202 protein-coding genes, 2 tRNA genes, 1 other RNA gene and 1 riboswitch (2 of these 206 cut by a window edge) are annotated in these 228,488 nt (G+C 68.9%); of the genes, 120 read left to right on the forward strand and 85 right to left on the reverse strand.

Annotated features, from left to right (window positions below; all coding sequences use genetic code 11):
* A protein-coding gene (gene gloB / locus ICG51_RS10625; RefSeq protein ID WP_190282447.1) for a hydroxyacylglutathione hydrolase crosses the window boundary here: on the reverse strand, positions 1-51 show its 5' portion. 714 nt of this gene lie to the left of the window's left edge; 51 of the gene's 765 nt are visible here — the first part of the coding sequence; it begins with the start codon at positions 49-51; the stop codon falls past the left edge of the window.
* A gap of 46 nt (positions 52-97) precedes the next feature.
* On the opposite strand from gloB, the gene ICG51_RS10630 reads away from it, so the two are divergent.
* The 3 genes from ICG51_RS10630 to dnaQ are packed head-to-tail and all read left to right on the forward strand — an operon-like array spanning position 98 to position 1,946.
* Positions 98-763 carry a hypothetical protein gene (locus ICG51_RS10630; protein ID WP_190280335.1) on the forward strand — a complete coding sequence of 222 codons (666 nt, stop codon included), beginning with the start codon at positions 98-100 and terminating at the stop codon, positions 761-763.
* Entirely contained in the window at positions 760-1,218 is a 459-nt protein-coding gene (gene rnhA / locus ICG51_RS10635; protein WP_190280336.1) for a ribonuclease HI, read from the forward strand. Before ICG51_RS10630 ends, rnhA begins: the two co-directional genes overlap by 4 nt.
* Positions 1,218-1,946, forward strand: a complete 729-nt coding sequence (dnaQ, locus tag ICG51_RS10640; protein ID WP_190280337.1) for a DNA polymerase III subunit epsilon — start codon at positions 1,218-1,220, stop codon at positions 1,944-1,946. Before rnhA ends, dnaQ begins: the two co-directional genes overlap by 1 nt.
* 51 nt (positions 1,947-1,997) lie before the next feature.
* Here the strand turns inward: dnaQ and ICG51_RS10645 are convergent, their stop codons facing one another.
* Together ICG51_RS10645 and ICG51_RS10650 are read right to left on the reverse strand one after the other, a co-directional pair.
* On the reverse strand, positions 1,998-2,702 hold the full coding sequence (locus ICG51_RS10645) for a protein phosphatase 2C domain-containing protein (protein WP_190280338.1): 705 nt from the start codon (positions 2,700-2,702) through the stop codon (positions 1,998-2,000).
* 273 nt (positions 2,703-2,975) lie between these two features.
* Positions 2,976-3,066: transfer RNA gene (locus tag ICG51_RS10650), tRNA-Ser, on the reverse strand.
* Between the two features lie 82 nt (positions 3,067-3,148).
* On the opposite strand from ICG51_RS10650, the gene ICG51_RS10655 reads away from it, so the two are divergent.
* A complete protein-coding gene (locus tag ICG51_RS10655; protein ID WP_190280339.1) occupies positions 3,149-3,556 on the forward strand; it encodes a DUF6165 family protein in 408 nt (135 codons plus the stop codon).
* A 4-nt stretch (positions 3,557-3,560) separates the two neighbouring features.
* Here ICG51_RS10655 and ICG51_RS10660 read toward each other — a convergent pair whose 3' ends face one another.
* On the reverse strand, positions 3,561-4,595 hold the full coding sequence (locus ICG51_RS10660; RefSeq protein ID WP_223809587.1) for a glycosyltransferase family 9 protein: 1,035 nt from the start codon (positions 4,593-4,595) through the stop codon (positions 3,561-3,563).
* A gap of 39 nt (positions 4,596-4,634) precedes the next feature.
* On the opposite strand from ICG51_RS10660, the gene ICG51_RS10665 reads away from it, so the two are divergent.
* Positions 4,635-5,378, forward strand: coding sequence for a 3-deoxy-D-manno-octulosonic acid kinase (locus ICG51_RS10665; RefSeq protein WP_190280341.1), 744 nt, complete (start codon positions 4,635-4,637; stop codon positions 5,376-5,378).
* Positions 5,379-5,516: 138 nt separating this feature from the next.
* Here ICG51_RS10665 and ffs read toward each other — a convergent pair.
* An RNA gene (gene ffs / locus ICG51_RS10670) (signal recognition particle sRNA small type) lies at positions 5,517-5,607 on the reverse strand.
* A gap of 43 nt (positions 5,608-5,650) precedes the next feature.
* Positions 5,651-5,743 (reverse strand) — tRNA-Ser (locus ICG51_RS10675).
* Positions 5,744-5,836: 93 nt separating this feature from the next.
* Here ICG51_RS10675 and dnaX point away from each other — a divergent pair.
* The 5 genes from dnaX (at position 5,837) to ICG51_RS10700 (ending at position 12,069) form a co-directional block, all read left to right on the forward strand.
* Positions 5,837-7,582, forward strand: a complete 1,746-nt coding sequence (dnaX, locus tag ICG51_RS10680) for a DNA polymerase III subunit gamma/tau (RefSeq protein ID WP_190280342.1) — start codon at positions 5,837-5,839, stop codon at positions 7,580-7,582.
* Positions 7,583-7,614: 32 nt separating this feature from the next.
* Entirely contained in the window at positions 7,615-7,935 is a 321-nt protein-coding gene (locus ICG51_RS10685; protein WP_190280343.1) for a YbaB/EbfC family nucleoid-associated protein, read from the forward strand.
* Positions 7,936-8,062: 127 nt separating this feature from the next.
* The gene (gene recR, locus ICG51_RS10690) at positions 8,063-8,659 is read left to right on the forward strand and encodes a recombination mediator RecR (protein ID WP_190280344.1); all 597 of its coding nucleotides are present in this window, start codon (positions 8,063-8,065) and stop codon (positions 8,657-8,659) included.
* Between the two features lie 85 nt (positions 8,660-8,744).
* Positions 8,745-9,098, forward strand: a complete 354-nt coding sequence (locus tag ICG51_RS10695) for a histidine triad nucleotide-binding protein (RefSeq protein WP_190280345.1) — start codon at positions 8,745-8,747, stop codon at positions 9,096-9,098.
* A gap of 88 nt (positions 9,099-9,186) precedes the next feature.
* Entirely contained in the window at positions 9,187-12,069 is a 2,883-nt protein-coding gene (locus tag ICG51_RS10700) for an EAL domain-containing protein (protein ID WP_190280346.1), read from the forward strand.
* A 12-nt stretch (positions 12,070-12,081) separates the two neighbouring features.
* Here ICG51_RS10700 and ICG51_RS10705 read toward each other — a convergent pair whose 3' ends face one another.
* Genes ICG51_RS10705 through ICG51_RS10715 form a run of 3 tightly spaced genes read right to left on the reverse strand, consistent with a single transcriptional unit; the run spans position 12,082 to position 15,950 of the window.
* Positions 12,082-14,034 (reverse strand): DUF3488 and transglutaminase-like domain-containing protein, encoded by a 1,953-nt coding sequence (locus tag ICG51_RS10705; protein WP_190280347.1) that lies wholly within the window; start codon positions 14,032-14,034, stop codon positions 12,082-12,084.
* A complete protein-coding gene (locus tag ICG51_RS10710) occupies positions 14,027-14,974 on the reverse strand; it encodes a DUF58 domain-containing protein (RefSeq protein ID WP_190282448.1) in 948 nt (315 codons plus the stop codon). The genes ICG51_RS10705 and ICG51_RS10710 overlap by 8 nt, the downstream gene beginning before the upstream one ends.
* A 25-nt stretch (positions 14,975-14,999) precedes the next feature.
* A complete protein-coding gene (locus tag ICG51_RS10715) occupies positions 15,000-15,950 on the reverse strand; it encodes an AAA family ATPase (RefSeq protein ID WP_190280348.1) in 951 nt (316 codons plus the stop codon).
* A gap of 55 nt (positions 15,951-16,005) precedes the next feature.
* On the opposite strand from ICG51_RS10715, the gene ICG51_RS10720 reads away from it, so the two are divergent.
* The gene (locus ICG51_RS10720) at positions 16,006-17,847 is read left to right on the forward strand and encodes a glycosyltransferase family 39 protein (protein ID WP_190280349.1); all 1,842 of its coding nucleotides are present in this window, start codon (positions 16,006-16,008) and stop codon (positions 17,845-17,847) included.
* A gap of 8 nt (positions 17,848-17,855) precedes the next feature.
* Positions 17,856-19,151, forward strand: coding sequence for a hypothetical protein (locus ICG51_RS10725; protein WP_190280350.1), 1,296 nt, complete (start codon positions 17,856-17,858; stop codon positions 19,149-19,151).
* Between the two features lie 10 nt (positions 19,152-19,161).
* Here ICG51_RS10725 and ICG51_RS10730 read toward each other — a convergent pair whose 3' ends face one another.
* Both ICG51_RS10730 and ICG51_RS10735 read right to left on the reverse strand, forming a co-directional pair.
* A complete protein-coding gene (locus ICG51_RS10730) occupies positions 19,162-19,740 on the reverse strand; it encodes a Maf family nucleotide pyrophosphatase (protein ID WP_190280351.1) in 579 nt (192 codons plus the stop codon).
* Between the two features lie 3 nt (positions 19,741-19,743).
* Positions 19,744-20,109, reverse strand: coding sequence for a hypothetical protein (locus ICG51_RS10735; protein WP_190280352.1), 366 nt, complete (start codon positions 20,107-20,109; stop codon positions 19,744-19,746).
* A 113-nt stretch (positions 20,110-20,222) separates the two neighbouring features.
* Between ICG51_RS10735 and ICG51_RS10740 the strand changes: the two genes are divergently transcribed.
* The 17 genes from ICG51_RS10740 to ICG51_RS10820 all read left to right on the forward strand — a co-directional run bounded on the left by ICG51_RS10740 (position 20,223) and on the right by ICG51_RS10820 (position 36,566).
* Positions 20,223-20,741, forward strand: a complete 519-nt coding sequence (locus ICG51_RS10740) for a YceD family protein (protein WP_190280353.1) — start codon at positions 20,223-20,225, stop codon at positions 20,739-20,741.
* A 51-nt stretch (positions 20,742-20,792) separates the two neighbouring features.
* Positions 20,793-20,987, forward strand: a complete 195-nt coding sequence (rpmF, locus tag ICG51_RS10745; RefSeq protein ID WP_028838440.1) for a 50S ribosomal protein L32 — start codon at positions 20,793-20,795, stop codon at positions 20,985-20,987.
* 177 nt (positions 20,988-21,164) lie between these two features.
* Positions 21,165-22,154, forward strand: coding sequence for a beta-ketoacyl-ACP synthase III (locus ICG51_RS10750; protein WP_190280354.1), 990 nt, complete (start codon positions 21,165-21,167; stop codon positions 22,152-22,154).
* Between the two features lie 170 nt (positions 22,155-22,324).
* Positions 22,325-23,269, forward strand: a complete 945-nt coding sequence (fabD, locus tag ICG51_RS10755; protein WP_190282449.1) for an ACP S-malonyltransferase — start codon at positions 22,325-22,327, stop codon at positions 23,267-23,269.
* The gene (gene fabG, locus ICG51_RS10760; RefSeq protein ID WP_190280355.1) at positions 23,266-24,012 is read left to right on the forward strand and encodes a 3-oxoacyl-ACP reductase FabG; all 747 of its coding nucleotides are present in this window, start codon (positions 23,266-23,268) and stop codon (positions 24,010-24,012) included. Before fabD ends, fabG begins: the two co-directional genes overlap by 4 nt.
* Positions 24,013-24,101: 89 nt before the next feature.
* A complete protein-coding gene (gene acpP, locus ICG51_RS10765; protein ID WP_190280356.1) occupies positions 24,102-24,341 on the forward strand; it encodes an acyl carrier protein in 240 nt (79 codons plus the stop codon).
* Positions 24,342-24,431: 90 nt separating this feature from the next.
* On the forward strand, positions 24,432-25,670 hold the full coding sequence (fabF, locus tag ICG51_RS10770) for a beta-ketoacyl-ACP synthase II (RefSeq protein WP_190280357.1): 1,239 nt from the start codon (positions 24,432-24,434) through the stop codon (positions 25,668-25,670).
* A gap of 55 nt (positions 25,671-25,725) precedes the next feature.
* Positions 25,726-27,063 carry an aminodeoxychorismate synthase component I gene (locus ICG51_RS10775; protein ID WP_190280358.1) on the forward strand — a complete coding sequence of 446 codons (1,338 nt, stop codon included), beginning with the start codon at positions 25,726-25,728 and terminating at the stop codon, positions 27,061-27,063.
* Positions 27,063-27,893, forward strand: coding sequence for an aminodeoxychorismate lyase (gene pabC, locus ICG51_RS10780; RefSeq protein WP_223809431.1), 831 nt, complete (start codon positions 27,063-27,065; stop codon positions 27,891-27,893). The genes ICG51_RS10775 and pabC overlap by 1 nt, the downstream gene beginning before the upstream one ends.
* Complete coding sequence (gene mltG, locus ICG51_RS10785) at positions 27,890-28,942, forward strand: endolytic transglycosylase MltG (protein WP_190280359.1); 1,053 nt, start codon at positions 27,890-27,892, stop codon at positions 28,940-28,942. The genes pabC and mltG overlap by 4 nt, the downstream gene beginning before the upstream one ends.
* A gap of 2 nt (positions 28,943-28,944) precedes the next feature.
* Positions 28,945-29,595 (forward strand): dTMP kinase, encoded by a 651-nt coding sequence (gene tmk / locus ICG51_RS10790; RefSeq protein ID WP_190280360.1) that lies wholly within the window; start codon positions 28,945-28,947, stop codon positions 29,593-29,595.
* On the forward strand, positions 29,592-30,590 hold the full coding sequence (locus ICG51_RS10795; RefSeq protein ID WP_190280361.1) for a DNA polymerase III subunit delta': 999 nt from the start codon (positions 29,592-29,594) through the stop codon (positions 30,588-30,590). Before tmk ends, ICG51_RS10795 begins: the two co-directional genes overlap by 4 nt.
* A gap of 33 nt (positions 30,591-30,623) precedes the next feature.
* Positions 30,624-30,983 carry a PilZ domain-containing protein gene (locus tag ICG51_RS10800; protein WP_190280362.1) on the forward strand — a complete coding sequence of 120 codons (360 nt, stop codon included), beginning with the start codon at positions 30,624-30,626 and terminating at the stop codon, positions 30,981-30,983.
* 242 nt (positions 30,984-31,225) lie between these two features.
* Entirely contained in the window at positions 31,226-31,636 is a 411-nt protein-coding gene (locus ICG51_RS10805) for a GntR family transcriptional regulator (RefSeq protein ID WP_223809432.1), read from the forward strand.
* Between the two features lie 92 nt (positions 31,637-31,728).
* Entirely contained in the window at positions 31,729-32,637 is a 909-nt protein-coding gene (locus ICG51_RS10810; RefSeq protein ID WP_190280365.1) for an ATP-binding cassette domain-containing protein, read from the forward strand.
* Positions 32,638-32,647: 10 nt separating this feature from the next.
* Complete coding sequence (locus ICG51_RS10815; protein WP_190280367.1) at positions 32,648-34,471, forward strand: hypothetical protein; 1,824 nt, start codon at positions 32,648-32,650, stop codon at positions 34,469-34,471.
* A 25-nt stretch (positions 34,472-34,496) separates the two neighbouring features.
* On the forward strand, positions 34,497-36,566 hold the full coding sequence (locus ICG51_RS10820) for a prolyl oligopeptidase family serine peptidase (protein WP_190280368.1): 2,070 nt from the start codon (positions 34,497-34,499) through the stop codon (positions 36,564-36,566).
* 4 nt (positions 36,567-36,570) lie between these two features.
* Here the strand turns inward: ICG51_RS10820 and ICG51_RS10825 are convergent, their stop codons facing one another.
* Together ICG51_RS10825 and ICG51_RS10830 are read right to left on the reverse strand one after the other, a co-directional pair.
* The gene (locus ICG51_RS10825) at positions 36,571-36,960 is read right to left on the reverse strand and encodes a DUF1801 domain-containing protein (protein ID WP_190280369.1); all 390 of its coding nucleotides are present in this window, start codon (positions 36,958-36,960) and stop codon (positions 36,571-36,573) included.
* Between the two features lie 40 nt (positions 36,961-37,000).
* Positions 37,001-39,076 (reverse strand): 3-hydroxyacyl-CoA dehydrogenase NAD-binding domain-containing protein, encoded by a 2,076-nt coding sequence (locus ICG51_RS10830; protein WP_190280371.1) that lies wholly within the window; start codon positions 39,074-39,076, stop codon positions 37,001-37,003.
* 167 nt (positions 39,077-39,243) lie between these two features.
* Between ICG51_RS10830 and rpoE the strand changes: the two genes are divergently transcribed.
* From rpoE to recO, 9 genes are all read left to right on the forward strand, one after another.
* Positions 39,244-39,864 carry an RNA polymerase sigma factor RpoE gene (gene rpoE, locus ICG51_RS10835; RefSeq protein WP_190280372.1) on the forward strand — a complete coding sequence of 207 codons (621 nt, stop codon included), beginning with the start codon at positions 39,244-39,246 and terminating at the stop codon, positions 39,862-39,864.
* Between the two features lie 5 nt (positions 39,865-39,869).
* Positions 39,870-40,766 carry a sigma-E factor negative regulatory protein gene (locus ICG51_RS10840; RefSeq protein ID WP_190280373.1) on the forward strand — a complete coding sequence of 299 codons (897 nt, stop codon included), beginning with the start codon at positions 39,870-39,872 and terminating at the stop codon, positions 40,764-40,766.
* 71 nt (positions 40,767-40,837) lie between these two features.
* Complete coding sequence (locus ICG51_RS10845) at positions 40,838-42,391, forward strand: DegQ family serine endoprotease (protein WP_190280375.1); 1,554 nt, start codon at positions 40,838-40,840, stop codon at positions 42,389-42,391.
* 162 nt (positions 42,392-42,553) lie between these two features.
* Positions 42,554-44,347, forward strand: coding sequence for a translation elongation factor 4 (gene lepA / locus ICG51_RS10850; protein WP_190282451.1), 1,794 nt, complete (start codon positions 42,554-42,556; stop codon positions 44,345-44,347).
* A gap of 27 nt (positions 44,348-44,374) precedes the next feature.
* Positions 44,375-45,160 (forward strand): signal peptidase I, encoded by a 786-nt coding sequence (lepB, locus tag ICG51_RS10855; RefSeq protein ID WP_190282452.1) that lies wholly within the window; start codon positions 44,375-44,377, stop codon positions 45,158-45,160.
* A gap of 52 nt (positions 45,161-45,212) precedes the next feature.
* Positions 45,213-45,596, forward strand: a complete 384-nt coding sequence (locus ICG51_RS10860) for a DUF4845 domain-containing protein (protein WP_190280376.1) — start codon at positions 45,213-45,215, stop codon at positions 45,594-45,596.
* Complete coding sequence (gene rnc / locus ICG51_RS10865) at positions 45,577-46,263, forward strand: ribonuclease III (protein WP_190280378.1); 687 nt, start codon at positions 45,577-45,579, stop codon at positions 46,261-46,263. The genes ICG51_RS10860 and rnc overlap by 20 nt, the downstream gene beginning before the upstream one ends.
* A gap of 76 nt (positions 46,264-46,339) precedes the next feature.
* On the forward strand, positions 46,340-47,260 hold the full coding sequence (era, locus tag ICG51_RS10870; RefSeq protein WP_190280379.1) for a GTPase Era: 921 nt from the start codon (positions 46,340-46,342) through the stop codon (positions 47,258-47,260).
* 109 nt (positions 47,261-47,369) lie between these two features.
* Entirely contained in the window at positions 47,370-48,113 is a 744-nt protein-coding gene (gene recO, locus ICG51_RS10875) for a DNA repair protein RecO (protein WP_190280380.1), read from the forward strand.
* Positions 48,114-48,123: 10 nt separating this feature from the next.
* Here recO and rnk read toward each other — a convergent pair whose 3' ends face one another.
* The 3 genes from rnk to yhbY all read right to left on the reverse strand — a co-directional run bounded on the left by rnk (position 48,124) and on the right by yhbY (position 49,359).
* A complete protein-coding gene (gene rnk, locus ICG51_RS10880; protein ID WP_190280381.1) occupies positions 48,124-48,552 on the reverse strand; it encodes a nucleoside diphosphate kinase regulator in 429 nt (142 codons plus the stop codon).
* 110 nt (positions 48,553-48,662) lie between these two features.
* Entirely contained in the window at positions 48,663-49,034 is a 372-nt protein-coding gene (locus ICG51_RS10885; RefSeq protein WP_190280382.1) for an MTH938/NDUFAF3 family protein, read from the reverse strand.
* Positions 49,035-49,053: 19 nt separating this feature from the next.
* Complete coding sequence (gene yhbY, locus ICG51_RS10890) at positions 49,054-49,359, reverse strand: ribosome assembly RNA-binding protein YhbY (protein WP_190280383.1); 306 nt, start codon at positions 49,357-49,359, stop codon at positions 49,054-49,056.
* Between the two features lie 118 nt (positions 49,360-49,477).
* On the opposite strand from yhbY, the gene rlmE reads away from it, so the two are divergent.
* The 11 genes from rlmE (at position 49,478) to ICG51_RS10945 (ending at position 61,134) form a co-directional block, all read left to right on the forward strand.
* On the forward strand, positions 49,478-50,125 hold the full coding sequence (rlmE, locus tag ICG51_RS10895; RefSeq protein WP_190280384.1) for a 23S rRNA (uridine(2552)-2'-O)-methyltransferase RlmE: 648 nt from the start codon (positions 49,478-49,480) through the stop codon (positions 50,123-50,125).
* Positions 50,126-50,168: 43 nt separating this feature from the next.
* Entirely contained in the window at positions 50,169-52,073 is a 1,905-nt protein-coding gene (ftsH, locus tag ICG51_RS10900) for an ATP-dependent zinc metalloprotease FtsH (RefSeq protein ID WP_190280385.1), read from the forward strand.
* Between the two features lie 67 nt (positions 52,074-52,140).
* A complete protein-coding gene (gene folP / locus ICG51_RS10905) occupies positions 52,141-53,034 on the forward strand; it encodes a dihydropteroate synthase (protein WP_190280386.1) in 894 nt (297 codons plus the stop codon).
* Between the two features lie 47 nt (positions 53,035-53,081).
* Positions 53,082-54,584 (forward strand): sodium/proline symporter PutP, encoded by a 1,503-nt coding sequence (gene putP, locus ICG51_RS10910; protein ID WP_190280387.1) that lies wholly within the window; start codon positions 53,082-53,084, stop codon positions 54,582-54,584.
* Between the two features lie 5 nt (positions 54,585-54,589).
* Positions 54,590-55,555 (forward strand): tRNA (adenosine(37)-N6)-dimethylallyltransferase MiaA, encoded by a 966-nt coding sequence (gene miaA / locus ICG51_RS10915; protein ID WP_190280388.1) that lies wholly within the window; start codon positions 54,590-54,592, stop codon positions 55,553-55,555.
* Positions 55,556-55,727: 172 nt separating this feature from the next.
* Positions 55,728-56,000 (forward strand): RNA chaperone Hfq, encoded by a 273-nt coding sequence (gene hfq / locus ICG51_RS10920; protein ID WP_190280389.1) that lies wholly within the window; start codon positions 55,728-55,730, stop codon positions 55,998-56,000.
* Positions 56,001-56,066: 66 nt separating this feature from the next.
* On the forward strand, positions 56,067-57,410 hold the full coding sequence (hflX, locus tag ICG51_RS10925) for a ribosome rescue GTPase HflX (protein ID WP_190282453.1): 1,344 nt from the start codon (positions 56,067-56,069) through the stop codon (positions 57,408-57,410).
* Between the two features lie 41 nt (positions 57,411-57,451).
* Positions 57,452-58,516, forward strand: coding sequence for an FtsH protease activity modulator HflK (gene hflK, locus ICG51_RS10930; RefSeq protein ID WP_190282454.1), 1,065 nt, complete (start codon positions 57,452-57,454; stop codon positions 58,514-58,516).
* Positions 58,513-59,376, forward strand: coding sequence for a protease modulator HflC (gene hflC / locus ICG51_RS10935; RefSeq protein WP_190280390.1), 864 nt, complete (start codon positions 58,513-58,515; stop codon positions 59,374-59,376). Before hflK ends, hflC begins: the two co-directional genes overlap by 4 nt.
* 42 nt (positions 59,377-59,418) lie before the next feature.
* Positions 59,419-59,604: a DUF2065 domain-containing protein gene (locus tag ICG51_RS10940; RefSeq protein ID WP_190280391.1), complete on the forward strand. Its 186-nt coding sequence runs from the start codon at positions 59,419-59,421 to the stop codon at positions 59,602-59,604.
* A gap of 237 nt (positions 59,605-59,841) precedes the next feature.
* Positions 59,842-61,134 (forward strand): adenylosuccinate synthase, encoded by a 1,293-nt coding sequence (locus ICG51_RS10945; protein ID WP_190280392.1) that lies wholly within the window; start codon positions 59,842-59,844, stop codon positions 61,132-61,134.
* Positions 61,135-61,203: 69 nt separating this feature from the next.
* On the opposite strand, the gene ICG51_RS10950 is transcribed toward ICG51_RS10945, so the two are convergent.
* On the reverse strand, positions 61,204-61,521 hold the full coding sequence (locus ICG51_RS10950; RefSeq protein WP_190280393.1) for a hypothetical protein: 318 nt from the start codon (positions 61,519-61,521) through the stop codon (positions 61,204-61,206).
* A 131-nt stretch (positions 61,522-61,652) separates the two neighbouring features.
* Here ICG51_RS10950 and ICG51_RS10955 point away from each other — a divergent pair, with 131 nt between their 5' ends.
* Positions 61,653-62,306: a hemolysin III family protein gene (locus tag ICG51_RS10955; RefSeq protein ID WP_190280394.1), complete on the forward strand. Its 654-nt coding sequence runs from the start codon at positions 61,653-61,655 to the stop codon at positions 62,304-62,306.
* Positions 62,307-62,397: 91 nt separating this feature from the next.
* On the forward strand, positions 62,398-65,055 hold the full coding sequence (locus ICG51_RS10960; protein ID WP_190280395.1) for a M1 family metallopeptidase: 2,658 nt from the start codon (positions 62,398-62,400) through the stop codon (positions 65,053-65,055).
* A gap of 78 nt (positions 65,056-65,133) precedes the next feature.
* Here ICG51_RS10960 and ICG51_RS10965 read toward each other — a convergent pair whose 3' ends face one another.
* From ICG51_RS10965 to gcvP, 6 genes are all read right to left on the reverse strand, one after another.
* Complete coding sequence (locus ICG51_RS10965) at positions 65,134-68,031, reverse strand: TonB-dependent receptor (protein WP_190280396.1); 2,898 nt, start codon at positions 68,029-68,031, stop codon at positions 65,134-65,136.
* A gap of 222 nt (positions 68,032-68,253) precedes the next feature.
* Complete coding sequence (locus ICG51_RS10970) at positions 68,254-69,705, reverse strand: DUF4932 domain-containing protein (RefSeq protein WP_190280397.1); 1,452 nt, start codon at positions 69,703-69,705, stop codon at positions 68,254-68,256.
* A gap of 137 nt (positions 69,706-69,842) precedes the next feature.
* The gene (locus tag ICG51_RS10975; RefSeq protein ID WP_223809433.1) at positions 69,843-70,841 is read right to left on the reverse strand and encodes a serine hydrolase domain-containing protein; all 999 of its coding nucleotides are present in this window, start codon (positions 70,839-70,841) and stop codon (positions 69,843-69,845) included.
* Between the two features lie 210 nt (positions 70,842-71,051).
* A complete protein-coding gene (gene alr, locus ICG51_RS10980; RefSeq protein ID WP_223809434.1) occupies positions 71,052-72,365 on the reverse strand; it encodes an alanine racemase in 1,314 nt (437 codons plus the stop codon).
* Between the two features lie 51 nt (positions 72,366-72,416).
* A complete protein-coding gene (locus ICG51_RS10985; RefSeq protein ID WP_190280398.1) occupies positions 72,417-75,308 on the reverse strand; it encodes a TonB-dependent receptor in 2,892 nt (963 codons plus the stop codon).
* Between the two features lie 241 nt (positions 75,309-75,549).
* Positions 75,550-78,462, reverse strand: a complete 2,913-nt coding sequence (gcvP, locus tag ICG51_RS10990) for an aminomethyl-transferring glycine dehydrogenase (RefSeq protein ID WP_190280399.1) — start codon at positions 78,460-78,462, stop codon at positions 75,550-75,552.
* A gap of 34 nt (positions 78,463-78,496) precedes the next feature.
* Positions 78,497-78,626, reverse strand: a riboswitch (glycine riboswitch).
* Between the two features lie 194 nt (positions 78,627-78,820).
* Here gcvP and ICG51_RS10995 point away from each other — a divergent pair.
* Positions 78,821-80,068: a multidrug effflux MFS transporter gene (locus ICG51_RS10995; RefSeq protein ID WP_255428754.1), complete on the forward strand. Its 1,248-nt coding sequence runs from the start codon at positions 78,821-78,823 to the stop codon at positions 80,066-80,068.
* Here the strand turns inward: ICG51_RS10995 and ICG51_RS11000 are convergent.
* From ICG51_RS11000 to ICG51_RS11040, 9 genes are all read right to left on the reverse strand, one after another.
* Complete coding sequence (locus tag ICG51_RS11000; protein ID WP_190280400.1) at positions 80,055-81,353, reverse strand: amino acid permease; 1,299 nt, start codon at positions 81,351-81,353, stop codon at positions 80,055-80,057. The two genes, ICG51_RS10995 and ICG51_RS11000, sit on opposite strands and share 14 nt — an antisense overlap.
* The gene (locus ICG51_RS11005; protein WP_190280401.1) at positions 81,346-82,428 is read right to left on the reverse strand and encodes an SRPBCC family protein; all 1,083 of its coding nucleotides are present in this window, start codon (positions 82,426-82,428) and stop codon (positions 81,346-81,348) included. The genes ICG51_RS11000 and ICG51_RS11005 overlap by 8 nt, the downstream gene beginning before the upstream one ends.
* 70 nt (positions 82,429-82,498) lie before the next feature.
* A complete protein-coding gene (locus ICG51_RS11010; RefSeq protein ID WP_190280402.1) occupies positions 82,499-82,843 on the reverse strand; it encodes a carboxypeptidase-like regulatory domain-containing protein in 345 nt (114 codons plus the stop codon).
* Positions 82,844-82,973: 130 nt separating this feature from the next.
* Positions 82,974-84,962: a M2 family metallopeptidase gene (locus tag ICG51_RS11015; protein ID WP_190280403.1), complete on the reverse strand. Its 1,989-nt coding sequence runs from the start codon at positions 84,960-84,962 to the stop codon at positions 82,974-82,976.
* Positions 84,963-85,041: 79 nt separating this feature from the next.
* Positions 85,042-85,545 carry a hypothetical protein gene (locus tag ICG51_RS11020; RefSeq protein ID WP_223809435.1) on the reverse strand — a complete coding sequence of 168 codons (504 nt, stop codon included), beginning with the start codon at positions 85,543-85,545 and terminating at the stop codon, positions 85,042-85,044.
* Positions 85,546-85,565: 20 nt separating this feature from the next.
* Complete coding sequence (gene minE / locus ICG51_RS11025; protein WP_028838487.1) at positions 85,566-85,829, reverse strand: cell division topological specificity factor MinE; 264 nt, start codon at positions 85,827-85,829, stop codon at positions 85,566-85,568.
* A 3-nt stretch (positions 85,830-85,832) separates the two neighbouring features.
* Positions 85,833-86,645: a septum site-determining protein MinD gene (gene minD / locus ICG51_RS11030; protein WP_190280404.1), complete on the reverse strand. Its 813-nt coding sequence runs from the start codon at positions 86,643-86,645 to the stop codon at positions 85,833-85,835.
* 34 nt (positions 86,646-86,679) lie between these two features.
* Entirely contained in the window at positions 86,680-87,450 is a 771-nt protein-coding gene (gene minC, locus ICG51_RS11035) for a septum site-determining protein MinC (RefSeq protein WP_190280405.1), read from the reverse strand.
* Positions 87,447-88,064, reverse strand: a complete 618-nt coding sequence (locus ICG51_RS11040; protein ID WP_190280406.1) for a GNAT family N-acetyltransferase — start codon at positions 88,062-88,064, stop codon at positions 87,447-87,449. The genes minC and ICG51_RS11040 overlap by 4 nt, the downstream gene beginning before the upstream one ends.
* Positions 88,065-88,205: 141 nt before the next feature.
* Between ICG51_RS11040 and ICG51_RS11045 the strand changes: the two genes are divergently transcribed.
* From ICG51_RS11045 to ICG51_RS11065, 5 genes are all read left to right on the forward strand, one after another.
* Complete coding sequence (locus tag ICG51_RS11045; RefSeq protein WP_190280407.1) at positions 88,206-89,396, forward strand: sensor histidine kinase; 1,191 nt, start codon at positions 88,206-88,208, stop codon at positions 89,394-89,396.
* Entirely contained in the window at positions 89,393-90,049 is a 657-nt protein-coding gene (locus ICG51_RS11050; protein WP_190280408.1) for a response regulator transcription factor, read from the forward strand. The genes ICG51_RS11045 and ICG51_RS11050 overlap by 4 nt, the downstream gene beginning before the upstream one ends.
* A gap of 307 nt (positions 90,050-90,356) precedes the next feature.
* Positions 90,357-91,418: an SRPBCC family protein gene (locus ICG51_RS11055; protein WP_190280409.1), complete on the forward strand. Its 1,062-nt coding sequence runs from the start codon at positions 90,357-90,359 to the stop codon at positions 91,416-91,418.
* 87 nt (positions 91,419-91,505) lie between these two features.
* Entirely contained in the window at positions 91,506-91,880 is a 375-nt protein-coding gene (locus ICG51_RS11060; RefSeq protein WP_190280410.1) for a DUF423 domain-containing protein, read from the forward strand.
* A gap of 7 nt (positions 91,881-91,887) precedes the next feature.
* Positions 91,888-92,562, forward strand: coding sequence for a DNA-3-methyladenine glycosylase (locus tag ICG51_RS11065; RefSeq protein WP_190280411.1), 675 nt, complete (start codon positions 91,888-91,890; stop codon positions 92,560-92,562).
* 12 nt (positions 92,563-92,574) lie between these two features.
* Here the strand turns inward: ICG51_RS11065 and ICG51_RS11070 are convergent, their stop codons facing one another.
* On the reverse strand, positions 92,575-92,964 hold the full coding sequence (locus ICG51_RS11070; protein WP_190280412.1) for a DUF488 family protein: 390 nt from the start codon (positions 92,962-92,964) through the stop codon (positions 92,575-92,577).
* Positions 92,965-93,087: 123 nt separating this feature from the next.
* Between ICG51_RS11070 and ICG51_RS11075 the strand changes: the two genes are divergently transcribed.
* Entirely contained in the window at positions 93,088-94,095 is a 1,008-nt protein-coding gene (locus ICG51_RS11075) for a TraB/GumN family protein (RefSeq protein WP_190280413.1), read from the forward strand.
* A gap of 40 nt (positions 94,096-94,135) precedes the next feature.
* Here the strand turns inward: ICG51_RS11075 and dxs are convergent, their stop codons facing one another.
* The 3 genes from dxs to ICG51_RS11090 all read right to left on the reverse strand — a co-directional run bounded on the left by dxs (position 94,136) and on the right by ICG51_RS11090 (position 97,326).
* Positions 94,136-96,040, reverse strand: a complete 1,905-nt coding sequence (dxs, locus tag ICG51_RS11080) for a 1-deoxy-D-xylulose-5-phosphate synthase (RefSeq protein WP_190280414.1) — start codon at positions 96,038-96,040, stop codon at positions 94,136-94,138.
* Positions 96,041-96,148: 108 nt separating this feature from the next.
* Positions 96,149-96,385 carry a hypothetical protein gene (locus ICG51_RS11085; RefSeq protein ID WP_190280415.1) on the reverse strand — a complete coding sequence of 79 codons (237 nt, stop codon included), beginning with the start codon at positions 96,383-96,385 and terminating at the stop codon, positions 96,149-96,151.
* A gap of 173 nt (positions 96,386-96,558) precedes the next feature.
* On the reverse strand, positions 96,559-97,326 hold the full coding sequence (locus ICG51_RS11090; protein WP_190280416.1) for a queuosine precursor transporter: 768 nt from the start codon (positions 97,324-97,326) through the stop codon (positions 96,559-96,561).
* Between ICG51_RS11090 and ICG51_RS11095 the strand changes: the two genes are divergently transcribed.
* From ICG51_RS11095 to ICG51_RS11185, 18 genes are all read left to right on the forward strand, one after another.
* Complete coding sequence (locus ICG51_RS11095; RefSeq protein WP_190280417.1) at positions 97,325-97,468, forward strand: hypothetical protein; 144 nt, start codon at positions 97,325-97,327, stop codon at positions 97,466-97,468. The two genes, ICG51_RS11090 and ICG51_RS11095, sit on opposite strands and share 2 nt — an antisense overlap.
* A gap of 103 nt (positions 97,469-97,571) precedes the next feature.
* The gene (locus tag ICG51_RS11100; RefSeq protein ID WP_190280418.1) at positions 97,572-99,038 is read left to right on the forward strand and encodes a site-specific integrase; all 1,467 of its coding nucleotides are present in this window, start codon (positions 97,572-97,574) and stop codon (positions 99,036-99,038) included.
* Between the two features lie 132 nt (positions 99,039-99,170).
* The gene (locus ICG51_RS11105; protein ID WP_190280419.1) at positions 99,171-99,383 is read left to right on the forward strand and encodes a hypothetical protein; all 213 of its coding nucleotides are present in this window, start codon (positions 99,171-99,173) and stop codon (positions 99,381-99,383) included.
* Positions 99,384-99,462: 79 nt separating this feature from the next.
* Positions 99,463-99,801, forward strand: coding sequence for a hypothetical protein (locus ICG51_RS11110; protein ID WP_190280420.1), 339 nt, complete (start codon positions 99,463-99,465; stop codon positions 99,799-99,801).
* A 73-nt stretch (positions 99,802-99,874) separates the two neighbouring features.
* Positions 99,875-100,078, forward strand: coding sequence for a hypothetical protein (locus tag ICG51_RS11115; RefSeq protein WP_190280421.1), 204 nt, complete (start codon positions 99,875-99,877; stop codon positions 100,076-100,078).
* Positions 100,075-100,305: a helix-turn-helix domain-containing protein gene (locus ICG51_RS11120; protein WP_190280422.1), complete on the forward strand. Its 231-nt coding sequence runs from the start codon at positions 100,075-100,077 to the stop codon at positions 100,303-100,305. Before ICG51_RS11115 ends, ICG51_RS11120 begins: the two co-directional genes overlap by 4 nt.
* Positions 100,302-100,529 (forward strand): hypothetical protein, encoded by a 228-nt coding sequence (locus ICG51_RS11125; protein WP_190280423.1) that lies wholly within the window; start codon positions 100,302-100,304, stop codon positions 100,527-100,529. Before ICG51_RS11120 ends, ICG51_RS11125 begins: the two co-directional genes overlap by 4 nt.
* 220 nt (positions 100,530-100,749) lie before the next feature.
* The gene (locus ICG51_RS11135) at positions 100,750-101,094 is read left to right on the forward strand and encodes a hypothetical protein (RefSeq protein WP_190280425.1); all 345 of its coding nucleotides are present in this window, start codon (positions 100,750-100,752) and stop codon (positions 101,092-101,094) included.
* On the forward strand, positions 101,091-103,253 hold the full coding sequence (locus ICG51_RS11140) for a bifunctional DNA primase/polymerase (RefSeq protein ID WP_190280426.1): 2,163 nt from the start codon (positions 101,091-101,093) through the stop codon (positions 103,251-103,253). Before ICG51_RS11135 ends, ICG51_RS11140 begins: the two co-directional genes overlap by 4 nt.
* A 577-nt stretch (positions 103,254-103,830) precedes the next feature.
* Positions 103,831-104,685, forward strand: a complete 855-nt coding sequence (locus ICG51_RS11145; protein ID WP_190280427.1) for a hypothetical protein — start codon at positions 103,831-103,833, stop codon at positions 104,683-104,685.
* Positions 104,682-104,996 (forward strand): phage tail assembly chaperone, encoded by a 315-nt coding sequence (locus ICG51_RS11150; protein WP_190280428.1) that lies wholly within the window; start codon positions 104,682-104,684, stop codon positions 104,994-104,996. The genes ICG51_RS11145 and ICG51_RS11150 overlap by 4 nt, the downstream gene beginning before the upstream one ends.
* The gene (locus ICG51_RS11155) at positions 104,997-107,195 is read left to right on the forward strand and encodes a phage tail length tape measure family protein (RefSeq protein ID WP_190280429.1); all 2,199 of its coding nucleotides are present in this window, start codon (positions 104,997-104,999) and stop codon (positions 107,193-107,195) included.
* Between the two features lie 2 nt (positions 107,196-107,197).
* The gene (locus tag ICG51_RS11160; protein WP_190280430.1) at positions 107,198-107,743 is read left to right on the forward strand and encodes a hypothetical protein; all 546 of its coding nucleotides are present in this window, start codon (positions 107,198-107,200) and stop codon (positions 107,741-107,743) included.
* 56 nt (positions 107,744-107,799) lie between these two features.
* On the forward strand, positions 107,800-108,534 hold the full coding sequence (locus ICG51_RS11165; RefSeq protein ID WP_190280431.1) for a terminase family protein: 735 nt from the start codon (positions 107,800-107,802) through the stop codon (positions 108,532-108,534).
* A complete protein-coding gene (locus tag ICG51_RS11170) occupies positions 108,531-109,199 on the forward strand; it encodes a hypothetical protein (RefSeq protein ID WP_190280432.1) in 669 nt (222 codons plus the stop codon). Before ICG51_RS11165 ends, ICG51_RS11170 begins: the two co-directional genes overlap by 4 nt.
* Positions 109,196-110,599, forward strand: a complete 1,404-nt coding sequence (locus ICG51_RS11175) for a DUF4055 domain-containing protein (RefSeq protein WP_190280433.1) — start codon at positions 109,196-109,198, stop codon at positions 110,597-110,599. Before ICG51_RS11170 ends, ICG51_RS11175 begins: the two co-directional genes overlap by 4 nt.
* Positions 110,596-111,057 (forward strand): DnaT-like ssDNA-binding protein, encoded by a 462-nt coding sequence (locus ICG51_RS11180; RefSeq protein WP_190280434.1) that lies wholly within the window; start codon positions 110,596-110,598, stop codon positions 111,055-111,057. Before ICG51_RS11175 ends, ICG51_RS11180 begins: the two co-directional genes overlap by 4 nt.
* Position 111,058: 1 nt before the next feature.
* Positions 111,059-112,141, forward strand: a complete 1,083-nt coding sequence (locus ICG51_RS11185) for a minor capsid protein (protein WP_190280435.1) — start codon at positions 111,059-111,061, stop codon at positions 112,139-112,141.
* On the opposite strand, the gene ICG51_RS11190 is transcribed toward ICG51_RS11185, so the two are convergent.
* From ICG51_RS11190 to trxA, 5 genes are all read right to left on the reverse strand, one after another.
* Complete coding sequence (locus tag ICG51_RS11190; protein ID WP_190280436.1) at positions 112,138-112,833, reverse strand: NYN domain-containing protein; 696 nt, start codon at positions 112,831-112,833, stop codon at positions 112,138-112,140. The genes ICG51_RS11185 and ICG51_RS11190 overlap by 4 nt on opposite strands.
* A gap of 223 nt (positions 112,834-113,056) precedes the next feature.
* Positions 113,057-113,725 (reverse strand): DUF502 domain-containing protein, encoded by a 669-nt coding sequence (locus ICG51_RS11195; RefSeq protein WP_190280437.1) that lies wholly within the window; start codon positions 113,723-113,725, stop codon positions 113,057-113,059.
* Between the two features lie 38 nt (positions 113,726-113,763).
* Positions 113,764-115,704, reverse strand: coding sequence for a bifunctional serine/threonine-protein kinase/formylglycine-generating enzyme family protein (locus ICG51_RS11200; RefSeq protein WP_190280438.1), 1,941 nt, complete (start codon positions 115,702-115,704; stop codon positions 113,764-113,766).
* Between the two features lie 64 nt (positions 115,705-115,768).
* The gene (locus ICG51_RS11205; RefSeq protein ID WP_190280439.1) at positions 115,769-116,218 is read right to left on the reverse strand and encodes a DUF4442 domain-containing protein; all 450 of its coding nucleotides are present in this window, start codon (positions 116,216-116,218) and stop codon (positions 115,769-115,771) included.
* 101 nt (positions 116,219-116,319) lie between these two features.
* On the reverse strand, positions 116,320-117,192 hold the full coding sequence (gene trxA, locus ICG51_RS11210; RefSeq protein ID WP_190280440.1) for a thioredoxin: 873 nt from the start codon (positions 117,190-117,192) through the stop codon (positions 116,320-116,322).
* 174 nt (positions 117,193-117,366) lie between these two features.
* Between trxA and ICG51_RS11215 the strand changes: the two genes are divergently transcribed.
* From ICG51_RS11215 to ICG51_RS11230, 4 genes are read left to right on the forward strand one after another with little or no spacing between them, the layout of a single operon-like run.
* Complete coding sequence (locus ICG51_RS11215; RefSeq protein WP_190280441.1) at positions 117,367-117,987, forward strand: hypothetical protein; 621 nt, start codon at positions 117,367-117,369, stop codon at positions 117,985-117,987.
* A complete protein-coding gene (locus tag ICG51_RS11220) occupies positions 117,984-118,607 on the forward strand; it encodes a hypothetical protein (RefSeq protein WP_190280442.1) in 624 nt (207 codons plus the stop codon). The genes ICG51_RS11215 and ICG51_RS11220 overlap by 4 nt, the downstream gene beginning before the upstream one ends.
* Entirely contained in the window at positions 118,604-118,822 is a 219-nt protein-coding gene (locus tag ICG51_RS11225) for a helix-turn-helix transcriptional regulator (RefSeq protein ID WP_190280443.1), read from the forward strand. The genes ICG51_RS11220 and ICG51_RS11225 overlap by 4 nt, the downstream gene beginning before the upstream one ends.
* A 29-nt stretch (positions 118,823-118,851) precedes the next feature.
* Positions 118,852-119,448: a DUF998 domain-containing protein gene (locus ICG51_RS11230; protein ID WP_190280444.1), complete on the forward strand. Its 597-nt coding sequence runs from the start codon at positions 118,852-118,854 to the stop codon at positions 119,446-119,448.
* On the opposite strand, the gene ICG51_RS11235 is transcribed toward ICG51_RS11230, so the two are convergent.
* The 3 genes from ICG51_RS11235 to ICG51_RS11245 form a co-directional block, all read right to left on the reverse strand.
* Positions 119,396-119,647 carry a SemiSWEET transporter gene (locus ICG51_RS11235; protein WP_190280445.1) on the reverse strand — a complete coding sequence of 84 codons (252 nt, stop codon included), beginning with the start codon at positions 119,645-119,647 and terminating at the stop codon, positions 119,396-119,398. The genes ICG51_RS11230 and ICG51_RS11235 overlap by 53 nt on opposite strands.
* Positions 119,644-120,942: an amidohydrolase family protein gene (locus tag ICG51_RS11240; protein WP_190280446.1), complete on the reverse strand. Its 1,299-nt coding sequence runs from the start codon at positions 120,940-120,942 to the stop codon at positions 119,644-119,646. The genes ICG51_RS11235 and ICG51_RS11240 overlap by 4 nt, the downstream gene beginning before the upstream one ends.
* 206 nt (positions 120,943-121,148) lie before the next feature.
* Positions 121,149-128,618: a putative Ig domain-containing protein gene (locus tag ICG51_RS11245; RefSeq protein ID WP_190280447.1), complete on the reverse strand. Its 7,470-nt coding sequence runs from the start codon at positions 128,616-128,618 to the stop codon at positions 121,149-121,151.
* A gap of 317 nt (positions 128,619-128,935) precedes the next feature.
* Between ICG51_RS11245 and ICG51_RS11250 the strand changes: the two genes are divergently transcribed.
* The 4 genes from ICG51_RS11250 to ICG51_RS11265 all read left to right on the forward strand — a co-directional run bounded on the left by ICG51_RS11250 (position 128,936) and on the right by ICG51_RS11265 (position 131,288).
* Complete coding sequence (locus ICG51_RS11250; RefSeq protein ID WP_138348041.1) at positions 128,936-129,481, forward strand: tail fiber protein; 546 nt, start codon at positions 128,936-128,938, stop codon at positions 129,479-129,481.
* Between the two features lie 79 nt (positions 129,482-129,560).
* Positions 129,561-130,097, forward strand: coding sequence for a tail fiber protein (locus ICG51_RS11255; protein WP_190280448.1), 537 nt, complete (start codon positions 129,561-129,563; stop codon positions 130,095-130,097).
* 86 nt (positions 130,098-130,183) lie between these two features.
* Positions 130,184-130,723: a tail fiber protein gene (locus ICG51_RS11260; protein WP_190280449.1), complete on the forward strand. Its 540-nt coding sequence runs from the start codon at positions 130,184-130,186 to the stop codon at positions 130,721-130,723.
* 97 nt (positions 130,724-130,820) lie between these two features.
* Entirely contained in the window at positions 130,821-131,288 is a 468-nt protein-coding gene (locus ICG51_RS11265) for a GNAT family N-acetyltransferase (protein WP_223809436.1), read from the forward strand.
* 36 nt (positions 131,289-131,324) lie between these two features.
* Here the strand turns inward: ICG51_RS11265 and ICG51_RS11270 are convergent, their stop codons facing one another.
* Positions 131,325-131,615, reverse strand: coding sequence for a hypothetical protein (locus ICG51_RS11270; protein ID WP_138348048.1), 291 nt, complete (start codon positions 131,613-131,615; stop codon positions 131,325-131,327).
* A gap of 188 nt (positions 131,616-131,803) precedes the next feature.
* Here ICG51_RS11270 and leuS point away from each other — a divergent pair, with 188 nt between their 5' ends.
* The 7 genes from leuS (at position 131,804) to rlmH (ending at position 138,920) form a co-directional block, all read left to right on the forward strand.
* Positions 131,804-134,536, forward strand: a complete 2,733-nt coding sequence (gene leuS, locus ICG51_RS11275) for a leucine--tRNA ligase (RefSeq protein ID WP_190280451.1) — start codon at positions 131,804-131,806, stop codon at positions 134,534-134,536.
* A 128-nt stretch (positions 134,537-134,664) separates the two neighbouring features.
* Positions 134,665-135,171 (forward strand): LPS assembly lipoprotein LptE, encoded by a 507-nt coding sequence (gene lptE, locus ICG51_RS11280; protein ID WP_038052534.1) that lies wholly within the window; start codon positions 134,665-134,667, stop codon positions 135,169-135,171.
* Positions 135,172-135,187: 16 nt separating this feature from the next.
* Positions 135,188-136,228, forward strand: a complete 1,041-nt coding sequence (gene holA, locus ICG51_RS11285) for a DNA polymerase III subunit delta (protein ID WP_190280452.1) — start codon at positions 135,188-135,190, stop codon at positions 136,226-136,228.
* Positions 136,225-136,926: a nicotinate-nucleotide adenylyltransferase gene (gene nadD, locus ICG51_RS11290; protein WP_223809437.1), complete on the forward strand. Its 702-nt coding sequence runs from the start codon at positions 136,225-136,227 to the stop codon at positions 136,924-136,926. The genes holA and nadD overlap by 4 nt, the downstream gene beginning before the upstream one ends.
* A complete protein-coding gene (rsfS, locus tag ICG51_RS11295; protein WP_190280453.1) occupies positions 136,923-137,327 on the forward strand; it encodes a ribosome silencing factor in 405 nt (134 codons plus the stop codon). Before nadD ends, rsfS begins: the two co-directional genes overlap by 4 nt.
* On the forward strand, positions 137,311-138,453 hold the full coding sequence (locus ICG51_RS11300; protein WP_190280454.1) for a J domain-containing protein: 1,143 nt from the start codon (positions 137,311-137,313) through the stop codon (positions 138,451-138,453). The genes rsfS and ICG51_RS11300 overlap by 17 nt, the downstream gene beginning before the upstream one ends.
* Positions 138,450-138,920 (forward strand): 23S rRNA (pseudouridine(1915)-N(3))-methyltransferase RlmH, encoded by a 471-nt coding sequence (gene rlmH / locus ICG51_RS11305; RefSeq protein ID WP_190280455.1) that lies wholly within the window; start codon positions 138,450-138,452, stop codon positions 138,918-138,920. The genes ICG51_RS11300 and rlmH overlap by 4 nt, the downstream gene beginning before the upstream one ends.
* A 72-nt stretch (positions 138,921-138,992) precedes the next feature.
* Here the strand turns inward: rlmH and tsf are convergent, their stop codons facing one another.
* Together tsf and rpsB are read right to left on the reverse strand one after the other, a co-directional pair.
* The gene (gene tsf / locus ICG51_RS11310; RefSeq protein ID WP_190280456.1) at positions 138,993-139,871 is read right to left on the reverse strand and encodes a translation elongation factor Ts; all 879 of its coding nucleotides are present in this window, start codon (positions 139,869-139,871) and stop codon (positions 138,993-138,995) included.
* A 168-nt stretch (positions 139,872-140,039) separates the two neighbouring features.
* The gene (rpsB, locus tag ICG51_RS11315) at positions 140,040-140,819 is read right to left on the reverse strand and encodes a 30S ribosomal protein S2 (protein ID WP_190280457.1); all 780 of its coding nucleotides are present in this window, start codon (positions 140,817-140,819) and stop codon (positions 140,040-140,042) included.
* A gap of 325 nt (positions 140,820-141,144) precedes the next feature.
* On the opposite strand from rpsB, the gene map reads away from it, so the two are divergent.
* From map to asnB, 7 genes are all read left to right on the forward strand, one after another.
* Complete coding sequence (gene map / locus ICG51_RS11320; RefSeq protein ID WP_190280458.1) at positions 141,145-141,921, forward strand: type I methionyl aminopeptidase; 777 nt, start codon at positions 141,145-141,147, stop codon at positions 141,919-141,921.
* Entirely contained in the window at positions 141,918-144,512 is a 2,595-nt protein-coding gene (gene glnD, locus ICG51_RS11325; protein ID WP_190280459.1) for a [protein-PII] uridylyltransferase, read from the forward strand. The genes map and glnD overlap by 4 nt, the downstream gene beginning before the upstream one ends.
* Positions 144,509-145,357: a 2,3,4,5-tetrahydropyridine-2,6-dicarboxylate N-succinyltransferase gene (dapD, locus tag ICG51_RS11330; RefSeq protein ID WP_190280460.1), complete on the forward strand. Its 849-nt coding sequence runs from the start codon at positions 144,509-144,511 to the stop codon at positions 145,355-145,357. The genes glnD and dapD overlap by 4 nt, the downstream gene beginning before the upstream one ends.
* Positions 145,358-145,632: 275 nt before the next feature.
* Positions 145,633-147,522, forward strand: coding sequence for a CocE/NonD family hydrolase (locus ICG51_RS11335; RefSeq protein WP_190280461.1), 1,890 nt, complete (start codon positions 145,633-145,635; stop codon positions 147,520-147,522).
* 1 nt (position 147,523) lies between these two features.
* A complete protein-coding gene (locus ICG51_RS11340) occupies positions 147,524-147,880 on the forward strand; it encodes a Spx/MgsR family RNA polymerase-binding regulatory protein (protein WP_190280462.1) in 357 nt (118 codons plus the stop codon).
* Between the two features lie 38 nt (positions 147,881-147,918).
* Complete coding sequence (dapE, locus tag ICG51_RS11345; protein ID WP_190280463.1) at positions 147,919-149,052, forward strand: succinyl-diaminopimelate desuccinylase; 1,134 nt, start codon at positions 147,919-147,921, stop codon at positions 149,050-149,052.
* Positions 149,053-149,282: 230 nt separating this feature from the next.
* Entirely contained in the window at positions 149,283-151,013 is a 1,731-nt protein-coding gene (asnB, locus tag ICG51_RS11350) for an asparagine synthase B (RefSeq protein WP_190280464.1), read from the forward strand.
* Between the two features lies 1 nt (position 151,014).
* On the opposite strand, the gene ICG51_RS11355 is transcribed toward asnB, so the two are convergent.
* The 11 genes from ICG51_RS11355 to ccoN all read right to left on the reverse strand — a co-directional run bounded on the left by ICG51_RS11355 (position 151,015) and on the right by ccoN (position 161,270).
* Complete coding sequence (locus ICG51_RS11355; protein ID WP_190280465.1) at positions 151,015-152,316, reverse strand: diguanylate cyclase; 1,302 nt, start codon at positions 152,314-152,316, stop codon at positions 151,015-151,017.
* A 98-nt stretch (positions 152,317-152,414) separates the two neighbouring features.
* Positions 152,415-153,137, reverse strand: a complete 723-nt coding sequence (locus ICG51_RS11360; RefSeq protein WP_190280466.1) for a sulfite exporter TauE/SafE family protein — start codon at positions 153,135-153,137, stop codon at positions 152,415-152,417.
* Entirely contained in the window at positions 153,127-153,327 is a 201-nt protein-coding gene (gene ccoS / locus ICG51_RS11365; protein WP_190280467.1) for a cbb3-type cytochrome oxidase assembly protein CcoS, read from the reverse strand. Before ccoS ends, ICG51_RS11360 begins: the two co-directional genes overlap by 11 nt.
* Positions 153,324-155,687: a heavy metal translocating P-type ATPase gene (locus tag ICG51_RS11370; RefSeq protein WP_190282460.1), complete on the reverse strand. Its 2,364-nt coding sequence runs from the start codon at positions 155,685-155,687 to the stop codon at positions 153,324-153,326. Before ICG51_RS11370 ends, ccoS begins: the two co-directional genes overlap by 4 nt.
* 13 nt (positions 155,688-155,700) lie before the next feature.
* Positions 155,701-156,213, reverse strand: a complete 513-nt coding sequence (locus tag ICG51_RS11375; RefSeq protein ID WP_190280468.1) for a FixH family protein — start codon at positions 156,211-156,213, stop codon at positions 155,701-155,703.
* Between the two features lie 63 nt (positions 156,214-156,276).
* Positions 156,277-157,827 carry a 4Fe-4S dicluster domain-containing protein gene (locus ICG51_RS11380; protein WP_190280469.1) on the reverse strand — a complete coding sequence of 517 codons (1,551 nt, stop codon included), beginning with the start codon at positions 157,825-157,827 and terminating at the stop codon, positions 156,277-156,279.
* 4 nt (positions 157,828-157,831) lie between these two features.
* On the reverse strand, positions 157,832-158,128 hold the full coding sequence (locus tag ICG51_RS11385; protein WP_190280470.1) for a hypothetical protein: 297 nt from the start codon (positions 158,126-158,128) through the stop codon (positions 157,832-157,834).
* Positions 158,125-159,060, reverse strand: a complete 936-nt coding sequence (gene ccoP, locus ICG51_RS11390) for a cytochrome-c oxidase, cbb3-type subunit III (protein WP_190280471.1) — start codon at positions 159,058-159,060, stop codon at positions 158,125-158,127. Before ccoP ends, ICG51_RS11385 begins: the two co-directional genes overlap by 4 nt.
* Positions 159,057-159,197: a CcoQ/FixQ family Cbb3-type cytochrome c oxidase assembly chaperone gene (locus ICG51_RS11395; protein ID WP_190280472.1), complete on the reverse strand. Its 141-nt coding sequence runs from the start codon at positions 159,195-159,197 to the stop codon at positions 159,057-159,059. Before ICG51_RS11395 ends, ccoP begins: the two co-directional genes overlap by 4 nt.
* Entirely contained in the window at positions 159,197-159,823 is a 627-nt protein-coding gene (gene ccoO, locus ICG51_RS11400) for a cytochrome-c oxidase, cbb3-type subunit II (RefSeq protein WP_190280473.1), read from the reverse strand. Before ccoO ends, ICG51_RS11395 begins: the two co-directional genes overlap by 1 nt.
* A 7-nt stretch (positions 159,824-159,830) precedes the next feature.
* Positions 159,831-161,270, reverse strand: coding sequence for a cytochrome-c oxidase, cbb3-type subunit I (gene ccoN, locus ICG51_RS11405; RefSeq protein WP_190280474.1), 1,440 nt, complete (start codon positions 161,268-161,270; stop codon positions 159,831-159,833).
* 179 nt (positions 161,271-161,449) lie between these two features.
* Here ccoN and ICG51_RS11410 point away from each other — a divergent pair, with 179 nt between their 5' ends.
* On the forward strand, positions 161,450-162,220 hold the full coding sequence (locus ICG51_RS11410; RefSeq protein ID WP_190280475.1) for a helix-turn-helix domain-containing protein: 771 nt from the start codon (positions 161,450-161,452) through the stop codon (positions 162,218-162,220).
* A 64-nt stretch (positions 162,221-162,284) separates the two neighbouring features.
* Positions 162,285-163,520, forward strand: coding sequence for a DUF4010 domain-containing protein (locus ICG51_RS11415; protein ID WP_190280476.1), 1,236 nt, complete (start codon positions 162,285-162,287; stop codon positions 163,518-163,520).
* Between the two features lie 80 nt (positions 163,521-163,600).
* Here the strand turns inward: ICG51_RS11415 and ICG51_RS11420 are convergent, their stop codons facing one another.
* The 3 genes from ICG51_RS11420 to nirK are packed head-to-tail and all read right to left on the reverse strand — an operon-like array spanning position 163,601 to position 166,522.
* Complete coding sequence (locus tag ICG51_RS11420) at positions 163,601-164,200, reverse strand: SCO family protein (RefSeq protein WP_223809438.1); 600 nt, start codon at positions 164,198-164,200, stop codon at positions 163,601-163,603.
* Positions 164,197-164,991 (reverse strand): formylglycine-generating enzyme family protein, encoded by a 795-nt coding sequence (locus ICG51_RS11425; protein WP_190280477.1) that lies wholly within the window; start codon positions 164,989-164,991, stop codon positions 164,197-164,199. The genes ICG51_RS11420 and ICG51_RS11425 overlap by 4 nt, the downstream gene beginning before the upstream one ends.
* 4 nt (positions 164,992-164,995) lie before the next feature.
* Positions 164,996-166,522, reverse strand: a complete 1,527-nt coding sequence (nirK, locus tag ICG51_RS11430; protein WP_190280478.1) for a copper-containing nitrite reductase — start codon at positions 166,520-166,522, stop codon at positions 164,996-164,998.
* A gap of 212 nt (positions 166,523-166,734) precedes the next feature.
* Here nirK and ICG51_RS11435 point away from each other — a divergent pair, with 212 nt between their 5' ends.
* From ICG51_RS11435 to ICG51_RS11465, 7 genes are all read left to right on the forward strand, one after another.
* Entirely contained in the window at positions 166,735-167,934 is a 1,200-nt protein-coding gene (locus ICG51_RS11435; protein ID WP_223809439.1) for an alginate export family protein, read from the forward strand.
* Positions 167,931-168,149, forward strand: coding sequence for a DUF2249 domain-containing protein (locus tag ICG51_RS11440; protein ID WP_190280480.1), 219 nt, complete (start codon positions 167,931-167,933; stop codon positions 168,147-168,149). Before ICG51_RS11435 ends, ICG51_RS11440 begins: the two co-directional genes overlap by 4 nt.
* A gap of 10 nt (positions 168,150-168,159) precedes the next feature.
* Positions 168,160-169,413 carry a hypothetical protein gene (locus ICG51_RS11445; RefSeq protein ID WP_190280481.1) on the forward strand — a complete coding sequence of 418 codons (1,254 nt, stop codon included), beginning with the start codon at positions 168,160-168,162 and terminating at the stop codon, positions 169,411-169,413.
* The gene (locus ICG51_RS11450; protein ID WP_190280482.1) at positions 169,410-169,781 is read left to right on the forward strand and encodes a putative zinc-binding protein; all 372 of its coding nucleotides are present in this window, start codon (positions 169,410-169,412) and stop codon (positions 169,779-169,781) included. The genes ICG51_RS11445 and ICG51_RS11450 overlap by 4 nt, the downstream gene beginning before the upstream one ends.
* Positions 169,778-170,635, forward strand: a complete 858-nt coding sequence (locus tag ICG51_RS11455) for an SCP2 sterol-binding domain-containing protein (protein ID WP_190280483.1) — start codon at positions 169,778-169,780, stop codon at positions 170,633-170,635. Before ICG51_RS11450 ends, ICG51_RS11455 begins: the two co-directional genes overlap by 4 nt.
* A gap of 69 nt (positions 170,636-170,704) precedes the next feature.
* Positions 170,705-171,733: a quinolinate synthase NadA gene (nadA, locus tag ICG51_RS11460; protein ID WP_190280484.1), complete on the forward strand. Its 1,029-nt coding sequence runs from the start codon at positions 170,705-170,707 to the stop codon at positions 171,731-171,733.
* A complete protein-coding gene (locus ICG51_RS11465; RefSeq protein ID WP_190280485.1) occupies positions 171,730-173,175 on the forward strand; it encodes an FAD-dependent oxidoreductase in 1,446 nt (481 codons plus the stop codon). Before nadA ends, ICG51_RS11465 begins: the two co-directional genes overlap by 4 nt.
* A 52-nt stretch (positions 173,176-173,227) precedes the next feature.
* On the opposite strand, the gene ICG51_RS11470 is transcribed toward ICG51_RS11465, so the two are convergent.
* Both ICG51_RS11470 and ICG51_RS11475 read right to left on the reverse strand, forming a co-directional pair.
* Positions 173,228-174,103, reverse strand: coding sequence for a U32 family peptidase (locus ICG51_RS11470; protein ID WP_190280486.1), 876 nt, complete (start codon positions 174,101-174,103; stop codon positions 173,228-173,230).
* 10 nt (positions 174,104-174,113) lie between these two features.
* Positions 174,114-175,112: a peptidase U32 family protein gene (locus ICG51_RS11475; protein ID WP_190280487.1), complete on the reverse strand. Its 999-nt coding sequence runs from the start codon at positions 175,110-175,112 to the stop codon at positions 174,114-174,116.
* Between the two features lie 196 nt (positions 175,113-175,308).
* On the opposite strand from ICG51_RS11475, the gene ICG51_RS11480 reads away from it, so the two are divergent.
* Complete coding sequence (locus ICG51_RS11480; protein WP_190280488.1) at positions 175,309-175,788, forward strand: DnrO protein; 480 nt, start codon at positions 175,309-175,311, stop codon at positions 175,786-175,788.
* Positions 175,789-175,959: 171 nt separating this feature from the next.
* On the opposite strand, the gene ICG51_RS11485 is transcribed toward ICG51_RS11480, so the two are convergent.
* The 10 genes from ICG51_RS11485 to parC form a co-directional block, all read right to left on the reverse strand.
* Positions 175,960-177,453 carry a UbiD family decarboxylase gene (locus tag ICG51_RS11485; protein ID WP_190280489.1) on the reverse strand — a complete coding sequence of 498 codons (1,494 nt, stop codon included), beginning with the start codon at positions 177,451-177,453 and terminating at the stop codon, positions 175,960-175,962.
* On the reverse strand, positions 177,450-178,556 hold the full coding sequence (locus tag ICG51_RS11490) for a PLP-dependent cysteine synthase family protein (RefSeq protein ID WP_190280490.1): 1,107 nt from the start codon (positions 178,554-178,556) through the stop codon (positions 177,450-177,452). The genes ICG51_RS11485 and ICG51_RS11490 overlap by 4 nt, the downstream gene beginning before the upstream one ends.
* A 31-nt stretch (positions 178,557-178,587) precedes the next feature.
* Positions 178,588-180,531: a pyridoxal-dependent decarboxylase gene (locus ICG51_RS11495; protein WP_190280491.1), complete on the reverse strand. Its 1,944-nt coding sequence runs from the start codon at positions 180,529-180,531 to the stop codon at positions 178,588-178,590.
* Between the two features lie 17 nt (positions 180,532-180,548).
* Positions 180,549-180,959, reverse strand: a complete 411-nt coding sequence (locus ICG51_RS11500; protein ID WP_345776098.1) for a SirB2 family protein — start codon at positions 180,957-180,959, stop codon at positions 180,549-180,551.
* Between the two features lie 10 nt (positions 180,960-180,969).
* The gene (locus ICG51_RS11505) at positions 180,970-182,220 is read right to left on the reverse strand and encodes an NnrS family protein (protein ID WP_190280492.1); all 1,251 of its coding nucleotides are present in this window, start codon (positions 182,218-182,220) and stop codon (positions 180,970-180,972) included.
* A gap of 162 nt (positions 182,221-182,382) precedes the next feature.
* A complete protein-coding gene (locus ICG51_RS11510; protein WP_190280493.1) occupies positions 182,383-184,632 on the reverse strand; it encodes a nitric-oxide reductase large subunit in 2,250 nt (749 codons plus the stop codon).
* A 151-nt stretch (positions 184,633-184,783) separates the two neighbouring features.
* Entirely contained in the window at positions 184,784-185,536 is a 753-nt protein-coding gene (locus ICG51_RS11515; protein ID WP_190280494.1) for a helix-turn-helix domain-containing protein, read from the reverse strand.
* 61 nt (positions 185,537-185,597) lie between these two features.
* Positions 185,598-186,998: an oxygen-independent coproporphyrinogen III oxidase gene (gene hemN / locus ICG51_RS11520; RefSeq protein WP_190280495.1), complete on the reverse strand. Its 1,401-nt coding sequence runs from the start codon at positions 186,996-186,998 to the stop codon at positions 185,598-185,600.
* Positions 186,999-187,063: 65 nt separating this feature from the next.
* Positions 187,064-187,717, reverse strand: coding sequence for a thiopurine S-methyltransferase (locus ICG51_RS11525; RefSeq protein WP_190280496.1), 654 nt, complete (start codon positions 187,715-187,717; stop codon positions 187,064-187,066).
* 103 nt (positions 187,718-187,820) lie between these two features.
* The gene (parC, locus tag ICG51_RS11530; RefSeq protein WP_190280497.1) at positions 187,821-190,070 is read right to left on the reverse strand and encodes a DNA topoisomerase IV subunit A; all 2,250 of its coding nucleotides are present in this window, start codon (positions 190,068-190,070) and stop codon (positions 187,821-187,823) included.
* A 437-nt stretch (positions 190,071-190,507) separates the two neighbouring features.
* Between parC and ICG51_RS11535 the strand changes: the two genes are divergently transcribed.
* The 3 genes from ICG51_RS11535 (at position 190,508) to ICG51_RS11545 (ending at position 202,624) form a co-directional block, all read left to right on the forward strand.
* Positions 190,508-191,182 carry a DUF3617 family protein gene (locus ICG51_RS11535; protein WP_190280498.1) on the forward strand — a complete coding sequence of 225 codons (675 nt, stop codon included), beginning with the start codon at positions 190,508-190,510 and terminating at the stop codon, positions 191,180-191,182.
* Positions 191,183-191,318: 136 nt separating this feature from the next.
* A complete protein-coding gene (locus ICG51_RS11540; protein WP_190280499.1) occupies positions 191,319-198,926 on the forward strand; it encodes an OmpA family protein in 7,608 nt (2,535 codons plus the stop codon).
* An 11-nt stretch (positions 198,927-198,937) separates the two neighbouring features.
* A complete protein-coding gene (locus tag ICG51_RS11545) occupies positions 198,938-202,624 on the forward strand; it encodes a hypothetical protein (protein ID WP_223809440.1) in 3,687 nt (1,228 codons plus the stop codon).
* Positions 202,625-202,702: 78 nt separating this feature from the next.
* Here the strand turns inward: ICG51_RS11545 and queG are convergent, their stop codons facing one another.
* Complete coding sequence (gene queG, locus ICG51_RS11550; RefSeq protein ID WP_190280500.1) at positions 202,703-203,758, reverse strand: tRNA epoxyqueuosine(34) reductase QueG; 1,056 nt, start codon at positions 203,756-203,758, stop codon at positions 202,703-202,705.
* A gap of 37 nt (positions 203,759-203,795) precedes the next feature.
* Here queG and ICG51_RS11555 point away from each other — a divergent pair, with 37 nt between their 5' ends.
* The 6 genes from ICG51_RS11555 (at position 203,796) to ICG51_RS11580 (ending at position 211,050) form a co-directional block, all read left to right on the forward strand.
* Positions 203,796-205,268, forward strand: coding sequence for an NAD(P)H-hydrate dehydratase (locus ICG51_RS11555; protein WP_190280501.1), 1,473 nt, complete (start codon positions 203,796-203,798; stop codon positions 205,266-205,268).
* 4 nt (positions 205,269-205,272) lie between these two features.
* The gene (gene tsaE / locus ICG51_RS11560) at positions 205,273-205,728 is read left to right on the forward strand and encodes a tRNA (adenosine(37)-N6)-threonylcarbamoyltransferase complex ATPase subunit type 1 TsaE (RefSeq protein WP_190280502.1); all 456 of its coding nucleotides are present in this window, start codon (positions 205,273-205,275) and stop codon (positions 205,726-205,728) included.
* Between the two features lie 106 nt (positions 205,729-205,834).
* Positions 205,835-207,301 (forward strand): N-acetylmuramoyl-L-alanine amidase, encoded by a 1,467-nt coding sequence (locus ICG51_RS11565; RefSeq protein ID WP_190280503.1) that lies wholly within the window; start codon positions 205,835-205,837, stop codon positions 207,299-207,301.
* A gap of 76 nt (positions 207,302-207,377) precedes the next feature.
* A complete protein-coding gene (mutL, locus tag ICG51_RS11570; protein WP_190280504.1) occupies positions 207,378-209,168 on the forward strand; it encodes a DNA mismatch repair endonuclease MutL in 1,791 nt (596 codons plus the stop codon).
* Positions 209,147-210,100 carry a DUF1684 domain-containing protein gene (locus tag ICG51_RS11575; RefSeq protein ID WP_190280505.1) on the forward strand — a complete coding sequence of 318 codons (954 nt, stop codon included), beginning with the start codon at positions 209,147-209,149 and terminating at the stop codon, positions 210,098-210,100. Before mutL ends, ICG51_RS11575 begins: the two co-directional genes overlap by 22 nt.
* Positions 210,100-211,050, forward strand: coding sequence for a TraB/GumN family protein (locus tag ICG51_RS11580; RefSeq protein WP_190280506.1), 951 nt, complete (start codon positions 210,100-210,102; stop codon positions 211,048-211,050). The genes ICG51_RS11575 and ICG51_RS11580 overlap by 1 nt, the downstream gene beginning before the upstream one ends.
* Before the next feature lie 10 nt (positions 211,051-211,060).
* On the opposite strand, the gene rnfB is transcribed toward ICG51_RS11580, so the two are convergent.
* The 9 genes from rnfB to ICG51_RS11625 form a co-directional block, all read right to left on the reverse strand.
* Positions 211,061-211,468, reverse strand: a complete 408-nt coding sequence (rnfB, locus tag ICG51_RS11585; protein WP_223809441.1) for an Rnf electron transport complex subunit RnfB — start codon at positions 211,466-211,468, stop codon at positions 211,061-211,063.
* A 52-nt stretch (positions 211,469-211,520) separates the two neighbouring features.
* Complete coding sequence (locus ICG51_RS11590) at positions 211,521-211,931, reverse strand: hemerythrin domain-containing protein (RefSeq protein ID WP_190280507.1); 411 nt, start codon at positions 211,929-211,931, stop codon at positions 211,521-211,523.
* Between the two features lie 67 nt (positions 211,932-211,998).
* Positions 211,999-214,107: a methionine--tRNA ligase gene (gene metG, locus ICG51_RS11595; protein ID WP_190280508.1), complete on the reverse strand. Its 2,109-nt coding sequence runs from the start codon at positions 214,105-214,107 to the stop codon at positions 211,999-212,001.
* 69 nt (positions 214,108-214,176) lie between these two features.
* Entirely contained in the window at positions 214,177-214,617 is a 441-nt protein-coding gene (locus tag ICG51_RS11600) for a DUF2147 domain-containing protein (protein WP_190282465.1), read from the reverse strand.
* A gap of 53 nt (positions 214,618-214,670) precedes the next feature.
* Positions 214,671-215,105 carry a DUF2147 domain-containing protein gene (locus tag ICG51_RS11605; protein ID WP_190280509.1) on the reverse strand — a complete coding sequence of 145 codons (435 nt, stop codon included), beginning with the start codon at positions 215,103-215,105 and terminating at the stop codon, positions 214,671-214,673.
* Between the two features lie 118 nt (positions 215,106-215,223).
* On the reverse strand, positions 215,224-215,973 hold the full coding sequence (locus tag ICG51_RS11610; protein ID WP_190280510.1) for a sel1 repeat family protein: 750 nt from the start codon (positions 215,971-215,973) through the stop codon (positions 215,224-215,226).
* Between the two features lie 144 nt (positions 215,974-216,117).
* Positions 216,118-219,078 (reverse strand): TonB-dependent receptor, encoded by a 2,961-nt coding sequence (locus tag ICG51_RS11615; protein WP_190280511.1) that lies wholly within the window; start codon positions 219,076-219,078, stop codon positions 216,118-216,120.
* 174 nt (positions 219,079-219,252) lie between these two features.
* Positions 219,253-221,274: a prolyl oligopeptidase family serine peptidase gene (locus ICG51_RS11620; RefSeq protein ID WP_190280512.1), complete on the reverse strand. Its 2,022-nt coding sequence runs from the start codon at positions 221,272-221,274 to the stop codon at positions 219,253-219,255.
* 138 nt (positions 221,275-221,412) lie between these two features.
* Complete coding sequence (locus ICG51_RS11625) at positions 221,413-224,214, reverse strand: TonB-dependent receptor (RefSeq protein ID WP_190280513.1); 2,802 nt, start codon at positions 224,212-224,214, stop codon at positions 221,413-221,415.
* 305 nt (positions 224,215-224,519) lie between these two features.
* On the opposite strand from ICG51_RS11625, the gene apbC reads away from it, so the two are divergent.
* Both apbC and dcd read left to right on the forward strand, forming a co-directional pair.
* On the forward strand, positions 224,520-225,365 hold the full coding sequence (gene apbC, locus ICG51_RS11630) for an iron-sulfur cluster carrier protein ApbC (protein ID WP_190280514.1): 846 nt from the start codon (positions 224,520-224,522) through the stop codon (positions 225,363-225,365).
* Positions 225,366-225,468: 103 nt separating this feature from the next.
* Positions 225,469-226,044 carry a dCTP deaminase gene (gene dcd, locus ICG51_RS11635; protein ID WP_138348168.1) on the forward strand — a complete coding sequence of 192 codons (576 nt, stop codon included), beginning with the start codon at positions 225,469-225,471 and terminating at the stop codon, positions 226,042-226,044.
* Between the two features lie 86 nt (positions 226,045-226,130).
* On the opposite strand, the gene ICG51_RS11640 is transcribed toward dcd, so the two are convergent.
* Both ICG51_RS11640 and ICG51_RS11645 read right to left on the reverse strand, forming a co-directional pair.
* Positions 226,131-226,574 carry an HIT family protein gene (locus ICG51_RS11640; protein WP_190280515.1) on the reverse strand — a complete coding sequence of 148 codons (444 nt, stop codon included), beginning with the start codon at positions 226,572-226,574 and terminating at the stop codon, positions 226,131-226,133.
* A 12-nt stretch (positions 226,575-226,586) separates the two neighbouring features.
* Positions 226,587-227,255 (reverse strand): dienelactone hydrolase family protein, encoded by a 669-nt coding sequence (locus tag ICG51_RS11645; RefSeq protein ID WP_190280516.1) that lies wholly within the window; start codon positions 227,253-227,255, stop codon positions 226,587-226,589.
* 117 nt (positions 227,256-227,372) lie between these two features.
* On the opposite strand from ICG51_RS11645, the gene rimO reads away from it, so the two are divergent.
* Positions 227,373-228,488, forward strand: partial view of a 30S ribosomal protein S12 methylthiotransferase RimO gene (gene rimO, locus ICG51_RS11650; protein WP_190280517.1) — the 5' portion only. 228 nt of this gene lie beyond the right edge of the window; 1,116 of the gene's 1,344 nt are visible here — the first part of the coding sequence; its start codon is at positions 227,373-227,375; its stop codon lies beyond the right edge, outside the window.

Consider the following 228,488-nt stretch of genomic DNA (forward strand, 5'->3'; position numbering starts at 1 on the left):
GAGCAGCCAGATGTAGTTGTCATCGAATGCCGGGAGCGACAGCAGGTGCATTTGTCCAGCCGTGACGTGGTGCGGGCTTTCCCGCAGAATCCCGATCATGCCGCTGTCCTCGTTCCGCCCACAACCCGATCCCGCCGCTGCTGCCGCCTGGTTCGCAGGGGCGATGGGGCAAATGCTGCTGGACAGCGAAGTCGACTGCGTGGCCGCTGCGCTGCGCCAGCGGCCGGGGCAGGCTGCGCTGTGGCTGGGACCTGAGGCCGCGTCGCTGCCCGATGGCAGCGAGAGTCCGCTGCCCGTGCGCCTGCACATGGGGGGCACCGCCTTCCATGGCGACCTGCGCTGCGGCCTGCCGCTGCCGCTGGCCAGCGATTCCTGCGCGGTGGTCATCGTCCAGCATGGCGACGCATCCGGCTGCGACCAGGCGGCGCTGCTGGCCGAATGCGCGCGGGTGCTGCTGCCGGGTGGCTGGCTGTGGTTGCTGGCGCTGAATCCGCTCTCGCCCTATCGCCTGCGCTGGCGGGGGCAGGGGCTGCATGCGCGCGAGCCGGTGACCTGGCGCAAGCGCCTGCGCGCGGCCGGGCTGGCGCCGGACTCGTTGACCCAAGGGATCGGCCCGGTCTGGGACATTGCCGTGGATGCGCGCCTGCAGGACGGCGTGGGCCTGCGCGCCGCTTTCCTGCTGCGCGCCGAAAAACGCAGGCTGCCGATGACGCCGCTGCGCAAGCCGCGCCCGCTGGCGCTGCAGGCAGGGGCGGCTGCGTGAGTCCTGCACGCAAGCACGTGGATATCCATACCGACGGCGCCTGCCTGGGCAATCCCGGGCCGGGCGGCTGGGCCGCGCTGCTGTGCTGGCGGGGCGTCGAGCGCGAGCTGTCGGGGGGCGAGCCGGCCACCACCAACAACCGGATGGAGCTGATGGCGGCGATCGCCGCGCTGGAGACCCTGAAGGAGCCGTGCAACGTGGTGCTGACCACCGATTCGCAGTACGTCCGCCAAGGCATCACCGAGTGGATGGCCGGCTGGATCCGGCGCGGCTGGAAAACCTCCGGCGGCGAGGCGGTCAAGAACCGCGACCTGTGGGAACGCCTGCATGCCGCCGCCGGCCGGCACACAGTCGACTGGCGCTGGGTCAAGGGGCACGCCGGGCATCCCGAGAATGAGCGGGTCGATCAGCTGGCACGTTTGCAGGCGCTCAAGCACAAGGAGTACACGGGCTGATGCGGCAGGTCATCCTCGATACCGAAACCACCGGCCTGGAATGGCAGAAGGGCAACCGGGTTGTTGAAATCGGCTGCGTCGAACTGGTCGAGCGGCGGCCGACCGGGCGCACCTTCCACCGCTACCTGAGGCCGGACCGCGAGTTCGAGCCGGGTGCGCAGGAAGTCACCGGGCTGACCCTGGAGTTCCTTGCCGACAAGCCGCGCTTCGCCGAGATCGCCGGCGAGTTCCTGGACTTCATCGATGGCGCCGAGCTGATCATCCACAACGCCGCCTTTGACCTCGGCTTCCTCAATGCCGAGTTGGCGCGCCTGGACGGGCTGGGGCGCATCCAGGACCGCTGCACGGTGGAGGACACCCTGCTGATGGCGCGCCAGCGCTATCCGGGCCAGCGCAACTCGCTGGATGCGCTGTGCAAGCGGCTGGGCGTGGACAACTCGCAGCGCCAGCTGCATGGCGCGCTGCTCGACGCCCAGATCCTGATGGATGTGTACCTGGCGCTGACCTCGGGCCAGAGCGAGATCGGCTTCGACAGCGACGCGGCGCCGCAGGCTGCCGCCGCTGTCATCTTCGAGGTGGACGCGGGGGCCGCAGCGCCGCGCCCGCGGGTACGTGTCTCCGCCGAGGAGGCCGAGGCCCACGCCGCTCGACTGGCCGGTCTGGCCAAGAAGGCCGGGCAGGCCGTATGGCTGGTGCTGGAAGCGGAGCCCGAAGCGGGCCTGGCGTAAAGCCGGCAGGGCGCGGGCAGCGCCTGCCGCTGCGTGGTGCGCAGGAGTGGCTCAGTGCCGGCGGACCAGCACCACCGTCACGTTGTCCGAACCGCCGCCGTCCAGCGCCGCCGCGACCAGGCCGTCGACGCATTCCTGCGCGCTGCACTCGCGGTGTGCCAGCACCTGCGCGATATGGCGGTCGTCGACTTCTTCGGTCAGGCCGTCGCTGCACAGCAGCAGCTGCATGCCCGGGCGCAGCTCGCCCGCCAGTGTTTCCACGTTGAGCTGCTCCGGCGCGGTCACGCCCAGTGCCTGCGTCACCACGTTGCGATGCGGGTGGCTGCGGGCCTGGTCGGCGCTGATGGCGCCCTGGGCGATCAGTTCCTGCACGTAGCTGTGGTCGTGCGAGATCTGGGTCAGGGTGCTGTCCCGCCAGAGGTAGACCCGGCTGTCGCCGACCCAGGCCACCTCGAAGCGATTGCCGTTGACGCGGGCCGCGACCACGGTGGTGCCCATCGGCAGGCTGTCGCCGCGGCGCCGCGAGCAGCGGATGATTTCCTCGTCGGCGATGCGGATCGCCTCGGCCAGGCTGCTGCCCGCGCGCACCTGGCGCACGATGGTCTCCCGTGCCAGAGCGCTGGCGACCTCGCCGTATTCGTGGCCGCCCATGCCGTCGGCCACCAGCCACAGCCCCAGGTCGCTGTCGCCGTAATAGGTGTCTTCGTTCAGCTCGCGCCGCAGGCCGACATGGGTCAGATGTCCGAATTCGATCATGCGCGCAGCATTCGTCCGGGTGGTCATGGGAGATAACGGAATCATGCGCAGGAACCGGACGGAACGGCAATGCGGATTTGCGTTGCCGTTGGGCGATGGTTGGGCAGACGGTGGCCGGCCGCCTGTGCCGGAAGTCCGGCGTGGGCGGCGCTTGGGTCTGTCGCGGAGGGAGGGATGGACTTGCGCCGTCCATGGCCCTCGCCCTGCGGGGGCGCTTGTCCGGCGCGTCCCCGCAGACATGAAAACGCCCCCTGGCGGGGGCGCTTTCATGTCTGGCGGAGAGGGAGGGATTCGAACCCTCGGTAGGCTATAAACCTACGCCTGATTTCGAGTCAGGTACATTCAACCGCTCTGCCACCTCTCCGGAAGTGGGCCACGCATGATACGGGGCGCGTGGCCGCTCGGCAAGGCGGTACACTGGCCGCCCCTCCGGAGGCTGCGTCCCGATGTCCGAAATCCTGGTGCCCGTGTCGTTCGGCGAGCTGCTGGACAAGATCGCCATCCTGCAGATCAAGTCCGAGCGCATGACCGACCCGGCCAAGCTGGCGAACGTCCGCGCCGAGCTGTCCGCGCTCGAGAAAACCTGGATGGCGCACCCCGCCGCCGGCCAGGACATCGTCAAGCTGCGCGCCGAGCTGAAGGCGGTCAACGAGCGCCTGTGGGTGATCGAGGACGACATCCGCCTGAAGGAAAAGGTGCAGGCCTTCGACGAGGAGTTCATCGAGCTGGCACGCTCGGTGTATTTCCAGAACGACATCCGCGCGCGGGTGAAGAAGGACATCAACCTGGCGCTGGGCTCGGCCTACGTCGAGGAAAAGTCCTACCAGGACTACGGCAGCGGCAAGGGCGCCTGAGCTCTCAGCAGAAGCTGGTCCGGAAGCGCTCGAAGGCGCCGATGGCATCGGCCACGCCGATCAGGTCCATCACGCCCTCGGCCTCGATCTTCGTTCCCCATTTCAGGTCCGCCGCCGGCCTGCCGCGGTATTTGCGCGCGGCATCGTCGTAGCGGTTCACGCACCAGCGCCGGTCGGAATACGGGCCGCTGCGGTGCGGGTTGGTGGCGGCGTGCAGGCCCAACACCGCGGTGCCCATCGCGTTGGCGATGTGCATCGGGCCGGAGTCCGGCGTCACCAGCAGGTCGGCGCGGGCCAGCAGGGCGGGCAGCTGCTTGAGGGTGTCCTTGCCGATCAGGTCGAGCACGCCGTCGCGTGCGGCCATCGCGGCGAGGATGGCGTCGCCGGTGCTGCGCTCCAGTGCGCTGCGCCCGCCGCACAGCACGATCCGCCAGCCCTGCGCCGCGGCGTGGTCGGCCAGTGCGGCGTAGCGCTCCGCACGCCAGTTGCGCAGGGCATGACTGGAGCAGGGCGAGATCATCAGCGTGCGGCGGCCGTCGTCGTCCCACTGCGCACGCGCCCAGGCGTGGGCGTCCTCCGGCACCGGCAGGTTCCAGGTCACGTCCTCGCGCACCAGTCCCAGTGGCTCGCAGAAGCTGCCAATGGCGTCCAGCACATGGATGTCTCCGTGGTCGGGGATGCGTTCGTTGATGAAGAGGCCGTGGCCTTCCTTGCTGCGCGAGCGGTCGTAGCCGATCCGTCGTTGCGCCGGCACGAACGCCGACAGCAGGTTCGCGCGCGCCGACACCTGCAGCTGCAGCAGCGCATCGAAGCGCTGGCCCAGTTCGCGGCGCAGCGCGCGCATGCCGGCCAGCCCGGTCTTCTTGTCGTATTCCACGAAGCGCACCCCGGGCAGGCCGTCCAGTAGCAGGCGCTCGCCGCGACCGATGATCCAGGTCAGCTCGATGCCCGGCAGCCCGGTTTGCAGGGTGTGCACCAGCGGCAGCACGTGGGTGACGTCGCCCAGCGCGGACAGCCGCAGCAGGCAGATCGAACGCAGGGCATGGGCTTTTTGCACGCGGTTGTTACACTCGGAAGGATGACGGGTTTCGACGCCAACGAGCATCTGACGCCGTTCCGCGACGCGCGCGGCTACGGCGCGATTCTGTTCGACCGCACGCAGGTGCGGCAACCCGAGCCGGCCTGGTTCGATCCGGACCACTGGGGCATGGCCGCCCAGCAGGTGTCGGAGGGCGGCCGCGGCGGCGCGTGGTTCATCGATTTCGGCCAGGGCGATGCGCTGCTGCGTCATTACCTGCGCGGCGGCCTGGTGGCGCGCTTCAGTCGCGATCGCCATCTGTGGCGCGGCATCCAGCGCGTGCGCAGCTTCGCCGAGTTCCGCCTGCTGCGCACCCTGCGGGCGAGGAAGCTGCCGGTGCCGCTGCCGTTCGCCGCCTGGTACCACCGCGATGGCCTGCACTACCGGGCAGCGATCCTGATGCAGCGGCTGCAGGACGTGCGCCCGCTGGCCGCGCTTGCGGCCGAGGGCATCGCGCCCTGGGAGGCGGTGGGCCAGCTGGTTGCGCAGTTCCACCGTGCCGGGCTCGACCATGCCGATCTGAACGCCCACAACATCCTGTTCGATGGGCAGGGACGGGGCTGGTTCATCGATCTTGACCAGTCGCGCCTGCGCATCCCCGCCACCGCCTGGCGCGAAGCCAACCTCGCGCGCCTGCACCGCTCGCTGCGCAAGCTGCGCGGCATGCGCAGCACGGAGGACGTGGACGCCGATTTCGCCCGTCTGCGCGCGGCCTACACGGTGGCGTGGGATCGCGGCTACTGAACGCAGGACCGCGGGCCCGAACGGCTCTTCCGTCCGGAGGCCGGGCAGAAGCGGGGGCTGGATCCGGGCACCGGGAGTCCGCAGCTTGCGAAGCAAGGCCGGGTTGATGGGCGAAGCCGGAAAAAGGCGGTGGCCCCGCCGGCTGGCCTCGGCGCCCGCGTCAGTCGATACCGTTGCTGCCTTCCGGCCCTGGCGGGGTTTTCGACCTAGCGTCGCGAGGGGCCGACGGGGCCACCATAGACGTGGGCCGCGCAGCGCGCGGCCCTGGAACCTGGCGGAGAGAGGGGGATTCGAACCCCCGAAGCGCGGTTTAGACGCTTACACACTTTCCAGGCGTGCTCCTTCAACCACTCGGACACCTCTCCGGGATCGCGCATTCTAGCGGTGGCCCGGCGGTTCCACAACAGAACCGCGCGGGCGGGCGCCGGGCGGCCGGCGGCCCATGCCACAATGACGGCATGTCCTATCTCGTGCTCGCCCGCAAGTGGCGCCCAAAGCGGTTCGCCGAACTGGTCGGCCAGGAACACGTGGTGCGCGCGCTGACCAACGCGCTGGAAACCGGCCGCGTCCACCACGCGTTCCTGTTCACCGGCACCCGCGGGGTCGGCAAGACCACCATCGCGCGCATTTTCGCCAAGAGCCTGAACTGCGAGCGCGGTAGCGGCGCCGATCCCTGCGGCGAGTGCGAGACCTGCAAGGCCATCGATGCCGGCCGCTACATCGACCTGCTGGAGATCGACGCCGCGTCGAACACCGGCGTGGACAACGTCCGCGAGCTGATCGAGAACGCGCAGTACATGCCCAGCCGCGGCAAGTACAAGGTCTACCTGATCGACGAAGTGCACATGCTGTCGAAGCCGGCGTTCAACGCGCTGCTGAAGACGCTGGAAGAGCCGCCGGGACACGTCAAGTTCCTGTTCGCCACCACCGATCCGGAGAAGCTGCTGGTCACGGTGCTGAGCCGCTGCCTGCAGTTCAACCTCAAGCGGCTGGACGAGGCGCAGATCCGCGGCCAGATCGTGAAGATCCTGGGCGCCGAGGGCATCGAGGCCGACGACGACGCCGTGGCGCAGCTGGCCCGCGCGGCCGACGGCAGCCTGCGCGACGGCCTCTCGCTGCTCGACCAGGCCATCGCCTATACCGGCGGCCGGCTGGACGGCGCGGCGGTGGCCGCGATGCTGGGCACGGTGGATCGCAGCCGCGTGCAGGCGCTGCTGGCCGCGCTGGCGGATGGCGACGGCGCGCGGCTGATGGACGAGGTCGCGCAGCTGGCGGAATTCTCGCCGGACTGGACTAGCATCCTCGATGCTTTCGCGCAGGCGCTGCACCGCATCCAGGTGAAGCAGCTGGTGCCCGCGGTCGATATCGGCAGCGATGCCATCGACGTCGAAGGGCTGGCCGCGCAGCTGCGGCCGGAGCTGGTGCAGCTGTGGTACCAGATGGCGCTGAACGGCCGTCGCGACCTGGGCCACGCGCCGAGCCCGCGCAGCGGCTTCGAGATGACCTTGCTGCGGATGCTGGCGTTCCGCCCCGATGCCGCCGCGCAGCTGGCGCCGGCACGGGCGCAACCGGTACAGGCCGCCGCCCCGGACGCTTCCAGACAGGCGCGCAGCGACGCTGCTGCGCGTGCGCGTGCCGCCTTGGCCAATTCGCTGCCGATGGGTGCCCGTCAGGCGCCGGCAGTCGAATCACCGCCGCAATCCGCGCCGATGCCACCGCCGCCCGTGCAGGCGCCAGCCGTGCCGGTGGCCCCTGCGGCGGCGCCCGCGCCGGTCGTACCCCCGGCGCCCGCCTCCACCAGCGCCCTGCTGGTGACCGATTCCGAACACTGGCTGGAGCTCGTCGCCGGTTGCGGCCTGCGTGGTCCGGCCAAGCTGCTGGCGGAGAACGCCGGCTTCGTCGGGCACGCCGACGGCGTGCTGCGGCTGTCGCTGGCGCCGGAGCAGGAGCACCTGAAATCGCCCAGCTTGGTGCTGCAGCTGTGCGAAGCCATCGGCCGGCAGTTGGGCGGCGAGGTGCAGGTCCGCTTCGAGATCGGCCAGCCGCGCGGTGAAACCGCGAACGCCCGCAACGCGCGCGAGCGCGATGCGCGCCAGGCCGGCGCGGAAAGCGGTTTTGTCGCCGATCCCGGCATCCAGCGGCTGGTCCAGCAGTTCGGCGCGCAGATCGTGCCGGACTCGGTGCGCCCGCTCGACGCCAACTGAACATCCCACACTGCAACAAACGGAAGAACGACATGCGTGGAAACATCGCCCAGCTGATGCAGCAGGCGCAGAAGATGCAGGAAAACATGCAGCGCGCCCAGGAAGAAGTGGCAGCGCTGGAAGCCACCGGCAGTGCCGGCGGCGGCATGGTCAGCGTGACCCTGGGCGGGCGCATGGACTGCCGCAAGGTGCGCATCGACCCGGCCGCGCTGGCCGACCCGGAGATGGCGGAGGACCTGATCGCCGCCGCGTTCAACGATGCGGTCAACAAGATCAACGCCGCCTCGCAGGAAAAAATGGCCGGCGCCACCGCCGGCATGCAGCTGCCGCCGGGCTTCAAGCTGCCGTTCTGACCCGGCGAATGAGGGGGCTTCCCGCCGAATTCGCAGCGCGGGCGGACCGCGCGGTTTTCGCCCGCCTGCGCGTTGCCCGGTGTGCGCTGCATGCGCACCTCCGTCGGTACAGCCAGATTACGGATCCATGACCGTTTCCCTGCTCGAACAACTCATCGATGCGCTGCGCGTGCTGCCGGGCGTGGGCCAGAAATCCGCGCAGCGGATGGCCTACCACCTGCTGGAGCGGCAGCGCGACGGCGGCCGGCGGCTGGCGGATGCGCTGGCCGAGGCGATGGAGCGGATCCGCCACTGCAGCCGCTGCCGCGACTTCAGCGAGACCGAGGTCTGCCCGACCTGTGCCAGCAGCGCGCGCGATGCGCAGCTGCTGTGCGTGGTGGAAACACCTGCGGACCGGTTGGCGATCGAGCAGGCCACCGGCTTCCGCGGCCTGTATTTCGTGCTGCAGGGGCGGTTGAGCCCGCTGGACGGGATCGGCCCGCGCGAGCTGGGCCTGGACCAGCTCGCGCAGCGCCTGGAGCAGGGCGAGGTGCGTGAACTGATCGTCGCCACCAACCCCACCGTGGAAGGCGAGGCGACCGCGCACTACCTGGCCCAGCTGGCGCGTGCGCGCGGCGTCCAGCCCAGCCGGCTGGCGCACGGCGTGCCGCTGGGTGGCGAGCTGGAATACGTGGACCGCGGCACCCTGTCGCACGCTTTCGGCAGCCGCAGCGAAATCCCGTAGCACCGGGGCGTCCCGGAGCGATCAATCATTCGAATCGCATTCGCGCGGTGCGCTCCTACAATCGGGCGTCCGCCAGGAGTCCGAGATGTCAGACACCATCTTCCACAAGATCATCCGCCGCGAGATCCCCGCCGACATCGTGTTCGAGGACGAGCACCTGATCGCGTTCCGCGACATCGCGCCGCAGGCGCCGGTGCACGTGCTGTTCGTGCCGAAGCAGGACTTCGCCACCCTCAATGACGTGCCGGAAGACGCGGCGATGGTGGTCGGCCGGCTTGCGACCGCGGCCGCGCGCTACGCCAAGCAGCAGGGCTTCGCCGAGGACGGCTACCGGATCGTGATGAACTGCAACGGCGATGCCGGCCAGACCGTGTTCCAGATCCACCTGCACCTGCTGGCCGGGGCGCCGCTGGGGCGGTTCGGCACGTCGATTGGCTAAAGTTTCCCGGCGAAATGTCGTAAACACCGGGTCAACCCCGGAACAGATGCGGCCAGGAGCAGCGGGCAGGGTCATGGAAAAACCTGTCATGCGTTTGCGGATCCGGTCATCGGATGGTTTTCTGTTTGCCGGCGCGGCGCTGCTGATGGTGGCGGCGCTCCTGTTGCCGGGCTACGAGCTGTTCGGTGTCGGGTCGGGCGATCTGCTGGCGAGCCACCTGCTGCTTGAACTGGCCGCGGTGGTGGTGACCATGATGGTGGTCATCGTGGCGTTCTTCTCGCTGGAGGAGGAACGCAGTCCGCTTGCCAACAGCCTGATCCTGGTCTTCACCCTGGTCGCCGGTATCGACCTTGCGCACGCGCTGTCCTATCCGGGCATGCCGCCGTTCCTCGGGACGCCGAACGACATGTCGAAGGCGGCCTTTTTCTGGATGTTCGGTCGCGCCGCGGAAGTTCTCGGCTTCACGCTGGCATTGTGCCGGGTCCGTCTGCCGGGCGGGCGCTGGCCCTGGTTCCTGCTGGGGATCGCCGGCAGCGGGCTGGTGGCATGGCTGGGCGGCCGCCATCTGGCGATGTTCCCACCGCTGTTCCTGCCCGGCGTTGGCGTCACCGCGTTCAAGGCGGCGTCCGACTATGCCCTGTGCGCGGGGTTCCTGCTGCTGGCTTGGCGGCTGTGGCGCAAGGCCTCCAACCGCGGTGACGACGAAATGGCCGAGCTGGCGAGGGCGAGTTATGTCCTGGGCATCGGCGAGCTGGCCTTCACCGGCTACGCCAGTGCCGGCGAATGGCAGGTGGTGCTGGGCCATGTCTACAAGGTGTTCGCGTACATCTTCGTCTTCCGCGCGATTTTCCTCTCCGCGATGCGGCGCCCCTACCAGCACCTGCATGCGGCGCAGCGGCAGCTGGAGCTGAAGGAACAGCAATACCGGACGCTGGTCGACAACCTGCCGATCATCGTGATGCGGCTGGACCTGGGGCTGCGCCTGCGGCTGGCGAGCCCGTTGATCGAAACCAGCCTGGGCGGGACGTTCGAGGAAATGCGCGGCCGTCCCATCGGCGAGATTCTGCCGTCCGGGGTGGCGGCAGTGGTGATGCCGGCCCTGGAGTCGGCCCTGCGGGGGCAGGCGGCGGAGGTGGATTACGTGTTCGCCTCGCCGACCCAGGGCCAGCTGCACAGGCATCTGATGGCGACGCCGGAACGCGCCGGTGATGGCCAGGTCCAGCACGTGCTGGTGATCATCCAGGACACCAGTGCGCGCGAGCGTGCCCAGCAGGCGCTGCAGGAGTCCATGCGCGAGACGCGCGAGCTGAAGGCGGCGCTGGACGCCCACGCGATCGTCGCGGTCACCGACCGGCGCGGGGTCATCGTCCAGGTCAACAACAAGTTCTGCGAGATTTCGCAGTACGCGCGCGAAGAGCTGGTGGGCAGGACCCATGCGGTCGTCAATTCCGGCTTCCACCCGAAGGCGTTCTTCACCGAGATGTGGGCGACGATCGCGCGCGGCGAAGTCTGGAACGGCGAGCTCTGCAACCGCGCCAAGGACGGCAGCCTGTACTGGGTGCAGACCACGATCATGCCGCTGCTCGGCGCCGACGGGCGGCCGGTGCGCTACATCGCCATCCGCGCCGACATCACCCGCCGCAAGCTGGCCGAGCAGGAAGCCCAGCAGCTCGCCTTCTACGACGTGCTGACCGGACTGCCGAACCGTCGGCTGATGAACGATCGGCTGGCGCAGGTGATCGGACACTGCCGGCGCGAGCAGCAGTACGGGGCCCTGGTGCTGATCGACCTCGATCATTTCAAGGAGGTCAACGACACCTTGGGGCATGCGCAGGGTGACGCGCTGCTGCGGCTCGTGGCAGACCGCCTGCGCGCTGCTGTGCGCGGCAGCGATACCGTGGCCAGGCTCGGCGGCGATGAATTCGTGTTGCTGCTGGAGGACCTGGGCTCGACCCTCGAGGATGCCACCGCCCATGCCGCCGACCTCGGCGAGAAGATCCGCTCGATGCTGGCGCCCGTCTACGTGCTGGACGGGCAGCCGGTAGTGTGCACGCCGAGCCTCGGCATCGTGATGCTGCGGGGCGACCTGCCGCTGGATGCGGAAGAGCTGCTCAAGCGCGCGGACCTGGCGCTGTACAAGGCGAAGGACGAGGGGCGCAACGAGCTGCGTTTCTTCGATCCGGCGCTGCAGGAGGAGGTCAACCACCGCACCGCGGTGCTGCGCGACCTGCGCGCGGCGCTGGAGGAGGGGCAGCTGCGGCTTTACTACCAGCCGATCATCGACGCTTCCCGGCGCGTTGTCGGAGTGGAGGGATTGTTGCGCTGGCAGCACCCGGTGCGCGGGCTGCTTTCGCCGGGGCTGTTCATGCCGCTGGCGGAGCAATCGCCGCTGATCGTGCCGATCGGGCATTGGGTGCTCGATACCGCCTGCGCCCAGCTCGCGGCCTGGGCGGGGGATCCGGTGCGCGCCGACTGGACGGTCGCGGTGAACGTCAGCGCCCGCCAGCTGCGCATGCCGGAGTTCGTCGGTGGCGTCGAGGCCGCGCTTGCGCGGAGCGGTGCGCCGCCACAGCGGCTGCGGCTGGAAATCACCGAAAGCCTGCTGCAGGAGGACCTGGATGACAGCATCGCCAAGATGCAGGCGCTGCGGGAGCTGGGCGTGCGTTTCTCGCTCGACGACTTCGGTACCGGTTACTCCTCGCTGAACTTCCTCAAGCGGCTGCCGCTGGACCAGTTCAAGATCGACCAGTCGTTCGTGCAGGGGCTGCCGGATGTGGTCGGGGACGTGGCGATCATCCGCATGATCCTGGCGCTGTCCGCGCCGCTGGAGCTGCTGGTGGTGGCCGAGGGGGTGGAAACCGAGGCGCAGTTCGAGTTCCTGCGCGCGCACGGCTGCCACAAGTTCCAGGGCTACCTGTTCGGCAGGCCGATGCCGGCCGAGGCGCTGCCCGGTCCCCTGCTGGCGGGATGATTGCGGGCGGCTTCAGGGGCGATGGGCGCGCAGATCGCGCAGCAGCGCCTGCAGTTCCGCGCGGTTGCCTGCCGGTGCATAGCGCGCCAGGTTGAAGCGCGTGGCCAGCGTGGCCAGGTGCTGGCCGGCGCGCGGGCTGTCCGCCGCCACCCGGATGGCCCAGGCCAGCGCCGGTTCGTGCGCCGCGCGGCCGCGGCCAAGCCTGCGATAGCGTGCCTCCAGCGCATGCCAGGCGCGCAGCAGCGGGTCGCGTTGGCGTTCGCCGCGGGCGATCAGCCAGGCCATCCATGCCAGCGCCAGCGCGGCGATGGCGGCGAACAGCGCGACCAGTGCGCCCGCGCCCAGCCGGTCCAGCCCCAGCGGCTTGAGCAGGCTTTGCTGGCGCTGCGCGTTGAAGCCCAGTACGAAGTCGTTCCAGCCGCGGCGCAGCCAGTCGCTGGCGTTGAACATCGGCACCAGCGCGTCGAGCCCGGCGATGCGGCCCGGCTGGCGGTCGGCGATGGTGTCGTACACGCGCTCGGGCGCCACCGCGGCAGTGGGGTCCACCCGCACCCAGCCGCGTACCGGCAGCCACACTTCCGTCCACGCATGCGCGTCCGATTTGCGTACCAGCCAGTAATCGCCGATCGGGTTGCGATAGGCGCCGGCATAGCCGGTGACCACCCGTGCGGGAATGCCGGCGGCGCGCATCAGCACCACGAAAGCCGAGCTGAAGTGCTCGCAATAGCCCTCCCTGCGGTCGAACAGGAAGTCGTCGACCTCGTTGCGGCCGGCCAGCGGCACGTTGAGGGTGTAGGCGAAATCGCGGCGGATCATCGCCAGCGCGCGGCCGATGATGGCGGCATCGCTGCGGCCCCGGGCGTCGCTGCCGGCGTCGCGCCGCCACTGGCGGCCTAGCGCAACGGTGCGCGGGTTGTAGCCTCGCGGCAGCGTCAGCGCACGCGCGCGCAGCGGCGGCGGCAGCTCGGCCTCGAACGCGGCCGGCGGCGCCGAACGCATGCGCCAGCGCGACACGTTGTACTGCGCGGTTTCGGCCCAGGGCGTGTAATCGCGGCTGGCGTAGGCGCCGTCGGGCAGCTGCGTGGGCAGGTCCAGTGCGACCAGCTGGCGGTCCTCGGTCGGTTCGAGGTCGATGCGGTAATCCCAGCCTGCGCCGGCCGGCCGCATCGGTGCTGCGGGAAGGCGCTGCAGGTCGCGCGCCTGCCGCCAGCTGCGGCCATCGAAATCCCACAGCACCGGCCCGCGCCAGTACATCTGCTCCTGCGCGGGCGCGCCGCCGAAGAACTGCACGCGTGCGGCCGGGCTGTCGTCCAGCAGCAGTTCGCCCATGCTGCCGGGTGTCATCGTGTCGGACAGGCCCGGCGTGGCGACGCTGCGGTGCGGCAGCCCCCACAGCGGCGAGGGCAGCCGCGGGAACAGCCAGAACGCCGCCAGCGCCAGCGGCAGCCCGAGCGCGAACAGGCGCAGCACGCCGAAGGTCGCCGCTCCGCGCCCGGCGGGCTGCGCCACCTCGCCTTCGTCTGCCGCCAGCCGCTGCAGCGCCAACAGCGCCAGCAGCACCGCCAGCAGCGCCAGCGCCAAGCTGGCCGGACCCTGGTCGAGCAGGAAAGTGGCGAACGGCCCGAACAGGCCGAAGCCGACCAGACTGCGGCCGTCGCGCAGGCTGAAGGTTTCGCTGGGCTTGAGCGCCAGCATCGCGGCCAGCACCGCGCAGGCGGTATCGCGGCCGATGCCCGGTGCCACCACCGCCACCGCCAGCAGTGCGCAGGCGCTGAGCAGCAGACGCAGCAGCGCCGGCATCGGCCGCCGCCAGGAGGCCGCGACCACCACCAGCGCGCCGACGCCGAAGGCCGGCCCCAGCCAGGCCGGCAGTTGCAGCAGCAGCGGCAGCAGGCAGGCGGCGGCCGCCAGCAGCACCTGCATGCGGGCGCGTGCCGTCATCGGCGGCGATGCGTGCTCAGCCATGCGCAGGCTCCGACGCCGGCGTGTCCTGCGGCAGCAGCGCCAGCGCGCGCAGGCAGCGGTGCCGGTGTGGCGGCCCGCGGTCGCTGGCGATGGGCGGTTGCGCCGGCAGCTGCAGGCCGTAGCGGCGGCCGTCGCGCTCGGCATCGTCGACCCAGCGCGCCAGCCGGCGGATGCGCTGCTCGTAAGGCAGCCCGGCGGTCTGCTGCCAGTCCAGCAGCAGTTCGCCGCCGCGCTGCTGTTCGTAGTCGCGGACCAGCAGGCTGTCGTGGCGGGCGGAAGCCTTCCACGCGACCGTGCGCGGCGGGTCCCCCGGCCGATAGCCGCGCAGGTGGTGCGGGTCGTCGCCGGAGCGTGCGGCCTGCGCATGGTCCTGCCCGTTGGCGGGAACCGGCAGCGGTGGCGCCTGGGTTTCCGGCGCCGGGTAGACCAGCAGCGACTGCGCCGGCCAGGCGTACCCCCAGGCCCGCGCCAGCCCCAGTGGCTGGACGCTGGACAGCTCCAGCCGCGGCAGCGGCAGCAGGCCGCGGCGCGTGGTCGGCAGGCGCAGCTCGGCGGAAGCACCGCTGGCATCCAGCGCGACGTGGGTGGCGTGTTCGCCCACCGCCACCCGCAGGCCGCGGCGGACCCGTGCATCGGCGGCGCCCAGCGCGATGCGCAGGTGCAGGTCCTCGCCGGCCACCACCGGTTCGGCCGCCACCGCTTCCACCCGCAGCCCGGACAGCTGCATATGCGCGGCGATCAGGCTGGCCTGCGCGGCGCCGGCCAGCAGCAGGGCCAGCAGCAGCGCCGGGTTGTTGTTGAAGTTGAGTGCGCCCAGCAGCATCGCGCCCAGCAGCAGGCCGAAGAACAGCCCGCTGGCGGTGGGCAGCACGTAGATGCGGTGGCGCGTGAGCTGCGCCGGCAGCGTTTCCGGCGCGCGCGGGCGCATCCACGCCTGCATGCGCCTGCGCAGCGCGGCGATCACCTCAGTCCACCGCGACCGCGTGCAGGATCGCCTTGGCCAGGCTGGCGGCCGGGGTGTCGGCATCCGCCACCAGCCGGTGCTCGGCCACCGCCGGGAACAGCGCCTGCACATCCTCGGGCACCACGTGGCCGCGGCCCAGCAGCAGCGCATGCGCGCGCGCCGCGCGCAGCAGCGCCAGCCCCGCACGCGGCGACAGGCCCACCCGTACGCCGGGCTGCTGGCGGCTGCGCGCGATCAGCGCCTGCACGTAATCCAGCAGCGGCTCGGCGGCATGCACCTGCGGCACCGCGCGGCGCAGCGCGAGGATGCGCGGCGCGTCCAGCACCGGCGCTATGTTCGCGATCAGTTCGCGGCGGTCGCTGCCGGCCAGCAGCGCGCGTTCCGCCGCCGCATCGGGATAGCCCAGCGCCAGCCGCAGCAGGAAGCGATCCAGCTGCGAATCCGGCAGCGGGTAGGTGCCGGACAGATCGACTGGGTTCTGGGTGGCGATCACCAGGAACGGATCGGGCAGGGCGCGGGTCTGGCCGTCGATGCTGACCTGGTGTTCGGCCATCGCCTCCAGCAGCGCGCTCTGGGTGCGAGGCGGCGCACGGTTGATCTCGTCGGCCAGCAGCACGTGGGTGAATACCGGGCCGGGATGGAACTCGAAGCGCCGCGCCTGCGCCTCGTACACCGATACGCCGAGGATGTCGGACGGCAGCAGGTCGGAAGTGAACTGCACGCGGGCGAAGTCCAGCCCCAGCGTCGCGGCCAGCGCGTGGGCCAGGGTGGTCTTGCCGAGCCCGGGCAGGTCCTCGATCAGCAGGTGGCCGCCGGCCAGCAGGGCGACGAAGGCCAGCCGCACCTGCACCGGTTTGCCCAGCACCAGGGTGTTCACCTGCGCCTGCGCCTCGCGCAGGGCTTGCTGCAGCTCATCGGTTAGCATCGGCGCCGGTACCGGGATCGCGGACATGTCGTTGGGCATCGGTTCTCGGAAGTGGCAACGAGTGTAGCGAGGACGCCCGGAAATGCAGGATGCGGTAAGCGCGACGGCGCGGCGCGGGTTCATCGCCGGCTGGCTGCTGCTGTGCGCGCTCAAGCTGGCACTGGCGGTGCAGCTGCCGCTGTTCGTCGACGAGGCCTTCTACTGGCAGGAGGGTCAGCATCCGGCCTGGGCCTATTCCGACCTGCCGGCACTGACCGCGTGGCTGGCGCGGCTGGGCGTGGAAGTGTTCGGCCAGCATGCGCTGGGGCTGCGGCTGCCGTTCCTGCTGATCGGCGCGGCGCTCCCGTGGCTGGTGGTGCGGATGGCCGCGCGCGAATTCGGCGCGAACACCGGCTGGCAGGCCGGACTGCTCGCCCTGCTGCTGCCGCTGGCCGGCAGCCTGGGCCTGCTGGCGCTGCCGGACGTGCCGATGCTGCTGGCCACGCTGCTCTGCCTCGACGCCGGATTGCGGCTGTTGCGCCGGGTCGATGTCCTGGGGGCGGGCGAACTTGCGCTGGGCCTGCTGCTGGGCGGGTTGACCCATTACCGCTTCGTCGCGGTGATCGCGGTGGGTTTTGCCGGGTTGTTGATGCTGCGCGACGGGCACCAAGCGTTGCGGCATCGCGCACCGTGGGTGGCGGTTGCGATCGGCGCGCTGGCCTGGCTGCCGCTGCTGCTGTGGAACCTGCGCAACGCCGATGCCGGCCTGCGCTTCCAGCTGGTGGACAGGCATCCCTGGCATTTCGGCGGCGACGGCCTGCTGCTGGGCCTGCTGCAGCTGTTGCCGGCCACGCCGCTGCTGCTGGCGGCGATGGCGTTGGCCGCCTGGCGCGGCATGCGCGAGCCGCGTCCCGCCGCGCGCTACCTGGCGCTGTGCGGCGGCGGCATCGTGCTGGGCTTCCTGCTGCTGGGGTTCTTCGCCGACCGCGAACGGGTCAGCTTCCACTGGCCGCTGCCCGGCTTCGTCGCGCTGCTGCCGCTGCTGCCGGCGGCGCTGGCCGGCTGGCCGCGCGGCTGGCGCGTCGCCACCCTGGCCACCGCGGCGGCCGGCCTGGTGCTGGTGCTGGGCTTCTTCCTCATGGCCTCGGTGCCGGCGTGGCGCGAACAGACCGCGGGGCACCGCCTGTATCCGGCCAATTTCGCAGGCTGGAGCGCGCTGGCGGAGGCGGTGCGCGGCGAACGTGCCGCCATGCCGGCCGGGACGCGGCTGCTGGCCGGCAATTTCAAGATCGGCGCGGAGCTCGGGTTCCTGCTCGACGATCCGCGCATCGCCGTGCTCGACCATCCGCTCAACCACCACCACGGCCGCGCGCCGCAGCTGGCGCTGTGGGGGCTGCAGCACGACGGCGCCCGCGATGCGCCGATGCTGCTGGTGGTCGCCGCCACCGACGTGAAGTTCCGCGAGGAGCTGGCGTATTTCCAGCAGCTGTGCGGGCAGGTCGGCCCGCTGCCGCCGCCACGCGTGCTGAACATCGACCACGGCCGCCAGCGCTTCCTGCTGTTCGCATTGCCGGCGCAGCGCGGCGACGGGGCGTGCGTGACGCCGGCGCTGGCCAATATCGATGCGCCTGCAGCCGGCGCGCGGGTGGAGCGGCGGTTCAAGGTGTCGGCGTGGGCGGCCAAGGACGTGGTCGGCGTGCGCAGGGTGGAAGTACTGCTGGATGGGCGGGTGGTGGCCACCGCGCGCCGCGTGGGGGCCAATCCGTGGGTAGTCGATGATTTCCTGCAGGGCCGCTCGCGTGATCCGGCCGTGCCGCAGGTGCAGTTCGCCGCCGAGGTGGACGCCAGTGCGCTGCCGGCCGGCACGCACTGGCTGGGCCTGCGCGTGACCGGCGGCGACAGTGCGGTCGAGGACGGCCCCACACAACCTGTCCAGCTGCGTTGAGCCCGACGATGCACATCGCTTCCCGCCTTTCCCCGCTGCCCGTGGTCGCGCTGCCGCTGGCCCTGTGCCTGCTGCTGGCTGCCACCCTGCAATTGCATCTGCCGCTGATGCTGTGGGACCACATCGACCTGGTGCCGATCTACGACGCATGGCAGCGCGGTGCGCTTGCCGCCTCGCAGTTCTGGCGCATCCACGACGGCAGCCATTTCCATTCCGCCGCCTATGCGGTGCTGCTGGCCACCACCTGGCTGTCGGGTGGGCGGCCGTGGCTGGACTGCGTGGCCGGCTGGGCGTTTTACGCGCTGCTGGCGTGGACGCTGTGGCGGCTGGTCGGCAACGGCTGGCGTGGCGGCCGGGTGGCGCGCGGCTGGTGGTGGGCGATGCTGCTGCTGATCGCCCATCCCGGCCATCTCGCCAACCTGCAGTGGGGCTGGCAGGTGGCGGTATTCATCAGCCTGCTGGGGGCGGTGGCGCCGATCCACTGGCTGACGCTGGAACGCCCCACGCTGGTGCTGAACCTTGCTGGCGTGGTGCTGGCGATCGTCGGCGTGCTGGGGTTTTCCACCACCTTGGCGGTGTTCCCTGTGGCGCTGACGCTGGTGGCGCTGCGCGGCGAGTGGCCGTGGTCGCGGCGCATCGCTTTTGCACTGCCATGGCTGCTGGCCGGCGGCGGCCTGGTGGCATGGTTGCTGGCGGCGCGCGGACAGTCGGTGACGCTGCCCGGCGCCGGCGTGCTGGCGCTGTACGCGCTCAATTACCTTGGCGGCGGGGTGCTGCGGTTCGCCGAGGACGTGGCGCCGTGGTGGACGCTGTTGGCCCTGCTGCTGGCGATCCCCGCCGCCGGGCGCTGCTACCGGCAGGCGCAGGCGCGGCCATGGCTGGCGCTGATGGCGTTCGCGCTGGGCTGCGCCCTGCTCACCGCGCTGGGGCGCGCCGGCAGCTTCGGCACGGACCACGCATTCGTGACCCGGTACGCCAGTTTCGCGCTGCTGTTCTGGATCGGGTGGCTGGGGCTGATGGTGCTGGCCTGGGGCGATGCCGGCAGGGCGTGGCGCCGGCAGCGGCCCCTGTTGCTGCTCACGCTGCTGTTCGCGGCGGTGAACGGCGCGCATCTGGCGAAGAAGGCCTCGACTACGCACCAGCGCGCAGTTGCGTATGCCACGCAGATCCGCACTGGCTGGCCGGCGTTGGACGACACCCTGCTGACGCAGGCATATGGCGACCGCGCCGATGCCGCACGGCAGCGTCTGGTGCTGCTCCGCCGCTGGGGCTTCGCGCCGTTCGACCATGCCGCCGGCGAGTGACGGCGCGCGCTCAGGGCAGGGTAAAACCCGCCTGCCGCAGCAGCGCGCAGGTGGCGATCAATGGCAGTCCGATCAGCGCGGTCGGGTCGCGGTTGTCGATGGACTCGAACAGGGTGATGCCCAGTCCTTCCGACTTGAAGCTGCCGGCGCAGTCGAACGGCTGTTCGGCATCCACGTAGCGCTCGATCTCGGCGTCGGTCAACGCGCGGAAACGCACTTCGGTGAGGTCGATGGCGGCAAGCGCGCGGCCGTCGGCATGGGCAAGGCACAGCGCGGTATGGAAATGCACCACGTCGCCGGACATCGCCCGCAGCTGGGCGATGGCGGCGTCACGGCCGCCCGGCTTGCCCAGCGCCTTGCCGCCGAGATCGGCAACCTGATCCGAGCCCAGTACCCAGCCGTCATCGCCCAGCGCCTGCGCCACCGCCTGCGCCTTGGCTTCGGCAAGACGCGTGGCCAGCGCCAGCGGCGATTCGCCGGGCAGGGCGGTTTCGTCCACCTCCGGGCGCGCGACGTCGAACGGCAGGCGCAGCCGTTCCAGCAGTTCGCGACGGTAGCGCGAGGTCGAGGCGAGGGTCAGGCGGGGCATCGGTCAGACCGCTCCGGCGCGGGCGCGATCCACCCGCTGCAGCTGCCGCTCGATGCTGGCGCGGGCGGCGTCCAGCGCATCGCGCACGCCGTGCAGCTGCTCCAGGCTGGCGCGCTCGGCGTTGTCCTGCAGCCACAGCCGCTGCCGCAGCAGCTCCTGCATGGCCGCGCGCACCGGGTTCTCGTCGCTGCCGGCGACCGCCTCGATCTCGGCGCGCGCCGCGCGCAGGCGGGATTCCAGCGCATCCGCGGCGTCGAGCAGCTGGGAGATCGCCTGCTGTCTACGGCGGCTGCCGCGGCGTATCCGCAGCGTCAGCAAGGCGGCGGCGCCAGCGAGCGCGAGGAGGAGCAATGGCAGGAGGATTCCCATCCGCGCAGTCTGCGCGAGCCCGCCCGGGCCCGCAAACGGGCGAGGATTCCTGGCGCGGCGCGCCTTTGGTGGATTTGACACGGGCATGAGCGCCGCGTAGCATTTTGCGGCTTATGTCCGAACAGCCGACAAGCCGGGTGCCCGAAGTCTTGGATGCTTGGCGCATGGTGGCGGCGCGGCGCGAGTTCGAGGGCAGGATCCCGCTGGCGGCGATGACCCGGCTGCGCGGCAGCCTGGTCGATGCCGAAGGCGAGGTTCGCTACCTGTTGGCCTTCGATACCGACAGCCTGAAGGTGCCCTACGTCGAGCTGCGGATCGATGCGGAGCTGCCGCTGGAATGCCAGCGCGGCCTGCAGCGGTTCCTGCAGCCGATGCAGATGGTGCAGCGGCTGGGGTTGATCCGCGACGAGGCCGACGAAGCGGCCCTGCCGCCGGAGTACGAACCGCTGCTGGTGCCCGCCGACGGCATGCTGCGGCCGGCCGAGCTGGTCGAGGACGAATTGATTCTGGCGTTGCCGGTCGTGCCGGTGTCGCCCGATGCCGAGGAAGTCGAGCGCGATTTCGCGCCGACTTCGGAGGAGGCCGCCCAGGCCAACCCGTTCGCGGCGTTGTCCGGGTGGAAGAAGGAATAGTGCGATAATCGCCGCATCGCGCGTCACATACGTTTTTCTTGGAGTTGTCCCATGGCCGTCCAGAAGTCCCGCGTTTCCCCGTCCCGCCGCGGCATGCGTCGCGCCCACGACGCCCTGTCCGCCAAGCAGCTGGCCACCGATCCGACCAGCGGCGAGACCCACCTGCGCCACCACGTGACCGCCGACGGCTACTACCGTGGCAAGCAGGTCATCGTGCCGAAGACCAAGGTGGCTGACGAGGAGTGATCCGTCGGCCGCAAGGCCGGCGTCACGAAGCACCACGCCCGGCCGCGCCCCATGGCGCGGCCGTTGGCGTTTCTGCGCCTGCAATCCCGGTGGCGGCGGCCCCGGCGGTGGCCTCGGCCGCGCCCGCGCCCCGCATCGGCTAATCTTGTCCGCTTGATCAGGGGAGTTGCCGTCCGCATGAGCCAGACCGAAAGCCGCATCTACGCCCGCATCGCCGGCACCGGCAGCTACCTGCCCGAGAAGGTGCTGACCAACGACGACCTGGCGAAGATGGTGGACACCAGCGACGAGTGGATCGCCGCACGCACCGGCATCCGCGAGCGCCACGTGGCGGCGGAAGGCCAGACCACCAGCGACCTTGGCTACCAGGCCGCGTTGCGCGCGCTGGAGGCCGCCGGTGTCGCCGCGGCGGACATCGACCTGATCGTGGTCGGCACCACCACCCCGGACCTGATCTTCCCGTCCACCGCCTGCCTGATCCAGCACAAGCTGGGCGTCGCCGGCTGCCCGGCATTCGACGTCAACGCGGCCTGCTCCGGCTTCATCTACGGGCTGACCATCGCCGACAAGTTCATCCGCTCGGGCGCGGCCAAGACCGCGCTGGTGATCGGCGCGGAAACCCTGACCCGCATGCTGGACTGGAACGACCGCGGCACCTGCGTGCTGTTCGGCGACGGTGCCGGCGCGGTGGTACTCAAGGCCGATACCGACACCGGCATCCTCAGCACCCACATGCATGCCGATGGCAGCAAGGCGGAACTGCTGTGGAACCCGGTGGGCGTTTCGGCGGGCTTCAAGCCGGAAGAGCAGAACGCCGGCGTGCGGGTGATGATGGCCGGCAACGAGGTGTTCAAGCACGCGGTGAAGGCGCTGGACTCGGTGGTCGAGGAAGCGCTGGAATCGAACGGGCTGGACCGCACCGCGCTGGACTGGCTGGTGCCGCACCAGGCCAACCTGCGCATCATCGAAGCCACCGCCAAGCGCCTGGCCATGCCGATGGACCGGGTGATCGTGACCGTGGACAGGCACGGCAACACCTCCTCCGGCTCGGTGCCGCTGGCGCTGGACGAGGCGGTGCGCTCGGGCCGGGTGCAGCGTGGCCAGCTGGTGCTGCTGGAAGCGTTCGGCGGCGGTTTCACCTGGGGCTCGGCACTGCTGCGCTATTGAACCCGGCCGGGCGGGGCGGCGCTTCCTCCCCCGCCCTCATCGCCGGCGGGCGTCTGCGAGCATACGCCGCGGTACAGACAGGCTAGAGCAATTGCTCGTATCATGCCCGCCCCATCGCAGGGCTCCGTCCTGCGCCCCCTCTGCACGGTTTGCATAGCGTGAGCGAAGCCATCCAATCCAATCCGGTCGCCCTGGTGTTTCCCGGCCAGGGCTCGCAGGCGGTCGGCATGCTGGCCGAGCTGGCCGAACTGCACCCTGTCTTGAAGGCCACGTTCCAGGAGGCCTCCGAAGGCGCCGGCGTGGACCTGTGGGCGCTGTCGCAGGGCGGCCCCGAGGAAATGCTGAACCGCACCGAATACACCCAGCCGGCGCTGCTGGCCGCGGGCGTGGCGGTGTGGCGGCTGTGGAGCGAGCAGGGCGGCACGATGCCGTCGGTGCTGGCCGGCCACAGCCTGGGCGAATACACCGCGCTGGTCGCCGCGGGCGCATTGTCGCTGCAGGACGGGGCGCATCTGGTGCGCATCCGCGGCCAGTTGATGCAGGACGCCGCGCCTGCCGGTACCGGTGCCATGGCGGCCGTGCTGGGTGCGGAGGATGCGCTGGTCGAAGCCGTCTGCGCGGAGGCTTCGGGCGCGCAGGTGGTGGTGCCCGCCAACTACAACTCGCCGGGTCAGATCGTGATCGGTGGCGACGCCGCGGCGGTGGACCGCGCGCTGGCGCTGCTGCAGGAGAAAGGCGTACGCAAGGCGGTGAAGCTGGCGGTCAGCGTGCCGTCGCATACCCCGATGATGCGCGAGGCCGCCAACCGGCTGGCGCAGACCATGGCCGGGATGGAATGGAAGCTGCCGGCGTTGCCGGTGGTGCAGAACGTGGATGCCCGTGCGCACGACAGCGTCGACGCGATCCGCGAGGCGCTGGTGCGCCAGCTCTACCTGCCGGTGCAGTGGACCGGCTGCGTGCAGGCGCTGGCCGCGCGCGGGGTCACCCGGATCGCCGAGTGCGGCCCGGGCAAGGTGCTGACCGGTCTGGTCAAGCGCATCGACAAATCGCTCGACGCCCGCGCGTTGGGTACTCCGGCCGAATTCGCCGGCGCCATCGAGGAATGGAATTCATGAGCGAGTTGTTGCTGAAGGGCGAGGTTGCGCTGGTCACCGGCGCATCGCGCGGGATCGGCGCGGCGATTGCCGACGAGCTGGCGGCACTGGGCGCGACCGTCATCGGCACCGCCACCAGCGATGCCGGTGCGCAGGCGATCGGCGAACGGCTGGCCGCGCGCGGTGGCCACGGCCGCCGGCTCGACGTCAACGAGGCCGGCGCGATCGAGGCGCTGGTGGACGCCGTGTCCACCGAGTTCGGCGCAATCTCCATCCTGGTCAACAACGCCGGCATCACCCGCGACAACCTGCTGATGCGGATGAAGGACGAGGACTGGCAGGCCATCCTCGATACCAACCTGACCAGCGTGTACCGCGCGTCGAAAGCGGTGCTGCGCGGGATGATGAAGGCGCGCAAGGGCCGCATCGTCAACATCGCCTCGGTGATCGGCGTGACCGGCAACGCCGGCCAAGCCAACTACGCCGCGGCCAAGGCCGGGATCATCGCGTTCAGCAAGTCGCTGGCCAAGGAGATCGGCTCGCGCGGGATCACCGTGAACGTGGTCGCGCCGGGCTTCATCGCCACCGACATGACCGCCGACCTGCCGGAGGCCGCGAAGGAGGCGATGCTGGGACAGATCGCGCTTGGGCGCCTGGGCGAACCGGCCGACATCGCCCGCGCGGTGGCTTTCCTCGCGGGTCCGTCGGCGGCCTACATCACCGGCGAGACCCTGCACGTCAACGGCGGCATGTACATGCCGTGATTTCCAGCCGGGCGGCCTGACTTCCTGTCGCCCGGGTTTACCGTACACTTCACCACTGAACGACCCGATTTCCGGGAGGAGCAACCCACATGAGCAACATCGAAGAGCGCGTCAAGAAGATCGTCGTCGAGCAACTGGGCGTCAAGGAAGAAGAAGTCACCAACAGCGCGTCGTTCGTCGACGATCTGGGCGCTGACTCGCTGGACACCGTGGAGCTGGTGATGGCGCTCGAGGAAGAGTTCGAGTGCGAGATCCCGGACGAGGACGCGGAAAAGATCAGCACCGTGCAGGCTGCGATCGACTACATCAAGGCCCACGTCAAGGCGTAAGCCCGGCGTCCGCCAGCTGTACCCCGGGGGCCGCGCATGCGGCCCCCTGTGTTTGCATCGAACGTAACGAGAAGCGTGGAGGAGAAGGCGATGGGCAAGCGACGCGTGGTGGTCACGGGCATGGGCATCGTCTCGCCGCTGGGCCACGACCTGGCCGGCAACTGGGATGGCATCGTCAACGGCCGCTCCGGCATCGGCATGGTGGAAGGCTTCGATGCCAGCACCTACCCGACCCGCATCGCCGGCGAGATCCGCGACTTCGACGTCACCCGCTGGGTGAACGTGAAGGATGCGAAGAAGATGGACCACTTCATCCACTACGGCATCGCCGCCTCGCTGATGGCGAAGGACGATGCCGGGCTGGAAGTGACCGAGGCCAATGCCGAGCGCATCGGTGCGCTGATCGGCGCGGGCATCGGCGGGATCTGGGGCATCGAGGAAACCGCCATCAAGCTGCACGAGGGCGGGGTGCGCAAGATCAGCCCGTTCTACATCCCCAGCACCATCATCAACATGCTCCCTGGCCAGCTCTCGCTGATGACCGGGATCAAGGGGCCGACCTTCTCGGCGGTCTCCGCCTGTGCCACCTCGAACCACAGCATCGGCATGGCGATGCGCATGATCCAGTACGGCGACGCCGACGTGATGTTCGCCGGCGGTGCCGAGCGCGGCAGCTCGCCGACCTCGATGGGCGGCTTCTGCGCGATGAAGGCGATGAGCACCCGCAACGACGATCCCGCCCGCGCCTCGCGCCCGTGGGACGCCGGCCGCGACGGCTTCGTGCTGGGCGATGGCGCCGGCGTGCTGGTGCTGGAGGAGTACGAGCACGCCAAGGCCCGCGGTGCCCGCATCTACTGCGAGCTGGCCGGCTTCGGTGCGACTTCCGATGCCTTCCACATGACCGCACCCAGCGAGAACGGCGAGGGGCCCGCGCGCTGCATGGCGATGGCCTTCCGTGACGCCGGCATCAACCCGGAGGACGTGGGTTACCTCAACGCGCACGGCACCAGCACCCCGCTCGGCGACGTGGCCGAGACGCTGGCGATCAAGCGTGCGCTGGGCGACCACGCCTACAAGACGATGGTCAGCTCGACCAAGTCCATGACCGGCCACCTGCTAGGTGCCGCCGGCGGGGTGGAGGCGATCTATTCGATCAAGGCGCTGCAGACCGGCATCATCCCGCCCACCATCAACCTGGAAACCCCGGGTGAGGGCTGCGACCTGGACTACGTACCGAACGTGGCGCGCGAGGCGAAGATCGACGTGGTGGTGTCCAACGGCTTCGGTTTCGGTGGCACCAACGGCACGCTGGTGTTCAAGCGGATCTGACGCCCATGCCCTCCTTTGCACGGCAGGGGAGGGCCGGGGAGGGTGCACTTCACCAATGACTGCCGCCACCCTGCCTGCCGACATCGACCTGCTCGACCTGCACCGGCTCGACCCGGCGCGCTACCCGGTGCTGCTGGAGTCCAGCGCCACCGGCGCGCACGGTCGTCGTGACCTGCTGCTGGCCCACGCCGGCGAGGGCTTCGCCCTGCATCGCGATGGAGTGGCGCGCACGCTGTCGGGCGAAGCGCTCGCAGGCGGGTTCTTCGACGTGCTCGACCGGCAATGGCGGGCGGCCGCGACCGGCGCCGGTCTGCCGTTGGCCGGCGGCTGGGCGCTGCTGCTGGGATACGAGCTTGCGGCGCAGGTGGAGCCGGTGCTGGCGCTGCCGCAGGCGGCGGGCGGGCTGCCCGTGGCCATCGCGCTGCGCTGTCCGGCGGTGGTCCTGCGTGATCGCAGCAGCGGCGGGCTCCGGGCTGCCGCCGAGGCCGGCTTCGAGGCATGGCTCCCGCGCATCCAAGCGGACATCGAACGGGCGCGTGCCCTGCCGCCGCTGCCGGCATGGGCGCCGCCGATCCGCATCGACGAAGACGAGCCCCGGCGCTATCTCGATGGGGTGGCGCGTGTGCTGGACTACCTCGCCGCCGGCGATGTGTTCCAGGCCAACCTCTCGCGCGGTTGGGAAGCCGGGTTCGCGGGCCCGTTGGATCCGGCCGCGCTGTTCCAGCGCCTGCGCCAGCACAATCCGGCGCCGTTCGCGGGGCTGTTCCACAGTGGGTGGGGCAGCGTGGTCAGCGCTTCGCCGGAGCGGTTGCTGTCGGTACGCGCGGGCGTTGCCGAAACCCGCCCGATCGCCGGCACCCGCGCACGCTTCCCCGGCGACGACGATGCCGCGCGCATCCGCGAGCTGGTGGGCCATCCCAAGGAGCGCGCTGAACACGTCATGCTGCTGGACTTGGAGCGCAACGACCTCGGCCGCGTGTGCGCGCCGGGCAGCGTGCAGGTGGACGAGCTGATGACGGTGGAAAGCTATGCGCATGTCCACCACATCGTCAGCAACGTGCGTGGCCAGCTGCGCGCGGAGGTGACGCCGGGGCAGGCGCTGGCCGCGCTGTTCCCCGGCGGCACGATCACGGGTTGCCCGAAGGTGCGCTGCATGCAGATCGTGGCCGAGCTGGAAGGCGTGGGCCGCGGCGCCTACACCGGCGCGATGGGTTGGCTGGGGCACGACGGCGACATGGACCTGAACATCCTGATCCGCAGTGCCGAGGTGGAGGGCGACACCCTGCGCTTCCGCACCGGCGCCGGCATCGTGATCGACTCCGATCCGCACCGCGAGCTGGAGGAAACCCGCGCCAAGGCACGCGGCATGCTGCGGGCGCTGGGGGTCGAGTGATGAACGCCATGGCATCCGCGGCGTTCGTCGGGCTTGCGCGCGTGGACGGCGTTTCCGTCGCCAATCGCGGCCTTGCCTACGGCGACGGCGTGTTCGAAACCATGCGCGTGCATGACGGCGAACTGCCGCTGTGGCCGGGCCATCTCGCGCGGCTGCGCGAAGGCGCGCAACGGCTTGGCATCGGCTTGCCCGATCCGGCCTTCATCGAGGCATGCATCGACGAGATGATTGACGGCGCCGATGCAGGCGTGATCAAGCTGCTGCTCACCCGGGGCGACGGTGGCCGCGGCTATGCGCCGCCGGTCGATGCGCAGCCGGCGTGGACATTGGCGCTGTATCCGCTGCCGCCGATCGCCAGCGGCGGCCTGTGCCTGCATGCCTGTGACACACGGTTGGCGATCCAGCCCGCGCTGGCCGGCATCAAGCACTGCAATCGCCTTGAACAGGTGCTTGCGCGCGCCGAAGCCGAGCGCGCCGGTTGCGACGAAGGGCTGATGCGGGACACCGAAGGCCGCGTGGTCTGTGCCACTGCCGCCAACCTGCTGGCGCATCGTAATGGCCGCTGGCTGACGCCGCCGGTTGCCCGCTGCGGCGTGGCCGGGGTGCTGCGCGGCTGGCTGCTGGCGCAGGGACTGGTAGAGGAGGCCGAACTGGCGCCAGGTGAGGTGGAGGACGCCGCCGCACTGGCGCTCTGCAACGCCGTGCGCGGTATCCTGCCGGTCTCCCTGCTGGGCGCGCGCAACTGGGCGGCGCACCCGGCGCTGACCGAACTGCAGGCGCGACTGGCGATGGCCTATCCAATGTTTTCCAATCCTGCGGTGGGCGCATGAAGGCGCGTCGGCCGCTGCTGATCCTGCTGCTGGCCGTGCTGGCGGTGGCGGCGTGGTACTGGGACCGTTTACGCACCTTCGCCGAGGCGCCGTTGCCCGGCATCCAGGCGGACGCCGGGCTGGTGGTCGCGCGCGGCGACAACCTGGACAAGGTGCTGCGCAAGCTGCAGGCGCAGGGCGTGGACACCGGCGACCGCCTGTACTGGCAGCTGCTGGCGCGCCAGACCGGTGCCGCCGGCCGGCTGCAGGTGGGCGAATACGCGCTGCGGGAGGACACCTCGCCGCGGGCGCTGCTGCAGGCGATGCGCGACGGCAAGGTGGTGCGGCGCATGTTCACCATCATCGAAGGCTGGAACATCCGCGACCTGCGGGCGGCGCTGCGCAAGGCGCCGCTGCTGGAGCAGAAGACCGCGCAGATGGATGACGCTGCGCTGATGGCGGCGCTGGGCCATGCCGGCCAGCATCCGGAGGGCCGCTTCCTGCCCGAAACCTATGCCTGGGTACGCGGCGACTCCGACCTCGACATCCTCAAGCGCGCCTACGCCGACATGGACAAGGCGCTGGATCTGGCGTGGAAATCGCGCGCACCGGACCTGCCGCTGGACAACCGCGACCAGGCGCTGACGCTGGCCTCGATCGTCGAGAAGGAAACCGGGATCGCCGAGGAGCGGCCGGCCATCGCCGGCGTGTTCGTGCGCCGGCTGAAGACCGGCATGCGCCTGCAGACCGATCCCACCGTGATCTACGGCATGGGCTCCAGCTACACCGGCAATATCCGCCGCAGCGACCTGACCACCGATACGCCCTACAACACCTACACCCGCGACGGCCTGCCGCCGACGCCCATCGCCATGCCCGGCAAGGCGGCGCTGCAGGCGGCCACGCATCCGGCGCCGGGCGATGCGCTGTATTTCGTCGCGGTGGGCGATGGCAGCGGGCGGCATGTGTTCAGCGCCTCGCTGGACGCACACAACAGCGCGGTGCGCGGCTACGTGCAGCGCTACCGCGCGCAGCGCCAGGCCGAGCGTGAAGGAGCCACGCCGAAGTGACGATGCTGCAATCGAAGCCGCGTCTGCTGACCATCGAAGGCGGCGAGGGTGCGGGCAAGAGCACCGTGCTGTCGGCGCTTCGCGACGCCCTGCTGGCCGATGGCTGCGAAGTGGTCTGCACCCGCGAGCCGGGCGGCACGCCGCTGGCCGAGCGCATCCGCGGCCTGCTACTGGACACCGGCGACGAACCGGTGCATCCGCATACCGAACTGCTGCTGATGTTCGCCGCGCGCGCGCAGCACGTGCAGCGGGTAGTGCTGCCGGCGCTGGCGCGCGGCGCGTGGGTGATTTCCGATCGCTTCACCGATTCCAGCTACGCCTACCAGGGCGCGGCGCGGGGCATGGATGAAGGCTTCATCGCCGAACTCGAGCGGCGCGCGGTCGGCATCGAGCCCGGCCTGACCCTGCTGCTGGACCTGGGCGTGGCGCACGCGCGCGAACGCACCCGCGGGCGCGACCTGTTGGGCGGCGCTTCGCCGGACCGCATCGAGCGCGAGCGCGACGACTTCTTCGAGCGCGTACGCGAAGGTTTCCTGGCGCGTGCGACAGCGCATCCGCAGCGCATCCGCGTGCTCGATGCCAGCCCGGACGCCGCCACCGTCGCCGCCGCCGCGCTGGCGGTGCTGGCCGACTACCGCAAGGCGCTGGCATGAATCTTCCACCGCTCTCGGCCTGGCAGCAGCGCGCCTACACGCAGGCGGCGGCCGCCATCGAAGCCGGGCACTTCGGCCACGCAACGCTGATCACCGGGCCGGCGCTGATCGGCAAGCGCCTGCTCGCCGAACACCTGGCCCGACGCGTGCTGTGCCTGTCGCCGCGCCCCGATGGCGAGGCCTGCGGCGCCTGCAGGAGTTGCGCGCTGTTCGCCTCGCGCGCGCAGATGGAAACGCCGGAAGTCCGCCCGGACGGCACGCCGGCGCACCCGTGGGGGCATAGCGCACATCCGGACCTGCGCTTCCTTGGTTTCGAAATCAACCACAAGACCGGCAAGCCGCGCAGCGAGATCGTCATCGAGCAGATCCGTGCGCTGTCGGAAAAAATGGGCATGACCGCGCAGCTCGGCGGTGCGCAGGTGGTGATCGTCGACCCCTGCGATGCGATCAACTGGAGCGCCTTCAACGCGCTGTTGAAGACGCTGGAAGAGCCGCAACCCGGGCGTTACCTGTGGCTGCTGGCATCCAGCCCGGCGCGGTTGCCCGCCACCATCCGCAGCCGTTGCCAGCGGTTGGAGCTGCGCTTGCCGCCGCGCGACGAGGCCCTGCAGTGGCTGCGCCAGCGAGGCCACCCGGAAGCTCTGGCCAGCGAGGCGCTGGATGCCGCGCGCGGACACCCGGGGCTGGCCGATGCGTGGGCATCGGGGGATGGCCTGGCGCTGCGCCGTGACGCGGTCAAGGACGCGCAGGCGCTGATGCGCGGGCAGGCCGAGGCGAGCGAGGTCGCCCAGCGTTGGGTGGCCGACGGACGCGCCGCGGAACGTTTGGGTCATCTGGCAGAGTTCGCGCTGCGCGAGGCGGCGGGCTTGACCGATCCGGCCGCAACCCGCACGCTGGCCGCGCGCTTCGACGCGGCTAACCGCGCCCGCGAGCTGCTGCACACCACGGTGCGCGCGGATCTGGCGGTGGCGGAAGCGCTGCTGGCATGGCGCTGAGGCTTGGGACAGGCAACTGACAGGGAACGGGGAATGAGCAATCCGACCGGTGGGGCGAGGCAGGGCATCCTGTCGCTGGCGATCAAGGACAAGGCGGCGCTGTACAACGCCTACATGCCCTTCATCCGCCAGGGCGGCATCTTCGTGCCCACCGCGCGCCGCTACTTCATCGGCGATGAGGTGTTCCTGCTGCTGACCCTGCCGGATTCCTCCGAGCGCCTGCCGGTTGCCGGCAAGGTGGTATGGGTGACGCCCACCGGCGCGCAGGGCAACCGTGCCGCCGGCATCGGCGTGCAGTTCGCCGATACCGCGGAAGGGGAAGCGGTGCGCGGCAAGATCGAAACCACCCTGGCCGGCACCCTCAACGCGGACCAGCCAACGCAAACGATGTAACTGCGGCTTCGGTTGGATGAACGGCGTGGCTGCCCCACTGCGCTGAAGAACGCCCCTGATGACGGCGCATGCTTGCCTGCGGAAACGCGAGGCCGTGCGTGCAGTCCAGTCCCGCATGCCCTCACTGGTCCGCGTCCGGTCCGGCTTCATCGCTACCCGGGGCGTTTCGTCGCAGACAGGTTGACGACGGCTGGCTGTTCGCGCTGTACTATTTCTAATAGTACAGATAGGACGGTGCGTCGATGGCCCGAACCAGCCCCCTGATGATCCAGGTCGCCACCGGCGATCCGCGCCCGATCGGCCGCCAGATCGTCGATGCCGTGCGCATGAAGATCGCCACCGGCGAGCTCACGCACGGCAACCAGCTGCCCAGTGTCCGCGGGCTTGCCCAGCAGCTGATGATCAATCCGAATACCGTCGCCAAGGCCTATGCCGAGCTGACCACCGAGGGTTGGCTGGAATCGCGCCAGGGCACGGGCCTGTTCGTCGCCGCACCCCGCCAGCGATTGTCCGACGCCGAGCGGGACCGCCGCCTGGACGATGCCGTCGGCCGCTTCGTCAACGACGTGATTCCGCTGGGCTTTGCAGCCGACGAGGTGCAGGCGCGGGTCGCCGACGCCTTCGAACTGCTGGTGCCCCGCAAGACCGCCTGACCCCCGCCATCGCCGCCGTGGGGCCGTCCGTCTGCGCCCAGCGCAGGGGGACAGCGATCCGCGGATCGGCCGGCCCATCCGGATATGCCCACATGCCCAACGATTCCATCATCGAAACCCGTGCGCTGTCCAAGCGCTACGGACGCAAGCTGGCGCTGGACCGGCTTGACCTCGCGATTCCCCGCGGCCGGGTCCACGCCATCGTCGGCGCCAACGGCGCAGGCAAGTCCACGTTGTTCCGCATCCTGCTGGGCTTCATGCCGCCCAGCGCGGGCGAAGCGCGCATCCTCGGCAAGGACAGCCAGCAGCTGACGCCGCAGGACCGCGCCCGGATCGGCTTCGTCAACGAAGAACACACCCTGCCGGGATGGATGCGGGTGTCGCAGGTGGTGGCGATGCAGCGCCACCAGTACGGTCGCTGGAACCAGCAGGTGTTCGACGGCGTGATCGGCCACTACCACGTGCTGCCGGAGCAGAAGGTCGGCCAGCTTTCGCGTGGCGAGCGCGCCGGCTTCAACCTCGCGCTGGCGCTGGCCCAGAAACCCGAGCTGCTGGTGCTGGACGAGCCGACGCTGGGCCTGGACGTGGTGGCCAAGCGCGCCTTCCTGGAGTCGCTGCTGTACAGCAACGCCGCCGACGACTGCACGGTGATCTATTGCTCGCACCAGATGGAGGAGATCGAGCGGGTTGCCGACAACCTCATCATCCTCGAGCGCGGGCAGCTGCGGCACATGTCGGCCCCGGAGGAGTTCACCGCGCGCGTGAGCCACTGGGTGGCCGACGTGCCGTTCAAGGGCCCCGATCCGCGCACCGTGCCGGGCCTGCTCGAAGTGCAGCGCCTCGACGGACTGCACCACTACCTGGTGCTGGACCAGGACCACGCGTTCGAACAGTTCCTGCGCGCCAGCGGCGCACGCACGGTGCAGTCGATGCCGGTCAGCCTGGACCGCGCCGTCAACGCCTTTCTCGCCAAGCACCATGCCGCCCCGGCCGCGGCCTGAGGACACCGACATGACCGATCTCTTCAAGAGCGAACTGCTGCGCTTCCGCCTGTGGACCGCCGCAGCCGCGCTGGTCCACGCTGGCCTGCTCGGCTTCCTGACCCGCCTCGTCGATCTGGCCCAGCAGCCGCTGCAGGTCTACCAGATCTTCGGCATCAGCTACGCCGTGATCGGCACGCTGCTCGGCCTGTACCAGATGGGCAGCTATCGCAGGCCGAACCAGTGGCTGAGCCTGCTGCACCGGCCGTTGCACCGGCTGCGCATCGCCGGCGCGCTGGGCGGCGCGGCGGCCGCTCTGCTGCTGGCGGCCATCGCACTGCCGATCGCGCTGGTCGCGCTGTACCAGGACACGCTGACCGCGCGCGTGGTGGACCTGCGCCACTGGCTGCTGCCGCTGTCGGCGTGGCTGGTCGGACTGGTGGGCTACGCGGCCGGCAGCTATGCGATGGTCGCCAACCGCCGGCACTCGTTCGCGGTGGTGGTGTTGCCGGTCCTGCTGATGTTCACGCAGGCCTCCGGGCTCGCGCTGCTGGCGGTGGAACTGACCCTGCTTGCAGCGCTGGCCGGGCTGCTGGCGCTGGTGTTCCGTCCGGATCCGGTGGCGATGCCGCGCAGTTTCGCCGCCGCCGCCGCGACCGCGCTGCCGGTGCAGGCGGGTGCGTACTTCCTGATCTGGATGCTGGGGTTCGGTGTCGAAATGGGCTGGACGATAGCCGGCACCCATCCGCTCAACATGCCGGTGCCACCGACCGGTGGCTACATCGAGGCCGATCGCGCCGAAGGCAAGGAGATCCTGCTGCTGGGCCTGGCAGGCAGTCGCGATCCCGAGGCCGCGCTGTGGCGCGAGCAGATCGCGCTGTCGGACGTGGTCACGCGCTATCCGCTGCGTGGCCTGCCGAAGCGCGGTGAGCTGGGCAACGTCGCGCCGATGGAGTTCGACGACGGCGAGCGCCACCTGCGCTGGGTGTTCAGCCACGACCGCATGCGCTTCACCGGTTACGGCACGCGGGACGGACGTGCGCGCGGCGAGCTTGGCGTGGGCGACAATCTGGCCGCGTTCCCCGCGCCGACCCTGCAGTACGCCGGCGGCTACCTGTTCAACGCCAATGCGGCCTACCAGTACGACAGCGGGCAGCAGCGCATCTTCGAGCGCGTGCGCCTGCCGCAGGGCGAGGTGATGGCCAGCCCGCCCGAGCCGGCCGGTGACAACCTGCTGGCGCTCAGCGACCGCGCCGCCTACTTCTATCCGGGCCGCGAGGCGAGCAACGGGGTGGACCTGCTGCAGCCGCTGCTGCGCGTGCCGATGCCGGGCGCGGTGGGCAATCTCAGCCGGGTGGACATGATCGAACTGCTGGACGGCTACCTGGTGTCGTTCACCTACACTTGGGGCGCGTGGTCTGGAGAGCTCCAGCATCCGTTCCAGCAGGTGGTGCGGGTGGACGGCAACGGGCAGGTGCGCGAAGTGGCCCGCCGCACGCTCAACCTCGACCTGCCGGTGGCCTACACCACGCGTATCTGGTGGCTGTCACCGGTGCTGCGCACGCTGTGCCTGGGCGCGCAGGAACTGTACGCCGGTCGCGATCCGCTGCGCGCCGACCCGCAGCCGGTGCCGCGCGCGATGGTCTGGCTGGCTCTGGTGTCCTGTGGGTTGTCGCTGCTCGGTGCGCTCTGGCTGGCTGCGCGCCTGCAGCTGTCCAGGCGGCAGCGCTGGTTGTGGGTGGTGCTTTGCGGAGCTGTCGGGGTGCCGGCGCTGGCCAGCCTGTGGCTGATGGTGCCGCCGAGGGAAACATTGCCGGTCGCACCGACTGCGCATCCGCAGCCTGCCACCGCCTGATCGCAGGCACCGCCGGAGAACCGAGATGACGAAATTCCGTACCTGCGGGATGCTGACCCTGCTCGCGCTGGTGTTCCTCGCAGCGGGTGTTGCCGCTGCGGGCGAGCCGACCGCCGCCAACGCGCTGCGCGCCGCCGTCGCCGTCCAGCGCGCATTGCCGCGCGCGCCGCAACTGCCGCGTACCGACTTCCTCGACGCCCGCGCCTTGTCGGCGGTGACGCTGTCACCCGCCGGCGATTTCGTGGCGTGGCTGCGTGAGCACGGCGAATCGCGCAGCTTGGTGCTGCTGCCCACTGCCGGTGGCAAGGCGCGGATATTGGTGGGGCGCACCCAGGCACGCCAGCTGCTCTGGTCGCGCGACGGGCGCTGGCTGTTCCTGCGCGCTCCGGATTCGCTGTCCACTGTGTCGGCCGAAGGTCGTGCCGGCGTGCGCGTGCCGCTGGGCGGGGCGGAGCAGCGGCAGCTGATGAAGGTGGATCCTTCGCGGCCTGCGGCGGTGCTGATGCGCGAGCGCATCGGCGCCGGCGGCAACGAGCGCTGGCGCATCGTGCGCATGGACGTGGGTGGAAAGCGCAGCGTGCTGCGCGAGGACCCGCGCTGGGTGCATGACGTTGCGCTGGATGCCGCTGGGAGGATCGTTGCGCTGGCGCGTTTCGAGGGCGACCACGATGCGCTGCATCGCGTACGGCCCGATGGCGCGCTGCGCGAAGTGCTGCGCCTGCGGCCGATGGAGCGGGTCGGCCTGCTGGCCGTCCTGCCCGCCGGTGGGCTGCTGTTGGAGGGCAATCCGGGTGGCGATTTCCGCCGCGTATTGCGACTGGATGCGGACGACCGCCTGCACACCCTGCACGAGGACCCGCGCGGTGAAGCCGATCTGGATGAGGTGGTGCTCGATCCGCGTACCTCGCTGCCGCTGGCGGCGAGCTATCGCAGCACCGTGGCCGCCACTTACGGCATCGGCGCTGCCGCGCCGGTGGTGGCCGCCATCGCACGGCGTTTACCGGGCCGCGACATCGCCGTGCAGGCGGGCAGCGCCGCTTCGTCGCCGTGGCTGGTGTCGGAACGCGCAGCGACCTTGCGTGATCCACGCTGGTACCTGTTCGATCCCCGCGGCGGCGGCCTTCGCCGCATCCTCGACGAGCCGGTGCGGAACGCGCATCCGCCGTCGGAGGCTCGGCTCGCGCGCAAGCTCGCTGTGTCCTACCTCGCTTCCGATGGCCTGCGCGTGCATGGCTTCCTGCTGCTGCCGCCCGGCGTGGATCCGGCGCGGGCGCCGCTGATCGCCCAGGTGCACGGCGGGCCGATCAACCACTTCCGCCCCGGCTTCGACGGCGTGGCGCAGTTCCTCGCCAACCGCGGTTACGTGGTGTTCCAGTCGAACTTCCGCGGCTCCACCGGTCATGGCCGCGCCTACACGTTCGCGTCGAACGGCGATTACGGCAACGGCCGCGTCCAGCAGGACATCGAGGAGGGCGTGCGCTGGCTGCTGGCCCGCGGCATCGGCGACGCGCAGCGCGTCGGCATCGTCGGCCATTCCTTCGGCGGCTATTCCGCGCTGCTGGGGCTGACCTTCCAGCCGGAGCTGTTCAAGGTGGGCGTGGCCGGCGCGCCGCCCGCCGACCTGGGCTGGGCGATGCGCTGGCTGCTCGCATCCGGGGAACAGGGCGACCTGCCGGACCGCTCGCTGCAGCAGACGCTGCGCGCGCTGTCGCTGGATGCCGGCGACCCGGCGACCTTCGCACGCCTGCATGCGCAGTCGCCGCTGGCGAACGCGTCGAAGATGCGCCGCCCGCTGCTGGTGATGGCCGGCGGCGCTGATCGCACGGTGGCGATCCGCGAGGTGACGCACTACGTCGCAACGCTGAAGGCGCAGGGCAGCCCGGTCACGTTGCTGGTGGAGCCGGGCGGCGGGCATTCGCCGCTAGCGCCGGTCGCGCGCGAAGCCTATCTGTTCGCGATGGAGACGATGCTGCAGCGTCACCTCGGTGGGCCGGAACCGGATCCGCCGGGCCAGCGCCTGCGCGCCTACCTGCGTGGGAACCTGCGGCTGGCCGGGCCGGAGTTTACGGGCTTCGCGAACAGGCCCGCGCGCTAGCGGGTCACTTCAACCGCTCCAGCCGGCCCTTGCGTTTGACGATGTTCTTGTAGTCCCACTGGATGTCGCGTGCCTTGCCCAGCCAGCGGTGCAGGGCCGCGATGTCCACCTCGGCGACGGAGCCGTAGCGCGCCTCGGCGGCCTTGAAGCTGCCCTCGGGTTGCAGGCCGGGCTCATCGAAGGATTGCCCGCTCCAGAACAACAGGCGGATGCAGGATTTCAGCTTGCTGTAGCCGGCGACCGGGTTGCCGTCGAGGAACCAGACCGGATGCGCGTGCCAGACCTTGTTCCCGGCTTCTGGCAATGCGCGGTCGATCTCGTTGGCGAGCAGGTCGCAGATCGCCCGGTCGTCCGGCGACTGCGCATCGTTGTAGGTGCGTGTGTCGGGATGCATGGCGGCTCCGTCGATGCGTCGGCAGCCGCCACTGTAGCCCTCAGGCCACCGGCTCGCGCAGCACCGGGTGGTCCCAGCCGGCACGCGGCGCGAAGCGGTTGCCGTACTTCGCCTGCAGCGCCTGCAGCCGCGCCAGCAGCGCGTCGGCGCCGGCGGCGCGGATGTGCTGGATCGGGCCGCCGCGGAACGGTGCGAAGCCGGTGCCGAAGATCACGCCGGCATCGAGGAGGTCGGCATCGCTGACCACGCCGTTGTGCAGGCAGGCCACGGCTTCGTTGAGCAGCGGCAGGATGAGGCGGTCTTCCAGGTCGTCGGGCGCGACAAAGCCGGCCGGCAGCTCGGGTTTGACCGCCTTGCCGTTTTCCCACTTGTAGAGGCCCTGGCCGTCCTTCTTGCCGCGCTTGCCGGCTTCGACCGTCGCCAGCGCTGCCGGCACGTCCAGACCAAGGAAGGGTGCCAGTTCGCGACCGACGCTGGCGGCCACGTCCAGACCCACGGTGTCGAGCAGTTCGATCGGTCCCATCGGCATGCCGAAGCGGGTGGCCGCCTTGTCGATGGCCGGGCCGGGGATACCCTCGGCATAGGCGGTCGCGGCTTCGAGCATGTACGGGAACAGCACGCGGTTGACCAAGAAGCCCGGCGTGCCCGCCACCGGCACCGGGAACTTGCCCAGCGCCTTGCAGAAAGCCGCCAAGCGTCGTTCCGTGTCGGCGGCCATCCCGTCGTGGCGGATGATCTCCACCAGCGGCATCTGCGCCACCGGGTTGAAGTAGTGCAGGCCGGCGAACTGTGCCGGGCGCGCGATGTGCGGGCGCAGTTCGTCCAGCGGGATCGACGAGGTGTTGGTGGTCAGCAGCGCGTCCGCCTTCATGCGCGGTTCCACCGACTGGTACAGGTCGCGCTTGGCGTCCGGGTTTTCGATGATGGCTTCGATGACGAGGTCGGCCTCGGCCACGCCGGCGCCGTCCAGGTCGGACTTCAGCCGTGCCGCCACCGCCGGGCGTTTGCTCTCGTCCTTGACCTTCTTCTCGAACAGGGCCTGCGCGCGCTGCAGGGCGCCGTCGATGAAGCGCTGCTCGCGGTCCTGCAACGTCACCTCGAAGCCCTTGTAGGCGGCGAACGCGGCGATGTCGCCGCCCATCACGCCGGCACCGACCACGTGCACGCGGGCGATGCCGGGTTCGCCCTTGCCCAGCGCCTTCAGCCGCTCGGTCAGGAAGAAGATGCGGATCAGGTTGCGCGCGGTCGGGGTGCCGGCCAGCTTCACCACGGCGCGACGCTCGGCGTCGAGGCGCGCGCGGATACCTGCGCCGCCGCTGCGCTCCCAGGTCGAGATCAGCGCATAGGGCGCCGGATAGAACGCCTTCGGTGCCTTGCGCGCGACCTGCTTGGCCATCTGCGGCGCCAGCAGCTTGCGCGCGGGAAGGGTGTTGGTCAGCCAGCCCAGCGCGCGCTGCTTGAACGGACGCACCGTGCCCCTCAGCGCCAGCGTGGCGGCGGCGTCGATCAGCTGCGCCGGTTCCACCACCTTGTCCACCAGTCCGATCCCGCGCGCAGCCTTGGCCGACAACGCGCGGCCGGTCAGCATCATGTCCATAGCGGCCGGCGCGCCGACCAGCCGCGGCAGGCGGGCGCTGCCGCCCCAGCCGGGGAAGATGCCCAGCTGCACTTCCGGCAGGCCGATGCGGGTGGAAGCGTCGCTGCTGGCCACGCGGTAGCGGCAGGCCAGCGAGATCTCGGTGCCGCCCCCCATGCAGAAGCCGTGGATGGCGGCGACGGTGGGACAGGGCAGGCTGGCCAGCGTCTGGAACACGTCCTGGCCGCGGCGGATGGCGTCGTTGACGGTACCGCGGCGGTCGAACTCCTGGAACTCCTTGAGGTCGGCGCCGGCGATGAAGCCGCTGGCTTTGCCGGAGGCGATCACCAGCGCCTTGGGCGGTTCGATGGCGATGCGTTCCAGCGCATCGCCCAGCTCGATCAGGGCATCCTGCGAGAATGCGTTGACCGGTGCGTCGGCGCGGTCGAACCACAGCACCAGCACGCCGTCGTCGCGGCGCTGCGGCTTCCAGTGGCGAAGGCGGAGTCCGTCGAAACCGTTGGCGGAGGAGTCGGCCATGGGCGTGCCATCCGTGTGTCAGCAGGGAAGCAGCTATCGTAGCCCGCGAAAACTTGAATACTTGTCTAAATGCCTGCAAGTCCGGGGCAGGGCCGCGGAACTTCCGCGGCGGATCGCTGTCATAACGCCCGGAGGCGACCGGGCCCAACCATGAGGCCACGGCGCAGATGACGGAGGATCGGGTGTCGCAAGCGCTGGATCAGGACCTGGTGGCCCGCGTGCAGCGCGGCGATGCCGCAGCCTTCGATCTGCTGGTGCGTAAGTACCAGCATCGCGTGGCCGCGGTGATCTCTCGCTACGTGCATGACTGGGCGGAGGTGCAGGACGTGGCCCAGGACACCTTCATCCGTGCCTACCGCGCCATCGGCGGGTTCCGTGGCGATGCCCAGTTCCCCACCTGGCTGCACCGGATCGCGGTGAACACTGCCAAGAACCATCTCGCATCGCATGGCCGCCGGCCGCCGGGCGAGGACATCGAGATCGAGGATGCCGAGCAGTTCGAATCCGGCCTGCGCCTGCGCGACAACGACACCCCCGAACGCGAGCTGATGCGCCAGCAACTGGAACAAACGGTGCTGGCCGCGGTCGAAGCCCTGCCGCAGGACCTGCGCGATGCGATCACCCTCCGCGAGGTGGAAGGCATGAGTTACGAGGAGATCGCCGAACGCATGGGCTGCCCGATCGGCACGGTGCGCTCGCGCATCTTCCGCGCCCGCGAGGCCATTGACGCCCGCATGCGCCCCCTGCTGGACCAGGATGAACTCCCGAAGCGTTCGCACGCCTCATGACGCCCATGAATACCGATACCGACCGCCATTGCATCGACCTCACCCAGCTCAGCAGCCGCGAACAGCTGTCCGCGCTGATGGACGGCGCGCTGCCGGAGGACCAGACCCGCTTCCTGCTGCGCCGCCTGCAGCACGATGACGAGCTGGCCGGCAACTGGGAGCGCTGGCGCATCGCCAGCGACGTGATGCGCGGCATGGCGCCAGCCCGACGCCTGCCGGGCGATTTCGCTTCCCGTGTTTCCTTGGCGCTGCATGGCGGCGAGGTGGCGGCGGAACCGGCCGCCGCGACGTCCAGGCCGGCATGGCTGCGACGCGGCGCCGGCATGGGGGCGCTCGCCGCCGCGCTGGCGGTGGTGGCGCTGATGGGGCGGCCTGCGCTGGAGGACGATGCGTCGCCCGCCGCACCTGCGCAGGTGGCCGCGACGACTCCGGCCGCGCCGCTGCATGGGCAGCCGGCACCGTCGCAGCCTGCGCCGCAGTTGCCGACGGCCCCTGCCGGCGGGTCGGACATGCTGGCTGCTGCCTCGATGGCGGCCGCTGCCACTGCGTCCGTCAAGCCGGCGCGGCGCAGCAGGCCGGCTGCCGCTGTCGCGGCTACCGTGACCGCAGTCGAGGCCAACGCGCAGATCGCCGCGCTCACTCCGGCGACGTCCGATGTCGCCGCCCCGGAATTCCGCGGCCTGCCCGAGGCCGAAATCGTCACCCGTCCGTGGCCACGTTCGATCCTGCCGCAGTACGCCGGCAGCGGCGGCCTTGCGGTGGGCTTCGGCGACCACCCGCGGCGTGCCGACAATCCGTTCGCCCCGCCGGTCTTCGGCGCGCCGCCGAAGCTGCTTTCCGGCGAGGCGGCCTCCACGCAAGCGGCCGCCGGCGCCGATGCGCAGGGCCAGCCGCAGCCCTGACCGTGCAGCCCCGTGGCGCGCCCGGCGCCATGCCTCCTGTTTCCGATCCACGCGAAGAGGACTCCCTTGTCATGCCCGCGATCAAGCTCGCTACCCTGCGTCCCCTGCTGTTGACCACCGCGCTGGCGGTGGCCGGCGTCGGTGCCTGCAGTGGTCAGAACGCCGCCAATGCCCAAACGCCGCTGGCGACGCCGGCCGCCGCGCCCGCCCCCGAGCTGGTGGCCGGCCTGCCGGATTTCACCCGGTTGGTGGACCAGGTGGGGCCGGCGGTGGTCAGCGTGCAGGCGGAGATCGGCGGCCGGGTGCAGGCGGCGCAGGCTCGGCGGACGCCGCAGATGCCGGAAGACGGGGAGGAAGGCGACGAGCAGATCCCCGAGTTCTTCCGCCGCTTCTTCGGCCCCGGCATGACCCCCATGCCGGGCATGCCCGGCATGCCCGGCGCGCGTCCGCGCGGCACCTCGCTTGGCACCGGCTTCATCATTTCGGCCGACGGCTACCTGCTCACCAACCATCACGTGGTCGATGGCGCCGACACCGTGCGCATCAAGCTGTCCGACCGTCGCGAGTTCACCGCCAAGGTGGTGGGCAGCGACCCGCAGTCGGACGTGGCGCTGCTGAAGATCGACGCCAAGGGCCTGCCGGTGATGCGCATCGGCAATTCCGATGCGCTCAAGCCCGGCCAGTGGGTGGTGGCGATCGGTTCGCCGTTCGGCCTGGACCATTCGGTCACCGCCGGCATCGTCAGCGCGGTCGGCCGTGCCAACCCCGGTGCCGACCAGCGCTACGTGCCCTTCATCCAGACCGACGTGGCGATCAACCGCGGCAATTCCGGCGGCCCGCTGCTGGACACCCGTGGGCAGGTGGTCGGCATCAACTCGCAGATCTTCAGCAATTCCGGCGGTTACATGGGCGTGAGCTTCGCCATTCCCATCGACGTGGCGATGAACGCTGTGCAGCAGCTCAAGGCCACCGGCAAGGTGACGCGCGGGCAGCTGGGCGTGCAGATCCAGGGCATGGACCGGGATGCCGCCGGCGCGCTGGGGCTGCCCGATGCCAACGGCGCGCTGGTGGCGACGATCGAGCCGGGCAGCGCCGCGGAACGTGCCGGCCTGCAGCGCCAGGACGTGATCCGCAGCGTCAACGGCCAGCGCGTCTACGAATCCAGCGACCTGCCGCCGATCATCGGGGCTATGGCACCTGGAAGCCGGGTCACGCTGGAGGTGATCCGCGATGGCAAGCCGCGCACCCTGATCGCGACCTTGGGTGCGCTCGATGAAAGCGTCGCCGCTGCCGGCGGCGAAACGGGCGGTAGCCAGAAGCCCGCAGCCCCCGCGCAGGCCAACCCGCTGGGCATCATCGGCCAGGAATTGACCGCACAGCAGCGCAGCGGCATGGGCCTGCAGCCGAAGGAGGGCGTGCTGATCGCCCGCGTCGAGGGCCCGGCCGCGCGGGAAGCGGGCCTGCAGCGCGGCGACGTGGTGCTGGCGGTGGGCCGCCACGACGTCGGCAGCGTGGATGCGCTCAACGCCCAGCTGCGCGCCGTCGGCGCCGACAAACCGGTGATGCTGCTGGTGCGGCGTGGTGGCGGCACCCGCTACGTCACGGTGACCCCGGTCGAGCGCTGAGCCCCGTAGGCCGGCGCCCGGTCGTGATCGCGGCCGGGCGCGTTGCCGCCCGGGCAGGGCTGCACTCGGGCCTGTGCGATAATGCACGGCTGTCTTTCCCACAGGCCGCGATCCCGCGGCCGTTGCCGCACTCAGCCGACGCCCCCCATGCAGCACGATTCGATGCGGTTCATCCGCAACTTCTCCATCATCGCCCACGTCGACCACGGCAAGTCGACCCTCGCCGATCGCATCATCCAGCTGTGCGGCGGCCTGCAGGCGCGCGAGATGGAAGCGCAGGTACTCGATTCCAACCCGATCGAGCGCGAACGCGGCATCACCATCAAGGCGCAGTCGGTCTCGTTGCCGTACACCGCGAAGGATGGCAATACCTACTTCCTGAACTTCATCGATACCCCTGGCCACGTCGACTTCAGCTACGAGGTCAGCCGCTCGCTGGCCGCCTGCGAAGGCGCGCTGCTGGTGGTCGACGCGGCGCAGGGCGTGGAGGCGCAGTCGGTGGCCAACTGCTACACCGCGGTGGAGCAGGGGCTGGAGGTGGTGCCGGTCCTCAACAAGATCGACCTGCCGACCGCCGACATCGACAAGGTGAAGGAGGAGATCGAGGCCGTCATCGGCATCGATGCGTCCGACGCGGTCGCCATCAGTGCCAAGACCGGGCTCAACGTCGGCGACGTGCTGGAGGCCATCGTCCAGCGCATCCCGCCGCCACAGCCGCGCGACACCGACAAGCTGCAGGCGCTGATCATCGACTCGTGGTTCGACAACTACCTGGGCGTGGTCTCGCTGGTGCGGGTCATGCAAGGCGAGCTGAAGTCCGGCGACAAGATGCTGGTGATGAGCACCGGCCGCACCCACCAGGTCGACGCGGTCGGCGTGTTCACCCCGAAGCGCAAGGTGCTGCCGGTGCTGCGCGCGGGTGAAGTGGGCTGGATCACCGCCTCGATCAAGGACGTGCACGGCGCGCCGGTGGGCGACACCCTGACCCTTGCCGGCGACCCGGCGCCGAAGCCGCTTCCCGGCTTCCAGGAAATGCAGCCGCGGGTGTTCGCCGGCCTGTTCCCGGTCGATGCCGAGGACTACCCGGCGCTGCGCGAAGCGCTGGACAAGCTGCGCCTGAACGACGCCGCGCTGCGCTTCGAGCCGGAAAGCTCGGAGGCGATGGGCTTCGGCTTCCGCTGCGGCTTCCTCGGCATGCTGCACATGGAGATCGTGCAGGAGCGGCTGGAGCGCGAGTACGACCTCAACCTCATCAGCACCGCGCCGACGGTGATCTACGAGGTGCTCAAGACCGACGGCACCGTCGTGCCGATGGACAACCCGGCCAAGCTGCCGCCGATCAACCAGGTGCAGGAGATACGCGAGCCGATCATCCGCGCCAACATCCTCACCCCCGAAGCCTACATCGGCAACATCATCAAGCTGTGCGAGGAAAAGCGCGGCGTGCAGATCGGCATCACCTACATGGCCAGCCAGGTGCAGATCAGCTACGAGCTGCCGATGGCCGAGGTGGTGCTGGATTTCTTCGACAAGCTGAAGTCGGTGAGCCGCGGCTACGCCTCGCTGGACTATCACTTCCTGCGCTTCGACGCCGGCCCGTTCGTGCGCGTGGACACGCTGATCAACGGCGACCGCGTCGACGCGCTGTCGATCATCGTCCACCGCAGCCACGCCGACCGCCGTGGCCGCGAGCTGACCGAGAAGATGAAGGACCTGATCCCGCGGCAGATGTTCGACGTGGCCATCCAGGCCGCGATCGGCGCGCAGATCATCGCCCGCACCACGGTCAAGGCGCTGCGCAAGAACGTGCTGGCCAAGTGCTACGGTGGCGACGCGACGCGCAAGAAGAAGCTGCTGGAGAAGCAGAAGGAAGGCAAGAAGCGGATGAAGCAGGTCGGGCGGGTGGAAATCCCGCAGGAGGCCTTCCTCGCCGTGTTGCAGGTCGACAGCAAGTAAGGCATTGGCCCTGGAGAACATCGCATGATGGTGTGGTTCGAAACGATCCTGGTCACCCTGACCCTGCTGACCGGCCTGGTCTGGCTGCTGGACAAGCTGTTTCTGGCCAAGCGCCGCGCCGCCGCGGCCGGACCGCTGGACGAGGTGAAGGAACCGCTTCTGGTCGATTACTCCAAGGCGTTCTTTCCGGTGCTGGCGCTGGTGCTGGGGCTGCGCAGCTTCGTCGCCGAGCCGTTCCGGATCCCCTCCAGCTCGATGATGCCGACCCTTCTGATCGGCGATTTCATCCTGGTCAACAAGTTCAGCTATGGCCTGCGCTGGCCGATCAGCAACAAGAAGTTCGTCGAACTGGGCGAGCCGGCGCGTGGCGACGTGGTGGTGTTCCGGCCGCCGCACCACCCGCGCGAGGACTGGATCAAGCGCGTGATCGGCGTGCCGGGCGATGTCATCGGCTACCACGACCACAAGATCAGCGTGAACGGGCAGGTGCTGCCATACCGGGTGGAAGGGGTCTACACCGGGGTCGGCCAAGGCGCCGGCGAAACCGGGGACAGCAAGCTGACCGAGGGCATGCCCGGGCGCCCGCATTTCGTGCTGGAAGGCGAGTTCAGCGTCGCCGATGGTGACTGGACGGTCCCGGCGGGGCATTATTTCGTCATGGGCGACAACCGCGGCAACAGCGAGGACAGCCGGTTCTGGGGGTTCCTGCCGGAAACCAACCTGCGCGGGAAGGCGTTCATGGTGTGGATGAACTTCGACGCCAGCGCGGATCACTGGGTGGACGTTTCCCGTATCGGAACACGTATTCCTTGATCGACGCCTGGCCATCAGGGGCATGGCCGTTCAACCAAGAGGGGATGCACGAATGAAGCAGAAACAGCGCGGAATAACGATGCTGGGGTTCCTGATGGTGCTGTGCCTTGTGATCTTCTTCGCTTTTTGCGCGATGAAGATCGTGCCCATGTACATCGAGTTTTACTCGGTGAAGCAGGCGCTCAAGGGGCTGGCCGAAGACCAGTCCCTGGCTGGCGCGAGCAAGGAGAAGATCCGCGAGATGTACCTGCGCCGGCTCGAGATGAGCTACGCCGACAACGTCAAGAAGATGGACGCGATGAAGTTCGAGTCCGGCGACGGCGGGGTGAAGATGGTGGTGGACTACGAGCGTCGCGAGTCGCTGCTTGCCAACCTCGACGTGGTCGGCAAGTTCCACGCCGAGCAGGTGCTGACGCGTGGCACCAGCGGCGAGTGATCGCACGCCGTCGGCGTTCGCCGGCCATGTGTTTGCGGACCCCGCGCTGCTGGCGCAGGCGCTGACCCACCGCAGCGCGGGCAGTCCGAACAACGAGCGGTTGGAATTCCTCGGCGACGCACTGGTCAACCAGTTCGTCGCCGAGGCGCTTTACCGGCACTGGTCGAAGGCCGACGAGGGCGCGCTGACCCGCGCCCGGGCCGAACTGGTGCGGGAATCCGCGCTGGCGGGCATCGCCCGCCGGCTGGATATCGGGCCGCGGCTGGTGATGGGGCCGGGCGAAATGAAGACCGGCGGCCATCGCCGCGATTCCATCCTGGCCGACGCGGTCGAGGCCATCGTCGCCGCGATCTACCTGGACGCCGGTTTCGACGCCTGCCGGGCGACGGTGCTGCCCTGGTTCGCGCCCCTCATCGACGCCCTGCCGCCGCCCAACAAGGTCGGCAAGGACGCCAAGACCCGCCTGCAGGAATGGCTGCAGGGGCGGCAGCACCCGCTGCCGGTCTATGCGCTGCTGCATGAGGGCGGCGAGGACCACGCACGGATCTTCAGCGTCAGCTGCACCCTTGCCAGCCCGGCCCTGCGCACCGAAGGGGAGGGAAGCTCGCGGCGCGCCGCCGAGCAGGTTGCCGCGGGCGCGATGCTGGAACTCCTCGAGTCCTGCTGACCCCAGCTGCACGGCCCTCGTCCGGGAATCTGCGGCAATTGAAGCGGCGGACCGGGCCGCGCTCTACAATCCGCCCATGAATCCCACATCCCGCAGCGGCGCGGTGGCCGTCATCGGCCGCCCCAACGTCGGCAAATCCACCCTGGTCAATGCGCTGGTCGGCGCCAAGATCAGCATCACCTCCAACCGTCCGCAGACCACCCGGCACCGCCTGCTGGGCATTGCCACCTTCCCCGGCGGCCAGCTGCAGCTGGTGGACACGCCCGGCATCCACGGCGAGCAGGGCAAGCGCTCCGGCAAGGCGATGAACCGGATGATGAACCGCGCCGCCCGCGGCGCGCTGGAAGGCGTGGACGCCGCGCTGCTGGTGATCGAGGCCGGGCGCTGGGACCACGAGGACGGACTGGCCTTCGACGCACTGCGCGAGGCCGGCCTGCCGGTGGTGCTGGTGGTCAACCAGGTCGACAAGCAGAAGGACAAGACCGCGCTGCTGCCGTTCATCGCCAAGGTGACGGAAGGGCGCGAATTCGCCGCGGTGCATCCGTTGTCGGCGCTCAAGCGCAGCGGGCTGGAGCCGCTGGTCGCCACCCTGCTCGGGCTGATGCCGGAGGGCGAGCCGGCATTCGGCGAGGACGAGATCACCGACAAGAGCCAGCGCTTCCTCGCCGGCGAGCTGGTGCGCGAGCAGCTGATGCGTCGGCTCGGCGAGGAACTGCCGTATTCCACCACGGTGGAAGTGGAGCGGTTCGAGGAAGAACCCTCGCCCAAGGCCGGCGTGATGTACCGCATCGATGCGGTGATCTGGGTCGAGCGCGAGGGCCAGAAGGCCATCGTGATCGGCAAGGGCGGCGAGCGCCTGCGCGACATCGGCAAGCATGCCCGCGAGCAGATGGAGCGGCTGTTCGACGCCAAGGTGTTCCTGCAGACCTGGGTGCGGGTGCGCGAAGGCTGGAGCGACGACGAAGCCGCGCTGCGCGCGCTGGGCTATCACGACTAGGCGCTCCGCCTCCCGGTGCGGGGGCTTCAGCCGGAGCGCCCCGCTTGCGGCTGGCCGCAGCGCGCAACGGAGCGACGGCCGCGGTCGGGGCCACTCCTAGAATAGGCACATGCGCTACGCCGCCGAAGCCGCCTTCGTCCTGCATGCCCGCCCGTGGCGGGAAACCAGCCTGCTGGTCGAAGTCCTGAGTGCGGAGCACGGCCGCATCGGGCTGGTGGCGCGGGGGGTGTCGGGGCCGAAGAAGCATGTGCTGCGCGCGGCGTTGCAGCCACTGCAGTCGATCCGTTTCGATGCCGTGCAGAAGGGCGAACTGGCGCAGCTGGCCACTGCCGAGGCGGTGGACGCCGCGCCGCTGCTGCAGGGCGATGCCGCGCTGGCGGCGTTCTACGTCAACGAACTGTGCCTGCGCCTGGCGCCGCGGCATGTGCCGCAGCCGGAACTGCACGCGGGCTATGCGCAGGTGCGCGAGCGCCTGCGTGGCGGCGAACCGCTGGCGTGGACGCTGCGCCGGTTCGAGCGCGACCTGCTGGAGGCGCTTGGGGTGGGGTTGGCGTTCGGGCTGGACGGTGACGGCGGCGACATCGATCCTGCCGCACGCTACCGGCTGGATCCCGAGGAAGGGCCGCGCCGCCTGCGCAGCGAGCGCGCAGGCGAACGCCGCGATACTGCGACTGGTCGCGCGCTGCTGGCGCTGGCGGCGGACCTGCAGCCAGGAAGCGAGGACCTGGCCAGCCTGCGCCTGCCGCTGCGGACGGTGCTGCTGCACCATCTCGGTGGTCGCGGGCTGAAGTCGTGGGAAATGCTGGGCGAGTTGGGGCGGTTGGGCGCGCCGAAGGAGATCGGTGCGCCCTGACCGCGCCGGCTCAGCGGTGCAGCTCGCCCGCCGCTTCCGGCTGGTAGCGGATCGACAGTACGTGCAGGCGGGCGCTGCGGCCGCCCGGCATCGGCCAATCGATGCTGTCGCCCACCCGCAGGCCCAGCAGGGCGCTGCCCACCGGGGCTAGGATCGATACCTTGTCGCTGCTGCCATCGGCATCACGTGGATACACAAGAGTCAGCTCGTACTCGTGCGCTTGCTCCTGGTCGTCGATCACCTTCACCAGGGCGGTGGAATTCATGGTGATGACGTCGTCGGGCATCTCGCCGGGCTCGACCAGCTCGGCACGCTCCAGCTCCTCGCGCAGCGGTGCGGTGTTGAGGCTGCGGTACTGCGGACGGTCCAGCAGGTCCTCGATGCGCTCCACGTCCACGCGGGACAGCAGCAGGGCGGGACGTTGGGTGGCGGTGCTCATGTTGGCAAAGGCTCCTGCAAAGCAATGCGGGCGGCGCGGCTGGCGCGTCGCCCGCGGATATCTTGGAATTTGGGGGAACATTAGCCGCGATTCAACGGCCCGGCAACCTTTCAGGGAAACAGGAAGCCGGCCACGACCCGCCGGCCCTCGCCGGCCAGCACCGTGTAGGTCCGCGCGGCCGCAGCGTTGGACATGACCTCGATGCCGACGCCGCGCTGCAGGCAGGTCGCCAGGGCCGCCGCCGGGGGGAACACCTGGCGGGCACCAGTGCCCAGCAGCAGCAGTTCGGGGGCCAGCGCGAGTAGCGGCTCCAGGTCGGTGGGCGCGAGCGCAGACGCATCGCGCACCGGCCAGTTCTCGACCAGTGCCTCCGGGGCGACGATGAAACTGGCTGTCATCCGCCGCTCGTTGACCAGCGCACTGCCGCCATCGGCACCGCGCAGGAAATACTGGTAGTCCGGGCGTTCGAGGTTCAGCTGCATCGGTCGAGGTCTGCTGCGGTCAGCCGCGGGGCAGGACGATCTGCCGCTTGTCCCTGCTCGGGCGATAGAGCACCGCGGTGTGGCCGATCCGCTGCACCAGCGCGGCATCGGCGCGCTCGGCCAGGCTGGTGATCATGGCGTCCCGCGCCTCCCGGTCCTCGCCTGCGACCTTCACCTTGATCAGCTCATGGTGTTCCAGGGCCAGTTCGACCTCCGCCACCAGTGCCTCGGTGATGCCCTTGCCGCCCACCTGGAGCATCGCCTTGAGGTCGTGCGCCTGGCCGCGCAGGAAGCGGATCTGGGCGTTGGTCAGGGCAATCGGCATGCGGCACGCAGCGGAATAAAAGGAGGGAGCGCAGGGTATCATGCGGAGGATGGGGGCCGCCCGCGGGCGGCTCCATTCCCCCACGACCCTCCCGCCCCCCGGGAGGGGGACGACAGGCATGGCGACCCGCAGCAAATCCAGCCAGCGCTGGCTCAAGGAACACTTCTCCGACCCCTTCGTGAAGAAGGCGCAGGCCGAGGGCATGCGCTCGCGTGCCGCCTACAAGCTCGAAGAACTGGTGGAGCGCGACCGCCTGCTCAAGCCCGGCATGGTGGTGGTGGACCTCGGTGCGGCGCCCGGCGGCTGGTCGCAATGGGTGCGCCAGGAACTGGACCGGCTGGACGTGAACCGTCCCGGGCGGGTCATCGCCAGCGACATCCTGGAGATGCCCTCGCTGGCCGGGGTGGACTTCCTTCATGGCGATTTCAGGGAAGATGCGGTTCTATCGCAGCTGCTGCAGATGCTGAACGGTGAACAGGTCGACCTTGTCTTGTCCGACATGGCCCCCAATAAGAGCGGTATGACGGCGGTGGACCAGCCGCGCGCGATGCACCTGGCGGAACTGGCCATGGACTTCGCCGATGGCCAGCTCCGTACCGGCGGCACGTTCCTGATCAAGCTGTTCCAGGGAACGGGATTCGATGATTACGTGCGGGAACTGCGGCGGCGTTACGCCAAGGTGGTGATCCGCAAGCCGGCGGCCTCGCGCAACCGTTCGCCGGAGGTATACGCACTGGCCACCGGCAAGCTGGCACAGATCAAGTGATGTTCCACAACGACGTGACGCGGAAGGACTGCCAAGGGCCGACATGAACGATCTCGCGAAAAACCTGCTGCTCTGGGTGGTGGTCGCCGCCGTGCTGATGGTGGTGTTCCAGAGCTTTTCGCCGAAGCTGGCCGCCAGCCAGGACGTGGTCTATTCGCAGTTCGTCCAGGACGTGGAGAACGACCGCATCAAGAAGGTCGACATCTCCAGCAACGAGCGCAGCATCACCTTCGAGCGCGCCGACGGCAGCACCGGCACCACCACCGCGCCGGTGCGCGACAAGGACCTGATCAACGACCTGATCCAGCACAAGGTCGAGATCAAGCAGGCGCCGCCGGATTCCGGCATCTCGTTCTGGTCGCTGGTGCTGAACTTCCTGCCGGTGCTGCTGATCATCGGCTTCTGGCTGTTCATGATGCGCCAGATGCAGGGCGGTGGCGGCGGCAAGGGCGCGATGTCGTTCGGTCGTTCGCGCGCCAAGCTGCTGTCCGACGACCAGGTCAAGGTCACCTTCGCCGACGTCGCCGGTTGCGACGAGGCCAAGGAAGACGTGGCCGAGCTGGTCGAGTTCCTGCGCGACCCGTCGCGCTTCCAGAAGCTGGGCGGCAAGATCCCGCGCGGCGTGCTGATGGTCGGCCCGCCCGGCACCGGCAAGACGCTGCTGGCCAAGGCCATTGCCGGCGAGGCCAAGGTGCCGTTCTTCTCGATCTCCGGCTCCGATTTCGTGGAGATGTTCGTCGGCGTCGGTGCCTCGCGCGTGCGCGACATGTTCGAGCAGGCCAAGAAGCACGCGCCGTGCATCATCTTCATCGACGAGATCGACGCGGTCGGCCGCCATCGCGGTGCCGGCCTCGGCGGCGGCCACGACGAGCGCGAGCAGACCCTCAACCAGCTGCTGGTGGAGATGGACGGCTTCGAGGGCGGCGAGGGCGTGATCGTGATCGCCGCGACCAACCGCCCGGACGTGCTCGACCCGGCGCTGCTGCGTCCCGGTCGCTTCGACCGCCAGGTGGTGGTGGGCCTGCCCGACGTGAAGGGCCGCGAGCAGATCCTCAAGGTGCACATGCGCAAGCTGCCGCTGGCGGACGACGTGGTGCCGATGACCATCGCCCGCGGCACGCCCGGCTTCTCCGGCGCGGATCTCGCCAACCTGTGCAACGAGGCGGCGCTGTTCGCCGCCCGCGAGAACGCCAAGGAAGTGCGCATGGAGCACTTCGACAAGGCACGCGACAAGATCCTGATGGGTGCCGAACGCCGTTCGATGGCGATGAGCGAGCAGGAGAAGACCCTCACCGCCTACCACGAGGCGGGCCATGCCATCGTCGGCCGGCTGGTGCCGGAGCACGACCCGGTCTACAAGGTCACCATCATCCCGCGCGGCCGCGCGCTGGGCGTGACCATGTACCTGCCGGAAGGCGACAAGTACAGTTACAACAAGATCGCGATCGAGTCGCAGCTGGCCTCGCTGTACGGCGGCCGCGTCGCCGAGGAGCTGATCTTCGGCGCAGACAAGGTGACCACCGGTGCGTCCAACGACATCGAGCGCGCCACCAAGATGGCCCGCAACATGGTGACCAAGTGGGGCCTGTCCGAACTCGGCCCGATCACCTTCGGCGAGGAGGAGGACGAGGTGTTCCTCGGCCGCAGCGTGACCCAACACAAGAACGTGTCCGACGACACCGCGCGCCGGATCGACGACGTGGTGCGTGGCATCCTCGATCGTGCCTACGCGCGCACGACGCAGCTGCTGAACGAGAACATCGACAAGCTGCACGTGATGGCCAAGGCGCTGCTGGAGTACGAGACCATCGACGTGCCGCAGATCGACGCGATCATGGACGGCCGCGAAGTGCCGCCGCCGATGGGCTGGAGCAAGCCGGGCAGCAAGCCCGGCGGCGACGCCGCGCCGCCGGCCGCGCCCATTGGCGGCCCGGTGGTGCAGGGCTGAGCGATGCTTGCCGCAGGATGACGAAAAGGCCAGAGTTCGCTCTGGCCTTTTTCGTTGGCGGATCCCGATGTTCGACACCTCGCCCCAGCTCGACTGCAACGGCCGCGTCCTGCGGCTGGACCGCCCGCGGGTGATGGGCATCGTCAACATCACCCCCGATTCGTTCTCCGACGGCGGCGCGCATTTCGACGCAGGCGCCGCCATCGCCCACGGCCTGCGGCTGGCGGAGGAGGGCGCCGACATCCTCGATGTCGGCGGCGAATCCACCCGCCCGGGGTCGCAGGAAGTGACCGTGGAGGAGGAGCTGCGCCGCGTCGTCCCGGTGATCGAAGGGTTGGCGCGGGAAACCACGCTGCCGATCAGCATCGACACCAGCAAGCCCGAAGTGATGCGCGCGGCGGTCGCAGCCGGCGCCGGCATGCTCAACGATGTGTACGGCCTGCGCCGCGAGGGTGCACTCGATGCGGCCGCGGAACTGGCGATGCCGGTGGTGCTGATGCACATGCTGGGCGAGCCGCGCTCGATGCAGGCGGCGCCGGAGTATGACGATGTGGTCGGCGAGGTGCACCGATTCCTGGCCGAACGGATGTTTGCCGCAGAGATGGCGGGCATCGCGAGGAAGAACATCGTGGTCGATCCCGGCTTCGGGTTCGGCAAAACCGCCGTGCACAACCTGCAGCTGCTCGCGCAGCTCCGGCGATTCACCGAGCTGGGCGTGCCGGTGCTGGCCGGGTTGTCGCGCAAACGGAGCATCGGTGAGCTGACCGGTCGCAGCGAACCGCGCGAGCGCGTGGCGGGCTCGGTGGCCGCGCACCTGGTGGCCGCACAGCAGGGCGCGGCGCTGCTGCGGGTCCACGACGTGGCCGCGACGGTGGACGCGCTGAAGGTGTGGAATGCCGTCGCTGCCGTGCCGCAGCCGCGCAGTGCCGCGGAACGGCCGGAGATTGTCTGGCCGGAATAACCGGGACCGCGCCGGGTTAAAGTGCGCCGTCCAACCGGAGCGCGCGCATGACCGCCAGTACCCCGCTGCTGATCACCTTTGGCCTCTACCTCCTTGCGATGGTGGGGATCGGATTGGCGGCCTGGCGCTCCACCCGCAACCTCGACGACTACATCCTCGGCGGACGCTCGCTGGGCGGCTACGTCACCGCGCTGTCCGCCGGTGCCTCCGACATGAGCGGCTGGCTGCTGATGGGCCTGCCCGGCGCGCTCTACCTGACCGGCGTGAGCGAGGCGTGGATCGCCATCGGCCTGTGCATCGGCGCGTGGTGCAACTGGCGCTTCGTGGCCGGCCCGCTGCGGGTCTATACCGAGCGCACCGACAACGCCCTGACCCTGCCGGACTACTTCACCACGCGCTTCTCCAGCGATGGTTCCGCCGCCAACGGCCGGCTGCTGCGGGTCGTGTCGGCGCTGGTGATCCTGGTGTTCTTCGCGATCTACTGCGCCAGCGGCATCGTGGCCGGCGCGCGCCTGTTCGAGAGCGTGTTCGGCCTGCCGTACGCGCAGGCGCTGTGGTGGGGCGCGGCGGCAACGATCCTGTACACCCTGATCGGCGGTTTCCTCGCGGTCAGCTGGACCGATACCGTGCAGGCCACCCTGATGATCTTCGCTCTGTTGCTGACGCCGATCATCGTGATCCTCAGCGTGGGCGGTCCCGGCGAGACCCTGCGGGTGATCGAGCAGGTCGATCCGGCGCGACTGCAGTGGATCGGCGGTGGTGGTCTGGTCGCGGTGGTGTCGGCGCTGGCGTGGGGGCTGGGCTATTTCGGCCAGCCGCATATCCTGGCCCGCTTCATGGCGGCCGATTCCCTGGCCGTGATCCCGCAGGCGCGGCGGATCGGCATGACCTGGATGGTGCTGTGCCTGCTGGGCGCGGTTGCGGTGGGGCTGGCGGGTATCGCCTGGGCCACCCAGCACCCGCAGCAGGCGATCGCGCTGGGCGAAAACCCCGAGCGTGTCTTCATCGTGCTGGCCGAAGCGCTGTTCAACCCGTGGGTGGCCGGCGTGCTGCTCTCGGCGATCCTGGCCGCGGTGATGAGCACGCTCAGCTGCCAGCTGCTGGTCTGCTCCAGCGCGCTGACCGAGGACTTCTACCACGGCTTCTTCCGGCCGCACGCGGGCGAGCGCGAGCTGGTTTGGGTGGGCCGCGCCACCGTGTTGGCAGTGGCGCTGCTGGCGATCTGGATCGCACGCGACCCGGACAGTCGCGTGCTTGGCCTGGTCAGCTACGCCTGGGCCGGCTTCGGCGCGGCGTTCGGGCCGGTGGTGCTGTTCTCGCTGTTCTGGGCGCGGATGACCGGGATCGGCGCACTGGCCGGAATGCTGGCTGGCGCGCTGACCGTGGTGCTGTGGAAGCACACCGGCAGCACGCTCTACGAAATGGTGCCGGGGTTCATCGCCGCGAGTATCGCGATCATTGCCGGCAGCCTGCTGTCGCGCGCGCCGCCGGCCGCGGTGCAGGCGCGCCATGCGCAGGTCCAGGCCAGCCTGCGCGAAAGCGGCTACTGAACCCGATGGGGCTGGACCCGCGCCCGCGCGCGATCGCGTTGATGGGCCCGACCGCGTCGGGCAAGAGCGCGTATGCCATCGCGCTGGCGCGGCGTCTCGGCGGCGAGATCGTCAGCGTCGATTCGGCGCTGGTCTATCGCCGCCTCGACATCGGTGCGGCCAAGCCCACCCGCGAAGAGCAGGCGCTGGTGCCGCACCACCTGATCGACCTGCGCGAGCCATGGCAACCGTATTCGGCGGCGGAGTTCGCGATGGATGCGAAACGCGCCATCGACGGGATCGTCGCGCGTGGCCGGCTGCCGATCCTGGCGGGTGGCACCGGTCTGTATTTCCAAGCGTTGCTGGATGGTCTGTCCGACATGCCGGCAGCCGATCCGGCGCTGCGCGCCGCGCTTGCGGAGGAGGCCGGCGTGCGCGGCTGGGCCGCGCTGCATGCCGACTTGGCGCGGATCGATCCCGCCGCCGCCGCGCGCGTCCACGCCACCGACGCCCAGCGCATCCAGCGCGCGCTGGAGGTGTACCGGCTCAGCGGGCGCAGCATCAGCGACTGGCAGCGCACGGCCTCCGGCCAGCGCCTGCCGCTGTGCACGCTGAAGCTGGTGTTGGCGCCGCCGCACCGCGCCGACCTGCATGCCCGCATCGAGGCCCGTTTCGACGCGATGCTGGCCGAGGGCTTCCTCGATGAGGTGCGCGCGCTGCGCGCGCTGCCGGAACTTGCCGCGCATCCGCAGCCGCTGGACCTGCCGGCGTTGCGCGCGGTGGGCTACCGGCAAGCCTGGGAGTATCTGGACGGCGCGTCGTCGCGGTCCGGGTTCCGCGAGCGCGCCATCGCCGCCACCCGCCAGCTCGCCAAGCGCCAGTTCACCTGGCTGCGCGGTGAGCTGGATGCGCGCTGGTTCGACCCTGCACTGCAACGCGATGCGCTGGACGCGGCGGTGGACAGGTTCCTGGGTCGTTCCTGCGTGGCGTAGGCACGCGCGTACGCCCGCGCCATGGGGCAAGGACTCCGCCGTTCCCCCGGAGCTGACTCCTGCGTTAACATCGGGGTGCACCCGCCGCGATGGACGGGTGCGGGGCGGGGATCGCCGCAGGCGTCGGCCCACGACAACAACAAACAACAACGCACGACAGTACGGGGAATCCATGACGAAGTCGCAGTCCTTGCAGGATCCGTTCCTGAACGCTTTGCGCCGCGAGCGCGTACCGGTGTCCATCTACCTGGTCAACGGCATCAAGCTGCAGGGCACCATCGAGTCCTTCGACCAGTTCGTCATCCTGCTGCGCAACACCGTCAGCCAGATGGTCTACAAGCACGCGATTTCCACCGTGGTGCCGGCGCGCAACGTGCGCCTGGGCGGGGCGGGGGAATCCGGCGATGCCGGCGAGCCCGTGCAGCCGCAGGTCGAAGCCGACTGACCCGGTCGCGGCGCGGGCTTGCAATCGCGGGCTGTCGCCCGCACTTACCTCCCGATGCCGACCCAATTGTTCGAACGCTCGCGCGGCGGTGAAAACGCGCTGCTGATCCAGCCCCACGCCGGCGGCCCGCCGGCCGAAGGCGTGCTGGAGGAATTCGCCGAGCTGGCGCGGTCTGCCGGTGCGCGCGTGCTGGCCACGCTGCCGGCGCGGATCGACAAGCCCAATCCGTCGATCCTGATCGGCACCGGCAAGCTCGAGGAGGTCAGGGCTGCCTGCGAGGCTACCGGTGCCGACCTGGTGCTGGTCAACCACGCACTCACGCCGATCCAGGAACGCAACCTGGAAAAAGCGCTGGAACGGCGGGTGGTGGACCGCACCGGGCTGATCCTGGACATCTTCGCCCAGCGGGCGCGCAGCCACGAGGGCAAGCTGCAGGTCGAACTGGCGCAGTTGCGCCACATGGCGACCCGACTGGTGCGCGGCTGGACCCACCTGGAGCGCCAACGTGGCGGTTCGATCGGCCTGCGCGGGCCCGGCGAAACCCAGCTGGAAACCGACCGCCGGCTCCTGCAGAAGCGCATGGAAATGCTGCAGAAGCGGCTGGAGAAGGTCGAGGTGCAGCACACCCAGATGCGCCGCGCGCGGGTGCGCAGCGAACTGCCGCGGGTGGCGCTGGTGGGCTACACCAACGCCGGCAAGTCGACCCTGTTCAATGCGCTGACCGGCGCCGATGCGTATGCCGCCGACCAGCTGTTCGCCACCCTGGATCCCACCGTGCGCAGGATCATGCTGCCGGGGGGCGGCGTGGTGCTGGCCGATACCGTCGGTTTCGTGCGCGACCTGCCGCACGAACTGGTGGCCGCGTTCCGCTCCACCCTGAGCGAGGCGCGTGAAGCCGACCTGTTGCTGCACGTCATCGATGCCGACGATCCGCTGCGCGACGAACGCATGGCCCAGGTCGATGCGGTGCTGCACGAGATCGGTGCCGGTGACATTCCGCAGCTGCTGGTGTTCAACAAGATCGACCGCATCGAAGGCGCGCAGCCGCGGATCGACGCGCGCGGCGAAGCGCGCGCCGCGGTCTGGCTGTCGGCGCGCGACGGACTGGGGCTGGACCTGCTGCGCGACGCCTTGGGCGAACGCCTCGGCCTGCGCCGCGTGGTCGGCGAGGTACACCTGCCCACCGACGCCGGCCGCCTGCGCGCGCGCCTGCACGCGCTGGACGCGGTCCGCGCCGAACACCACGAAGCGGACGGCTGGCGCCTGTCGATCGACCTGCCGCAGGCCGACGCCGCGCGGCTGGCGGCCCAATCCGACGGCGCGCCGCTGCGCGCGCTGCTGCCGGAGGAACCGGAGTTTCCGGATGAGCCCCACCCGGCGGACCGCTTCTCAGTAGAATCAGGCACATGACGACACAAAACAGCGGCCCGCGCGGGCCCAAATCGGTCTGGATGGCGTGGAACCGGCCCGGCGGCAATTCCGGCCGGTCCATGGGCGGTGGCTTTGGACGGTTGCTGGACAAGCTGCCGGACTTCGGCGGTGGCGGTAGCCCGTTGCGCTGGATAGGACTGGCGTTTGCGCTGTGGCTGGCGTTCAACTGCTTCGTGCTGATTGCCGAACAGCAGCGCGGGGTGGTGCTGCGCTTCGGCATGTTCGACCGAGTGATGCAGCCCGGCCCGAGCTTCAAGCTGCCGTGGCCGATCGAGCGCGTCATCAAGGTCAACGCCACCCAGATCAAGAACTATGAAGACCGCGTGCCGGTGCTGACCAGCGACGAGAACATCGTCGAGGTCGCGGTAAACGTGCAGTACCGCGTGGCCGATCCGAAGCTGTACCTGTTCGGCACCCGCGACGGCGACGAAGTGCTGCGTCAGGCCGCGCTGAGCACCGTGCGCGAGCAGGTGGGCCGTTCCACCCTCGATACCGTGCTGGGCGCGCGCGAGCAGCTGGCGGTAGGGGCGCGCGAGCGCCTGCAGAAGTCGCTGGAGGCCTATCGCACCGGTCTGGTGGTGACGGAACTCAATCTGCCGGACGCGCGTCCGCCGCAACAGGTCAAGCCGGCGTTCGACGACGTCAACAGCGCCCAGCAGGACAAGGAGCGGCTGATCTCGGAATCCCGCGCCTACGCCGCCAAGGTGGTGCCGGAAGCGCGCGGCCAGGCCGCGCGCGTGCGCACCGTGGCGGAAGGCTACAAGACCGCCGAGATCGCCCGCGCCACCGGTGACGCCGAGCGTTTCAGCCTGCTGGTGGCCCAGTACAAGGACGCGCCGGAAGTGACCCGCAAGCGCCTGTGGCTGGAAACCGTGCAGGACGTGCTGGCGCGCAACCGCAAGATCGTCGGTGGCGACGGTCGCCAGCTGATCTACGTGCCGATGGATGGCGGCGCCAAGCAGGCACCCGCGCAGGCGGTGCTTCCCGAACTGTTGTCGCCGACGGTCGAAGCCGCCGCGCCGGAGGCGCAGGCGCGCCCGGGCCGCAGCGGCCGTCCCGCCGGTCGTGAGGAGAGCGTGCGATGAGGTTCCCCGGATGGATGGCGGCGGTGGTTGCCGCGCTGGTGCTGCTGATGGGCTCGGTGTTCGTGGTCAGCGAAGGCCATACCGCGATCGTGTTGAACCTCGGCCGCGTGTCGCGGGTCGATCTGGGCCCCGGCCTGCACTTCAAGTGGCCGCTGGTGGAAACCGCGCGGGTGTTCGACAAGCGCCTGCAGGTGCTGCCTGCCGAGCCGGAGCGCTACCTGACCTCCGAGCGCAAGGACGTCAGCGTGGACTTCTTCGCGGTCGGCCAGATCCAGGATGCGCGCGCTTTCTATCGCGCCACCGGCGGCGACGAGGGCGCGGCGGTAGATCGCCTGGCGCCGATCATCAAGGACGCGCTGCGCAACGAGATCAACGCGCGGACGCTGCAGCAGGCGGTGTCGGGCGACCGTACCGAGATCGTCAAGAGCCAGCTGGACATCATCAACAAGGGTGCGGCCACGCTCGGCGTGCGGATCATCGACCTGCGCATCAAGCAGCTCGACCTGCCCACCGACAGCCGCGTCATCGATGACGTCTACAACCGCATGCGCGCCCAGCGCCAGCAGGTGGCCAGCCGCCTGCGCGCGGAGGGCGAGGAGCAGGCCAACGAGATCCGCGCCGGCGCCGACCGCGACCAGCAGGTGATCCTGGCCGAGGCCGAGCGCGATGCGCAGAAGCTGCGCGGTGAAGGCGATGCCGAGGCCGCGCGCATCTACGCCGATGCAGCCAACCGCGATCCGTCCTTCTACGCATTCCAGCGCAGCCTGGAGGCTTACCGCAGGGCGTTCTCCGGCGGTGAAAGCGTGATCGTGCTGGAGCGCAACGACCCGTTCCTGCAGTACATGCGCAGCGACCGCTGATGACGCCCTCCGTGAAGGCGTTCTCCAGGCACCTGCATAGCCGTGGCTGACCTCTGGGCCGCACTCTGCCTGGTGGCGGTCATCGAAGGCCTGTTCCTGTTCGCCGCGCCCGGTGCCTGGAAGCGTGCCGCGGCGCAGCTGCTGAACCTGCCCGACGAGCACGTGCGCCGGATCGGCGGCATAGTGCTGGCGCTCGGACTGGTGTCGCTGTGGGTGGTGCGCGGCTGAGTCTTGCCTCCGGTCTGACGCGTCATCCGGGGGCCTGAACGGCGGCCTGCGCCGGGTTCGCGGCTGCCTTCATAAGCGGGTAGAATGCGCAAAAGCCGGGGTTCGCCTCGGCTTTTTCCGTGTCTGGCGTTCCCGCCGCCGCGGGCCGCCCCGATGGCAGCCCGCAAACGGTGGCAGGCTTGCCGGCACACCCATCCAGCGGCCCCGATGGCCGCCAGAAAACAAGGAGTTGCGGCCATGGGCCAGTCGGTCGTGGTGTTGGGCGCCCAGTGGGGCGATGAGGGCAAGGGCAAGATCGTTGACCTGCTGACCGAGGACATCGGTGCGGTGGTGCGCTTCCAGGGCGGCCACAACGCCGGCCACACCCTGGTCATCAACGGCAAGAAGACGGTGCTGCACCTGATCCCGTCGGGCATCCTGCGCGAAGGCGCCCTGTGCCTGATCGGCAACGGCGTGGTGATCTCGCCGGCCGCCCTGCGCAAGGAGATCGAGGAACTCGAGTCCGCCGGTGTCGACGTGCGCAGCCGCCTGAAGATCTCGCCGGCCGCGCCGCTGATCATGCCTTACCACATCGCGCTGGATCAGGCGCGCGAGAAGGCCGCCGGCGGCAAGGCCATCGGCACCACCGGCCGCGGCATCGGCCCGGCCTACGAGGACAAGGTGGCGCGCCGCGGCATCCGCATCGCCGACCTGCACTATCCCGAGCAACTGGCCGAGAAGCTGCGCTCCGCGCTCGATTACCACAACTTCGTGCTGACCAAGTACCTGGGCGTGGAGCCGGTGGATTTCGACACCGTGTATGCCGAGGCGCTGGCGTTCGGCGAATACGTCGAGCCGATGAAGTCGGACGTGGCCGGCATCTGCCACGAGCTGCGCAAGCAGGGCAAGCGGGTGCTGTTCGAGGGCGCGCAGGGCGCGCTGCTGGACATCGACCACGGCACCTATCCCTACGTCACCAGCTCCAACACCACCACCGGCGGCGCGCTGGCCGGCGCGGGCGTGGGCGCGGACGCGATCGACTACGTGCTGGGCATCGCCAAGGCGTATGCGACGCGCGTTGGCGGCGGCCCGTTCCCGACCGAGCTCGACGACGAGGTCGGCCAGGGCATCCGTGACCGCGGCGCCGAGTACGGCGCGTCGACCGGGCGTCCGCGCCGCTGCGGCTGGATGGACATCGTGGCGCTCAAGCGCGCTGTGGCGATCAACGGCATCAGCGGCCTGTGCATCACCAAGCTCGACGTGCTGGACGGCATGGAGACGCTGAAGATGTGCATCGCCTACGAATACCGCGGCAAGCGCACCGAATATGCACCGCTGGATGCGCAGGGCTGGGAAGAAATCACCCCGGTGTACCTGGAGTTCCCGGGCTGGAGCGAGAACACCCACGGCATCACCGAATGGGACAAGCTGCCGCCGGCGGCGCGTGCCTACCTGCGTGCGCTGGAGGAGCTGGCGGGGTGCCCGATCTCGATCGTCAGCACCGGCCCGGACCGCGACCACACCATGGTGCTGCGCGACCCGTTCGCCTGAGTCGGGCGCAATGAAGAACGGCCGTCCCGCGCGAGCGTGGCCGGCCGTTTGCGTTTCAGGCCTCGGGCGTCAGGCGAAGGCGTCGAGCAGGGTGCCCAGCGCATCCTCGCGGGCGCGGAACGCCGAGGTGTTGGCGGCGAAGGCCTGCGCGGCGTCGCGCGCCTCGACCGCGTCGGCCACCACGGCGTCGTCGCCGTCGTTGCGCATGCCGGTGGCGACGACGCGTGCCTGCACGCCCCCGTCCGGGGACGCCGACTGCACCACGCCGAGGCGATCGAACCCGTCGGTCTGCCGATTCGCCGTGTTGCTGGCCGCGGCCTGCATCCGCTGCGCGGCGGCATGCATGCCGGACAGGGAACTGTTGGAAGAGACGCCGGTGAGGGCCATGGCGGGCCGCCTGGTTGCGGGGAACACGCCGCACTCTACGCTTCCGCGAGGCCGGAAACGGCGACCGCCGTTGTGTTTTGACGATGCGCAGGGGCGCGCCGACGGGCGGCTGGACGCGCTATCCTGCTGCGATGCAGCACACCCATTCCCGTTCCAATGTCGTCCCGCACCCCGGCGAGGAGCTCGCCAACGCGCTGACCCACGGCGTGGGCGCTGCCGCCGCGCTGGCCGGCGGCGCGGTGCTGGTCACCCTGGTCGCGATCTACGGCGACGGCTGGCAGCTGGCCGGGGCCATCGTCTTCGGCGTGGCGCTACTGCTGCTCTACACCGCCTCCACCCTGTACCACGCGATCTCGCATCCGGTGGTCAAGGGCCGGCTGAAGGTGTTCGACCACTGTGCGATCTACCTGCTGATCGCCGGCACCTACACGCCGTTCACCCTGGTGGGCCTGCGCGGCCCCACCGGCTGGTGGCTGTTCGGCACGATCTGGACGCTGGCACTGGCCGGGGTGGTGTTCAAGCTGTTCTACACCGGTCGCTTCAAGCGCCTGTCGACGCTGATCTACATCGGCATGGGCTGGCTGGTGATCCTGGCGGCCAAGCCCATGCTGCACGCGCTCGGCGGCGGTTCGCTGGCGTGGCTGCTGGCCGGCGGCGTGGCCTATACCGCCGGCACGTTCTTCTACATGCGCCCGCAGCTGCGCTGGTCGCATGCGATCTGGCACGGCTTCGTGATCGCCGGCAGCGTCTGCCACTACGTCGCGGTGCTGCTGCACTTGCTGTAACAGCGAACGGCGCGCATGACTTCCGGCGGTGTGCGCTGCCGGGCGCAGGCCGGATGATCGGGCTTCGTATCCATCGCCCCGAGGAAGATCCATGCGCCGCATCCTGACAATCGCCATCGCGCTCGCCCTGGCCGGCGCCGGCGGCGCCGCATACGCGCAGTCCATCGCTGCCGCCCCCGCCTCGGCTCCGGTGGTGGTGACGACACAGCTGCCGCGCGATGTCCGTCCGACCAATTACGACATCGAAGTGGAGCCGCATGCGGACCGCATGGCGTTCGACGGCAAGGTGCGGATCAACGTCGACGTGCTGGCGCCCACACGCAGCATCACCCTGAACGCGGGCGACCTCGAGTTCGGCACGGTCCGGCTGGCGCGCGCCAACGGCAAGGCACTGGCGCCGAAGACCAGCGTCGACGCCGCGGCGCAGACGGCGACCTTCAGCTTCGACCAGACCCTGCCGGTGGGCAGCTACCTGCTGACGATCGAATACAAGGGCAAGATCGGCACCCAGGCCAACGGCCTGTTCGCGCTGGACTATCCGACCGAAGCCGGCAAGAAACGCGCGCTCTATACCCAGTTCGAGAACTCCGATGCGCGCCGCTTCATCCCCTCCTGGGACGAGCCGGCGCACAAGGCCACGTTCCGGCTGGCGGTGACCGCGCCGTCCGCGCAGATGGTGGTCAGCAACATGCCGGTGGCCAGCACGCACGGCCTGGGCGACGGGCGCACGCTGACCCTGTTCAAGCCGACGCCGAAGATGTCGACCTACCTGCTGTTCCTGTCGGTGGGCGAATTCGATCGCGCCATCCTTGCCGACAACGGCGTGGAGATCGGCGTGATCGCACAGAAGGGCAAGGTGGAGCAGGCGCGCTTCGCCCTGGAGGCCAGCCGCGACGTGCTGCGCGAGTTCAACGACTACTTCGGCGTGGAATATCCGCTGCCGAAGCTGGACAACATCGCCGCCCCGGGGCGCAGCCAGTTCTTCAGCGCGATGGAGAACTGGGGCGCGATCTTCACCTTCGAAGCCTCGCTGCTGCTCGATCCGGCGACGTCCAACGTTTCCGACCAGCAGCGCGTGTTCACCACCGCCGCGCACGAGATCGCCCACCAGTGGTTCGGCAACCTGGTGACCATGGCCTGGTGGGACGACCTGTGGTTGAACGAAGGTTTCGCCACCTGGATGGAGGGCCGCACCACCCGCAAGCTGCATCCGGAATGGGACGTCGACAGCGTCGATGCGGCCTTCACCAGCCGCGGCGCTATGGGCCAGGACGCGTTCGCCACCACCCACCCGGTGGTGCAGCACGTAGCGACGGTGGAGCAGGCCAGCCAGGCCTTCGATGGCATCACCTACGGCAAGGGCGCGGCGGTGATCGCGATGCTGGAGGATTATGTGGGCGAGGACGCCTGGCGCAACGGCGTGCGCAGCTACATCGGCAACCACGCCTACGGCAATGCGGTGACCGACCAACTGTGGGACGAGATCGAAAAAGCCGCACCCGGCAAGCAGTTCGTCGCGGTCGCGCATGACTTCACCCTGCAGCCGGGCGTGCCGCTGATCAAGGCGAGCAGTGCCTGCGTCGGCGGCAGCACCCGCGTGCAGCTGGAGCAGGGCGAGTACACCGTGGACCGCCCCGACAAGACGCCGCTGCGCTGGCGCGTGCCGGTCAGCGTGCGCGGTGGCGAAGGCAAGGCGGTGCGCGTGCTGGTGGACGGCAAGGCCAGCGTGACCCTGCCCGGCTGCGACGCGCCGGCGCTGGTGAATGCCGGGCAGAAGGGCTACTTCCGCACGCTGTACGCACCGGCCCAGTTCAAGGCGCTGCGCAGCGGCTTCGCCACCCTGCCGGTGGTCGACCAGATGGGCCTGATGCTGGATACCGGCGCGCTGGCCGCGGTCGGCCTGCAGCCGGAATCCGACAGCCTGGACCTGGCCATGCAGGTGCCGGCCGAGGCGGCGCCGGAGCTGTGGCAGATGGTGGCCGGCTCGCTCGGTGGCCTGGATGATCTGTTCAAGGGCGATGCCAAGCGCCAGGCTGCGATCCATGCCTTCGCGATCAAGCGGCTGGCGCCGAAGTTCGCCCAGCTGGGCTGGGACAACCGTGCCGGCGACTCTGCCGCCACCCGGCAGCTGCGCAACAGCCTGATTTCGACCCTGGGCGAACTGGGCGATGCCGGGGTGCTGGCGGAAGCGCGCCGGCGCTTCGATGCGTTCCTGGTCGATCCCGCTTCGCTGTCACCGGACCTGCGCCGCACCGTGCTGGGCATGATGGCGCGCAATGCCGATACCGCCACCTGGGAGCGATTGCACGCGCTGGCGCGGCAGGAGAAGTCCTCGATGCTGCGCGACCAGTACTACGGCCTGCTGGCGCGGGCCAAGGACAAGGCGCTGGCGCAGCGCGCGCTGGACATGACGCTGACCGACGAACCCGGCGCCACCAACGGTGCGGCGATGATCTCCGCGGTGTCGTGGGAACACGCCGATCTGGCCTTCGATTTCGCCGTCGCCCACCGCGAGCAGGTGGACAAGCTGGTCGACTCCACCTCGCGCGCGCGCTTCTATCCCGGGCTCGGTGGCAGTGCCAGCGACCTGTCTATGGTGGAGAAGATCAATGCCTTCGCCGAAGCGCATATCGCCCCCACGTCGCGTCGCGATGCCGAGCGCGTGGTCAACGGCATCCAGACCCGGGTCAAGCTGCGCCAGCAGCGGCTGCCGCAGGTCGATGCGTGGTTGAAGCAGCAGGGCGTGTGACCGCTGTTGCGCCTGCAGGAAATGAAGAGGCCCCGCGATGCGGGGCCTCTCTTTTTTGCCGTTCGGGACAACGCCGACTCAGAAGCTGTATTCCGCCAGCAGGGTGAAGGCACGGCCACGCGGGTCGGCGATGCGCGGCTCCCACGCTGCACCTGCCGCGAAGTCGTTCTGGTGCGCGGTGAACGGCGGGTCGGTGTCGAACAGGTTCTTCACGCCGAGGGCGAGCTTGAGCTTGTCGATGCCCGTCCAAGTCACGCTGTAGTTGTAGGTGGTGTAGCTCTCCACGTTGGGCGTCCACGCCGGCGGGATGTAGTTGTTGCTGCGCACGCTGTTGGGCAGTTCGTCCTCGTAGCCGTCGCGGTAGATCTGGGTCAGGCTGTGCGACCAGTCACCGCGGCTGTAGCTGAAGTTGAGCGTGTGCTTCCACTGGATCGGCAGGTTGTAGTAGCGCACATAGGTGCCAACCAGGTTGTCGGTGTAGGGCAGCGTGTCCAGCGCCTTGGTGCGGAAGTGGGTGATCAGGCTGCCGTTGAGGTTGAGGTTCCAGCGACCGCCCGCGAGCTCGCCGTTGAGGTTGGCGTCCAGTTCGACGCCGCGCATCAGGCTGCCACCGGAATTGATGAAGCGGCGGTCGATCTGCACCACCTGGCCGTTGGCATCGCGGATCCAGTTCGCCTCGAACAGGTCGTAGTACTGGATCAGGGTGTCGCGCGGCGCCGCGCGGATCGTGTCCTCGCGCTCGATCTCCCACCAGTCCAGTGCCAGGTTGAACTGCGCCATCGGCGACCACACCAGGCCGAAGCTGCGCTGGGTGGAGGTCTCGGGCTTCAGGTCGGCCTTGCCACCGAACAGCTCGTCCGGGCGGATGGTTTCGCAGCCGGCGACGTTCGGATTGGCCTTCCCGCCGGGGCAGGTCTTCGGGTCCGCCAGGTCCAGGCCGGTGTACTGGACTTCGCTGACGCCGTTGAACAACTGGTTGAACGAAGGCACCTTGAAACCGGTGCTGTAGGCGCCGCGGAACAGCAGCGTGTCCATCGGCTGGTACCTGAACGATACCTTCGGGTTGGTGGTGCCGCCGAAGCCGCTGTAATGGTCATAGCGCCCGGCCAGGTTGAGGTCGAAGCCCTTGAACACCGGCAGCTCGAACTCGACGTACGCCGCGGAGATGTCCCGGCTGACGTTGTCCAGCGCGTTGGCATCATCGAACGGGGCATTGAACACGGTGCGCTTGTCGGCGCGCTGGTCGCCGTTGAAGCGGAACTCCTCGCGGCGCAGGTCCACGCCTGCCGCCATCGCGATGCTGCCGGCGGGCAGGCGGAAGAAGCCCAGCTCGCCAGAGATCGAGGCGTCCAGCGAAGTGGTGATCGACTCGCCGCCGTACAGCGCCACGCCCCGCGCCGAGGCTGCATCGAGCGCCGCCATCGCTGCCGCGGACTGCGACTGGCCGGGTGCCAGGAACGGATTGATCAGGCCGCTGCCCAGCACCGTCTTCAGCGCGTCGGTGTAGTGGAAGCCGGTGCCCAGAATCGACTTGGACTTGCTGGAGGCGCGGGTCAGGCCGGCGTCGTAGCTCCAGTCGCCCAGCAGGCCGCCGATGCCGGCGACGAAGCGGTAGGCGTTGGTGGTGGTCTCGATCTGACGCGGGCCACAGGCCATGCAGCGCCAGCGGTAGGCGATCGGCGCGCCATAGGTCAGTTGGCCCGCGCCGAAGTAGCCGGCCAGGGCGTCGTAGACCTTGTCATAGGTCTCCTGGGTGGTGGCGTTCAGCGGGTACCAGGTGCTGGGGCCCAGCGAGGTGGCGGCAGTGCTGGTGCTGGAGGAGATCTGGTTGGGTTCGAAGGTCTTGGCTACCTCCACCCGCGATGCGGTCAGCTCCACGTAGGCCTGGTGCGCGCTGCCGATGTTGAAGGTGGCGCGGCCCACGAAATCTACGCTGTCCTGCGGCTGCTGGATCACCGCCGCCGCCGGGTAATCCCATGCGCAGGCGTAGCGGGAGGCCGGCACGCCCCAGAGGTCGTAGGCGTAGGGGCCCATGTCGGGGCCGGCCGCCTCGCAGCCTTCCGCGCCGGGCAGGTTGTAGATGTTGACTGCGGTCATGCGGGTGCTGCCACCACCCGGATCCAGCACGCCATTCCGGAGCATGCTGCTGGCGCCCACGCCGGAGCTGCCCAGGCTGAACACCGTGGCGAACGGCGTGCCGCGGGTGTCCGGCGACAGGCCGCGATCATGCTGGAAGGTGTTGGAGAAATCGCGGTCGTGTCCTTCCAGGATGGTGTTGCGCTTGACGCTGACGGTGCCGAAGGCGTTCCAGCCGTCACGGTCCAGGTCGCCGCGGCCGAACAGCAGGCTGCTGCGGTAGACATTGGCGCCGCCGGCTTCGGTGACGTCGACGAAGGCCGATACCTGCGCACCCTGGAAATCGCGCCGGGTGATGAAGTTGATCACGCCGCCGATGGCATCGGTGCCGTAGATAGCGGAAGCGCCATCGCGCAGCACCTCCACCCGCTCGATCGCGGCGAACGGGATCGCGTTGAGGTCGACCGCGCGGCCCTTCAGGCCGTGCGTGGCCACCCGGCGGCCGTTCAGCAGCACCAGCGTGGCATCGGCACCCTGGCCGCGCAGGTTGGCACCGGAAACGCCGTTGTTGCCGCGCTGGTCCTCATGGACGATGCCGGCATTGCTGGAGAGGTTGTCCGAACCGTTGCCGGCGATGTTCAGCTGCATCAACAGCTGCTCGGCCGAGGTGATGCCGGCGGCATCGATCTGCGCGCGGGTGACCGAGGTCACCGGCAGCGCCTGTTCGATTTCGGTGCGCTGGATGCGCGAACCGGTGACGGTCAGCCGGTCCAGCGTCCTGACCTTGCCGTCTGCGGCGGGCTGCTTGTCCTGGGCCTGCTGGGCCATCGCCGGCAGCGCAAGCGCAGCCAGCAGGGCGATGCAGAGCCGATGCTTGCCGGGTTTCGCACGGTTGTTCATGTATTCCCTCCCCAGGGATTGATTGGAAGTCGGCCGCTGCCCGATGGGCTGGCGCGCGGTCCTGCCGCCCCGCCCCGCGGAGCGATGCGACGGACACCTGCCCAATCTAGTCGGGAATGCGGTGCCGGGGAATAGCCGGGCCATCGCGGGCACCTGCACGTCGCGCCCGGGTCAGCTGGCGCGCACGGCTCGCCGCCGCCTGCTGCCGGGTAGCCGCATCGGTCAATCCACCGAGAATGTCCAGCTGCGCGGTGACAGTTTTTCTCCTGCGCGGCTGGTGAAGCCGCCGTCGGACTCGCTGTTCAGCAGCAACCGGTAGCGCGCGCCTGCTTCCAGCCTCACGGGGATCCGCAGCACCTGTTTCGCCTCGTCCCAAGCCGGCTTCCCGGTGACCGTCGGGACGTCGCCGAAGATCGCGATGCGCCCGTCCATCGGGCGGTCGAAATGCAGCTCCAGCACGCTGTCACCGGCGGCCAGTCGGGCGCCCTCGGCGGGCGACAGCGTGGTCAGCTGCGGCCCTTGTGCGAGAACGCGGGCCTGTTCCGCTGCCAATCGCTGTTGCTCCGCCACGATGCGGGCGCCGTTGTCCGCTGCCCAGTCGTCCAGCAGCGTGGCCACCGCGGGCGCGGTGCCGGCGTCGAAGCGCGGTTTGCCGGCGGCTTCGGCGGTGTCCAGCAGGTCCGCCAGTGCCGGTGTCCAGGGGAAGCCCTTGCCCTGGTCCTCTGCGATCGCGCGCCGCAAAACCGCTTCCTCGCCGTGCTGGCGCAGATAGCTGAGAGTGTTGGCGCGCACCAGTGACTCGTACAGCAGGATCCGCGGTTCGCCATAGGCCAGGCCGCGCATGGTCGGGGCGACGACGTCGAACAGCCGCTGCGCCGGCGCGGCGAGGACGCCCATGCTGTCGTCGACCCACGGGTTCAGGTAGACGTGGTGGAATTCGTGCACCAGCAGCGCCAGCTGCGCATCGGCCGGGTAATCGATGGCTTCGCCGGCGCGGATCGTGGGCGTGGCCAGCACGCCGTAGACCGTGTCACCCACGCGCACGGCGTAACTGTTGAGTCCGTCCAGCAGGCCCGGTACCACCACGAAGTGGTGGATGCCCTGCGCGGGCAGCCGCTGCGCGTACCAGCGCAGGTCCAGCCGTTGCTGCAGGTTGGCGCGGATGCGGGCTTCCACCTCGGCATGCACGGCGCGCTGGCCGGCGAAGAAGGCGCGGGCACCGGTGTCGCGTTCGAAGCGCTTGGCCGCCTGCAGGAAGCTGCGCAGTGACGCCCCGTCCCAGCGCGGGTCCAGGCTGTCCGGCCACGGGGCCAGCGGCAGCGCCGGCGACCAGTCGCTCGATGCGCCCATCAGGCCCGCTTCCACCACCGCGTTGTAGGCGATCCGGCGCTGCTCGCGCAGGGCACGCAGGGTGGCGACCGCAGGGTGGCCGCGGAACGGCGCGAAGTGCGCGTCCACCGCGCGGTCGTAGGCCTCGATGCCGCGAGCTTGGTATTCCTCGAAGCCGGCCAGCCTGGCCATCACCGCGGCGAGCTCGACCCGCGGGTCGACGCGGACTTCAATGGCTTGCGGCACCGCCGCCGTTGCGGAACCGATGCCACTGGCGGGCGCGGTGGCGGGGGCAAGGGCGCCGAGCAGGACGCCCAGCAGCAGGCGGTGACGGATCGTGTTCATGGGCGCGCAGCGGCAGGCGGCGCATGGCCGCGATTCCGGCAATCTAGGGCCCGGCGGGGCGGCGGGAAAGTGACGTCCGACAGGGGCAGGCCCACGCGACGACAGGCCCGCGCCGCGCTAGGTTGTCGTGGGTCAGGTCAGGGGTCTGCCGCCTGCAGGAACGCGGTGCCGATCTCGAGTGCGGTCTGGTAGGGCGTCGGCTCGTTGCGGTTGCTGAGCAGGATCACCGTCAGATGCTGTCCGGGCCAACGGATGATGGTGTTGCGGAAGCCGATGCTCTCGCCGGAATGCCATTGCCGGCTACCGTCTTCGTTCACCCGCCAGCCGTAGCCGTAGTAGGTCGCTTCCGGATCGCCGGAGACCTTCACCTGCTTGCCGAACGCGCGCGCGCGCATGGCGTCGTCGAGCAGGCGGTCGTCGTACAGCGCGGCGTCCCAGCGTGCCAGGTCGTCGATGTTGGAGTAGATGCCGCCGTCGCCGAGCACCGCGCTGTAGGCATTCTGGTCGGTGCGCTGCCAGATTCCGTCCTGTTCGCTGTAACCCCAGGCGCGATGGCGGATGGACGGGCCGTCGGCGACATAGGCCAGCGAGCTGCGCATGCCCAGCGGCTTGAAGATGCGGCTGCGCAGGAAGTCGGGAAAGCTCTGGCCGGAAGCGCGCTCCACCACCAGCGCAAGCAGGGCGTAGCCGCTGTTGCTGTAGCGATAGGTGCTGCCGGGCGTGAAGTTCAGCCGGTCCTGTTGTTCAAGCAAGGCCAGTACGCCGGCGTCGCTGATCTGGCCCGGGTAGGGCTTGGCCATCAGGTCTTCGTAATCCAGCACGCCGGACGTGTGATCGAGCAGGTGCTGCAGGGTGATGCCATCCGCTGCGGGCGGCAGGCTGGGCAGCCACCTGCGAACCGGGTCGTCGATCGAGAGCTTGCCCGATTGCGCCAGCAGCAGCACTGCCGCAGCCGTGAACTGCTTGCTCACCGACGCCAGCCGGTAATTGGTGGCGGGACTGCTCTTGGTGCCGCGCTCCAGGTCCGACCGCCCATAGCTGCGCCGCACGATGGCCTTGCCATCCTTCAGCACCAGCAGCGCGGCACCGGGCACATCGCCCTCGTAAGGCTGCATCAGTCGATCAATCACGGCCATGGGCGCGGGGCTTGCGGGCGCCGTTGCGGGAACGGGGTGTGCGCCTGCCGCGCGGGCCTGGGCCATCGCGGTGTCGGACTGCTGCGGCGCCGCCTGCGCGAGTAACGGCACCAGGCACAGCGCGGACAGCAGGACCATCCGCGGCATGCAGGACGCGAGGGGGCGCGGATCTCGGAATCGGACGGACATGCGGTGTGTCTCCCTGGCCGCTCAGCGGCGCAAGATCTTTGGATTCGAATTGCCCCAGACCGTGTACTGGTCGGCAAGGATGACGCCGGTGATCTCCTCGATCTCGGCCTGGGTGATCTGGTCTTCGCCCTGCCTGCCGAACAGCACCGCCTCGTCGTCGGGGCGGACGCCGACGATGTCCGTCACGTCCACCATCGTGGTGTTCATGGTGACGCGCCCGACGACGGGCGCGCGCTGTCCACGGACCAGGACGCTGCCCTTGTTGGAGTAGGCGCGGCGGTAGCCGTCCGAATATCCCACCGGCAGGTTGGCCAGCAGCGAGTCGCGGGACAGGGTGAAGGTCCGGTCGTAGCTCACCGTGCTGCCTGCCGGATACGCCTGCACGGAGGCGACGCGCGTCTTGAAGGCGGCGACATGCGCGAACGGCGGTTTGGGTGTGCCGCCATAGCCGTACAGGGCGCCGCCCGGACGCACCATGTCCAGGTGGGATTGTGGTACGTGCTGGATGGCAAACGAGTTGGCGGCGTGCAGCAGGACCTGTTCGCGGCGCAGCCGCGTGTTTGCGAACAGCCACTCCGCGTCGTGCTGGAACGTTTCCACGTTGCGCAGCAGTTCCGCCGGATCTTCCGACGGGAAGTGTGTCATCAGGCCGACGATCTGCAGGCCTTCGTTTTCCGCCAGTGCAAGGGCTTCGCGCCGACCGGCATCGGTACGCAGCTCCACGCCGTTGCGGCTCATGCCTGCGGAATTGAGGGCCAGGTGCACGCGGGCGCGGCGGCCGCGCTTGCGGGCGACCTGGAGGATGGAATCAGCCGCCTCCAGGTTGCCGACCAGCTCCTCCACATCGTAGGGCGCAGCTGCCGCAATCTCCCTTGCGGTGGCCAAACGCACGCGCATGATCCGCCCCTTGAACCCGCATGCGCGCGCCACGCGTGCTTCTTCGTTGCTGGCGATGCCGACGTAGGGAATGCGCGCCTTGATGACGCTGGGCATCAGCATGTCGATGCCGATGCCGTAGGCATCCGCCTTCATCACCGCGCAGACCTGCGCGCCGCCCGTCAGCATTGCGCGGATACGCTCGAGGTTGTCGTCGAAGATGGCCGGGTCCACTTCGATCCAGGCGTTCGATGCCTCTGCCCGCGATGGCTTGCGTGCGCCCAGCAGGGGTGCCGCCTGGGCTTCCACCGCAATGGCGACCGCCGTCCCCGTCGCCGCCGCGAGGAAGCGGCGGCGATCAAGCCAGATGGGACGGCGGTCGGGCATGGCGGCGCTCCTGCAAACGGGTATCGGTGGTGACAGCGGATGAGGGATGCGGGTCAGTTGATCGCCGCCCACACGCCGACGCGATGTCACGACGGCGCGCGGGCGGCGGCCCGGCAGGCAGACTCAGTGGAACTTGTACTCGACCATCAAGTTGAACGAGCGCCCGCGCGGATCGGCGACACGGGGTTCCCAGGCGGCGCCGGACGCGAAATCGACCTGGTGCGCGGTGAACGGCGGGTCGGTATTCAGCAGGTTGCGCAGGGCGAAGCTGATCTTGGTGTTTTTCATCCCCGACCAGGTCAGGCTGTAGTTGTAGGTCGTGTAGCTGTCGACGTCGGGGTTCCAGTTCGTCGGCGTGTAGAAGCCGCCCTCGACGCTCACCGGCTCCTCGTCCTTGTAGCCCGCGCGATGGACCTGGGTCAGCGTGTGCACCCAGTCGCCCTTCGCCCAGGTGAAGCCCAGCGTGTGCTTCCACTTCAGCGGCAGGTTGTAGAAGCGGACGTACTCGCCCACCTTGTTGCTGCTGTAGGGCTCGTTGGCCAGCGATCTTTCCTTGAAAGTGTCGATGTAGCTGCCATTGAGGTTCACCTGCCAGCGCCCCCCGGCCAGCTCGCCGTTCACGTTGGCGTCCAGCTCCACGCCGCGGGTCAGGGTGCCGCCGGAATTGATGTAGCGCTGGTCGATGGCGATGACCTTGCCGCTGCTGTCGCGGATCCAGTTCTCGCCGAACAGCGCGTAGTTCGCGGTCAGCGTGGCGAGGTTGGGGACGCGGATCGTGTTGGTGCGTTCGATTTCCCACCAGTCCACGCTGATGTTGAACCTGCTGTTCGGGGCGAACACCGCGCCCAGGCTCTTCTGGGTCGACTCCTCCGGCTGCAGGTCGATCTTGCCGCCGGTGATGATGGTGGGCTGGATCAGGTCGCAGCCCGGAATGGTCGAATTGACCGAGCCGCCGGGGCAGCTGGCGGGATCGACGAGGTCGCGACCGAAGTACTCCACGCGGTTCACGCCGGCGAAGAGCTTGGTGAATTCCGGCACCTTGAAGCCGGTGCTGTAGGCGCCGCGGAACGCCAGCGACTCAACCGGCTGCCACTTGAACGCGTATTTCGGATTGGTGGTCCCGCCGAAGGTGTCGTACTGGTCGCGCCGCACGGCCAGCGTCACGTCGAAGCCCTTCACGATCGGCACGTAGGCTTCCACGTAGAGCGCCTTGACATCGCGGGTCACCTTGGGGAGTTCGCTGGTGTCGTCGAACGGCGCCTGGTACAGCGTGTTGTAGTTGAGCGGCAGGCCGTTGAGCACCTGGACGCCACCGAACTTGTATTCCTCGCGGCGCGCCTCGACGCCCGTGGCCAGTTGTACTTCTTCTCCCCACAGGCTGAAGCCGAGGCCGCCGCTGAAGCTGGCATCCAGGGTGGTGACGGCGGATTCGCCGCCGTACAGGTGCACGCCGGTGGCCGAAGCCGCCTGCAGCGCCGCCATGCCTTCCGCGCTCTGCTGCTCGCCGGGCGTCAGGAACGGATTCAGCAGGCCGCTGCCGAGCGCCTGCTTGAGGCCGCTCGAGAAGTAGTACCCGCCGGCCAGGACCGACTCGGCCTTGTTGGACGCATGCGACAGGCCAACGTCGTAGTCCCAGTTGCCAATGCTGCCCTCCACCCCGGCCAGCAGCCGGAACGCCTTGGTGGTGGTTTCGATCTGGCGCGGTCCACACGCGACGCAGCGCCAGCGGTACGGGATCTTGTTGCCGTAGACCAGGTTGGCCGGGCCGAAATAGTTGGTCAGCGCATTGAAGATCTTGTCGTAGGTCGCCCGCGTCTGGCTGTTCAGCGGATACCAGGTGCTGGGGTCGAGGACGGCGGTCGCCGATGCGCTGGACGTCAGCTGCAGGGGTTCGTACTCGCGCTGGGATTTCACCTGCGACGCCATCAGCTCCGCGTAGAACTTGTGGTTGGCGCCGATCTTGAAGGTGGCCCGGCCCAGCGCCTGCACGCCCTCCAGAGGCTGTTGCAGCGGCTGTGCCGCCGGGTAGTCCCAGGCGCAGGCGTACTTGGAGCTGGCGCTGTCCCACAGGCGGTAGTCATACGGCCCCATGTTGTCGCCGCCATTGGCACAGCCAGCGCCACCCGGCAGGTTGAGGATGTTGATGAAGCGCTGGGCGCCCCCGCCGGCGGGGTCCGTCAGGCCACCCTGGATGATGCCGCCCGCGGCATTGGTCACCGTCGCGAACGGGGTGCCCCGGGTGTCGGGCGAAACGCCGCGATCCGGCTGGAAGCTGTTGGCGAAGTCGCGCTGGTGGCTGCGCAGGATCTCGCTGCGACGGTAGTTGACCGTGCCCCAGACGTTCCAGCCATCGGCCTCGAGGTCGCCGGTACCGGCAAGGATGCTGGAGGTGTAGATGTTGCCGCCGCCTTCCTGCGTCACGTCCAGGCCGGCGTTGACGACGATGCCCTGGTAGTCGCTGCGGGTGATGAAGTTGATGACGCCGCCGATGGCGTCGGTGCCGTACATCGCCGAGGCGCCGTCGCGCAGGACCTCAACGCGCTCGATCGCCGCGAAGGGAATGGAGTTCAGGTCCACCGCTTGGCCACGCAGGCCGTGGGTTGCCACGCGGCGGCCGTTCAACAGTACCAGCGTGGCGTCGGAGCCCTGGCCGCGCAGGTTGGCGCCGGAGACGCCTGCGGTGCCGCGCAGTTCCCCCAGATCCATGTCGACGGAGGCCGAAACCATGCCATCCGCGCCATTGCCGGCGACATTGAGGAATTGCAGCAGCTGCTCCGCCGAGGTAATGCCTTGCGCCTCGATGGCCGCCTTCTGCACGATGGTGATCGGGAGGGCCGCTTCCACGTCGGTGCGCTTGATGCGCGACCCGGTCACGGTCACGGTATCCAGTGTCCGCGTTTGCTTTTCGGTCTTGTTGTCGTCGCCGGCTTGCTGCTGGGCGATGGCCGGCAGGGCGAGGGCGGAGAGCAGGGCGAGCGTCAGGTGGCGCAGGACGGGCTTGTGGCGTGAAGCCATCGGTATTCCCCTAGTCGACAGGTGGCGTAGGCAGCTGTGCGCTACCGCGTGTGGAAGCGGGCCCCTGGTCCCCCGGCGCAAGCTTCCTGGCCCACTCTAGCGGGAATCCGATGCGGTTGAATATAGATTTCTTCAGAAACTATTTGTTCGAATAATCAATTCCTGAACGGACTTGACTCCCCTGAACGCAGAGAGCCCCGCAAGGCGGGGCTCTCTGCGCATGGCCATGGATCGCGGAGGATCAGGCGTCGGCGTCGTCCTTGTACGCGTCCACCGGAATGCAGGCGCACATCACGTTCTTGTCCCCATGCACGTTGTCCACGCGCGCCACCGGCGGCCAGTACTTGACCTGCTTGAGCACCGGCAGCGGGAACGCCGCCAGCTCGCGCGGGTAGGCGTGGGCCCATTCGCTGGCCGACACCTGCATCGCCGTGTGGGGCGCGTGCTTGAGCGGGTTGTCGGCGCGGTCCAGCCTGCCGTCGATCACGTCCTGGATCTCGGCGCGGATCTGGATCATCGCGTCGATGAAGCGATCCAGTTCGTGCTGCGATTCGGACTCGGTCGGCTCCACCATCAGCGTGCCGGCGACCGGGAAGCTCAGGGTCGGGGCGTGGAAGCCGAAGTCGATCAGGCGCTTGGCCACGTCCTCGGCGCTGATGCCGGACTGCTTCTCCAGCGGGCGCAGGTCGAGGATGCATTCGTGCGCGACCAGCCCGTTGCGGCCGGTGTAGAGCGTCGGGTAATGCGGGGCCAGGCGCCTGGCGATGTAGTTGGCGTTGAGCATCGCCACCTGGGTGGCCTTGCGCAGGCCGTCGCGGCCCATCATCGCGATGTACATCCAGCTGATCGGCAGGATCGAGGCGCTGCCGAAGCTGGCCGCCGACACCATCGCGCCGCCGCCGCTGCCCGCCGTGCGCACGCCGCCTTCGCCGAATGCCTTGGGCAGGAACGGCGCCAGGTGCGACTTCACCGCGCACGGGCCGACGCCGGGGCCGCCACCGCCGTGCGGGATGCAGAAGGTCTTGTGCAGGTTGAGGTGCGAGACGTCCGAGCCCCACTTGCCGGGCTTGGCCAGGCCGACCAGGGCATTCATGTTGGCGCCGTCGGTGTACACCTGGCCGCCGTGCTGGTGGATGAGCTCGCAGATGCGGACCACGTCCTCCTCGAACACGCCGTGGGTGGACGGGTAGGTGATCATCAGCGCGGCCAGGTTGGCCGAATGCTTCTCGGCCTGCACGCGGATGTCTTCCACGTCGACGTTGCCGTTGGCGTCGCACTTGGTGACCACCACCTTCATTCCGCACATGTTGGCGGACGCCGGGTTGGTGCCGTGCGCCGATTCCGGGATCAGGCAGATGTTGCGATGGCTCTCGCCGCGCGAGGCGTGGTAGGCGCGGATCGCCAGCAGGCCGGCGTATTCGCCCTGCGCGCCGGAATTGGGCTGCAGGCTGACCGCGTCGTAGCCGGTGGCTTCCACCAGCATCGCTTCCAGCCCGGCGATCAGTTCCTTGTAGCCCTGCGCCTGCTCGGCCGGCACGAACGGATGGATGTTGCCGAACTCCGGCCAGGTGATCGGGATCATCTCGGCGGTGGCGTTGAGCTTCATGGTGCAGCTGCCCAGCGGGATCATGGTGCGATCCATCGCCAGGTCCTTGTCCGCCAGCGTGCGCAGGTAGCGAAGCAGTTCGTGCTCGCTGTGGTGGGTGTTGAACACCGGGTGGGTCATGAACGCGCTGGTGCGCGCCAGTTCCGCCGGGATCAGCGACGGCGCGCTGGCATCCAGCGCGTCGACCGACGGCAGCGTCGCGTCATCGCCACCGAAGATGCGCCACAGCAGCTCCAGGTCGGCGCGGGTGGTGGTTTCGTCCAGCGAGATGCAGATCGAACCGTTGCCGCGCACGCGCAGGTTGGCGCGGTGCGCGCGGGCGCGCTCGACCAGCGCCGCGGACTGGTCGCCGGCGTCGATGCACAAGGTGTCGAAGGCGGTGGCGTGGACGCTGGCGTGGCCCAGCTCGCGCAGGCCGGCGGCGAGGATGGCGGTGTAGCGGGCCACGCGCTGGGCGATGCGCTTGAGGCCGTTCGGTCCGTGGTAGACGGCATACATCGCCGCCATCACCGCCAGCAGCACCTGCGCGGTGCAGATGTTGGAGGTCGCCTTCTCGCGGCGGATGTGCTGTTCACGGGTCTGCAGGGTGAGGCGGTAGGCGGGGTTGCCGGCGGCGTCGATGGACACGCCGATCAGGCGGCCCGGCATGCTGCGCTTGAACGCGTCGCGGCAGGCCATGAACGCGGCGTGCGGGCCACCGAAACCGAACGGCACGCCGAAGCGCTGGGTGTTGCCGATCACGATGTCGGCGCCCATCTCGCCCGGCGACTTCAACAGGGTCAGGGCCAGCAGGTCGGTGGCGACCACGAACAGCGCGTTGTGCGCATGGATGGCCTCGGCGTCCTTCTCCCAGTCGGCGATCCAGCCGCTGGACGCCGGGTACTGCACCAGCACGCCGAAATAGTCACCTTCGGCGATGGCAGCGTGCACCGCATCGGTACCACGCACCACGTTCACCTTCAGGCCCAGCGGCTCCGCGCGGGTCTGCAGCACTTCGATGGTCTGCGGGTGGGTATCGCCGATCACCAGGAAGGTGTCGGACTTCGACTTGGCGCTGCGCTTGGCCAGGGTCATGGCCTCGGCCGCGGCGCTGGCTTCGTCGAGCAGCGAGGCGTTGGCGATGTCCATCCCGGTCAGGTCGGCGACCATGGTCTGGAAGTTGATCAGCGCCTCCATGCGGCCCTGCGAGATCTCCGCCTGGTACGGGGTGTAGGCGGTGTACCAGGCCGGGTTCTCGAGGATGTTGCGCAGGATCACGTTCGGCACGTGGGTGCCGTAATAGCCCTGGCCGATGAAGCTGCGGAACACCTGGTTCTTGTCGGCGATGGCGCGGATCCTGGCCAGCGCGTCGACTTCGGTCATCGACTCCGGCAGTGCCAGCGGGGCGGTGGACTTGATGCTGGCCGGGACGATGGCGTCGGTGAACGCCTCCAGCGAATCGAAGCCGAGCTGGCCCAGCATCGCCGAGATCTCGGCGTCGTTGGGGCCGATGTGGCGTTCGATGAAGGCGTCGTGGTGTTCGAGCGAGCGGAGCGAGGGCTGGGTCATGGCGGCATCCGGGGGCGCGAGGGCGCAAGGAGGGGATGCCCGCTCTGTCCTTCTGCCTGAGAGTTTGGAAGCGCGCGGGCGGGGAGGGGAATCCGCGCGGCTTCTTGCCCCTTCGGCGCCGGTATCGCCGATGGATGGCGTCCGATCTCTCCAGAGTGTGGTCACACGGCGGTCTTGGGCCTGAGCGATTCCGGGCGGTTGCGCCTTCGGCAGCGCTGCGGGACGAGGTCCGCGCGCTTCTCCCTCCGTGTGGCGCGATTATAGCGGCTGGCGGTAGTTGCAGGCGTGCAACGCAGCTTTTCCGCGACGGACGGCGCTCCCGCCGCTGCTATCCTGCCGGCCGGCATTCCCCCATCCCCTGGCCGTGACCCCACCCATCTCCTTCCGTCGCCTGGCGTTGCTGCTGGGTGGACTGTCGATGTTCGGCCCGTTCTCCATCGACACCATCTTCCCGGCGTTCCCGCAGATCGGCGCGCAGATGGGTGCGGACAAACTGGCCATGCAGCAGACCATCAGCGTCTACCTGCTGGCCTACGCCGGGATGAGCCTGGTGCACGGCTCGCTGTCGGATGCGCTGGGGCGGCGGCGGGTGATCCTGGGCGGGCTGGTGGTGTTCCTGCTGGCCTCGGTGGGCTGCGCGCTGGCCACCACGTTGCCGCAGTTGCTGGCGTTCCGCGCGCTGCAGGGCCTGAGCGCGGGGGTGGGGCTGATCGTGGGGCGCGCGGTGATCCGCGACGTGCTGCACGGCGACGACGCGCAGCGGCTGATGAGTCAGGTGTCGATGATCTTCGGCATCGCCCCGGCGGTGGCGCCAGTGCTGGGCGGCTGGCTGCTGGGCTGGCACCGATGGCCGGCGATCTTCTGGTTCCTGATGGCGTTCGCGGCGGTGCTGATCGTGGCAGTCTGGCGCGGCCTGCCGGAAACCCATCCGCCTGCGGCGCGGCTGCCGCTGCGGCCGCCCGTGCTGCTGCGCGGCTACCTGGAGATGGCGCGCAACCCGCGCTTCCTGCGCCTGTCGATGGCGGCGGCGCTCAACTTCGGTGCGCTGTTCCTGTACATCGCTTCCGCCCCGGCCTTCGTGCTGGACCTGCTGCGGCTGCGCGAGCAGCAGTTCGGCTGGTTCTTCATCCCGATGATCGGCGGGATGATGCTGGGTGCATTCGTTTCCGGCCGCGCCGCCGGGCGCATCGACGGCCGCCGGCTGGCCAACATCGGCTTCGCCTGCTGCGGCACCGCCATGGCGCTCAACCTGGGCTACACCCTGTGGGCCGACGTGCCGGCGGTGCCGTGGGCGGTGCTGCCGATGAGCCTGCTCGCGTTCGGCATCGCGCTGGTGTTCCCGATCATCACCCTCGCCATCCTCGACATGTACCCGCACCGGCGCGGCAGCGCGTCGTCGTTGCAGGCCTTCTTCGGCCTGCTGGGCAACGCGGTCATCGCCGGCCTGCTGTCGCCGCTGCTCAGCGACAGCGCCCTGCAACTGGCGCTGGGCGCCGCCGCGTTCGTGCTGGGCGGCTGGCTGTTTTGGTGGTGGGAAAACCGCGTCTCTGGGCGCGCCCTGCGGGTGCCGCTGGTGCCAGCCGCCATGGAGCCTAGCGAGCTGTAGGACGGCGCATCCACGCATATACCGGCGCGCCCGCCAGCAGTAGCGCACCCCCCCAGAGCAGCGCTTCGGTGCCGGCGCCGAGCAGGGCATAGGCGCCGTAGGCCAGCGCGAACGCCGCGACCGCGCGCCCCTTGCGCTCGCCGCGCAGCAGCCAGGCGGCGCTGCCGGCGAGGTAAGGCAGCAGGGTGGCAGCGGTGGACAGCAGGATCGAGAAGGTGAACAGCGACACCAGCGAACGGCTGAAGTTGGCCGCCACCAGCAGCGAGGCCAGCAGGCTGCTGGCAAGGAGGCCGAACGCCGGCGTGCCGCGCGCGTCCTGGCGGGCGAAGGCGCGCGGCAGCAGGCCGTCGCGGGCCGCCGCCAGCGGGATCTGCGCCGACAGCATCACCCAGCCGTTGAGTGCACCGAGGCAGGACACCGCCGCCACCATGGCGATGGCGATACCCGCCCAGCCGCCCCACAGCATCCGTGCGGCATCCGCCATGGGTGCCGTGGAGTCCTTCAGTTGCGCCGCCGGGACGATGCCGATCACCGCGGTCACCGCCAGCACGGTGGCGATGCCGGCCAGCAGGGTGCCGGCCAGGGTGGCGCGCGGGATGGTGCGCGCCGGGTCATCAATGGCGCCGGCCGGCACGGTGGCGGCCTCCAGCCCCAGCAGTGCCCACAGCACCAGCGCAACGCAGGCATGGGTGGCCGTGGGCAGCGATTCCGCGCTGCGGTTGAACGGCTGGAACTGCGCCGGCTCGATGAACCAGATCGCGATGCCGGCGAACAGCGCCAGCGGCACGAATTTGAGCACGGTCAGCACGATCTGCATCCGGCCCGCTTCGCGCAGCCCCAGCAGGTTGATACCGGCGCACAGCCACAGCCCCGCCAGCGCGCAGGCACCGGCGCGCAGCGGCGTCGCCACCAGCGCCGGGAACAGCGCGCCCAGGCTGCCGGCGAAGGCCACCGCGATGGCCGCATTGGCGCTCCAGATCGACACCCAGTAGCTCCACGCGACCATGAACGCCGGTGCCTCGCCGAAGGCGTTGCGGGCGAACGCATAGGGACCACCGGTCTGCGGCCAGCGCATCGCCAGGCGGGCGAAGGTGAGCGCCAGCGCCAGCGCGCCGGACAGGGTGATCGCCCAGCCCAGCAGGCTGACGCCGCCGTACGACGCCAGCGACGCCGGCAGCAGGAACACCCCGCTGCCGATCATGCTGCCGACCACCAGCGCGGTGGCCGACCACGGGCCGAGGGGCCTGCGCTCCTTCGGCTCCGGCTGGTCGTGGGCGTCAGTCATTGCCGCCGGCAGCCGTTGTGCCGCTGCGATACGCATCGCGCAGCAGTTCGTGGAAGTGGTGGACACCGGTCTCGCGCAGCGGGTTCAGCCGGCCCGGCACGTAGCTGCCGGAAGCCATGCCACGCTGCACGTCTTCGCAGATGCCGATGTCCTCATGCTGCACTTCGTCGCTGAAGGCGAGGTCGGCATCGCGCCGCGCGGCGTCGCAGGCATCGGCGTAGTAGCTGTCGAACACCACCCGGCAGCGGTCCACGCCCAGCGGCACCACCGTATTGGTCTGCAGGCGCCCGGGCAGGATGTTGAGCATGGTGTTCGGCCACAGCCAGTAGTACAGCGCGTCGCCGTTCCCGTACAGCGCGGGGTCGCTCTCCAGCGGGCTCCACTGCAGCGAATGCCAGCGCGAAAGTTCGGTGCGGTAGCTGCGGTAGTCCAGCAGCCGGTTCAGGCCCGGATGCACGAACGGGACGTGGTAGCCCTCGAGGTAGTTGTCGACGTACACCTTCCAGTTGCAGGCGATGTCGTAGCTGGCGCGATGGTGGCCCCCGTAGTTCTCCAGCCCGCGGTCGGTGCCGAGGCGGGCGTCGATGCCGGCGACGAAGGCTTCGAAGTCCGGTGCGTTCGCTTCATCGACCGCCGCGAACACCAGCCCCTGCCAGACTTTCACGGCGAGCTGCGGCAGGCTCACGTCGGCGACGTCGAACCCCTGCGCGTCCTTCATTTCCGGCGCCGAGCGCAGCTGGCCTTCCAGCGTGTAGGTCCAGCCGTGGTAGCGGCAGCGCAACGCCTTCGCGGCGAGCCCGTCGCACTGCGCGATGGGGCCGGCACGATGGCGGCAGACGTTGTGCATCACCCGCACCGTGCCGTCGGCGCCGCGCACCGCGATCACCGGCAGGCCAGCGAGGTTGGCAACGACGTGGTCGCCTATGCCGCGCAGCTGCGAGACGTGCGCGACCAGTTGCCAGCTGCGGTCGAAGATCGCGCTGCGGTCGGTGGCGGCCATTTCCGGCCCCGCGTAGAAGCGTGCGGGCAGGGCGGTGGCGGTAGCGGGCGGCTGCGGGGCAAGGTCGGTGTGCATGCGCCCAGTATCGCGCTGCAGCCGGGAAAAAGAAGGCCGGCTTGTGCCGGCCTTCGATCAACGCGAGTGCTCAGGAATCCGAAGTCGCGGCCTTGGTGTCGGTTTGGCCGGGTTCCATGACCCGCGCCGTGCTGCCCACGCGCACGGTGATGGATTGCACGGGGTCGATGGTGCCGTCCTTGTGGACCCGCACGACCTGGTATTCGCCTGTCGGCACACGGCGGATCTGGTACTTGCCATCCTTCTCGATCTTCAGTTCGCGCTTGAACCCGGTATCGACGCCGGTGATGGTCACGGTGTCGCCGCTTGATGCCTCGCCGGTGATGTTCCCACCACTGGATTGCGCATGGACGGCCATGTGCAGGGAGGCCGCCAGGAGGGTGCTGGCGAAAACGACTTTGGCATTGCGGCGCATGGCGATCATCGATGCGGTGTGGAGGAGTCGCGAAACTGCATCAAGGCTTCGCCGCGGGCAAGTGACTTTCGGCATCCCGGAACAGAAAGGCCGGCTTGCGCCGGCCTTGCACTGCCATGTTGCTGGCGGCCTAGCCGGCTTTCGCCGGCGTAGCCGGCGCCGCGACGGTGCCCGCCGCGTTCCATCCGCAGGTGCTACCCGCGTTCTGTTCCTTCAGCCAGGTCTGCAACGGTGCGAAGTACTCCAGCACCGCGCTGGCGTCCATTTTCTCGCCGCCGGTCAGCTCCTTCATGGTCTGCTGCCACGGCTGGCTGTTGCCCTTGGACAGCATCGCCCAGTAGCGCTGGCCGGCTTCCTTGTTGCCGTAGAAGCTGCATTCGTACAGCGGGCCCTTGTGACCCGAGGCATCGCACAGCGCCTTGTAGAACTGGAACTGCAGGATGTGCGACAGGAAGTAGCGGGTGTACGGGGTGTTGCCGGGCACGTGGTACTTCGCGCCCGGGTCGAAGAAGTCCTCGCCGCGGGCGGTGGCCGGGGCGACGCCCTGGTACTTCGCCTTCAGCTCCCACCACGCCTTGTTGTAGCCGTCGGGCTTGATCGAGCCATCGAACACGCCCCAGCGCCAGCGGTCGATCATCAGCCCGAACGGCAGGAAGGCGACCTTGGCCAGCGCCATCCGCATCTGCGCATTGATCAGCGCTTCCTGGCTCTGCTTCGGCGCATCGACCAGCCCCACCGATGCCAGGTACTGCGGGGTCATCGCCAGCACGATGGTGTCGCCGATGGCTTCGTGGAAACCGTCATGGGCGCCGTTCTGGAAGATCGGCGGCTGCTTGTTGTAGGCCAGGTCGTAATAGATGTGGCCAAGCTCGTGGTAGATCGTGGTCAGCTCTTCCTCGCTGGGCACGATGCACATCTTGGTGCGCACGTCGCCGGCCATGTTCATGTCCCAAGCGCTGGCGTGGCAGACCACGTCGCGGTCCATCGGCTTGATGAACTGCGACTTCTGCCAGTAGCTCTCCGGCAGCTTGGGCATGCCCAGCGAGACGTAGAAATCCTGCGCGCGCTCGGTCATCGCCTTGGCGGTGGCCAGCTGGGCGGCGCGCTGGGCGGCGAAGCTGCGTTCGGCGGCGGAAGTGCCGGCCGCCGCGGGCTTGGCCAGCTCGCGGGCAAGGTCGGCGGCGGCCATCCGCTCCAGCGCGCTGTTGATATCCAGGCTTCCGGCCGCCTTGTACGGCTGCAGGATGTCCCAGAGGTTGCTCCAGTCCTGCTGCCACAGGTTGCCCATCAGGTGGGCAGGCAGCAGGCCGCCGGCAACCTCGCCCTTGTCCTTGCCGTACTGCGCGTCCAGCCGGGTGCGCGCGTAGCAGTGCAGCTGTTCGTACAGCGGCTTGACCTGGCCCCACAGGCGGTCGCTCTCGCTGGCAAGCTCCGCCGGCGACATGTCGTAGCCGGAGCGCCACATCTCGCCGGCGTCGGCGAAGCCCATCTCCTTCGCGCCTTCGTTCACCAGTTCGGTGAAACGCACGTAGTCCTTGCGCATCGGCACGCTGATGGTGTGCCAGCCCTGCCAGGCATCCAGCTGTGCGTCGTAGTCGCGGCTCTTGGCCAGCACGTCGCTGAGCTGGCCGATGTCGCGACAGGTCCGGGCAGCGCCTTCGCCCGTGCAGTAGCTGCCGGCGCCGTACATGCCTTCCATGCGCGTTGCGAGCTGGGTCAGTTCCTCCAGCTTCTTCGGGTCCTTGGGCGCCGGCATCGCCGTCCACAGCTTCAGCAGCTTGAGCGCGCGCGCGGTTTCCGGCTTCAGCTGCTGGCCGTCGTAGCGCTTCGACTGTTCGATCCACACGTTGAGCTGGGCCAGCCAGCGTTCGTTGGCCTTGGCCGCGATCAACTCGCTGTCGCCGTTGATGTAGGTATTCGACAGCCACTGCGCGGAATTGAGTTCGGTGCTGAGCTTGCGTACCTCCTCGTTGACGCGGGCGACGAACTGGTCGGCAGTCTCGCCCGGCTGGGCGGCGGGCGCGGGGGTCGCGGCGGCGGGCTCGGCGTCGCGCTTGCACGCGGCAAGACCGAGGGTGCCGATGACGGCGGTGGCAAGCAGGGCGTGGCGGAGCTTCACGGGCGGATCCTCGGCGGCAGGGAGATGCGGGAAGCGGCAAGGCTAGACCGCGACGCCGCGCGCCGGCAAGCGGACCGGCTCAGGCATGCATGGGCCCGGCCTGCGTGAGCGCGCCGTCGGCATCCACCAGCCCGTGCTCGCGCAGCCATCGCCAGGCGTCGTCGGCATCGTGTTCGACATAGGCGCCGGCGGAACCGAGCCGGAAGGTGTAGCCCCATGCGTCCATGTCGGCCCAGACCCGCTGGCGGCCTACGCCTGGCAGGGCATCGCCCAGCAGGCCCTGCAGCACGCACACAGCGTCTTCCTCGGGCACCGAATCGGTGGCGTCGGTATGCACGCCGGCGCGGCGCTCCGGCGGCAGTACGATCAGGTGCCCGGACTCGTGCAGCAGCGAATGCACGGGGGTGTCGGCGCGGGCGTAGACGGTGCTCCCGATGATGCCGGCCTCGCTGTCGCCCCAGTAGCTGCCGGGAATGGGCTCGCCATCGGCCACGCGCGCAAGCGCCAGCCCGTAGCGGGCCAGCAGCGCGCGCGGCGCATCGAAGCCGATGTCGGCCAAGGTCAGCACCGGCGGGGTTTCCACGGCGGGCGGCCGGACTGTTTTCAGGCCGGCGAGGCGCCGCGTTCCGGCAGCGACACCGAGATGTCCAGCACGTCGTGCTCGCCGTCCTTGACCACGTCCACCTTGACCGCGTCGGTGTCCACGTTCACGTACTTGCGGATCACTTCCAGGATCTCGCGCCGCATCAGCGGCAGGTAGTCCGGCGCGCCGGCCGAGCTGCGCTCCTGCGCGATGATGATCTGCAGGCGGTTCTTGGCGACCGAGGCGGTGTTCTTCTTGGGCTTGAGGAAATCGAAAATAGCCATGCCTCAACCCCCGAACAACTTGCTGAAGAAGCCTTTCTTTTCCACCGTGGTGAAGCGCAGCGGGCGATCTTCGCCCAGCAGCCGCGCCACCGCATCGTCATAGGCCTGCCCGGCGATGGACTCGCCGTCCATGATCACCGGTTCGCCCTTGTTGGAGGCGTTGAGCACGTCGCCCGATTCGGGGATCACGCCGATCGTCTTCAGGCCCAGGACTTCCTCGACGTCGTTGATCGACAGCATCTCGCCGCTCTCCACCCGCACCGGGCTGTAGCGGGTCAGCAACAGGTGCGCGGACACCTCGCCATCGCTGCGTTCGGCGCGATGGGTCTTGGAGGCCAGCAGGCCCAGCACGCGGTCGGAGTCGCGCACGCTGGAAACTTCCGGGTTCACCACCACGATCGCCTTGTCGGCGAAGTACATCGCCAGGAACGCGCCCTTCTCGATGCCGGCCGGGCTGTCGCAGATGACGTAGTCGAAGCCTTCGGCGGCCAGGTCCTTCAGCACCTTCTCCACGCCGTCCTTGCTCAGCGCATCCTTGTCGCGGGTCTGGCTGGCGGCCAGCACGTACAGGTTGTCGAAGCGCTTGTCCTTGATCAACGCCTGCTTGAGGGTGGCCTCGCCGTGGATCACGTTGACGAAGTCGTACACCACCCGGCGTTCGCAGCCCATGATCAGGTCGAGGTTGCGCAGGCCGACGTCGAAGTCGATGACCGCCACTTTCTTGCCGCGGCGGGCGAGCCCGGTGGCGATGCTGGCGCTGGTCGTGGTCTTGCCGACGCCGCCCTTGCCCGAGGTGACTACGATGATCTCAGCCAAGTTGGCTTCCTCCGTGATGCTGTGGGAGCGGCGTTCAGTCGAGCGCCGCAAGCTTGAGTTGTCCGTGTTCCAGCCACACCTGCACGGCCTTGCCGCGCAGTTCGGCGGGGATGTCTTCCATCACCTTGTAGTGCCCGGCCACTGCGACGAGTTCGGCATGGAATTCGCGGCAGAAGATCCGGGCGCCTTCGTTGCCGCGCGCACCGGCCAGGGCGCGGCCGCGCAGTGCACCGTAGATGTGGATGCTGCCATCGGCAAGCACTTCCGCGCCAGCGCCGACCGTGGCCAGCACGGTCAGGTCGCGCTGTTCGGCGTAGACCTGCTGGCCGGAGCGTACCGGCGCGGCCTGGATCAGGCCGGGCGCGGAGGCGCCGGCAACCGCCGGGGCGGCGGCAGGGGCGGCCGGTGGTTCGGCGGCGCGCGGCGGTTCCGGGGCGCGGGCCGGTGCCGGCGCGTCGTCGGCGCGTTCGTACTGGGCGCGGAACTTGGCCAGCAGCGGCAGGCCCAGCTGCTGCGACAGTGCCTCGATTTCCCTGGTGCCGTAGGCCAGCGCGACCGGCAGTACGCCGGCGTCGCGCAGGCCTTCCACCAAGGTGCGGGCCTCGTCGAGGCTGGGCGCCTTGCTCAGGCCGCCGAAGTCCAGCACCACCGCGGCGCGCGCGAACAGGTTGGGCGCGCGCTGCACCCGCTCCTGCATCTCTGCGGCCAGCTGTGCCGGATCGAGGTTGCGTACCCGCAGGTTGGCAATGCCGACCTGGCCGAACTTCAGTTCGCCCGCCTGCGCGTAGTCGGTCTGGGCGCTCATGCGCAGGCACCCTTCGCCGGCAGCGCCGCGGCGACGTGGCTGCGCGGGCGCTGCAGCCAGGGCTCGTCGGGCAGCGCGTCGCCATAGGTGTCGCGCACCCACGGGTAGCTGCACAACGTCTTCATCAGCATCGCCGCGCGCAGATCATGGCCAGGACCTTCGGCCGAAGGCATGACGTTCTGGCCCACTTCGCGGAAGCCGAAGCTGCCGTGGAACAGCAGCGCGTGGTCGGCGCCATGCTCGAGGAACACCTCGCAGGCCAGGTGCGGGTAGCGCAGCTCGGCGTAGCTCTGCACGTCGGCGTACAGCGCGCGGCCGACGCCACCGCCACGGCGGCGGCTGGCCACGACCACGCGGTCGATGTAGAAGAAATCCGGGTAGCGCTCGCGGAACCAGGCGAAGTTGACGCTGTCGTGCTGCGCGTGCGCGCCGAAGCCGATCAGGAAGCCAGCCATGGCCCCGTCGCGCTCGGCCACGCGGAAGTACTCGGCGCGGTCGAACAGCTGGCGCAGGCGAGCCGAGTCCAGGGGAAGGATCGCAGGACCTGCCGCGTTGTTGAGGGCCAGGACGGAATCCAGCTCGTGCTCGCGCACGTCGCGGATGGCGATCGACATTCCTTGGAACTCCTTGAAACTCCGGTGGCTGCTGCGTGTGGTCCGTCGCGCGGGCCACAGGCGATTATCGCATGGGCCGCCGGGGAGCGCCCATGACCTTCGATGCAGGGCGGGGCGGGGCGCAAGGCGGTATAAGACGCCATGTTCGCGCGAATCCAGCACACCCGCCTGCTGCGCTATGCCGGCCTGTTCACCTGGGCGATGGTCGGCCTGCCGCTACTCTATTTCTGGCTGCGGCCGCAGCAGGTCGGCGGCGGCGAGAACCTGGCGATGCCTTGGCAGGGCTGGGTGGCCTACCTGGCGTTCGGCGCCGGCTACGTCTGGCTGACCCGGAACCTGGGGGGGCGCCGGCGCAGCGCCGCCGACTACCTGCTGCTGCTGGTGTTGACCGTGGCCGCGCTGGGGGTCAGCTATTTCAGCGGGACCGGCATGGGCAGCGTCCTGCTGATGGTGGCGGCCTGCGTGTTTCCGTGGCTGCTGCCGCTGCCGCTGGGGGTGGTGTGGCTGCTGGTCAGCCAGCTGGCGGTGGCGCCGGTGTTCATCCGCTGGCTGGGCTTCCCGCCGATGGAGGCGCTGATGCAGTCGATGCTGTACGCGGGCTTCTCCGGCTTCGTGTTCGTGGTCAGCCTGGTCGCCCTGCAGCAGGCGCAGGCGCGCGAGGAGCAGCGCCGCCTGAATGCCGAGCTGCGCGCCACCCGCGCGCTGCTGGCGGACAGCGCGCGGGTCAACGAGCGCACCCGCATCTCGCGCGAGCTGCACGACCTGCTGGGCCACCACCTCACCGCGCTCAGCCTGAACCTGGAGGTGGCCGGGCACCTGTCCGAAGGGCGCGTGCGCGAGCACGTGCAGCAGGCCCACACGCTGGCCCGCCTGCTGCTGACCGACGTCCGCGAGGCGGTCAGCCAATTGCGCGAGGGCGGCGCGATCGACCTGGGCGCCGCGCTGCGCCCGCTGGCAGAGAACGTTCCCAAGCTCGCCATCGAGATGGACATCGAGCAGCCACTCACCGTCGACGACCCGGAGCGCGCCCATGTGCTGCTGCGCTGCGCCCAGGAAGCGATCACCAATGCGGTGCGGCACGCCGGCGCCAGCCGGCTGTGGCTGGCGGCGCGGCGGGACGGGCACAATATCGTCCTGCAGGTGCGCGACGATGGTCGCGGCAGCGACCAGGTGCTGCCCGGCAACGGTCTGCGCGGTCTCGGTGAACGCCTGCGCCAGCACGGCGGGCGCCTGGACATCGCTACCCGCCGCGGCCAGGGTTTCCAGCTCACCATTACCCTGCCGGTTGCGCCGAACGCCGCCACCCGCCTCCCCGAAGGAGTCCCCGCATGACCCGATCCACTCCGATCAGCGTGTTCCTGGTGGACGACCAGACCCTGGTGCGCCAGGGCATCCGTTCGCTGCTTGCCCTGGCTGAAGGCATCGAGGTGGTGGCGGAGGCCTCCGATGGTCGCCAGGCGGTGGAGCGCATTCCGGAAGTGAAGCCCGACGTGGTGCTGATGGACATGCGGATGCCGGCGATGTCAGGGCTGGAGGCGCTGCAGGCGATGGGGCGCGCGGGCACCCTGCCGCCCACGATCATCCTCACCACATTCGACGACGATGCGCTGGTCCTGGCGGGTATCAAGGCCGGCGCGAAGGGCTACCTGCTCAAGGACGTGTCGCTCGAGCAGCTGGTGGACGCCATCCAGACCGTGGCCGGCGGCGGTTCGCTGGTGCAACCGGCGGTGACACAGCGGCTGCTGTCCGGGCTGGAACACATGCGCAACGAGTTCGTCAGCCTGGACCGCCCCGATCCGCTGACCGACCGCGAAACCGAGATCCTGCGGCTGATGGCCTCGGGTTTCTCGAACAAGGAAATCGCCAACTCGCTGGGCGTTGCGGAAGGCACCATCAAGAACCACGTGTCCAACATCCTCAGCAAGCTCGGCGTGCGTGATCGCACCCGCGCGGTCCTCAAGGCGTTCGAGCTGCAGCTGGTCTGAAAGCGCGTCTGGAAGGCCCGGAGCCCGGTGAGGCGGTGCCCCGGGGCGCCGCGGTGCGTACCGGCTGCATTCTCCGTGCCCAAGCCGGGGTGTGCGCATGGCATGCCGCGCAGTGGCCGATGCACCCGAGCCGCGGCGGCCCCGGTTCCCGGGTCAGCTCCCCCCCGGCGCAGCCGACAGTGACCGGATTGGTGGCCGCCGTCGCGTTTTTTTCGCGTGCGCACCCTCGCCGCCGATGGCCGCAGTTTGCTAGGATGGCGGGTCCGAGCGGCTCAGGCCGCTGACGGCCTTTCCCGGAGATTCCTGAATGACTCGTCTGCTCGAGATCCTGATTTCGCTCGCGATCGTCGTGGCGCTGTACCTGGTGGTTGGCCTTGCGTTGCCGTCTTCGCGCCACCTGGTGGAGAAGATCGAAACCAATCGCAAGCTCACCATCGTGTTCGATACCCTCAACAGCTTCCGTCGCTTCAAGGACTGGAACACGCTGGTACTGCGCGACCCCGGCATGCAGGTGACCCTGTCCGGTCCGGAGGAAGGCGAGGGCGCCCAGTTCGACTACGCGTCGGACAAGAAGGGCGTCGGCAAGGGTTCCTGGAAGATCGTCGAGAGCGTGCCGCGCGAGAAGATCGCGTTCGCGATCGAGAACCAGGAGCGCGGCGACAACAAGCGCACCGAATTCACCTTCAAGCCGACCGGCCGCAACAACCGCAACGTCGAGATCACCCAGACCTACGACGTGGACTACGGCTGGAACCTGATCGGCCGCTACGCCGGCCTGTACGTCACCCGCCACGTGGGCGACGACATGAAGATGGGCCTGACCCGCCTGGTCAACATGCTGGCCGCGGTGCCGAACGTCGACTACGCGGTCAAGGACAGCAAGATGACCACCCCGAAGGTGGTCGAACGCCCGGCCGAGGACCTGCTGGTGGTGAGCGCCGGTGCGGTCGAGCGCGGCAACGCGCAGATCCAGGCATCGATGACCTCCAACAGCGAGTGGATCAAGCGCGTGATCGACGCCAACGGCCTCGAGGCAGTCGGGCCGCTGCGCATCGTCACCACCGACCTCGGCCGCGAGACCTACACCTTCGACGTGGTGCAGCCGGTCCGCAAGAAGGACGGCAGCGCGATCACCAGTGTCGCCACCCAGGGCCCTGTGCAGCACGTGCAGAGCCCGGCCTCGAAGGCCGCGGTGGCTTCGTACACCGGCTACATGGCCGAGCTGGAGAACGTCCGCAACGCGCTGCGCGCTTGGGCCGCGACCCATGGGCATGAAGTCAAGGACCGCGCCTTCGAGGACTATAAGTCCGGCGTGTCCGGCGCCTTCACCGAAAACGGCCAGTTCGACGTCTACTGGCCGGTGAAGTAAGCCTCGCGTTTCATCGCGACATCCGCAAACGCCGCGTTTCGACGCGGCGTTTGCATTTGCGGCGACCCTTGCAGGCAGAATGCACGCATGAACAGCCACGGCACCCCCGCTTTCGTCGTCTACCGGCGCTACTTCGCCGCCGTCGGCGGCCTGCTTGCCGCGTTGGCGGTGGCACTGTCCGCCTACGCCATGCACGCGGCCGCGCCGGAGTCGCAGGCGCGCATGCTGCAGGCGGCCATCTTCGCCTTCGCCCATGGGGTGGCTCTGTCCGCGCTGGCGCCGCTGGCGCAACGGCCGACGGGGCTGCTGGCCCTGGCCATGCTGCTGGGCGGGGTGCTCCTGTTCAGTGGCAGCCTGCTGGCCGTGGCGATGCTGGGGCTGCCGTCGACGCTGGCCCCGTTCGGCGGTGCGCTGATGATTGGCGGCTGGCTGCTGCACGCCTACGATCGCCTGCGCGGCTGAGCTGGCGATGTCGCGCCAAGCCAGGGGGTTCGATACGGCGGAGGCATTCGCGCACCTGTGCAGGCGCGACCGCAAGCTGGGCGCGTGGATGCGCCGTCTGGACCCCATCGGGGCCAATCCGCAGTGGCGCAAGCCGTTCGACCCGGTCGATGCGCTGGCCCGCGCCATCCTCTACCAACAGCTCAGCGGCAAGGCGGCGGCAACGATCGTCGGCCGCGTGGAAACCGCCATCGGCAGCGACCGTTTCCACTGCGACACGCTGGCACGGATCGACGATGCCGCCCTGCGCGGGTGCGGCGTCTCCGGCAACAAACTGCTGGCGCTGCGCGATCTGGCGCGGCGCGAAGAGGCGGGCGAGATCCCCACCTTGCGACGGATGGCGGCGATGAGCGACGACGATATCGTCGCCGCGCTGGTGCCGGTCCGCGGCATCGGCCGCTGGACGGTGGAGATGATGCTGATGTTCCGGCTTGGCCGTCCCGACGTGCTGCCGATCGACGACCTGGGCATTCGCAAGGGCGCGCAGGCGGTGGACAAGCTCGAAGCGATGCCGACCCCGAAGGAACTGACGGCGCGCGGCGAACGCTGGGGGCCGTACCGCAGCTATGCCAGCTTCTACCTGTGGCGGATCGCCGATGCCGCCGCGGGCGCAAAGCAGGCAGTGGCACGGTCGCAGGACTGAGCGCCGCGACGGCTAGGGGGCGAGCTTCGCGCCGGCCTCCAGCAGCAGCTTGCGCAGTTCGTGGCGATGGCAATGTGCCTCGTCCTCGCAGTAGCAGCCCACGCTGAAATCCGTGCCTTGCGACAACGCCGCCAGCAGCGCGATGGCGTGCGCGGCGTCGGGCCGCTTCATCTCGCTCCGGTAGCGGCGGAAGAACGCCCGCCACCGCGCCGGCGTGGTCGCCGCGTGGGCCATATCCATCGCTTCCTGGCTGGGCGCCACGGTCGGCAGCCAGGTGTCGTAGAAATCACGCTTGGCGAACTCCGCTTTCGGTACGCCGCGCGGCGGCCGCCGTACGGTGCCGATCCGCAGTCCTTCCGCGGGCAGGCGCGCCGTGCCAAGGCGGATGATGCGGACAGCCATGCGGAACTCCGGGCAGGGGTCGCGTCGAGGGTAGCGCAATGCGATCCGGGTTCAGCCGGTGGTTGAACTTTCCGCGGAGATCGACGTCACAATCCGCTTTCCGGCAGTCGATGGAGCGAATGGATGCGAAAGGCGATGTTGGCGGCAGCGGTGACGCTCGGGTTGATGTCGATGCCGCTGCAGGCGCAGCAGGCCGCGCCGCCGGTGGATGGCATCCGCACCGAGGCCACCGTGGTGGTGGAGGGCGAGCAGCCCGGCCCGGGCCTGTGGCTGGTGCGCAAGGGCAGCCATGACCTCTACATCCTCGGCACGCTGCGGCCCCTGCCGATGAAGATGCAGTGGCAGTCGGCCCAGGTGCGGCAGGTGCTGGCGCAGGCGCGGGAGGTGATCCGCATGCGCGGCGTGCAGATCGATGCCGACGTGGGCTTCTTCAAGGGCCTGCTGCTGATGCCGAAGCTGCTGGGTGCACGCAACAATCCGGACGACAGGAAACTGCAGGAAGTGGTGTCGCCCGCGTCCTATGCGCGCTGGCAGGCGCTGAAGGCGCGCTACATCGGCAGCGACGGCGGCGTGGAGAAGCGGCGCCCGCTGTTCGCCGCGCAGGAGCTGTACTCGGCGGCGATGAAGAAAAGCGGCCTGGACACCCACGACCTGGCCTGGCCGGTGGTGGCGGAGGCGATCAAGGCGCACAGCCCCACGGTGACTGTGGTGCGGGAAACCATCACCATCAAGGACCCCAAGCCGCTGCTCAAGGAATGGTCGAAGACCACGCTGGATGACTTGGCCTGCTTCGACAACACCATGAGGCGGATCGAAACGGACCTCGGCACCATGCGTGCCCGCGCCAATGCCTGGGCCACCGGCGACATCGCCGCGCTGCGCTCGCTGCCCGCCGCCGAGCAATGGGAAGCATGCAACAGCGCGATTTCCGAAACCGGCGTCGGCAAGCGGCTGGGCTATGGCGATGCGAAGCACAAGCTGCGGACCAAATGGCTGGCCGCCGCGGAGACGGCGCTTGCGCGCAACACGGTCAGTTTCGCCACGCTGTCGCTCAACGACATGCTGGGTGCGGATGGCTATCTGGCCGGGCTGGAAGCCAGGGGCTACACGGTGATCGCGCCGGACGAATGAGTCTCGGCTGGCGGGCGCGGCTGCCTGCCGCGCCGTGCAGTCAGGAGGCGGCCTGCGCGCGCGGCGGCTGCAGCAGTTCCGGCCAGCGCTCCAGCACCGCGGCGCGGATGCCGGCCACGTCCAGCCCGGCTTCGGCCAGCAGGTCTTCGCGGCTGGCGTGGTGCTGGAAGGCATCGGGCAGCCCGAGGTGCAGGATCGGCAGGACGATGCCTTCGGCCGCCAGCAGTTCGGCCACGCCGCTGCCGGCGCCGCCTGCCACCACGTTGTCTTCAAGGGTCACGAAGCCTTCGTGGCTGTTCGCCAGTTCGAGCACCAGAGCGCGGTCCAGCGGCTTGACGAAGCGCATGTTGACCATTGTGAGGCCCAGCTCCTCGCCCACCTGCTGCGCCGCCGGCACCAGCGCGCCGAAGGCGAGCAGGGCGATCCGCGCGCCGCTGCGGCGCAGCTGCGCCTTGCCGACCGGCAGCGTGTCCAGGCCCGGTTGCACGGCCACGCCCGGGCCGGTGCCGCGCGGGTAGCGCACCGCGGCCGGGCCGGGGTGGTGGTGGCCGGTGGACAGCATCTGCCGGCATTCGTTCTCGTCGGCCGGCGCCATCACCAGCATGTTCGGCACGCAGCGCAGGTAGCTGAGGTCGAGGTTACCCGCATGTGTGGCACCGTCCGGGCCGACCACGCCGCCGCGATCGATGGCGAACAGCACGTCCAGTTCCTGGATGGCGACGTCGTGCACCAGCTGGTCGTAGCCGCGCTGCAGGAAGGTGGAGTAGATCGCCACGACGGGCTTCGCGCCTTCGCAGGCCATGCCGGCGGCCAGCGTCACCGCGTGCTGTTCGGCGATGGCGACGTCGAAATAGCGGTCCGGGTATTCCTGGCTGAAATGCACCAGCCCCGAGCCTTCGCGCATCGCCGGGGTGATGCCGAGCAGTTTGGGGTCGGCGGCGGCCATGTCGCAGAGCCAGTCGCCGAATACGTCGGTATAGGTGGGCTTCTTCGCCGCGGGCTTGCCGACCACGCCGATGGACGGGTCGAACGGGCTGACCGCGTGGTAGCCGATCTGGTCGCCTTCGGCCAGCTCGTAGCCTTTGCCCTTGGTGGTGATGACGTGCAGCAGCTGCGGCCCTTTCAGGCCCTTCAGCGTCTTCAGCGTCTGCAGCAGGGCGTCGGTGTCGTGACCGTCGATCGGGCCGGTGTAGTGGAAGCCCATCTGCTCGAACAGGGTGGATGGCACGAACATGCCTTTCCAGTGTTCTTCCCAGCGCTTGACGAAGCGCGCCGGCGGGTTGCGCTTGTCGCCCAGCAGCTTCTTGCCGCCCTCGCGGATCGCGTTGAGGGTGCGGTTGCCGGACATGCGCCCGAGCATCTTGGTCAGCCCGCCCACCGCCTCGCTGATCGACATGCGGTTGTCGTTGAGGATCACCAGGATGTCCGGTTCCTCGTCCATGCCGCCGGCGTGGCCGAGTGCTTCCCAGGCCATGCCCGCGGTCATCGCGCCATCGCCGATCACCGCCACGATCCGGCGGTCGATGCCGGCGCGCGCATTGGCGATGGCCATGCCCAGCGCGGCCGAAATCGAGGTCGAGGAGTGGCCGACGCCGAAAGTGTCGTATTCGCTTTCCTCGCGCTTGGGGAACGGCGCCACGCCGTCCTTCTGCTTGACCGTGTGGATGCGGTCGCGGCGGCCGGTGAGGATCTTGTGCGGGTAGCACTGGTGGCCCACGTCCCAGACGATGCGATCGTGCGGCGTGTCATACAGGTAATGCAGGACGGTGGTCAGCTCCACCACGCCCAGGCCCGCGCCGAAATGCCCGCCGGACTTGCCTACCGATTCGATCAGGAACGCGCGCAGCTCGTCGGCCGCCGCGCGCACGTCGGTTTCGGGCAGCTGGCGCAGGTCGGCGGGGTTGTCGATCTTCGACAACAGGGGATAGCGGGACGCATCGATCATCCGCCTATTGTCGCGCCGCGGGCGGGTGCGGGCAACGTGAAGGCGGACCCCGGAAACGCGCGGGGCCCGCACGGTGGCGGGCCCCGGCGGAACGGCGTCGGTGCGGGTTCAGCCGCAGCTGCCGCAACAGGTGGTGCCTTCGGCGTGCTCGGGTGCCAGCGTGGCGGGGTAGCCTGCGGCGCGCAGGGCGTCGCTGATGTCGTTTTCCTTCAGGCCGCTTTCCACCAGCAGGCGACCGCGGCCGATGTTGGCGGTGATCTTGGCCTGCGGATCCAGCGCGTGCACGGCGAAAGCGATGGAGCGGGCAGTGGCCTCGTCAACGAGGCCTAGGACGTCGAACAGCATGGGGAAACTCCAGGGAATGGCGGAACGCGCTGTGCGCGGTGCAGCCATGATCCGCAGGCGCCGCCGGCCGCGCCTTGACCGGGATCAGCCGGCGGACGTGGAACAGGGAGCGGCTGGCGGCGAGAGGCCTGACGGACCGCCAAGTGGGCGCCACCCCGGAAATCCGCGCCTGCTCAGGTCGATGCCGCCTGTTCACGCAGCTGCGCCGCCCGATCCCGACCGAGGTAGCGGTGGATGGCGGCGCGGGCGAGGTAGAGCAGCGGGATCAGCGCGATGGCCGCCAGCATCTTGTAGGCGTAGTTCAGCGAGCCGACCGCCAGGAACAGCGAGGTGGGCCAATGCTGCGGGCCGAGCACGAAGGCGATGTACAGCACCACGAAGCTGTCCACCAGCTGCGACACCGCGGTGGATCCGGTGGCGCGCAGCCAGGCGTGGCGTTCGCCGGTGCGGCGACGGATCTGGTGGAAGACGTGGATGTCGATCAGCTGGCCGATCAGGAACGCCACCAGCGAGCCGACCATGATCCACATGCCCTGGCCGAACACCGCTGCATACGCGGCCTGGTAGTCCGGCACGCCTTGGTCCTGCGCCGCACCCACCCACCAGCTGGCGGGCGCCAGCCGGATGGCGATGTACGCGAACAGGAAGCCGTAGGCCACCAACCCCGCGGCCAGCCAGCTGACCATCCGCACGCCGCGCTTGCCGAAGTATTCGTTGACCGTGTCGGTCATAATGAACACGATCGGCCAGACCACCGTGCCGGCGGTGAAGTCCAGCGTGCCGCCCTGTCCGAACAGGTTCCAGTGCAGTGGCGCGATCCCCAGCGAGCCTTCCAGCGCGAAGATCTTGACCCCGATGAATTCCGCCAGCACCGCATTGGCGCAGAAGAACGCCGCCAGCGCGGCGAACAGACGGGTCGCGCGATCGTCCAGCAGGCGCATGCTTCAGGGCGACTTGGCCGGCGGCGGCGCGAACGGGATGGTGTCCGGCGCCACCGCGCCGCCGCTGATGATGAATTTCAGCGGCGCGGTAAATGATGGTGTGCAAGAGTTCGTTGTCATACCTGTCTATCCTGCTCTTTGAGCCTTGATATTATTGGGTTGGGCGCTTGCGGGCGATGAAATAGTGGTGTAGCTTCCGGGGGTAAGTGGTAGCAACCCGTAGCGGCCGGATGGATACCAAAGCAATGCAAAAACGAGATCTTGGAGCCGATGAGAGGGCGAAGCCCGGCGAGGCCGCGGTGCATCTCGACACCGCAACTGTGCGCGGACTGGCGATCCCCGACAAGGGTAGCCGGCTATGGCTCGACGACGAGATCCCCGGCTTCGGCTGCCAGGTCACCTATGGCGGGACGAAGACTTTCCGGCTTCGCTATCGGCGCGGAGGCAAGTGGTACTCGCTCAAGATTGGCCGTTGGCATGACCCGGGCGAGCGGCTCAGGCCTTCGCGCGGAGCCGCTCAGAAAAGCGAGGGCATCTCGGCGGGGGATGCGCGCGTCAAAGCGGCAGAGCTCAGGCGCCAGATCAACGCCGGCGGGCACCCGGCATTCGAGGTGCGGGCAGCAGCTGCCGAACAGCAGCGCGCCGAGCGCGGGCTGGTCACGGTGCGCCAGGCGTGGGCGGAATACTGCGGCACCGATGAGGCGCCGGGTTTTGTCTACCAACGCGCCCGGCCGATGGCCCCGAAGTCGATCCTGCAGATCCAGACCTCGTTCGCGAATCACGTGGAGCCGCGCATCGGCGGTCGCGCCATGTCGAGCATCGAGGCGGAAGACATCGAAGCCATCGCGCTCGAGGTCGGCAAGTCGCGCATGCGCAAGGGCCGGAAGGTCGGCGGCCCAGCTGCGGCGCGTCATGTCGTCGCGCACCTGTCCGCGTTCTTTGCGTGGGCGCTCAAGCGCAAGCTCGTCAAGGCGAATCCGGCGAAGGCTATCGATCGGGGGGAAGTGCTGGAGCCGGCGCCAGTCCGCGAGCGCTACCTCGCGCCGGAGGAGTTCGACGCCGTCATGCGCGCGCTGGACGAATGGCCCCTCGTGGCCAAGCGCGGCTCTCGGCATGGCCCGGCGAAGATCGTTCGATTGGACGAGCCGCAGGTGCGGCAGCTGGTGAGCTGCGAGGCGTTCCGTGTCGGCCTGCTCACGGCAGCCCGAAAGAGCGAGGTCTACAAGATGCGGTGGTCGGACGTCGACCTCGACACGCGCGTATGGCGTCGGCCTGCCCGGACGATGAAGGCGCGCAAGGCGCACGAGATCGTTTTAGCGCCGACCGCGGTCAATTCCCTGCGGAAGCTGAGGGATGCACATGGCGATCCGGTGTTCGCGTTCCCGGGCAAGCAGCGGCTGGATGCCCTCATCGCCGGGCGTAGGTTGAAGGGCGACGAGGGTGGGCCGATGAAGGACGCGCACGAGCTCTGGGGCCGCATCCGCCGGACTATCGGCCTGGACGACGTGACCATTCACGACCTGCGGCACACCGCTGCGAGCGTGCTCATAAGCGCCGGCTACACGCTCGACGACGTCGGCGCCCAGCTGGCGCACGCGAACCCGCAGACGACAAAGCGCTACGCGCATCTCATGCACGAACGCAAGCGCGAGATGGCCGACGCGATGGAGGCATTCTCGAACATGCGCAAGCAGTCGGCGCCTGCCGGCTAAACGCCCGAGCCCGGTGCAGCAACACCGGGCGCGGACTTCCACAACCGAAGGGAGACTTCGATCATGGCAATTGCAAACGATACCGCGCCGCGTGGCGAGGTTGTAGCTTTCCCCGGGCGCCGAGTCCGCCCCTTGAATGAGGACCAGCTGCCGGCGCACTGGTCGCGCCCCCTGCGCACGCACTACCTGCGCGTGACAGACGGCGATTTCACGCCGCACGCGGAGGCGTTCAACTACTGCCAAACGATGGCCGCCCTGCAGCGCGGAGAGGAGGAAAGCGAGCGGGACTATATGCTGCGCTGCGCGCGTGCCGCCGTCGCGTTGCTGCCGCGACGGGAGGGCTGAATCGGTGGCCAGAGGAAACCTCGAAGGTACGAAGCTGCGCTACGCACTGCATCGTTCAAGGTGTGGAGACCCTTCGCACATGCCAGATGCGTTGCTAGGGATCGCGCAATCACTGCGCCGAGGCGATTCCTTGCTTCCTGAGGAAGCTGAGTTTCTCGCGGCAGCTCTGGAGCAAACAGCAACTTCAGAAAAGCCCGCAGTAGAGATCGCCAATGCTTTCGGTCTCAGTCGACGCAAAGGAAGAACTCAGGCCGAGAAATTCGACCGGGCATATCCTCGTGCGATGAGGGCATCCGAGCTCATCGAGGGAGGACTTACTCATGAGGCTGCCTTCACTGCTACCGCTGCCGAGTTTCACTGCGACGAGTCTCGGATCTCAGAGGCCTACTACGATCTGCGCGACTACCTCCGCGACTAATTGCGTCATTTGTCGCCCATGACCATCAACTGAATTTCCAATTCACTGGCCCCAACTTCCCAAGGGGCCAGCGATGAACCCGATTTCGTGCCAGTCCAAACCCGCGCCGATCGCAACCCTTAGCGATTGGATGCCGCTCGCTGTCTACCTCGACTTGAAGGGCGTCACCCGGCGCGCTGTCTCGGCTCGCCCTGATATCAAACGCCGCAAAGTGCGCGGCCGGGTCGAGATCCACCGCAGCGCCCTCGACGTGACGTTCCGCGGGGGTGCCCGATGAGCGCCGGCCTCGACGCTCAGGCTACCCGCCTGCTAGCGCGGCTGCGCCGCGGCCCCATCACCTCGCTGCAGGGACTCGAAGAGCTCGGCATCGCGCGTACCGCATCCCGCGTCTGCGAGCTGCGCAAGGATGGTCACGAGATCCAGTCCGAGTACGTGAAGGTTCGCGACCGCTACGGGAGCAAGTGCCGCGTTGCGCGCTATCACCTGGTCAAGGAGCGCGCGTGAACGACCTCGAGGAAATCATCGCGAAGCTTCGCGACAAGGCGACGATGCAGGGCATTGCAGGCACCGATTCCGGGCGCGCGGTACTGCAGCGGATTGCAGACGACTATGCAAGGCTCGAGGCAGAGCTTGCGGCGAAAGTTCCAGAGATGCAGCGGCTACTTGGCCAGTACCGTGAGGTGCTGAGGCTGGCCCGTAAGTACCTGCGCAAGGGGTGGCTGGCATGACTCGCGCAACCATCCCTCCGCCGGCGCCTAGCGCACTGGTCGCAGATCTCGAAGACCGCAAGCTCTCGTCTCGGGCTGCTGCGCAGTACCTGGACGTCCACCCGGTCACGTTGCGCAAGTGGCGCCGCAGCGGCGCAGGCCCCGCATGGCACGTCACCGATGGCGGAAACATTCGCTACTCCCTTTGCGAGCTGCGTCGCTGGTCGGAAGGGAGGCGTTCATGAGCGCCAAGCGTCGCGCGAAGGTGCGCGAGAAAGCAAAGCGACTTCGCGACCGCTCCACTGTGCGCGTGGTCGGGATCGATAAGCCCGGCGACGTCTGGACGCATATCCAATCCCCGCTCACCGTTGGCAACACCCACCGGTTCATGGTGCCGATGCGGGGCGATGGCCGACTTAGCGATTTCGCCTATGTCGTCGAAGTGGCGACGCGGATGATCGACATCATCCCGACCGAATCTCTGGCCGATCTTCTTCCGCACCTTCCTGCGAATGGCCGCGCCCATATCGAGGGCGTTCTCGCTCAGTACAGGGCCGAGCGCTCGGGTCAGTGGGGGCATGCTTGAATCAGGCTGCCGAATACATCTCCCACGGCTGGGCGTTGTGCAACATCCCGCCTGGCAAGAAAGGCCCGGAAGGTCTTGACGCAAAGGGATGGAACACACAAGGGCGGGCGATCCGAGATCCGCGCAAGCTGCGCGGTGGGCACAACGTCGGCCTGCTGCATGCATGGTCAGGAACCGTCGCGATCGACATCGACCAGTACGATGCGGCGGTCGCTTGGCTTGAGGGGAAGGGAGTCGACCTGCAGCAGCTGCTAGCTGCCGACGATGCAGTGCAGATCAAGAGCGGGCGGCCGAACAAAGCGAAGCTGCTCTATGTCGTCCCCCAAGGGGTCGATCCGCTCGGCCTTTCGTCGGTCTCCATCCACGCTACCGAGCCCAATGCAGAGGGTAAGTTCCCGGTCATTCTCGAATTCAGGTGCGCGACGAAAGACGGCCTATCCGTGCAGGACGTGCTGCCACCGTCGTTCCACCCGCTGACAGGGAAGCCCTACGAATGGGGTGGCGATTGGCGCGAGGTGGGCGAGCTTCCCGAGGCCTTGCTCAAGCTCTGGCGCGAGCACCTGGACGAAGACGACCGGAGCCGCCGTAAGCGCGGCGCCACCGGCCCTGGAACAAGTGCCGAAGTTCTCGACATGGTGCGCCGTGCGCAAGCTGCTGGCCTCAAGCCGTACCGATGCGGGGACGGATTCCGGGCCTACTGCCCCGTGCATGGTGGTGAGAGCGGGACTACGTTCAAGATCGACGAGGGTGGGGGCGGCAAGGTGCTGGTGCACTGCCACGCCAAGTGCGCGCCAGAGGCCATCTTCGCGGCACTCCCTGGGCGTGACCGTGGGGTGCCGGCCGTCTCAACAGTCGAGCAGCTCAAGCGCGCGCAGGATGCCCGCAAGGCACCGCTTGGCTCCAGCGGAGCCGTCATCCTGCCCGCCATGCCCGAGGAGCTGCTCGCGTTGCCTGGTGGCTTGGGCGAGCTGCAGCGATGGATCGTCGGCTACATGTCGCATCCGTCGCCTGGCGCTGCCGGTGTGGCGGCGCTGGCCACGATGACGCACTTCGCCATGTCGCACCTTGGCATCGCCAGCCGCGACGGGCTCGGGTTCAATGAGCAGTACCTGCTGCTGGCGCCGACCGGCTTCGGAAAGGAAGACCTACGCAAGCCGATTCGCAAGATCGCCGAGGCCTTGCCGGATCGTCTGCCGCGCACCGCAGGCAACCTCACCATCCAGCGCCTTCCAGAGGTACGCGAAAACGCACCGGCCTCGCTGCAGGGCATGCATAGCGCGCTCGAGCTCAACCGCGCCCATACCTTTCTGCCCGACGAGTTCGGCGAGTGGCAGGCGCATGCGGCCAAGGATGGCCACAAGCAGCAGGCGGCCGCGTACGCGATGCAGGCCTATACCAAGGCGTTCGGGGTGCTCGAAGCACCGAGTGTGTCGACGCACGGCAACGCTAAGCCTTACATGCCGGTGAAGCACCCTCGCGTACTCATCTTTGCAACCTCGACCGCCGAGAGGATGCTCGAGGCGGTGACGGCCAGCCAGGCCGATAGCGGCGGCCTGAACCGCTTCGTGATTCTTGTCGCCGAGCAGGATCGCATCGCCAAGCGCTACCCAAGCGCCAAGGCGTCGGACTACGTTCCGCCCAACGCAGTGCTCGACCTGGTCGCATGGGTGGCCTCGCTGCCTGAGCAGCTGCTACCGCTCGAGCCCGAGGCATGGGACTACCACGACGCGCACGATGCTGCCGTGCTTGAGGTGCTCGCCTATCGCGATCCGCGCCTTGCGAAGCGTCTCAACGAGCAGGCACTCAAGCTGGCCGGTCTCGTGGCGTTGGGTGAGCGCCGACTCACTGTGACGGCACGCGACCTCGCCATCGCTTATGCCATTCGCGAGGGGCTCTATCACCGGGCCGCGGCGCTGGTCGGCTATGACGGCGCGCTCAGTGGAATGCACCCGACAGGGCGGGCACTAGAGCAGATCCGGCAGCACCTGGTCGAGAAGCCGTTTATCTATCGGTCGCACCTGCCGAAGGTCTCGCGGAAGTTCGCCGGTCTCTCGATCCCCGAACGCGAGGCGGTGTTGCGGGCAGTTCAAAGCGAGGGGTTCGCAAAGCTCGACGGCGGAAAGCTGGTCTCGCTCATTCACGAGGAGGCCGCTGCGTGACTTGGGACAAATTGGGACGGATTTGGACGGTATCCGTCCAACTGCTGAAACGTAAGCGGGACGCGGGTTGTATGGCAGAAAAAGAGAGAGATTTTCCTATTTTCCTTACCCATACACCCTGTATGCATTTGGACACTGCGGGGGTGCTGTCCAAGTGTCCAAATGTCCAAATCGTCCAAGTGAAAAAGCACCCCGGCGCAGCTTCACCGCTTGCCCAAGGCGGCGGCCTGATTCGGAGCGGGGCGGCTTCCTTGCGGAGCGCAGGCCGTGCTTCCGGGGTGGAGACAGGTTGCGCCTGGGCGCGGCGTGTGTCCGTAGGGGAATGCCGCATAGAGGGGTGGGTAAAGCGCTCGCCGCAGATCGCCAGAGACCGGATTTCAGAGGCTGGCCGAACCAATTTTCAGGAAGCTACGAATTGCACTATCTCACGCGGTGCTGTTCCGTTGACTTAAAAACCGATTGATCTATAAAGGAATCAGCATGTTGAATCGCCTCACAAATCAGATTTTGCATACGCTTCGCATCCGCGCGGCGGCCTTCGACCTGCGGCCCGGCTTTGGCCGTGAGGGGGATCGTCATGGCTGAGCAACGGGATGCCGTGAACCTGTTCGCCAATACCCCGGAGCGTGCCGAACGGGGGTTCCTGCGGCGGATGCCCGATTTCAGCCGCGACGGCTTCGACATCGACACCGGCCGGATGCACCAGCAGTCGCTGCGGGCATCGTTCGGTGTGTGGGCCGGTGACGAGCTGCGGGGGCTGCCGAACCTGGACGAGGGCGCCGAGGGAGACGAAGACCTCCAGGCGCTCAAGACGGTGCATACGCAGAGCATCGAGACGTTCGCCCAGATGGCCGACACCCTGCGGCAGCTGGGCACCGATCGCAGCGAGGGCATGGACAACCACGCGCGCCTGCGGACGGCGGCCAGGGTGCTCGAACCCAAGCTCGCGCGCCTACGCCAGACAGCCGAGCGCGAGATCGCGCGGGCCGAGGCCGCCATCGCGTCCGAGCAGGGGGAGATCGAGCGGGCTACCCGGGCGGCGGACGCAGGCGAGGCGGTCACGCATGGCGAGATCCGCGCCCACTGGAAGGCCATGCCCGACAGCGAGCGCACTGGGCACCTGCTGGCGCCCAAGCTCGCCCAGCTCGACGCGGACACCCTGCGAGCCCTCGCCAGCGCGCCGGCGTACATGACCGGACTGTCCGAGCAACAGCACGCCAAGGTGCGCGAGGAGGCCGCACGGCGCGTGGCGCCCGCCAAGCTGGCACGGCTGCAGCGGCTTCGCGCTGGCCGTGCGCTCGCCTCGACTGCGGTCGAGACGCTGGAACGCCGGGCGCATCGCCTGGTCGACTTCAACCGCGCCCGCCAGCTGGCAGAGGCTGAGGCGGCGGCGCGAGCCAAGCGCGCCGAGCGCTACGGGGTGACCGAGTGAACCCGCGCAGCCTGGCGTCGCTGGCGCCCCCGCCGAGTTTCCGCCTGCTGGTGAAGCTGCCGGTGCCGGGGCGCGCCGGCGTGGTCGAGATGCGGTTCCGCACCCGCACCCGCACCGAGCTCGCCGAGTTTGCGAAAGAGCTGGCCGGCATGACCGACGAGGCGGCGATTGCCGCGGTAGCCGAGGGTTGGAACCTGGCGGACGAATTCAACGCCGAGAGCATCGCCGCCCTGTGCGAGGCGGTGCCGGGTGCGGGGCACGCGATCGTGCAGGCGTACCTGCGCGAGAGCACCGGAGCGGAGGTGGGATAAGTGGCTGAGAGCATCGCAACGCTGGGGATTCGGGTCACGTCGCAAGGCGTCAAGGATGCCGAGCGCGACCTCAAAGGGCTGGCGCAGGCCGGCGAAGTCGCGGAGAAGCGGGCGAGCACCCTGGGCAAGGCCTGGGGTCTCGCCCTGGGCGGCGCGATCGCTGGTGGCGCCGCCTTGGCGGTGACGGGCCTCAAGAAATGGATCGCTAACGGCATCGAGTCAGAGAAGGTGCAGGCGCAGCTGGCGGCCCGGATCAAGTCGACCGGCGCCGCAGCCGGCCTGGCGGTGCCTCAGCTCAACAAGATGGCGGCAGCTCTGCAAGCGGCCACGACATTCGACGACGAATCGATCGGCCGCGCGCAGGCAACGCTGCTCACCTTCACCAGAGTGGGGCGCCAAAATTTCGAGCGCGCGACCGAGGCCGTGCTCGATATGTCGACCGCGCTCGGCACCGACCTCAACAGTGCGGCGCTGCAGGTAGGCAAGGCGCTCAACGATCCGGTGCAGGGGCTCACGGCACTGAGTCGCGCCGGCGTGCAGTTCAGCGACTCGCAGAAAACCACGATCAAGCAGCTCGTCGAGACCGGGCGCGTAGCGGACGCGCAGAAGATCATCTTGCGCGAGCTCGAGACGCAGATGGGCGGCAGCGCCCGGGCCGCGCGCGACACGCTCGGCGGCGCCCTGGCCGCGCTGCGGAATTCATTCGACAACCTGCTCGAAGGCGACGCTGGCGGTATGCGCGGCGCTCGCGACGCAGTGGAAAACTTCAATCGGGCGCTGAACGATCCGCAGCTCAAGGCTGGCCTCGATTCGGCATTCACCGGCATGCTCAACCTGGCGAGCGGCGCGGTGCAGCTCATCGGCAAGCTCGGAAACGCGGCGTCGGCGTTGCGTGAGTTCTACGGGGCCAGCTCGGGCAAGAGTCTGCAGAGCCTGCAGAACCGGCGCACCGACCTGGAAACCGAGCTGTTCGGCGAGCAGCGCGCCCAGCGCCGCAGTTGGCTCGGGAGCGCTGCGGAGGAAAACGCCCCCCGCGTACGGGCGCTGAAGGCTGAGCTTGCAGAGATTGATCGGCTCATCGAGGCTCGCAAGAAAGCAGCGCGCACGGATTGGGTCGAGGGGCGCGTGGTCAGCAAGCCCGGTACGGGGCGCTGGGCGGACGTGACCAGCGAGGGGCCGATCAAGCCGCCGTCATTGTCGGCGGACACGTCGAAGGCCCCCCGGCGCGGTGCCGCAAGCCGGCGAGCGCTCCCGGACTTCCTCGACCAGGATCGCCGTGACCTTGCGCAGCTGGTCGCCGAGACCGCACGCGCGGACGACATGTTTTCGCAGCTGGCGGCCACGCTCGCCGGCCCGCTGGCAGCGGCCGAATACCAGCACCAGCAGAACCTGCGCGAGATTGACGAGCTCGGGAGGCGGGCCGGTCGAACGGCCGCGGATATCGGCGCGCTCAAGGATGCCGAGGCCGGTCGTTACCGTGCGCAGCGCACCGAGATCGAGGCGATGCTCAACCCCATGCGCAGCCTGCTGGAATCGTACGAGGCAGAGATCGACGCGATGGGGCGCGGCAACGCCGAACGTGCCGTGATGAACGAGCTTCGCCGGCAGGGGATCAGCCTTGCCAGCGCGGAGGCCGTGGCCAATCTGGAGGCGGCCCGCGCCCTGGACGAGATGGCGAGGCGCAAGGCCGAAATCATCGACCTGATGGATGGCTTCCGCCAGTCCGGTGCCGATGCTTTCACGGACTTCGTGACCGGCGCCAAGTCCGCCAAGGACGCATTCCGAGACTTCATGGACTCCATCGCGGAGATGATCACTCGGGCGATTGCCGAGAAGTGGATCTCCAACCTGTTCGGACAGATGGGCACCAGCGGCGCCGGCACCAGCGGGGGCAACCTGCTCGGTTCGCTGCTGGGCGGCCTGTTCGGCGGCGGACGGGCCATCGGCGGGCCGGTGTCCGGCGGGCGTGTCTATCAGGTCAACGAGCGCGGCGCACCCGAGATCTACACCGCTGGCGGCAAGCAGTTCCTGCTGGCCCCGCGCGATGGCCGCGTGACGCCCGCAACGGCTGCGGTGGGCGGGCGCGCGAGCCAGATCAATCAAACCTTCGTGGTCAACGGCACGCCAGACCGCATGACGCGGCAGCAGATGCTGCGTATGGCCGGTTCCGAGACTTCGCGCGCTATTCGGAGAGGATGAGGATGGCAGTCTGCCGCACCTGCCAGCACCCGGACGTCGAGCGAATCAACATGGAGCTCGCGCTCGCACCGAACGTGCATACCGTGGCAGCACGATATGACATCCCCCGGCGGTCGCTGGCGCGACACCGGCGCCAATGCCTCACACAACAGGAAATTGCCCGCATGCGGGGCATGTCACCCTCGCAGCTGGAAGTCGACATCGACGAGCTTGCACGCAAGGGTGGCCAGGATGCCTATATCGGGTTGAGCCGGTTGCTCGAGGAGTGCAAGGTTCAAGCCAAGCGCTGCGACACTATCGGACAGCCCCGCGAAGCGGCGATCTACCGGAAGCTGCAGCTCGACATCTACGACAAGAAATTGAAGATCGCGGCCATGTACCCGGGCCGCAAGACCGTCACGAACAACAACCTCGTGCTCGGCGACGTCGGCATGCTGTTCGACCTGGTCGACGCGACGCTGCGGCCCTTCCCCGAGGCTCGGCGCGCAGTGGCCGATGCATTCGCCAGGCAGGCGCAAATGCCGCCAGTGCTGGAGCATGCGGCTTGAGCGGCAGTGCGGCCCGCATCTTCCGCGCGCAGGCATGGCGCAATGATCCCGTGCTCATGATGCGCGACGCCGGGTTCGATCCAGACCCGCACCAGGTCGAGCTGCTGCGCAACCGCGAGCAGCAGGTGCTGGTGCTCTGGCCGCGCCAGTCCGGCAAATCTCAAACCTGCGCGACGCTGGTCTTGCATGCGGCATGCTTCGATCCGGGCGACATCGTCATCCTCGCCGGCGAGAAACAGCAGCAGGCGCAAGAGGTCTTCGAGAAAGCGTTCGAGATGCACGAGCGTCTGCTCGAGATCGGCGAGCTCCCCAGCGCCACGCGCTCGGGTGACGAGCTCAAGTTCGCCAACAGGTCGCGCATCCTCGCCAAGCCGTCGAGCGTGGAATCGGTGCGCGGCTACGCGGCCAAGCTGGCGCTCATCGACGAGGCGGCATTCACTGGCCCGAACACCCTCGCTAAGGTCATGCCGATGCTTTCGGCGACCAACGGCCGCCTCGTTTGCCCGTCGACGCCGAACGGCGACAGCGGCTGGTGGCGCGACGCATGGAAGGGCGGCGACCCCGCCTGGTCGCGCCTCACCGTCACCATCGATGCGCTGCCGCGCCTCACGCAGGCCGAGATCGCGCGGCAAAAGGCACTGCTCACGCCGAACCAGTTCCGGCAGGAGTTCCTGCTCGAGTTCCTGGACACCGACATGCAGTTCTACCCAACCGAGACCATCGAGCAGTTCATCCGGCACGACGACGTGGAGCCGCTGTTCCCCGACTTGCTCGCAAGGATGGCCGCATGAGCCTGGTCGAGTTCGAACGCGCGTTTTTCGCAGGCGTGGACATCGGCCAGGTGCAAGACAACACGACCGTTGCAATCGTCGAGCGCATCCGGCCGCGCCCGGCCACGGGGTTGCATCACGGCCTGCTCCCGGTGGCGAAGGAAGAGGCCGCGGCCATGCCGACGAAGCTGCAGCTGCGCCACCTGGAGCGCTTGCCCCTTGGCATGGCCTACCCCGACCAGGTCGAAACGCTGCGCGAATTGCTGACCCGGCCGCAGATTCGCGACGTGCAGACATTCCTCGATGCAACCGGCGTCGGTCTTGGCCCCTTCCAGATGCTACGGAAGGCCGGCGTTCGCGACTTGCACGCAATCAAGATCACCGGCTCGGTAGGCGCCGCGAAGGAAGTCCCCGGCGGATGGAACGTCGGCAAGGCTGAGCTCGTCAACGCCGTGCAGATCGAGATGCAGACAGGGCGGCTCGGCACCAGCATGAAGATTCCGCACGTGGGCCAGCTCGTTCACGAGCTGCGCAACTTCCGTGCCCGGCAGAGTCCAAGCGGATCACTGAGCTTCAACGCGCGCGAGGGCCAGCACGACGACCTGGTGCTCGCTGTGGCCTATGCAGTTTTCGGCGCGCTGCGCCCGTCGCCCGTTACCCATCTCGACGTGAGGTTTGCAGCGTGAACCCCCTCAAACGCTTCTGGAACAAGACCATGACCCAAGGTGGCATCACCGAATACACCCATCCCGAGTTCGACAGGTACTCGCCGCTCTGGCGGAAGGTGCGCGACGTGTGCGCCGGCGAGGATCGCGTCAAGGAAGGCAAGACCCTGTACCTGCCGAACCCTTCCGAGGTCAACACCGACGCCAGCCGCTACGCGCGCTACCTGGAGCGCGCTGTTTTCTTCAACGCCACCGGGCGGACGCTGCAGGGATTGGTGGGCATCGCTTTCGGTAACTGGCCCGAGATCAAGGTTACCGACAAGCGCCTGCTCAGCAACCCGGACGGCAGCGGCGTGGGCCTCATCGGGCAAGCTCAATGGATGCTGGCCGAGATCCTACAAACCGGCCGCGGTGGCCTGCTGGCCGATTGGTCGCGAGGCGATGGCATCAAGCGCACGCGTACGATCGCCCAAGCCGAGATCGCTGGATTCCGGCGCTACGTCGCCCCCTACACCGCCGAGAGCATCCTCACGTGGGAGCGCAGCGACGGCCGCCTCAGCCGCGTGGTGCTCAAGGAGCACCACGAGGAACACGTCGGCGGCGAAATCCAGTATCGCCCCCGTTTGCGCGAGCTGCGGCTCGAAGGCGGGCGCTACCGCATCAACTTGTGGGAGCAGGCTGCCGATGGCGGCCAGTTCTACCTGTTCGACACGGTGGAGACGACCCTCGATTTCATCCCCTTCCAGTTCATCGGGGCGGTCAACAACGACGCAACTCCCGACACCCCGCCGCTGCTGGACTTGGCCAATCTCAACCTGGCGCATTACCGCGACAGCGCCGACTACCAGGAAAGCGTCTACCTCATGGGCCAGCCGATGCTGGTCATCTCCGGCGTCACCGACGAGTGGGCCGAGAAGGCCGGCACCATCCGATTCGGAGCACGCTCCGGCCTGCCCCTCCCCCAGGGTGGCGACGCCAAGGTGCTACAGGTCACCGGGAACACGCTGGCCAAGGAGGCGATGGGCGACAAGGAGCGGCTCATGGCGCTGGTCGGCGCCCGGCTGCTGGAGACGGCTGGCGCAAAGACGGCAACGCAGAGCGCCAGCGAGACCCGGGCGGCATATTCCCAGCTCTCCCTGGCCTGCGACAACGTCTCGCAGGCCTATACGCAGGTACTCCAATGGGCGGAAGGCAACACGGCCTCGAGCCTGGACATCGACACCCGCTTCAATGACCTGACCCTCGACGCCAACGCGATCCGCGAGACTGTGGCCGCGTGGCAGGCCGGGCTGGTGCCGCAGTCCGATGCGGTGGCCGTGCTCCAGCGCTTGGGCGTCATCGATCAAGGGAAGACCGCCGAGCAGGTGGCGGGGGAGGTTGAAGCCCAAGGCCCCGGCCTGAACCTGGACGCCGCGGCATGACGCTCGTCGCCGAAGATGGCACCGGACTGGCCGGCGCCGAGAGCTATGCCAGCGTGGCAGCGGCAGATGCCTATTTCGCAGCCCGGGGCAACGATGCCTGGCCCGGGCTCTCGACGCTGGCCAAGGAAGCCGCGCTGCGGCTCGCCACCGACTACATGGGGGCGGTCTATGGGCGGCTCTGGCGCAGCTGCAGGAAGACGGAGACGCAGGCGCTCGACTGGCCGCGCGTCGGGTGGGCCGGCGTCCCGACTGCCATTGAGCGCGCCTGCTGCGAGCTGGCATTCCGCGCCTCGGCCGGGCCGCTCATGGTCGACGAAGGGCCGCAGGTGGCCAGCGAGCAGGTCGGCCCGATCGCGGTGGCCTACTCCGAAGGGGCGCGGCAGAACGTGCGCTATGCCCACGTCTGGGCGCTGCTCGGCCCGTACCTCGACGCCCACCTCATCGTGACGAGGGGCTGAGATGACCAGCCGCCCCGACTTGACCGACCAGGCGGTGCGCCAGCAGGTGCTGCTCGAGCGGGTGAAGGCTGGCGAAGCCGCCCGGATCGACGCTTTCCTGCAGCAGCAGGACCGCCGGCTTCGCGAGATCCTGACGAGGGCCAGCCTGACGGCCGTGCAGCGCGACCGTATTGAAGCGCTGCTGCGGGAGGTCCGGGCCGCGCTGGAAGCGTTGCACCGTGACTACACCCGCGCCCTAACCGCGCGCCTGGATACGCTGGCGGGCACGGTGGCGGACATGGAAGCCCGAGCGCTCGGCGCGGCGCTGGAGGGCGTCGACGTGGCGACCCCGGCCGCACCGGCGCTCCGGGCCGCCGTCACGGCCGCGCCGCTGGCCGTGCGCGGGGCAGGGGGCGGGATGCTGCTCGAGCCCTTCATCGCGGCGTGGACAAGCGCCAGCATCGAGCGCGTCGAGGGCGTCATCCGGCGCGGCTACTTCGAGGGCCGGACAACCGAGCAGATCGTGCGCGACGTGCGCGGCACGAAGGCGGCCAACTATCGCGACGGCATCCTCGAGGTGAACCGGCGCAACGCCCGCACCGTGGTGCATACAGGGCTGCAGCACGTCGCCCACGTCGCCCGCACGGAGACGATGAAGGCCAACGCCGATATCGTGAAGGGCTACCGCTGGGTCTCGACCCTGGACAGCCGCACGAGCGAGCTCTGCCAATCCCTGGATGGCCGCACGTTCGACCTGGGCGAGGGGCCGCTGCCGCCCGCGCACCCGAACTGCCGCTCGACCGTCGTGCCGGTCACGAAGACATTCCGGGAGCTGGGGATCGACGTCGACGAGGTTCCGCCCGGTACCCGCGCCAGCGTCGACGGGCAGGTGCCGGCGTCGCTGACCTATTTCGAGTGGCTCAAGACGCAGCCGGCGAGCTTCGTCGAGGAGGCGCTCGGGCCGACACGCGCTGCCGTGTTCCTCAAGGGCGGGATCTCGTCCGACGACTTCGCCACGCTGCAGCTCGGGCGCAACTTCCAGCCGCTCACGATCGAGGAGATGCGCGAGAAGGCCCCGAAGGTGTTCGAGCGGGCGGGGGTTTAGGCGACCGCAGGCGCGGCTTCCGATTTCCCTTTTTGTGGCGGCTTCGGCTTAGGGCAAACGGAACGCATGCCGTCTATGTGCTCGTTTAGGCTGTCTGGCACATTTCTCCACATGGGATCTAAGACAAAGTCGATTCCTTCTCGCCTGGCGAGCTTCGCAGCCGGCACGAAGTCAGCATCGCCAGCCATGAGAATGATCTGATCGACTTGCTTCTTTAGGGCCAAAGAGGAGATGTCGATTCCGATTCGCATGTCGACACCCTTCTGCCGTGTCGCCGGGACAACCATATCGGGAGTTAGCGAGTCGACAGCAATCTTCCCCTTGAGGATGTCGTTTAGCGTTTCTGCATCTGTAGTCCATGTGACGGCATCACTCAGATGCCCAAGCCTGAGCGCAACTTTGCGCTTTAGCTTCAAGAGTCGATGCAGCGACTTGCGAAATAGCGCCTCGTCGGATTGCGAGAAATCAATGGATTTTTTCGTGATCGGGTTGTGCAGCTTTTTTTCGAGAGGCGGGCAGTCGTAAAAGAAGATTCGATAGAGCTCTCGCCTTTTGCCACCCTGCGAGAGGTGTGCGAGCGCCCATCGAAACGCCTGCTCTGATGCTCGCTCGGCGTTGTACGAATTGTGCGGCTCGATTCTTCGAAACCGTTTGACGAAGTAGCCGCCATCGATCAGGACTGCAGTTGCCATGTTTCCCCCGGACACAAAAAAGCCCCCGGTTCGGCCGACCCTGGATGAGGTGGGTGGCGTAGTAAGGGGGCTGGATGAAATGAATGTTGCGATTAGGCATTGCCTAAGTCAAGCCAGCTTGACTCTGCTGGCAATGGTCTATTAAGGATACAAAAGGTGTGCAAACGTCTGAAATGGCCTTTTCGCGCTTCGCCTTCAACATGCGGCGATAGCCTGAAACCCGCTATTTTGCTTGCGGCGGCGCGAACGGGATGGTGTCCGGCGCCACCGCGCCGCCGCTGATGATGAAGCTCATCGCCTGGTCAACCGTCCAGTCGGTCGGGGTGATCTTCTCCATCGGCACGATCTCGAGGTAGCCCGAGGTCGGATTGGGCGTGGTCGGCACGTACACCGCCGCCAGTTCGCGGCCAGTACCGATTTCGCGCATCACCCGGGTGACGAAGCCGAGCGTTTTCATCTCGTTGTGCGGAAAGTCGATCAGCACCACCCGTTGGGTGCCATCGGGTTTGGTCTGCAGGATGTCCAGCAGCTTGCGCGCGCTGCCATAGATGGTGTTGGCCAACGGGATACGCGCCACCAGGGCCTCGAACCAGCGAAGGAGGCGTTGTCCCACCACCCGCCGCGCCAGCCAGCCGGCCAGCAGGATGAAGCCCACCGTCGCGACCAGCGCGATCGCATTCTGCACCCACGGCTCCACCAGCCAGCCGAACGTGCGCGGATTGCCATCGGCGATGCTGGCGAGGCCAGGTTCGACCAGCGGCTTGCTGAGATCACCCAGCAACACGAACACGAACTTCACCACCACCCAGGTCAGCCACAGCGGCAGCAGGGTGAGCAGGCCGGTCAGGAACAGGCGCTGCAGACGCAGGCCAAGCGAGGGGGCAGCAGACATCCGCGCATTCTACCGGCAGCCGGAACCGGCGGCGTGCCTCAGCGCGTGCGCACCAGCAGGAGGCCGACGTCCGAATAGCCGCGCGCGGCATCCATCGGTTTCGCCTTGCCGTTGACCACGCGTTTGTTGCAGGCGTGGTCGGCGCAGAGCGCCAGCCATCCGCTCAGGGCGGTGGGATGTGCGCGCAGTTCGCCGGCACTCGGCAGGCGGTAGCGCAGCCCGTCCTGGGCGCCAAGCCATGACGCGTACGCCTGGGCGTCGGCGGCGGAAACGCAGGCGACCGGCTTGCGGTCGCTGCCGGTGTTGTTCCACCGCAGCTTGCGGCCGAAGAAGCCCTTGCCACAGTCTGCCGCGACACGACCCGTGGCGTTGGCGAAGCGGGCATAGTCGGCGCGGCTGACGGTCAGGATTTCCGTGCTCGCCGCGCGGGATTCGGCGCCGCCGGCATTGACCGTGACGGGTCTGGTGGAAGCGGGCCCCACCCGCGCCTGCAATGAACGCTGGTGTGCCGCATCGAGGCCCAGCCAGCCGGTATCCGCCAGCAGAGTGGCGGCTTCGCCGCGGGTGGCGGGCCTGGCGAGTAGCGCGGCCAGGCGCCGTTCTAGGGTGGCGCCGAGTCGCTTGCGCAGCAGGGTGATGGAAGCACCGGTGCCTCCGCGCCGTGCATCGAGTTGCTGCGCGCGCTGGAACGCGGCGCGCGCGGCAGCCACGTTGCCTTCCGCCAGTGCGCGTTCGGCCGCATTGCCCAGTGCATCGAACAGTTCCGCGGTCAGGCGCAGGGTGTCGGGGTCGGTCGGGTTGGTCCGCCATGCCGCCTCGATGCTGTCCCAAGCGTTGGCATTGGCGGGCGAAAGCAGCGCGCCGTTGCGCAGCTGCTGCTCGGCATTGGCGACGAAGGCGGCAACGCTGCCGCCGGTTGCCAGCGGGTCGCCCAGCCCGGTCACCGCGCCTTCGGTCGGTGCCGGCAGGTCGATTGCGGCGGGCGCATCCGCGGCCTGGGCGTTGGTCGCCGCGGGTGAGGGCGATTCGCGCAGGGAGAAGTAGGCCATGGCGAGCGCCAGCGCTGCCATGCCGCCGATCCCGGCAAGCAGCCAACGCGACCCGGCCGCCGCGGCTTGCGGTTCCGCCAGTGCCGCGGGCGGGACTTCGACCGCGCCGAAGGCCTTGCCGCTGCGCCGCTCGAGTGCGTCGAGCGCCTGCAGCATGTCGTTGGCGCTGGCGTAGCGCTGGTCAGGTTGCTTAGCCATGGCCTTGTCGATCAGCGGTTGCCAGTGCTTCAGCGCGGCCGGCAGCCGTGGCACCGGTTCCTGCACGTGCTTGAGTGCCATGGTCAGTGCATCGCCGGCGTTGTAGGGCAATTGGCCCACCAGCATTTCCCAGATGAGCACGCCGATGCTGTAGATGTCCGCGCGGCGGTCCACGTCCTGCCCGCGCGCCTGCTCCGGTGGCATGTAGGCGGTGCTGCCGACGGCCAGCCCGGCGCTGGTCAGGCGCGGGTTGCTGCCGCGGCGCAGGGCGATGCCGAAGTCGGCCAGCATCGGCCGGTCGGCGTCGTCGAACAGCACGTTCTCGGCCTTCACGTCGCGGTGCACCACGCCGCGCACGTGCGCGTAGTCCAGCGCGTCCAGCAGGCTGCGCAGGATCGCCGCCACCTTCGGCTGGTCGCCGGCCAGCCGGCGCTGGGCCAGGTGGCCGCGCGAAAGATAGGGCATCGAGTAGAACGGCAGGCCGTCGCCGGTGCGCCCGACCTCGTAGATGCCGACGATGTTGGGATGTTCCAGCCGGGCGATGGTGCGGGCCTCGTTCTCGAAGCGCGCGCGGCTGACCTCGTCGGCCAGTGCGTCGGCCAGCATCACCTTCAGCGCCACCTTGCGATCCAGCGAGGCCTGCTCGGCCAGGTAAACGGTGGACATGCCGCCGTGGCCGATCACCCGCAAGATGCGGTAGCCGTCGATGCTGGGATAGGTCTTGTCGGTCACGTTGCAGTTCGCTTGCCCGGGTGCAGCGCCGAGCATACGACGGGCGTGGTGATGGATGGAACGATCAGCGCGCCGGCTTGCGGCGGACGTACAACTGCTTGCGGGTGCGCGCGACCACCTCGCCGCCGGCATCCACGATGTCGTTGTCGAACCAGCGCAGTACCTTGCCGCCGCCGGCGGCGGCATCGCGCAGCTCCCCGAGCACCGCGTCCTCGAGCACGAAGCTGGCCTGCACCACACCGCGGCCGGGCTTCACGAACTCGATCTCGCCGGCCTTGTCCCAGACGAAGTGGTCACGGCCCAGATGGTGCAGGACCATCAGCATCCAGAATGGATCGGTCATCGCGAACAGGCTGCCGCCGAAGTGGGTGCCCACGTAGTTGCGGTTCCACGGGCGCATCCGCAGCTCCACCCGTGCACGGCGGTAGTCGGCGGACAGGTCGGTGAGGTGGATGCCGGCAAGCAGGTAGGGCGGCCACAGGTTGAGGCCGTGCCGGAACAGGCTGGCGTGCATTGGGATGCAGGTTGCTGGGGGGACGGGGATCATCCCATACGTAGCCGTACTGTTGCGTGTGCGACCGCCCCGCTGCTGGCGCGGGCCTGCGCAAGCGGGGGTCAGACCAGCAGCAGCGCCGACATCTGCCTGCGGTAGCGGCCCACCAGCTCGTCGTCGTCGAGCACGCGGAAGGCGTCGATCAGCGATTTGCGGGCCAGGTCGTCGCCGTACTTGCGATCGCGGCGCAGGATTTCGATGAACTGGGTCAGCCCGGCCTCGGCATCGCCAGCCACCAGCTGGCGCACGCCCAGCAGATGGCGCGCGCGCAGGTCGCCCGGTTCGGCGGCGATCGCGGCTTGCAGCACTTCCGCGGGGGGCGCGTCGACCAGCAGGGCGGCGAAACCCAGCTTGGCGCGTGCCTTGATGGCGCGGTCGTCGGTGGCCAGGTTGGCCGGCAACCGGTCCAGCAGCTGCTCGGCTTCGCTGGCCGAGCCGGTCTGCAGCAGGGCCAGGGCGAGGTCGAGCTTATGTTCTTCCTTGTCCGGCTCGGCTTCCACCGCCTTGCGCAGGCGCACGACTTCCTGGTGCGGATCGAGCGGCGCGGCTTCGGCCGGTGCCGCCTCTTCGGCGGGGGCGTCCGCGGGTTCGATGCCGTGGTGCTTGAGGAATTCGCGCAGCTGGCCTTCCGGCAGCGCGCCGGGGAAACCGTCCACCAGTTGCCCGCCCTTGACCAGCATGACCGTGGGTACCGAGCGGATCTGGAACGCCGCGGCCAGCTCCTGCTGCTTGTCCACGTCGACCTTGGCCAGCACGAAGGCGCCGTGGAAATCTGCGGCCAGCTTCTCCAGAAGCGGGCCCAGCGTCTTGCACGGACCGCACCATTCGGCCCAGAAGTCCACCAGCACGGGGGTTTCCATCGACCGGCGGATCACCTCTTCCTCGAAGTGGGCGGCGGTGGCGTCGAACACGTGCGGGCTGGTGGTCTGGTTCATGGCGTGATCGGTAAGGGACATGGCCCAGTAGATGGCGACGAAGGTGGCAATCGCAAGCCGATGTAAAAAATAGTTGACATCAAAAATGGTCAATGTAATGTCTGCATTACATTTAGTTCGCTGGAGATGACATCAATGCTGCGCTTCTCTCCCCGCTCACGATTTGTCACATGGTTGGCGTTGGCTGGCGTCGGCCTAGCCCTGTTCTTCACCGGCGAATACCGCGACCTGGGGTTGCCTCTGGGCTGGCTGGGCATGTTTCTGTTCGTGGCCGCGGTCTGGTTCTCGGTGGCGCAGCTGCATGCCATTCCGGCGAGCGACGAAGAAGCGCAGGTGGCGCCCGGCGAATGGCAGGCCTGGGTCGGTGTGGCCTTCGCCGGCGCGGTGATCGCCGTCCTCGTGCTCAAGGCGGATCTGTTCCTGCCGCAGCTGCCGATCCACCGGAACCCCGAGATCGGCGCAGCGGGCAAATCGATCGGCACCCTGTTCGTGGCCTGGCTGGTGCTGGCGCAGGTGCTGAAGCAGCGCTGGGCGGGCAGGGTGCAGGCCGATGAGCGCGACGTGCGCATCGCGCTGGTCGCCGGCCAGTGGGCGCGCTACGCCACCGCGTTTGGCGTGGTCGGTATCGCGGTGACGCTGGGCTTTTCCGACACCGGGCACCTGCGCGATTTCAGTTACCCCTTCATCGCCCAGATGCTGATGCTGGCGCTGGTGTGCGGGCTGTGGGTGGAGCAGTTGGTGGCGGCGGCGCTGTATTGGCGCGACCGGAGGGCTTGGGCATGGCGCACGCGATGAAGGCAAACAGGCGGGTTTGGACATGGCTGGCCTACGCGCTGGTGTCTGTGCTGGGCGTGGCGATCATGGTGGTCGGCGCGCGCGAGCGGCAGGCGCACTTGCTGTTCGGTGGTGCGATGTTCCTGCTGATGGCGGCGACCGGCCTGCTGCACATGCGGGCGCTGCGGCCCGGCCGCGACGACAGCGCGCCCTCGCACGCGGAAAAAGCGGCGTGGTCGCAGATCAGCCTGGGCTGGGCCGCGCTGCTGGTGCTGGGCGGCGTGCCGCTGGGTTCGATGCGCGGCAGCCTGGCGGGCTACCTGTTGTTCGGGACCTATGCGCTGCTGGTGGCGTGTTATCCCGGGTTCCGGCGCCGCTTCGTCGAGGAGCATCGCCGCTATCGCGAGGTGGCCGAAGACGAGCGCGACCGGGCGATCCGCGCGCAGGGCGACTACCTATCGAAGCGGTTGCTGGAACTGGCGATGGTCGCGATTGCCGTCGCTTGGGTGGCATGGCCGGCGCCGTTCCGTGCGCTGGACGTGCCGCTGCAGGTGGCGTCCTTGCTGCTACTGCCGATTCTGGCCGCCAACGTGGCGGGTGAGGCGCGGGTGGCGTGGCTGCACTGGCGCGACCGGCAATGAGCGGCACCTCGATCGCCAACGAGATCCGCCGGTTGCGTTTCGATCGCGGTGAAATGACCCAGCAGGCGCTGGCCGACGCCTGCGGCGTGACCCGCCAGACCATCATCGCGCTGGAGGCGGGGCGCTATGCCCCGTCGCTGGAGCTGGGCTTCCGCATCGCCGATGCGCTCGGCGTGCGCATCGAGGATGTCTTTCATTGGAGCAGGCCGGAATGATGAAACCATTGCGCGCAGGACCTGTTTGGGTGGGTGTTGCCATCGGCCTGTTCACGCTCACCTTGCTGCTGGCCCGGCTCGGCCTGCCGGAGTACTCGCATCGCGTCCATCCGATGGCGCTGCGCGGCGCCAGCGGCCTGCCGGGGGCGATGCTGTTCAACGCCGGCGCTTTCCTGCTGCCGGGGATCGCACTGCTGCTGGCCTCGCAGGCGCTGCGGCCTTCGCTGGCCGGGCATGGCTGGGCGGCGCGGATCGGGCTGACGCTGGCGCAGCTGTCGGCGTTGGCGTTCGCCCTGCAGGGCGCGCTGCCGCTGGATGCCAGCGGTCAGGATGAACGGGCGATGCGCCTGCATGCGCTGGCGTGGATGCTGTGGTGGATCGCGTTCGTGCCCGGGGCGCTGCTGCTGGCGGTGCGCGCGCGGCGCGGCGCGGGTTTCGCCGTCGCCTGCCTGTCGGCCGCCGTGCTGGTGCCGCTGCTGGCGGTGCTGGCGCCGGTGGATGCGTGGGTGGGGCTGGCGCAGCGGCTGGCGTTCGCGCTGTGGCTGGGCTGGTGGCTGCTGGCCGCGCTGGCGCTCAGCCGTGTTTCAGTTTCAGCGCCAGGATCGTCGCCGCCAGCACGAAGGTGACCGCGTTCGACGCGATCATCGGCCACGAGCCCAGGAAGATGCCGTAGCCGAACCAGCAGACGATGCCGAAGGTGAACACCACGTACATCCCCAGCGAGATGCCGGAGGTGTCGCGGGTACGGATGGTCTTCACCGCCTGCGGCACGAACGACAGCGTGGTGCAGGTGGCCGCCAGGTAGCCCAGCCACTCCAGGTTCATCGCGCGGGCTCGCGGTGGACGGCGCCGTCCTTCATCACGAAATCCACTTTCAGCACGTTGCCGATGTCCGCCACCGGGTCGCCGGGCAGGGCGATGATGTCGGCGCGCCTGCCGGCTTCCAGTACGCCTTGGTCGTCCACGCCCAGCACTTCGGCGGCGTGGAGGGTGGCGGCCTGCAGCGCGTAGGCGGCGGGAATGCCGGCTTCCACCATGTAGAGGAACTCGCGCGCGTTGTCGCCGTGCGGGCCCACGCCCATGTCGGTGCCGAAGGCGATCTTGACGCCGTTGCGGTACGCCCTGCCGGCGGTGTCCTGGATCAGCGCGCCGATCCGCGCAGCCTTGGGGCGGACCACGTCCGGGAAATAGCCGTCGATCTTGGCCTTGTCGGCGACGAAGCGGCCGGCATAGATGGTGGGCACGTACCAGGTGCCGTGCGCCTTCATCAGCCGCATCACCTCCTCGTCCATGTAGGTTCCATGCTCGATGCTGGTGACTCCGCCGAGGATGGCGCGGGCCATGCCTTCCTTGCCGTGCGCGTGCGCCGCGACCCGGTAGCCGTAGTCCTTGGCGGTATCGACGATCGCCTTCACCTCGTCGACGGTGAACTGCGGCGCGTCGCCTGAGGCCGCGTAGCTGAGCACGCCGCCGGTGGCGGTGATCTTGATGACGTCGCTGCCGTCCTTGTAGCGCTGGCGCACCGCCTGGCGGGCGTCGTCGATGGAGTTGACCACGCCTTCGGTGGGGCCTGGCGGGCCGACCAGGTGCGAGAGCGCATCGTTCCAGCCGTTGGTGGGATCGGCGTGGCCGCCGGTGGTGGCGATGGATTTGCCGGCGGCGAAGATCCGCGGACCCCTCACCAAGCCCTGGTTGATCGCGTCGCGCAGGTGCAGTGCAACTTCGCCACCGAGGTCGCGGACGCTGGTGAAGCCGGCGGACAGGGTTTTTTCGGCATAGCCCACGCTGCGGTAGGCGTAGTCCACCGGGTCCAGGCGGAAGCCTTCGGAATAGCTTTGCGGGCTGGACTGGCTGCCCAGGTGTACGTGCAGGTCGGTGAAGCCGGGCAGGCAGGTGCGGTCGGACAGGTCGATGCCGTCGGCCGCGGCCGGGCTGCGCCCCGGCACCACTTCGGCGATGCGCCCGCCGCGCACCACCACCGTGTGCGGGCCCAGCAGCGCCCCGCTTCGGCTGTCGAACAGCTGGCCGCAGGTGAGCACGGCATCGCCGGTGGTGGCCGCGGACGCAATGGGGGCAATGGCAGCCAGCAGGCTGGCGGCAAGGGCGAGGCTGGTGCGCATGGCGGATCTCCGCGAGAAACGCGGAGTGTGCCATGCGCTGGTCGCAGGTACGGGGCGGTTCTTGGGTCGATGTTGCCGGGGACGGCCCGGTCGTGCCGCCTGCGCCGACGAGCATTCTCAGGTTACTTGAAAGCCCCGGTTGCCCAGGGCTTTCGGGTGCCGGACGCGCCGTGTGGACGCGTCCGCCGGTTGCGATGGGCGCTTGGTCAGAACTTCGCGTCCACGTGCAGTTCCAGGCCGTGGTCGCTGGCATCGCCGCCCATCTGGGCGCGGTAGTCGAAGCGCAGGCCCCAGCCCTTGGTCCAGTCGAACTGCATGCCCGCACCCAGGATCCAGCGACTGCGCGCATAGCCGTCAAGGCTGGTGCGGTAGAACGGCATCTGCAGCAAGTCGCTGTACTGCACCGTAGCCGTGCCGTCGCCGCTGAAGTCGTGCTGGTACTCCGCCTTCAACTGCGGCGAGAACGAGCCCCAGTTGGTCTGCCGGCGCCAGTCGAAGCGCACGCCCGCATTCCCGGTAGAGCTGTCCACGTCCATCTTTCCGTAGGTCAACGCATTGGGCGCTTGGGTCTGTTCGGCGTAGCCGTCCAGCTCGCCGCGGGCGATGTCCAGGCGCAGGTACGGCGTCACTTGCATGGACTGGAACGTCATGTCCGTGCCGGCCGACACAGAGCCGAACCACTGCGAGCCGTTGCGGGAGCCCGCGGCCATGCTGCCGTCCGTGGTCACGTGGCGACGCAGGTCGAAGTCCAGCGTCTGGTAGCCGAGCACGGCGTCGATGAAGAAGCGCTCGGCCGGGTTGATGCTCGCGTAGCCGGCCAGCGTGTAGGCCCTGGCGTCGCTGCGGCTGCCGTTGTCGCCCACGTGGGTGCGGTCGCGGCCGTAGCCCACGCCCATGCCCAGCACCATGCGGTCGTTCAGCCGGTAATCCGCGCCGGCGGACATGCCGTCCGTTTCAAACGCCAGCTCGGACGTGTTGCCGCGGCTGTCGAGCGCGCCGGAGCGGAGCATGCCCGCCGCCCACACGCCGAAGGCCGTGGCCACCGGGGTCGACGTCGCCGCCTGGTTCCTTTCGTCGTCGAGCGCGGAACCCTCGGCGTCGAACGGCGTCTGCCGACGCAGGTCGCAGCGGTTGTTGCCCGGGCCGATGTCAAGGCCCGGCACGCACGACTGGCGCATCGCCATCGACAAGCCATTGCTGAACCCGGAGCTGTCGCCATCGCCGTGCAGTTGCTGCAGGCGTCGCTGGAAGTTGTTGATCTGCGACGAGGCGAAGCGGCGCGCCGCTTCGGCCTGGGCGTTGATCAACCCACGCACTTCCGCATCCTGCGCCGGATCAGGACGGGCCTCGACGGTCAGCGTGTAGGCGCGTTCGCCGGTGAAACCCAGCGCGTCCGTTGCGGTGACGGTGAAGCCGAAGGCGCCGGTGACGCTGGGCGACCCCGACAGCTGCCCGGCCTGGCTCAGGGTGATGCCGGCCGGCAGCGCGCCGGCCGTCACCGCGTACTGGTAGGGTGCGGTGCCCCCCGCCGCCGACATCTGCTGGGTGTAGGCAACCATGTAGGTGCCGGCCGGCAGGGTGTCGGGCGTGAGGGTGATCGTCGGCGCGGACACCTCGAGCGTGTAGGCCTGGGTGATCGTGCCGGCGGTGCCGGTGGTGCTGTCGGTCGCTGTGACGCTGAAGCTGAAGCTGCCGGCCACCGTGGGCGTGCCGGACAGCGCGCCGGTGGCTGCATCCAGCGAAATGCCCGCCGGCAGTGCGCCGGCCGACACCGCATACGCGTAGGGCGCGATGCCGCCGCTGGCGACGAAGGTCTGCGCGTAGGTGACCCCGGCAGTCCCTGCCGGCAGCGTCGACGGCGTCAGCGTCAGGGTGGGCGCGGCGATGACCAGCGTGTAGTTGTTGGTCGCGATCGCCGCGGTGCCGCCGGTGCTGTCGGTGACGGTCACGCTGACGTTGAACGTGCCCGACTGCGTGGGCGTGCCGCTGTAGGTCAGCGTGGCCGGATCGAAGGTCAGCCCGGTCGGCAGCGTGCCGCTGGCGACGACGGTGTACGGGGCGATGCCGCCGCTGATCGACAGGGTCTGGCTGTAGGCGTTGCCTGCCGTGCCGGCGGGCAGCGTGGCCGGCGTGACCGTGAGCGTCGGCACCGCCACCACGACGGTGTAGGCGCGGTTGCCGGCCTGGCCGTTGGCGTCGCTGGCCGTCACGCTGAAGTTGAACGTACCCGAGGTCGTGGTGGTGCCTGCCAGGGTGCCGTCGCCAGCAAGGGTGAGGCCATTGGGCAAGCTGCCGGCGGTCACCGTGAAGGCATACGGCGCGACGCCGCCACTGGCGCTGATGGACTGGCTGTAGGCCAGGCCGGCCGTGGTGTCGGGCAGGGTGGCCGGGTCGACCACGATGGTCGGTGCCGGCACGTCGATGGTGTAGTTCTGGGCAATCGAGAACGGTGCGCCGACGCCGGTCAGCGTGGTGTCGGTGGCGGTGACCGTGATCGGGTAGCTGCCCGGCACGGTGGGCGTGCCGGAGAGCGTGTTCCCGCTGAAGCTCATGCCGGCGGGCAGGCTGCCGGTCAGGACGTAGCTGAAGTTGCCCGAGCCGCCGCTGGCGGTGAACGCCTGCGAGTAAGCGGCGCCATAGGGCGCGTTCAAGGTTCCGGGCGCGGGCGTCATGCTCAGCACCGGCGCCGCGATGGTCAGCGTATAGGCCTGGAGGCCGAGCTGGCCGTTGGCATCGGTGGCGGTGATGGTGAAGTTGAAGGTGCCCACCGTGTTGCTGGTGCCGGTGATCACCCCGGTGGTCGGATTGAGCGACAGGCCGGCCGGCAGGGCGCCGGCGGTGACCGCGAAGACATACGGGGCGACGCCGCCGCTGGCGTTGATGGTCTGGCTGTAGGCGGTGTTGGCCGTCGGGTTCGGCAAGGTGGCGGGGGTGACCACGATGGTCGGTGCCGGCACGTCGACGGTGTAGTTCTGCGCGATCGAGAACGGCGCACCGGGGCCGGTCAGCAGGGTATCGGTGGCGGTAACCGTGATCGGGTAGCTTCCCGGCGCGGTGGGCGTGCCGGAGAGCGTGTTCCCGCTGAAGCTCATGCCGGCGGGCAGGCTGCCGGTCAGGACGTAGCTGAAGTTGCCCGAGCCACCGCTGGCGGTGAACGCCTGCGAGTAAGCGGCGCCATAGGGTGCGTTCAAGGTTCCTAGCGCGGGCGTCATGCTCAGCACCGGCGCCGCGATGGTCAGCGTATAGGCCTGGAGGCCGAGCTGGCCGTTGGCATCGGTGGCGGTGATGGTGAAGTTGAAGGTGCCCACCGTGTTGCTGGTGCCGGTGATCACCCCGGTGGTCGGATTGAGCGACAGGCCGGCCGGCAGGGCGCCGGCGGTGACCGCGAAGACATACGGGGCGACGCCGCCGCTGGCGTTGATGGTCTGGCTGTAGGCGGTGTTGGCCGTCGGGTTCGGCAAGGTGGCGGGGGTGACCACGATGGTCGGTGCCGGCACGTCGACGGTGTAGTTCTGCGCGATCGAGAACGGCGCACCGGGGCCGGTCAGCAGGGTATCGGTGGCGGTAACCGTGATCGGGTAGCTTCCCGGCACGGTGGGCGTGCCGGAGAGCGTGTTCCCGCTGAAGCTCATGCCGGCCGGCAGGCTGCCGGTCAGGACGTAGCTGAAGTTGCCCGAGCCGCCGCTGGCGGTGAATGCCTGCGAGTAGGCGGCGCCATAGGGCGCGTTCAAGGTTCCGGGCGCGGGCGTCATGCTCAGCACCGGCGCCGCGATGGTCAGCGTGTAAGCGCGGCTGCCGGTCTGGCCGTTGGCGTCGGTGGCCGTCACGGTGAAATTGAAGGTGCCCACCGTATTGGTGGTACCGGACAGCGTTCCATTGGAGGCCAGGGTGATGCCGTTGGGAAGCGCGCCAGCGGTGACCGCGAACGTGTAGGGCGCCACGCCGCCGCTGGCGGTCAATGCCTGGCTGTAAGTCGTGCCGGCCGTCGGGTCGGGCAGGCTTGCCGGATTCACCACGATGGTCGGCGTGCCGACATCGATGGTGTAGCTCTCCGCCACGGTGAACGGTGCACCCGTGCCGGTAGATCCGGTGTCGGTGGCGGTGATCGTGAAGCTGTAGCTCCCGGGCGTGGTCGCCGTGCCCGACAGCGTGTTGCCGCTGAAGGTGATGCCCGGCGGCAACGTGCCGGTGGCCGCGTAGGTGTACGGGCCGGTGCCGCCGCTGGCGGTGAAGGCTTGCGAATACGGCACTCCGTACGGTGCGTTGAAGCTGGCGCCGGCTGGTGCCAGCGCCAGCGCAGGCCCGGACACCACCAGCGCGAACGCCTGGCCAACGGTGTAGGGGCCATTGCCGGTGCTGCTGTCGGTGGCGGACACGTTGAGGTTGAACGTGCCGGCCTGGGTGGGCGTGCCGGAAACGGTCACGCTGTTCGCGGTAGTGCCGGTGATCGACAGCCCTGCGGGCAGGTTGGTCACCTGGAACCCGCTCCAGGGCGATGCGCCGCCATTGAAGGTGAAGGTCTGCGAATACGGCACCGCCACGCTGGCGGCTAGCGCGCCGGAAGCAGTGATGGTGATGACCGGGTCGCTCACCGTGATGGTTGCCGTGGCCGGGGCAGACGTCCCTCCGGTGTTGGTGGCCGTGTAGGTGAAGCTGTCCGGGCCGGCGTAACCGGCGGTCGGGGTGTAGGTGATCGTGGTGCCGGTGGCGGTCGCCGTGCCGTGCGCGGGCGCGGTGCCGATCGCAACCGAGGTCGGCGCGCCACCGCTGACGTTCAGCGTGATCGGATTGGCGCTGCTGTCGTAGGCAACGGTGGCACTGACAGGGTTGGCGACCGGCGCCACGTCGATGACGGTGATGGCGTAGCTCTGCGTGGCCGAATAGGGGCCGGTGCCGGTGCTGCTGTCGGTGGCAGTGATGCCGAAATTGAAGGTGCCCAGAGCCGAGGGCGTACCGGTGATGGCGCCGGTCGAAGGATTCAGCGTGAGCCCGCCCGGCAGCCCGCCGGCAGTGACCGCATAGCTGTACGGCGCAGTGCCGCCGGATGCTGCCGTGATGGCCTCGGAATAGGCCGAGCCCAAGGTGCCGCCCGCCAGTGCGGTGGCCGGCAGCGTGATGGTGGGTGCGGCGATGGTCAACGTGTACGCCCGGCTTCCCGCGAACGGGCCCGGGAACGGGCTGCTGTCGGTGGCGGTGATCGTGAAATTGAACGTGCCTCCGGCCGTCGGCGTGCCGCTGAGGACGCCGCCAGCAGAGAGTGTCAATCCGGTCGGCACCGAGCCGGCGGTCACGGCGAAGCTGTAGGGCGCGACGCCGCCGCTGGCGGTGATGGTCTGGCTGTAGGCCGTGGCCACGGTGCCGCTCGGGACAGTGGCGGGGCTCACCGTCACCGGTACGTCGTCGTTGGTGATGGTGCCCACGCCCTGGTTGTCGCTGATCGTCGCGTTGCTGGCGCCGCTCAGGTTCACGAAGAAGGTTTCGTTCGCTTCGGGGACGGTTTCGCCGTTCACCAGCACAGTGACCGTTTGCGTGGTCTGGCCCGGGGCGAATGTCAGGGTGCCGCTGGTGGCCGTGTAGTCGCTGCCCGCCGTGGCGGTGCCGTCGGCGGTCGCATAGTTGACCGACACCGTCTGCCCGCTGGTTGCGCCGAGGGTCACGGTGAACGTGGCGTTGGTGGTGCCGGCGTTGCCCTCGACCACAGCGACGTCGTTGATCGACATGCTCGGCAGCGGGTCGTCATTGACGATTGTGCCCACGCCCTGACCATCGGCCACGATGGCATTGGTGACGTTCGTCACGTTGACGAAGTACGTCTCGCTCGGCTCGTTCAACGCGTCGCCATTGACCAGCACCGTGAAGGTGTAGCTGCTGCTGCCGGCAGGGATGGTCTGGCCGGTCAGGCTCTGGGCGACGTAGTCCACGCCCGCCGTGGCGGTGCCGTTGGCAGTGGCGATGTCGAAGCTCACGCCGCCCGGCCCGGCCGGCGCGCTCAGGCTCACCGTGAAGGTGAAGTTGGTGGTGCCGGCGTTGCCTTCGCTGGCGGTGACGTCGTTGATGGTGAGGTTGGGCAGGTCGTCGTTGAGGATGGTGCCGGTCGCGTTGTTCGGCGCGCCGACGATGTAGCCGGCGCCGGCGGCCAGCGTGAGCGTGACGGTTTCGTCGGATTCGATGGTCGCGTCCGCGGTCGGGTTGACCGTGATCGTGCCGACGGTGTTGCCGGCGGCGATGACCAGCGGCGAGGCGATGGCGGCGTAGTCGGTGCCGCTGGTCGCAGTGCCTCCGACCGTGTAGTTGACCGAGAGGGCGGAGGCCGACGCCTGGTTCAGGGTGACGGTGTAGACCAGGTTTGGCGCGCCGTCCTCGGCCACTGCGGCTGGGGAAACGGTGATCGTCGCGGTCGGCACGTCGTCATTGAGGATGGTGCCGGTGGCGCTGGACGGTACGCCGACGGTATATCCGGTACCGGCGGCGACATTCAGGATGACCGTTTCGTTCGCCTCCACGGTGCCATCGGCGGTCGGATCGATGGTGAGGGTGGCGGTAGTGACGCCGGCCGGGATGGTCACGGTGGCCGCACTGCCCGTGTAATCGGTGCCCGCGGTGGCGGTGCCCGTGGTGGTGATGTTCACCACCGTCGGCGAGCTCAGGTTGAGGCTGCGGGTGACGGTGTAAGTCAGGTTGGTTGCGCCGTCTTCGCTGACGGACGCGGGCGAGACCGCGATCGCCACGCTCGGCGGCGGGCTGACGGTCAGGGTGTAGTTCTCGACCTCGAAATAGCTGCCGGGACCGGTGCTCGCATCCGTCACCCGGATCGTGACCGGGTAGTTGCCGGGTGCGGCGGCGGTCGTGCCGCTGACCACGCCGGCCGAAGAGACGGTGATGCCGGCCGGGAAGCTGCCGGTTTCGAGCATATACGTGTACGGGGCGACGCCGCCGCTGGTGGCCAAGGTCTGCGTGAACGCCACGTTCTGGATGGCGGTGCCGCTGGCCGTGGTGAGCATCAAGGTCGGGTTTGCCACCGTGCCGGTGTAGCCCTTGTCGACGAACTGCGCCGTGGGCGATGTCGAATCGGTCGAACGCACGCTGAAGCTGTAGGCGCCGCGCTGCGTGGGCGTGCCGCTGAGGATGCCGCTGCTGCTGAGGGTCAGGCCCGGCGGCAGGGCCCCGCTTTGCACGTTGTAGGTGTAGGGCGTCACGCCTCCGCTGGAAGTCAGGGTCTGCGAGAAGGGCGTGCCTGCGGTCAGGGTCGGCAGCGAGGCCGGGGACACCGTGATGGCGGAGGCGGAGGGCGTGATGGTGATGGTGACCCGCACATCACCGGCACCTGTCAGGGAACCGTCTGCAAATTCGAAAACATCGGTCGTGCCAGAACCGTTATTGCTGTAGTCCAAGAACCACTGGCCGCTGGCGTGCCGGAGGGTAGCGGTGCCGTGATCCTCGAAATCCAGAGGGCCGTAGCTGCCGCCATCGACAGCGCCATCGCCGCCGAAATAGTAGTCATATTCGCAATCGGAAATGTTGATCGTAACCGTTCCGCCCGCGCTGACGGTGCCGGTCTGGGGCGGACATTCCGCGGACGTGTGCTGCGCGCTTGCCAACGCGGGCCACAGCAGCGCCAGGCTGCACAGCAGCAGCCGGCAAGCGAGCAGGGACGCGCGATCGCCGAGACGGCGCATGAGAAGCCTCGAAAACATGTGCATGTATTTTTTCCCCGGAGAATCCATCCGCAAGTTGCGGAGCCGGCGCACCGATCACTCAGCACGCGCTGCAGCTACTCACCCAACGCCGATTATGTCCCCAACCGGCCAACCAGCGCGGTACTTCTGCAAAGAGTGGCCGGTATTGGGACGGGATCGCGTGATGAGGTAAAGCTCTGGCGACGATCCGGCATCACCATGCTGCCCTCGGGCCTTGTTGGGCCTGCGACGTGGCTTCAGAGTGCATCGGCGCCGCGCATCGCGTGCGGCGTCCACCACTGAGGGGAAGGATCACGATGAGCGAGTTCTTCATCGGCCAGATCATGATGGCCGGTTTCAACTTTGCGCCGAAGTATTGGGCGCTGTGCAACGGTCAGCTGCTGCCGATCAATCAGAACCAGGCATTGTTCTCGCTGCTGGGGACGCAGTACGGGGGCAACGGCACCACCAATTTCGCATTGCCGGACCTGCGCAGCCGCACGCCAATCGGCTACCCATCCTCGGTCGACCCCAGCTGGCAGCCGACGCCGGCGCAGATCGGCCAGTCGGGCGGCGTGGAGAACGTCTCCCTGCTGAGCACCAACCTGCCGGCGCACACGCATGCGATGAACGCATCCGCCGCGAACGGCGACAACCGCAATCCGAGCGGGCGTCTCTTCGCCGCCAGTACCAGCACGTCCGCGCCGCCCAATCTGTATGCCGCCAGCACCGGGCCGCTGGTGCCACAGAATCCGCAGACGGTCGCGCCTGCTGGCGATAACCAGCCGCACCCGAATCTCCAGCCTTACAGCGTCATCAATTTCTGCGTCGCGCTGAGTGGCATCTTCCCCTCCCGCGACTGACGCCGCGTTCTCCTGGAACAACGCACCTGCGCGCCACAGGGCCGCGCACCGTCCATCCAATTTCCGGAGCAAAACCCCAATGAGTACCCCTTACGTCGGCGAGATCCGCATGTTCGGTTTCGGCAATCGAGGCGCCCCCAATGGCTGGCAAGCCTGCGACGGCAGCCTGCTGCCGATCGCCGAATACGAAGTGCTGTACACGCTGCTCGGCACCACCTACGGCGGCGATGGCGTGAACACGTTCGCGGTGCCCGACCTGCGCGGCCGGCTGCCGATCCATCAAGGCACGGGCCCCGGTCTGAGCAACTATGTCATCGGTCAGCGCGCCGGCACCGAGACGGTGACCGTGCTTGCCACCCAGATGCCGGCGCACACCCACACCCTGGCCGCCACGACGGGCGCGGCTGGCGCAGTGACACCCGGTAACACACTGTTGCCCGGCACGGTCAGCGGCGATTCCTTCTATGTGTCCGATGTCGCCGGCGCGACCGCCTTGCCGATGTCCCAGCAGTCCACAAGCCTGGCGGGCGGCAGCCAGCCGCACGAGAACTGCATGCCCACGCTGACGGTGCAGTTCTGCATCGCGTGGGCCGGCATCTTCCCGTCGCAGGGCTGAGCAGTCCTCCGCCCGCATCCGTCACCCCCGCGTCGCGCAGACGCCGCCACGACAACCACGTGGCACCTCATCGGAGGAACCAAGACATGACCGAACCCTTCATCGGTGAAATCCAGATGTTCGGCTTCAATTTCAATCCACGCTATTGGGCGTTCTGCAACGGCGCCACCCTGCCGATCTCGCAGAACACCGCGCTCTTCTCGTTGCTGGGCACCACGTATGGCGGCAACGGCCAGAGCACGTTCCAACTGCCCAACTTCGCCGGCCGGGCGGGTTGCGAGCAGGGGCAGGGCCCGGGGCTGACGCCGCGCTCATTGGGCGAAACATTCGGCGTCGATGCCGTCACCCTGATCGGCAACCAGATTCCGCAGCACAACCACGGCATCAATGCCTATCTGCCTACCGACCCAACCAAGAGGAGCGGTGCGCCCGTCGCCAACGGGGGGTTGTCGCAGCCCGGCACGACGGTCAACAAGCCGTTCAATGCGGGTGCTCCGAATGCGACGTTCGCGCCGAACATGATCTCGCCGAGCGCGGGCGGCGGATTGCCGCACCAGAACCAGCAGCCGTATCTTGTGGTGAACTTCTGCATCGCACTGCAGGGCGTGTTCCCGTCGTTCCCGTGACATGACGGCGGAGCCTTCCGCCAGGCCGGCGCTGTTCCCTCCGGAACGGCCCGGCCGCACGACCGCACCCGCGCTCCTGGCCGAGCGCGGGTTTTCGTTGCGTTGGCTTCGCGATGCCGACCTGCCCTGGCTGCGCGACCTCTACGCCACAACCCGGGCGGAGGAAATGGCATCGGTGCCGTGGCCGGACGCCGCCAAGCGTGCGTTCCTCGACGGGCAGTTCGATCTGCAGCACCGCCATTACATCGCCCACTACGGCGATGCCGATTTCCTGGCGGTTGAGCGGGACGGGCAGGGCCCGGTCGGCCGCTATTACCTGTGGCGCACGGCGCCGGAGCACGTGCTCGTCGACATCAGCCTGTCGCCGGCGCTGCGCGGCGCCGGGCTGGGCGGCGCGTTGATCGGCCAAAGCCAGCGCGAGGCCGCGACATTCGGGCGCGGCATGCGGCTGCACGTGCTGGAAACCAATCCCGGGGCGCGCCGGCTCTACGAGCGGCTGGGCTTCATCGCGGAGGGCGGCGATGGCGGGCATCTGTCGATGCGCTGGTCGCCCGCGCGTTCCTGACCTGGAAAGACGCTTGGATGCAGCGACGCGCGCTGCTCAGTTGAATACGGCCTGGTAGAGAAAGCCGGCGCGCTCCTGGGCGATCGGTACCAGGAAGATCCCGACTTCGCCGATCCGCGCATGCCGCATCGGGTAGATCTGCTGCGGAAACAGTACCGGCGCCGTGTTGCGGAACAGCAGCGAGAAGGGCGCCCGCGCAGCGTTCGCGGAAGGCGGCGGCAGTGGGCGTGCTTCCACCAGCACGAACTCCACGTCCATGCCGTTCAGCGCGGCGGAGAAGGGCTCGTTCACGCAGCCGGCAAAGTGTTCCAGCGTCAGCAACTCCATCGGTGTTCGGCTCCCGGCTCCTACGGCTGCGCGGCGCGGCAGCGGCGGCCATCCTCGCCGCTGCGTCGTTGTTGCACAAGCGTTCGCAGACTGCACGCGTTCAGCCGGGGGCGAGGGGATTGGCGAGGCAATGGCAGGGTCTGCTGCGCTGCGGTAGGCTTTCAGGCCCGATTCCAGCGTTCCCTGCCGTGTCCGAGCCCGCCATCTACGATCCCCGCACCGTCGAAACCGCCGCCCAGTCGTTCTGGGCGAACACCCGTGCCTTCGAGGTGCGCGAGGGCGGCGGCAAGCCGAAGTACTACTGCCTGTCGATGCTGCCGTATCCGTCCGGCGCGCTGCACGTGGGCCACGTGCGCAACTACACCATCGGCGACGTGATCAGCCGCCACAAGCGCATGACCGGCCACAACGTGCTGCAGCCGATGGGCTGGGACGCGTTCGGCTTGCCAGCCGAGAACGCCGCGATCAAGAACAAGACCGCGCCGGCCAGGTGGACCTACGCCAACATCGAGCACATGCGCGCGCAGCTGCAGTCGCTGGGCTACGCCATCGACTGGAGCCGCGAGTTCGCCACCTGCAGGCCGGACTACTACGCCCACGAGCAGCGCATGTTCGTGCGCCTGCTGAAGAAGGGCGTGGCCTACCGCAAGAATTCGGTGGTCAACTGGGACCCGGTGGACCAGACCGTGCTGGCCAACGAGCAGGTGATCGACGGCCGCGGCTGGCGCACCGGCGCGCTGGTGGAGAAGCGCGAGATCCCGCAGTGGTTCCTGCGCATCACCGACTACGCGCAGGAGCTGCTGGACGAACTGGACAAGCTGGAAGGCTGGCCGGACTCGGTCAAGACCATGCAGCGCAACTGGATCGGCCGCAGCCAGGGACTGGAGATCCAGTTCCCGGTCGATGGCGAGGAGGCGCCGCTGACGGTCTTCACCACCCGCCCCGACACCCTGATGGGCGTGACCTTCATCAGCATCGCCGGCGAGCATCCGCTGGCGCAGAAGGCCGCGCGCGCCAACCCCGAGCTGGCCGACTTCATCGCCGGCCTCAAGCAGGGCGGCGTGTCCGAGGCGGAACTGGAGACCCAGGAAAAGCGCGGCATGGCCACCGGCCAGTGGGCCCGACACCCGCTCACCGGCGAGGACATCCCGATCTACGTCGCCAACTTCGTGCTGATGGGCTACGGCACCGGCGCGGTGATGGCGGTGCCGGCGCACGACCAGCGCGACTGGGAGTTCGCCAAGGCCTACGGGCTGCCGGTCAAGCCGGTGATCGTCGATGCGGCGACCCGCGACGCGCTGGAGGAGATGTCCTCGCACCTGAAGGAACACGACGATCCGATGGCGGTGGCGCTCGGGGGCCATGCCCCGGTGGACGTGTACGAGATCGACGCGGCCGTGGCGATGGTGCGCGAGTACCTGCGCCGGATCGAGGAGGAAGGCGCGCACACCGAGCGCGGCTGGCTGATCAACTCCGGCGAGTTCAACGGCATGGACTTCGACGCCGCGTTCGAGGCGCTGGCGGTGAAGTTCGAGCTGGCCGGCACCGGCATCCGGCGGGTCAACTTCCGCCTCCGCGACTGGGGCGTGAGCCGTCAGCGCTACTGGGGCTGCCCGATCCCGGTGATCCATTGCCCCGGCTGCGGCGTGGTGCCGGTGCCGGAGGACCAGCTGCCGGTGGTGTTGCCGGAGGACGTGGCCGACGCATTCGCTTCCGGCGACGTGCATTCGCCGATCAAGTCCGACCCCGAATGGCGCAAGACCACCTGTCCGCAGTGCGGCGGCGCGGCCGAGCGCGAGACCGACACCTTCGACACCTTCATGGAGTCGAGCTGGTACTACGCCCGCTACACCTCGCCGGGCGCGGCCGACATGGTCGACGAGCGCGCCAACTACTGGCTGCCGGTCGACCAGTACATCGGCGGCATCGAGCACGCGATCCTGCACCTGATGTATTTCCGCTTCTACCACAAGCTCCTGCGCGACGCCGGGCTGGTGCACAGCGACGAGCCGGCCACCCGCCTGCTCACCCAGGGCATGGTCATCGCCGACACCTTCTTCCGCGAGCTGGACAACGGCGGCAAGGAATGGATCAACCCGGCCGACGTGGAGCTGCAGCGCGACGACAAGGGCCGCATCACCGGCGCCACGCTGGCCGCGGACGGCCAGCCGGTGCGGATCGGCGGCACCGAGAAGATGTCGAAGTCGAAGAACAACGGCGTCGACCCGCAGCTGCTGGTGGACCGCTATGGCGCCGACACCGTGCGCCTGTTCTCGATGTTCGCCGCGCCGCCGGACCTGTCGCTGGAATGGAGCGACGCCGGCGTGGAAGGCATGGCGCGCTTCCTGCGCCGGCTGTGGCGCGACGTGCACGCGCATGCCGCGCAGCCGGACCATCCGGCGGTCGATCCTGCCGCGCTGGACGCGCCGCAGAAGGCGCTGCGCCGGCAGGTGCACGAAGCCATCGCCAAGGTCGGCGACGACTACGCGCGCCGGCACGCCTTCAACACCGCCATCGCCGCGCTGATGGAGCTGATGAACGCGATCGGCAAGTTCAACGATCTGTCCGACCAGGGCCGAGCGGTGCGCCACGAGGCGTTCGAGGCCATCGTCCTGCTGCTGAACCCGATCACCCCGCACATCAGCCACGCCCTGTGGCAGGTGCTGGGCCATCCGGAAACGCTGCTGGAGGACGTGCCGTTCCCGCAGGCGGACCCCGCCGCGCTGGTGCGCGATGCGGTCAAGCTGGCGGTACAGGTCAACGGCAAGCTGCGTGGCACCGTCGAGATCGCGGTGGACGCGCCGCGCGAGGCGATCGAAGCCGCCGCGCTGGCCGAACCGAACGTGGCCGCGTTCGTGGCCGGGCAGGCGCCGAAGAAGGTCATCGTGGTGCCGGGCAAGATCGTGAACATCGTTGTCTGATCGCGCTCGTCATCCCCGCGAAAGCGGGGATCCAGCCTTTGGTGGTTGCGTTCAAGTCAAAAGCCGGATTCCCGCTTTCGCGGGAATGACGGGTAAAAGCCTTGCCGTTTTCGCCTAGACTGCCCCCCATGAAATCCCGCCTCGCCATCCTTGCCCTGTCCGCCGCGCTGCTGTCCGGCTGCGGCTTCCACCTGCGCAACGCCCTCAACCTGCCGGCCGACCTGGGCCCGGTGCGGGTGCTGGCGGCCGATCGCTACAGCCCGCTGGGCGATCTGCTGGCCGAGGGCCTGCAGCGCGCAGGCGCGCAGGCGGCCCCCGCGGAGGCCAGCGAAGGGGTGGCCACCCTGCAGGTGATTTCCGAGCAGTGGGCGGACACGCCGATCAGCAACGACCAGTCAGGCCGCGCCCAGGAATATGCGCTGCGTTATGCGGTGGTGTTCAGCCTGCGCCGCGCCGACGGCAGCACCGCGGTGCCGCAGCAGGCGGTGGAGCTGTCGCGCGATTACCTGGCGCCGGCGGTGGACTCCATCGGCAAGGCCAGCGAGCGCGAGATGCTGGTGCGCGAGCTCCGGCGCGACATGGCGGCGGCGATCCTGCGCCGCGTCGACGCCGCCTCCAAGCCGGCCGCGCAATAACGCCGGCTGTCCGCGCATGGAACTGGGTGCCGACCGCCTTGCCGGGCAACTGGCCAACGAGCCGCTGCGGCCGGTCTATCTGATTGCGGGGAGCGAACCGCTGCTGGTGCTGGAAGCGGCCGACGCGGTCCGTGCTGCTGCCCGCGCGCAGGGCATCACCGACCGGGAAGTGCACGACATGGAAGGCCGCGATGCCGACTGGGATGGACTGGATGCGTCGATCAACGCGCCCAGCCTGTTTGCCAGTCGCCGTCTGGTGGAAGTGCGGCTGCCCACCGGCAAGCCGGGAGCGGAGGGCGCCAAGCTGATCTCCGGCTTCTGCGCCGCGCCGCCGCCGGACGTGGTGCTGCTGGTGATCGCCGGCGAATGGTCGAAGTCGCACGCCGGCAAGTGGAGCGAGGCCGTCGCCCGCACCGGCCACTTGGCCATCGCGTGGCCGGTGAAGCCGCATGAGCTGTCCGGCTGGATCGGCCAGCGCCTGCGCAGCCGCGGCATCAAGGCCGCGCCCGACGCGGTGGCGCGGCTGGCGCAGCGGGTGGAGGGCAACCTGTTGGCGGCGGCGCAGGAAGTGGACAAGCTGGCGCTGCTGCTGCAGGGGCAGCCGGAGGTACTGGATGTCGAGCGGATGGACGCGCTGGTCGCCGATTCCGCGCGTTTCGACGTGTTCCGGCTGGTCGATGCCGCCCTCAACGGACAGGCCGCGCAGGTCTCGCGGGTGATCGCCGGGCTGAAGGCGGAGGGCGAGGCGATTCCCGCGCTGATGGGTATGGTGGTGAAGGAGCTCAATACCGTCGCCGCGCTGGCGCGCGCGCGGAATTTCGCCGCCGAGTGCAAGGCGCAGCGCATCTGGCCGGCCAAGGAGGCCGTGTACAAGCGCGCGCTGTCGCGGCATCCGCCGGAGCGCTGGCAGCGGCTGCTGGTGGAAGCCGGTGGCGTCGACCGCGTGTCCAAGGGCCGGGTGCGGCCGGGCCGCGAGTCCCACGACGCCTGGCTGCAACTCGAGCGACTGTTGCTGGCGGTCGCGGACCCGGGCGCGCTGCGCCTGCTGGCATCGTGAGCAGCCCGCTGCGGGTGTTCTATGGCGGCAGCTTCGACCCGGTGCATAACGGGCACCTGGCCGTCGCCCGCGCCGCGCGCGATGCGCTGCATGCGGAGGTGGCGTTGCTGCCCGCGGGCGATCCGCCCCACAAGGACGCCACCCATGCCGATGCCGACCAGCGCGCGCAGCTGCTGGCGCTCGCGCTGCAAGGAGAGCCCGGGCTGCGGGTGGATACGCGCGAGCTGCACCGCCCCGGCCCGTCCTACACCTTCGACACCCTGGCCGAGCTGCGCGCCGAAGCGGGCGCCAGCGCGCCGCTGGCCTGGCTGGTCGGCGCGGATTCGCTGCTGCAGCTGCACACCTGGCACCGCTGGCGCGAATTGTTCGATCTGGCCCATATCGTCGCGGTGCAGCGCCCGGGCGCCCAGGTCGATGCCGCGCGCCTGCGCGAACAGGCGCCGCAGGTGCTGGCCCAGGTCAATGGCCGCTGGCTGCCACCCGATGCGTTGGCTGATGGGCCAGCTGGCGGCTTCGCCCTGCTGCCGCTGGCGGAACTGCGGCCGGAGTCCTCCACCGAACTGCGCCGCCGCATCGCCGCCGGCGAACCGTGGCGGGAGTGGGTGCCGGCGGCCGTGGCCGCGCGTATCGACAGCCTTCATCTCTACCGCAACCCGGCCGTTATACTGCCTGCGTTTCCATCGAGCGATCGCCCTTGACCACCGCCGCCCAAGTCATCAAGACCAGCCTGCCCAACCCGCCGCCCTCCGTGGATGCCCTGCTCAAGGCCGTGCACGACGGGCTGGAGGAGCTCAAGGCCAAGGACATCGTGGAGATCGACGTACGCGGCAAGAGCAGCGTCTGCGACTACATGGTGGTTGCCTCCGGCACCTCCACCCGCCACGTGAAGTCGGCGGCGGACGAAGTGGTGCGCTTCGCCAAGAAGCTCGACGTGATGCCGCTGGGCGTGGAAGGCGAGCGCGAGGCCGAATGGGTGCTGGTGGACCTGGGCGACGTGATCGTCCACGTCATGCTGCCGCGGGTGCGCGAGTTCTACGCGCTGGAACGGCTGTGGTCGGTCGGCGACCAGCCGCCGGCAGCGGGTGGCGAAGACGAATAAGCCGCGTGCCGCCACGGCGGTTACGCCGGTGGCGGCCGACAGTGCCCTGCAGCAGTTGCAGGCTGGGGCCGGCTTGCGCGCCCCGGCAAGCCCGGCGCGCAAGCGCTTCGACAAACTGGTGTCCGCGCTGCAACGGCAGCGCGGCGAGCTGCATGCGTGGGCCGAGGCCCTGCCGCGCTGGCACCAACGCCATCAGTCGCAGCTGGCCCCGCTGCTGGCGCAGCACCGCGAACTCGAGGTGGCGCTGGTGGAACTGCTGGACCACAGCGATGCGACCATCAAGCTGGCCAAGCGCGACCGCGCTTTCCTCTCGGAACTGATTTGCCAGCTGGCCGCGCCGCTGATCGAGGCCGGCCGCGCGGACCTCGAGCCGCTCTACCATCGCCACGGTCGGCAGGGGCTCGACGCCGACGCGGACGTGTCCGAATCGGATGCGATGTTCAAGCAGATGCTCGGCGCTGCGTTCGGCCTGTCGCCCGAAGAAGTGGAGGCGATGGAATCGCCGGACGCCGCGTTCGAACAGGCGCAGGCGCGCTGGCACCAGCAGCAGGAGCATGCGCGCCAGCGCAAGGCGCGACGGCAGCAGCGCGAAGCTGCCAAACGGCAGGTCGACGAACCGCCGCCGCTGCGCGAGCTCTACCGCAAGCTGGCGGCCAGCCTGCATCCGGATCGCGCCCGCGACGCCGCCGACGGCCAGCGCCGCACGGTGTTGATGCAGCGGCTCAACGCCGCCTACAAGGCCGGGGACCTGATCGGCCTGATCGAACTGCAGGTCGAGATCGGCCTGCTGGACGCCGCCGGCGTGGATGCGCTCACCGACGCGCGCCTGCAGCAGTACAACCGCGAGCTGTCGCGGCAGTGCCAGGAGATCGCACGGGAACTGGCGCAGGTGGAGCACGGCTTCTGCGCGGACTACGGGCTGGATCCCGCGGCGCGGCCGAAGCCGCTGCAGCTGGACAAGCTACTGGCGCGCTGCAAGCGCGAGGTAGAAGACGATATCGCGGTGATGCGCGGCGACCTGCGCGACCTGCAGCAGCCGCAGCTGTTCAAGCGCTGGCTCAGGCAACAGCGCCAGCTGTCGGAGATGGGGGCGGACTTCCCGTACGCCGCCGACCCGTACGAATGAAGGCGCGCCTGGTCGCCGTGGGGGAGCGCGCGCCCGGCTGGGTGGCGCAGGGCTTCGCCGAATACCAGAAACGGCTGTCGCACTGGCTGCCGCTGGAGCTGGTCGAGGTCGAGCCCGGCGTGCGCGGCAAGGGGCGCGATACCGCGAGGGCGATGAGCGACGAAGGCGCGCGGGTGCTGGCCGCGCTGCCGAAAAATGCCCACGTGGTCGCCCTCGACGGGCGCGGGAAGATGCATTCGTCCGAACAGCTCGCCCAGCGCCTCGAACACTGGCGCGGGCAGGGCCGCGACCTCGCTTTCCTTATCGGCGGCCCCGAGGGCCACGCCGCCGAGGTCATCGCCCGCGCCGACGAGCACTGGTCGCTGGGGCCGCTGACCCTGCCGCACATGCTGGTGCGGCTGGTATTGGCCGAACAGCTCTACCGCGCCGCGGCGCTGCTGGCCAACCATCCCTACCACCGCGCCTGACCACAGCGCACGCGGGCAACAAAAAACCCGCCGTCGCCGGCGGGTTTTTCGCGGATCAGGTGTTGCGGAAGATCAGACCTGCATCGCCTTGGCGACTTCGGCCAGATAGTCTTCCTGCACCTTCTCGATGCCTTCGCCGACCACCAGGCGCTGGAAGCCCAGCACGTCGGCGCCCGCGGCCTTGACCACGGCCTCGACGGTCTTGTCGCCGTCCAGCACGTACGGCTGGCCGTACAGGGTGACCTCGTTGACGATCTTGTTGATCTTGCCGCTGATGATCTTCTCGAGGATCTCGGCCGGCTTGGCCTTGTCCTTTTCGCTCATCTTGGCCAGCTCGATTTCCTTTTCCTTCGTCACGAATTCGGCCGGGACGTCGGACGCCTTGTTGTGCGGCGGGTTCATCGCGGCGATGTGCATCGCCAGGCCGCGGGCCAGGTCGGCGTCGCCGCCGGCCAGCTCGACCAGCACGCCGATCTTGCCGCCGTGGACGTAGGCGGCCACGTTGTTGTTGCCGTCCACGCGCACCATGCGGCGCACCTGGATGTTCTCGCCCAGCTTGGCGATGGCGGCGGCGCGGGCTTCTTCGACGGTTTCGCCGGAGGCCAGCTTGGCGGTCTTCAGGGCCTCGACGTCGGCGGCGTCGGAGGCCAGCGCGGCGGCGGCGATGGCGTCGCACAGGGCGACGAAGCTGCCGTCCTTGGCCACGAAGTCGGTCTCGGAGTTGATCTCGACCAGCACGGCCTTGCCGCCGTTGCCGGCAGCGGCCACGCGGCCTTCGGCGGTCACGCGGCTGGCCTTCTTGTCGGCCTTGGCCAGGCCCGACTTGCGCAGCCACTCCGCGGCGGCGTCGATGTCGCCGTTGTTTTCGGTCAGTGCCTTCTTGCACTCCATCATGCCGGCGCCAGTGCGCTCGCGCAGATCCTTCACGAGGGAAGCGGTGATTTCAGCCATTGGGGTTGCCTCTGAATTGAATGCTGTGAGCCCTTCTCCGTCGGGAGAGGGGTGGGGGAGAGGGCGCGGACGGTGCCGAGCCCTCATCCGGCGCCTTGCGCCAGTTTCTCCCGGTGGGAGAAGGAAGAGCGGCGGCCGCGCAACGGGGCGCGGCCGCGTGCGGGCCGGTTACTCGGCCTTCTTGCCGTTGCGGCGGGCCGGCTTGGCCTCTTCGCCTTCGACGGCGGCGGCGAAGTCTTCCTCGCGCACCGAAGCCGAGTTCGGGGCAGCGGCCTTGCCTTCCAGCACGGCGTCGGCGGCGGCGCGGGCGTACAGCTGCACGGCGCGGATGGCGTCGTCGTTGCCGGGGATCGCGTAGTCCACCAGCTCCGGGTTGTAGTTGGTATCGACCACCGCGATCACCGGGATGCCGAGCTTCTTGGCTTCCTTGATGGCGATGTCTTCATGGCCGATGTCGATCACGAAGATCGCGTCGGGCAGACGGTTCATTTCCTTGATGCCGCCCAGCGAGGCTTCCAGCTTGTCGCGCTCGCGGCGCAGGCCCATCACTTCGTGCTTGACCAGCTTCTGGAAGGTGCCGTCGGTTTCCGCGGCTTCCAGCTCCTTCAGGCGCGACACCGACTTCTTGACGGTGGCGAAGTTGGTCAGGGTGCCGCCCAGCCAGCGCTGGTTCATGAACGGCATGCCGCAACGCTCGGCTTCTTCCTTGATCGCCTCGCGCGCGCTGCGCTTGGTGCCCAGGAACAGGATGGTGCCGCGCTTCTGCGCAACGCCGCTGATGAAGTTCATCGCGTCGTTGAACAGCGGGACGGTCTTTTCCAGGTTGATGATGTGGATCTTGCCGCGGGCACCGAAGATGTACGGCGCCATCTTGGGGTTCCAGTAGCGGGTCTGGTGGCCGAAGTGGACGCCGGCTTCCAGCATCTGGCGCATGGTGATCTGGGGCATTGCTAAAACTCCGATGAGGGAACCCGCGCCGGTTGGATGAAGGCGCTGCGCCGCGGCCGCAGGGGCTGGCGCTGGATTCCGGGGTTGGGCCTCCCTGTCGTCACCGCTTCCGAACCCGCTTGCGCGGGCACCCCGGAGCAGGGATTGCCGACAGGTGTGGATTTGCCGGTGACGCCCGGCATGGCGGATATAGCCGCGGAATTATGGCGGAAAAGTGCCGGCAAGGCAATTTGCAGGGTATTGGCGTCCCCCCGGGCACCAGCCACCGGGCGATGGCAGGAGAGGCTGCGCAGCCGGCACCGCCACAATGCGCGATAATCCGCAAATGACTATCAATCTGAAGACCCCGGCTGAAATCGAGAAAATGCGCGAGGCCGGCCGCCTGGCCGCCGAAGTGCTGCAGGTGGTCGCCCCGTTCGTGAAGCCGGGCGTCACCACCGAGGAACTCGACCGCATCTGCCATGACCACATCGTCAACGTGCAGGGCGCGATCCCGGCCAACATCGGCTACCGCGGCTATCCCAAGACCGTGTGCACTTCGGTCAACAACGTGATCTGCCACGGCATCCCCAGCGAGGCCAAGGTCCTGAAGGACGGCGACATCGTCAACATCGACGTGACCGTCATCAAGGACGGCTGGCATGGCGACACCAGCCGGATGTATTTCGTCGGCACGCCGTCGGTGATGGCCAGGCGGCTGGTGGACGTGACCCGCGAGGCGATGTTCCGCGGCATCCGCGCGGTCAAGCCGGGCGCGACGCTGGGCGACATCGGCCACGCGATCCAGAGCTATGCCGAGGCGGAGCGCTTCAGCGTGGTGCGCGATTACTGCGGTCACGGCATCGGCAAGATCTACCACGACGACCCGCAGGTGATGCACTACGGGCGTCCGGGCGAAGGACTGGTGCTGCAGGAAGGCATGACCTTCACCATCGAGCCGATGATCAACGAAGGCGCACGGCACACCCGGCTGCTGCCGGACGGCTGGACCGTGGTCACCAAGGACCGCAAGCTGTCGGCGCAGTGGGAGCACACCGTGGCGGTGACCCGCGACGGCGTCGAGATCCTGACCCGGCTGCCGGGCGACGACAACGACCTGTGAGCACGCCGGCGGGCGGTGATCCTGCCTGGTCCGCCGCGGCGAAGGCCGCGCAGGCGCGCATCGACGCCCGCCTGGCGCGTCGCTTCGATACCGGCCATCCCGCCGACCGCCTGATCGCCCTGCGCGCGCGCGCCGTCGACGCGCAGGTGCGGGCAGCGTGGCGGCGCTGCATTCCGGAAGAGGCGCCCCTGGCCCTGTTCGCGGTGGGCGGCTACGGCCGCGGCGAGCTGTTCCCGCAGTCCGACATCGACCTGCTGGTGCTGGCCGAACCCGAAGCGCAGCGCGCCTGGGAAACGGCGCTGGCGCGCTTCGTCGCGCTGCTGTGGGATGCTGGCCTCGAGGCCAGTCACGCGGTGCGCTCGGCGCAGGAATGCACCGCGGCCGCGGCCGACGACCACAGCGTGCTGACCGCGCTGATCGAGGCACGCCCGCTGTGTGCCGCCGCAGCGACGGAAGAGGCATTGCGCGATGCCATCGCGCCGTCGCGCGTGTGGCCGCCGGAAGCGTTCTTCGAGGCCAAGTGCGAGGAGCAGCGCCGCCGCCATGCGCGCTTCGGCGACACTTCCGACAACCTCGAGCCCAATCTCAAGGACGGCCCAGGCGGGCTGCGCGACCTGCACCTGCTGGGTTGGCTGGCGCTGCGCAGTTTCGGCGTGCATGCGCTGGACCGTCTGATCGAGCTGGGCCGGCTGGGCTGGGACGAGGCCGGCGCGCTGGAGCGCGAGCGCCGCGCGTTGTGCCGGCTGCGCTACGGCCTGCACCTGGTGGCGGGCCGGCGCGAGGAGCGCCTGCGCTTCGATTACCAGAAGCTGCTGGCAGCGCGGCTGGGCTTCGCAGACGATGCCGATTCGCTTGGCGTCGAGAAGATGATGCAGGGCTTCTACCGCAGCGCCGCGGTTGTGCGGCGGATCGGCGACCGCCTCTTGCAGCGCTTCGAGGAGCATTTCGAAGGTGTTGCCGCGCCCGAGCCCATCGATGCGGATTTCGAGCGCCGCGGCGGCTGGCTGGCGGCGCGCACGCCTGGCTGGCTGGCCCGCGATCCCGCCAACCTGTTCGCGCTGTTCGCCGCATGGGCGGCGGATCCCGGCCTGCGCGGCCTGCATTCGCAGAGCGCGCGCGAACTGGCGCAGGAGCTGCCGCAGATCCCCGCCTACACCGATGCGACGCCGGCGTTGCGCGAAGCCTTCCTGCAGCTGTTGCGCGGGCCGCAGCCGGTCAGGACGCTGGAGCGCATGGCCCGTTCCGGCGTGCTGGGGCGCTGGATCCCGGCGTTCCAGCGCGTGTCCGGACGGATGCAGTTCGACCTGTTCCATGTGTTCACCGTCGACCAGCACACGCTGGCGGTGCTGCGCAACCTCGACCAGTTCGCCAGCGGCGAGGCCGATCCGCGTTTCTCCATCGCGCACCTCGTGTGGCCGTCGCTGCGTAAACCGGAGCTGCTGCTGCTGGCCGGGCTGTTCCACGACATCGGCAAGGGCCGCGGCGGCGACCATTCTGAAATCGGCGCGGTCGACGCGCGCACATTCTGCGAAGCGCACGGCCTGTCCGAGGCCGACACCGCGCTGGTCGAGTGGCTGGTGCGCAGGCACCTGCTGATGTCGGTGACCGCGCAGAAGCAGGACATCACCGATCCCGAGGTGATCCACCGTTTCGCCGCCGAGGTGGCCGACCGCCAGCGGCTGGATGCGCTCTACCTGCTGACCTGCGCCGACATCGCCGGCACCTCGCCAAAACTCTGGAACAGCTGGAAGGACCAGCTGCTGGCCGACCTGCACACCGCCACCCGGCTGGCGCTGCGGCGCGGGCTGGGGCAGCCGGTGGCGGCGGCCGAGCGGATCGCGGAGAACCGCGATGCGGCGCGCGTGTTGCTGCTGGCGGCGGGGCATGGCGAGGCCGACGTGGCGGCGATGTTCGCGCGCATGCCGGACGAGAATTTCCTGCGCAGCCGCCCCGAACAGATCGCGTGGCAGGCCACCGCGCTGCATGGCGCCCGGCCGTTCGAGCCGGTGGTGGCGGCGCGCGCGATCCCGGGTCGCGACGGGCGCGACGGGCTGGACGTGCTGGTGCACATGCCCGATCGCGATGGCCTGTTCGCCGCCATCGTCATCACGCTTGATCGCCTGGGCATGAGCGTGCTGCAGGCGCGGGTGCTGGACGGCCCGGACGGCACCATCTTCGACACCTTCCACGTGCTGCCGGCGGAGCAGCGGCAGGCGCCGGAACCGGCGCTGCTGGCCTCGGCGCTGGCGCGCGCGCTGTCGGGAGACCTCAGCCGCATATTGCCGGCGCGGCGCAGTCAGCCGCGCCACCTGCGCCACTTCCGCGTGGCCCCGCAGCTGGACTTCACCGACATGGCCGGCGGTACCCGCATCGGCCTGGTCTGCACCGATCGGCCCGGCCTGCTGGCCGACGTGGCGCGGGTGCTGCGCGAACAACGGCTGCGCGTGCACGATGCGCGCATCGCCACCTTCGGCGCGCGCGCCGAAGACCTGCTGCTGGTCAGCGATGAACACAACCAGGCCCTGGCAGCCGCGCGCCGCGATGCGCTGCGCGACGCGCTGCTGGCGGCCCTCGACGGAGAACAACGATGACCCCGGATCACGACATCGATACCCTGCGCGCCACTCTTGAAGAGGCGTGGGAGCGCCGCGCCGAGCTGGGCGGCGACGACATCGCCGGCCGCGTGCGGCCCGCGGTAGCCGCGGCCATCGCCGGGCTGGAAAGCGGTGAATTGCGCGTGGCCGAGCCCGACGGCAACGGTGGCTGGCAGGTCAACCAGTGGTTGAAGAAGGCGGTGCTGCTGTATTTCCGCACCCAGGACATGGCCGTGGTGGATGCCGCGCCGGCGCCGTTCTGGGACAAGGTGCCGGCGCGCTTCGCCGGCTTCGACGAGGCCGCGTTCCGCCAGCTCGGCGCGCGGGTGGTGCCGGGCGCGGTGGTGCGCGCGGGCAGCCACATCGGCAAGGACGTGGTGTTGATGCCGAGCTTCGTCAACATCGGTGCGTATGTCGGCGAAGGCACGATGATCGATACCTGGGCTACGGTCGGCAGCTGCGCGCAGATCGGCAAGGGCTGCCACCTGTCCGGCGGCGTCGGCATCGGCGGCGTGCTGGAGCCGCTGCAGGCGGGGCCGACCATCATCGAGGACCACTGCTTCATCGGCGCGCGCTCGGAAGTGGTGGAAGGCTTCGTGGTCGGCCACCACAGCGTGGTCGGCATGGGCGTGTTCCTCGGCCAGAGCACGCGCGTGTACAACCGCATGACCGGCGAGGTGAGCTACGGCTCGGTGCCGCCGTACAGCGTGGTGGTGTCCGGCTCGCTGCCGGCGGCCGATGGCAGCCATTCGCTGTACTGCGCGGTGATCGTCAAGCAGGTGGACGAGAAGACGCGCGGCAAGACCAGCGTGAACGAGCTGCTGCGCGGGTTGGCGGATTGATTGATGGTGTTCGCGCGAGGCTGGCCGCCACGCGCTGTTCGCGACACGCCGTGAATACGTCCATGTAGGCTCATCGGCGGCATCCATGCCGCCGAAGGTCGCGGCCAGCGCACGGCGGCCAGCCTTCCGGCCCTGCAGGCGTGGCTTGCGGCGTGTCGCGGAATTCGCCTGCCGGCCAGCCTTCCGACAACTTCCGACCTGCCTGCATGACTTTCGGCAGGGGAGCGGCGCGGCGCGCCATGGGACAGGATAGGAATCCTCACCGGAGCGATGCCATGAAGAAGCGCCTGTCCGTCACCCTGCTGGTTGCCGCGCTGACGGCCGCCTCGGCCAATTCCGCGCAGGATCTTTCGCGCTACGGCGAGGATGGGCTGCGCGCCGAGCTGGCATCGATCGCCGAGTCCGACGTCGCCTTGCTGGTGCCGATGCGCGATGGCGTGGGCCTGTCCACCAACATCTGGCGGCCGAAGGGCGCGAAGGGGCCGCTGCCGACGATCCTGTGGAAGACGCCCTACAACGAACACGTGCTGCGCGGCAGCACCGCGCGCTTCGCCGCCGAGGCGGTGCGCAACGGCTACGCCTTCATCGTGCAGAACGAGCGTGGCCGCTATTTCAGCCAGGGCAAGTACGAGATCCTCGGCTACCCGCAGACCGACGGCTACGACACGCTGAGCTGGATTGCAAAGCAGCCCTGGTCGAACGGCAAGGTCGGCACGCTGGGCTGCTCGTCGTCGGCGGAGTGGCAGTTGGCGCTGGCAGCGATGAACCACCCCGCGCACGCGGCGATGGTGCCGATGGCGGCGGGCGCGGGCATCGGCAAGGTCGGCCCGTTCTGGGAGCAGGGCAATTTCTACACCGGCGGCGTGCCGCGCACGCTGTTCGCGATCTGGATGTACGGCGTCGACAATCCCCTGCGCGCACAGCTGCCGCAGGACCTGTCCGGGCCGATGCGCGCGCGGATCGCGCAGTACAACGACCTCGACGCCAGGAAGCCCGATGTCGAGTGGAAGAAGCAGATCTGGCACCTGCCCTACGCCAGCCTGCTGTCCTCGCTGGGCGAGCCGCCGGCCACCTTCGAGTCGATGATCGCGCGTGGCCCCGGCGACGCCGAGTGGAAGAAGGGCGGCCTGTACGACGACTCGATGGGCTGGGGCGTGCCGGCGCTGTGGTTCAACAGCTGGTACGACGTCTCCATCGGCCCGAACATGGCGCTGTACAACCACGCCCGCAACGTCAATTCGGACAAGGAGGCCAGCGCCAACCAGTACGTGGTGGTGGGGCCGAACCCGCACTGCCAGTTCGCGCGGCTGGGCAAGGACTACAAGGTCGGCGACCGCGCCATGGGCGACGCCAGTTTCCCGGTCAACCAGCAGATCTTCGGATTCTTCGACCGCTGGCTGAAGAACCAGCCCAAGGCGTTCGCGGCCGACACCGCGCATGTGCGCTACTTCACCATGGGCGCCAACCGCTGGCAGTCCGACGCGCAGTGGCCGCCGAAGGCGGCGCAGCCGGTACGCATGTACCTCCGCTCGAACGGAAAGGCCAATTCGATGTACGGCGACGGCCTGCTGTCGTTCGAGGCGCCGCGCGCGGACGAGCCGAAGGACAGCTACCGCTATGACCCGGCCAACCCCGTGCAGACCATCGGCGGCGGTGACTGCTGCAATGGTGGCGTGGTCATCCCCGGTGCGTTCGACCAGCGCCAGATCGAGTCGCGCCATGACGTGCTGGTCTATACCAGCGAGCCGCTGGAGGCGCCGATGGAAGTGACCGGCTTCGTCGATGCGGTGCTGAAGGTGTCGTCCAGCGCCAAGGACACCGATTTCGCCGTGAAGCTGGTCGACGTGGCGCCCGACGGCACCGCCTGGATCATCGGCGACACCATCCTGCGCGCCCGCTACCGCGACAGCTACGTCAAGCCGGAGTTGATGCAGCCGGGCAATGTGTACACGCTCAAGCCCACGCCGATCACAACCTCGATCCAGTTCGGCAAGGGCCACCGCATCCGCGTCGAGATCACCAGCTCCAACTTCCCGAAGTTCGCCCGCAACCTCAATACCGGCGGGCCCAACGAAACCGAGCGCGAGGCGGTGGTGGCCGACAACGCGATCCATCATTCGGCGGATAATGCGAGCTATATCGAACTGCCGGTGGTGAAACGCTGAGATGGCCGCGACGCTGTACGGATTGAAGAACTGCGATACCTGCAGGAAGGCGCTGAACTGGCTCAAGCGCTTCGGCGTCGAACATGCGTTCGTCGATTACCGCGACGAGCGCCAATCGCCGGAAACCTTGCTGGGATGGAAGGACGCGGCGGGCGGCTGGGATGCGCTCATCAACAAATCGTCCACGACGTGGCGGCAGCTGCCGCCGAACCGCAAGGCGCCGGGCAGCGATGCCGAGTGGAAGCTGCTGCTGAAGGAATATCCGCAGCTGATCCGCCGCCCGGTGGTGGTGCTGGACGACGGCACGGTGTCGCAGGGCTTTTCCGACAACGGCTTCAAGAAGCTGTTCGGCGTTTGAACTTGACTCCCTCTCCCGAGGGGAGAGGGACTGGAATCATGAGCGACGTACTCCACCTCACCCGCGAACTGATCGCGCGGCCGTCGGTGACGCCGGACGATGCCGGTTGCCAAGCCTTGATCGCAGGTCGGCTGGCGCGAGCCGGGTTCGCCATCGAGCACCTGCGCTTCGGCGATGTCGACAACCTCTGGGCTACCCACGGCCACGGCGGCCCGGTGCTGGCGCTGCTCGGCCATACCGACGTGGTGCCGCCCGGCCCACGCGAGGCCTGGGCCAGCGACCCGTTCCTGCCCGAGGTCCGTGACGGCCTGCTGTACGGGCGCGGCGCCGCCGACATGAAGGGCAGCGTCGCCGCGTTCGTCATCGCGCTGGAACGCTTCGTCGCCGCGCATCCGGACCATCCTGGCACGGCGGCCCTGCTGCTGACCTCGGACGAGGAGGGCGATGCCATCGACGGCGTGCGCAAGGTCGCCGAGGTGTTCCGCCAGCGCGGCCAGCGCATCGACTGGTGCATCACCGGCGAGCCGTCGTCGAAGGCGGCGCTGGGCGACCTGCTGCGGGTCGGCCGCCGCGGCACGCTGTCGGCCACGCTCACCGTGCATGGCGTCCAGGGCCACGTCGCGTATCCGGAAAAAGCGCGCAATCCCATCCACCAGGCGCTGCCGGCGCTGGCGGCGTTGGCGGCGAAGCGTTGGGACGAGGGTTACGAGAGCTTCCCGCCGACCTCCCTGCAGATCAGCAACGTCCACGCCGGCACCGGCGCCAACAACGTCATCCCCGGCGAGCTGCAGGTGCTGTTCAACCTGCGCTACAACCCGCACTGGCGCGCGGAGCGGCTGGAGTCCGAATGCGAGGCGGTGCTGCGCGCGCACGGCCTCGAATACGCGCTCCACTGGCATCGCGGCGGCGAACCGTTCCACACCCCGGAAGGCCCGCTGCGCGCTGCCGCGCGCGAAGTGCTGGCCGCGTTCACCGATGGCGCGCTGCCCGAGGAAAGCACCGGCGGCGGCACCTCCGACGCCCGCTTCATCGCCCCGCTGGGCGCGCAGTGCATCGAGATCGGCCCGGTCAACGCCAGCATCCACAAGGTCGACGAACACGTGCGGGTGGCCGACCTGGAGCGGTTGCCGGACCTGTACCTGGCGCTGATGGCGCGGCTGCTGGCGGATTGAGGGGGGCGCTTGCGCGTTCCCGATCCGGCGTGCCATAGTCGGCCCATGCGCTTCTTCGCCGCCAACGCCAACAACCTCAACCGCAATAATCGCGGCACGAACCATCGTGCGCGGCTGCGGGCCCGCGCATAGGCGAAGCGACAGCAAGCCGGAATCACCCAAAGCCCGCATCGAAGGATGCGGGCTTTTTCGTTGTGCGGTTTTCACCCATCCACCAAGGAATCCCCACCATGTGCTCCATCTTCGGCATCTTCGGGCTGCAGCCCGGCGACGACCTTCAGGCCCTGCGGCGGCAGTCGCTGGAACGCTCGCAGAGGCAGCGCCATCGCGGCCCGGACTGGAGCGGGGTATACATCGACAACGGCGGCGGTGGCAGCGGCGCGATCCTCGTGCACGAGCGGCTGGCCATCGTCGATCCGGCCGGCGGTTCACAGCCGCTGTTGTCGGCCGACGGGTCGCTGGCGCTGGCGGTGAACGGCGAGATCTACAACCACGTGGCGCTGAAGCGGGAGCTGTCGCAGCCGTATGCCTTCCAGACCGAGTCGGACTGCGAGGTCATCAACGCGCTCTACCGCGAGGGTGACGCCGATGGGAGGGGGCCGGCATCGTTCCTCAACCGCCTCAACGGCATCTTCGCGTTCGCGCTGTGGGACAGCGCGAAGGGGCGCGCGATCATCGCCCGCGATCCCATCGGGGTGGTGCCGCTGTACTGGGGCCACGATGCCGAAGGCCGGCTGCGCGTGGCCTCGGAGATGAAATCGCTGGTGGACGATTGCGCCGACGCGGCGCAGTTCCCGCCCGGGCACTGGTACGACTCCGCGAGCGGGCAACTGACGAAATACTACGAGCGCCCGTGGCGCGACTACGACGCGGTGGAAGGCGTCGAGGTGCCGCTGGCCGAGCTGCGCGAGGCGTTCGAGGCCGCCGTGCACCGCCAGTTGATGACCGACGTGCCCTATGGCGTGCTGCTGTCGGGCGGGCTGGATTCCTCGCTGGTGGCGGCGGTGGCGGCACGCTACGCACGCCACCGGATCGAGGACGGAGACAGGACCGAGGCGTGGTGGCCGCGCCTGCACAGCTTCGCCATCGGCCTGAAGGGCTCGCCCGACCTGGCCGCGGCGCAAGTGGCGGCGGACATGCTGGGCACGGTCCACCACGGTTTCGAATACACCTTCGAGGAAGGCCTGGACGCGCTGCCGGAGGTGATCCGCCACATCGAGACCTACGACGTGACGACCATCCGCGCGTCCACCCCGATGTTCCTGCTCGCGCGGCGGATCAAGGCGATGGGGGTGAAGATGGTGCTGTCCGGCGAAGGCAGCGACGAGGTGTTCGGCGGTTACCTGTACTTCCACAAGGCGCCCAACGCGCGCGAATTCCACGAGGAGCTGGTGCGCAAGCTCGACGCGCTCAGCAACTACGACTGCCTGCGCGCCAACAAGTCGATGATGGCCTGGGGCGTGGAGCCGCGGGTGCCGTTCCTAGATCGCGAGTTCCTGGACGTGGCGATGCGCATGGACGCGGCGCACAAGATGGTGCGCAAGGGCGATCCCGGCCCGCAGCGGATGGAAAAGGGCGTGCTGCGCGCGGCGTTCGAGGGCTACCTGCCGCCGGAGATCCTGTGGAGGCAGAAGGAGCAGTTCAGCGATGGCGTCGGCTACGGCTGGATCGACGGCCTGAAGGCACACGCGGAGGCCGAGGTGTCCGACCGCGTGCTGGCCGCGGCCGACAAGCGTTTCCCGGTCAACCCGCCGCAGACCAAGGAAGCGTACTGGTACCGGCACATCTTCGAGCAGTTCTATCCCAGCCGCGCGGCGGCGGAAACGGTGCCGGGCGGCAAGTCGATCGCCTGTTCATCGGCGGCGGCGATCGCGTGGGACGCCAGCTTCGCAGGCATGGCCGACCCCTCCGGCCGCGCGGTGGCGGGGGTGCACAACGACGCCATCGCGGCCGCGGGCTGAATCAGCCTGCTTCCAGCCCGCGTACCTGGTTGCGGCCGCCGGCCTTGGCCAGGTATAGCTGGCGGTCGGCCTCGCCCAGAAGCCTGTGCAGGTTCGGGAACTGCGGCGAGCGTCGGCTGGCGCCGATGCTGATGGTCATCCGCAGAGGCCGGCCGTCGATGTCGATCTCCATCGCTTCCACCGCCTGGCGCAGGCCCTCCAGATGGCGCAGGCTGGCCTGCGCGTCGAGGCCGTCGATCAGCATGCAGAACTCCTCGCCGCCGAAGCGCCCGCAGTAGTCCTCCGGGCGGTTGTGGGCGTGCAGGGTATCGGCCATCGCCCGCAACGCGCGGTCGCCGGCCTCGTGGCCGTAGCTGTCGTTGATGTGCTTGAAGTGGTCGATATCGATCATCGCCACGGTCACGTCGCCGCCGCTGCGGGCGATGTGTTTCTCGCTCTGCTCGAGGAAGCTGCGGCGGTTGGGCAGCCCGGTCAGGAAGTCGCGGGTGGCCAGGTCCTGCAGGGTGCCGATCAGCTCAAGCTGGTCGATGTTCTGCGAGACGCGGCAGAAGAACTCCTCGCGCGAGAAAGGCTTGCGCAGGAAGTCGTTGGCGCCGTTCTTGAGGAAGCGCGGGATCAGCGAGGCATCGGTGCTGCCGGACACGCCGATCACCGCCATGCGGTCGCGCGCGCGCAGCTGGCGCAGGCGTCGGGTCAGCTCGATCCCGTCCATGCCCGGCATTTCCTGGTCGACGATGGCCAGGCGGATGTCGGGATCGGCTTCGATCATGCGCAGCGCCGACTGGCCGTCTGCGACATGGGAAACGCGGTAGCCCTGCAGCGACAGCAGCGATGCGATGTAGGAGCGGGCCGACAGCGAATCGTCCACCACCAGCGCGCTGATCCGGCGGTTGCGCTCCAACCGCTGCACCAGCCAGACCAAATAGTCGATGCTGTCCGGCGTGCTTTTCAGCACGTAGTCGATGATGTGCTGCTGCAGCGCGCGCTCGCGCAGCGCCTCGTCGTACACGCCGCTGACCACGATGGTGGGCATGCGCCGCTCGACGAAGAAATCGATGACCTGGTCGCGGTCGCCATCGGCCAGCACCAGCCCGGTCAGGGCGAGGAACCAGTCGGATTCCCGGTCCAGCAGTTCGCGTGCTTCCGCCAGGGTGGAGGCGACGCTGATCGGCAGCTGCACGCGCTGCTCGATCGCCTCGCGCAGCATCGACGTATAGGCACGGGAATTTTCCAGCAGGAGGATGCGCTGGGGCAGGGCGGCGATGGGTTGGCGGGCGTGGGCCAAGGCGAATCCGGCCGGCATCGGTGGTTTCCTGGGGCTTGCTGGCGCGGGGAGATGGCCTTGCGGCATTCCGATTATGCAGCAGCCGCGAGGCGGAATCAGCGCGGTCCTTGACCGGGTCAGGCCGGCAGGCTGCGGCAACCGAGCGCGGCGAGGATGCCGTGCATGGCCGGCAGCTGCATCAGCCAGGGCGCCGCGATGGTGAGCAGGCCGGCGCCGATCACCAGCACCCCGGCTGCATTGCGCAGCGCGCCGCGCTGCAGGCGTTGGCCGATGCGTGCGCCGGCCCAGGTCAGCGACACCATCACCGGCAGCGTGCCCAGCCCGAACGCGGCCATGGTCAGCGCGCCGTGCAGCGGGCTGGCACTCAGCCACGCGGCGGCCAGCAGGGTAGTGGACAGGCCACAGGGCATCCAGCCCCAGAGCATCCCGAGCAGGAACCGCTTGCCCGCGGTGTCGGCCGGCAGCAGTCGGCGCTGCAAGGGGGCAAGCGCGCGCCACAGGCGATTGCCGGGGCCGCCGGAGAAGCGCGGCAGCCGCCCCTTGGCATCCAGCATGCGCAGCCCGGCGATGACCAGCACGATCCCGACCAGCGCGCGCATCGCGATGCCCAGCTGCGGGATGCGGGCCACGCCCAGCAGTCCGCCACCGAGGCCACCGACCAGGGCGCCAGCCAGCACATAGCCGCTGACCCGACCGAGGTTCGGCTGCAAGGCCGCGAACCAGCCGCGCGAATGCACCGAGAACCCGGTGGCGATGCCGCCGCACATCGCCACGCAGTGCGCGCCGCCCAGCAGGCCGGTCAGCAGCGCCGCACCCAGCACCAGCAGGTCAACCGGCATCACGCTCCTCCGTCGTCCCGGCAGGCGTCGCGTCCATGCGCTCCGCCGGCGGCATTTCGTCGCGCAGGATGTCCAGGGCCGGCGTGTCCAGGTCCTCGAACTGGCCTCGCCGCACCGCCCATGCGAACAGCAGCGCAGCGACTGCGGCCATCACCAGGCTGATGGGGATCAGGAACAGCAGGATGTTCATCGCGGGGCAACCTTGGCAAGGCGCAGGGCGTTGGCGGTGACCGCCAGCGAGGACAGCGCCATGCCCAGCGCCGCCAGCCACGGCGTCACCATGCCGGCGGCGGCCAGCGGTAGCGCCAGCAGGTTGTAGCCGATCGCCCAGGCCAGGTTCTGGCGGACGATGCGGCGGGTGCGCCGCGCGATCCTGATGGCCGCCGGTACGTTGGCCAGCGACATGCCGGAAAGCACCAAGTCGGCAGAGCGCTGCGCCAGCGCGGCGCCATCGCCGATCGCCAGCGATACATCGGCGCCGGCCAGCACCGGCGCGTCGTTGAGGCCGTCGCCCACCATCGCCACCACGCGGCCCTCGTCCTGCATCGCGCGGACCAGTGCCAGCTTGTCTTCCGGCGACTGGCGGGCGTGCGGATCGGCAATCCCCATTGCGCTGGCGAAGCGCGCCACCGGCGCGGCGGCGTCGCCGCTGGCCAGGTGCAACGCCAGCCCCTGTTCGCGCAGCTGCTGCAATGCCTGCGCGGCGTCCGCGCGTTCGCGTTCGGCGAAGATGAAGCGCGCGCGCGCGCCCGCGTCATTGCCCAGCCAGACTGCGCCGTCGTCGTCGCCACCGGTCGCGAACGGCGCGGTGCCGATGCGCCAGCGCACGCCCTCGACCGTGCCTTCGACGCCGCGGCCGGCGACCGCGCGCACGCCGCTGGCCACCGGTGCGTCTGGCACCAGCGCGAACGCGGCGGCCAGCGGATGGTTGCTGTCGCGCTCCAGTGCGGCGGCGATGCGCAGCGCCGCATCGGCATCGACGGCGATGCAGGCATCCACGCCCTGCAGGTGCGGCTTGCCGTCGCCCAGGGTGCCGGTCTTGTCGAACACCACGTCGGTGGCCTGCGCCAGCCGCTGCAGCGCGTCCGGCCGCACCGACAGCACGCCGATCCTGGCCAGTGCGCCGTGGGCCGCGGCCAGCGCCGCGGGCACCGCCAGCGACAATGCGCACGGGCAGCTGATCACCAGCAGCGCCAGCACCACCTCGAACGCGCGCGCCGGCTCATGCACGCGCCACCAGGCGTACACCACCGCCGCCGCCAGCAGCAGGCCGGCCACGAACCAGCCGGCGATGCGCTCGGTGCCCAGGGCCAGCGCCGGGCGGTGCGCCTGCGCGCTTTCCACCAGTCGCGCCAGCTCGGCAAGACGGGTGCCGGTGCCGACGCCGGTCACGCGGATCTTCGCCGCATGTTCGCGGCATGCGGTGCCGGCAAATACCGGGTCACCGGCATGGCGGGTGACCGCTGCCGACTCGCCGGTCAGCAGCGATTCCTCGAAATGCGCTTCGCCTTCGAGCAGCACGCCGTCGGCCGGCACCGGCTCGCCCACCGCGATCCGCACCACGTCGCCCACCACCAGCGCGTCGACGGGTACCGACTCGCGGCTGCCGTCGGCCAGTTCGCGGGTGGCGAAGGCCGGCCGCGCCCGCGCCAGCGCATCCACCTGCGCGCTGGCGATGGCGCGCGCGCGCTGTTCCAGCTGGCGTGCCACCAGCAGCAGGAAGACGAACATCACCGCCGCGTCGTACCAGACGTGGACGCCGCCGCGCACGGTTTCGATGGTACTCACCGCCCAGGCCAGCAGGGTGGAGCCGGCGATCAGCACGTCCATGCCCAGCCGGCGCCCGCGCAGTTCGTTCCATGCGCCGACGATGAACGGCCAGCCGGCCCAGAACACCACCGGGGTGGACACCATGAAGGTGACCCAGCGGAAGAAGTCGCGGGTGGGCAGCGGCATCTCGCCGCGGGTATCGAGATACAGCGCTTCGGCGAACATCATCGCCTGCATCGCGCCGATGCCGGCCAGGCCGATGCGCAGCACGTCGCGGTTGCGTTCGCGCCGCCGCGCCGCCTCGCGTGCCTCGCCGGTGGCGAGGTAGGGCCGGTAGCCGAGCGAGGCCAGCCGCGCCAGTGGTTGCGACAGCGCGGTGCGCGCGGGATCCCAGGCGATGCGGATGCGGCCGGTGATGGCGTTGGCGGTGGACTCCAGCACGCCGGGTTCACGCGCGAGCGCGCGGTCGATCAGCCAGGCGCAGGCGGCGCAGCGCATGCCGTCGGTGAGCACGGTGATCTCGCGGCCCCCCTCCACCTCGCGGGCGTGGCTGGACAGCAGCTCCTCGCGGTCCCAGACGGCCAGAGCCGGCGCGTCGGCATCGACCCGTCCGCCCGGCGCGCTGCGCAGGCGGTAGTAGTCGTCCAGATGCGCGTCCAGGATCCAGCGCGCGGCGGCAGCGCAACCTTCGCAGCAGAAATCGCGGGTGGTGCCCTCGACGTCGGCGCGCACCGGTGACTGCGGCAGCGGTTCGCCGCAGTGGTGGCAGACCCCGGCCATGGCGTTCACCGCGCTACGGCTGCCCGTCGTCCAGTGACGGGCGCAGTTGCGCCGCGAGCTGGCCCTTCGGCATCCGCCCGCGAAGTCGCCATGCCCCGTCGGTGGCTGGTTCCAGCTGGACCAGCCAGTCATGGTCGACGGCCGGCTTGGCGTCCGCCCGCCAGCCGGTCTCGGTGGCGGCCAGTGTCAGCGCCACGTCCTGCTCGGCGCGGGTAGGGTGATGCAGGTGCAGCTTCAATGCAGCGGCGCGGTCGAAGTCGCCGTTCACCGGCAGCACTTCGATGTAGCCGTGTTCGGCATCGATGCGCACGATCGCGCCCAGCTTGCGCTGCGCCGCCACGGCATCGGGGCCGAGGTCGGCCTGCTGGCTCTGCCCGGTGCGCTGCACTTCGTCGGGCACGACGTCGATGCTGTCGCCGTTGCCCGCGACCTTGAGCAGCCAGACGCTGCCGGCGACGGCGGTGCCGACCAGCACCACCATCAGCCAGACGATGGGCTGCCGCCACGGCGACGATTCGCGTTCCATCCGGGTTCTCCTGGAAGCCAGTGCGCAAACCGCCGCTGGGCGGCGGCTCGCGATGAGTGAGGGTTACATGGGGCCGAAGAACGTACTGTCAATGCGCGCCTTGGCGCTGCCGTCGTCGGCTTCGATCACGAAGGTCAGTGCATGGCGGCCGCGCACGTCGACGGGGGCGCCAACCTCGATCTCCTGCGACACCACCGCGCCGGCGGGTACGCGCACATCCAGTGGCTCGCCCTTCAGGGTCAGGCCGGACTTGCCGGAGGATTCGATCCGGACCCGGTAGCTGCGGTCGGCATCGGTCTTGTTGACCAGCTTCAGCGTGTAACCGTTCTCGATGTCGGCGGCGGTCTCGCGGAAGAGCGCGTTGCGGTCGCGCAGTACTTCCGCGATCAGCGGGTCGCGGTGGCTGACGCCGAAGCCCCAGCCGACCATCAGCGCCAGCAGGATCGCGCCGTACACGAGGATGCGCGGGCGCAGCACGCGGGTGTTCTTGCCGTCGATGGAGTTCTGGGTGGAGTAGCGGATCAGGCCCTTGGGGTAGCCGACCTTCTCCATCACCTCATCGCAGGCGTCGATGCAGGCGCCGCAGGCGATGCATTCGTATTGCAGGCCGTTGCGGATGTCGATGCCGACGGGGCAGACCTGCACGCAGATGGTGCAGTCGATGCAATCGCCCAGCGCATCGGGCGCGAACTTGGGCAGCGGCTCGACCTCGCCGAGGTCGCCGTCCCAGGTGATCGTGCTGGACGCATGCGCGGCCTGGGTCGCCGCGGAGGGATGCTTGCTGGCGCGGAACACGTAGTCATACGCGGTGCGCGCATCGAGCAGGCCGCGCGCGCGCTCCAGGACGCTCGCAAGGCCCTTCTTGCGCGGTCCGCGCGGCTCGCCGCGCATCGGGTCGTAGGCGATGATCAGGGTGTTGCGGTCGAACATCGCGCTCTGGAAGCGCGCGTACGGGCACATGTACTTGCAGACCTGCTCGCGCAGGAAGCCGGCATTGCCCCAAGTGGCCAGCGCGTAGAAGAACACCCAGAAGGTCTCCCAGCCGCCCCACTCGTAGGGCCAGGCGCGCAGGGCGAGGTCGCGGATGGGGGTGAAGAAGCCGACGAAGGTGAACCCGGTCCACAGCGCGAACAGGAGCCACACCAGGTGCTTGCCGCCCTTGCGCAGGATCTTGTCGCGGTTCCAGGGCCCGGCATCCAGCTTGATGCGCTTGTGGCGGTCGCCTTCGATGGCGCTTTCCATCCACAGGAACACTTCGGTCCACACCGTCTGCGGACAGGCGTAGCCACACCACAGGCGACCGGCCAGCGCGGTGAAGAAGAACAGGGCAAGCGCGGCGATCATCAGCAGCATCGCCAGGAACACGAAGTCCTGCGGCCAGAAGGTCAGGCCGAAGACATGGAACTTGCGCGCCGGCAGGTCGAACAGGACGGCCTGCCGCCCGTCCCACGACAGCCACGGGAACAGGTAGAACATGCCCAGCAGCCAGAACACGGCAGCGACGCGCAGGCGGTTGAGCGGGCCCGACACGTCGCGGGGATAGATCTTGCGCTCGCTGACATAGGCGTTGCCGCCCGTATCGAGCACTTCCAGGGGGATTTGCTTGTTGCCCATTTGCCTATTGCGGAGGCAGCGGCCGATTGAAGCGGCTGGCCGGCCTCAGCAGGATCCATGTGAACAGGCTGGACGATGCGGTCGCCAGCCAGAACGTGAAGAAACCGAGGGTGTAGCCCAGGCCTCGGGTGATGGAGAGCTGCGGGAAGGTCAGGTCGCGCAGTTCCAGTGGGTCGATGAAAGCGAAAAACACCATCGTGGCCACCCCGGCCGCGAAGAAGCTGGGCCACAGGATGGCCCCGATCCGCTGCGCCATTGGGCGCAGCGGATGATCGAAACGCGGAGTGGTGTAGTCGGTCATTGCTGGGCTGGATTGCCTGGCTTGGGCTGGTGGGACAGCGACCAGACGTAGGCTGCGACGAGGCGGGAACGGGTGTCGCCGAGCATTTTACCCCACGCGGGCATCACGCCATGGCGGCCGTTGCCGATGGTTTCGCGCAGCGATTCACGACCGTCGCCGTACATCCAGTAGCCATCGGTCAGATCCGGCGCGCCGACCTTCTGGTCGCCCTTGCCGTCCTTGCCATGGCAGGCCACGCACACGCCTTCGTACAGGGCCTTGCCGCGCGCCGCCGCATAGTCGTTGCGGTTGCCGCCTGCCGGTTCGCCCAGCTGGTGCAGATAGGCGATCACGTAGTCCACTGCATCCGGGCCACCCATGCCTTCCAGGACCTTGCCCCACGGCGGCATCACGCCCTCGCGGCCCTGCAGCACGGAGTGCAGGATCTGGTCGGGCGAGCCGCCCCAATGCCAGATGTCGTCGGTCAGGTTCGGGTAGCCCGTTGCACCCTTCGCCGACGAGCCGTGGCAGGTGGCGCAGGTGTTGCCGAAGATCGACTTGCCCAGCTTCAACGCCTGCGGATCACGCGCCAGTGCGTCGATCGGCTGGCCCTTGTACGGGGCGAAGGTCTTCTCCAGCTGCGCACTGGCGACCGCGGCCTGGCGGTCATGCTCGATCTGCGAGCTCCATTTGCCGTAGCCGGCAAAGTTGCCGAAGCCCGGGTACCAGACGAGGTAACCGATGCTGAAGATGATGGTCAGGTAGAACAGGTTGATCCACCACCTCGGCAGGGGCTTGTTGTATTCGGTGAGGTCGCCGTCCCAGACATGGCTGGTTTCATCCGGCTTGGGGTCACCGGGGCGGCGCCGCGCAGTCCACCAGAGCAGCCAGGCGCAGCCGCCGATGTTCAGCGTCACCAGGGCGATCACGTACCACGACCATCCCGCTGTCATCGTGCATTCTCCTCGTCGGATTCCAGCGGCAGGTGCGCCGCTTCATCGAAATCATGCTTGCGTCGGGGGCTCCAGGCCCAGGCCCAGCCGGCCAGGAACAGCAGCATCAACACGGTGGTGACGATTCCCGAAAGCATCACTGCCCCCTCGGCGCATGCCTGCCCAGGCCCTGCAGATAGGCCACCATGGCGTCCATTTCAGTCTTGCCCTCGACAGCCGCCGGCGCGCCCGCGATGTCGGCATCGCTGTAGGGGTCGCCGAGGCGCTTGAGCGCACGCATGTGGTTCTGCACGGCGGCGCCGTCCACCTGGTTCTTCGCCAGCCAAGGGAAGCTGGGCATGTTGGACTCGGGCACCACGTCGCGCGGATTGTTCAGGTGGACGCGGTGCCAGTCGTCGGAGTAACGACCGCCGACGCGGGCCAGGTCCGGCCCAGTGCGCTTGCTGCCCCACTGGAACGGCCGGTCGTAGACCGATTCGCCCGCAAGCGAGTAGTGGCCGTAGCGCTCGGTTTCGAAGCGCAGCGTGCGCACCATCTGCGAATGGCAGTTGTAGCAGCCTTCTCGAACATAGACGTCGCGCCCGGCGAGTTCGAGCGCCGGGTAGGGCTTGACCCCTTCCAGCGGCTTCACGGCCTCGGCCTGGAACATCAGCGGAACGATTTCGGCAAGTCCGCCGAAGGAGACAGCCACTGCGATGAACACCGCCAGCAGGCCGACGTTCTTCTCCAGCTTCTCGTGAGGGTTTTGTGCGTGTTGGCTCATGATGTCCTCAGGCGCGCGCTTCGGAGGTGTCGGGCGTCAGCAGCGGTTGATCCACCGGCCTGTCGGCGCTGCGATAGGTCTGCCAGACGTTCCAGGCCATCAGCAGCATGCCGCCCAGCACCAGCAGGCCACCGAACAGACGGCCGAGGTAGTAGGGATAGGTGGCATTGAGCGATTCGACGAAGGTGTAGGTCAGGGTGCCGTCGTCGTTGGTGGCGCGCCACATCAGGCCCTGCATGATGCCCGCGATCCACATCGAGGCGATGTAGAACACGACGCCCAGCGTATGCACCCAGAAGTGGGTGTCGATCAGCTTGGTCGAATACATCTGGTCGCGGCCCAGCAGCTTCGGCAGCAGCGCGTAGATCGAGCCGATCGAGATCATCGCCACCCAGCCCAGCGCGCCGGCGTGGACGTGTCCCACCGTCCAGTCGGTGTAGTGCGACAGCGAGTTGACCGTCTTGATCGACATCATCGGGCCCTCGAAGGTCGCGATCATGTAGAAGCTCAGGGCGACGATCAGGAACTTGAGGATGGGATCGGTGCGCAGCTTGTGCCAGACGCCCGAGAGCGTGAGGATGCCGTTGATCGCGCCGCCCCAGCTGGGGGCCAGCAGGATCAGCGAGAACACCATGCCCACCGACTGCACCCAGTCGGGCAGGGCGGTGTAGTGCAGGTGGTGCGGGCCGGCCCACATGTAGACCGCGATCAGCGCCCAGAAATGCACGATGGACAGCCGGTAGGAGTAGATCGGGCGACCGGCCTGCTTCGGCACGTAGTAGTACATCATCCCGAGGAAGCCGGCAGTCAGCAGGAAGCCGACCGCGTTGTGGCCGTACCACCACTGCACCATCGCGTCGACCGCGCCGGAGTAGGCCGAGTACGACTTCATCGCCCCCGCCGGCATCGCGATGTTGTTGACGATATGCAGCAGGGCGATGGCGATGATGTACGCGCCGTAGAACCAGTTGGCGACGTAGATGTGCTTGACCTTGCGCTTTGCGATCGTGCCGAAGAACAGCACCGCGTAGGCCACCCAGACCACCGTGATCAGCAGGTCGATGGGCCACTCCAGCTCGGCGTATTCCTTGCCCTGGGTGTAGCCCAGAGGCAGGGAGACGGCCGCGGCCACGATGACGGCCTGCCAGCCCCAGAACACGAATGCCGCCAGCTTGTCGCTGAGCAGGCGGACATGGCAGGTGCGCTGCACCACGTGCAGGCTGGTCGCGAACAGGGCGGAGCCACCGAACGCGAAGATCACGGCGTTGGTGTGCAGCGGGCGCAGGCGGCCGTAGCCGAGCCACGGAATGCCTTCGCCCAGGGTGGGCCAGTAGAGCTGGGCGGCGATGATGACGCCGACCAGCATGCCGACGATGCCCCAGAGCACCGTGGCTACGGCGAACTGGCGCACCACCTTGTCGTTGTAGGTGCCGCTGATGGCTTGCATGCGGGTCTCCGGAGTGAACATGGAACATGCTAGACAAGCCTCGAGGATCGGGGCTTGACCTAGGTCAAATTGACGGGGTCTATCGCGGTCGAGGCGGGCGGCGAAAGCCGGGCAACCGAGGGCGGGATCAGGGATAATTGTAGCCCGAGCCTTCCCGATTTGCAGGCAATTACAGAGCCATGAGCGACCCGATTCCGCTGAACCTGGCACGGCTGCGGCGCACCTGCGCAGAGTGCTCGCTGCAGATGCTGTGCCTGCCCGCCGGCGTGGACGCGGACGATCTGGGCAGGCTGGACACGGTGGTGCAGCGGCGCAAGCCGCTGGCGAAGGGTGAAAGCCTGTACCGGGCCGGCGATGCGCTGCGGGCGGTGTTCGTGGCCAGCGAGGGCAGCTTCAAGACGGTGGTGGTGAACCCGGCCGGCGAGGAGCACGTGCTCGGCTTCCACCTGCCCGGCGAGCTGTTCGGGCTGGACGGCATCGGGAGTGGCCAGCACCGCTGCGAGGCGGTGGCGTTGAGCGATGCTCGCGTTTGCGAGCTGCCGTTTTCGCAGCTGGCGACGATCGCCACCAAGCTGCCCAGCCTGCAACAGCAGTTGTTGCGCGTGATCGGTCAGAGCGCGGACCGCGACCATGACCACGTCGATGTGCTGTCGCGGCGCCAGGCCAGCGAACGCATCGCGCTGTTCGTGCACGGTCTGAGCGAGCGCTACCGGCGCATCGGCCGGCCGGCCGACGATTTCCAGCTGCCGATGAGCCGCGACGAGATCGCGCGCTATCTGGGGCTGGTGCTGGAGACCGTCAGCCGCGGCTTCAGTCGCCTGCACGAGGATGGCGTGATCGAGGTGCGCGGCCGGCGGGTGCGCATCCTCGACGAAACGGCGCTGTGCCTGGCCGCCAACGGCGGCAGCGATGGTCTGACCCCGCAGCCGCGCAAGCGCGACCGCGCCTGACCGGTTCGCGCGGCGTGCCCCTGCCGGGCTTGCCCGGCAGGGGGGCTTCCGCGAAGCTGCCCGGATGATGGCGGACCTGGACATTTTGCGTGGGCTGGCCGTGGCCTTGGGCCTCGGCCTGCTGGTGGGCGTGGAGCGCGAGCGGCGGCGCGACGACGATGGTCACGGCGTGGCCGGGGTGCGTACGTTCGCGCTGATCGGGCTGGCGGGGGCGATCGCCGAGCGCATCGGCGGCATCGGGATCGCGCTGGGGGGCGCCTTCGTGGTGCTGGCGGCGCTTGCCGGTTATCGCGCCAGCCGCGGCCGCGACCCGGGCCTGACCACCGAAACCGCAATGCTGCTGGTGTTCCTGCTGGGCGTGCTGGCGATGCGCGAGCTGGTGCTGGCGGCGGGCCTTGGCGTGGCGGTAACGCTGCTGCTGGCGATGAAGACGCGCGCCCACCACTTCGTCCACCAGGTGCTTACCGACCAGGAACTGCACGATGCGCTGCTGCTGGCGGCGGCCGCGACCGTGGTGCTGCCGCTGCTGCCGGATCGCGCCATCGACCCGTGGGAAGTGCTCAATCCGCGCAAGCTGTGGCTGCTGGCGGTGATCGTGATGGCGATCAGCGCGCTGGGCCATGTGGCCAGGCGGGCATTCGGCGTGCGCGACGGGCTGCTGCTGGCCGGCTTTGCCGGTGGCTTCGCCTCCAGTTCCGCCACCATCGCCAGCATGGGTGCGCGGGCGCGCAATGAACCCGCGTTGGCCAGTGCCTGCGCCGGTGCCGGGATGATGTCCAACGTCAGTACCGTGGTGCAGCTGGGCGTGGTGGTGGGGCTGCTGTCGCCGCCGCTGCTGGGCCGGCTGTGGCCGGCCCTGCTGGTCTCCGGGGTGGTGGTGGCCGCATTCGCCCTTGCTGCCGTCCGCGCTGCGCGTGACGTATCGGGGGATCCTGCGCTTGCGACCGGGCGTGCGTTCGAGCCGAAACAGGCGTTGCTGTTCGTGGCGATCGTGGCGGTGGTGATGCTGGCCGCGGCCGCGCTGCAGGCATGGTTGGGCAATGCCGCGCTGGGCGCGGTGCTGGCGGTTTCCGGCTTTGCGGACACCCATTCGGCGGCGGCGTCGGCGGCGCAGCTCCATGCCACCGGTCACATCGAGCCACGGGCGGCGATGTCGGGCATCGCGCTGGCACTGACCACCAATTCGATCACCAAGCTGGGCCTAGCCTGGGTCAGCGGCGGCCGCGGCTATGCGCTGCGGCTGCTGCCCGGCATCGTCGCCATGCTGCTGGCGTTCGTGCTGGCCCTGCGGTTGCTGTGAAAAAAAGGCGCGGCCCAAGCCGCGCCCTCTGGTGCATGCACTGCAAGCCCGGCGCACTGCGCTGGACCGTGCGGGCGAACTCAGCCGCCCACGGCCTTGCGCACGGCGGCGACGAACTCCGGGTCCGGCTGGCTGCCGATCTTCTCGGTGCGGGCGAGGATGCGACCGTTGGCATCCACCAGGATCAGCATGCTGCTGTGGTTGAACTCGCCGTCGGCCAGCTGGCGATAGCGGATGCCGAGCACCGCGGCCACCGAGCGCACGTCATCCGCCGGCGGTGCCGCCAGCGTCCAGCGGGCGAGATCCAGCTTGCGCTGGTCAACCACCTTCTTCAGTGCGGGCGGGGTATCGCGGGCCGGATCCATGCTGACCAGCAGCACACCCAGCCGCTTCTGCTGGTCCGGGCTGAGCTGGCGTTCGACCGCCTTGCCGGATTCGATGATCAACGGGCAGATGTACTGGCAGGAGGTGTAGAACATCGACACCAGCCTCGGTTTGCCACGCAGGGTGCGCCAGTCGCGCGTCTGGCCCTGGCTGTCGGTGAGTGGCAGCGGCAGCTGGTAGATCGAATCCCCCGGCAGCGGTGGCGCGGGCTGGGCGGCGCCGGCCAGACCGGCGAAGCCGAGCAGGAGGGTAGCGGCAATGCCGCGCAACAGATGTTTCATCGGGAGCAGTGTCATGGTGCGCTCCTGGCGCAACGGAATCCCATGTTGGCGGTGGCGTCGCGGCCTTCCAGCGAAGACAGCATCGCCACCCGCATCATCACCGCGTAATTCTCGCGGTCGTCCATCGACAGCGCGCCAGCGCCGCAGAACTTGCCCTTGTCGGGGTCGCCCTGGGTGCGGTTGTCGCTGTCGACCATCAATGAGGAAGCGTCCTCGGTCCATTCCCAGACCAGCCCGTGCAGGTCGTGCACGCCGTAGGCGTTTGGCGCCTGCATGCCAACCCTGGGCAGGGCTTCCCGCGACGAGCGCGAGTACCAGCCGAGGATGCGTTCGCGCCAGGCGGGATCCTGGCGGGCATCGCGGTGGGTTTCATCCGCCGCGGCGGCATATTCCCATTCGTTCCAGGTGGGCAGGCGCGCGCCCAGCCAGCTGCAATAGGCATCGGCCGCGAACCAGCTGACCCAGACCACCGGGCGATCGGGCAGGGCATTAGGGCCGAGCGTATCCGGCCCGGCCCAGTGCGAGAGGTAGCGGGCTTCGGCGAAGACGCTCGACACCCGGTCGCGCCGCCACTCCGGATGGCGCTTCAGGAAGGCCTGGAACTCGGCGTTGGTCACCGGCTTGCGCATCAGCGCGAACGGCTTGATGCGCACGCCGTTCTTGGCGTCCTCGTAGCGCAGTACAGACTTGAACTGGCCGCCCGGCAGCCCGGCGTACCGCCCTGCCACCACGCCGGCCGCGAGGCCGGCGAGGGGCAGGACGACGAGGCCCAGAACGAGAAGCGGGGCGGTCAGCCGTTTGCGCATGGCCTTAGTGACCGTCCGAGGCGTTGGCCGGCTTGGCGGCGCGGGCGGCGGCGGCTTCGGCCTTGCTGACCTGGCCACCCGGGTTGCCCCAGCTGTTCAGCACGTAGGTCGCGATGTTGGCCACTTCGTCATCGGTCAGCTGGCTCATCGGCGGCATGTTGGAGTTGTAGTCCTTGCCGTTGACCTTCACCGGGCCGACCAGGCCATGCAGGATGATCTCCGGCAGGCGCTTCGGATTGGCCTTGATGTAGTCCGAACCGGCCAGCGGCGGGAACACGCCCTCCATGCCCTTGCCGTCGGCGCCGTGGCAGGTGGAGCAGGTGCCGGCGAACACCACCTTGCCGGCCGCGATCTGCTCTTCCTTGGTCAGCGTGCCGGCCTTGGCGGAGGCAGCGGCCACCGATACCGGTGCGCGGCTGGTGCCGGCGACCTGGTCGCCCAGGTAGACCGCGTCCACTTCCTTGCCGGAGTAGATGTCCTTGCGCTCCTTGCCTTCGGCCTGGAGGATCGCCAGCGCACCCTTGTTGAAGGCGCGGAAGATGCTGTGGTCGACCAGCACGTAGCTGCCGGGCACTTCCATGTGGAAGTCCATCATCGCCGCACCGCCGGCCGGGATCAGCGTGGTCTGCACGTTCTCCTGGTAGCGGGTGCCACCTTCGTACCAGACTTTGTCGAAGATCTCGCCGATGACGTGGAAGCTGGACACCAGGTTGGGGCCGCCGTTGCCGACGTACAGGCGAACCTTTTCGCCGGTCTTGGCCTTGAGCGCCTTGTCGCCGGTCATCGAGCCTTCCATGCCGTTGAACAGCACGTAGGTCGGGTTCTCGTCGATGGCCTTCTCCATGTTGAAGCCCTGGTGGCCCTTCTCGCGGTACTTGCCGGTGGTGTAGAAGTCGCCCTGCATCACGTAGTACTCGCGATCCACCGGCGGCAGGCCTTCCGGCGGCTCGACCAGGATCAGGCCGTACATGCCGTTGGCGATGTGCATGCCCACCGGCGCGGTGGCGCAGTGGTAGACGTACAGGCCGGCGTTGAGCGCCTTGAAGCTGAAGCGGCTGACGTGGCCGGGCGCGGTGAAGCTGGCGGCAGCGCCGCCACCCGGGCCGGTCACGCCGTGCAGGTCGATGTTGTGGGGCATCTTGCTGTCGGGCATGTTGCGCAGGTGGAATTCCACCGTGTCGCCCTGGCGCACGCGGATGAAGCTGCCCGGCACCGTGCCGCCGAAGGTCCAGAAGGTGTAGGTCACGCCTTCGGAAATCTCCATGTCCTTCTCGATCACGTCGAGCGAGACGATCACCTTGGCGGGCTGGCTGCGGCCGGTTGCCGGCGGCACCAGCGGCGGCGAGGTGAGCACGGCCTGGATCGGCTCGCCCACCGGCGGGCCGAAATCGCCCTTGGCGGAGCCGCCGGTGTCTTCCTTGTGGACCGCACCGTTGGCGGCCGGGTTCGGCTGCTCGATGCGGCAGGCTGACAGGCCCAGAGTGGCCGCGACGGCCAAAGCCAGGGTGGCATACCGGACTGCGGGTTTCATCGTGTGATTACCTTTTTGGAGTGATGTGTCGTTGTTGGCGGCAAGCATCGTTCGTCGGCGGGGTTTTGCATGTTGATCCAGGTCAAACCCGGCAGGCCGCCGGGCGGCGGCGACGCTGTCGCTTGATCTGCATCAACATGCGGGCCCTGCGGAGCGCAGAACCTTGCGCCACGCATCCAAAACCGGCACCCCCGATGGCGAACCATACACGAGTGATTTCCATTCTTGTCATCACATTGGCCGCGGGCTTCCCGCTGCATGCAGCCGAGCCACCGAAGGCCGCACTGGAGTGGGATCTGCGCCTGCGCCACGAGCAGGTTGACGACGCCGGTTTCGGCCGCGACGCCGCTGCGACCACTGCACGCCTGCGTGCCGGCCTGCGGTTGGCGCCGGCGGCTGGCTGGACCGTCCTTCTCGAGGGCGAAGGCGTGGCCGGTGCCGGCAACTACAACAGTGGCGCCAACGGCAAGAGCGCATTCCCGACCGTGCTGGATCCGACCGGTGCCGAACTCAACCAGGCCTGGGTCGGCTGGAAGGGCGCGCAGGGCGGCGTTACCGTCGGCCGCCAGCGCGTCGCGCTGGACAACCAGCGCTGGGTGGGCGCGGTGGGCTGGCGGCAGAACGAACAGACCTTCGACGCGCTGGGCGCGCAGTGGAAGCCGCGCGTCGACCTGGGCGTGCAGTACTACTGGCTGGACCGGGTGCATCGGGTGGCTGGCGACAAGGCGATCAACCGGCTGGCGCGCGAGCGCGATCTCGACAGCCATCTGCTGAATCTCGCGTGGAAGCACGGCGCGCAGCAGCTGGTCGGTTATGCCTACCTGCACGACGACCGCGACGTCGCCTCCGCTTCCACCGCCACCTATGGCTTGCGTTGGACCGGTGCCGCCGGGCAGGGCGGACAGGGCTTCGGCTGGACTGCGGAATACGCGCGGCAGACGGATCATGCGCGCAATCCGGCCGATTTCGGTCTCGACTACTGGCTGCTGGAACCCAGCTGGACGCAGGGCAGGACCACGCTGCGCGCCGGCTGGGAGCGTCTCGGCGGCAATGGCGCGGTCGCCGTGCAGTCCCCGTTGGCCACGCTGCATGCCTTCAACGGATGGGACGACCAGTTCGGCACCACTCCGGCGAAGGGTCTGGAAGATCGCTACCTCGGCGCCGGCGGCAAGTTCGGCCGCGGCCGTCTCGACGGCAAGCTGGCTTGGGCGCTGGCATGGCACGACTACCGGGCCGATATCGGCGGCCTGCGCTACGGCAGCGAGTGGAACGCGTCGCTGGGCTTTCCCCTGCCGGGCGGCCTGAGCGGGCTGGTGAAGCTGGCCGACTACCGCGCCGACGGCTTCTCGCGCGACAACCGCAAACTCTGGTTGCAGGTGGAGTGGCGCGGCGCGCGGACGCTGGCGCCATGAAGAAGCTGGATCTGCGCGCGCTGCCGGCACCGGAGCCGCTGATGCAGGCATTGGCCGCGGCCGATGCCCTGCAGCCGGGGCAGGCACTGGAAGTGCTGACGCCGCTGCTGCCCGCGCCGCTGCTGGAAGCGTTGGAGGCGCGCGGCCTGCACTGGCGCAGCGAGCCGTGCGCGGACCACGGCACCTGGGTGGCGATCCTGCGGCCCGCCGCCTGATGCCGGTGCGATGACCAGGCTGGCGATGCAGCAGGCGCCGACGCCGGCCACGCCGCGGCGGTTCCTGCTGTCGGCCTCGCTGTGGGGCGCGCTGGCCGGGCTCCTGCTGGCGTTCGATGGCGGTGCCGCGCTGGCATCGCGCTGGGGCGGTGCCACGCTGGCGCTGGTGCATGCGCTGGCGCTGGGCGTGCTGGGCAATGCCATGTTCGGCAGCCTGCTGCAGTTCCTGCCGGTGGCCGCCGGTGCACGCGTGCGCGGCGGGCGCCCCGCGGCGTGGCTGCTGCATGCGCTTCTCAACGCAGGCGCGCTGCTGCTGGTGCTGGCGCTGCGCCAGCCGGCGCTGCTGCCGCCGCACTGGGGCGGCCTGCTGCTGGTGGCTGCGTTCCTCCTGCTGGCGGCGTTGGTGCTACCAGGGCTGGTCGGTGCTGCAGGGCAGGTGCTGCTGCGCTGGGGAATCGGCTGTGCGATTGCCGGTGGGCTGGTGGCGGCGCTGCTCGGGCTGTCGCTGGCATTGGCGGTTGCCGGCGTCTGGCGAGTGCCGCTGCTGCCGCTGACCGATGCGCACGCCGGCTGGGGTGTGCTGGGCTGGGTGCTGGCACTGCTGGTAGCGGTGGCGCGGGTGGTGATGCCGATGTTCCAGGGCGTGGCCGCGATGCCAGCGCGCTTGCAGGCGGGTTGGCAGTTGGCGCTGTACGCGCTGCTGCTGGCGGCGCTGGCGATCGCGCTGCGCGGCGCGTCGGTGCCGGCCCTGCGGATGGGCGCGGGGCTGCTGGTGTTGGCCGTCGCGCTCGGTGGCCTGCTGGTGCAGTTGCGCGCACCGAAACTGCGGCGTGCGCCGCTGACGTATTTCTGGATGGCGGGCTTCGTCGCGCTGGCCGCGGCGGCCTGCGCGCTGCTGGCGGGCGGCGAGGACAATCTGCTGCTGGCGGGCGTGCTGGCGCTGGCGATTGGACTGCCGCTGCTGGTGACCGGCATGCAGCTGGAAATTTCCGCCTTCCTCGGCTGGATCGACCTGCAGCGGGACTGCGGGCGCGGGGTGCGCCTGCCGGGCGTGCAGCTGCTGTTGCCGGCGCGCGACAAAGTCATCGTGCTGGCGCTGCATGGGCTGTCCGCCATGGCGCTGTTGGCCGCCACGGCGCATCCTGCGCTGGCGCGGCTGGCCGGCGTCGCGCTGCTGCTGGCGCATGCGGCGGGCTTCGCCGCGCTGTGCGGGGTCGACTGGCGCCGCATCCGTTTCATCCGCGGTCTGAAGGAGCAGGGATGAGCAAACCGTTGCCCTTGGTGTATTCGTGTTCGGGCTGTTCCAGCGCGGCGCAGATGGCCAACCATCTGGCGCTGCAGCTGGATCGCGCCGGCGCGGCGGAAATGTCCTGCATCGCCGGCGTCGGTGGCGGCGTCGCCGGGCTGGTGCGCACCGCGCGCAGCCGGCGCCCGATCCTGGCGCTGGACGGCTGCGTGCTGCGCTGCGTCTCTGCCTGCCTGGCCAACGCCGGGGTGGTGGCCGACACCCATCTGGTGCTGTCCGACTACGGGGTGAAAAAGCGCAAGCACGCCGACTTCGATGGCGAACAGGCCGAAGCGGTCTATCTGCAGCAGGTACTGCCGGCGGCGCAGGCACTGGGGGGGCAATGACGATGCGTGAACGGACGCCGGGATTGACGCCGGTTCGGCTGGCCATCGACGGCGTGGACGACGGGCTGGTGCTGCTGCTGGCGGCGCGCGCGCGGCTGGCGCGGCTGGCCGGGCGGCTCAAGGCCGGGGCTGGCGTGCAGGGGCGCGACGATGCCCGCGAACGGCGCGTCCGCCAGCGCGCGGAAACGCTGGCCGGCGTGCTGGGGGTGGCGCCGGAAACCGCCAGCGGGGTGCTGGCGCTGGCGATTGGTGATGCCTGCCGCGCGCAGGGCCTGCAATCTGATCTGGATCAAGGAGCGGGCCCCGGCGATGGCCGCATGATCGCGACCATCATGCATACCCATCCCGATTCGGCGCCGGCCCCGGCGCATCCCCTGCTGCGGCTGGTGCCGCCGCCGCGCCGCATCGCGCCGCTGCTGCGGGTGCTGCCGCGCTCCACCCAGAAGCGCCTGCTTGAACGCGCGATGGCGAAGGTATTGGCTGCGCCGATGGCCGATGGCACGCTCGAGTTCATGGCCGGCCGTCGCTTGGGCATCGAGGTCAGCGACCTTGGCCTGCGCTGGGTGGTGGAACTGCAGGGCCAGCAGCTGGTGGTGGTGGATGCCCCCGCCGAGGCCACCGTGCGCGGCACCGCCACCGACCTGTTGCTGCTGGCCGGCCGGCTGGAGGATGCCGACACCCTGTTCTTCCAGCGCCGGCTGGTGCTGACCGGCGACGTCGAGCTGGGCCTGACCGCGCGCAACATGCTGGACCGGCTGCCGTGGGAAACGGTGCCGCTGGGCCTGCGCATCGCCCTCAACCGCGGCGCTCGCTTCGCCCGCGCCGCACGTGGCGCCCATCGCGCGAAAGCCTGAGCGCCGCCTTGTTTCCACCGCCCGCGCGGTCGTCGCGCGGGTGTTGCCTGTCCACGATCCGAAGAGCCCATGAACGCATCCGTCGCGCCGTCCTGGCATCCCGCACTCGAAGCGCGCCACGCGCCGCTGGTCGAGAAGCTCGAACGCCTGATCCCGTGCATGGAGGTGCCGCTGCACCTGCCGTGGATCGACGCCATCCTGGAGCTCAAGCGCCAGCGCGGCGCAGTGATCATGGCGCACAGCTACCAGTCGCCGGAGATCTTCCACGGCGTGGCCGATGTCACCGGCGATTCGCTGGCGCTGGCGCAGGCCGCGGCCGACTGCGACAGTGACCTGATCGTGCTGTGCGGCGTCCACTTCATGGCCGAGAGCGCCAAGATCCTCGCCCCGGACAAGACCGTGCTGATCCCGGACCTGGAAGCCGGCTGTTCGCTGGCCGCATCGATCACGGCCGCCGACGTGCGCGCGCTGCGTGCGCAGCACCCGGGCACGCCGGTGGTCAGCTACGTCAACACCAGCGCGGCGGTGAAGGCCGAGTCCGACGCCTGCTGCACTTCCGCCAACGCGGCGCAGGTGGTGGAGGCGATCGCCGCCGAGTTCGGCGTGGACAAGGTGATCTTCCTGCCGGACCGCTACCTCGGTGCGTGGGTGGCGCAGCAGACCGGCATCGAGCTGGTGCTGTGGAACGGCGTGTGCGAGGTGCACGAGAAGTTCACCGCGATGGAGGCGCGCCACACCCGCGAGCGCTTCGACGCGAAGATCGTGGCGCACCCGGAATGCGCGCCGGAGGTGCTGGCCGAGGCCGATTTCGTCGGCTCGACCAGCGCGATGGGGCAATGGTTGGCGAAGGAAAAGCCGTCGCGGGTGGCGATGATCACCGAGTGCTCGATGGCCGACAACCTGCGCAACCAGTTCCCGCAGGTCGAGTTCATCAAGCCCTGCAACCTGTGCCCGCACATGAAGCGGATCACCTTGCCCAACATCCATGCCTGCCTGCGCGACCTCAAGCACGAGGTGACCGTGCCCGAGGACGTGGCGATTGCCGCGCGGCTCGCGCTGGCGCGGATGCTGGCGGTGGGGCGTCGCGACCGCGTGTGAGCGCGCCCGCGCCCGTCATCATCGTCGGCGGTGGCATCGCCGGGCTGTCGGCGGCGCTGGCCGCCGCGCCGGCGCCGGTGCTGCTGCTGGCGCGTGCCTCAGGTGTCCGTGGTGCCGCCAGCGCGCTGGCGCAGGGCGGCATCGCCGCGGCCATCGGCCCCGGCGACATGCCGCAGGCGCATGCGCGCGATACCTGCGTGGCCGGCAGCTTCCACAACGATCCGGCCATCGTCGACCTGCTGACCGCCGCCGCCGGCGATGCGGTGCGCTGGCTGCAGGCGATCGGCGTGGCCTTCGACCGTGAACCTGACGGCAGCCTGCAGTTCTGCCGCGAAGGCGGCCACGACCGTGCGCGCATCGTCCACGCCGGCGGCGACGCCACCGGTGCGAAGGTGATGGAGGCGCTGGTCGCCGCTGCGCGGGGCGCCGGCCATATCGAACGGCATGCTGGCGTGGATGTCGATGGCCTGGTGCTGCGCGACGGCGAGGTCTGCGGCGTTTGCATCACCCGTGCCGACGGTACCCGTGAGGCGCTGCACGGCCGCGCAGTGGTGCTGGCCACTGGCGGCATCGGTGGATTGTTCGCCCAGACCAGCAATCCGGCGGATGCGGACGGCAACGGACTGGCGCTGGCGTTGGCCGCCGGCGCGCAGGCGCGCGACCTGGAGTTCGTCCAGTTCCATCCCACCGCGATGGCGCTGCCCGGCCTGCACAGCCTGCCGCTGGTGACCGAAGCCCTGCGCGGTGCGGGCGCGCGACTGCTGGATGCGAACGGTGCGTCGCTGATGGATGGCGTGCATCCGCTGGCCGACCTGGCGCCGCGCGACATCGTCGCGCGCCGGGTCTGGCAGGCCTGTCGTGACGGCGGCGCGCTGCTGGATGCGCACAAGGCCGGCGCCGCGTTCCCGCAACGTTTTCCCACCGTGTTCCAGGCCTGCATGGACCATGGCATCGATCCGCGCGTGCAGCCGATCCCTGTGACCCCGGCGGCACACTTCCACATGGGCGGGATTGCCGTCGACGCCGACAGCCGCAGCTCGCTGCCGGGCCTGTATGCGGTGGGCGAGGTGGCCTGCAACGGCGTACATGGCGCGAACCGGTTGGCCAGCAATTCGCTGCTGGAAGGCGTGGTGTTCGGGCGCCGGCTGGGCGCGCTGCTGCGCGCGTTGCCTGACGGCGGGCAGCCGCGCGGCAGTTTCCGGATGGTGCGGCGCAAGCCTTCGCTGGACACCGCGCAGCTGGACTCTCTGCGCGCGCTGATGATGCAGGCGATGGGGCCGCTGCGCAGCGGCGCGACGTTGCAGGAGGCGTTGCAGGACTGCGCGGAATTGGCCGGGTTCGGCTGGCAGGGCGAACTGGCGCAGCGGATGCTGGCCGCTGCCCTGCGGCGAACCGCCTGCCTGGGGGCGCACTACCGCAGCGATGCGCCACCGGCGGGCTGATCACGCCGGCAAAAACGGGCACGTCCCTGTGCCCCCCGAAACTCGACGCGGCTCAGGCCGCGGGCATCCGCATGCCCGGTTCGCCGTGCCAGTAGCCGTTGCGCTCGCCGATGCGGGCCGGCGCCTCGCTGGCGCTACGGGCGGCGTCGAAATGGCGCACGACTGCCTCCATGCCCTCGGCCTGCGGATACAGGCGCAGGATGTCGACGCCCAGTGCGCGCAGCTCCGGCAGCTCTGGCCCAAGGTCGGTGATCTCCTCGCCCTGCACCGAGATGCCGTTGATGCGCAGGAACGGGCGGCCTTCGCGGGTGGCCAGCGGCATGCCGTCGGGATAGTCGATGCAGCGGAAGCCGCACTGGTCCTTCGGCACGTCGAGCGCGCGCGCGGTGAAGCAGCGTGCCGAGAACGACAGCGGCAGCCGGCCCCAGGCGATCACCTCCAACTCCGGCATGACGCCGCCGTCTGCCAGCACGCCATCCTTCAATTCGCCGATCAAAATGCGGCCCTGTTCGACGCCCGGCACCCAGCGGCGCAGGCCGTCTTCGCCCAGCATCGCCAGCGCGCGGTGGTTGTACACGTTGAGCGTCGGCCCGGCCACGAATGGACGCCCCTTTTCCTTGCACAGCTGCACGGCGGAAAGGTCGTTGGCCTCGATCCAGAAGCCGCCGTGGGAAATCTGCCGGTCCAGCACGCTGAGTTCGGATTCGGCCTCGATCAGTGCCAGCGTCGACAGCACGATCTGCTTGCCGGAGTCGGCCAGTTCCTCCGCCAGCGCCAGCCAGTCGGCGGTGCGCAGTTCGCGGCGCTTGCTGCACACGGTTTCACCGAGGTAGACGATGTCGACCGGCCAGTGGATGGCTTCGCGGTAGAACGCCAGCGTGCGCTCGCGCGGCCAGAAGTACTGCAGCGGGCCTAGGCTCAGTTTCATCGGTATTCCTTCAGTGCCAGGCGCGGTGGTACGGACCCAGCGTGGTCTGGTGGCCTTCGGCGTGGCGCGACAGTTCCGCCTGCCATTCCGGCTTGAGTTGCCAGTGCGCCTCATCGGCGATGACCTGGTCGATCGCCTTGCGCCAGGTGCGGGTGACCGAGCTGACGTAGGCCACGCCGCGCTGGCGGCCCTCGATCTTCAGCGCAGCCACGCCGATCTGCTTCAGTCGCGGCAGTAGCTCCAGCGTGTTGAGACTGGTCGGTTCCTCGAGCGCGTGGAAGATCTCGTTGCCGACCTCGAAACGGCCCTTGCACACGGTGGGATAGCCGGCCGGCTCCTCGGGCTTGAATTCGTCGATCAGCACGTCGTTCAGGCGCACGCTGCGGCTGCCGTCGCCCTGTTCGTCCCAGCGCACGAACTTCGCCGGCGAGCACACGCCGTGGCGGTTGGGCGAGGCGCCGGTGACGTAGCTGGAAAGCTGGCAGCGGCCTTCGACCATGATGCACAGGCTGCCGAAGGCGAACACTTCCAGCGCCACCGGCGACTTCTCGCACAGCCGCTCCACCTGCTGCAGCGACAGCACCCGCGGCAGTACCGCGCGGCTGATGCCGAAGCGCTCGAACGCGTAGCGCAGCGCCGGCGCGGTGGTGGCGCTGCCCTGCACGGACAGGTGGCGAGGCAGGTTGGGATGGGTACGCGCGGCGTAGTCCAGCACCGCCATTTCTGCGGCGATGATGGCGTCGGCGCCCAGCGAGGCGGCCTTGTCCACGGCGGCATGCCAGTCGCGCAGGCGCACGCTGTCGGGGTAGGTGTTCAGCGCCAGGTAGACCTTGGCGTTCCTGGCATGTGCGTAGCGGATGCCGGCGCGCAGTTCGTCGTCGCTGAAGTTCAGCCCGGGGAAGGCGCGCGCGTTGGTCTGATCCCGGAAGCCGGCGTAGACCGCGTTGGCGCCGGCATCCACCGCCGCCTGCAGGGCCGGCAGGTTGCCGGCGGGACAGACCAGTTGCATGCGGGGCTCCGGCAGCGGGGAAACCGGCATGGTCGTGGCCGCGTGCGGAAGCGTCCTTGACTTGGATCAACGCGCCTGCGCATGGTCGGCAGGTGGCGCAGCGGGCGATGTTTGACGTGGGTCATGGTCGTCGCCGTGTGCGCGTGCGATGTTGCCCATCAACGCGGGCACCGGCCCGCGGCATCGGAGAAGAACCATGCTGTCCAGGACGATCCTTTCTTTGTCAGCGCTGGCGCTGGCCGGCGCGCTGTTCGCGGCGCCGGCCGCGGCGCAGTCCGCCGCCCACCACGACCACGCCGCGCACGCCGGCCACGATGCCAAGCCGCAGGTGCCGGCGCAGCGCTGGGCCACGGACGCACCGCTGCGGGCCGGCATGCGCAACCTGCGCGAGGCGACCGAGACGCTCAACCATTACGAGATGGGCCATCTGGATGATGTGCAGCGCGACAACGCGGTGGAGAAGATCGATGCCGCGATCAAGGACATGGTCGCCAACTGCAAGCTCAAGCCGGAGGCGGACGCCGCCCTGCACGGGCTGCTGGCGAAGTTCATCGCCGGTGCCGGCGCCGCGCGTGCCGGCAAGTTCAGCAAGGCCGAACTGGTGCCGATGCAGGAAGCGCTGGCGCTGTATCCGCAGATGTTCGACGACCACGACTGGGGCAAGCCCGCGCATTGAGGTGCGCCAGATCCCGTAGGAGCGCACGGAACGGGCGCGAACGCTTTCGCAGAATCACGCAAAAAGCATCGCGCCCCTGCGGTGCGCTCCTACACGGTGCGGCCGGGTGTTCGCGCCGCGTTGCGCTCCCATCGGGGGTTCGGGTGGGGTGTTCGCGCCCCTGCGGTGCTCCTACAGGGCGCGGGTCGGCTGCTCGCGTCCGGCCGCCACCTGGCGCCACAGCGCATCGACCCGCTTCTCAACCGATGGGTCGAGCTGGATCGGCTTGCTCCAGGTGCGGCTGGTTTCCGCCGGCCACTTGTTGGTGGCATCCAGCCCGAGTTTCGAGCCGAGGTTCGGCGTCGGGCTGGAGAAATCGAGGTAGTCGATCGGGGTCTTGTCGATCAGCACGCTGTCGCGGACCGGATCGACGCGGGTGGAGATCGCCCAGATCACCTGCGACCAGTCGCGCACGTCGATGTCCTCGTCGGTGACGATCACGAACTTGGTGTAGGTGAACTGGCGCAGGTAGGACCAGATGCCCATCATGATCCGGCGCGCGTGGCCGGGGTACTGCTTGCGGATCGACACCACCGCGATGCGGTAGGAACAGGCTTCCGGCGGCAGGTAGAAGTCGACGATTTCCGGGAACACCTTCCGCAGCAGCGGCACGAACACGTCGTTCAGCGCCATCGCCATCACCGAAGGTTCGTCGAACGGCGCGCGGCCCATGTAGCTGCCCTGGTAGATCGCGTCCCTGCGCAGGTGCATGCGCTGGATGGTCATCACCGGGAAGTGGTCCTGCGCGTTGTAGTAGCCGGTGTGGTCGCCGAACGGGCCTTCCAGCGCGGTGTCGGCCGGGTCGATGAAGCCCTCCAGCAGGATCTCGCAGCCGGCCGGCGCGTCCAGCCCGGTCAGCTTGCTGGGCCAGACGCGGGTGCGATGGCCGCGCAACAGGCCGGCGAATTCGTATTCCGACAGCGTGTCGGGAATCGGCGCCACCGCCGCCAGCAGGGTGGCCGGGTCGGCGCCGATCGCCACCAGCACCGGGAAGGGTTTACCTGGGTGCGTCGCCTTCCAGTCGGCGAAGTCCAGCGCGCCGCCGCGGTGCGGCAGCCAGCGCATGATGATGCGGTTCCTGCCGATCACCTGCTGGCGATAGATCGCCACGTTCTGGCGCGGCTTGCGGGTGCCTCGGGTGACCACCAGACCAAGGGTGATGAGCTTGGCCGCATCTTCCGGCCAGCAGCGCTGGATCGGCAGGCGCGACAGGTCGACGTCGTCGCCTTCCAGCGTTTCATGCTGGAACGCCGCTTCGCGCACCTTCTGCGGGGCCACGTGCGCCAGCTGCGCCAGTTCCGGCCAGCTGCCCAGCGCGTCGCGCAGGCTGGACGGCCAACGCGGTTCGCGGATCGCCGCCAGCAGCTCGCCGAGCTCGCGCAGCGAGGCCAGCGGGCGGCCGGCCAGCGCCGCCTCGATGCGGTCGCGGTGGCCGTACAGGTTGCCGAGATAGGCGTGTTCGCTGCCAATGGGGTGTTCCATCAGCAGCGCGGGCCCGCCCTCGCGCAGGGCGCGCAGGCTGAGCGAGGTGGTTTCGAGATCGGGGTCGACCGGCTCGCCGACGCGCTGCAGGCGTCCCTGGCGTTCGAGTGCGGATAGGTAGGCGCGCAGGTCGTGGAAGCTCATGAAGAACCGTCGGGTGGCGTGAATGTTCCGGTGGCCAGCGCCATGGCCACCGACTGCTGCCAGGGCGCGATGTCGAGGCCGTGCGCATCGCGCCAGCCGGGATCGAACAGGGTCTGCTGGTAGCGCTTGCCGCGGTCGCAGAGCAGGCTGACGATGCTGCCGCGTTCGCCACGTGCGCGCATGTCCGAGGCCAGCTGCAGGCAGGCGGCGAAATTGGTGCCGGAAGAGCCGCCGTAGCGGGTGCCCAGTAGGTCTTCCAGCTGCAGGGCGGCCGCGATGGAGGCGGCGTCCTCGACTTCGACCACCGCGTCCACCACGTCGAAGATGAAGCCGGGTTCCACCCGCGGGCGGCCGATGCCCTCGATCAGGGTGGGCCTGCTGGCCACTGCGTTGCGGTCGCGCCGACGCCAGCCATGCACATAGCTGCTGCCGGCCGGTTCGGCCACGCACAGGCGGGTGGCCATGCGCCGGTAGCGCAGGTAGCGCCCGATGGTGGCGGAGGTGCCGCCGGTGCCCACGCCGCAGACGATCCACGACGGCTCCGGCTGCGGTTCGCGGCGCAACTGGCCGAGGATGGATTCGGCGATGTTATTGTTGCCGCGCCAGTCGGTGGCGCGTTCGGCGAGGCCGAACTGGTCGAGGTGGCAGGCACCGTTGGCGGCGTGCTCGGCGGCGCGCGCGTGCACCTGCGCGGGGTCTTCGACCAGGTCGCACTGGCCGCCCAGCGCCTGCACGTCGAGGATCTTCTGTGGCGCGGTGCAGGCCGGCATCACCGCGATGAACGGCAGCCCCAGCAGGCGCGCGAACCACGCCTCGGAAATCGCGGTGCTGCCCGAGGAGGCGTCCACCACCGTCTGTCCCGGCTGCAGCCGGCCGTTGCACAGTGCGTACAGGTACAGCGAGCGCGCCAACCGGTGCTTGAGGCTGCCGGTGGGATGGCTGGCCTCGTCCTTGAAGTAGAAGGCGATGTCCGGGAAGCCGGGGAAATCCAGCCGCAGCAGGTGGGTGTCGGCCGAGCGCGTGGCCTCCTGTTCCAGCAGGGCCAGTGCATCGTGCACCCAGGCGCGGGCGGCGGCGTCGGTACGGATCGTGGTCGTGTTCATGCGCCCATGATCCCGCGTCCGCCGCCGATCCTCAATTTCCCGCTGCCAGCAGCGCGCGCACGCGCACGCCGAGGTAGTCGAAGTAGCGGTCGATGTAGCTGATGCCGTTCTCGTGGTCGATCAGGTACGGGTTCATCAGCGTGTGGCGCAGGATCATCAGCCGGTCGCCGCCGTCCTCGCCCAGCGTGGCCACATCCAGCCCCAACGCATCGAGGATGCGGCGGGTCTCGGTCTCGCCCAGCGCTTCCGGCCGCAGGGTGGTCACCGAGCCGAAGAACTGCTTGTCCTGCAGCGGCTTGCTCGGGTCGCTGCGCAGCTCATCGTGCAGTCGGCGGACGAAGGCGTTGGCGGCGGCTACGTGGCGGTTGCCGACGGGATTGAGGGCGAAGCAGACCAGGTTGCTGTCCGGCGCGAACGGCACCACCGCGCGGACCACGTCGTGCAGGTCGCCGGCGAAGCGCAGCGCGCGCGCGTGGAAGGCTTCGGCCGAGCGGATGGTCTGCGCCGGCAACCGGCCGAAATGCGCGTGGTCCAGCGGCAGCACCTTGTGGGTGACATACACGCCGGCCACCGCCGCCCCGGACTTGGAGCCTTCGGGGATGAACTGGCCGAGGCTGCGATAGCGGCCCATGTAGTCCTTCGGCGCCTCGCCGTGGAACACGTAATCGGCTTCCTCCGACAGCAGCGCCACCGCGCGGTGGTCGCGGCAGATGAAGGCGCCGGCGCCGTAGGGCAGGTAGCCGAGCTTGTGCGGATCCACCGTCACCGAATCGGTGTCGCCCAGCGCGGCGATGGCCAAATACACCTCGGGCGAGGGGAAGGCGGTGAAGCCGGCGGCGATCTCCTCGCGCGGGCGCAGGCTGCCGTCCTCGTTGCGGAACAGGGTGGCGAGGTAGCCGCCCCACGCGGCATCGACGTGCACCGCGAATCCCAACCCACGCGCGGCGAAGCGCTGGCGTGCATCCACCACCGCGTCGATCGGGTCGATCGTGCCGTATTCGGTGGTGCCCATCACCGCCACCGCCACCAGCACCGGCTGGCGCTCGCGCAGGCAGCGCTCGAGGGTGGCTTCCAGCGCGTCGGCGTCGATGCGCATGCCGCGCTCGGGCAGCAGTTCCAGCTGCGCGCGGCCCAGTCCCAATAGTTTGCAGCCCTTGCTCCACGAGTAATGGGCGGTGATCGGCGCCAGCACCTTCGGCAGCTTCAGCGTGGGATGGGCGGCGAAGAAGCCGGCCAGCCCGCGCTGCTCGATGCGTTCGCCCTGCACGCGCGCCTGCCAGCGCCGACGCTCGCCCGCGCTGGCTTGCGCGAGCCACTGGCCCCAGCGGTCCACCAGCGCAGTGGCCTGGTGCGGATGCAGGTTGAACGCGCTCCATGCGTCTTCTGGCAGCTCGAGGTCGGGCACGCCCGCCGCCAGCAGCGCCACCGGAAACGCCTTCTGCGCCAGCGCCAGCCGCAGCGCCTGGTAGTTGGCCAGCGTGCCGCCGGAGGTCAGGTGGCCGAAGGCGCAGTCCGGGCGCGCCGGGTCGTTGACGTAGCCGAGCATCCCGGCCAGCTGCAGGCCCACCTTCACCTCCAGCTCCACCGTCACCGGCGCAGCGTCTTCGGAGACGTTGTTGGGGTTGTAGGGCAGGGTCAGGATCTGCGCGGCAAGCCCGGGCAGCAGCAGGTCGGAGGCCATGTGGCCGATGTAGCGCGGGCTGTGGAACGGCACCGACTTCTTCAGCGCCGCCGACAGCTGGTGCAGCTCGCGGCGCATGCGCGCCTCGAACGCCTGGTATTCCGGGTGCTGCGCAGCCGCGGTGGAGATCGCCGGCGGGTCTTCGGGATGGAAATTGCGCCGCCAGTAGACGTGGTCGCGCAGGAACTCGACGACGAGCTTCTCCAGCAGCGAATCGTTCTCACCGTAGGGGCCGAGGAAGCAGGCATCGGGTACGCGCGGCTGCGCGGCGGAGGAGGGCGTCGCGGATTGCATCGGAGGCTCCGGGAAAGTCAGCCCAGCAGGGGCAGCAGCCAGCCGGCGGGGTGATGCATGCGGGCGATGCCGTAGATGAACAGGAAGGTGGCCAGTGCAGCCACGTAGAAAAAGGCCCGTTGCGGGCGGCTGCGTTTCTCGCGCATCGCCAGAATGCCCAGCACCACGTAGGCCACCACCAGCACCAGCTTCAGCGACAGCCAGCCGTTGGCGAACATCGCGCCGGGCAGCATCGAGAACAGCATCGCGGCCGAGGTCAGCAGGATCGTGTCGACCGTGTAGCTGGTGTATTTCGGCAGCCAGTGGCGCGGCCAGCGTGCGCCCAGCAGGGCGGCCCCGCCGCGCAGCGCGAAGATCGCGCCGCTGCACATCACCGCGTGCACGTGCGTCCATTTGACCTGGGGATAGAACTCCATCATCGGCGACATGCGCAGGTCCTCAGCCCGGCCGCCCGTCGGCGCGCGGGTGCAGGTAGATCGACAGCGAACGCAGCACCCACGGCAGGAAGGCCAGCAGCCAGCCGGCGGCGGCGACCACCTGCCAGAAGTAGGAATCCGGCGCGGCCTCGGCGGCGATCCGGGTCAGCGCGACCAGCTGCAGCGCGGCGAAGGCGAACCAGCCCACCGCCGGCATCGCCATCGGCCGGCCGGAATGGCCCTGCGTTACCCGCGTCACCATCGCCACCAGCAGGCTGCCGAAGAAGCCGATGAACAGCGCGTGCGCCGGCCCGCGGCCGAGCACGAATTCGCCACCGGCGGCATAGAGGGCGCTCTGCACGGCATAGAGCGCGAACGCCACCGGCAGCCAGGCAAAGCCCAGGAACAGCACCCACAGGATCCCCGGCGCCTTGCCGCGCGGCCACCAGCGCACCAGCACCAGCGCGCTGCCGACGGCCAGCAGCGCATCGACCGGCCACATCCAGGCATTCGCATGCGCCAGCTCCAGCGCGAGGTGCGCCAGCAGCAGCGCCCACAGCGAGGCCAGCACCCACAGTGGTCGCCACGCGCGGTAGCCGGGGATGATATTGCCGGCGAAGAACGGGAACATCCGGTGCGCCACCGTCGCGTACACCGGCAGCAGCAGCCCGAACGTGCCGAACTTGATCGACACCGTCACCGCCCACGGCCCGGCGCCGTGCAGGTGCGCCGCCATCAGCAGCAGGCCAGCCAGGCCGAACGACAGCGCGGCAAAGCACGACCAGGCGTGCCAGGTCGGCCCCTTGCCGGCGCGGCGCTCGGCCAGCAGCACGCGCAGCAGCTGCGACAGGCCGTAGGTCCAGCCGACCAGCGACATCACCACGCCGATGTGGACCATTGCCGCCTGCCCCAGCAGCATGCCGCCGACCACCGCCAACTGGCCACCCAGCAGGCCCAGCCCCACCGGCACGTAGTGCCAGCGCGACAGGTCGGGCGTGCCGGTCCAGCGCGGGAAGGTGGTCAACAGGAAGCCGAACATGAACGGCGGCAGCAGCTGGTACTGCATGACGAAGGCGTGCATCCAGCCGCCGAACGGCGTGCCGGTGGGCAGGCCGATGGCGCCCCAGCGGGCATCGATGAGCCACAGCAACCACCAGCTCATCGCCAGCAGCACGTTGACCGCGCCGACGAAGAACAGCAGCCGGTGCGGGGCTTCCGCCAGCAGGGCGGGTGATAGACCGCCTCCGGTCTCGTTGTGAAGGTTCCTGTCCATGGCGGGAGTGTCGCGCGCGCGGGTGATGCCTGCCTTGATTCAGGTCATCCGGCAGCAGCCATTTGCCCCGCTGGCCGGGAGGCCCACGCCGGGCCGTGGCGCAAAAAAAAAAACGGGGACGGCCTTGGCCGTCCCCGTGGTGTTGACGCTTGTGGCGATGGATCAGTTTGCAGCGAGCTTCGGCTTCAGCCACTTGCGGGCGATGAACAGCGCCAGCAGCAGCGCGCCCGCGGAGAACACCAGGTCGCCCGGCATGCGCATCCACACCAGCATGTCGATGATCGGGCGGTTCATGAACTCGGCGGAGCGGGCGAACCAGTAGCCGTTCTCCAGCGCCGCGTTGAGCTGCAGCACACCCATCGGCAGCAGGGTCAGCAAGCCCATCAGGCCGAGGCCGATGTTGAGGCTCCAGAACGCGCCGCGCAGCAGGCCGTTCGGCCATTCCACCTGCGGACGCAGGCCGCGCAGGCAGAACAGCATCAGGCCGATGCCCAGCATGCCGTATACGCCGAACAACGCGGTGTGGCCATGCAGTGCGGTCAGGTTCATGCCCTGCATGTAGTACAGCGCGATCGGGGTATTGACGAGGAAGCCGAACAGGCCGGCACCCACCAGGTTCCAGAAGCTGGTGGCCAGGAAGAACATGATCGGCCAGCGGTAGCGTTCCATCCACGGCGTGGCGCGGCTGTGGCTCCAGGTCTCGTAGGCTTCCAGCCCGATCAGCGCCAGCGGCACCACTTCCAGCGCCGAGAAGGTGGCGCCCAGCGCGACCGCCGCAGTGGTGGTGCCGGAGAAGTACAGGTGGTGGAACATGCCCAGTACGCCACCCGCCATGTACACGATGGTGGCGAACAGCACATTGATGGTGGCCGACTTGCCACGCAGCAGGCCCAGCTTCACGAACAGGAAGCTCAGCACCGCCACCGCGAACACTTCGAAGAAGCCTTCCACCCACAGGTGCACCACCCACCAGCGCCAGTAATCCACCACCGACATGTGGCTCTTTTCGCCCCACATCAGGCCGGCGCCGTAGAACAGGGCGATGGCGACGGTGGACAGGAACAGCAGGCCCACGATCGAGGACATCTCGTCCTTGCGCTTGAGCGCCGGCCACAGCGAACGGCCCATCAGCAGCAGCCACAGCAGCAGGCCGATGAACAGGAACGCCTGCCAGAAGCGGCCGATATCGACGTACTCCCAGCCCTGGTGGCCGAACCAGAAGTTGTACTTCATGTCCATCTTCTGCATCACCGCGAACCACTGGCCGGCGAAGGCGCCCACCACGATGATCAACAGGCAGACGAACAGGAAGTTCACCCCCGCGCGCTGGTACTTCGGCTCATGGCCCGATACCGCCGGGGCGATGTACAGGCCGGTGGCCAGCCATGCGGTGGCGATCCACAGCACAGCCAGCTGGGTGTGCCAGCTGCGGGTCAGCGAGTAGGGCAGGATTTCGGAGATGGCGAAGCCGTAGGCTTCCTGGCCTTCCACCTGGTAGTGCGCGGTGGTTGCGCCCAGCAGGATCTGGCACAGGAACAGCGCAACGACCACCCAGAAGTACTTGGCGGTGGCCTTCATCGACGGCGTGATGGTGATGCCCTGCAGCGGGTCTTTCGCCGGCGGCGTGGGCAGCGCTTCCTTGCCGTGGTAGGCGGCGTAGTGCCATGCCAGCAGGCCGATGCCGCCGATCAGGAACAGGATCGAGAACACCGACCAGATGAAGTTGTCCGAGGTCGGCTTGTTGCCGATCAGCGGCTCATACGGCCAGTTGTTGGTGTAGGTGCGGTTCTCGTAGCCGGGGCGGTCGGTGCCCGCGGCCCATGCAGCCCAGAAGAAGAAGCCGGTCATCGCACGGCGGCTGTCCGCATCGGGCAGCGTGCCTTCGCGCATGGCGTAGGCTTCACGCAGCTCGCGGGTGGCCGGGTCGTTGGAGAACAGGCTCTCGTAGTGCGCAGCCACGACGCTGATCGCCTGCGCGCGCTGGTTGCTGACCACGATTTCGTTCTTGGCCGCGTCGTAGGTGTTGGTCCGCATCAACGGCTTGACCGTGGCCTGGGTCTTGGCCTTGTCGGTCTCGTCCATGCTGTCGTAGGACTGGCCGGTATCGGCGCGCGCTTGCAGTTCCAGCATGGCCACGATTTCGCGGTGCAGCCAGTCGGCCGACCAGTCGGGCGCGATCAGCGCGCCGTGGCCCCAGACGGAGCCGAGTTGCTGGCCGCCGATGCTCTGCCAGACCTGCTGGCCCTTCTGGATGTCGTCCTTGGTGTAAAGCACCTGGCCGTTGGCCGCGACGACGCGATCTGGAATGGGGGGCTTGGTCTGGATCAGATCCACGCCAAGCCAAAGCATGACGGCGAAGCTTGCGGCCAGGAGGGCCCCCAAGCCCAGCCATAGCCGTTTGGTGATGGACATTGCGTCTCTCCCGGAGTTGAACATGCGATTGAACGACGCCGGCATCCTCGGCCGATCCGCCGCGCCGCACCATGACTTGCGTCAACTGCCTGCGAGGATCGCGCCGATCGTGCGGAGCTTAGCGCGTTCAATCGCCGGTTCTATCGCCGGTTCAGTCGCGCAGGATCGGCGCGGCCAGCGTTTCCAGGCGGGCGGGGTCGAGCAGTTCCACTTCGCGTCGCTCCACCGCCAACACGCCGTCGTCCTGCATCCGCCGCAGCACGCGGCTGACCGTCTCCGGCGCCAGCCGCAGGTAGTTGGCGATGTCGGTGCGCGCCATGGTCAGCTGGAAGCGCGTGGACGAGAAGCCGCGCGCGGACAGCCGCCGCGACATCCCCACCAGGAACGCCGCCACGCGCTGGTCGGCGCTCCAGTCGCCAGCCAGCAGGGCGGCGCGGCCGATGTCGCGGCTGAGCAGGCGGAACAGCTCGCGCTGCACGCCGGGCACGCGGGTGGCCAGCACCGAGATCTTCGGGAACGAGAATCGGCACAGCATCACCGTGTCCAATGCGATCGCGTCGCACGGATAACGATGGCCGTCGATCGCGTTCAGGCCGATGACTTCGCCGGGGAAGTGGAAGCCGAGCACGTGCTCGTGCCCCTCGCGGTCGGTAACGCAGGTCTTGACGCTGCCGGCGCGCACCGCGGCGATGGCTTCGAACGGGTCGCCTTCGCGGAACAGGTAGTCGCCGGCGTGGAAGGGACCGATGTGCTCGACCAGCACGTGCAGTTCCTTCAGCGCGCTCTTGTCCATGCCTTGCGACAGGCAGGCGTGCGAGAACGCGCAGGTGGTGCAGAACTGCAGCTCGTCGCCGTCGTCGGACAGGATCTGCGGACCCAGCCGCGGGAACGGCAGATTGCTCATCGCGGGCACCCGTGCAGGCCGTGCACCGGGACACGCCCTGCGGCGGAATCGGAGGGACGGGTCAGATCGCGCGGGAGAAGCGCGGCCGAGCGTCGGGTTCGGGTGGGGCCAGGTATCGGTCGAAGCACATGGCAATGTTACGCAATAGCAGCCGTCCTTGCGAGGTGGCTTCGATGCGGCCGGGCAGGAGCCGCACCAGGCCGTCTTCAGCCAGCGGCTGCAGGCGCTGCATTTCCTCGCCGAAATACTCCTCGAAGCGGATGCCGTACCGGCGCTCCAGCGCGGCCATCGGGATCTCGCCCTGGCACATCAGCGACTGGATCAGGTCGGCGCGCAGTTCGTCGTCCTCGCTCAGGCGCATGCCGCGGAACACCGGCAGGCGGCCGGCGTCGATTGCCGCTTCCCACGAGGGCAGGTCGCGCGGGTTCTGGCTGAAGCTGTTGCCGATATGGCTGATCGCGGACACGCCCAGGCCGACCAAGTCGCTATCGGCGTGGGTGGTGTAGCCCATGAAGTTGCGATGCAGGCCACCGCGCGCCTGCGCCTGCGCCAGGTCGTCGTCGGGCAGGGCGAAATGGTCCATGCCGACGTAGACGTAGCCGGCGGCGCTGAGCTTTTCCACCGCCAGCTGCAGCAGCGCCAGCTTTTCTTCGCCGCTCAGCAGCAGCTTCTCGTCGATCTGCTTCTGCGGCTTGAACAGGTGCGGCATGTGCGCGTAGCTGTACACCGCCAGCCGGTCCGGGCGGATCTCGGTGACGATGTCCAGGGTCTTGCCGAAGCCTTCCAGGTTCTGCCCGGGCAGGCCGTAGATCAGGTCGATGTTGACCGAGCGCAGGCCCGCCTTGCGGCTGGCGTCAACCACGGCGCGGGTTTCTTCCACGCTCTGGATGCGGTTGACCGCCTCCTGCACCTTCGGGTCGAAGTCCTGCACGCCCAGGCTGGCGCGGTTGAAGCCGATCTTCGCCAGTTCCGGCAGCCAGCCGGGTTCGCAGAAGCGCGGGTCGATCTCGATGGAGATGTCGCGGTCGCCGGCCTCGGCGAAATGGAACTGCCGGCGCAGCGCGTCCACCACGTCGCCCAGCTGCTGCGGGGTGAGGAAGTTGGGGGTGCCGCCGCCGAAATGCAGCTGGATCACTTCGCGGTCGCGGTCGAACATCGGCGCGACCAGCGCGATCTCGCGGTGCAGGCGCGCCAGGTAGGCCTCGCCGCGGGCCAGGTCACGGGTGATGATGCGGTTGCAGCCGCAGTAGAAGCAGGGGCTGAAGCAGAACGGCACGTGCACGTACAGCGACAGCCGGCGCGGGATCGGCTCCTCGTTGCTGGCCTGGACGACCTCGCGCAGCTGGGCCTCGCCGAAGTCCGCGGAGAATTGCGGCGCGGTCGGGTACGAGGTGTACCGGGGACCGGGCCGGTCGTAGCGGCGCAACAGGCCGGCATCGAAGGCGATTTGCTGGGAGTGCATGGACGCAGCTTAGGGCAGATTGGCAGGGATGCGAATTGATCCGGATCAACCCGCGTGGCGGGCCTTCACTGGCGCTGCAGCGCGTAGACGGCGGTTTCCAACCGGGAGACCCCATTCACGAAACCCGGGTGGTCGGCCGGGATCGGGCGCCGTTCGAGCAGGTCGACGCTCCATGCGTCGGCGTACAGCTCCCGCACTTCCGCTTCCGGCACCGAGAACGGCGGGCCATCGCGCTCGGCCTGCGGATACTCCAGCGTGATCAGCAGGCCGCGGCAGCCCGCGGGCAGGCGGGACTGCAGTTCGCCCGCGTAGCGCTGGCGCAGCGCCGGCGGCAGGGCGATCAGTGCGGCGCGGTCGAACACGGCGCTGCAGCCGGCCAGCAGGTCGGCGTCCAGGCCGAAGGCGTCGCCGCAGATGATTTCGATGTCGCCGGCGCGGAAACGGGTGCCGTAGCGGCTGTGCTCGGCGGTGGGCTGCAGGCCGTGTTCGGCGAAGAACTGCTCGATGGCCAGCTCCGACAGCTCTACCCCGAACACCCGGTATCCCTGCGCCGCCAACCAGGCCATGTCCAGCGATTTCCCGCACAGCGGCACGAACACCCGGGCGCCTGCCGGTACGCCCAGCGCCGGCCAGTGCTTCTGCAGCAGCGGGGTGGGGGTGTCCTGGTGGAACCCGATCTGGTTCTGCTGCCAGCGCTGGTGCCAGAAGTCCGGGTGCATGCATGTCTCCTTGGGTCGATGGCGCCCACCGCCGTGCATACCGCTACGCGGCTGGAATGCCGCTACGCGAAACGCGCGACGGTCTCGCCATCGCTGGACGGTTTCAGGATTCCACCGCCAGCCCGTCCACCTTCTGCCAGCCGCGCGGCAGCAGGCCACCGCGCGAACCGCGGGCGCCGAGGTAGGGGTCGAGGTCGCGGAAGGCGAGGGTCATGGTGCGCGCGCCGGACTGCACCAGCAGTTTGCCGCTCTCCGGCACCACCGCGATCGCCACCACCTTTTCGGTGCCGCGCTTGGCCTTCGGGATCTCGATGATCTTGTTGCCTTTGCCCTTGTCCAGCTCGGGCAGCTCGGCCACCGGGAACGCCAGCACGTGGCCGGCGCTGGTCACCGCCACGATGCGGTCGGCCTCGACGCTGGCCACCGCCGCCGGCTGCAGCACGTGGCCGCCTTCGGACAGGGACAGCAGCGCCTTGCCGGCCTTGTTGCGGCTGGTCAGGTTCTCGAAGCGGGTGACGAAGCCGTAGCCGTGGCTGGAGGCGATCACCAGCCGGTCGTCGTTGCCGCCGCTGGCCAGCGCTTCGAAGCTGGCGCCCGGCGCCGGCGAGAAGCGCCCGGTCAGCGGTTCGCCGTTGCCGCGTGCGCTCGGCAGCGTGTGCACGGACGTCGAGTAGCTGCGGCCGGTGGAATCGAGGAAGGCCACCTGCTGGGTGCTGCGCGAGCGTACCGCCGCCAGCAGGCGGTCGCCTTCGCGGTAGGACAGGCCGGCCGCGTCGATGTCATGGCCCTTGGCCGCGCGCACCCAGCCCTTTTCGCTGACTACCACCGTCATCGGCTCGCTGGCCACCAGTTCGGTCTCGTCCAGCGCCTGCGCGGCCTGGCGCGCCACCAGCGGGCTGCGGCGGGCATCACCGAACTTCTTGGCATCGGCCAGCAGTTCGTCCTTGATCAGCTTCTTCAGCTTGGCCTTGCTGTCCAGCGTGGCCATCAGCTTTTCGCGCTCGGCGGCCAGCTCATCCTGCTCGCCGCGGATCTTCATTTCCTCCAGCCGCGCCAGCTGCTTGAGCTTGGTGTCGAGGATGTAGTCGGCCTGGTCCTCGGACAGCTTGAAGCGCGCCATCAGCACCGCCTTCGGCTCGTCCTCGGTGCGGATGATGCGGATGACTTCGTCCAGGTTGAGGAAGGCCACCAGCAGGCCTTCCAGCAGGTGCAGGCGGCGCTCGACCTTGTCCAGCCGGTGCTTCAACCGGCGGGTGACGGTGGTCTGGCGGAACACCAGCCATTCCGACAGCAGCTGCTTCAGGTTCTTCACCTGCGGGCGGCCGTCCATCCCGATCACGTTCATGTTGACCCGGAAGCTCTTTTCCAGGTCGGTGGTGGCGAACAGGTGGCCCATCAGCTGCTCGGCGTCCACACGGTTGCTGCGCGGGATCAGCACGATGCGGGTGGGGTTGGCGTGGTCGGACTCGTCGCGGATGTCCTCCAGCCACGGCAGCTTCTTGGCGCGCATTTGCGCGGCGATCTGTTCGATCACCTTGCTCGGGCTGACCTGGTGCGGCAGCTCGGTGATGACGATGTTGGCCTGTTCCTTCACGAACACGGCGCGCGCACGCACGCTGCCGGTGCCGGTTTCGTAGAGGCCGAGGAGATCGGAAGGCGCGGTGATGATCTCCGCCGCGGTGGGGTAGTCCGGGCCGCGCACGTGCTCGCACAGGTCGCGCACGGTCGCGTCGGGGTCGTCCAGCAGGCGCACGCAGGCGCTGACGAGTTCGTTGAGGTTGTGCGGCGGCAGGTCGGTGGCCATGCCCACGGCGATGCCGGTGGTGCCGTTCAGCAGCAGGTGCGGCAGTCGCGCCGGCATCCAGCTGGGTTCCTCCAGCGTGCCGTCGAAGTTCGGGGTCCAGTCCACGGTGCCCTGGCCGAGTTCGCCGAGCAGCACTTCGGCGATCGGCGAGAGCTTGGATTCGGTGTAGCGCATCGCCGCGAACGACTTGGGGTCGTCGCTGGAGCCGAAGTTGCCCTGGCCCTCGATCAGCGGGTAGCGCCACGAGAACGGCTGCGCCATCAGCACCATCGCCTCGTAGCAGGCGGAGTCGCCGTGCGGGTGGTATTTGCCGATCACGTCGCCGACGGTGCGGGCGGATTTCTTCGGCTTGGCGGCGGCGTTCAGGCCCAGCTCGCTCATCGCGTAGATGATGCGGCGCTGCACCGGCTTGAGGCCGTCGCCGATGAACGGCAGGGCGCGGTCCAGCACCACGTACATGGAGTAGTCGAGGTAGGCGCGCTCGGCGTATTCGCGCAGGGGGATCTGTTCGAAACCGTGGAAGGTGGAGCGGAGGAGATCGTCGGTCATCCGCGCATTCTAAGGCTGCCGCGAGGGTCGGCGGCGGTGGCTGCAAATGCGGCCTGGGCCACGTCGTGGCGCCCGAATGGCAGGGAAAAGACACGTGGCATGGCCCGCTTGCAGCTGCGGTCCGGGCCGTATCGCGGCCCCGTTTTTCCCGCGACCGGGCGCCTCGCTGCGGTCGCCTGCCTGCGCGGGCCGCCGCCGCAGCGTATCGCGATGACCGATTTGCCGGGCTACCGGTGGCATCGTCGGGCGCTGACTCACTATCAGTTACAAAAGTGACGCGATATTTAACATAGTGACAATAAAGGCCACAAGCGAACGGACGCGCCGCAAAATCGGCCGCTCGTGGTTGCGGCCGGCGAAGCCCTCCCTTAATTTCGCCCCGACTCTCGCGGGGCTGTGGGACCGGTTTGTTGAAACAAGCCGGGAGCGCCGGTTGATTGGCCCGCTTCCGCGAAGTGGAGCACTCGTTTCTCAAAGCATTCGGGCGGGCTGCAACAGCGGCTGCCTGGCTCGGTATGCGTTTGTCTTGGGATTCTGTCGAAATGTCGCTTGGTCGGGTTTTTCTCGTCTGCCTGCTGTCAGTGCTCGCGCCTGCGTGGGCGCTGCAGTCGGCGCAGGCGAGGGGCAAGCCAGGCGATCTGCGGGTCGAGCTGCCGGCACGAAAGGCGGGGCTGTGGGAGGTGACCGTGCTGGCCCATGTCCCGCATGGCATGCGTGGCGTGCGGCAGCCGCCGCAGACGGTGCGGCAATGCACCCGAGCCCCGGTCGAGCGAATCATGCTGTTTGCCATCCTCCCCGCACAGGAAAACTGCCGCGACATCCGCGTGGCGAAGCGGGAGGCGGGATACGACATCGACGCGGTGTGCAGCGCGCACGGACGGCGAGTCGAGATGCGCATGGCATTGCGAGGGGATCTCCAAACGGTCTACAGCGGCACCTACACCGCCGAGTATCCCGAGTCTCCGCAGAGCAACTCGGGGACGGTGAGTTTCCAGGGGCGGTGGCTGGGCCCCTGCGCATCCCGGCAGCGCCCGGGCGACATGGTGCTTCCCAACGGCGCCACGGTGAATGTGGTGGATGACGTCGGTCGTGCTGAAAAGCACGGCCATTGAGGATCAGGACATGAAGGTTTCTCGTTCGGCTGCAACCGGGACAGGGTGGATCATGCGAATTACCGAGGCGCTGCAACGTTTTCGCACGAAAATCCGGAGCCGGCTGCCTGGTGCAGCGGGTCGCAGGGGGCTGGCGATGCTGGGTGTGGCCGCGATGCTGGGGGCGGCGCCGATTGCGCAGGCGCAGATCCAGAACGGCGGATTCGAAACCGGCAATTTCTCCAGCTGGACGTTGCGCGACTACAACCGCACCAACACGACGATCCCGGTCACCAGCAGTGCGCAGCTGGGGCTGACGGCGACGGGTGCGGTATCGAACGGAGGCAGTGGCGCGGGTTTTCGCAGTGCGGTGCTGACCAGCGCGGGCACGGCGCCCAATACCAACAACAGTCTGAAGTATCCGTTCTCAGGGAGCGCCTCGGCCAGGCTCGGCGACAGCGGCGGCTTCAAGGCCACGTCCATGGAGCAGGTTGCCACCATGTCGCTGGCTGACGTGGATCCGGTCGACAACAAGGTGCATATCCGCTTTGCCATGGCTCCGGTGCTGAACAATCCGGGGCATGCGGCCTCCCAGCAGCCGTTCTTCTTCGTGGAGGTGATCAACCAGACGAAGGGAACCACGCTGTTCACCACGTTCAACTATTCGAACCAGCCGGGCATTCCCTGGCAAAGCGTGGGCGCCTACCAGTACACGGACTGGCAGGGCTTCGACATCTCGCCCGGTAACGGCCTGCTGGACGTGGGCGACCAGGTGCTGTTGAAGGTCTACGTGTCCAATTGCGCGGCCGGCGCTGCGAATCACACCGGCCAGGTCTATGTGGATGTGTTCGGCTCCAGAATGCCGGGCTTGAGCGTCTCGGCTACCGGGCCTTCCACCACCAAGCCTGGCCAGCAGATCACCTATACCTATAACTACATCAATAACAGCGGCGTGCTGGCGGTGGACTCGCGCGTGCGGCTCGCAGCCCCCATCACCGAGGACGGCCTGCATCTCACTTTCGTGCCCGGCAGCTGGCCGCCCGGTTGCACCGGGCCGTTTGCCGGCACCGCACAGCGCGCGGACTACATCGACTGCCCGGTGGGCGACTTGAACGACGGCGCGGGCGGCAACTTCAACGTCACTTTCACGGTGCCGGCTGGCGCCGCGACGACGGCGCCCAACAACATCATCAACAACGGCGACTACGACATCCGTGCAAGCACGGTCAGTCCGTTCATCGGCCCGCTGGTCAAGACCACCATCCTGCCCGCTGCGACCCCGACGGTGGACCTTGGCATCACCGTCAACAACGGCGGGGTGTCGTCGTACGCGGTCGGCGACGCGATCAGCTACACAGTGACGGTCACCAACAATGGTCCGATCGACGTGGTCGGCGCGGTCATCACCCAGACTCTGTCCGGCGTGACGGGCACGGCGTCCTGGACCTGCGCCCCGGCACCAGCGAGCACCGCCACTTGCGGCGCAGCCAGCGGCAGCGGCGCGATCTCGACCACCGGCAACCTGCCCGTGGCGCAGAGTCTGGTGTACGCGGTCACGGGCATCACCGCGACTGCAGCGGGGACGTCGGCTGTCACCGTTGTCAACGTGGCGCCCCCAGGCGGGACCTCCGACAGCGTAGCGGCCAACAACACCGACGGCGTGAGCACTCCAGTCAGCGCGTCCCAGAACACGCTCACGGTGAACACGGCGGGTGCGGGCACGGGCAAGGTGATCGCCACGCCCGCCACGCTGGCGTGCCCCTCGCCCGGCGGCGCCCCGTGCAGCAGCCAGCTCCTCGGCAATGGCCAGGAAGCCTATCTGAGCGCGGTGGCGGACCCGGGTTCGATCTTCAAGAACTGGTCGGGCGATTGCACCACGATCACCGGTAGCCAGTGCTACGTGAAGATGGGCACGACGGACCTGTCGGTGACGGCGGTGTTCGCCAAGGTGTGGACGGTGACCCCGTCCATCGTCGGCGGCACGATCACGCCCAACAGCCCGCAGACGGTGGAAGACGGGCAAGGCGTCGGCTTCACGATCACGCCGGGAACGGCGGGCCAGATTCCGGTAATCACGACCCCGGGCGGTGCCAATACGTGCCCCGGCGTCCTGAGCGGCCCGGTGAGCGGCAACTATGCCTGGAACGTCAGCCCGGTGACGGAGGACTGCGCGTTCCACGTGACGTTCCTGGCCCCCGACCCCAAGGTCGAGGTGGTCAAGAGCGCGGCATCGGCGGGCCCCTACACGACGGGAAGCGTGGTCGATTACCAGTTCGTGGTCACCAATACCGGCAACGTAGCGCTGACCGGCATCGTGGTGAACGATCCGCAGCTGGATGCGGCGGCGGTTTGCCCGGTGACGACGCTGGCGGCGGGTGCGGCCACCACCTGCACGGGCAGCCACACGGTGACCGCGGCGGAAGTGGCGGCCGGCTACGTGCGCAACAGCGCGACCGCAACCGGCACGCCGCCCTCGGGGCCGGACGTGACCAGTCCGCCGAGCGTCGTGGACACGCCGACGGCGCAGAACCCGGCGATGAGCATCGTCAAGTCGGTGACCTCGGTCGGCCCCTACACGACGGGCAGCACGGTCGACTACCAGTTCCTGGTGACCAACACGGGTGACGTGACGCTTACCGGCATCGTGGTGAACGACACGCAGCTGAGCGCGCCGGCGGTTTGCCCGGTGACGACGCTGGCGCCGGGTGCGGCCACCACCTGCACGGGCAGCCACACGGTGACCGCGGCGGAAGTGGCGGCCGGCTACGTGCACAACAGCGCGACGGTGACCGGCCAGCCGCCGACGCCGCCGGGCGGCCCGGTGCCGCCGCCGGTGACCAGCCCGCCGGGCACGACGGACACGCCGACCGCGCAGAACCCCGCGATGACGGTGGCGAAGTCGGTGACCTCGGCGGGTCCGTACACGACGGGCAACACGGTCGACTACCAGTTCCTGGTGACCAATACCGGTGACGTGATCCTGAGCGGCATCGTGGTGAACGACGCGCAGCTGAGCGCGCCGGCGGTGTGCCCGGTAACGACGCTGACGCCGGGTGCGGCCACCACCTGCACGGGCAGCCACACGGTGACCGCGGCGGAAGTGGCGGCCGGCTACGTGCACAACAGCGCGACGGTGACCGGCCAGCCGCCGACGCCGCCGGGCGGCCCGGTGCCGCCGCCGGTGACCAGTCCGCCGAGCGCGGTGGACGTGGCGACGACGCAGAACCCCGCGATGACGGTGGCGAAGTCGGTGACTTCGGCCGGGCCGTATGCCGTGGGCGGCGTGATCGCCTATCAGTTCGTGGTGACCAATACGGGTGACGTGACCCTGACCGGCATCGTGGTGAACGATGCGCTGCTGGATGCCGCGGCGGTATGCCCGGTGACGACGCTGGCGCCGGGTGCGGCCACCACCTGCTCCGGTGGCCACACGGTGACCGCGGCGGAAGTGTCCGCGGGGTTCGTCCGGAACAGCGCGACTGCGACCGGCCAGCCGCCGACGCCGCCGGGGGGGGTGGTGCCGCCCGCGGTGACCAGCCCGCCGAGCGTGGTGGTCACGGCGACCGCGCAGGACCCGGCGCTGGAGATCGTCAAGTCGGTGACTTCCGCAGGCCCGTACACCCTGGGCAGCGTGATCGACTATCAGTTCGTGGTGACCAACACGGGCGATGTAACCCTGAGCGGCGTGGCGGTGAACGACGCGAAGCTGGACGCGATGGCCGTGTGTCCGGTTGCGGTGCTCAACCCGACGGACAGTACGACCTGCACCGGCAGCCACACGGTAACCGCGGCAGACGTGGCGACCGGCTATGTGCACAACAGCGCCACCGCAATGGGGACCCCGCCGCTGGTCCCGGGCGGCCCGGCGCCGACGTCGATCACCTCGCCGCCCAGCGAGGTGGACACCGCTCTTGAGCAAAGTCCTGCCATGACCCTGGTGAAGTCCGCCAGCTCGGCGGGTCCTTTCGGCGCGGGTGACGTGATTCCTTATGCGTTCGTGGTGACCAACACGGGCGATGTAAACCTGAGCGGCCTTGTGGTGAACGATCCGCTGCTGGATGCGCCTGCCGCATGCCCGGTGACGACGCTGGCGCCCGGGGCGTTCACGACCTGCACGGGCGGGCATACCGTTACGGCAGCGGAAGTGGCGGTCGGCTACGTCCACAACAGTGCGACGGTCACCGGTCAGCCGCCCACCGTGCCGGGTAGCCCGCCGACGCCGTCCATCACCACGCCGCCGAGTACGGTGGACACCGCTACCGCGCAGAACCCGTCGTTGGCGATCGTGAAGTCGGTGACTTCGGTCGGGACCTATCGTCAGGGCAGCGAGATCGCCTACCAGTTCGTGGTGACCAATACCGGCGACGTCAATCTGGCCGGCATCGTGTTGAACGATGCTTTGCTCGATGCGCCTGCGGTCTGCCCCGCGGCGGCCCTGTCGCCCGGCGCTTCGATGACCTGCACCGGCATCCACACGGTGACCGCGGCGGACATGGCGACGGGCTACGTGCACAACAGCGCCACGGTGACCGGCCAGCCGCCGGCGATACCGGGTGGCCCGACTCCTCCGCCGGTGACCAGTACGCCGAGCACGGTGGATACCCCGACTGCGCAGTATCCGGAAATGCGCGTCATCAAGTCGGTCTCGTCTCCCGGCCCCTATGCCGCCGGCGACCTGATCGCCTACCGGTTCGAGGTGACCAATACCGGCAGCGTGACCATGACCGACGTCGTGGTGAACGATGCGCGGCTGGACGCACCGGCGACGTGCCCAGCGACCACGCTGGCCCCCGGCGTCACCACGGTCTGCACCGGCGCCTACACGGTGACCGCAGCGGACGTGGCTGCCGGTTATGTGCAGAACACGGCCACCGTGACCGGCCAGCCGCCGACGGTGCCGGGCGGCTCCACACCGCCGGCGGTGACCAGTCCGCCGAGCACGGTGACGACCTCCACCGCGCAGAGCCCGGGCCTGACCCTGGTCAAGTCGGTAACGTCCAGCGGCCCGTACACGATCGGCAGCGTGATCGCCTACCAGTTCGAAGCGACCAATACCGGTGACGTGACCCTGTCCGGCATCGTGGTGAACGATGCGCAGCTGGACGCGCCGGCGAGTTGCGCCGCGACGGTGCTGGCGCCGGGCGAGGCCACGCTCTGCACCGGCAGCTACACGGTGACTGCGGCGGATGTGGCCGCCGGCAACGTCCGCAACACCGCGACCGCGACAGGGGTGCCGCCGACGGTGCCGGGCGGTCCGGCGCCGACGCCGATCACCAGCACGCCGAGCACGGTGGATGCGGCGACGGTGCAGAACCCGATGCTGACCATCGTCAAGTCGGTGAGTTCGGCTGGCCCGTACACGGCGGGCAGCGTCATCGCCTACCAGTTCGTGGTGCGCAACGCCGGCGACGTGACCCTGTCCGGTGTGGCGGTGCATGACGATCTGTTGGATGCGCCTGCGGTTTGCCCGGCGGCCATTCTGGCCCCGGGGGCGACGATGACCTGCACCGGCAGCTACACGGTGACGGCTGCGGACGTCGAAGCGGGCAACGTGCACAACGTGGCGACCGCCACCGGCACGCCGCCGGTGGTGCCGGGCGGTCCGACGCCGACGCCGGTGTCCAGCGAGCCGAATGAAGTGGACACGCCGATCGCGCAGCAGCCGGCCATCGCCACCGCCAAGACCGCGACCCTGACCGTGGACAACGCCACGCCGGGCAAGGCCAACATCGGCGACGTCATCACCTACGCGGTGACGGTCACCAACACCGGCGACGTGACCCTCAACGACGTGGCAGTGGAGGACACCATGGACGGCTATGCCCCGACCACGCTGGCCTGCACGCCGACCACGCTGGCTCCGGGCCAGACCGCCGCTTGCGCCACCTACACCCACACGGTGACGGCGGAGGATGCCAACCGCATGGGCGGCAGCCTGGACAACAAGGTGGTGGCCACCGGCACCGCGACAACGGGAGGCAGCGTGTCGTTCAGCGTCACCGCGCTCGGCAACGCGGTGGTGATGGTCGAACCCGACCCGGTTCAGATCCGCATCGTGAAGTCCGCGACCCCGTACGACGTGAAGGTGGGCGACCTGGTGCGCTACACGCTGGCGATCCAGAACACCGGCACCACGCCGCTGGTCGGCGGCAACATCGTCGATACGCCGCCGGCGGGCTTCAGCTACGTCGACGGTTCGCTGGCGGTGGACGACGCCGACAAGGCGGGCCAGTTGACCGGCATCCACCCGATCACCGTCGCCAACATCGACCTGCCGGCGGGCCAGACCGCGATGGTCACCTACCTGCTGCGCGTGGGCGCGGGCGTCCGCGCCGGCATCCACACCAACAGCGCACTGGTGCGCGACCGCGGCGAGACGGTGTCGAACCTGGCCACGGCCAGCGTGCAGCTGAGCGCCAATCCGATGCTGGACGAATCGCTGATCGTGGGCACGGTGTTCGACGACCGCGACGGCGATGGCTGGCAGGACAGCGCCGCGCTGGGCGGGGTGAAGGTGCAGGGCGGCTTCGCGCCGGACGCCTACGTGGCCGGCTCGACGACGGTGGACCGCGGCAACGGCGCCCAGCCGGAAGCCGACGCCAGCGCGCCGCTGCTGCATGGCATCGCCCTCGGCGCCATCGCCGGGCGCGCGTCCGAAGCCGATCCGGCCGCGAAGCATCGCGTGGTGATCAGCCAGACACTGTCCGCGCTGGAGTTCACCGGCGACTTCGTGCTGACCAGCGACGAAGGCGTGACGGTGCGCATGGACGCCGCCGGCAACACCACGGTGGAGCGCGCGGGCCAGGCCGCCAAGGGCCTGACCGCCGCCGCGCCGACGGTGTCGCGCACGGTCAGCCAGGTGGCCGACGGCTACCGCGTGGACTACGTGATCGAGAACGTGGGCGTCGACGAGCGCGGCATCCCGGGCGTGCGCATCGCCTCGGTGGAAGGCTTGCTGGTGGAAACCGACCAGTTCGGCCGCTACCACCTGACCGGCATCGACGGCGGGCGCTGGGAGCGCGGGCGGAACTTCATCCTGAAGGCCGACCCCGCCACCCTGCCGCCGGGCAGCGAGTTCACCACCGAGAACCCGCGCCTGCGCCGGGTCACCCCGGGCCTGCCGGTGCGCTTCGACTTCGGCGTGAAGCTGCCGGCCGGGCTGATCGAGGGCGGCACGCAGCCGGTCGAGCTGGAGCTGGGCGAGGTGCTGTTCGACCCCGAGAGCGCCAGCCTGCGCAGCGAGTATCTGCCGGTCGTCGAGAAGATGGCCGCGCAGATCCGCGAGCACGGCGCCGGAGAAGTCGTGATCTTCGCCAACGGCGAGCGCGAGGCGCTGGCCTTCGATCGCGCGAAGGCGGTGCGAGAAGCGCTGCTGGCGCAGCTCGATCCGGCGCTGGCGCAGGCCACCACGGTCAGCCTGCGCACCGACCTGGCCGACCCACGCAGCACGCTGCTGTCGCTGGGCGAGTCGCCGGTGCTGGGCACGGTGCTGTTCGACACCGACAAGTCGGCGATCAAGCCCGAGTTCGCGCCGGTGATCGAGAAGATCGCCGCCGACATCGAGAAGCTGGGCGGCGGCGTGGTGGGCGTGATCGGCCATGCCGACCGCCGCGGGTCGGACGCCTACAACGTGGCGCTGGGCCTGCGCCGGGCCAAGGCGGTGTACGAGGCCATCGCGGCCAGGCTGGGCGCGGAGGCGCGCAGCCGGCTGCGGGTGGAAATCAACGATGACCCGACGGCCCCGGTCGGCCTGAAGAGCCGCTGAGGGGAACGCGAATGAAGACCATGAAGATGAAGGTGCTGGACTGCGCGCTGATCGGCATCCTGGCCGGCCTGGCGTCGCAGGGCGCGATGGCGCAGGAGGCGGCGCAGGCCGCGGGTGCCCAGGCGGACGTGGATTGCACCAACGCCGGCTGTGCGGCCAACGGCGAGATCCTGATGCGGGTGCGCACCCGCGGCGAGCGCCAGCCCGAGACGGCCGGCGCGGCGTACACCTCGCCGGCGCTGCAGCCCGACCGCCGCGTCACCGTGGAGACCGAGCAGCCCGGCAAGGCCGTGGCGCTGGGCAAGTGGTCGGTGCAGCTGCCGAACGGCGGCGTGCTGTGGGCGACCGAAGACCCCAGCCTCGGCCAGCCGCAGCTGGACGTGTCGGCCAGCGCGATCGTGCCGTTCGACGGCAGCCGGATCACCAAGCCGGTGCGCTTCTACGGCTACAGCAACTACAGCGCGTTCATCGAGCGCGCCGAAGTGCTGGTGTTCCGCGCCAGCGACGCCGACCTGGTGACGCCGGTGGCGACCATCCCGCTGCCGGTGGCGGCGGTGGCCGACGCCGAATGGGACGGCACGTTGCCCGCCACCTTCCAGGCGCGGGCCGGCGACGAACTGGTCTACCTGGTGCGCGCCTACGGCCAGGACGGCAGCTTCGACGAAACCTGGCCGCGCCGCATGCAGCTGGTGACGCCGGACGAGGCCGAACGCGGCAGCCAGGCCCTGCGCAACGCCACCGAGCGCAAGCTGGGGCAGAGCCTGGGCGCCGACGACGCGGAGTCCGCCAGCCTGCTGGACGGCGTGTTCGGCAGCAGCAACCTGCGCGTGCAGAACATCCCGATCCACGGCTCCCGGATCCGCATCCAGGGCCGCAACCTGCCGGACAACGCCAGCGTCAAGATCAACGGCCGCAGCTTCCCGCTGGACGTCGAGCGCAAGCTGGTCGCCGAGTACCTGGCGCCGGTCGGCCAGCACCGCTTCGACATCGAAGTGGGCGGCGCCGGCCTGCCGTCGCCGATCCAGCGCACGCTGGACGTGGACGTCAGCGGCAAGTACATGTTCGCGGTGGCGCTGGCCGACGTGACCGTCTCCGGCAACAGCGTGTCCGGTTCGATCGAGCCGCTGGCCGGCGACGACCACTTCGAGAAGGACCTGACCGTGGACGGCCGCCTGGCCTTCTACCTGAAGGGCAAGATCCAGGGCAAATACCTGGTCACCGCGCAGGCCGACACCCGCGAGCGCGAGGTGAGCGACCTGTTCAACGGCTTCTGGAAGGCCGAGCCGCAGGACATCTTCCGCCGCCTCGATCCGGACCAGTACTACCCGGTCTACGGCGACGACTCCACGACCTACCGCGACGTGGACACCATGGGCCGCCTGTACGTCCGCGTGGACTGGGACAAGAGCCAGGCGCTGTGGGGCAACTTCAACACCGGCATCACCGGCACCGAATATGGCCAGTACTCGCGCTCGCTCTACGGTGGCGCGCTGAGCTGGCGCAGCCGGCGCAGCACCGCGCAGGGCGAGGCCGGCAGCGAGCTGAAGGTGTTCGGTTCCGAGGCGCAGACCGCGCCGGGCCACAGCGAATTCCTCGGCACCGGCGGCAGCCTGTACTACCTCAAGCACACCGACGTGCTGCCGGGCTCCGAGCGCGTGGTGCTGGAGGTCCGCGATCCGGCCACCGGCCGCACCGAGGCCCGCGTCGAGCTGCAGGACGGCGCCGACTACCAGATCGACGACATGCAGGGCCGGATCATCCTGACCCGCCCGCTGTCGGTGGTGACCCGCGAGAACGTGCCCAGCCTGACCCGCGACACCCCGCTGGACGGGCTGCTGCAGGTGCTGCTGGTGGACTACGAGTACATCCCGCAGGGCTTCGACGCCGACGAGATGACCACCGGCGTGCGCGGCAAGCACTGGTTCGGCGACCACCTCGCCATCGGCGGCACCTATGTCGACGAGAACCGCGCGGGCGACGACTACACCCTGGCCGGGGTGGACATCACCCTGCAGGCCGGGCGAGGCACCTACCTGAAGGTGGAGCAGAGCCGCACCGAGGCGACCAGCGCGCCGGTGTTCTTCTCGAGCAACGGCGGCCTGAGCTTCACCCAGACCAACCCGACGTCCGGCGTCCGCAAGGGCGACGCGCGCGCGCTCGAGGCGCGCGCGAACTTCAAGGAGCTGGGCTGGACCGAGCTCGACTGGTCGAGCGCCGCGTGGTGGCGGCAGGTCGACGCCGGCTTCTCGATCTCGCGCTTCGACACCGGCATGGACATCGAGGAATACGGCGGCGAGCTGCTCGGGCAGTTCACGCCGAACCTCAGCCTGCATGCCCGCTACAGCCGCGCCGAGCGCGGGCTGGAAGCGCTGACCCAGGGCCAGGCCACGGTCGAATGGCGGATCAGCGACTTCGACACCCTGGCGGCCGAACTGCGCCGCGTCGAGGAAAATCGCATCGGCGGCAGCGCCGCCGGCCTGCTGGCCGCAGTGCAGTACAAGCGCCGCTTCGGCACCTCGCTGGAGCTGTACGGCACCGCGCAGAAGACCGTGGACGACGACGGCGGCAAGTACGCCGACAACGACGCGATCACCATCGGCGGCAAGTACCTGTTCGGCGACCTGTCCAGCGTCAACGCGGAGTTCACCAGCGGCGACCGCGGCGACGCGGCGGTGATTGGCGCGGAGTACCGCCTCAACCCGAACCACGCGCTGTACGCCAATTACACCCACAGCACCGACCGCAGCCCGTACGACCCGCTGTTCAACGCACGTCGCGACACCGGCTGGACGCTGGGCCAGCGCTGGCGGCTGTCCAACCAGGTGAACCTGTACAACGAAAGCCAGTGGCTGAAGGCGCCGAACCAATCGGGCCTCGCGCATACCTTCGGCATGGATTTCTATCCCGCGCTGGGCTGGAACCTGGGCTTCGCGCTGCAGCAGGCCGACCTGGACACCGGCACGGGCGAGGTCGACCGCCGCGCGGTCAGCGTCAATGGCGGGCGCACCTCCAACGCCACCCAGTGGCAGAGCAAGCTGGAGTTCCGGCGCGACACCGGCGCCGAGCGTCGCGAGCAGTGGGTGACCACCAACAGCTTGACCCACAAGCTCAGCGAGAGCTTCCGCATCGCCGCGCGGTTGAATTACTCGAAGACCACCGACGAGATCGACGCCAGCGCCGGTGCCAAGTTCATGGAAGGCAACCTCGGCTTCGCCTGGCGGCCGTGGGACAGCGCCCGCTGGGCGCTGTTCGGCCGCTACACCTACCTGTACGACGTGTCCGCGCTGCCGCAGATCGGCGACAACGTGGCCAATTACGACCAGCGCAGCCAGGTGCTGTCGCTGGAGGGCGTGTACAAGGCCGACGACCGCTGGGAGTTCGCCGGCAAGCTGGCGCGCCGCACCGGCGAGGTGCGCATGGGCCGGCTGGAAGGCGCGTGGGCGGACGCGACCACCAGCTTCGCGGCCGGGCAGGTGCGCTACGACATCGGTGGGCAGTGGCATGCGCTGGGTGAGCTCCGCGTGCTGGACGTGAGCCAGGGCGGCAGTCGTTCCGGTTTCCTGGTGGCCGTGGATCGCGACCTGGGCCGGAACTTCCGGATCGGTGTGGGCTACAACTTCACCGACTTCAGCGATGACCTCACCAATTTCGACTACGACCACAAGGGCTTCTTCCTCAACGTGGTCGGGCGCTACTGATGTAACGCGCCAAGCCCTTCCGCACCCTTGCGGCCCGCCGGCAGGAATGTCGGCGGGTCTTCTTTTGGCGATTGCCGGCTAACCGCCGCCGTGCCGCCGCAGCGCCCATTCCACGTGCTCGCGCACGACGGGCGAAGGATGGTGGCGGCGGGTTGCCAGCGCCGCCAGCACCTCCGGCGTGGTCGGCGCGTTGCCGAGGGCAATCGCGATGTTGCGCAGCCAGCGCTCGTGCCCGCTGCGGCGGATCGCGCTGCCCTCGCTGCGGCGCAGGAATTCCTCTTCCTCCCACGCGAACAGCTCGGCCAGACTGGCAGTGTCGAGGTCGTTGCGGACGCGGAAATCCGGCTCGTCGCTGCGCCGGGCGAACTTGTTCCACGGGCACACCAGCTGGCAGTCGTCGCAACCGAAGATGCGGTTGCCCATCAGCGGGCGCAGTTCCTCGTCGATGCTGCCTTCATGTTCGATGGTGAGGTAGGAAATGCAGCGGCGTGCATCCAGCCGGTAGGGCGCGGTGATCGCGCCGGTCGGGCAGATATCGATGCAGCGGGTGCAGCTGCCGCAATGGGCGGTGGCCGGCGGGTCCACCGGCAGCGGGATGTCGACGAAGAGCTCGCCGAGGAAGAACCAGCTGCCGCCGTCCCTGTCTATCAGGCAGGTGTGCTTGCCGATCCAGCCCAGCCCGGCGTTGCGCGCCAGCGCGCGCTCCAGCACCGGCGCGGAGTCGGTGAAGGCGCGGTGGCCGAACGGGCCGATCTCGGCCTGCACCGCTTCGGCCAGTCTTTGCAGGCGGTTGCGCATCAGCTTGTGGTAGTCGCGGCCCAGTGCGTAGCGCGCCACATAGGCGCGCTCGTGTTCGCGCAGGTTGGCCCAGGCGGCGTCCGGGTCCTTGCCGTAGTCCAGACCCACCGAGATCACCCGGATCGTCCCCGGCAGCAGCTCCGCCGGCCGCGCGCGCAGCGCGCCATGGCGCGCCATCCATTCCATCGAGCCGTACAGTTGCTGGCCCAGCCAGTCGAGCAGGTGCGCTTCGTCCTGCTTGAGTTCCACCCCCGTGATGCCCACCCGCTGGAAGCCGGCGGCGTGCGCAAGGGCGCGGATGCGCGCGGCAAGCGCGTTGTAGTCGGGCGTGGACATGGCGCAAATTATAGGTTCGCACCCGGGAACCACCGCCATGCACGCTCCGCTGCCGCTGTTCGACCCCGCCGCGCTGCGCGCACTGGAAGCGCGCGGCACTGCGCTGTGCGATGGCGATGCGTTCGCGCTGATGGCGCTTGCCGGGCAGGCCGGCTGGCGCTGCGCGCTCAAGCACTGGCCGCGGGCAATGCGGATCGTGGTCGCCTGCGGGCCGGGCAACAACGGCGGCGACGGCTACGTGCTGGCGCGGCATGCGCACGAGGCCGGCCGCGGGGTGCGCGTGCTGCGCCTGGCCGAGCCGGCCAGTGAACTGGCGCGGCGCGCCTGCGCGGACTATCTCGCGGCTGGCGGGATCATCGGCAGCGAACTGGGCGATGCCGAGCTGATCGTCGATGCCCTGTTCGGCATCGGCCTTGCGCGTGCGCCGGACCCGACCGCCGCCGCGCTGATCGACGCCATCAACGCGCACCCCGCGCCGGTGCTGGCGTTGGACGTGCCCACCGGCATCGATGCCGCCATCGGCAGTGCGCCGGGCGCGGCGGTCGATGCCGATTGCACGCTGCAGTTCATCGCCCGCCATCGCGGCCTGCGCACCGGCACGGCGCTGGACCACTGCGGCGAGCTGGAGCTGGCGGTGCTGGACCTGCCGGCGTCGGTGTTCGACGGCATTGCGCCGGCCGCACTGGCGTTCCGCGCCGATGCGCTGGCCGGCTTCTTCCCGCTGCGCCCGCGCGATGGCCACAAGGGCCGCAATGGCCACGTGCTGTGCATCGGCGGCGATGCCGGCAGCGGCGGCGCGATCCTGCTGGCCGCACAGGCAGCGCTGCGCAGTGGCGCCGGCCTCGTCAGCGTGGCGACCCGCGAGGCGCACGTGCCCGCGCTGCTGGCGCGCTGCCCGGAAGCGATGGTGCATGCGGTGGAAGGCACGGCGGAACTGCTACCGCTGCTGGACCGCGCGGACGTGCTCGCACTCGGCCCGGGGCTGGGGCAGGGCGAATGGGGCCGTGCTCTGTTCCATGCCGCGCTGGCCTGCAACAAGCCGCGCGTGCTGGATGCCGACGCGCTCAATCTCCTGGCGTCGACGGGCGCACCACTGCGCGCGGATGACATCGTCACCCCGCATCCGGGCGAGGCCGCACGCCTGCTGGGCGGCGCTACCGCGGAGCTGCAGAGTGATCGTTTCGCGGCGGCTGTCGCCCTGCAGGCGCGGCTTGGCTGCACGGTGGTGCTGAAGGGCGCCGGCAGCATCGTGCAGGCTGCGGGCCACCCGCCTGTGGTGATCTGCGCCGGCAATCCCGGCATGGGCACCGGCGGCATGGGCGATGTGCTGACCGGCGTCGTTGCGGCGCTGCGTGGCCAGGGCTTCGATGCACATGACGCGGCGGTCGCCGGGGCGCTGCTGCATGCCGCCGCGGGCGATGCGGCCGCGCGCGAGGACGGCGAGCGCGGCCTGCTGCCCTCCGACCTGCTGCCGTGGTTGCGCAGGTTGGCCAATCCGATGCGACGATAGCGGGATGTCCGATTTCCTTCTTCCCGATGCCGCCGCCACCGAAGTGCTGGGCGCGCGGCTGGCGCAGACCCTGCCCGAGCGCGCGGTGATCCAGCTGCACGGCGATCTGGGCGCCGGCAAATCCACCCTCGCACGCGCGCTGCTGCGTGCACTCGGCGTCACCGGCACCATCCGCAGTCCCACCTACACGCTGGTCGAGCAGTACGCGCTGCCCGCCGGCGGGCTGGCCTTGCACCTCGACCTGTACCGGATCGGCAATCCGGGCGAACTGGAGTTCCTCGGCCTTGATCCGGCCGAGGCCCGGCTGTGGCTGGTGGAGTGGCCGGAGCGCGGACAGGGCGCGCTACCGCCGGTGGACCTGGACATCACGCTGGCGGTGGACGGCGATGGGCGTCGCTGCCGGCTGGACGCGCGGACCGCGGTGGGCCGGCAATGGCTGGCGGCGATCGGCATGGTCTGAAGTTGCCGGTGCAAGCTCTGCACGGGTCGAGGAAAGTCTTGCAGGTTGCGGATTATTCAGGGAAAAATGCTTGCGTCTGCTCTCGACAGGTGCTTAACTCCCGGCCATGCGTCCGATGGGGAACCGCTGCAATCGCGTCTTGCCGGCAGCCATGCTGCTGGTCGCTTCTGCCTGCTTCCATGTAAATGCTTCTGAAATCAAGCAGTTGCGCATCGAAACCGGGGCTACCGGTACGCGCGCCGAACTGCATCTGGACAAGGCCGGCGAGTACCGGCTGATTCCGCTTTCCAATCCCGATCGGCTGGCGGTGGACTTCCCCGCCAGCCATCTGGCGCGCGGCCTGACGCTGCCGGCCGCCGCCGGCATGATCAAGGCTGTCCGCACCGGGCAGCCGGTTCCGGGTACGGTGCGGGTGGTGTTCGATCTGGCCAGCAAGGTCAGGGCGATCCCGACCACGCTGGATACCGCCGCGTCCGGCACCGTGCTGGTGCTGGAATGGCCCGGTGATCCGGCGCCGGCGTCCGTGCCGGCCACTGCCGCCGCCACGCCCACCGTCGCCACGACCGAAAAGCCAGTGACCGCAGGCCCGTCGCCGTCCACCGGCACGCCCGCCGCCGATCCCATCGCCGCCTTCGCCACCGCCGCGATGCCGACGCAGGGCGTGCCTGCCAAGCCCGCCGTCGCCACGACGCCCACGCTGCCGCCTGCCGCCACATCCTCCGTGCAGCAGGCCGCGCAGGACGTGTCCGCCCCCCGGTCGCTGCCGCAGGCGGGTACCCGCCCGCTGGTGGTTGCCATCGATGCCGGCCATGGCGGGCAGGACCCCGGTGCGCACGGCCCCAACGGCACCCGCGAGAAGGACATCACCCTCGCCATCGCCCGCGAGCTGGCCCGCCAGGTCAACGCCACGCCGGGTCTGAAGGCGTTCCTGACCCGCGACAGCGATGTGTACATCCCGCTGAACCACCGCGCCCGCCGCGCCAGCGCCAATCGCGCCGACATCTTCCTGTCGATCCATGCCGATGCCGCCGAGAACCGCGGCGCGCGTGGCTCCTCCGTGTACGTGCTGTCCACCCGTGGCGCCTCCTCGCAGCGCGCGCGCTGGCTGGCGGACAAGGAGAACGCAGCCGACATCATCGGCGGCGAGCGCGTGCGCGTGGCCGACAACACCCTGACCTCGGTGCTGCTGGATCTCACCCAGAGCGGCAACATGAAGGCGTCCGAGGACGCCGCCGAGCATGTGCTGGGCGGCCTCAAGCGTGTCGGCAACAACCACAAGCCGGACGTCGAGCGCGCCAACTTCGCGGTGCTTCGCACCTCCGACAAGATGCCGGCGATGCTGGTGGAAACCGCCTTCATCTCAAACCCGGATGAAGAGAAGCGGCTGGCCGACCCGAATTTCCAGCGCACGCTCGCCAGCGCGATCCTGGACGGTGTCGACCGCTATTTTTCGCGCCAGCCGCCGCCCGGCACGCTGTACGCGGCGCGCGCGCAGGCCAGCCAGTCGGCACAGATCCCGTCGTCCGGGCGGACGCTGGAGATCGCCGCGGTGGGCGCCGGCGGCAGTCCCTGACGCCGCGACCCTCGCCGAGTCCGATGGGTGCCGCCGTGCGCCGGATACGGCGGGCGTGGCCGGCTAGAATTCCCGGGTGAGCATCCGTCAACTCCCCGATACCCTGATCAACCAGATCGCTGCCGGCGAGGTCGTCGAGCGGCCCGCGTCCGTGGTCAAGGAACTGGTCGAAAACGCGCTTGACGCAGGCGCCAAACGCATCGACATCGACCTTGAGGAAGGCGGCACCCGCCTGATCCGCATCCGCGACGATGGAGGCGGCATCGCGCCGGAGGAGTTGCAGCTGGCTGTGAGCCGCCACGCCACCAGCAAGATCGCCTCCATCGATGATCTCGAAGCGGTGGCCACGCTCGGCTTCCGCGGCGAGGCGCTGCCGTCGGTGGCGTCGGTCAGCCGTTTCCGCCTCGCCTCGCGTCGGCGCGATGCCGAGCATGGCGCCGAGCTGCGCATTGATGGCGGCAGGCTGGGCGAAGTCGCGCCGAACGCGCATCCTCACGGCACCACGGTGGAAGTGCGCGACCTGTTCTTCAACGTGCCGGCGCGGCGCAAGTTCCTGCGCGCCGAGCGTACCGAGCTGTCGCATATCGAGGAGTGGCTGCGCACGCTGGCGCTGGCGCGGCCCGACGTGGAAATCCGGGTCAGCCACAACGGCAAGCCGTCGCGGCGCTGGAAGGGCGAGGGCCACCTGCTCAGCGACGTGCGCCTTCACGAGGCGCTGGGCGAGGAGTTCGCCCGCAACGCGCTGCGCGTGGACCACGCCGGCGCCGGCATGCGCCTGCACGGCTGGATCGCGCAGCCGGCGTACAACCGCGCCAGCGCCGACCAGCAGTACCTCTACGTCAACGGCCGCAGCGTGCGTGACCGCAACATCGCCCACGCGGTGCGGCAGGCGTACAGCGACGTGCTGTTCCACGGCCGCCATCCGGCCTACGTGCTGTTCCTCGAACTCGACCCGCGCGGTGTCGATGTGAACGTGCACCCGGCCAAGCACGAGGTGCGCTTTCGTGAATCGCGCCTCGTCCACGATTTCGTCTACCGCAGCCTGTACGCTGCGCTGGCGGAGACCCGCGCCGGCAGCATGGCCACGCCCACTCCGCCGATCTCCGTGCCCGGCGCGGACGCGCCGCGTTGGTCGATGCCGTCGCCGCCGCAACAGCAGGCCATGGGCCTGCGCGTGGGCGATGCGCCCGCCGCTTATGCCGCGCTGTACGCGCCGGGCGCCGATGCCGCATCAATGCAGCCGTTGGCTGCGATGCCGATGCCGGACGACGCGCCCGGCGGCATGCCGCCACTCGGCTTCGCCGTCGCCCAGCTGCACGGCATCTACATCCTCGCCGAGAACGCCGAGGGCCTGGTGGTGGTCGACATGCACGCCGCCCACGAGCGCATCGGCTACGAGAAGCTGAAGGCCGCGCACGACGGCGCCGGCCTGCGTACCCAGCCGCTGCTGGTGCCCAGCAGCCTGGCGGTGTCCGAACGCGAGGCCGACATCGCCGAGCGCGAATCGGAGACGCTGGCGCAGCTGGGCTTCGAAGTGCAGCGCAGCGGTCCGCAGTCGCTGCTGCTGCGCAGCGTGCCGGCGCTGCTGGCCCACGGCGACGTGGAGGCACTGCTGCGCGACGTGCTCACCGACCTGCGCGAACACGGCAACACCCGCCGGGTGGCCGAGACCCGCGACGAGCTGCTGGCCACCATGGCCTGCCACGGCGCGGTGCGCGCCAACCGCAGGCTCACCATTCCCGAGATGAACGCGCTCCTGCGCGAGATGGAAGCCACCGAACGGTCCGGCCAGTGCAACCACGGCCGCCCCACGTGGACGCGTTTTTCGCTGGCGGAGATGGACAAATGGTTCCTGCGCGGTCGTTGATCCTGCTGGTTGTCGCCACGTTGGCGATGGCTGCCTGCAATCGCTCCACCGAGCCCAGCGCGGCGCAAGAAGCCGCGAAGGCGAAGGCCGCGGCCGAGTTCGCCGCGTCCGAACAGGCGTGGCGCGCGCGGCGATTGGCGGAACTGACCAGGCCCGATGGCTGGGCCAGCCTGATCGGCCTGCACTGGCTGGATGCGGGCGCGCACCGCGTCGGCAGCGCCGCCGACAACGGCATCCGCCTGCTGCTGGGCCCGCCGCATCTGGGCGTGTTCAGCGTGCGAGACGGCAAGGCACGCTTCGTGGCCGATGCGGTGGTCAGCATTGATGGGCAGCCCGGCAAGGGCGGCGCGTTGCGCAGCGATGCCGACCAGGGTGGCCCCAGCGTGATCGGTTTCGACGACGGCAAGGGGCTGGCCACGGTGATCCAGCGCGGTGGCCGGCTGGCGCTGCGGGTCAAGCACGCCAACGCCGACAGCCGGGTGCATTTCGCCGGCCTGCAGTACTGGCCGGGCGGGCAGCAGTGGAGGGTGCAGGCGCGCTTCATCCCGCATGCGCCCGGCAGGACCCTGCCGATCGCCAACATCATCGGCACCACCGACGAGATTCCCAACCCCGGCGTGGTCGAGTTCACCCGCAACGGCACGCCGTTCCGGCTGGAGGCGCTGGACCAGGGCGAGGGCACGCTGTTCCTGGTATTCGCCGACCGCACCAGTGGCCACGGCAGCTATGGCGCCGGACGCTTCATCGATGCACCGATGCCGGATGCGCAGGGCCAGCTGGTGGTGGACTTCAACCGCGCCTACAACCCGCCGTGTGCGTTCACCCCGTTCGCCACCTGCCCGTTGCCGCCGCCGGAAAACCGGCTGGACCTGCGGGTGGAGGCGGGTGAAAAGACCTATCGCGAACCCGAATCTTCCTCCAAGGACGCCTGATGAAATTCCGATTGCCCGCTTTCCTGCTGTGCGCCCTGCTGGTTCCCGCCGCCGTCGCGGTCCAGCTCGACCAACCGCAGGCGCAGCCGCAAGGGCAAACGCAGGCGCAGGCGGCCAAGCGCCCACTGCTGTGGAAGGTGTCCGACGCCGACAATTCGGTCTATCTGCTGGGCTCCTTCCACCTGCTCAAGGCCGACGACTACCCGCTGCCGGCGGAAGTCGACCGCGCCTTCGACGACAGCGCCTCGCTGCTGTTCGAGATCGACCCGGCGGCGATGACCGCGCCCGATTCGATGGCGGTGATGCAGAAGTACATGGCCTATGACGATGGCAAGAGCCTGAGCAACGTGTTGCCCAAGCCGACGCTGGAGAAGCTGTCCACGCTGGTGTCGGCCGGTGGCGGCAGTGTGCAGGCGCTGGAGCACAGCGAGCCGTGGGCGGTGAGCCTGGGCCTGGTGCTGGGCGTGACACGAGCGATGGGCTTCAGCACGGAACTGGGGCTGGACCGCAAGCTGATGGCGCGCGCCAGCGACGCCGGCAAGCCGGCTGCCGGACTGGAAACGGTGGAGGACCAGATGCGTGCGATGGACGCGGTGCCCTATGCAGAGCAGGCGCAGGGCATGGACGAGTTCCTGTCCGACCCGCAGAAGGCGATCCGCCAGATGAGCGACATGCATGCCTGGTGGCGCGCCGGCGACGTGGCGAAGCTGGACAGCGGGATGCGCGCGGAGATGGCGCAAAAGACCCCGGAGAGCTACCGCCTGCTCGACGTCGAGCGCAACCGCGCGTGGCTGCCGCAGGTGGAGAAGCGCCTGTCCGAGTCGAAGCAGGACAACACGCTGGTGGTGGTGGGCTCCCTGCACCTGCTGGGCAGCGACGGCCTGGTGGAACAGCTGAAGGCGAAGGGCTACACGGTCGAGCGGATCTGCGACAGCTGCGCAGCGGACTGAGTCGCCGTCGCTATGCGCCGGCCTGCATCACGATGCAATCCACCGGGCAGGCCGGTACGCACAATTCGCAGCCGGTGCACAGGTCGTCCAGCACGGTGTGCATGTGCTTGGGGCCGCCAAGGATGGCGTCCACCGGGCAGGCCTGGATGCACTTGGTGCAGCCGATGCAGTCGGCTTCGACGATGAAGGCCAGTTCACCGGGCTTGTGCGTGCCGCGGCTGCGGTCATAGGGCTGCGGTGCGACGCCCAGTGCCTTCGCCAGCGCGCGTGCGCCGGCATCGCCGCCGGGCGGACAGTGGTCGATGCCTGCCTCGCCCCGTGCCATCGCCTCGGCATAGGGGCGGCAACCGTCGAAACCGCATTGCCCGCACTGGGTCTGCGGCAGCAGGCGGTCGAGACGTTCGACGAGATCGCTCACCTGTCGCCGTTCCGCGGTGCCGCCCGGACCGCCTCCACGCAGATCGGCGTGTTCACAGCGCTTCGGCCAGCGGCAGCAGTTCGAGGTCCTCATGCTGGATGCGCGCATGCAGCGCATCCAGCAGTCCCAGGGCTTCGCGCTGGAAGGGGCCGGGGGCGGCCGCGATGCGCATGGCGCTGTCCCAGCGCGAGGCGAAATCCCCGTAGGCGGCCGCCAGTCCGCCCATCTCGTGCTGGAAGCGCTTGCCGACGGCGGCCACCTGCGGGTCGCTGGCGCTGGCCAAGGCCGGATACAGCATCCGGTCCTCGATTGCCAGATGCAGCTTGATGGTGGCGTCGAGTTTCTTCAGCTCGGCGAACAGGGCCTCGGCGTTCCCGGCAACATCCGCCTGCACCAGCCTGCGCAACTCGCCCATGCTGGCGTAGAGGGCATCGTGGTCGCTCTTGATCCTACTGGTGTTCATCGGCCGACCGAAGGTCGAAAGCGGTGCGGGGAAGTATGCGCGTTGGCGCGTTAAAGCCGGGCGCTTTTCAGCGCACCGGCATCCCCGGTTGCGCACCGGCATCGGCGTCCAGCAGCGCCAGCGCGCCGCCGTCGAAGCCGGCGGACAGGATCATGCCTTCGCTCAGGCCGAAGCGCATCTTGCGCGGCGCGAGGTTGGCGATGAACACCACGCTGCGGCCGATGAGTTTCTCCGGCTCGCCGTAGCTGCCGCGGATGCCGGAGAAGATCTGCCGCCGGCCCAGTTCGCCTGCATCCAGCAGGAAGCGCAGCAGCTTGTCGCTGCCCTCCACGAAGCCGCATTCCAGCACCTTGCCGATGCGCAGGTCGAGTTTTGCGAAATCATCGATACCGATGGTTCCGCCCGCGTCGGTGGCGGGTGCTTCTTCCTTCTTCACCGGCTTCGCTTCCGTCTTCTTCGCCGCCGGCTGCGGGGCGGGAGCAGCGAGGGTGTCCTTGCTGGCGTCGATCATGGCCTGGATGTGCTTCGGGTCGATGCGGGTGAACAGCGGGGCGTAAGGGGTGGCAATTGTGCGCCCTTCGAGTTCAGTGCGTGTGTCCAGCTTGAGCTCGATACCCAGGTACTGCTCTGCCTTGGAGACAGTCGCTGGCAGGATCGGCTTGAGCACGCCGGCGATATTGGCGAAGGCCTGCAGGGCGGTGCTGAGGACGATGTGCAGCTCGGTGCGGCGCGCCGGATCCTTCGCCAGCGCCCAGGGCGCGGTCTGGGCAATGTATTCGTTGACCTGATCGGCAGCGGTCATCGCATTGCGGACCACCGCGCCGTAGTTGTCCTCTGCATAGAGTTCGGGCGCGATCGTCCAGGTATGACCCGCCACGCTGCCAAGAAGTGCCGCATGTTGCTTGTATGCATCGCCAAGCAATTCGGTCTCGGTGGTCAGCGAGGGAGCCTGCCAGATGGTGTTGTCGAAATGGGTTTCCAGCAGTTTCGCGCAGCGGCTGGCGATGTTGACGAACTTGCCGACCACGTCGCTGTTCACGCGGGCCACGAAGTCGGACAGGTTGAGGTCCAGGTCGTCCACGCCGCCGGAGGTCTTGCAGGCGAAGTAATAGCGCAGCGCTTCCGGGTCGAGCCCGGCGTCGAGGTAGGTGCGCGCCATCACGAAGGTGCCGCGCGACTTGCTCATCTTGGCGCCGTCCACGGTCAGGTAGCCGTTGACGTGCAGGCGGGTGGGCGCACGCATGCCGGCGCCGTGCAGCACCGCCGGCCAGAACAGGCCATGGAAGTTGACGATGTCCTTGCCGATGAAGTGGTGCAGCTCGGCCTCGCTGTCGGGCTTGAGGAAGGCATCGAACTCGGCACCGTTCCGCGCGCACAGGTTCTGGAAGCTGGACAGGTAGCCGATCGGCGCGTCCAGCCAGACGTAGAAGTACTTGCCCGGCGCGTTCGGGATCTCGAAACCGAAATAGGGCGCGTCGCGCGAGATGTCCCATGCGCGCAGGCCGCCGTCGGCATCCAGCCATTCCATCAGCTTGGCCTTCACGCCGGGCAGCATGGTGTCGCTGGCCAGCCAGTCGCGCAGGAAGGCCTCGAAACGTCCGACCTCGAAGAAGTAGTGCTCGGAGTCGCGCAGCTCGGGCGTGGCGCCGGACACCACCGACTTCGGCTCGATCAGGTCGGTCGGGCCGTAGGTGGCGCCGCAGACCTCGCAGTTGTCGCCGTACTGGTCGGCGGCCTTGCAGTTGGGGCAGGTGCCCTTGATGTAGCGGTCGGGCAGGAACATGCCCTTGGCCGGATCGAAGAACTGCGCCACGCTGCGGCGGGCGATGTGGCCGCCGGCATCGAGGCGCGCATAGATCTGTTCGGTCAAGGTCCGGTTGGCGGCCGAGTTGGTGGAGTCGTAGTGGTCGAAGGCCACGCCGAAGGCGGCGAAGTCGCGCTCATGGCCTTGCTGGATCGCGGCGATGAAGGCCTCGGGCGTGGTCCCGGCCTTCTCGGCGGCCAGCATGATCGGCGTGCCGTGGGTATCGTCGGCGCAGACGTAGTGCACCGTGTCGCCACGCATCCGCCGCGCCCGCACCCAGATGTCGGCCTGGATGTAGCCGACCAGGTGCCCCAGGTGCAGCGGGCCGTTGGCATAGGGCAGGGCGTTGGTGACGAGCGCGGAGCGGGGCATGGGCGTGGGGCGCTTGAGGGGGCGCCGATTATCGCATGCGCTGCCGCGGCTACCGGCCGCCTTTGCTGCTCACTCGCGTCGCCACACCTGCTGCCGGCAGAACATCGCGATGCAGCCGGACATGCCCAGCGCCCGCCCGCTTTCCAGCAGTGCAAGCTTGGCGCGGTAATCCTTGCCGTTCTCGGGGTCGAGCACGCGCCCGCCCGACCAGCCGCCGTCGCCATCGGGGCGCAGGCCCCACAGGATCACCAGCCCGCGGATGGGCTTGCCGTGCAGCGGCCCCTTGCAGGCCTTGCAGGGCGGGTTGGGCCCGTCCTTGAGGTCGAGGATGTCGACCACCCGCCCGGCGAGGCTGCCGTCGCGGGCGCGGTAGACCTCCACCACCGACTTGGGCTTGCCGCTGGCGTCGTCGATGGTCTTCCAGCGTCCCAGCGGCGCTTCTTGGGCGGGCGCGGCTGACGCCAGGGCCAGCAGCAGGCCGGCGGAGGTCGCCCGTCCCCACTGACGCAACACGCCGGAAACGGCCCGGGAAGCGGGCCGTCCGGATGGGGCGCGGAGAATGGTCAATCCACCCGTTCCCAGGTGGCGGTACGGCAGATGAAGGCCACGCAGCCCTTCACTTCGAGCTTCTTGCCGCCGTCCACCAGCTTGACCGACTTGGCGGTGAAGCTGCGGTCTTCCGACGGCTTGTAGCCGTTGCCGCCGCCCCAGGTCCCGTCCTTGTTGGCCTTCAGGTTCCACAGGGTGACGATGCCGACCATCGGCTTGTTCTGGTGCTGCCCACTGCAGGTGGTGCAGGTGGCGGGAACGCCCACCGCTTCCACGATCTTCGCTGCCAGGGTGCCGTTCTTGGCCTCGTAGATTTCCGAGATCGTCATGACCTTGCCGGTCTTGTCGTCCAGGGTCTTCCACTTGCCGACCGGCGAGGTGGCGGAGTGCTGAGCGGTCGCCGCGAACGACAGCGACGCCAGCGCCGCTGCCAGGATCATCTTGCGCATGTACCTTCCCTCCCGGGGATCAGCGGGGCGCGACACGCCCCTCCCGCGCTTTATAACCCATCCGGACGGGTATGGAACAGGCGTGGCCCGGCGTTTGCCAGCACCGCTGCGCCTGGCTTCAGGGTTTGTCCTGCGTGGCGGGTTTCCCGGCTTCGGGTTTGGCCTGCGGCTCCACCCGTTCGACGTCACCCACCGTCACCTGGCCCACCTTCAGGTCCACCCAATAGGTGTCCTGCCACTCGCGATACTGCTTCGGATCCCAGAACTGCGGGTCGTAGAAGCGGGTGGCGTCGATGCTTCCGTACCCGGGCACGATGATCTGGACCGAGCTGCTCATCGAACCGACGCGGCTTCCCGTCATCTTCGCGCGCTCGCGCCTGAGGGCCGCAGCCAGCCTCGGCTCCGCCGCTTCGTCGGCGTACTCGCGATGGATCTCGCGTGCTGCGGCCAATGCGCGCTTGCGCTCCGCTTCGCTCAGGGTGTTCCAGTAGTAGTCCCGCTTGCGCGAGAAGAAGTCATAGCCGCGTTCGGCGGCGAGGTCCATCCAGACCAGCCCCAGCGCCCGGTCCTGGGCCACGCCCATGCCGTCCCAGTACATCTCGCCGACCACCGCCTGGGACGGTTTGTCGGCATACCAGGCCGCGCGCTTGAACTGTTCGATCGCCTCGGTGAAGGCTTTCCGGGAGTAGGCCTCCAGCCCGGAGTTGCGGTAGCGCAGGTCGGGATGGCCTTCGAGGAAGCCCCCGGCGATCAGGGTGTCGTCTGCAAGCGGATCTGCGGCGGCGGGTTTGGCCGGCTGTTGCGCGATGGCTTGCGCCGGGGCCAACAGTGCGAAGGCAAGGAGGAGGGCGAGGCGGGTCTGCATCATCGATTCGTCCGCGTAAGTCGGGGCGACAGCTTGGCGCGCCGGCAAGGTTGGCGAAACCCGCCAAAGTCATGGTGGTGCAGGCGGGCGGGCAAATGAAGAGCCCGGCTTGCGCCGGGCTCTTCGGGTACAGCTTGGAGCGATGGATCAGAACTTGTAGGTGAAGCGGGTGAACAGCGAACGACCGTAGTAGTCGTACTGGGTCGCGAAGGCCGGCACGTTGCCGTAGCGGTCGGCGACACCGGCCGACACTTCCGGCGGATCCGTGTCCAGCAGGTTGCGGACGCCGACCAGCAGCGACCACTTCGGCTGCGAATACAGCACCGACACCGCGTGGTAGATGCGCGAATCGGCCTTGACGTCACGCACCGCGTTCGGCCAGCCAATTCCCGGGCCGGAGTAGGCGGTGAAGGTCGGATCCAAGGTCAACGCCTTCGACGGACCGACGTAGTCCATGAACCAGGTGTAGTTCCAGTCGCCGCGCTTCAGGGCGGTACGCAGGTTGCCTACCAGCTTCGGACGGCCGATCGACCCGTTGCGGTCGGAGGTCACGAAGCCGCTGGCCGCCGAGGTGCTGAACAGCTGGCTGAAGTCTTCCATCATGTAGGTGAACTGGCCTTCCACTTCCAGCTTGCCGAAGGAGTAATCCTTGTCGAAGCGGGTCAGCAGGTCGTAGCCGCGCACCTTCTGCTTGTTGATGTTGACGTAGGTGACGTGCACTTCCTCGATCTTGTTCGGTGCCGTCGGGTGGTTGTTGGGATTGCGGCTGAACATGTCGCAGAAGCTGTTCGGATATGCCTCGGCGCCGTAGCAGCCCGCCAGGATGGTGGCGGCGCTGAGGGTGCCGATCTGGTCACGCACCTCGTAGTCGAAGTAGTCCAGCGCCACGCTGATCGGCCATGCGGTCGGGGTCAACACGATGCCGCCGGTGAAGGCGTTCGAACGCTCCGGCTTCAGGAAGCCCGCACCGCCGCCGGTGAAGGTCTGGGCGGAGGAGGCGGAGCCACCGGTCGCGTTGTAGTCGGCGGGGATGCCGGCCGCGGCGCAGTTGGCCTTCAGGAAGTCGTTGCTGCTCTCGCCCCACTTCAGGCAGGGATCGATCGCGGTCTGGCCCAGGAAGCCGGAGAGGTTGCCCAGATACAGCTCGTACAGGCCGGGGGCCCGGAACGAGGTGCCCTTGGTGGCGCGCAGGCGCACGGTGGGGTTGATCTGCCAGCTCAGGCCGGCCTTCCACACGTAGTCATCGTCATGCACGGAGGCATAGTCGAACGCGCGCGCGGACAGGTTCAGGCTCAGCGACTCGAACATCGGCTTGCCCTTGAGCAGCGGCACTTCCGCTTCCGCGAACACTTCCTTGACGTTGTCGTCGCCCTTGGTGGCCACTGCGCTCGACTGGCCCCAGAGGTCGCCATTGCGCTCGGACGAGCTCGGCTGGTCGTTGATCGCGAACTGGCGGAATTCCCCACCCAGCGCCAGGCCCACCGGACCGGCCGGCAGGTCGAACAGCTCGCCGGTGAACACCAGGTTCGCCACGGTCTGGCGGTACTTGGTCTCGCCGGTCACCCAGCGGCCGATCGCGTCTTCGACCTTGCTCATGCAGCTGCCGTCGAGGATGCAGGGCTCGAAGTAGTTGATCGAAGGCGACTTGCCGCCGGTCCACGGACGCAGGGCCGGGTCGGCATCGCCGGTGAGCGACTTCAGGATCGCGAAGTTGCTGTATTCACCCGACGACTCGGAGTGCGACAGGTTGGCCTTCCACGCCCAGCTGTCGGTCGACTTGATCAGGCCGTCCAGCGAGGTGTTGAGGAAGTAGTAGTCGACCTTGACGTCCTGCATCGAGCTGAACGGCAGGACCGGGCGGGCGATGCCACCGGGAACCGGCGCGGCGAAGGTCGAACCGTCGGTGTAGCGGTAGCTGGCAAGCGGCGAGGTGACACCGCCGATCAGCGGGAAGAACTGGCGCAGGCGGTAGGTTTCGGTGGTGCGGCGGTTGTACAGGAACTCGGTGGCCCAGTTCACGTCGCCCAGCTGGAAGTTGGCGGACGCGAACACGTTCGCGCGCTCCTGGCGGTCAATGATCTGGACGTCGTCGAACGCGGCCAGGTCGGTCGGCTGGTAGTGGTAGGCCTGGCCGATCTGCGGGTTGGCCGCGTTGTAGTTGCCGGTCACGTTCGGGCGGTAGCCCGGCAGCAGGCCGATGGTGGTGCCGTCCCAGGTCGGCACGTAGCGCGGGCCGAGGTAGGCGTCATCAACCACGTTGACCAGCAGGTTGTTGCAGTTGTTGCCGGTCTTGTTGCCGCGGTACTCGCGGTCGATGCGCTCGCCGTTGGCGTTCCAGAACAGGTCTTCCGAGCAGCGCAGGTAGTCGCGGTCGCCCATGCGCAGCGGCTTGTGCAGGTAGTACTCGGCGGCGACCATGATGTTGCCGTGGTCGAAGTTCCAGCCGGTCGCGCCGGACAGGGTGAAGTTCTCGCCGCCGCCTTCGAACGGCATGCGGCCGTTGATGCTGAACTCCGGACGATCGATGTTGGTGCGGGTGATCAGGTTGACCGCACCGGCCAGGGCGTCGGAGCCGTAGATCGAGGACGAGCCGTCCTTCACGATCTCGATGCGCTGGATGATCGACTGCGGGATCACGTTGAGGTCGAACGCCAGCACCTGGCCACGCACGCCGGCCGGGCCGGGGCGGTTGCCGTTCAGCAGCACCGCGGTACGCGAGGCGCCGAGGCCGCGCAGGCTGATGGTCTGCGCGCCGGTGCCGCCTTCGGTGACGAAGCCGGCGAACTGGTGGCTGATCTGGGTGGAGCCGGAAGCCACGCTGGACTTCTGCAGGAATTCAGCCGTGCTGGTCTGGCCGACCGCGACGCTGGTGTCCGCGGTGATCACCTGCACCGGCGAGGTGGTGTCGTACTCGAGGCGACGCAGCAGCGAGCCGGTCACGGTGATCTTCTCGAGCGTCTTCGCTTCTTCCTTCTTGGACTCCTGCGTAGCAGGCTTGTCCTGCGCCGGCGCCTCTTGGGCAATGGCGGTGGTGCCGTACAGGCAGCCGAACATCGCGGCGGCGAGCGGCAGCATCTTGAGGCGGTTGGCGTTTGCGTGGTATCGCATGTTATCCCCTTGACATGTTGTTGTTACACAAGCGTTAAGGGAGTGTATGTGGGGTGTTGCAAATGCGCAAGTCGCGCGGCCTCCAGCGGCGGTGGTGCTGCTCCTGCGCGCCGTTCTCCAAAAAAAAAGCCGCCCGGCAATGCCGGGCGGCCGTGATCCCTCTCGCGGGTGAACTCAGCGCTGCGCGAAGCACTCCGTCTTCAGGAACTTCTCGATCAGGTCCAGGGTGACCTGCTGGTGGCGCGGGTACCAGGGCATGCTGTGCGGCATGTCGGGGATCAGCTCGAACTTCGCCGGCACCGTGCCCTTGATGGCATTGAAGAACCCACGGGCATGGAACGCGGGGGTGCGCACGTCGCGGTCGCCCACGTACAGGAGCACCGGGATGTTGGCCTTGGCGGTGTTCTGCATGGGGTCCATGCCCTTGACGGTGTTGCCCTGCAGGATGCGCTGCAGGCGGTTGTCGCTCCAGCTCATGCCGATCTTGGCCAGGTCGGTGACCGGTGCACCGGAAATCGCGCACTGGTAGGGGCTGTTCGGACGGACCGCGGCGGCTGCGGCGGCGAATCCGCCGTACGAATAGCCGAAGATCGCCATCCGCTTCGGATCGGCGATGCCTTCCTTGACCAGCCAGGCGGCCCCGTCGTCCTTGTCGTCCTGCATCTTCTCGCCCCACTGGGCATCACCCGCCAGCCAGAGCTTGCGGCCGAGGTCGGTGGAACCCCGGTACTGGGGGCGCAGCACGGCATAGCCGCGCGAGGTCAGGAACGGGACCCAGCCGGAGCCGTCCCAGCCTGCGTAGTCGCGGGCCCAGGGGCCGCCGTGCGGATGGATGATGGTCGGCAGCGGGCCGTCGGCGGGCTTCCAACCCGCGGGCAGATCGAGGATCGCGGGAATGCTGAGGCCGTCGCGGGCCGGATAGTTCACCCAGCGCTGTTCGCCGATCTGCTTGCCGTCGATCCACGGGCGCTGTCCACCCAGGCTCACCACCTGCTTGCGGTTCAGCAGCACGTGGTAGGAGGGCGCGGCCTGTGCGCTGGAGGTGCTGAACAGCACGCGCGACAGGCCGTCGTTGTAGCCGCTGATGCTGACGTTCTGGCCCGGGAACGCCTGCTTGAGCATGCTGTGGATGGCCGCCATCTGCGGCTCGACGTAGGTGACCTCGCGCTGTGGCCCGTCCACGACATAACCGAGGATCTTGTTGAAGTTGCCAGGCTGGGTGCCCTGGATCAGGCCGCCGATGGAGAAGGTCGGGTGCGCGAGTAGCGGTTCGTTGTCGAATTTCTGCGCCACCGGATCGTACATCCAGGCCTGCACAAGGTCGGATCTCAGGTCGGTCAGCACGTAGTACTTCCCGGTCTCCTCGTCGATACCGGCGATGTCGACCGTATGGCGTTCGCTGAGCTTGGTGGTGAGCAGCGGGTGGGTGTCGAACTCGCCGGTCTTGGGATTGCGGATCAGGATGCGCTGTTCGTACTCGCCCGGACCGATGGGTTCAAGCTGGCTCTTGGTCAGCAGTTCGCCATTGCGCGGATTGAACAGGCCCGGGCTGGCGCGCCCGCCTGCCTTGAACAACAGCTTGGTCTCGCCGTTGCGCAGGTTGTAGAGGTAGTAGTTGCCGCTGAGGGACATGCCGCCGATCTGGTTGATGATCACGTTGTCCGGGTCCAGCGGCAAAGTGCTGACCAGCGAAGCTGTGCCGGTGATTTCGAGGCAGCGCTGGACTTCCTCGCTGATGCCGATCTTGCGGGTGTTGTCCGCGAACGCCTCGTCGAACTTCTTCTGCGCGGTGTCGGTCAGGTAGGCCTTCGAGACGAAGGTCTTGGTGGCCCCGTTCATGCTGCCCTCGCCGCAGCCGCCGAGCTGGCCGGTCCACTCCTGGCGGCCGATCACCAGCACGCGGTTGGCCTTCATCGCGTTGGCGGCGATGAATTTCATGCGGTCGCCTGACGGGGTGATCTTGGAGCCCGCGTCGAGGTTGTCCAGGTCCCAGGTCGCCAGCGCGGTGTCCTGGTTGTTCGAGCCCGGCATGGCGACGATCGCCACCAGGTTCTTGCCATCGGCGCTCATGGTGACAGACTGGATGTCGGGGACCTTCGCCAGCGAGTCGATCGGAATCGGAGTCTGGGCGTTGGCGAGGGTCGCGCCGGACAGCAGCAGCGCGGCGGTGAGCGGATGTCGTGCAATGCGTTTCATGTAGGTGTTGGCCCCTGGAAAAACTGCCGAACGATTACATGCGAGGGGTCTTCGCGTCCAGTCGCGGAGGCGGGGGGGGGCGGGCAAAAAGAAACCCCGCCTTGCGGCGGGGTTCCAGGGTGTTGCGCTGAGCGGTGCTTACTTCTTTCCGAAGCTCCAGCGGGCTTCGAGGTAGTAGGCGCGGCCCAGGATGTCGAAGTTGGCGCTGTTGTACGGCGCGCCGCTGGTGCCCGGGTAGGAACGGACGTCCATGTCGGGGATGCGGTTGCCGAGGTTGTTGACCAGGAACGAGAGCTTCAGCGCGTCGGTGGCGTCGAAGTTCACGCTGGCGTTGACCGTGGTGTACGAACCCAGGCGGCCGGCACCGGCGAACGCGTAACCGGCCGGGTCCAGCGTGGCGCGGTAGTTCGGGGTCGGGCCGAGGTAGTTGGCATAGACGGTGGTCGTCCAGCGGTCCTTGTTCCAGCTGGCCGACGCGTTCGCCTTGTACTTGGCGTCCGTGCTCCAGTACGGGTCGGTCAGCGCGTCCACCACCGGGTCGGTCGGGTAGGTCTGGATCTCGTGCTTGAGGTTGCGGGTCCACGAACCGGCCAGGGTCAGCGCGCCCCAGGCGCCCAGATCCTGGCGGTAGTTGGCATCCACGGTCACCGCATCAAGGGTTTCCTGCGCCACGTTGACCTTGCTCAGGAAGATCTTCTGCACATCGCCGTTGGCGGCACGGGTGACCTGGGCCAGCGCGGCCTGGCAGGTGCCGGAGTTGATGTCCAGCGTGCCCAGACGGCAGTTGGCCTCATCCCGCATCAGCTGGTCGACGTTCTGCAGCGCGACCTCGTTGCGGATGTCCCAGTGGTGGTAGTCGGCGCTCAGCGAGAATTTCGCGGTCGGCGCCCACACCACGCCGTAGCTCCACACGGTGGCGTTGATCGGCTTCAGGTCCGGGTTGCCGGACTGCTCGCCTTCGTACTGCAGGTCGGCGTACTGCTGCGGGCAGTCGGCCACTTCACCGGCGTCGAAGCCCAGCAGGGCGCAGTTGTAGTAGTCGACGCTGTAACCGTAGAAGCCGCTGACGCCCTGGAACTGGTCGGCGAGGGTCGGCGCCTTGAAGGCGGTGCCGTACTTGCCGCGCAGCAGCAGCGATTCGAACGGACGGTATTCCAGGCCGATGCTGTAGGTCGGCTTGTCGACGGTGCGGCCGGCGGCGCGGAAGCCGTCGTAGCGGGCCGAAGCCGAGACGGTCAGCTGCTCCCACACCGGCAGGCGCAGTTCGCCGGTCACCGCGTAGCGCGAGCGCTGGCCCTTGCCGCTGACTGCCTTGGTGCCCCAAATGTCGCCGTTGAGCAGCAGCGCGTCGGGGGTATAGGCCCAGCCCTGGGTGCCGGCTTCCACGGCGATCGCCGCACCGGCGTCGCCGCCCGGCAGCGAGAACAGCGCGCCGTTGGTGAACTGCGCGCGCAGCATGTTGTCGTAGGTGCGGCTGTGCGACTTGGTCGTCGCCATGAAGCTGTAGAAGTCGGCGGGCGACATCAGCTTGTAGAAGGCCGCGTAGTCGGGGGTGAACACCGGGTAGGCGTCGAAGATCGGATCCCAGCCCTGCTGTTCGCCCAGCACCTTCTGCTGGAAGTAGTCGTCGATCGACGACAGGCGGTTGAGGTCGGTTTCGGTCAGCTTGTACTGGGTGCGGGTCAGGCCGACGTCATAGTCCCAGTTCGAGTCCTCGCCGAGGGTACCGTTCACGCCGAGGGTGACCGCGTAGGACGTGCTGCGGTTCTCGCTCATGCCGTTTTCCCAGCCGCCCATGTCCTCCGGGGTGAAGGCGCGCTGCAGGTTCACCAGGGTGTCGAGGTTGGGGTCGTAGAACGCGCCCCATTTCACGCTGGTGCCCCACCACTGGTAGCCGGAGCCGATGTTGTACTTGACGCGCTCGTGGCTCACCAGCACGTCGGCATAGGCCTGCGCCAGGTCGGTCAGCTCGAAGGTGGAGTGCGCATACACCTGCGCGCCTTCCTTCTCGTTCTTCAGGGTGCGGTAGCCCGGGGTCTGGAAGGAGCCGCAGTAGTCGCCGGAACCGGCGCGGGTGCGCTTGCCCACGGTGCCGTCGAAGCCGCCGGTGACGTTGGCGCAGTTGGCCGGGTCGAGGAACAGGTAGCCGCCGTTGAGCTCATCGAAGATCGCCCAGTCGCGGCTGGCCAGCGCCGGCGCGCCGTTGTAGGCATCGGGGTTGAACTGCGCGGTCAGGTCGCGCTGGTGCGCCCACACCGGGTCGGCCTTCTCGGCCTGCACGCCCAGCAGGGTGTTCCAGCGGCCGTCGGCGTTGCTGAGGCTGGTGGCGAAGCTCAGGCGGCCGTTCTTGCCGCCGCCCTGGTCGAAGGCGCCGATGCGCGCGCTGAGGACGCTGCCGTCCACGTTCTTCTTGAGGATGATGTTGACCACGCCGGCGATGGCGTCGGAGCCGTAAAGCGACGACTGGCCACCGGGCAGGATCTCGATGCGCTCGACCAGCTCCACCGGGATGCCGCTGATGTTGTTGAACACGTCGGAGCCGTTGTACAGCGCCGGGTAGTTGGCCATCGGTCGGCCGTCGATCAGGTACTTCACGTAGCTGGCGGACAGGCCGAACAGGCTGAGCGTCTCGGCGCCCTGGGTAAACGAGGCGGAGCTCTGGTTGTTCTGCACGCCGCCGGTGGCGAAGCTGCTCTTCTGCAGCACTTCAGCGACGTTGTTGAAGCCGCGGGCCTGGATGTCCTCGGCGGAGATGATGGTGACCGGGACGAAGGTCTCGACCTGGGTCTGGGGGATCAGCGAACCGGTGACGACCACCTTGTCCAGATCCTTGGCCTTCTCGTCGCTCTGCTGGGCGGCGGCGACGGCGGGCAGGGCCAGCGCCGCGGCAAGCGCCAGCGTCAGCGGGCGGCGAAGGATGTGTCGTTGACGAACAACCATGGGGGCTTCCTTTGATCTTATTTGATCTTTGAACTTGCGTAGGACGGATGCAGGAACTTGCATCTCCGGTCATCCCGGAGACGCCGAACCGTAACAGCCGGTTAACATCCGCCCCCTGAACGTACGGTGCCGTCTGGTATTGACTACTCCATGCCGGATGTGAGATTCGCGCGCTTCCGGACTTAGGAGAGCCCGGATCACGTGCCCGCCAAGCCATGGCGGGTGCGTCGCGCGCTGACACGCATCAAGGGGGCGCGGAGGCGGCTTCGCTAGAATCGGCGTACCCCCGCACGCGTCACCTCATCATGTCCCGTCTGCCTTCCCACGCCGTCCAGGGCGAGCTGAAACCGCTCGCCAACGTCCGCAACATCATCGCAGTGGGCTCCGGCAAGGGCGGGGTGGGCAAGTCCACCACCGCGGTGAACCTGGCGCTGGCACTGGCCGCGGAAGGGCCGAAGGTCGGCATCCTCGACGCCGACGTGTACGGCCCCAGCGTGCCGATGATGCTGGGGCTGTCCGGCCGTCCGGACAGCCCCGACGGCAAGACCATCACGCCGATGCAGGCGCACGGGGTGGAGGCGATGTCGATCGGGCTGCTGGTGGACCAGGACACGCCGATGATCTGGCGCGGGCCGATGGCCACGCAGGCGCTGAGCCAATTGCTCAACGACACGCGCTGGGGCGACCTGGACGTGCTGGTGGTGGACCTGCCGCCGGGCACCGGCGACATCCAGTTGACCATGGCGCAGAAGATCCCGGTGGCCGGTGCGGTCATCGTCACCACGCCGCAGGACATCGCCACCCTGGATGCGCGCAAGGCGCTGAAGATGTTCGAGAAGGTGAACATCCCGGTGCTCGGCCTGATCGAGAACATGGCGGTGCATGTGTGCGGCAGCTGCGGCCACGCCGAGCGCATCTTCGGCGAGGGCGGCGGCCGGAAGATGGCCGAACAGTACGGGGTGGTGCAGCTGGGCGCGCTGCCGCTGGAGATCGGCATCCGCGAGCAGGGCGATGCCGGCACGCCGATCGTGGCCGCCCAGCCGGATTCCGCGGCGGCGCAGGCCTACCGCGCGGCCGCGCGGGCGCTGCTGGCCGAACTGGACAAGCGGCCGAAGGTACGCACCGGGATCATGGCGTCCCTGCTGGGGTAAGCGGGGTTTCCAGGCGGCGCAGCCGCCAGGCTGCGAACGCCCGGGGGGATGGATCCGCCCCGCTTGGCTTAAACTCGCCGGTTCCGCACCGGGACCGAACCGCATGAGCATCAAGAGCGACCGCTGGATCCGCCGCATGGCCGAGCAGCACGGCATGATCGAGCCGTACGAGCCGGGCCAGGTGAAGCAGGCTGCCGATGGCCAGCGCATCGTCAGCTACGGCACCTCCAGCTACGGCTACGACGTGCGCTGCTCGCGCGAGTTCAAGGTGTTCACCAACATCAACTCGACGATCGTCGATCCCAAGCACTTCGACCCGAAGAGCTTCGTCGATATCGTCGGCGACGAATGCATCATCCCGCCCAATTCCTTCGCGCTGGCGCGCACCGTCGAGTACTTCCGCATCCCGCGCGACACCCTGGTGGTGTGCCTGGGCAAGAGCACCTATGCGCGCTGCGGGATCATCGTCAACGTGACCCCGCTGGAGCCGGAGTGGGAAGGCCACGTCACCCTGGAATTCAGCAACACCACGCCGCTGCCGGCGCGCATCTACGCCGGCGAAGGCGTGGCGCAGATGCTGTTCTTCCAGTCGGATGCCGACGACGTCTGCGAAACCAGCTACAAGGATCGCGGCGGCAAGTACCAGGGCCAGACCGGGGTCACCCTGCCGCGCACCTGAGCCAAGGTTTCCGTAGGAGCGTACCGCAGGGGCGCGATGCCCTGTGCGGGATTTGGCAAAAGCCATCGCGCCACTGCGGTGCGCTCCTACGGTTGAGCGGGACTGCCCTGTAGCGCAGCGCGCAGCGCGCTGACACGTTCGATCAGTTGTTCCGGCGCGTACGGCCGCGCGTTGGCCGCGCCCCAGACCGGGCGTGGCCAGGCGATGTCGTCGGTGTAGCGGGCGATGACGTGGACGTGCAGCTGCGGCACCTGGTTGCCCAGCGCGGCCACGTTGAGCTTGTGTGGCTTGAACAGCGCCTTCAGCGCCCGCGCCGCGGCGTCGATGTCGGCGCTGAGCGCGGTGCGCTGCGCCGGGGTCAGGTCGATGATCTCCACCGCGCCCGCCAGCTTCGGCACCAGCACCAGCCACGGATGGTTGGCATCGTCCATCAGCCGGACCTCGCAGACCGACAGGTCGCAGACCGGGGCGGTGTCGTCGGCCAGCTGCGGATGCAGTTCGTAGCGCGTGGCGGGCTGGGGAGGGGTCATGGCGTCCTCGGCTCAGTAGGCCGGGCGCAGCGCCCGGCGGAACAGGCCCAGCGTCCGCTCCAGTGCAAGCTCCGCACTGGGCCGGTGGAAGTCGTCGCGCTGGTCGCAGTTGAAGCCGTGTCCGGCGGGATACACGTGGATTTCCGCCTCGGGATGGCGCTGGCGGTGCAGCTCGACGTCGGTCTGCGGGATGCTGGGGTCGTGCTCGCCGAAGTGGAACATCATCGGCGCGTCCAGCTGCTCGTCGAGGAACGGCACGGTGCGCGCGCCGTAGTAGCTGACCGCCGGCAGCGACAGCCGGGTGTTGGCCAGGTAGGCTGCGGTGCCGCCCCAGCAGTAGCCGACCACGCCGACCTTGCCGTATTCCTGCAGCTGGGCGGCGACGGCCTTCACGTCTTCCAGCGCGCGCTCGAAGCCCAGCCGCTCCACCAGCTCACGCCCGCGCGCCACGCCCTCCGGGTCGTAGCGCAGCTGCACGTCGTGCTCGAAGTGGTCGAAGAGGGCCGGCGCCATCGCGACGTAGCCATGTTCGGCGAAGGTCGTGCAGACCGCGCGGATATGGGTGTTCACGCCGAAGATTTCCTGCACCACCACCAGCGCGCCGCGCGGCGGCACGTGCGGTGTCGCGAGCCAGGCGCGGATGCGGCCGCTCGGGGTTTCCAGGGACATCCACTCGCTCATGGGGTTGGCTCCGTCCGCTTGCCGCGATAGTACGCCTGTGGGGGCGGGCCGCCAGCCCCCCGCCGGTATACTACGCGGCCCGCGGCGGACCCCCGCCGGCCTGCGCCTACGATGTCCATGCCCCAAGCTCCCGCCTCCGCCAATCCCAAAGTCGGCTTCGTCAGCCTCGGCTGCCCCAAGGCGCTGGTGGACTCTGAGCGCATCCTTACCCAGCTGCGGGGGGAGGGCTACGATCTGGTGCAGACCTACGACGACGCCGACGTGGTGGTGGTCAACACCTGCGGCTTCATCGATTCCGCGGTGGCCGAATCGCTGGATGCGATCGGCGAGGCCATGGCCGAGAACGGCAAGGTCATCGTCACCGGCTGCCTGGGCAAGCGCGCCGACGTGATCCGCGAAGCGCATCCGGGCGTGCTGTCGATCAGCGGCCCGCAGGACTACGCCAGCGTGATGGACGCGGTGCACGCGGCAGTGCCGCCGACGCACAACCCCTTCGTGGACCTGCTGCCGGACTACGGCCTCAAGCTCACGCCCAAGCACTACGCTTACCTGAAGATTTCCGAAGGCTGCAACCACCGCTGCAGCTTCTGCATCATCCCGTCGATGCGCGGCGACCTGGTCTCGCGCCCGGTCGACGAGGTGCTGCGCGAGGCCGAGAAGCTGGTGCGCGGCGGGGTCAAGGAGCTGCTGGTGGTGTCGCAGGACACCAGCGCCTACGGCGTCGACCTGAAGTACGCGCCGCGACTGTGGGGCAACAATGTCTACGAGACGCGGATGAAGGCGCTGTGCGAGGGCCTGTCCACGCTGGGCGTGTGGACGCGCCTGCACTACGTGTATCCGTACCCGCACGTCGACGACGTGATCCCGCTGATGGCCGAGGGCAAGGTGCTGCCGTACCTCGACATCCCGTTCCAGCACGCCAGCCCGCGCATCCTCAGGCTGATGAAGCGGCCTGGCGCGGTGGACAAGACGCTGGAGCGCATCCAGCGCTGGCGCGCGATCTGCCCGGACCTCACCCTGCGCAGCACCTTCATCGTCGGCTTCCCCGGCGAGACCGATGCCGAGTTCGAGGAGCTGCTGGATTTCCTCGACGAGGCGCAGCTGGACCGCGTGGGCGCGTTCGCCTATTCGCCGGTCACCGGCGCCAAGGCCAACGAGCTGCCGGACCCCGTGCCGGAAGCGGTGAAGCAGGAGCGGCTGGCCCGCTTCATGGAGCGGCAGGCGGCGATTTCC

The organism is Thermomonas sp. XSG, from assembly GCF_014678725.1.
Classification (GTDB): Bacteria; Pseudomonadota; Gammaproteobacteria; order Xanthomonadales; family Xanthomonadaceae; genus Thermomonas.

Excerpts from the sequence above, each read along its gene's own strand:
- ICG51_RS11340 (WP_190280462.1), top strand. The coding sequence starts at position 147,524 with ATGGCCGCGACGCTGTACGGATTGAAGAACTGCGATACCTGCAGGAAG.
- ICG51_RS10810 (WP_190280365.1), top strand. The coding sequence starts at position 31,729 with ATGCCCAACGATTCCATCATCGAAACCCGTGCGCTGTCCAAGCGCTAC.
- ICG51_RS11565 (WP_190280503.1), top strand. The coding sequence starts at position 205,835 with ATGCGTCCGATGGGGAACCGCTGCAATCGCGTCTTGCCGGCAGCCATG.
- rlmH (WP_190280455.1), top strand. The coding sequence starts at position 138,450 with ATGAAGGCGCGCCTGGTCGCCGTGGGGGAGCGCGCGCCCGGCTGGGTG.
- metG (WP_190280508.1), bottom strand. The coding sequence starts at position 214,107 with ATGCCCCGCTCCGCGCTCGTCACCAACGCCCTGCCCTATGCCAACGGC.
- ICG51_RS11205 (WP_190280439.1), bottom strand. The coding sequence starts at position 116,218 with ATGCACGCCAGCCTGTTCCGGCACGGCCTCAACCTGTGGCCGCCCTAC.
- ICG51_RS10700 (WP_190280346.1), top strand. The coding sequence starts at position 9,187 with ATGCGTTTGCGGATCCGGTCATCGGATGGTTTTCTGTTTGCCGGCGCG.
- ICG51_RS11260 (WP_190280449.1), top strand. The coding sequence starts at position 130,184 with ATGACCGAACCCTTCATCGGTGAAATCCAGATGTTCGGCTTCAATTTC.
- ICG51_RS10750 (WP_190280354.1), top strand. The coding sequence starts at position 21,165 with ATGAGCCAGACCGAAAGCCGCATCTACGCCCGCATCGCCGGCACCGGC.
- ICG51_RS10975 (WP_223809433.1), bottom strand. The coding sequence starts at position 70,841 with ATGGCCGTGATTGATCGACTGATGCAGCCTTACGAGGGCGATGTGCCC.
- ICG51_RS11085 (WP_190280415.1), bottom strand. The coding sequence starts at position 96,385 with ATGCTGTTCGACGTCCTAGGCCTCGTTGACGAGGCCACTGCCCGCTCC.
- ICG51_RS11135 (WP_190280425.1), top strand. The coding sequence starts at position 100,750 with ATGAGCGCCAAGCGTCGCGCGAAGGTGCGCGAGAAAGCAAAGCGACTT.
- ICG51_RS10665 (WP_190280341.1), top strand. The coding sequence starts at position 4,635 with ATGACGGGTTTCGACGCCAACGAGCATCTGACGCCGTTCCGCGACGCG.
- parC (WP_190280497.1), bottom strand. The coding sequence starts at position 190,070 with ATGACCGACGATCTCCTCCGCTCCACCTTCCACGGTTTCGAACAGATC.
- ICG51_RS11555 (WP_190280501.1), top strand. The coding sequence starts at position 203,796 with ATGCACGCTCCGCTGCCGCTGTTCGACCCCGCCGCGCTGCGCGCACTG.
- ICG51_RS11645 (WP_190280516.1), bottom strand. The coding sequence starts at position 227,255 with ATGAGCGAGTGGATGTCCCTGGAAACCCCGAGCGGCCGCATCCGCGCC.
- ICG51_RS10845 (WP_190280375.1), top strand. The coding sequence starts at position 40,838 with ATGCCCGCGATCAAGCTCGCTACCCTGCGTCCCCTGCTGTTGACCACC.
- apbC (WP_190280514.1), top strand. The coding sequence starts at position 224,520 with ATGTCCCGTCTGCCTTCCCACGCCGTCCAGGGCGAGCTGAAACCGCTC.
- ICG51_RS10720 (WP_190280349.1), top strand. The coding sequence starts at position 16,006 with ATGCAGGATGCGGTAAGCGCGACGGCGCGGCGCGGGTTCATCGCCGGC.
- nirK (WP_190280478.1), bottom strand. The coding sequence starts at position 166,522 with ATGAAACCCGCAGTCCGGTATGCCACCCTGGCTTTGGCCGTCGCGGCC.
- ICG51_RS11475 (WP_190280487.1), bottom strand. The coding sequence starts at position 175,112 with ATGCAACTGGTCTGTCCCGCCGGCAACCTGCCGGCCCTGCAGGCGGCG.
- trxA (WP_190280440.1), bottom strand. The coding sequence starts at position 117,192 with ATGAACCAGACCACCAGCCCGCACGTGTTCGACGCCACCGCCGCCCAC.
- ICG51_RS11075 (WP_190280413.1), top strand. The coding sequence starts at position 93,088 with ATGCGAAAGGCGATGTTGGCGGCAGCGGTGACGCTCGGGTTGATGTCG.
- ICG51_RS11090 (WP_190280416.1), bottom strand. The coding sequence starts at position 97,326 with ATGCGCCTGCTGGACGATCGCGCGACCCGTCTGTTCGCCGCGCTGGCG.
- rnk (WP_190280381.1), bottom strand. The coding sequence starts at position 48,552 with ATGAGCACCGCCACCCAACGTCCCGCCCTGCTGCTGTCCCGCGTGGAC.
- ICG51_RS11095 (WP_190280417.1), top strand. The coding sequence starts at position 97,325 with ATGCTTCAGGGCGACTTGGCCGGCGGCGGCGCGAACGGGATGGTGTCC.
- hfq (WP_190280389.1), top strand. The coding sequence starts at position 55,728 with ATGACGAAGTCGCAGTCCTTGCAGGATCCGTTCCTGAACGCTTTGCGC.
- ccoS (WP_190280467.1), bottom strand. The coding sequence starts at position 153,327 with ATGAACATCCTGCTGTTCCTGATCCCCATCAGCCTGGTGATGGCCGCA.
- ICG51_RS11625 (WP_190280513.1), bottom strand. The coding sequence starts at position 224,214 with ATGGTTGTTCGTCAACGACACATCCTTCGCCGCCCGCTGACGCTGGCG.
- ICG51_RS11370 (WP_190282460.1), bottom strand. The coding sequence starts at position 155,687 with ATGGCCGGGGTCTGCCACCACTGCGGCGAACCGCTGCCGCAGTCACCG.
- ICG51_RS11640 (WP_190280515.1), bottom strand. The coding sequence starts at position 226,574 with ATGACCCCTCCCCAGCCCGCCACGCGCTACGAACTGCATCCGCAGCTG.
- ICG51_RS11410 (WP_190280475.1), top strand. The coding sequence starts at position 161,450 with ATGAGCGACCCGATTCCGCTGAACCTGGCACGGCTGCGGCGCACCTGC.
- ICG51_RS11380 (WP_190280469.1), bottom strand. The coding sequence starts at position 157,827 with ATGGGCAACAAGCAAATCCCCCTGGAAGTGCTCGATACGGGCGGCAAC.
- ICG51_RS11385 (WP_190280470.1), bottom strand. The coding sequence starts at position 158,128 with ATGACCGACTACACCACTCCGCGTTTCGATCATCCGCTGCGCCCAATG.
- ICG51_RS11360 (WP_190280466.1), bottom strand. The coding sequence starts at position 153,137 with ATGCCGGTTGACCTGCTGGTGCTGGGTGCGGCGCTGCTGACCGGCCTG.
- queG (WP_190280500.1), bottom strand. The coding sequence starts at position 203,758 with ATGTCCACGCCCGACTACAACGCGCTTGCCGCGCGCATCCGCGCCCTT.
- ICG51_RS11060 (WP_190280410.1), top strand. The coding sequence starts at position 91,506 with ATGAACAGCCACGGCACCCCCGCTTTCGTCGTCTACCGGCGCTACTTC.
- ICG51_RS10965 (WP_190280396.1), bottom strand. The coding sequence starts at position 68,031 with ATGAACAACCGTGCGAAACCCGGCAAGCATCGGCTCTGCATCGCCCTG.
- ICG51_RS11240 (WP_190280446.1), bottom strand. The coding sequence starts at position 120,942 with ATGCGCACCAGCCTCGCCCTTGCCGCCAGCCTGCTGGCTGCCATTGCC.
- ICG51_RS11425 (WP_190280477.1), bottom strand. The coding sequence starts at position 164,991 with ATGCGCAAACGGCTGACCGCCCCGCTTCTCGTTCTGGGCCTCGTCGTC.
- recO (WP_190280380.1), top strand. The coding sequence starts at position 47,370 with ATGCGCTACGCCGCCGAAGCCGCCTTCGTCCTGCATGCCCGCCCGTGG.
- ICG51_RS10655 (WP_190280339.1), top strand. The coding sequence starts at position 3,149 with ATGTCCGAAATCCTGGTGCCCGTGTCGTTCGGCGAGCTGCTGGACAAG.
- ICG51_RS10705 (WP_190280347.1), bottom strand. The coding sequence starts at position 14,034 with ATGGCTGAGCACGCATCGCCGCCGATGACGGCACGCGCCCGCATGCAG.
- ICG51_RS11120 (WP_190280422.1), top strand. The coding sequence starts at position 100,075 with ATGAGCGCCGGCCTCGACGCTCAGGCTACCCGCCTGCTAGCGCGGCTG.
- ICG51_RS10725 (WP_190280350.1), top strand. The coding sequence starts at position 17,856 with ATGCACATCGCTTCCCGCCTTTCCCCGCTGCCCGTGGTCGCGCTGCCG.
- tsf (WP_190280456.1), bottom strand. The coding sequence starts at position 139,871 with ATGGCTGAAATCACCGCTTCCCTCGTGAAGGATCTGCGCGAGCGCACT.
- recR (WP_190280344.1), top strand. The coding sequence starts at position 8,063 with ATGACCGTTTCCCTGCTCGAACAACTCATCGATGCGCTGCGCGTGCTG.
- ICG51_RS11055 (WP_190280409.1), top strand. The coding sequence starts at position 90,357 with ATGACTCGTCTGCTCGAGATCCTGATTTCGCTCGCGATCGTCGTGGCG.
- dnaQ (WP_190280337.1), top strand. The coding sequence starts at position 1,218 with ATGCGGCAGGTCATCCTCGATACCGAAACCACCGGCCTGGAATGGCAG.
- ICG51_RS11620 (WP_190280512.1), bottom strand. The coding sequence starts at position 221,274 with ATGAAACGCATTGCACGACATCCGCTCACCGCCGCGCTGCTGCTGTCC.
- ICG51_RS10945 (WP_190280392.1), top strand. The coding sequence starts at position 59,842 with ATGGGCCAGTCGGTCGTGGTGTTGGGCGCCCAGTGGGGCGATGAGGGC.
- ICG51_RS11615 (WP_190280511.1), bottom strand. The coding sequence starts at position 219,078 with ATGCGATACCACGCAAACGCCAACCGCCTCAAGATGCTGCCGCTCGCC.
- ICG51_RS10630 (WP_190280335.1), top strand. The coding sequence starts at position 98 with ATGCCGCTGTCCTCGTTCCGCCCACAACCCGATCCCGCCGCTGCTGCC.
- ICG51_RS11145 (WP_190280427.1), top strand. The coding sequence starts at position 103,831 with ATGGCTGAGCAACGGGATGCCGTGAACCTGTTCGCCAATACCCCGGAG.
- ICG51_RS10950 (WP_190280393.1), bottom strand. The coding sequence starts at position 61,521 with ATGGCCCTCACCGGCGTCTCTTCCAACAGTTCCCTGTCCGGCATGCAT.
- ICG51_RS11070 (WP_190280412.1), bottom strand. The coding sequence starts at position 92,964 with ATGGCTGTCCGCATCATCCGCCTTGGCACGGCGCGCCTGCCCGCGGAA.
- putP (WP_190280387.1), top strand. The coding sequence starts at position 53,082 with ATGACCGCCAGTACCCCGCTGCTGATCACCTTTGGCCTCTACCTCCTT.
- asnB (WP_190280464.1), top strand. The coding sequence starts at position 149,283 with ATGTGCTCCATCTTCGGCATCTTCGGGCTGCAGCCCGGCGACGACCTT.
- ICG51_RS11605 (WP_190280509.1), bottom strand. The coding sequence starts at position 215,105 with ATGCGCAAGATGATCCTGGCAGCGGCGCTGGCGTCGCTGTCGTTCGCG.
- mltG (WP_190280359.1), top strand. The coding sequence starts at position 27,890 with ATGAAGGCGCGTCGGCCGCTGCTGATCCTGCTGCTGGCCGTGCTGGCG.
- ICG51_RS11040 (WP_190280406.1), bottom strand. The coding sequence starts at position 88,064 with ATGTCGATCGCCATCCGCGACGTGCGCGAGCACGAGCTGGATTCCGTC.
- fabF (WP_190280357.1), top strand. The coding sequence starts at position 24,432 with ATGGGCAAGCGACGCGTGGTGGTCACGGGCATGGGCATCGTCTCGCCG.
- ICG51_RS10685 (WP_190280343.1), top strand. The coding sequence starts at position 7,615 with ATGCGTGGAAACATCGCCCAGCTGATGCAGCAGGCGCAGAAGATGCAG.
- ICG51_RS10970 (WP_190280397.1), bottom strand. The coding sequence starts at position 69,705 with ATGAACACGATCCGTCACCGCCTGCTGCTGGGCGTCCTGCTCGGCGCC.
- ICG51_RS11480 (WP_190280488.1), top strand. The coding sequence starts at position 175,309 with ATGCTGTCCAGGACGATCCTTTCTTTGTCAGCGCTGGCGCTGGCCGGC.
- ICG51_RS11335 (WP_190280461.1), top strand. The coding sequence starts at position 145,633 with ATGAAGAAGCGCCTGTCCGTCACCCTGCTGGTTGCCGCGCTGACGGCC.
- ICG51_RS10820 (WP_190280368.1), top strand. The coding sequence starts at position 34,497 with ATGACGAAATTCCGTACCTGCGGGATGCTGACCCTGCTCGCGCTGGTG.
- ICG51_RS10955 (WP_190280394.1), top strand. The coding sequence starts at position 61,653 with ATGCAGCACACCCATTCCCGTTCCAATGTCGTCCCGCACCCCGGCGAG.
- ICG51_RS11610 (WP_190280510.1), bottom strand. The coding sequence starts at position 215,973 with ATGATGCAGACCCGCCTCGCCCTCCTCCTTGCCTTCGCACTGTTGGCC.
- dcd (WP_138348168.1), top strand. The coding sequence starts at position 225,469 with ATGAGCATCAAGAGCGACCGCTGGATCCGCCGCATGGCCGAGCAGCAC.
- ICG51_RS11495 (WP_190280491.1), bottom strand. The coding sequence starts at position 180,531 with ATGCAATCCGCGACGCCCTCCTCCGCCGCGCAGCCGCGCGTACCCGAT.
- minE (WP_028838487.1), bottom strand. The coding sequence starts at position 85,829 with ATGGCTATTTTCGATTTCCTCAAGCCCAAGAAGAACACCGCCTCGGTC.
- ICG51_RS10985 (WP_190280398.1), bottom strand. The coding sequence starts at position 75,308 with ATGGCTTCACGCCACAAGCCCGTCCTGCGCCACCTGACGCTCGCCCTG.
- hflK (WP_190282454.1), top strand. The coding sequence starts at position 57,452 with ATGGCGTGGAACCGGCCCGGCGGCAATTCCGGCCGGTCCATGGGCGGT.
- tsaE (WP_190280502.1), top strand. The coding sequence starts at position 205,273 with ATGTCCGATTTCCTTCTTCCCGATGCCGCCGCCACCGAAGTGCTGGGC.
- ICG51_RS11255 (WP_190280448.1), top strand. The coding sequence starts at position 129,561 with ATGAGTACCCCTTACGTCGGCGAGATCCGCATGTTCGGTTTCGGCAAT.
- ICG51_RS10710 (WP_190282448.1), bottom strand. The coding sequence starts at position 14,974 with ATGCAGGCGTGGATGCGCCCGCGCGCGCCGGAAACGCTGCCGGCGCAG.
- ICG51_RS10885 (WP_190280382.1), bottom strand. The coding sequence starts at position 49,034 with ATGCAGCTGAACCTCGAACGCCCGGACTACCAGTATTTCCTGCGCGGT.
- ICG51_RS11245 (WP_190280447.1), bottom strand. The coding sequence starts at position 128,618 with ATGCGCCGTCTCGGCGATCGCGCGTCCCTGCTCGCTTGCCGGCTGCTG.
- ICG51_RS10825 (WP_190280369.1), bottom strand. The coding sequence starts at position 36,960 with ATGCATCCCGACACACGCACCTACAACGATGCGCAGTCGCCGGACGAC.
- dapE (WP_190280463.1), top strand. The coding sequence starts at position 147,919 with ATGAGCGACGTACTCCACCTCACCCGCGAACTGATCGCGCGGCCGTCG.
- ICG51_RS11545 (WP_223809440.1), top strand. The coding sequence starts at position 198,938 with ATGAAGACCATGAAGATGAAGGTGCTGGACTGCGCGCTGATCGGCATC.
- ICG51_RS11455 (WP_190280483.1), top strand. The coding sequence starts at position 169,778 with ATGACGATGCGTGAACGGACGCCGGGATTGACGCCGGTTCGGCTGGCC.
- ICG51_RS11160 (WP_190280430.1), top strand. The coding sequence starts at position 107,198 with ATGGCAGTCTGCCGCACCTGCCAGCACCCGGACGTCGAGCGAATCAAC.
- dapD (WP_190280460.1), top strand. The coding sequence starts at position 144,509 with ATGACCCCGGATCACGACATCGATACCCTGCGCGCCACTCTTGAAGAG.
- ICG51_RS11225 (WP_190280443.1), top strand. The coding sequence starts at position 118,604 with ATGAGCGGCACCTCGATCGCCAACGAGATCCGCCGGTTGCGTTTCGAT.
- ICG51_RS10805 (WP_223809432.1), top strand. The coding sequence starts at position 31,226 with ATGGCCCGAACCAGCCCCCTGATGATCCAGGTCGCCACCGGCGATCCG.
- ICG51_RS11510 (WP_190280493.1), bottom strand. The coding sequence starts at position 184,632 with ATGTCCATCACCAAACGGCTATGGCTGGGCTTGGGGGCCCTCCTGGCC.
- ICG51_RS10715 (WP_190280348.1), bottom strand. The coding sequence starts at position 15,950 with ATGTCCGCGATCCCGGTACCGGCGCCGATGCTAACCGATGAGCTGCAG.
- ICG51_RS11045 (WP_190280407.1), top strand. The coding sequence starts at position 88,206 with ATGTTCGCGCGAATCCAGCACACCCGCCTGCTGCGCTATGCCGGCCTG.
- ICG51_RS11235 (WP_190280445.1), bottom strand. The coding sequence starts at position 119,647 with ATGAACCTGGAGTGGCTGGGCTACCTGGCGGCCACCTGCACCACGCTG.
- ICG51_RS10830 (WP_190280371.1), bottom strand. The coding sequence starts at position 39,076 with ATGGCCGACTCCTCCGCCAACGGTTTCGACGGACTCCGCCTTCGCCAC.
- ccoP (WP_190280471.1), bottom strand. The coding sequence starts at position 159,060 with ATGACAGCGGGATGGTCGTGGTACGTGATCGCCCTGGTGACGCTGAAC.
- ICG51_RS11185 (WP_190280435.1), top strand. The coding sequence starts at position 111,059 with ATGACCAGCCGCCCCGACTTGACCGACCAGGCGGTGCGCCAGCAGGTG.
- ccoO (WP_190280473.1), bottom strand. The coding sequence starts at position 159,823 with ATGAGCCAACACGCACAAAACCCTCACGAGAAGCTGGAGAAGAACGTC.
- ICG51_RS11440 (WP_190280480.1), top strand. The coding sequence starts at position 167,931 with ATGAAGAAGCTGGATCTGCGCGCGCTGCCGGCACCGGAGCCGCTGATG.
- ICG51_RS10815 (WP_190280367.1), top strand. The coding sequence starts at position 32,648 with ATGACCGATCTCTTCAAGAGCGAACTGCTGCGCTTCCGCCTGTGGACC.
- ICG51_RS11540 (WP_190280499.1), top strand. The coding sequence starts at position 191,319 with ATGCTGGGTGTGGCCGCGATGCTGGGGGCGGCGCCGATTGCGCAGGCG.
- miaA (WP_190280388.1), top strand. The coding sequence starts at position 54,590 with ATGGGGCTGGACCCGCGCCCGCGCGCGATCGCGTTGATGGGCCCGACC.
- ICG51_RS10960 (WP_190280395.1), top strand. The coding sequence starts at position 62,398 with ATGCGCCGCATCCTGACAATCGCCATCGCGCTCGCCCTGGCCGGCGCC.
- ICG51_RS10735 (WP_190280352.1), bottom strand. The coding sequence starts at position 20,109 with ATGGGAATCCTCCTGCCATTGCTCCTCCTCGCGCTCGCTGGCGCCGCC.
- ICG51_RS11220 (WP_190280442.1), top strand. The coding sequence starts at position 117,984 with ATGAAGGCAAACAGGCGGGTTTGGACATGGCTGGCCTACGCGCTGGTG.
- rlmE (WP_190280384.1), top strand. The coding sequence starts at position 49,478 with ATGGCGACCCGCAGCAAATCCAGCCAGCGCTGGCTCAAGGAACACTTC.
- ICG51_RS11500 (WP_345776098.1), bottom strand. The coding sequence starts at position 180,959 with ATGTCGCCGATGATGGAGTTCTATCCCCAGGTCAAATGGACGCACGTG.
- ICG51_RS10795 (WP_190280361.1), top strand. The coding sequence starts at position 29,592 with ATGAATCTTCCACCGCTCTCGGCCTGGCAGCAGCGCGCCTACACGCAG.
- rpmF (WP_028838440.1), top strand. The coding sequence starts at position 20,793 with ATGGCCGTCCAGAAGTCCCGCGTTTCCCCGTCCCGCCGCGGCATGCGT.
- ICG51_RS11395 (WP_190280472.1), bottom strand. The coding sequence starts at position 159,197 with ATGCTTTCGGGAATCGTCACCACCGTGTTGATGCTGCTGTTCCTGGCC.
- minC (WP_190280405.1), bottom strand. The coding sequence starts at position 87,450 with ATGAGCGCCCAGACCGACTACGCGCAGGCGGGCGAACTGAAGTTCGGC.
- ICG51_RS11100 (WP_190280418.1), top strand. The coding sequence starts at position 97,572 with ATGCAAAAACGAGATCTTGGAGCCGATGAGAGGGCGAAGCCCGGCGAG.
- ICG51_RS11110 (WP_190280420.1), top strand. The coding sequence starts at position 99,463 with ATGCCAGATGCGTTGCTAGGGATCGCGCAATCACTGCGCCGAGGCGAT.
- fabG (WP_190280355.1), top strand. The coding sequence starts at position 23,266 with ATGAGCGAGTTGTTGCTGAAGGGCGAGGTTGCGCTGGTCACCGGCGCA.
- ICG51_RS11375 (WP_190280468.1), bottom strand. The coding sequence starts at position 156,213 with ATGGAACGCGAATCGTCGCCGTGGCGGCAGCCCATCGTCTGGCTGATG.
- dnaX (WP_190280342.1), top strand. The coding sequence starts at position 5,837 with ATGTCCTATCTCGTGCTCGCCCGCAAGTGGCGCCCAAAGCGGTTCGCC.
- ICG51_RS11415 (WP_190280476.1), top strand. The coding sequence starts at position 162,285 with ATGATGGCGGACCTGGACATTTTGCGTGGGCTGGCCGTGGCCTTGGGC.
- ICG51_RS11445 (WP_190280481.1), top strand. The coding sequence starts at position 168,160 with ATGACCAGGCTGGCGATGCAGCAGGCGCCGACGCCGGCCACGCCGCGG.
- ICG51_RS11580 (WP_190280506.1), top strand. The coding sequence starts at position 210,100 with ATGAAATTCCGATTGCCCGCTTTCCTGCTGTGCGCCCTGCTGGTTCCC.
- folP (WP_190280386.1), top strand. The coding sequence starts at position 52,141 with ATGTTCGACACCTCGCCCCAGCTCGACTGCAACGGCCGCGTCCTGCGG.
- ICG51_RS11115 (WP_190280421.1), top strand. The coding sequence starts at position 99,875 with ATGAACCCGATTTCGTGCCAGTCCAAACCCGCGCCGATCGCAACCCTT.
- ICG51_RS11450 (WP_190280482.1), top strand. The coding sequence starts at position 169,410 with ATGAGCAAACCGTTGCCCTTGGTGTATTCGTGTTCGGGCTGTTCCAGC.
- ftsH (WP_190280385.1), top strand. The coding sequence starts at position 50,169 with ATGAACGATCTCGCGAAAAACCTGCTGCTCTGGGTGGTGGTCGCCGCC.
- ICG51_RS11005 (WP_190280401.1), bottom strand. The coding sequence starts at position 82,428 with ATGCACACCGACCTTGCCCCGCAGCCGCCCGCTACCGCCACCGCCCTG.
- yhbY (WP_190280383.1), bottom strand. The coding sequence starts at position 49,359 with ATGCCGATTGCCCTGACCAACGCCCAGATCCGCTTCCTGCGCGGCCAG.
- ICG51_RS11485 (WP_190280489.1), bottom strand. The coding sequence starts at position 177,453 with ATGAGCTTCCACGACCTGCGCGCCTACCTATCCGCACTCGAACGCCAG.
- ICG51_RS11505 (WP_190280492.1), bottom strand. The coding sequence starts at position 182,220 with ATGGACAGGAACCTTCACAACGAGACCGGAGGCGGTCTATCACCCGCC.
- ICG51_RS10840 (WP_190280373.1), top strand. The coding sequence starts at position 39,870 with ATGAATACCGATACCGACCGCCATTGCATCGACCTCACCCAGCTCAGC.
- ICG51_RS11420 (WP_223809438.1), bottom strand. The coding sequence starts at position 164,200 with ATGACACTGCTCCCGATGAAACATCTGTTGCGCGGCATTGCCGCTACC.
- ICG51_RS11490 (WP_190280490.1), bottom strand. The coding sequence starts at position 178,556 with ATGAACACGACCACGATCCGTACCGACGCCGCCGCCCGCGCCTGGGTG.
- ICG51_RS11575 (WP_190280505.1), top strand. The coding sequence starts at position 209,147 with ATGGTTCCTGCGCGGTCGTTGATCCTGCTGGTTGTCGCCACGTTGGCG.
- ICG51_RS11190 (WP_190280436.1), bottom strand. The coding sequence starts at position 112,833 with ATGGCAACTGCAGTCCTGATCGATGGCGGCTACTTCGTCAAACGGTTT.
- ICG51_RS11010 (WP_190280402.1), bottom strand. The coding sequence starts at position 82,843 with ATGCGCCGCAATGCCAAAGTCGTTTTCGCCAGCACCCTCCTGGCGGCC.
- ICG51_RS11525 (WP_190280496.1), bottom strand. The coding sequence starts at position 187,717 with ATGCACCCGGACTTCTGGCACCAGCGCTGGCAGCAGAACCAGATCGGG.
- hemN (WP_190280495.1), bottom strand. The coding sequence starts at position 186,998 with ATGCACTCCCAGCAAATCGCCTTCGATGCCGGCCTGTTGCGCCGCTAC.
- hflC (WP_190280390.1), top strand. The coding sequence starts at position 58,513 with ATGAGGTTCCCCGGATGGATGGCGGCGGTGGTTGCCGCGCTGGTGCTG.
- ICG51_RS11195 (WP_190280437.1), bottom strand. The coding sequence starts at position 113,725 with ATGTCTGCTGCCCCCTCGCTTGGCCTGCGTCTGCAGCGCCTGTTCCTG.
- gcvP (WP_190280399.1), bottom strand. The coding sequence starts at position 78,462 with ATGACCCAGCCCTCGCTCCGCTCGCTCGAACACCACGACGCCTTCATC.
- ICG51_RS11270 (WP_138348048.1), bottom strand. The coding sequence starts at position 131,615 with ATGGAGTTGCTGACGCTGGAACACTTTGCCGGCTGCGTGAACGAGCCC.
- dxs (WP_190280414.1), bottom strand. The coding sequence starts at position 96,040 with ATGATCGATGCGTCCCGCTATCCCCTGTTGTCGAAGATCGACAACCCC.
- ICG51_RS11470 (WP_190280486.1), bottom strand. The coding sequence starts at position 174,103 with ATGAAACTGAGCCTAGGCCCGCTGCAGTACTTCTGGCCGCGCGAGCGC.
- ICG51_RS11065 (WP_190280411.1), top strand. The coding sequence starts at position 91,888 with ATGTCGCGCCAAGCCAGGGGGTTCGATACGGCGGAGGCATTCGCGCAC.
- ICG51_RS10860 (WP_190280376.1), top strand. The coding sequence starts at position 45,213 with ATGAAGCAGAAACAGCGCGGAATAACGATGCTGGGGTTCCTGATGGTG.
- ICG51_RS11355 (WP_190280465.1), bottom strand. The coding sequence starts at position 152,316 with ATGCCGGCCGGATTCGCCTTGGCCCACGCCCGCCAACCCATCGCCGCC.
- era (WP_190280379.1), top strand. The coding sequence starts at position 46,340 with ATGAATCCCACATCCCGCAGCGGCGCGGTGGCCGTCATCGGCCGCCCC.
- ccoN (WP_190280474.1), bottom strand. The coding sequence starts at position 161,270 with ATGCAAGCCATCAGCGGCACCTACAACGACAAGGTGGTGCGCCAGTTC.
- ICG51_RS11050 (WP_190280408.1), top strand. The coding sequence starts at position 89,393 with ATGACCCGATCCACTCCGATCAGCGTGTTCCTGGTGGACGACCAGACC.
- rpoE (WP_190280372.1), top strand. The coding sequence starts at position 39,244 with ATGACGGAGGATCGGGTGTCGCAAGCGCTGGATCAGGACCTGGTGGCC.
- rpsB (WP_190280457.1), bottom strand. The coding sequence starts at position 140,819 with ATGCCCCAGATCACCATGCGCCAGATGCTGGAAGCCGGCGTCCACTTC.
- holA (WP_190280452.1), top strand. The coding sequence starts at position 135,188 with ATGGAACTGGGTGCCGACCGCCTTGCCGGGCAACTGGCCAACGAGCCG.
- ICG51_RS10800 (WP_190280362.1), top strand. The coding sequence starts at position 30,624 with ATGAGCAATCCGACCGGTGGGGCGAGGCAGGGCATCCTGTCGCTGGCG.
- ICG51_RS10775 (WP_190280358.1), top strand. The coding sequence starts at position 25,726 with ATGACTGCCGCCACCCTGCCTGCCGACATCGACCTGCTCGACCTGCAC.
- ICG51_RS10695 (WP_190280345.1), top strand. The coding sequence starts at position 8,745 with ATGTCAGACACCATCTTCCACAAGATCATCCGCCGCGAGATCCCCGCC.
- ICG51_RS11250 (WP_138348041.1), top strand. The coding sequence starts at position 128,936 with ATGAGCGAGTTCTTCATCGGCCAGATCATGATGGCCGGTTTCAACTTT.
- ICG51_RS10645 (WP_190280338.1), bottom strand. The coding sequence starts at position 2,702 with ATGATCGAATTCGGACATCTGACCCATGTCGGCCTGCGGCGCGAGCTG.
- ICG51_RS10730 (WP_190280351.1), bottom strand. The coding sequence starts at position 19,740 with ATGCCCCGCCTGACCCTCGCCTCGACCTCGCGCTACCGTCGCGAACTG.
- lepA (WP_190282451.1), top strand. The coding sequence starts at position 42,554 with ATGCGGTTCATCCGCAACTTCTCCATCATCGCCCACGTCGACCACGGC.
- ICG51_RS11000 (WP_190280400.1), bottom strand. The coding sequence starts at position 81,353 with ATGACTGACGCCCACGACCAGCCGGAGCCGAAGGAGCGCAGGCCCCTC.
- lptE (WP_038052534.1), top strand. The coding sequence starts at position 134,665 with ATGAAATCCCGCCTCGCCATCCTTGCCCTGTCCGCCGCGCTGCTGTCC.
- ICG51_RS11515 (WP_190280494.1), bottom strand. The coding sequence starts at position 185,536 with ATGAGCAATCTGCCGTTCCCGCGGCTGGGTCCGCAGATCCTGTCCGAC.
- ICG51_RS10740 (WP_190280353.1), top strand. The coding sequence starts at position 20,223 with ATGTCCGAACAGCCGACAAGCCGGGTGCCCGAAGTCTTGGATGCTTGG.
- ICG51_RS11590 (WP_190280507.1), bottom strand. The coding sequence starts at position 211,931 with ATGAACACCAGTAGGATCAAGAGCGACCACGATGCCCTCTACGCCAGC.
- map (WP_190280458.1), top strand. The coding sequence starts at position 141,145 with ATGACTATCAATCTGAAGACCCCGGCTGAAATCGAGAAAATGCGCGAG.
- acpP (WP_190280356.1), top strand. The coding sequence starts at position 24,102 with ATGAGCAACATCGAAGAGCGCGTCAAGAAGATCGTCGTCGAGCAACTG.
- ICG51_RS11180 (WP_190280434.1), top strand. The coding sequence starts at position 110,596 with ATGACGCTCGTCGCCGAAGATGGCACCGGACTGGCCGGCGCCGAGAGC.
- ICG51_RS11165 (WP_190280431.1), top strand. The coding sequence starts at position 107,800 with ATGATGCGCGACGCCGGGTTCGATCCAGACCCGCACCAGGTCGAGCTG.
- tmk (WP_190280360.1), top strand. The coding sequence starts at position 28,945 with ATGCTGCAATCGAAGCCGCGTCTGCTGACCATCGAAGGCGGCGAGGGT.
- lepB (WP_190282452.1), top strand. The coding sequence starts at position 44,375 with ATGGTGTGGTTCGAAACGATCCTGGTCACCCTGACCCTGCTGACCGGC.
- pabC (WP_223809431.1), top strand. The coding sequence starts at position 27,063 with ATGAACGCCATGGCATCCGCGGCGTTCGTCGGGCTTGCGCGCGTGGAC.
- ICG51_RS11170 (WP_190280432.1), top strand. The coding sequence starts at position 108,531 with ATGAGCCTGGTCGAGTTCGAACGCGCGTTTTTCGCAGGCGTGGACATC.
- nadA (WP_190280484.1), top strand. The coding sequence starts at position 170,705 with ATGAACGCATCCGTCGCGCCGTCCTGGCATCCCGCACTCGAAGCGCGC.